This is a genomic window from Herbiconiux liangxiaofengii (assembly GCF_041927335.1).
GTDB lineage: Bacteria > Actinomycetota > Actinomycetes > Actinomycetales > Microbacteriaceae > Herbiconiux > Herbiconiux liangxiaofengii.
In genome coordinates, this window is the sequence record NZ_JBHFHD010000008.1 from 1 (window position 1) to 230686 (window position 230686).

The 230686-nt window shown below is 70.2% G+C and carries 195 protein-coding genes, 5 tRNA genes and 1 other RNA gene (1 of these 201 cut by a window edge); 65 read left to right on the forward strand and 136 right to left on the reverse strand.

Going from position 1 to position 230686, the window contains the following annotated elements:
* Positions 1-97: 97 nt before the first annotated feature.
* Positions 98-2176: a glycogen debranching protein GlgX gene (gene glgX / locus ACEXOR_RS06465; RefSeq protein ID WP_374848625.1), complete on the reverse strand. Its 2079-nt coding sequence runs from the start codon at positions 2174-2176 to the stop codon at positions 98-100.
* A gap of 82 nt (positions 2177-2258) precedes the next feature.
* Here glgX and ACEXOR_RS06470 point away from each other — a divergent pair, with 82 nt between their 5' ends.
* Positions 2259-2738, forward strand: coding sequence for a pyridoxamine 5'-phosphate oxidase family protein (locus ACEXOR_RS06470; protein ID WP_374848626.1), 480 nt, complete (start codon positions 2259-2261; stop codon positions 2736-2738).
* 68 nt (positions 2739-2806) lie between these two features.
* Here the strand turns inward: ACEXOR_RS06470 and ACEXOR_RS06475 are convergent, their stop codons facing one another.
* From ACEXOR_RS06475 to ACEXOR_RS06485, 3 genes are all read right to left on the reverse strand, one after another.
* A complete protein-coding gene (locus tag ACEXOR_RS06475) occupies positions 2807-2932 on the reverse strand; it encodes a hypothetical protein (protein ID WP_374848628.1) in 126 nt (41 codons plus the stop codon).
* Entirely contained in the window at positions 2925-3083 is a 159-nt protein-coding gene (locus tag ACEXOR_RS06480) for a hypothetical protein (protein WP_374848629.1), read from the reverse strand. The genes ACEXOR_RS06475 and ACEXOR_RS06480 overlap by 8 nt, the downstream gene beginning before the upstream one ends.
* Before the next feature lie 72 nt (positions 3084-3155).
* Positions 3156-3818 (reverse strand): type 1 periplasmic-binding domain-containing protein, encoded by a 663-nt coding sequence (locus ACEXOR_RS06485; protein WP_374848630.1) that lies wholly within the window; start codon positions 3816-3818, stop codon positions 3156-3158.
* A gap of 168 nt (positions 3819-3986) precedes the next feature.
* Between ACEXOR_RS06485 and ACEXOR_RS06490 the strand changes: the two genes are divergently transcribed.
* From ACEXOR_RS06490 to ACEXOR_RS06505, 4 genes are all read left to right on the forward strand, one after another.
* The gene (locus ACEXOR_RS06490; RefSeq protein ID WP_374848631.1) at positions 3987-5204 is read left to right on the forward strand and encodes a HupE/UreJ family protein; all 1218 of its coding nucleotides are present in this window, start codon (positions 3987-3989) and stop codon (positions 5202-5204) included.
* Positions 5205-5423: 219 nt separating this feature from the next.
* Positions 5424-7412: a purple acid phosphatase family protein gene (locus tag ACEXOR_RS06495; protein ID WP_374848632.1), complete on the forward strand. Its 1989-nt coding sequence runs from the start codon at positions 5424-5426 to the stop codon at positions 7410-7412.
* Between the two features lie 104 nt (positions 7413-7516).
* Positions 7517-8611 carry a WxL protein peptidoglycan domain-containing protein gene (locus ACEXOR_RS06500; RefSeq protein ID WP_374848633.1) on the forward strand — a complete coding sequence of 365 codons (1095 nt, stop codon included), beginning with the start codon at positions 7517-7519 and terminating at the stop codon, positions 8609-8611.
* An 87-nt stretch (positions 8612-8698) separates the two neighbouring features.
* Positions 8699-8974 carry a hypothetical protein gene (locus ACEXOR_RS06505; RefSeq protein ID WP_374848634.1) on the forward strand — a complete coding sequence of 92 codons (276 nt, stop codon included), beginning with the start codon at positions 8699-8701 and terminating at the stop codon, positions 8972-8974.
* Positions 8975-9135: 161 nt separating this feature from the next.
* On the opposite strand, the gene ACEXOR_RS06510 is transcribed toward ACEXOR_RS06505, so the two are convergent.
* The 5 genes from ACEXOR_RS06510 to ACEXOR_RS06530 are packed head-to-tail and all read right to left on the reverse strand — an operon-like array spanning position 9136 to position 12537.
* Complete coding sequence (locus ACEXOR_RS06510; RefSeq protein WP_374848635.1) at positions 9136-9738, reverse strand: arsenate reductase/protein-tyrosine-phosphatase family protein; 603 nt, start codon at positions 9736-9738, stop codon at positions 9136-9138.
* 4 nt (positions 9739-9742) lie between these two features.
* Complete coding sequence (locus ACEXOR_RS06515) at positions 9743-10639, reverse strand: TetR/AcrR family transcriptional regulator (RefSeq protein WP_374848636.1); 897 nt, start codon at positions 10637-10639, stop codon at positions 9743-9745.
* Positions 10640-10658: 19 nt separating this feature from the next.
* A complete protein-coding gene (locus tag ACEXOR_RS06520) occupies positions 10659-11384 on the reverse strand; it encodes a hypothetical protein (protein WP_374848637.1) in 726 nt (241 codons plus the stop codon).
* Positions 11381-12016: a signal peptidase I gene (locus tag ACEXOR_RS06525; protein WP_374848638.1), complete on the reverse strand. Its 636-nt coding sequence runs from the start codon at positions 12014-12016 to the stop codon at positions 11381-11383. Before ACEXOR_RS06525 ends, ACEXOR_RS06520 begins: the two co-directional genes overlap by 4 nt.
* Entirely contained in the window at positions 12013-12537 is a 525-nt protein-coding gene (locus tag ACEXOR_RS06530) for an alternate-type signal peptide domain-containing protein (RefSeq protein WP_374848639.1), read from the reverse strand. The genes ACEXOR_RS06525 and ACEXOR_RS06530 overlap by 4 nt, the downstream gene beginning before the upstream one ends.
* 171 nt (positions 12538-12708) lie before the next feature.
* On the opposite strand from ACEXOR_RS06530, the gene ACEXOR_RS06535 reads away from it, so the two are divergent.
* Both ACEXOR_RS06535 and ACEXOR_RS06540 read left to right on the forward strand, forming a co-directional pair.
* Complete coding sequence (locus ACEXOR_RS06535; protein WP_374848640.1) at positions 12709-13227, forward strand: MarR family winged helix-turn-helix transcriptional regulator; 519 nt, start codon at positions 12709-12711, stop codon at positions 13225-13227.
* Positions 13214-13681: a MarR family winged helix-turn-helix transcriptional regulator gene (locus tag ACEXOR_RS06540; protein WP_374848641.1), complete on the forward strand. Its 468-nt coding sequence runs from the start codon at positions 13214-13216 to the stop codon at positions 13679-13681. The genes ACEXOR_RS06535 and ACEXOR_RS06540 overlap by 14 nt, the downstream gene beginning before the upstream one ends.
* Before the next feature lie 10 nt (positions 13682-13691).
* Here ACEXOR_RS06540 and ACEXOR_RS06545 read toward each other — a convergent pair whose 3' ends face one another.
* The 3 genes from ACEXOR_RS06545 to ACEXOR_RS06555 are packed head-to-tail and all read right to left on the reverse strand — an operon-like array spanning position 13692 to position 16724.
* Positions 13692-14855, reverse strand: a complete 1164-nt coding sequence (locus ACEXOR_RS06545) for a hypothetical protein (RefSeq protein ID WP_374848642.1) — start codon at positions 14853-14855, stop codon at positions 13692-13694.
* The gene (locus ACEXOR_RS06550) at positions 14852-16057 is read right to left on the reverse strand and encodes an ATP-binding protein (protein WP_374848643.1); all 1206 of its coding nucleotides are present in this window, start codon (positions 16055-16057) and stop codon (positions 14852-14854) included. Before ACEXOR_RS06550 ends, ACEXOR_RS06545 begins: the two co-directional genes overlap by 4 nt.
* A 7-nt stretch (positions 16058-16064) precedes the next feature.
* A complete protein-coding gene (locus ACEXOR_RS06555) occupies positions 16065-16724 on the reverse strand; it encodes a response regulator (protein ID WP_374848644.1) in 660 nt (219 codons plus the stop codon).
* Positions 16725-16804: 80 nt separating this feature from the next.
* On the opposite strand from ACEXOR_RS06555, the gene ACEXOR_RS06560 reads away from it, so the two are divergent.
* Together ACEXOR_RS06560 and ACEXOR_RS06565 are read left to right on the forward strand one after the other, a co-directional pair.
* Positions 16805-18439, forward strand: a complete 1635-nt coding sequence (locus ACEXOR_RS06560) for a sensor histidine kinase (RefSeq protein ID WP_374848645.1) — start codon at positions 16805-16807, stop codon at positions 18437-18439.
* 33 nt (positions 18440-18472) lie between these two features.
* On the forward strand, positions 18473-19642 hold the full coding sequence (locus ACEXOR_RS06565) for a GGDEF domain-containing protein (protein ID WP_374848646.1): 1170 nt from the start codon (positions 18473-18475) through the stop codon (positions 19640-19642).
* 4 nt (positions 19643-19646) lie between these two features.
* Here ACEXOR_RS06565 and ACEXOR_RS06570 read toward each other — a convergent pair whose 3' ends face one another.
* Entirely contained in the window at positions 19647-20303 is a 657-nt protein-coding gene (locus ACEXOR_RS06570) for a hypothetical protein (protein ID WP_374848648.1), read from the reverse strand.
* 102 nt (positions 20304-20405) lie between these two features.
* Between ACEXOR_RS06570 and ACEXOR_RS06575 the strand changes: the two genes are divergently transcribed.
* Both ACEXOR_RS06575 and ACEXOR_RS06580 read left to right on the forward strand, forming a co-directional pair.
* Positions 20406-21854 (forward strand): glycosyltransferase family 2 protein, encoded by a 1449-nt coding sequence (locus ACEXOR_RS06575; protein ID WP_374848650.1) that lies wholly within the window; start codon positions 20406-20408, stop codon positions 21852-21854.
* Positions 21851-22255, forward strand: coding sequence for a hypothetical protein (locus ACEXOR_RS06580; RefSeq protein WP_374848651.1), 405 nt, complete (start codon positions 21851-21853; stop codon positions 22253-22255). The genes ACEXOR_RS06575 and ACEXOR_RS06580 overlap by 4 nt, the downstream gene beginning before the upstream one ends.
* Here ACEXOR_RS06580 and ACEXOR_RS06585 read toward each other — a convergent pair.
* From ACEXOR_RS06585 to ACEXOR_RS06630, 10 genes are all read right to left on the reverse strand, one after another.
* Complete coding sequence (locus ACEXOR_RS06585) at positions 22225-23199, reverse strand: response regulator transcription factor (RefSeq protein ID WP_374848652.1); 975 nt, start codon at positions 23197-23199, stop codon at positions 22225-22227. The two genes, ACEXOR_RS06580 and ACEXOR_RS06585, sit on opposite strands and share 31 nt — an antisense overlap.
* 52 nt (positions 23200-23251) lie before the next feature.
* On the reverse strand, positions 23252-24256 hold the full coding sequence (locus tag ACEXOR_RS06590; RefSeq protein ID WP_374848653.1) for a glycoside hydrolase family 6 protein: 1005 nt from the start codon (positions 24254-24256) through the stop codon (positions 23252-23254).
* 23 nt (positions 24257-24279) lie between these two features.
* Positions 24280-26724 (reverse strand): putative bifunctional diguanylate cyclase/phosphodiesterase, encoded by a 2445-nt coding sequence (locus ACEXOR_RS06595; protein ID WP_374848654.1) that lies wholly within the window; start codon positions 26722-26724, stop codon positions 24280-24282.
* Between the two features lie 70 nt (positions 26725-26794).
* Entirely contained in the window at positions 26795-27544 is a 750-nt protein-coding gene (locus tag ACEXOR_RS06600; protein ID WP_374848655.1) for an SGNH/GDSL hydrolase family protein, read from the reverse strand.
* A gap of 52 nt (positions 27545-27596) precedes the next feature.
* Positions 27597-28673 (reverse strand): aspartate-semialdehyde dehydrogenase, encoded by a 1077-nt coding sequence (locus ACEXOR_RS06605; protein WP_374848656.1) that lies wholly within the window; start codon positions 28671-28673, stop codon positions 27597-27599.
* A 115-nt stretch (positions 28674-28788) separates the two neighbouring features.
* Positions 28789-30123, reverse strand: coding sequence for an aspartate kinase (locus ACEXOR_RS06610; RefSeq protein WP_374848657.1), 1335 nt, complete (start codon positions 30121-30123; stop codon positions 28789-28791).
* Positions 30124-30217: 94 nt separating this feature from the next.
* Positions 30218-32179: a bifunctional 3'-5' exonuclease/DNA polymerase gene (locus ACEXOR_RS06615; RefSeq protein ID WP_374848659.1), complete on the reverse strand. Its 1962-nt coding sequence runs from the start codon at positions 32177-32179 to the stop codon at positions 30218-30220.
* 243 nt (positions 32180-32422) lie between these two features.
* On the reverse strand, positions 32423-33022 hold the full coding sequence (gene recR, locus ACEXOR_RS06620; protein ID WP_374848660.1) for a recombination mediator RecR: 600 nt from the start codon (positions 33020-33022) through the stop codon (positions 32423-32425).
* Between the two features lie 142 nt (positions 33023-33164).
* Complete coding sequence (locus ACEXOR_RS06625; RefSeq protein ID WP_445451948.1) at positions 33165-36443, reverse strand: DNA polymerase III subunit gamma and tau; 3279 nt, start codon at positions 36441-36443, stop codon at positions 33165-33167.
* A 95-nt stretch (positions 36444-36538) separates the two neighbouring features.
* Positions 36539-37012: a GNAT family N-acetyltransferase gene (locus ACEXOR_RS06630; RefSeq protein ID WP_374848663.1), complete on the reverse strand. Its 474-nt coding sequence runs from the start codon at positions 37010-37012 to the stop codon at positions 36539-36541.
* Positions 37013-37084: 72 nt separating this feature from the next.
* On the opposite strand from ACEXOR_RS06630, the gene ACEXOR_RS06635 reads away from it, so the two are divergent.
* Positions 37085-38227 (forward strand): GNAT family acetyltransferase, encoded by a 1143-nt coding sequence (locus tag ACEXOR_RS06635; RefSeq protein WP_374848665.1) that lies wholly within the window; start codon positions 37085-37087, stop codon positions 38225-38227.
* 68 nt (positions 38228-38295) lie between these two features.
* On the opposite strand, the gene ACEXOR_RS06640 is transcribed toward ACEXOR_RS06635, so the two are convergent.
* The 5 genes from ACEXOR_RS06640 to ffs all read right to left on the reverse strand — a co-directional run bounded on the left by ACEXOR_RS06640 (position 38296) and on the right by ffs (position 43315).
* Complete coding sequence (locus tag ACEXOR_RS06640; protein ID WP_374848667.1) at positions 38296-39486, reverse strand: acetate/propionate family kinase; 1191 nt, start codon at positions 39484-39486, stop codon at positions 38296-38298.
* Positions 39483-41762, reverse strand: coding sequence for a phosphate acetyltransferase (gene pta, locus ACEXOR_RS06645; RefSeq protein ID WP_374848669.1), 2280 nt, complete (start codon positions 41760-41762; stop codon positions 39483-39485). The genes ACEXOR_RS06640 and pta overlap by 4 nt, the downstream gene beginning before the upstream one ends.
* 81 nt (positions 41763-41843) lie before the next feature.
* Positions 41844-42503, reverse strand: coding sequence for a hypothetical protein (locus ACEXOR_RS06650; protein ID WP_374848670.1), 660 nt, complete (start codon positions 42501-42503; stop codon positions 41844-41846).
* Between the two features lie 3 nt (positions 42504-42506).
* Positions 42507-43175: a hypothetical protein gene (locus ACEXOR_RS06655; RefSeq protein ID WP_374848671.1), complete on the reverse strand. Its 669-nt coding sequence runs from the start codon at positions 43173-43175 to the stop codon at positions 42507-42509.
* Between the two features lie 43 nt (positions 43176-43218).
* Positions 43219-43315: signal recognition particle sRNA small type (gene ffs / locus ACEXOR_RS06660), an RNA gene on the reverse strand.
* 56 nt (positions 43316-43371) lie between these two features.
* Between ffs and ACEXOR_RS06665 the strand changes: the two genes are divergently transcribed.
* The 3 genes from ACEXOR_RS06665 to ACEXOR_RS06675 all read left to right on the forward strand — a co-directional run bounded on the left by ACEXOR_RS06665 (position 43372) and on the right by ACEXOR_RS06675 (position 44766).
* Positions 43372-44025 (forward strand): SDR family oxidoreductase, encoded by a 654-nt coding sequence (locus tag ACEXOR_RS06665; RefSeq protein ID WP_374848672.1) that lies wholly within the window; start codon positions 43372-43374, stop codon positions 44023-44025.
* Between the two features lie 66 nt (positions 44026-44091).
* Positions 44092-44179, forward strand: a tRNA-Ser gene (locus ACEXOR_RS06670).
* A 77-nt stretch (positions 44180-44256) separates the two neighbouring features.
* On the forward strand, positions 44257-44766 hold the full coding sequence (locus tag ACEXOR_RS06675; protein ID WP_374848673.1) for a hypothetical protein: 510 nt from the start codon (positions 44257-44259) through the stop codon (positions 44764-44766).
* Between the two features lie 103 nt (positions 44767-44869).
* On the opposite strand, the gene ACEXOR_RS06680 is transcribed toward ACEXOR_RS06675, so the two are convergent.
* The 3 genes from ACEXOR_RS06680 to ACEXOR_RS06690 form a co-directional block, all read right to left on the reverse strand.
* Positions 44870-44992 (reverse strand): 50S ribosomal protein L36, encoded by a 123-nt coding sequence (locus ACEXOR_RS06680; RefSeq protein WP_374848674.1) that lies wholly within the window; start codon positions 44990-44992, stop codon positions 44870-44872.
* Between the two features lie 106 nt (positions 44993-45098).
* Positions 45099-45536 (reverse strand): DUF3151 domain-containing protein, encoded by a 438-nt coding sequence (locus ACEXOR_RS06685; protein ID WP_374848675.1) that lies wholly within the window; start codon positions 45534-45536, stop codon positions 45099-45101.
* Between the two features lie 73 nt (positions 45537-45609).
* Complete coding sequence (locus ACEXOR_RS06690; protein WP_374848677.1) at positions 45610-48093, reverse strand: phosphoketolase family protein; 2484 nt, start codon at positions 48091-48093, stop codon at positions 45610-45612.
* A 207-nt stretch (positions 48094-48300) separates the two neighbouring features.
* On the opposite strand from ACEXOR_RS06690, the gene ACEXOR_RS06695 reads away from it, so the two are divergent.
* Positions 48301-48921 (forward strand): hypothetical protein, encoded by a 621-nt coding sequence (locus ACEXOR_RS06695; protein ID WP_374848679.1) that lies wholly within the window; start codon positions 48301-48303, stop codon positions 48919-48921.
* On the opposite strand, the gene ACEXOR_RS06700 is transcribed toward ACEXOR_RS06695, so the two are convergent.
* The 5 genes from ACEXOR_RS06700 to ACEXOR_RS06720 all read right to left on the reverse strand — a co-directional run bounded on the left by ACEXOR_RS06700 (position 48893) and on the right by ACEXOR_RS06720 (position 53985).
* Positions 48893-49531: a GNAT family N-acetyltransferase gene (locus tag ACEXOR_RS06700; protein WP_374848680.1), complete on the reverse strand. Its 639-nt coding sequence runs from the start codon at positions 49529-49531 to the stop codon at positions 48893-48895. The genes ACEXOR_RS06695 and ACEXOR_RS06700 overlap by 29 nt on opposite strands.
* Positions 49528-50682, reverse strand: coding sequence for an o-succinylbenzoate synthase (gene menC, locus ACEXOR_RS06705; RefSeq protein ID WP_426983753.1), 1155 nt, complete (start codon positions 50680-50682; stop codon positions 49528-49530). The genes ACEXOR_RS06700 and menC overlap by 4 nt, the downstream gene beginning before the upstream one ends.
* Before the next feature lie 47 nt (positions 50683-50729).
* Positions 50730-52004: a saccharopine dehydrogenase C-terminal domain-containing protein gene (locus ACEXOR_RS06710; RefSeq protein WP_374848681.1), complete on the reverse strand. Its 1275-nt coding sequence runs from the start codon at positions 52002-52004 to the stop codon at positions 50730-50732.
* Positions 52005-52096: 92 nt separating this feature from the next.
* Complete coding sequence (locus tag ACEXOR_RS06715) at positions 52097-53110, reverse strand: aldo/keto reductase (RefSeq protein WP_374848683.1); 1014 nt, start codon at positions 53108-53110, stop codon at positions 52097-52099.
* A gap of 56 nt (positions 53111-53166) precedes the next feature.
* Entirely contained in the window at positions 53167-53985 is an 819-nt protein-coding gene (locus tag ACEXOR_RS06720; protein ID WP_374848684.1) for a DeoR/GlpR family DNA-binding transcription regulator, read from the reverse strand.
* Between the two features lie 72 nt (positions 53986-54057).
* Between ACEXOR_RS06720 and galT the strand changes: the two genes are divergently transcribed.
* From galT to galE, 3 genes are read left to right on the forward strand one after another with little or no spacing between them, the layout of a single operon-like run.
* Positions 54058-55194: a galactose-1-phosphate uridylyltransferase gene (gene galT, locus ACEXOR_RS06725; protein WP_374848685.1), complete on the forward strand. Its 1137-nt coding sequence runs from the start codon at positions 54058-54060 to the stop codon at positions 55192-55194.
* On the forward strand, positions 55191-56408 hold the full coding sequence (gene galK / locus ACEXOR_RS06730; RefSeq protein WP_374848686.1) for a galactokinase: 1218 nt from the start codon (positions 55191-55193) through the stop codon (positions 56406-56408). Before galT ends, galK begins: the two co-directional genes overlap by 4 nt.
* A 3-nt stretch (positions 56409-56411) precedes the next feature.
* On the forward strand, positions 56412-57374 hold the full coding sequence (gene galE / locus ACEXOR_RS06735) for a UDP-glucose 4-epimerase GalE (RefSeq protein WP_374848687.1): 963 nt from the start codon (positions 56412-56414) through the stop codon (positions 57372-57374).
* A gap of 26 nt (positions 57375-57400) precedes the next feature.
* On the opposite strand, the gene ACEXOR_RS06740 is transcribed toward galE, so the two are convergent.
* From ACEXOR_RS06740 to ACEXOR_RS06785, 10 genes are all read right to left on the reverse strand, one after another.
* A complete protein-coding gene (locus tag ACEXOR_RS06740; RefSeq protein WP_374848688.1) occupies positions 57401-58189 on the reverse strand; it encodes a CPBP family intramembrane glutamic endopeptidase in 789 nt (262 codons plus the stop codon).
* Positions 58190-58241: 52 nt separating this feature from the next.
* On the reverse strand, positions 58242-59768 hold the full coding sequence (locus tag ACEXOR_RS06745) for a sugar ABC transporter ATP-binding protein (RefSeq protein ID WP_374848689.1): 1527 nt from the start codon (positions 59766-59768) through the stop codon (positions 58242-58244).
* 73 nt (positions 59769-59841) lie between these two features.
* Positions 59842-61083, reverse strand: coding sequence for a multiple monosaccharide ABC transporter permease (gene mmsB, locus ACEXOR_RS06750; protein WP_374848690.1), 1242 nt, complete (start codon positions 61081-61083; stop codon positions 59842-59844).
* 34 nt (positions 61084-61117) lie between these two features.
* Positions 61118-62656, reverse strand: coding sequence for a multiple monosaccharide ABC transporter ATP-binding protein (gene mmsA / locus ACEXOR_RS06755; protein ID WP_374848691.1), 1539 nt, complete (start codon positions 62654-62656; stop codon positions 61118-61120).
* Between the two features lie 113 nt (positions 62657-62769).
* On the reverse strand, positions 62770-63897 hold the full coding sequence (chvE, locus tag ACEXOR_RS06760; RefSeq protein WP_374848692.1) for a multiple monosaccharide ABC transporter substrate-binding protein: 1128 nt from the start codon (positions 63895-63897) through the stop codon (positions 62770-62772).
* A complete protein-coding gene (locus ACEXOR_RS06765; protein ID WP_374848693.1) occupies positions 63894-64613 on the reverse strand; it encodes an L-ribulose-5-phosphate 4-epimerase in 720 nt (239 codons plus the stop codon). The genes chvE and ACEXOR_RS06765 overlap by 4 nt, the downstream gene beginning before the upstream one ends.
* 151 nt (positions 64614-64764) lie before the next feature.
* On the reverse strand, positions 64765-65823 hold the full coding sequence (locus tag ACEXOR_RS06770; protein ID WP_374848695.1) for a LacI family DNA-binding transcriptional regulator: 1059 nt from the start codon (positions 65821-65823) through the stop codon (positions 64765-64767).
* A gap of 180 nt (positions 65824-66003) precedes the next feature.
* Positions 66004-66558: a hypothetical protein gene (locus tag ACEXOR_RS06775; RefSeq protein ID WP_374848696.1), complete on the reverse strand. Its 555-nt coding sequence runs from the start codon at positions 66556-66558 to the stop codon at positions 66004-66006.
* Positions 66559-66825: 267 nt separating this feature from the next.
* Positions 66826-68307, reverse strand: coding sequence for an MFS transporter (locus tag ACEXOR_RS06780; protein WP_374848698.1), 1482 nt, complete (start codon positions 68305-68307; stop codon positions 66826-66828).
* Positions 68304-68906 carry a PadR family transcriptional regulator gene (locus ACEXOR_RS06785; RefSeq protein WP_374848699.1) on the reverse strand — a complete coding sequence of 201 codons (603 nt, stop codon included), beginning with the start codon at positions 68904-68906 and terminating at the stop codon, positions 68304-68306. Before ACEXOR_RS06785 ends, ACEXOR_RS06780 begins: the two co-directional genes overlap by 4 nt.
* 140 nt (positions 68907-69046) lie before the next feature.
* Here ACEXOR_RS06785 and xylB point away from each other — a divergent pair, with 140 nt between their 5' ends.
* Positions 69047-70486: a xylulokinase gene (gene xylB / locus ACEXOR_RS06790; protein WP_374848700.1), complete on the forward strand. Its 1440-nt coding sequence runs from the start codon at positions 69047-69049 to the stop codon at positions 70484-70486.
* Between the two features lie 56 nt (positions 70487-70542).
* On the opposite strand, the gene nrdF is transcribed toward xylB, so the two are convergent.
* The 5 genes from nrdF to ACEXOR_RS06815 all read right to left on the reverse strand — a co-directional run bounded on the left by nrdF (position 70543) and on the right by ACEXOR_RS06815 (position 75209).
* Positions 70543-71529: a class 1b ribonucleoside-diphosphate reductase subunit beta gene (gene nrdF, locus ACEXOR_RS06795; protein ID WP_374848701.1), complete on the reverse strand. Its 987-nt coding sequence runs from the start codon at positions 71527-71529 to the stop codon at positions 70543-70545.
* A 37-nt stretch (positions 71530-71566) separates the two neighbouring features.
* Positions 71567-73798 (reverse strand): class 1b ribonucleoside-diphosphate reductase subunit alpha, encoded by a 2232-nt coding sequence (nrdE, locus tag ACEXOR_RS06800; RefSeq protein WP_374848702.1) that lies wholly within the window; start codon positions 73796-73798, stop codon positions 71567-71569.
* Positions 73699-74103: a class Ib ribonucleoside-diphosphate reductase assembly flavoprotein NrdI gene (gene nrdI / locus ACEXOR_RS06805; RefSeq protein ID WP_374848704.1), complete on the reverse strand. Its 405-nt coding sequence runs from the start codon at positions 74101-74103 to the stop codon at positions 73699-73701. Before nrdI ends, nrdE begins: the two co-directional genes overlap by 100 nt.
* A 4-nt stretch (positions 74104-74107) precedes the next feature.
* Positions 74108-74347, reverse strand: a complete 240-nt coding sequence (gene nrdH / locus ACEXOR_RS06810) for a glutaredoxin-like protein NrdH (protein WP_259529652.1) — start codon at positions 74345-74347, stop codon at positions 74108-74110.
* Between the two features lie 352 nt (positions 74348-74699).
* The gene (locus ACEXOR_RS06815) at positions 74700-75209 is read right to left on the reverse strand and encodes a MarR family winged helix-turn-helix transcriptional regulator (RefSeq protein WP_374848705.1); all 510 of its coding nucleotides are present in this window, start codon (positions 75207-75209) and stop codon (positions 74700-74702) included.
* A gap of 40 nt (positions 75210-75249) precedes the next feature.
* Between ACEXOR_RS06815 and ACEXOR_RS06820 the strand changes: the two genes are divergently transcribed.
* Positions 75250-76233, forward strand: coding sequence for a DMT family transporter (locus tag ACEXOR_RS06820; protein ID WP_374848707.1), 984 nt, complete (start codon positions 75250-75252; stop codon positions 76231-76233).
* A gap of 28 nt (positions 76234-76261) precedes the next feature.
* Positions 76262-78037 carry a M1 family metallopeptidase gene (locus ACEXOR_RS06825; protein ID WP_374848708.1) on the forward strand — a complete coding sequence of 592 codons (1776 nt, stop codon included), beginning with the start codon at positions 76262-76264 and terminating at the stop codon, positions 78035-78037.
* A gap of 71 nt (positions 78038-78108) precedes the next feature.
* Here ACEXOR_RS06825 and ACEXOR_RS06830 read toward each other — a convergent pair whose 3' ends face one another.
* From ACEXOR_RS06830 to ACEXOR_RS06920, 19 genes are all read right to left on the reverse strand, one after another.
* Positions 78109-79386: an FAD-binding protein gene (locus ACEXOR_RS06830; protein WP_374848710.1), complete on the reverse strand. Its 1278-nt coding sequence runs from the start codon at positions 79384-79386 to the stop codon at positions 78109-78111.
* A gap of 14 nt (positions 79387-79400) precedes the next feature.
* On the reverse strand, positions 79401-80558 hold the full coding sequence (locus ACEXOR_RS06835; protein ID WP_374848711.1) for a cystathionine gamma-synthase: 1158 nt from the start codon (positions 80556-80558) through the stop codon (positions 79401-79403).
* Positions 80559-80589: 31 nt separating this feature from the next.
* Positions 80590-81957 carry a cystathionine beta-synthase gene (locus ACEXOR_RS06840; RefSeq protein ID WP_374848713.1) on the reverse strand — a complete coding sequence of 456 codons (1368 nt, stop codon included), beginning with the start codon at positions 81955-81957 and terminating at the stop codon, positions 80590-80592.
* 214 nt (positions 81958-82171) lie between these two features.
* Complete coding sequence (locus ACEXOR_RS06845; RefSeq protein ID WP_374848714.1) at positions 82172-83599, reverse strand: mechanosensitive ion channel domain-containing protein; 1428 nt, start codon at positions 83597-83599, stop codon at positions 82172-82174.
* 4 nt (positions 83600-83603) lie between these two features.
* Positions 83604-85796, reverse strand: coding sequence for an adenylate/guanylate cyclase domain-containing protein (locus ACEXOR_RS06850; protein WP_374848715.1), 2193 nt, complete (start codon positions 85794-85796; stop codon positions 83604-83606).
* 136 nt (positions 85797-85932) lie between these two features.
* A complete protein-coding gene (locus ACEXOR_RS06855; RefSeq protein WP_374848716.1) occupies positions 85933-87144 on the reverse strand; it encodes a cupin domain-containing protein in 1212 nt (403 codons plus the stop codon).
* 167 nt (positions 87145-87311) lie between these two features.
* Positions 87312-88835: an L-arabinose isomerase gene (gene araA, locus ACEXOR_RS06860; RefSeq protein ID WP_374848717.1), complete on the reverse strand. Its 1524-nt coding sequence runs from the start codon at positions 88833-88835 to the stop codon at positions 87312-87314.
* The gene (locus ACEXOR_RS06865; RefSeq protein ID WP_374848719.1) at positions 88832-89554 is read right to left on the reverse strand and encodes an L-ribulose-5-phosphate 4-epimerase; all 723 of its coding nucleotides are present in this window, start codon (positions 89552-89554) and stop codon (positions 88832-88834) included. The genes araA and ACEXOR_RS06865 overlap by 4 nt, the downstream gene beginning before the upstream one ends.
* A complete protein-coding gene (locus tag ACEXOR_RS06870; RefSeq protein ID WP_374848720.1) occupies positions 89551-91146 on the reverse strand; it encodes a xylulokinase in 1596 nt (531 codons plus the stop codon). Before ACEXOR_RS06870 ends, ACEXOR_RS06865 begins: the two co-directional genes overlap by 4 nt.
* A gap of 115 nt (positions 91147-91261) precedes the next feature.
* Positions 91262-92293 (reverse strand): LacI family DNA-binding transcriptional regulator, encoded by a 1032-nt coding sequence (locus tag ACEXOR_RS06875; protein ID WP_374848722.1) that lies wholly within the window; start codon positions 92291-92293, stop codon positions 91262-91264.
* A 97-nt stretch (positions 92294-92390) separates the two neighbouring features.
* Positions 92391-94949 carry a cell wall-binding repeat-containing protein gene (locus ACEXOR_RS06880; protein WP_374848724.1) on the reverse strand — a complete coding sequence of 853 codons (2559 nt, stop codon included), beginning with the start codon at positions 94947-94949 and terminating at the stop codon, positions 92391-92393.
* Between the two features lie 37 nt (positions 94950-94986).
* The gene (locus tag ACEXOR_RS06885; RefSeq protein ID WP_374848726.1) at positions 94987-99093 is read right to left on the reverse strand and encodes a cell wall-binding repeat-containing protein; all 4107 of its coding nucleotides are present in this window, start codon (positions 99091-99093) and stop codon (positions 94987-94989) included.
* Between the two features lie 61 nt (positions 99094-99154).
* Complete coding sequence (locus ACEXOR_RS06890) at positions 99155-102463, reverse strand: cell wall-binding repeat-containing protein (protein WP_374848727.1); 3309 nt, start codon at positions 102461-102463, stop codon at positions 99155-99157.
* A 67-nt stretch (positions 102464-102530) separates the two neighbouring features.
* Positions 102531-105791, reverse strand: coding sequence for a cell wall-binding repeat-containing protein (locus ACEXOR_RS06895; protein ID WP_374848729.1), 3261 nt, complete (start codon positions 105789-105791; stop codon positions 102531-102533).
* A gap of 109 nt (positions 105792-105900) precedes the next feature.
* Complete coding sequence (locus ACEXOR_RS06900) at positions 105901-110841, reverse strand: family 43 glycosylhydrolase (RefSeq protein WP_374848730.1); 4941 nt, start codon at positions 110839-110841, stop codon at positions 105901-105903.
* A 122-nt stretch (positions 110842-110963) separates the two neighbouring features.
* Positions 110964-112007 carry an ABC transporter permease subunit gene (locus ACEXOR_RS06905; RefSeq protein ID WP_374848732.1) on the reverse strand — a complete coding sequence of 348 codons (1044 nt, stop codon included), beginning with the start codon at positions 112005-112007 and terminating at the stop codon, positions 110964-110966.
* The gene (locus tag ACEXOR_RS06910; protein WP_374848733.1) at positions 112004-113104 is read right to left on the reverse strand and encodes an ABC transporter permease; all 1101 of its coding nucleotides are present in this window, start codon (positions 113102-113104) and stop codon (positions 112004-112006) included. The genes ACEXOR_RS06905 and ACEXOR_RS06910 overlap by 4 nt, the downstream gene beginning before the upstream one ends.
* Positions 113101-114627 carry a sugar ABC transporter ATP-binding protein gene (locus ACEXOR_RS06915; protein WP_374848734.1) on the reverse strand — a complete coding sequence of 509 codons (1527 nt, stop codon included), beginning with the start codon at positions 114625-114627 and terminating at the stop codon, positions 113101-113103. The genes ACEXOR_RS06910 and ACEXOR_RS06915 overlap by 4 nt, the downstream gene beginning before the upstream one ends.
* 132 nt (positions 114628-114759) lie before the next feature.
* Positions 114760-115758 (reverse strand): ABC transporter substrate-binding protein, encoded by a 999-nt coding sequence (locus tag ACEXOR_RS06920; protein ID WP_374848736.1) that lies wholly within the window; start codon positions 115756-115758, stop codon positions 114760-114762.
* Positions 115759-116005: 247 nt separating this feature from the next.
* Here ACEXOR_RS06920 and ACEXOR_RS06925 point away from each other — a divergent pair, with 247 nt between their 5' ends.
* Together ACEXOR_RS06925 and ACEXOR_RS06930 are read left to right on the forward strand one after the other, a co-directional pair.
* Positions 116006-117607 (forward strand): sugar ABC transporter ATP-binding protein, encoded by a 1602-nt coding sequence (locus tag ACEXOR_RS06925; RefSeq protein ID WP_374848737.1) that lies wholly within the window; start codon positions 116006-116008, stop codon positions 117605-117607.
* A 61-nt stretch (positions 117608-117668) separates the two neighbouring features.
* On the forward strand, positions 117669-118673 hold the full coding sequence (locus ACEXOR_RS06930; protein ID WP_374848738.1) for a LacI family DNA-binding transcriptional regulator: 1005 nt from the start codon (positions 117669-117671) through the stop codon (positions 118671-118673).
* 56 nt (positions 118674-118729) lie between these two features.
* On the opposite strand, the gene ACEXOR_RS06935 is transcribed toward ACEXOR_RS06930, so the two are convergent.
* The 4 genes from ACEXOR_RS06935 to ACEXOR_RS06950 all read right to left on the reverse strand — a co-directional run bounded on the left by ACEXOR_RS06935 (position 118730) and on the right by ACEXOR_RS06950 (position 124359).
* Entirely contained in the window at positions 118730-120616 is a 1887-nt protein-coding gene (locus tag ACEXOR_RS06935) for an ABC transporter ATP-binding protein (protein ID WP_374849204.1), read from the reverse strand.
* Positions 120617-120775: 159 nt separating this feature from the next.
* Positions 120776-121759 carry a carbohydrate ABC transporter permease gene (locus ACEXOR_RS06940; protein ID WP_374848739.1) on the reverse strand — a complete coding sequence of 328 codons (984 nt, stop codon included), beginning with the start codon at positions 121757-121759 and terminating at the stop codon, positions 120776-120778.
* Positions 121756-122886 carry a carbohydrate ABC transporter permease gene (locus tag ACEXOR_RS06945; RefSeq protein ID WP_374848740.1) on the reverse strand — a complete coding sequence of 377 codons (1131 nt, stop codon included), beginning with the start codon at positions 122884-122886 and terminating at the stop codon, positions 121756-121758. The genes ACEXOR_RS06940 and ACEXOR_RS06945 overlap by 4 nt, the downstream gene beginning before the upstream one ends.
* A 150-nt stretch (positions 122887-123036) precedes the next feature.
* Positions 123037-124359, reverse strand: a complete 1323-nt coding sequence (locus ACEXOR_RS06950) for an ABC transporter substrate-binding protein (protein WP_374848741.1) — start codon at positions 124357-124359, stop codon at positions 123037-123039.
* A 250-nt stretch (positions 124360-124609) separates the two neighbouring features.
* Here ACEXOR_RS06950 and ACEXOR_RS06955 point away from each other — a divergent pair, with 250 nt between their 5' ends.
* Entirely contained in the window at positions 124610-125632 is a 1023-nt protein-coding gene (locus ACEXOR_RS06955) for a LacI family DNA-binding transcriptional regulator (RefSeq protein ID WP_374848742.1), read from the forward strand.
* A 162-nt stretch (positions 125633-125794) separates the two neighbouring features.
* Here ACEXOR_RS06955 and rplL read toward each other — a convergent pair whose 3' ends face one another.
* The 5 genes from rplL to ACEXOR_RS06980 form a co-directional block, all read right to left on the reverse strand.
* A complete protein-coding gene (rplL, locus tag ACEXOR_RS06960) occupies positions 125795-126178 on the reverse strand; it encodes a 50S ribosomal protein L7/L12 (RefSeq protein WP_374848743.1) in 384 nt (127 codons plus the stop codon).
* 50 nt (positions 126179-126228) lie between these two features.
* Positions 126229-126744 (reverse strand): 50S ribosomal protein L10, encoded by a 516-nt coding sequence (gene rplJ / locus ACEXOR_RS06965; protein WP_137837783.1) that lies wholly within the window; start codon positions 126742-126744, stop codon positions 126229-126231.
* Between the two features lie 295 nt (positions 126745-127039).
* A complete protein-coding gene (locus ACEXOR_RS06970; RefSeq protein WP_374848744.1) occupies positions 127040-127258 on the reverse strand; it encodes a hypothetical protein in 219 nt (72 codons plus the stop codon).
* Positions 127259-127282: 24 nt separating this feature from the next.
* Positions 127283-128704, reverse strand: a complete 1422-nt coding sequence (locus ACEXOR_RS06975; RefSeq protein WP_374848745.1) for a sensor histidine kinase — start codon at positions 128702-128704, stop codon at positions 127283-127285.
* Positions 128701-129408, reverse strand: coding sequence for a response regulator transcription factor (locus ACEXOR_RS06980; RefSeq protein ID WP_426983762.1), 708 nt, complete (start codon positions 129406-129408; stop codon positions 128701-128703). Before ACEXOR_RS06980 ends, ACEXOR_RS06975 begins: the two co-directional genes overlap by 4 nt.
* A gap of 194 nt (positions 129409-129602) precedes the next feature.
* On the opposite strand from ACEXOR_RS06980, the gene ACEXOR_RS06985 reads away from it, so the two are divergent.
* Positions 129603-130250, forward strand: coding sequence for a YqaJ viral recombinase family protein (locus tag ACEXOR_RS06985; protein ID WP_374848747.1), 648 nt, complete (start codon positions 129603-129605; stop codon positions 130248-130250).
* Positions 130247-131029 carry an alpha/beta fold hydrolase gene (locus ACEXOR_RS06990; protein ID WP_374848749.1) on the forward strand — a complete coding sequence of 261 codons (783 nt, stop codon included), beginning with the start codon at positions 130247-130249 and terminating at the stop codon, positions 131027-131029. The genes ACEXOR_RS06985 and ACEXOR_RS06990 overlap by 4 nt, the downstream gene beginning before the upstream one ends.
* A 19-nt stretch (positions 131030-131048) precedes the next feature.
* Here ACEXOR_RS06990 and ACEXOR_RS06995 read toward each other — a convergent pair whose 3' ends face one another.
* Positions 131049-131783 carry a DUF998 domain-containing protein gene (locus tag ACEXOR_RS06995; protein WP_374848750.1) on the reverse strand — a complete coding sequence of 245 codons (735 nt, stop codon included), beginning with the start codon at positions 131781-131783 and terminating at the stop codon, positions 131049-131051.
* Positions 131784-132044: 261 nt separating this feature from the next.
* Here ACEXOR_RS06995 and ACEXOR_RS07000 point away from each other — a divergent pair, with 261 nt between their 5' ends.
* Entirely contained in the window at positions 132045-133007 is a 963-nt protein-coding gene (locus ACEXOR_RS07000; protein WP_374849205.1) for an NADP-dependent oxidoreductase, read from the forward strand.
* A 159-nt stretch (positions 133008-133166) separates the two neighbouring features.
* Here the strand turns inward: ACEXOR_RS07000 and ACEXOR_RS07005 are convergent, their stop codons facing one another.
* The 8 genes from ACEXOR_RS07005 to ACEXOR_RS07040 all read right to left on the reverse strand — a co-directional run bounded on the left by ACEXOR_RS07005 (position 133167) and on the right by ACEXOR_RS07040 (position 139190).
* The gene (locus ACEXOR_RS07005; protein WP_374848751.1) at positions 133167-134237 is read right to left on the reverse strand and encodes a cell wall-binding repeat-containing protein; all 1071 of its coding nucleotides are present in this window, start codon (positions 134235-134237) and stop codon (positions 133167-133169) included.
* 99 nt (positions 134238-134336) lie between these two features.
* Positions 134337-134882 (reverse strand): GNAT family N-acetyltransferase, encoded by a 546-nt coding sequence (locus tag ACEXOR_RS07010; protein WP_374848753.1) that lies wholly within the window; start codon positions 134880-134882, stop codon positions 134337-134339.
* A gap of 192 nt (positions 134883-135074) precedes the next feature.
* Entirely contained in the window at positions 135075-136373 is a 1299-nt protein-coding gene (locus ACEXOR_RS07015; RefSeq protein ID WP_374848754.1) for a cell wall-binding repeat-containing protein, read from the reverse strand.
* Between the two features lie 142 nt (positions 136374-136515).
* On the reverse strand, positions 136516-137205 hold the full coding sequence (gene rplA / locus ACEXOR_RS07020) for a 50S ribosomal protein L1 (RefSeq protein ID WP_374848755.1): 690 nt from the start codon (positions 137203-137205) through the stop codon (positions 136516-136518).
* A 14-nt stretch (positions 137206-137219) separates the two neighbouring features.
* Positions 137220-137651, reverse strand: a complete 432-nt coding sequence (gene rplK / locus ACEXOR_RS07025) for a 50S ribosomal protein L11 (RefSeq protein WP_259529534.1) — start codon at positions 137649-137651, stop codon at positions 137220-137222.
* Between the two features lie 121 nt (positions 137652-137772).
* Positions 137773-138723, reverse strand: a complete 951-nt coding sequence (gene nusG / locus ACEXOR_RS07030) for a transcription termination/antitermination protein NusG (RefSeq protein WP_374848756.1) — start codon at positions 138721-138723, stop codon at positions 137773-137775.
* Between the two features lie 76 nt (positions 138724-138799).
* A complete protein-coding gene (gene secE, locus ACEXOR_RS07035) occupies positions 138800-139072 on the reverse strand; it encodes a preprotein translocase subunit SecE (RefSeq protein WP_374848757.1) in 273 nt (90 codons plus the stop codon).
* A 45-nt stretch (positions 139073-139117) separates the two neighbouring features.
* Positions 139118-139190: transfer RNA gene (locus ACEXOR_RS07040), tRNA-Trp, on the reverse strand.
* 154 nt (positions 139191-139344) lie between these two features.
* Here ACEXOR_RS07040 and ACEXOR_RS07045 point away from each other — a divergent pair.
* From ACEXOR_RS07045 to ACEXOR_RS07055, 3 genes are all read left to right on the forward strand, one after another.
* Positions 139345-140379, forward strand: a complete 1035-nt coding sequence (locus ACEXOR_RS07045) for an AI-2E family transporter (RefSeq protein WP_374848758.1) — start codon at positions 139345-139347, stop codon at positions 140377-140379.
* 28 nt (positions 140380-140407) lie between these two features.
* Positions 140408-141604, forward strand: a complete 1197-nt coding sequence (locus tag ACEXOR_RS07050; RefSeq protein ID WP_374848759.1) for a pyridoxal phosphate-dependent aminotransferase — start codon at positions 140408-140410, stop codon at positions 141602-141604.
* Between the two features lie 95 nt (positions 141605-141699).
* Positions 141700-143970, forward strand: coding sequence for a hypothetical protein (locus tag ACEXOR_RS07055; protein WP_374848760.1), 2271 nt, complete (start codon positions 141700-141702; stop codon positions 143968-143970).
* 157 nt (positions 143971-144127) lie between these two features.
* Here ACEXOR_RS07055 and ACEXOR_RS07060 read toward each other — a convergent pair whose 3' ends face one another.
* Positions 144128-144913, reverse strand: a complete 786-nt coding sequence (locus tag ACEXOR_RS07060) for an alpha/beta fold hydrolase (RefSeq protein ID WP_374848761.1) — start codon at positions 144911-144913, stop codon at positions 144128-144130.
* 119 nt (positions 144914-145032) lie between these two features.
* Between ACEXOR_RS07060 and ACEXOR_RS07065 the strand changes: the two genes are divergently transcribed.
* On the forward strand, positions 145033-145965 hold the full coding sequence (locus ACEXOR_RS07065; protein WP_374848762.1) for an ABC transporter ATP-binding protein: 933 nt from the start codon (positions 145033-145035) through the stop codon (positions 145963-145965).
* Positions 145962-146876 (forward strand): ABC transporter permease, encoded by a 915-nt coding sequence (locus tag ACEXOR_RS07070; RefSeq protein ID WP_374848764.1) that lies wholly within the window; start codon positions 145962-145964, stop codon positions 146874-146876. Before ACEXOR_RS07065 ends, ACEXOR_RS07070 begins: the two co-directional genes overlap by 4 nt.
* A 19-nt stretch (positions 146877-146895) precedes the next feature.
* Here ACEXOR_RS07070 and ACEXOR_RS07075 read toward each other — a convergent pair whose 3' ends face one another.
* From ACEXOR_RS07075 to ACEXOR_RS07100, 6 genes are all read right to left on the reverse strand, one after another.
* A complete protein-coding gene (locus ACEXOR_RS07075; RefSeq protein ID WP_374848765.1) occupies positions 146896-147648 on the reverse strand; it encodes an ABC transporter permease in 753 nt (250 codons plus the stop codon).
* Complete coding sequence (locus ACEXOR_RS07080; protein ID WP_374848766.1) at positions 147649-148614, reverse strand: ATP-binding cassette domain-containing protein; 966 nt, start codon at positions 148612-148614, stop codon at positions 147649-147651.
* Between the two features lie 142 nt (positions 148615-148756).
* The gene (locus tag ACEXOR_RS07085; RefSeq protein ID WP_374848767.1) at positions 148757-149152 is read right to left on the reverse strand and encodes an SRPBCC family protein; all 396 of its coding nucleotides are present in this window, start codon (positions 149150-149152) and stop codon (positions 148757-148759) included.
* 44 nt (positions 149153-149196) lie between these two features.
* On the reverse strand, positions 149197-150423 hold the full coding sequence (locus ACEXOR_RS07090) for a UDP-N-acetylmuramate dehydrogenase (RefSeq protein WP_374848768.1): 1227 nt from the start codon (positions 150421-150423) through the stop codon (positions 149197-149199).
* Positions 150420-150845, reverse strand: coding sequence for a MaoC family dehydratase (locus tag ACEXOR_RS07095; protein WP_374848769.1), 426 nt, complete (start codon positions 150843-150845; stop codon positions 150420-150422). Before ACEXOR_RS07095 ends, ACEXOR_RS07090 begins: the two co-directional genes overlap by 4 nt.
* Positions 150842-151288 (reverse strand): FAS1-like dehydratase domain-containing protein, encoded by a 447-nt coding sequence (locus ACEXOR_RS07100; protein ID WP_374848770.1) that lies wholly within the window; start codon positions 151286-151288, stop codon positions 150842-150844. The genes ACEXOR_RS07095 and ACEXOR_RS07100 overlap by 4 nt, the downstream gene beginning before the upstream one ends.
* Positions 151289-151390: 102 nt before the next feature.
* Here ACEXOR_RS07100 and ACEXOR_RS07105 point away from each other — a divergent pair, with 102 nt between their 5' ends.
* The gene (locus tag ACEXOR_RS07105) at positions 151391-152317 is read left to right on the forward strand and encodes a Ppx/GppA family phosphatase (RefSeq protein WP_374848771.1); all 927 of its coding nucleotides are present in this window, start codon (positions 151391-151393) and stop codon (positions 152315-152317) included.
* A 102-nt stretch (positions 152318-152419) separates the two neighbouring features.
* Here the strand turns inward: ACEXOR_RS07105 and ACEXOR_RS07110 are convergent, their stop codons facing one another.
* The 4 genes from ACEXOR_RS07110 to ACEXOR_RS07125 form a co-directional block, all read right to left on the reverse strand.
* The gene (locus ACEXOR_RS07110) at positions 152420-153241 is read right to left on the reverse strand and encodes a TrmH family RNA methyltransferase (RefSeq protein WP_374848772.1); all 822 of its coding nucleotides are present in this window, start codon (positions 153239-153241) and stop codon (positions 152420-152422) included.
* 11 nt (positions 153242-153252) lie between these two features.
* Positions 153253-153813 (reverse strand): VanZ family protein, encoded by a 561-nt coding sequence (locus ACEXOR_RS07115; protein ID WP_374848773.1) that lies wholly within the window; start codon positions 153811-153813, stop codon positions 153253-153255.
* Between the two features lie 149 nt (positions 153814-153962).
* Positions 153963-154036, reverse strand: a tRNA-Met gene (locus ACEXOR_RS07120).
* 63 nt (positions 154037-154099) lie between these two features.
* Positions 154100-154171: transfer RNA gene (locus tag ACEXOR_RS07125), tRNA-Thr, on the reverse strand.
* Positions 154172-154322: 151 nt separating this feature from the next.
* Here ACEXOR_RS07125 and ACEXOR_RS07130 point away from each other — a divergent pair.
* The gene (locus ACEXOR_RS07130) at positions 154323-156098 is read left to right on the forward strand and encodes a glycoside hydrolase family 13 protein (protein WP_374848774.1); all 1776 of its coding nucleotides are present in this window, start codon (positions 154323-154325) and stop codon (positions 156096-156098) included.
* On the opposite strand, the gene ACEXOR_RS07135 is transcribed toward ACEXOR_RS07130, so the two are convergent.
* From ACEXOR_RS07135 to ACEXOR_RS07160, 6 genes are all read right to left on the reverse strand, one after another.
* Entirely contained in the window at positions 156068-157915 is a 1848-nt protein-coding gene (locus tag ACEXOR_RS07135) for a peptidoglycan DD-metalloendopeptidase family protein (protein ID WP_374848775.1), read from the reverse strand. The genes ACEXOR_RS07130 and ACEXOR_RS07135 overlap by 31 nt on opposite strands.
* A 335-nt stretch (positions 157916-158250) precedes the next feature.
* Positions 158251-159129 (reverse strand): inositol monophosphatase family protein, encoded by an 879-nt coding sequence (locus ACEXOR_RS07140; protein WP_374848776.1) that lies wholly within the window; start codon positions 159127-159129, stop codon positions 158251-158253.
* Positions 159130-159147: 18 nt separating this feature from the next.
* Positions 159148-159232: transfer RNA gene (locus ACEXOR_RS07145), tRNA-Tyr, on the reverse strand.
* 75 nt (positions 159233-159307) lie between these two features.
* Positions 159308-160123 carry a lytic transglycosylase domain-containing protein gene (locus ACEXOR_RS07150; protein WP_374848777.1) on the reverse strand — a complete coding sequence of 272 codons (816 nt, stop codon included), beginning with the start codon at positions 160121-160123 and terminating at the stop codon, positions 159308-159310.
* Between the two features lie 40 nt (positions 160124-160163).
* Positions 160164-160547 carry a type II toxin-antitoxin system VapC family toxin gene (locus ACEXOR_RS07155; RefSeq protein WP_374848779.1) on the reverse strand — a complete coding sequence of 128 codons (384 nt, stop codon included), beginning with the start codon at positions 160545-160547 and terminating at the stop codon, positions 160164-160166.
* Positions 160544-160807, reverse strand: a complete 264-nt coding sequence (locus ACEXOR_RS07160; protein ID WP_374848780.1) for a type II toxin-antitoxin system Phd/YefM family antitoxin — start codon at positions 160805-160807, stop codon at positions 160544-160546. The genes ACEXOR_RS07155 and ACEXOR_RS07160 overlap by 4 nt, the downstream gene beginning before the upstream one ends.
* 77 nt (positions 160808-160884) lie before the next feature.
* Here ACEXOR_RS07160 and ACEXOR_RS07165 point away from each other — a divergent pair, with 77 nt between their 5' ends.
* Together ACEXOR_RS07165 and ACEXOR_RS07170 are read left to right on the forward strand one after the other, a co-directional pair.
* On the forward strand, positions 160885-161373 hold the full coding sequence (locus ACEXOR_RS07165) for a YajQ family cyclic di-GMP-binding protein (RefSeq protein WP_291045779.1): 489 nt from the start codon (positions 160885-160887) through the stop codon (positions 161371-161373).
* On the forward strand, positions 161370-162044 hold the full coding sequence (locus ACEXOR_RS07170) for an NUDIX domain-containing protein (RefSeq protein WP_374848781.1): 675 nt from the start codon (positions 161370-161372) through the stop codon (positions 162042-162044). The genes ACEXOR_RS07165 and ACEXOR_RS07170 overlap by 4 nt, the downstream gene beginning before the upstream one ends.
* A 2-nt stretch (positions 162045-162046) precedes the next feature.
* Here ACEXOR_RS07170 and ACEXOR_RS07175 read toward each other — a convergent pair whose 3' ends face one another.
* Positions 162047-163459, reverse strand: a complete 1413-nt coding sequence (locus ACEXOR_RS07175) for an aminotransferase-like domain-containing protein (RefSeq protein ID WP_374848782.1) — start codon at positions 163457-163459, stop codon at positions 162047-162049.
* On the opposite strand from ACEXOR_RS07175, the gene ACEXOR_RS07180 reads away from it, so the two are divergent.
* Positions 163458-164420 (forward strand): DMT family transporter, encoded by a 963-nt coding sequence (locus ACEXOR_RS07180; protein WP_374848783.1) that lies wholly within the window; start codon positions 163458-163460, stop codon positions 164418-164420. The two genes, ACEXOR_RS07175 and ACEXOR_RS07180, sit on opposite strands and share 2 nt — an antisense overlap.
* A gap of 37 nt (positions 164421-164457) precedes the next feature.
* On the opposite strand, the gene ACEXOR_RS07185 is transcribed toward ACEXOR_RS07180, so the two are convergent.
* From ACEXOR_RS07185 to ACEXOR_RS07195, 3 genes are all read right to left on the reverse strand, one after another.
* Positions 164458-165816, reverse strand: coding sequence for an FAD-dependent oxidoreductase (locus ACEXOR_RS07185; protein ID WP_374848784.1), 1359 nt, complete (start codon positions 165814-165816; stop codon positions 164458-164460).
* 100 nt (positions 165817-165916) lie between these two features.
* Positions 165917-166978 (reverse strand): polyprenyl synthetase family protein, encoded by a 1062-nt coding sequence (locus ACEXOR_RS07190; protein WP_374848785.1) that lies wholly within the window; start codon positions 166976-166978, stop codon positions 165917-165919.
* Positions 166979-166981: 3 nt separating this feature from the next.
* On the reverse strand, positions 166982-167776 hold the full coding sequence (locus ACEXOR_RS07195) for a class I SAM-dependent methyltransferase (protein WP_374848786.1): 795 nt from the start codon (positions 167774-167776) through the stop codon (positions 166982-166984).
* A 71-nt stretch (positions 167777-167847) separates the two neighbouring features.
* On the opposite strand from ACEXOR_RS07195, the gene ACEXOR_RS07200 reads away from it, so the two are divergent.
* Positions 167848-169095, forward strand: a complete 1248-nt coding sequence (locus tag ACEXOR_RS07200; RefSeq protein ID WP_510186029.1) for an isochorismate synthase — start codon at positions 167848-167850, stop codon at positions 169093-169095.
* 142 nt (positions 169096-169237) lie between these two features.
* Here the strand turns inward: ACEXOR_RS07200 and ACEXOR_RS07205 are convergent, their stop codons facing one another.
* Entirely contained in the window at positions 169238-169372 is a 135-nt protein-coding gene (locus ACEXOR_RS07205; protein WP_374848787.1) for an LPXTG cell wall anchor domain-containing protein, read from the reverse strand.
* Positions 169373-169514: 142 nt separating this feature from the next.
* On the opposite strand from ACEXOR_RS07205, the gene ACEXOR_RS07210 reads away from it, so the two are divergent.
* From ACEXOR_RS07210 to ACEXOR_RS07225, 4 genes are all read left to right on the forward strand, one after another.
* Positions 169515-170186, forward strand: coding sequence for a fasciclin domain-containing protein (locus tag ACEXOR_RS07210; protein ID WP_374848788.1), 672 nt, complete (start codon positions 169515-169517; stop codon positions 170184-170186).
* 137 nt (positions 170187-170323) lie between these two features.
* The gene (locus ACEXOR_RS07215) at positions 170324-171235 is read left to right on the forward strand and encodes an EamA family transporter (protein WP_374848789.1); all 912 of its coding nucleotides are present in this window, start codon (positions 170324-170326) and stop codon (positions 171233-171235) included.
* 65 nt (positions 171236-171300) lie between these two features.
* Positions 171301-171705 carry a YidH family protein gene (locus tag ACEXOR_RS07220; protein ID WP_374848790.1) on the forward strand — a complete coding sequence of 135 codons (405 nt, stop codon included), beginning with the start codon at positions 171301-171303 and terminating at the stop codon, positions 171703-171705.
* Positions 171702-172010, forward strand: a complete 309-nt coding sequence (locus ACEXOR_RS07225; protein WP_374848791.1) for a DUF202 domain-containing protein — start codon at positions 171702-171704, stop codon at positions 172008-172010. Before ACEXOR_RS07220 ends, ACEXOR_RS07225 begins: the two co-directional genes overlap by 4 nt.
* A gap of 10 nt (positions 172011-172020) precedes the next feature.
* Here ACEXOR_RS07225 and ACEXOR_RS07230 read toward each other — a convergent pair whose 3' ends face one another.
* The 4 genes from ACEXOR_RS07230 to ACEXOR_RS07245 are packed head-to-tail and all read right to left on the reverse strand — an operon-like array spanning position 172021 to position 175367.
* The gene (locus ACEXOR_RS07230) at positions 172021-172449 is read right to left on the reverse strand and encodes a hypothetical protein (protein WP_374848792.1); all 429 of its coding nucleotides are present in this window, start codon (positions 172447-172449) and stop codon (positions 172021-172023) included.
* Positions 172446-173030, reverse strand: a complete 585-nt coding sequence (locus ACEXOR_RS07235; RefSeq protein WP_374848793.1) for an Asp23/Gls24 family envelope stress response protein — start codon at positions 173028-173030, stop codon at positions 172446-172448. Before ACEXOR_RS07235 ends, ACEXOR_RS07230 begins: the two co-directional genes overlap by 4 nt.
* Positions 173027-173623 (reverse strand): RNA polymerase sigma factor, encoded by a 597-nt coding sequence (locus ACEXOR_RS07240; protein WP_374848794.1) that lies wholly within the window; start codon positions 173621-173623, stop codon positions 173027-173029. The genes ACEXOR_RS07235 and ACEXOR_RS07240 overlap by 4 nt, the downstream gene beginning before the upstream one ends.
* 13 nt (positions 173624-173636) lie before the next feature.
* The gene (locus ACEXOR_RS07245) at positions 173637-175367 is read right to left on the reverse strand and encodes a hypothetical protein (protein WP_374848795.1); all 1731 of its coding nucleotides are present in this window, start codon (positions 175365-175367) and stop codon (positions 173637-173639) included.
* Positions 175368-175624: 257 nt separating this feature from the next.
* Between ACEXOR_RS07245 and ACEXOR_RS07250 the strand changes: the two genes are divergently transcribed.
* From ACEXOR_RS07250 to ACEXOR_RS07275, 6 genes are read left to right on the forward strand one after another with little or no spacing between them, the layout of a single operon-like run.
* Positions 175625-177001 (forward strand): ABC transporter substrate-binding protein, encoded by a 1377-nt coding sequence (locus ACEXOR_RS07250; protein WP_374848797.1) that lies wholly within the window; start codon positions 175625-175627, stop codon positions 176999-177001.
* 1 nt (position 177002) lies between these two features.
* Positions 177003-177968, forward strand: a complete 966-nt coding sequence (locus ACEXOR_RS07255) for a carbohydrate ABC transporter permease (RefSeq protein ID WP_374848798.1) — start codon at positions 177003-177005, stop codon at positions 177966-177968.
* Between the two features lie 2 nt (positions 177969-177970).
* A complete protein-coding gene (locus ACEXOR_RS07260; protein ID WP_374848799.1) occupies positions 177971-178927 on the forward strand; it encodes a carbohydrate ABC transporter permease in 957 nt (318 codons plus the stop codon).
* A 2-nt stretch (positions 178928-178929) separates the two neighbouring features.
* Positions 178930-179262 carry an L-rhamnose mutarotase gene (locus ACEXOR_RS07265; RefSeq protein WP_374848800.1) on the forward strand — a complete coding sequence of 111 codons (333 nt, stop codon included), beginning with the start codon at positions 178930-178932 and terminating at the stop codon, positions 179260-179262.
* A complete protein-coding gene (locus tag ACEXOR_RS07270) occupies positions 179259-180221 on the forward strand; it encodes an amidohydrolase family protein (RefSeq protein ID WP_374848801.1) in 963 nt (320 codons plus the stop codon). The genes ACEXOR_RS07265 and ACEXOR_RS07270 overlap by 4 nt, the downstream gene beginning before the upstream one ends.
* Complete coding sequence (locus ACEXOR_RS07275; RefSeq protein ID WP_374848802.1) at positions 180218-181198, forward strand: aldo/keto reductase; 981 nt, start codon at positions 180218-180220, stop codon at positions 181196-181198. The genes ACEXOR_RS07270 and ACEXOR_RS07275 overlap by 4 nt, the downstream gene beginning before the upstream one ends.
* A gap of 85 nt (positions 181199-181283) precedes the next feature.
* Here ACEXOR_RS07275 and ACEXOR_RS07280 read toward each other — a convergent pair whose 3' ends face one another.
* On the reverse strand, positions 181284-182048 hold the full coding sequence (locus tag ACEXOR_RS07280; RefSeq protein ID WP_374848803.1) for a FadR/GntR family transcriptional regulator: 765 nt from the start codon (positions 182046-182048) through the stop codon (positions 181284-181286).
* A gap of 143 nt (positions 182049-182191) precedes the next feature.
* On the opposite strand from ACEXOR_RS07280, the gene ACEXOR_RS07285 reads away from it, so the two are divergent.
* The 3 genes from ACEXOR_RS07285 to ACEXOR_RS07295 are packed head-to-tail and all read left to right on the forward strand — an operon-like array spanning position 182192 to position 185031.
* The gene (locus tag ACEXOR_RS07285) at positions 182192-183331 is read left to right on the forward strand and encodes a mandelate racemase/muconate lactonizing enzyme family protein (RefSeq protein WP_374848804.1); all 1140 of its coding nucleotides are present in this window, start codon (positions 182192-182194) and stop codon (positions 183329-183331) included.
* Positions 183332-183380: 49 nt separating this feature from the next.
* On the forward strand, positions 183381-184241 hold the full coding sequence (locus ACEXOR_RS07290) for a fumarylacetoacetate hydrolase family protein (RefSeq protein WP_374848805.1): 861 nt from the start codon (positions 183381-183383) through the stop codon (positions 184239-184241).
* Positions 184234-185031, forward strand: a complete 798-nt coding sequence (locus ACEXOR_RS07295) for an SDR family NAD(P)-dependent oxidoreductase (protein WP_374848806.1) — start codon at positions 184234-184236, stop codon at positions 185029-185031. The genes ACEXOR_RS07290 and ACEXOR_RS07295 overlap by 8 nt, the downstream gene beginning before the upstream one ends.
* A gap of 25 nt (positions 185032-185056) precedes the next feature.
* Here ACEXOR_RS07295 and ACEXOR_RS07300 read toward each other — a convergent pair whose 3' ends face one another.
* The 3 genes from ACEXOR_RS07300 to ACEXOR_RS07310 form a co-directional block, all read right to left on the reverse strand.
* Positions 185057-186019, reverse strand: coding sequence for a DMT family transporter (locus ACEXOR_RS07300; RefSeq protein ID WP_374848808.1), 963 nt, complete (start codon positions 186017-186019; stop codon positions 185057-185059).
* A 7-nt stretch (positions 186020-186026) separates the two neighbouring features.
* Positions 186027-188366: a DEAD/DEAH box helicase gene (locus ACEXOR_RS07305; RefSeq protein WP_374848809.1), complete on the reverse strand. Its 2340-nt coding sequence runs from the start codon at positions 188364-188366 to the stop codon at positions 186027-186029.
* A gap of 275 nt (positions 188367-188641) precedes the next feature.
* On the reverse strand, positions 188642-188935 hold the full coding sequence (locus ACEXOR_RS07310) for a putative quinol monooxygenase (RefSeq protein ID WP_374848810.1): 294 nt from the start codon (positions 188933-188935) through the stop codon (positions 188642-188644).
* Positions 188936-188986: 51 nt separating this feature from the next.
* Between ACEXOR_RS07310 and ACEXOR_RS07315 the strand changes: the two genes are divergently transcribed.
* Positions 188987-189580 (forward strand): class I SAM-dependent methyltransferase, encoded by a 594-nt coding sequence (locus ACEXOR_RS07315; RefSeq protein WP_374848811.1) that lies wholly within the window; start codon positions 188987-188989, stop codon positions 189578-189580.
* Between the two features lie 22 nt (positions 189581-189602).
* On the opposite strand, the gene ACEXOR_RS07320 is transcribed toward ACEXOR_RS07315, so the two are convergent.
* From ACEXOR_RS07320 to ACEXOR_RS07340, 5 genes are all read right to left on the reverse strand, one after another.
* A complete protein-coding gene (locus ACEXOR_RS07320; RefSeq protein ID WP_374848813.1) occupies positions 189603-190526 on the reverse strand; it encodes an LLM class F420-dependent oxidoreductase in 924 nt (307 codons plus the stop codon).
* A gap of 27 nt (positions 190527-190553) precedes the next feature.
* Positions 190554-191810: an MFS transporter gene (locus ACEXOR_RS07325; protein ID WP_374848814.1), complete on the reverse strand. Its 1257-nt coding sequence runs from the start codon at positions 191808-191810 to the stop codon at positions 190554-190556.
* Positions 191811-191931: 121 nt separating this feature from the next.
* On the reverse strand, positions 191932-193857 hold the full coding sequence (locus ACEXOR_RS07330) for a YhgE/Pip family protein (RefSeq protein WP_374848815.1): 1926 nt from the start codon (positions 193855-193857) through the stop codon (positions 191932-191934).
* Positions 193854-196808, reverse strand: a complete 2955-nt coding sequence (locus tag ACEXOR_RS07335; protein ID WP_374848816.1) for an MMPL family transporter — start codon at positions 196806-196808, stop codon at positions 193854-193856. Before ACEXOR_RS07335 ends, ACEXOR_RS07330 begins: the two co-directional genes overlap by 4 nt.
* A 116-nt stretch (positions 196809-196924) precedes the next feature.
* A complete protein-coding gene (locus ACEXOR_RS07340) occupies positions 196925-197506 on the reverse strand; it encodes a TetR/AcrR family transcriptional regulator (RefSeq protein ID WP_374848817.1) in 582 nt (193 codons plus the stop codon).
* A 122-nt stretch (positions 197507-197628) separates the two neighbouring features.
* Here ACEXOR_RS07340 and ACEXOR_RS07345 point away from each other — a divergent pair, with 122 nt between their 5' ends.
* Positions 197629-199101, forward strand: a complete 1473-nt coding sequence (locus tag ACEXOR_RS07345) for an amino acid permease (RefSeq protein WP_374848818.1) — start codon at positions 197629-197631, stop codon at positions 199099-199101.
* A 61-nt stretch (positions 199102-199162) separates the two neighbouring features.
* Here the strand turns inward: ACEXOR_RS07345 and ACEXOR_RS07350 are convergent, their stop codons facing one another.
* Complete coding sequence (locus tag ACEXOR_RS07350; protein WP_374848819.1) at positions 199163-200023, reverse strand: NAD-dependent epimerase/dehydratase family protein; 861 nt, start codon at positions 200021-200023, stop codon at positions 199163-199165.
* A gap of 50 nt (positions 200024-200073) precedes the next feature.
* Here ACEXOR_RS07350 and ACEXOR_RS07355 point away from each other — a divergent pair, with 50 nt between their 5' ends.
* A complete protein-coding gene (locus tag ACEXOR_RS07355) occupies positions 200074-200463 on the forward strand; it encodes a DUF1304 domain-containing protein (RefSeq protein WP_374848820.1) in 390 nt (129 codons plus the stop codon).
* A gap of 33 nt (positions 200464-200496) precedes the next feature.
* Here the strand turns inward: ACEXOR_RS07355 and ACEXOR_RS07360 are convergent, their stop codons facing one another.
* Both ACEXOR_RS07360 and ACEXOR_RS07365 read right to left on the reverse strand, forming a co-directional pair.
* A complete protein-coding gene (locus tag ACEXOR_RS07360; protein ID WP_374848822.1) occupies positions 200497-201546 on the reverse strand; it encodes an ABC transporter permease in 1050 nt (349 codons plus the stop codon).
* Positions 201543-203018 carry a sugar ABC transporter ATP-binding protein gene (locus tag ACEXOR_RS07365; RefSeq protein WP_374848823.1) on the reverse strand — a complete coding sequence of 492 codons (1476 nt, stop codon included), beginning with the start codon at positions 203016-203018 and terminating at the stop codon, positions 201543-201545. Before ACEXOR_RS07365 ends, ACEXOR_RS07360 begins: the two co-directional genes overlap by 4 nt.
* Before the next feature lie 102 nt (positions 203019-203120).
* On the opposite strand from ACEXOR_RS07365, the gene ACEXOR_RS07370 reads away from it, so the two are divergent.
* The 3 genes from ACEXOR_RS07370 to ACEXOR_RS07380 are packed head-to-tail and all read left to right on the forward strand — an operon-like array spanning position 203121 to position 206393.
* Positions 203121-204173: a substrate-binding domain-containing protein gene (locus ACEXOR_RS07370; RefSeq protein ID WP_374848824.1), complete on the forward strand. Its 1053-nt coding sequence runs from the start codon at positions 203121-203123 to the stop codon at positions 204171-204173.
* A 43-nt stretch (positions 204174-204216) separates the two neighbouring features.
* Positions 204217-205395 (forward strand): Gfo/Idh/MocA family protein, encoded by a 1179-nt coding sequence (locus tag ACEXOR_RS07375; RefSeq protein ID WP_374849208.1) that lies wholly within the window; start codon positions 204217-204219, stop codon positions 205393-205395.
* Positions 205392-206393: a sugar phosphate isomerase/epimerase family protein gene (locus ACEXOR_RS07380; protein WP_374848825.1), complete on the forward strand. Its 1002-nt coding sequence runs from the start codon at positions 205392-205394 to the stop codon at positions 206391-206393. The genes ACEXOR_RS07375 and ACEXOR_RS07380 overlap by 4 nt, the downstream gene beginning before the upstream one ends.
* A 52-nt stretch (positions 206394-206445) precedes the next feature.
* On the opposite strand, the gene ACEXOR_RS07385 is transcribed toward ACEXOR_RS07380, so the two are convergent.
* The 8 genes from ACEXOR_RS07385 to ACEXOR_RS07420 form a co-directional block, all read right to left on the reverse strand.
* On the reverse strand, positions 206446-207651 hold the full coding sequence (locus ACEXOR_RS07385) for an ROK family transcriptional regulator (RefSeq protein WP_374849209.1): 1206 nt from the start codon (positions 207649-207651) through the stop codon (positions 206446-206448).
* Positions 207652-207893: 242 nt separating this feature from the next.
* The gene (locus ACEXOR_RS07390; protein WP_374848826.1) at positions 207894-210038 is read right to left on the reverse strand and encodes a cell wall-binding repeat-containing protein; all 2145 of its coding nucleotides are present in this window, start codon (positions 210036-210038) and stop codon (positions 207894-207896) included.
* 213 nt (positions 210039-210251) lie between these two features.
* A complete protein-coding gene (locus ACEXOR_RS07395) occupies positions 210252-213578 on the reverse strand; it encodes an efflux RND transporter permease subunit (protein WP_374848828.1) in 3327 nt (1108 codons plus the stop codon).
* Between the two features lie 129 nt (positions 213579-213707).
* Complete coding sequence (mtnN, locus tag ACEXOR_RS07400; RefSeq protein ID WP_374848829.1) at positions 213708-214460, reverse strand: 5'-methylthioadenosine/S-adenosylhomocysteine nucleosidase; 753 nt, start codon at positions 214458-214460, stop codon at positions 213708-213710.
* Between the two features lie 113 nt (positions 214461-214573).
* Positions 214574-215554 carry a hypothetical protein gene (locus ACEXOR_RS07405; protein ID WP_374848830.1) on the reverse strand — a complete coding sequence of 327 codons (981 nt, stop codon included), beginning with the start codon at positions 215552-215554 and terminating at the stop codon, positions 214574-214576.
* Positions 215555-215600: 46 nt separating this feature from the next.
* The gene (locus ACEXOR_RS07410) at positions 215601-216341 is read right to left on the reverse strand and encodes a response regulator (protein ID WP_374848831.1); all 741 of its coding nucleotides are present in this window, start codon (positions 216339-216341) and stop codon (positions 215601-215603) included.
* Entirely contained in the window at positions 216338-218932 is a 2595-nt protein-coding gene (locus tag ACEXOR_RS07415) for a sensor histidine kinase (protein ID WP_374848832.1), read from the reverse strand. Before ACEXOR_RS07415 ends, ACEXOR_RS07410 begins: the two co-directional genes overlap by 4 nt.
* A 28-nt stretch (positions 218933-218960) precedes the next feature.
* On the reverse strand, positions 218961-219308 hold the full coding sequence (locus ACEXOR_RS07420; RefSeq protein WP_374848833.1) for a DUF7882 family protein: 348 nt from the start codon (positions 219306-219308) through the stop codon (positions 218961-218963).
* Positions 219309-219425: 117 nt separating this feature from the next.
* Here ACEXOR_RS07420 and ACEXOR_RS07425 point away from each other — a divergent pair, with 117 nt between their 5' ends.
* Together ACEXOR_RS07425 and ACEXOR_RS07430 are read left to right on the forward strand one after the other, a co-directional pair.
* On the forward strand, positions 219426-220559 hold the full coding sequence (locus ACEXOR_RS07425) for an AI-2E family transporter (RefSeq protein WP_374848834.1): 1134 nt from the start codon (positions 219426-219428) through the stop codon (positions 220557-220559).
* A 125-nt stretch (positions 220560-220684) separates the two neighbouring features.
* Positions 220685-221242, forward strand: coding sequence for a Dps family protein (locus tag ACEXOR_RS07430; RefSeq protein ID WP_374848835.1), 558 nt, complete (start codon positions 220685-220687; stop codon positions 221240-221242).
* An 82-nt stretch (positions 221243-221324) separates the two neighbouring features.
* On the opposite strand, the gene ACEXOR_RS07435 is transcribed toward ACEXOR_RS07430, so the two are convergent.
* Entirely contained in the window at positions 221325-222275 is a 951-nt protein-coding gene (locus ACEXOR_RS07435; RefSeq protein WP_374848836.1) for a YncE family protein, read from the reverse strand.
* 131 nt (positions 222276-222406) lie between these two features.
* Positions 222407-223426 (reverse strand): LacI family DNA-binding transcriptional regulator, encoded by a 1020-nt coding sequence (locus ACEXOR_RS07440; protein WP_374848837.1) that lies wholly within the window; start codon positions 223424-223426, stop codon positions 222407-222409.
* Between the two features lie 211 nt (positions 223427-223637).
* Between ACEXOR_RS07440 and ACEXOR_RS07445 the strand changes: the two genes are divergently transcribed.
* The 5 genes from ACEXOR_RS07445 to ACEXOR_RS07465 form a co-directional block, all read left to right on the forward strand.
* The gene (locus ACEXOR_RS07445; protein ID WP_374848838.1) at positions 223638-225710 is read left to right on the forward strand and encodes a beta-galactosidase; all 2073 of its coding nucleotides are present in this window, start codon (positions 223638-223640) and stop codon (positions 225708-225710) included.
* 101 nt (positions 225711-225811) lie between these two features.
* A complete protein-coding gene (locus tag ACEXOR_RS07450; RefSeq protein ID WP_374849210.1) occupies positions 225812-226642 on the forward strand; it encodes a carbohydrate ABC transporter permease in 831 nt (276 codons plus the stop codon).
* Positions 226639-227562, forward strand: a complete 924-nt coding sequence (locus tag ACEXOR_RS07455) for a carbohydrate ABC transporter permease (RefSeq protein WP_374848839.1) — start codon at positions 226639-226641, stop codon at positions 227560-227562. Before ACEXOR_RS07450 ends, ACEXOR_RS07455 begins: the two co-directional genes overlap by 4 nt.
* A gap of 53 nt (positions 227563-227615) precedes the next feature.
* Entirely contained in the window at positions 227616-228950 is a 1335-nt protein-coding gene (locus ACEXOR_RS07460) for an ABC transporter substrate-binding protein (RefSeq protein WP_374848840.1), read from the forward strand.
* On the forward strand, positions 228947-230686 hold the 5' portion of the coding sequence (locus ACEXOR_RS07465; protein ID WP_374848841.1) for an alpha-galactosidase. It continues 453 nt past the right edge of the window; 1740 of the gene's 2193 nt are visible here — the first part of the coding sequence; the start codon lies at positions 228947-228949; its stop codon lies off the right edge, out of view. The genes ACEXOR_RS07460 and ACEXOR_RS07465 overlap by 4 nt, the downstream gene beginning before the upstream one ends.

Sequence of the window (230686 nt, forward strand, 5' to 3'; positions counted from 1 at the left end):
CTTCCTCCCCCCCCCCCTCCCCCCCCCCTTCCGTGTTCCTCTCCTCTCCCCCCCCCCCCCCCCTCCACCCCCCCCCCCCCCCCCAACTCGGCGCAGCCTAGGCGCGGGAGCGGAGAAGCGTGAACGAGCCCCCCGAGGCGATGAGCGTGGTGACGGGGGCGACCACCTGCTGATCGGGGTCGCTGGAGAGCGCCAGCTCCCACTCGGCGCCCGGCGCATCCGGAACCTGGAACTCCACACCGTTCTCGGCCGCGTTCAGCAGCAGCGCGAAGCTGTCGTCGCCCTCGTGCTCGAACACCAGCGTGATGGTGCGGGCGTTGGGGTTGTCCCAGTCGTGGTCGGCGAACTCCTTGCCGTCGCTGCGCACGGGAACCACGGTGTCGCCCGCGATCTCCTCGGGCACGTCGGCATCGGGCGCCTGACGGAACCACTGCGGCCTGAGCGCCGGGCTCTCGCGACGCAGCGTGAGCAGCGAGCGGGTGAACTCCAGCAGCGACTCGTCGGCGGCCGCCCAGTCGAACCACGACACCTCGTTGTCCTGGCAGTAGGCGTTGTTGTTGCCGCCCTGGGTGCGGCCCAGTTCGTCGCCCCCGAGGATCATCGGCACGCCCGCCGAGAGCAGCAGCGTGGCCATCAGGTTGCGGCGCTTGCGATCGCGGCGCGCGTTCACGGCCTCGTCGTCGGTGGGGCCCTCGGCGCCGCCGTTCGAGGAGCGGTTGTCGCTCTCGCCGTCCTTGCTGTCCTCGCCGTTCTCGGCGTTGTGCTTCTGCGCGTACGAGGTGAGGTCGGCGAGGGTGAAGCCGTCGTGCGCCGTGATGAAGTTCACGCTCGACAGCGGCGAGCGCCGGTCGGCCTCGTACACGTCGGGCGAGCCGAGGATGCGCTGCGCGACGGTTCCCAGCACCGTGTCGGCGCCGTTCCAGAAGTCGCGCACGTCGTCGCGGAACTTGCCGTTCCACTCCGACCAGTCGGCCGGGAACCCGCCCACCTGGTAACCCGCGGTGTCCCACGGCTCGGCGATCATCTTCACCGGCGCGAGCACCGGGTCCTGCTGGATGAGCGTGAGGAAGGCGCTGTGCAGCTCCGCGTCGCCGCCCTGCCGGGTGAGCGTGGTGGCGAGGTCGAAGCGGAACCCGTCGACGTGCATCTCGGTCACCCAGTACCGCAGCGAGTCCATGATCAGCTGCAGCGCGGCCGGGTGGCTCACGTTGAGGCTGTTGCCGGTGCCGGTGGTGTCGAAGTAGTGCTGCTCGTCGCCCTGCACCAGCCGGTAGTACGCCGCGTTGTCGATGCCCTTGAGGCTCAGCGTGGGGCCGAGGTCGTTGCCCTCGGCGGTGTGGTTGTACACCACGTCGAGGATGACCTCGAGGCCGGCCGCGTGGAACGCCTTCACCATCGCCTTGAACTCGTCCACCAGCTCACCGCCCGGCGTCACGGCGCCGCGCGAGGCGTACTCGTTGTGGGGCGCGAAGAAGCCGATCGAGTTGTAGCCCCAGTAGTTGCGCAGGCCCTTCTCCTCGAGGTGGCTGTCCTGCACGAACTGGTGCACGGGCAGCAGCTCCACCGAGGTGACGCCGAGGTCGGTGAAGTGCCTCAGCGCGGCCGGATGCGCGAGGCCCGCGTAGGTGCCGCGCAGTTCCTCGGGCACACCCGGGTGCAGCTTCGTGAAGCCCTTCACGTGGGTCTCGTAGATCACCGTGTCGGCGAGCGGGATGCGCGGCGCGCGGTCGCCGGCCCAGTCGAACGTGCTGCCCTCCGGCCCCGAGGTCACCACCGAGCGCGGGGAGGCCGGCGCGGAGTCGCGGTCGTTGCGCGCCTCGGGGTCGCCGAGCTCGTGGCCGAACAGGCTCTCGTTGCGGCTGTAGTCGTAGCCGCCCTCGATGGCGGTGGCGTACGGGTCCAGCAGCAGCTTGTTCACGTTGTGACGAAGGCCCCGTGCCGGATCCCACGGTCCGTCGACCCGGAGTCCGTAGCGGGTGCCGACGCCGAGGTCGTCGACGAAGCCGTGGAAGACGTGACCGGTGCGCTCGGCGAGCATCGTGCGGGTCTCCTCCCCGCCGTCGTCGAAGGTGCTGACGTACACGGCGTCGGCGGTCTCGCTGTAGACGGCGGCGTTCGCGCGCCCGTCGACGAAGCTGATTCCGAGGGGGTACGGGAGGGAGCGGGGTTCGGGCATGGTGTCCTGATTCTCGTGCGCGGGCTGTCCTCCAATGAAGACACGCGAGCCGAAATCCGCCAACAGCAGTACGGTCACGGGCATGACTGAGAAAAGCGACATCGAGACCCTTGCGGAGCTCGTGAAGAAGTTCCGCTTCGCCATGCTGACGACGGTCGACGACCAGGGGCAGCTGGTCGCGCATCCGCTCACCGTGCAGGAGGCCGAGTTCGACGGCGACCTCTGGTTCATCGTGGGCGCCCACGCCTCATCGCTGGAGAACCTGCTGGTGAACCCGAGCGCCGGCGTCTCACTGAGCTCGAACGACGCCTGGGTGTCGCTCACCGGCACCGCCGGCGTGGTCGACGACCGGGCGAAGGTGAAGGAGCTGTGGGGCTCGACCCTCGAGGCCTGGTTCCCCGAGGGCCCCGACGACCCGAACGTGCGACTGCTGAAGTTCGCCGCCGACGGCGCCGAGTACTGGGACAGCCCCGGCGGCAAGGTCGCCACCCTGTTCAGCCTGGTGAAGTCGAAGGTCACCGGCGAGACCTACGAGGGCGAGAACGCCAAGATCGAGCTGTAGCCGCCCTTCGCCCCGGTTGACGGATGCGGGCCCCCGTCTCACGACGGGGGCCCGTTCTCGTGGGCGGTCTAGCCCGAGGGGTTCTCGACGGGGGTTCCGTCGGCCTCGGTGCCGTCGTCGAGGTCGACGTCGTCGGGCTTGGCGACCTCGGTGTCGATGTCGTCGGGGGCGTCGTCGTGGCGGGGGTCAGTCATCCTGGTCACCGCTGTCCTGGGCTCCACCGCCGGAGACGGTGTCCTCACCGGGCTCCGAGGTGCTGCCATCGGAGCTCGAGCCGTCGGGCAGGTCTTCGGCGCGCTTCTTCTCCTGCTCGCTGACGTCGGTCGATCCGTCGTTGTCGGTCATAAGGCATCCTCTCTCTTCGGTGCTCGGTCGTTCCCGACCCTATGACCATCCCTTCGGATGCGCCCGCGACGCTCAGTCGATCCAGAGCACGATGCCGGTGTCGCCGTGCAGCACGGCCGCAACCCCCGCGCGCACGGCGGCGGCGCAGCGCTCGGCCGTGAAGCTCGCGGGGTCGTACTGCGAGGCCGCGCCCAGGCCCTCACCCCGGAAGGCCGCCCCCGTCCAGTCGACCGAGGTGACGTTCTCGGTGGGCTCGGCGAGCTCGGCCCCCACCACGAGGAAGAGCTGATCGAGGTGGCTGGGCGTCACCGCGGCGAGCGGGTCGATCAGGTCGTTGCCCGCGCTGATGATGAGATCGGGATGCAGGTCCATCGCCTCGACCACCGAGTCGATCGGATGCTCGCCCACCGGAACCTCCCGCAGGTCGACGTCGTCGGCCGCGGCCCAGTCGCGCACCGCGTCGGTGAGGGTGGCCACCTCGGGCTCGTCGCCGGAGTGCAGCAGCACCACGCGGAACCCGGGCGAGGGGCGCACGTCGTCCCACGAGCCGGGTGCGGGATCGATGGTGGCCTCGGGGCTCGGCGGGTCGGTGGGCAGGAACCCCTCCCCGAGGGCCCCGATGGCCGTCGGCGCCGGATGCGGCTGACTCCAGTCGCTCGAGGCGCAGCCGGCCAGGAGCGCGGCGGCCAGCAGGGAGACGACGGTCGTCGCGAGGATTCGCGGGCGCGGGCGCAAGGGGATTCGTCCTCCGGGAGCAGGCAGCGGGTGGGGCGGCTCAAGCCTGGCCCAGCGGATGGCGGCCCATCCTCCCCACCGCCGACTGTTCCCGCGACGTTCTCCTCGGGTCGGGCATCCGTTCACCGCTCGGCGACAGCCTGATCGACGCCGAACGGAAGGGCGACCATGGTCACGAGAACGACGAGAACCGCACTGCTGATAGTGGCGGCGGGACTCGGCCTGCTGAGTCTGGCCGGCGCACCCGGCGCCGCATCCGCCCACGGTTTCTCGTCGGTGGTGCTCGCCGACCTGTCGACCGACGACACGGGGCTGCATGCGGAGCTGAAACTCGAGTACGACCTGCTCGTGGTGTCGGCCGCCGATGCCGAGGGCGACGACCCGCTCTTCCAGGCGGGCACAGCGGCCTTCGAGGCGGGCGACCCCGTGGCCGAGGCGGCGGCGCTGGAGGGCCACGTCGACTCGGTGCTGGCCTACGTTCAGGATCGCTTCACCGTCACGTCACCCTCGGGCACCGCCTGCGAGCCCTCGGTGGCCGGGCCGATCACGATGACCGAGGAGGAGGGCGCGCCGTACGCGGTGCTCCCGCTCGACCTCGCCTGCCCCGACGAAGGCGACGGGCACGTCATCCGCTCGGAGCTCTTCCCCGACTCCGAGCAGTACGTCACCGGCACCAAGACGATCGTGTCGTACGACATCGACGGCCGCACCGGCAGCGCCTCGCTCGATGCCGCGCAACCCTCGTTCTCCACCGAGCAGAGCGTGCTGGAGCGGTTCTGGGAGTTCTTCCACCTGGGGGCGGAGCATCTGCTCACCGGCATCGACCACATCCTGTTCCTGCTGGCGCTGATCGCGGGGTCGCGACGGCTGCGGGAGGTGGTGCTCGCGGCGACGGCGTTCACCATCGCGCACTCGATCACGTTCATCCTGGCGGCGACGGGGCTCGTCTCGGTTCCGGCCGAGATCATCGAGCCCGTGATCGCCATCTCGATCTCGATCGTGGCGGCCTGGTACCTCTGGCGGCTCTGGCGGCGGGGCGAAGCCGCCACCGAGCTCGATTCCACCAGCGGACCGCTCGGGCTCGACCGTGCCGGCTGGCTGCGACTCGTGGTGGTGTTCGCCTTCGGGCTGGTGCACGGCCTCGGCTTCGCCAGTGCGCTCGGCATCGACCAGCCCTGGTCGTGGACGCTGCTCTGGTCGCTGCTGGTGTTCAACGTGGGAATCGAGGCGGTGCAGCTCACCATCATCGCCATCGTGTTCCCGCTGCTGGTGCTGCTGCGGCGGCGCGCGCCCCGGGTGGGGCTCTGGGCCACGGGGGCCCTGGCCGTCTCGGTCACGGTGGCCGGGCTCGTCTGGTTCGTGCAGCGCATCCTCGGTGTGGGTTGAGTGGGTGTGGGTTGAGGGGGGTGGCGGATGCGCGGGCACAGGGGCGAGAGAATTCTGCAGTTCGTGAAGCAATCTCACGAACCTGAGAATCTGCCCAGAACCATTCCTTGCCCGGCCACGCCTACGGAAGTCGCCGTTCACGTCGAGTTCTCCACACCGGCGGAACATCACTCTCGCCCACGCTCCGTGGGAGACCCTCGATCACGAGAACGGATGAGAATGTCTTCTCTCACTGCATCTGCACGACCCCGGCGCGCGGCCACCCGCGCGACCGCGTGGCTTGCGGCAGCTGCGCTCTGCACCTCGGCCCTGGTGGGCGCCCTCGCGGCCACCCCGGCTCACGCCGCCGATACGGTCACCTCGACCGGCATCATCCTCGGCGTCGGCGCAGACGAATCACAGCGCATCGTCACCTGGTACACCTCCGCCGACACCACCCAGGCCGTTCAGCTGGCCCCGACCGCTTCGGTGAGCAACGGCCAGTTCCCGGCCACCGCCTCCACCTTCTCGGCCCTCGGCACGGCGAACATCGCCACCAGCGGCGGATTCAACCGTCACGCCACCATCACCGGCCTGAAGGAGAACACCGCGTACTCCTACCGGGTCGGTTCGGAGGGCGCCTGGTCGGCCACCTACTCCTTCTCCACCCAGACCTTCGACGGCGACTACGACTTCCTGTTCTACGGCGACCCGCAGATCGGCTCGTCGGGCAACCTCGCGAAGGATCAGGCCGGCTGGACCGACACGCTCGACGTGTCGCTGGCCGCCAACCCCAACGCCGAGCTGCTCGTGTCGGGCGGCGACCAGGTCGAGACCGCCAACACCGAGACCCAATGGGACGCGTTCCTCGCTCCCGACAAACTGCGCCAGTACCCCTGGGCCGCCACCATCGGCAACCACGACGTGGGTGGAAAGGCGTACGAGCAGCACCTGTTCACGCCGAACACCGACCGTTCGGCCGCGTACTACTCCAACGGCCAGCCGACCTCGAACACCTCGGGCGGCGACTACTGGTACATCTACAAGGACGTGCTGTTCATCGACCTCAACAGCAACAGCTACAAGACCTCGCAGGGCGGGGGCGGAGACGACGCCCACGTGGGCTACGTCACCGACGTCGTGAACCAGCACGGTGCCGAGGCCAAGTACACCGTGCTCGTGTACCACCACTCGATCTACTCGCCGGCCTCGCACGCGAAGGACGCCGACAACAAGCAGCGCAAGATCGACTTCCCCACCGTGTTCTCGAACCTCGGCGTCGACCTGGTGCTCCAGGGCCACGACCACAGCTACTCGCGCAGCTACGAGATCAAGAACGGCGCCAAGGCGAACCCGGATGAGCAGCCCGGCCAGAACGAGGTCTACCCCGGCCCCGGCGGCGTCATCTACGTCACCGCAAACTCGGCCTCCGGCTCGAAGTACTACGACATCACCGCGCCCGACTCGAGCGGCACGTCGGGAGCCGGGAACGGCGCCGACCCGCTGAACCCGCAGAGCTACTGGTACAACTCGGTGCAGAACCAGGAGCACGTGCGCAGCTACGTCAAGGTGCAGGTGAAGAAGGACCAGCTCGTGGTCGAGAACATCCGCAGCGGCACGTGCGACGCCCCCAACGCCGCCGTCGAGCTCGGCAACGAGGCGTGGTGCGGGCCGGACAGCGGCGCCACCCCGGCCCAGCCGGTCGGCTCCGTGGTCGACGCCGTCACCATCCACCAGAACCACGGTGACAACCAGGAGATCGCGGTGACCGTGCCCACGGCCGCCCCCGGCGAGTTCGGCTGGAAGATCGACGGCCGCAACACGCTCGTCGACCTCGGCACCGCCACCGACCACGACGGCGACTACTTCGAGGCGAGCGGTCAGATCAACCCGATCGTCGTCACCGACACCCGCCAGTCGCTCTCGCCGTGGTCGATCTCGGCCTCGGTCGGCGACTTCCGCGACGGCACCGACACGTTCTCGGGTAAGTACCTCGGCTGGACGCCGAAGGTGATCGAGCAGGGTGCCGGAGCCACCGCGGGAGCGGCGATCCCGTCGGGTTACGAGGCAGGCAAGGGCCTGTCCGTCTCCCGCGGACTGTCGTTCGCCGACGCCGGTCACGAGCGCGGCACCGCCAAGGTGGGCGCCGACCTGGAGCTGAAGATCCCGTCGCTGGTCGACCCGGGCAGCTACCGCGCCACCCTCACCCTCACCGCACTCAGCAGCTGAGGCCCTCCGGATGACCGGGTGGGGTGGGAGCGACCGCTCCCGCCCCACCCGGCATCTCGCACCACCCGCCCCGCACGACCCACCCTCTCCCCCCGAGGATCACCATGACCACCACCCCGGCCCGCTCCGCCCGCGCCCTCTCCTCGTTCGCCGCCTCCGTCGCGGTGACCGCGCTCGTCGCCCTCGGGCTGCTGATCGCCCCCGCGGGCATCGCCCACGCCGCCGACGGCGACGCCGACTGGGCCGTGCGCACGGCGACGAACGACCAGGGGTCGGATCGCACCAGCTACAGCTACGCCCTCGACCCCGGAACCTCGGTCGAGGACACCCTCGTGGTGGTGAACCACGGCGCCGAGGCCCTCGATCTCGGTGTGTACGCGGCCGACGGCTACACCACCGACAGCGGCCAGTTCGACGTGGTGGTCGGCGGAGCCGAGTCGACGGCCGTGGGGGCCTGGCTGCACTCGGCCAACCCCACCGTGCACCTCGAGCCGGGCGCCACCGCCGACCTGCCGTTCACCCTCACCGTGCCCGAGAACGCCACCCCCGGCGACTACGCGGGTGCCATCGTCACCTCTCTGGCACAGACCGACGACGCGCAGGGCATCAACGTCGACCGCCGACTGGGCATCAAGGTCTCCCTGCGCATCGGCGGCGACCTCACCCCGGGGCTCGCCGTCGAGAACATGCACGTCGACTACGACGGCGGCTGGCTGCCCTTCGTGGCCGGTGACGCGACGGTGGGCTACACCCTGCACAACACCGGCAACGCCGTGATCACGGCCGAACAGGCCGCCGGGGTCTCCGGACCGTTCGGCTGGTTCCAGGCCGACGCGGAGGCCATCCCGGCCGCGCCGCAATTGCTTCCCGGCGAATCGTGGACGGTGAGCGTGCCGGTCTCTGGCGTGCCGCCGCTGTTCCTGCTCACCGCCACCGCCACGGTCGCGCCGGTGGTGCTCGACGCCTCGGGTTCGACCACGAGCCTCGACCCGGTGTCGGCCGAGGCCACCGGATGGGCCGTGCCGTGGACGCTCGTGATCACGGGGCTCGTGGTGCTCGCCCTGGTCGCGGCCGCCATCGTGCTGCGCCGACGCGGTCGCGCCGCCCGCGCGGCCCGCGAGGACGCCCGCGTGAAGCAGGCCGTGGAGAAGGCACTCGCCACCGCGGGGGCCGGCCCAGGGGCCACCTCCGGGGAGTGAGACTGGGCCGCCCGCGCGGCCCAGTCACTCGTTCGAGGTACAAGGGGTGAGGCGTGAACCCCGGAGTGTGCCTATGATGTCCGCACCATGACTGAACAGATCCACCCCAATGGAGGGGAGCCCGCCGAGGGCGCGGTCGACGCCTTCCGCATCGACGTCGACACCATCCGGCCCGGCGTGCTCGCCGAGCCGGGCTCCGTCGGCCGGCACCATCCCAAGGGGCGGTTCTATCGGCCAGAGCTCTATTCGACCCGCGAGAAGGTGCTCGGCAGCTTCGAGTTCAAGGCCGGGATGATCGTGGTGCTCGTGGCCACCGCCGGCGCCCTGCTCGCTCTCGCCGTGGGATCGGGCGCCATCCTGTAGCAGCCGGCCGCTTGTCCCCCGAAAGGGGACAACCGAGAAGGCCCCGCTCGTCGATAGCCTTGCATGAACCCGAAATCACCGGCCGACGCGCTCGACTCCCCACCCGACAGCGCGCAGGCCGGTGTTTCGGTGTTTCAGGGGTGGTTCCCGACGGATGCGCGTCAGCCGCGGAAGGCGTTCGCCGCAACGCGCAGAACATGGGCGGCCCGCTCGGCCGCCGGCACCAGCTGGGCGGCCGAACGCTCGTAGGCCTCATCGCTGCGCCGGTAGGGATCGACGATGTCGTCGTCGCCGGCCGACACCGCGAGACCCTGCTGGCCCTTCCGCGAAGCGACCAGCGCGACGGCCTCGGCGAGCGCCGCCCGCAGTGACGGCGCCCCGGCAGCCGCGTCGGCGATGACGGCGTCGTCGAGCTCGCCGGAGAGCCGTTCGAACTCGCGAAGGGTGAAGGTCACCGACACCTTGCGCGGCACCAGCTCCACGATCTCGCGGCGGTGGCTGCGCGACATGGCGAACACCAGATCGGCGTCGGCCACGTACTGCTCGACGAGATACCGTGCCCGGTGTGAGCTGGGGTCGCCGCCGAAGCGCTGCGACAGGGCGGCGGCCTGCTCGGTCATCGGGTCGCCCTCGCCGGCGTAGGTTCCCGCACTCGCGAAGGCCAGGGCGGGAAGGTCGGCGAGACGGGCGCGCAGCACCTGCTCGGCCATCGGCGATCGGCAGATGTTGCCGGTGCACACGGTCAGAACGGAGAAGTCGGCCACGCCTCTACGCTAGCGGCTCGACGCTGCCGGGCCCCGCGGCGGCGCCCGCCTCCCGGGATGCGGCCACCGCACGCAGGCTCGCCATGGCGGCGTCGGCGTCGTAGTCGGGGTCGTCCTCCAGGAAGTGCTCCAGCACCGCGAGCAGGGTGACGGCGGGCAGGGCCCACTCCGGGTCGTCGGACGAGATGGTGGCCGGCCCCCGGTACACGGCGTCGACGATGCCCGGGTTGCCGAGGTGGCGGAGACCGAGGCCCTCCACCACGGCCGAGATGACGGTGGCGTACGGCCGGTAGTCGTCGTTCCACTCCGGCTTCAGCCGGTAGCCCAGCACCTGCGAGAACTCGCGATGGAAGACGGCCATCCGCTCGATGAACTCCGTGCTGCCGGTGCGCAGGGCCCGCTCGATCTCCTCCCGGGCGGCCCAGTCGAGATGGCTGAGCAACGTGGCCGACAGCCCGACGTACGACTGCCAGGCCACCGACGCGATCACGGCACGGTAGTTGTGCTCCAGAGCCACCCGCGTCACCTCGTACATCACCTTCTTGCGGTTCGACGACGTGCCGAGCACCTCGATGTTGTCGAACAGGATGCGCTCGCTCAGCGCGAGCGTCGCGTCGTCGGTGAGCTTGTTCGAGGTCTCCTTGGCGATCTCGATCAGCAGCTCGGTGACGAACGCCTCCTTGGAGTCCCAGAGCCGGTAGGTCGAGCTGCGCGGCACACCCGCCTCACGGATCAGGTCGTCCATCACGATGTGCTCGAAGCCGATGGTGAGCCCGATGCCCTCCACCCGCTCCATCGCCACGTCCAGCACGCGGCGGCGCACCTCGGATGCCCGGATGCGAGACCGCCTGCGTTGCGAGTCGGCGTAGTCCGCCGACTCGTCGTCGAGCTCTTCGGCCACTGCGCATACCCCCTTGCGATCAGTGTGCCGCCCGCGTTCTCGGGGCGGCACGTCGTCTCCAGGATAGTGAGTCGCCATGCCGCCACCCACATATCACCTGGAGCAGCGTCAGCACACCCCCCATTACTGTCGCCAGCCCACCCACGAACCATGCTCCGGCGGGGGCCGTCATCCCGGTGGCCGCGAGCGCACCACCCGCCTCGGCACCCGCCGCGTCCGTCGGCACGACGGCCGCCTGCAGCACGAGGCTCACGGGCGTCTCGAGCCGCTGCAACTCGGGCCCGGCCGACGCCGGCAGCGCGACGCCGACGTTCACGGCGAGCGCGTTCCCGGCGCGCACCTCTCCCTCCACCTGGAGCGAATCGGCCGCGGCGCCCGACTCCTTGACGTCGACCGCCCGTTCCCCCGCTGTCGACAGCCGCACCACGAGGGCCGTCCACAGCGGATCGGTGGCCCGGCCGCTGAGCCCCACCCCCAGACGGATGCCCTCCCCCGACGAGTTCCGCACCCGCACCCGCACCTGCACCTCGAGTGCGTCTCCCGGCACGAACCGGTGCTCCGACGGAATCAGGGCGACCGGCCCCTGCCCCCAGGCGCCACCGTCGACGCTCACCTCCACCACCGGCCCGGTCTCCACCCCCGGCGCCGCCGCGGCCGGCCCCGCCCACCCCAGCAGCACACCGGCCGCCACCAGCACCGCCGCGACGACGCCCACCCGCCGCCGGCCGGCCGCGCCGGGCCTCATGGCGACGCCCCCGCATCAGTCGCCGACGATTCGGGGCGAGCCCCGACAGACCCCCTCGGTCCCCGGTGCCGACCGGGCCGGCCCACCCGTCGCCGGGCCCGCAGAGCCCCACCCCACATGATCGCCGCGTACAGGAGGAGGCCGCCCACCACCACCGGCACGACCACGGAGCGCTGCCCTCCGGTGAGGGCCGAGTTCAGCCGGCCCAGCAGCGGCACGTGATACCAGAGCACGCCGCGGAGCTGCTCCGGGCGCACCGGATCGAGGTCGTCGGCCCCGTTCGCATCGCCGCGGAGCCGGAACGACCGCTCCCCCGAGCCGTCGACCCCCACCCCCACCACACGGTGCGTGACGACCGCCGGCCGGCCCGACTCCACCTGATAGGTGACGATGTCGCCCACCCGCACGGCCGCCGGATCGACCGGCCGCACCACCACCAGCTCCCCGGGCGGCAGCACCGGCTCCATCGACCCCGTGAGAACCGTGTAGGCCGAGGCTCCCGCCAACCGCGGCAGCACCACGAGAAGCAGCAGCACCGCCGTCGTCACCCCCAGCGCCAGCCACCCGCCGACCCGCCCGGCCCGGCGCGCCCACCCGCGCCGAGACCCGAGCGAGCCGACGGAACCGGTCACGGCGTGGTCTGCTCGAGTGCGAGCTCGAAGTCGTTCAGCGAGAGCGTGGTGCCCATTCCCTCGGTGAGCGGTGTGGACTCCGGGAACTCGAAGGTGAGCACGACCGGGTGCAGCGTGGTGCCGTCGACGTGGCCCAGGTCGTAGGTGAGCGACTGGGTGAACGTGGTGTCGACCCCGAGGGTGATCTCGAGGTACGGAGCGAGATCGCCACCGATGTCGGCCGTGTCGGCCACCAGCTGGGCCTGCAGGTTCTTGCCGTCGCCCTCCACCACGGCGGTAGCGGTGTACTGCACCACGTCTCCCGGCACGATCTCGTCGAACTCGGGGTCGAACGTGGTGGGGGTGCCGGAGGAGATGTCGCTCCACTGACCACCGGTGATGTCGAGCGAGAGATGCCCGGCCGTGATCGTGCCACCGGCGACGGTGGCCTGGTCGGACCACAGGGCGAAGGTGCCCGCCCCACCGGCCAGCAGAACGGCCGCGGCTCCCGCCGCCACGGCGCCTTTTGCTACTCTGTTCATGATGAATCCCCATTTCTCCTGGCGGGGTCGCCACCGAGTGAGCACCCCCTGGACTCCGTACGGTACATGAGAAATCATCATTTTCTCCATCCCCCGTTCGGGGCGAAAAGAGATGGTGAGATCGGTCTAATTGTTAGCCCGACTAGTAAAGAGTTGGTCTACGGTTAAGGGATGACCACGAATCCCCCCGATTCGGCGCCTCACTACTGGTACGGAGATGACGCCGAACGCGACAGGAGCGTCTCGGTGCTCGAGGCGATGCGCACCTTCCGCGCCGCCGAGTCGGCGATGCGTCGGCGGTCGCAGGAGTCGATGGGCATGGGCGAGAACGACTTGATCGCCATGCGCTACCTCCTCCGGGCCTCCGAACAGGGCAAGTCCGTCGGCCCCAAGGAGCTCGCCCAGTACCTCGGCATCACCAGCGCCTCGATCACGGTGCTTCTGGATCGCCTCGAGAAGAACGGCCACATCCACCGCGAGCCGAGCCCGTTCGACCGGCGCGCCCTGATCATCGTTCCCACTGTTCCGAAAGACGCGATCGAGGCCGCCACCCTCGGTGACGTGCGGCCCGAGCTCGTCGACGTGGTCGAGCGACTCACCCCCGACGAAGTGAACGTCATCATCGGCTTCCTCACCGAGATGCGCGAGGCCGTCGATCAGGTCGACGCCCACGTCGATGACCGGACCTGACGAGGTCGCCTCGCCGAAGAACGCCGAGGTGATCGCCGAGCTCCGCTCGTATCGCGCGGCCGAGGAGGCCATGCGCCGCCGCACGCGCGAGTCGATGAAGATGGGCGAGAACGACCTCACCGCCCTGCGATTTCTTCTGAAGGCCCAACGCGACGGCACCGTCGTGACCCCGGGCGACCTGGCCGACCATCTGGGCATGAAGTCGGCATCCGTCACCGTGATGCTCGACCGCCTCACCAAGTCGGGCCACCTCACCCGCATGCCCCACCCGAGCGACCGCCGCAGCCTCGCGGTGGTGGCCACGATCGGCGGCGACGCCGAGGTGCGCGACACCCTGGGCGCGATGCACTCCCGGATGATGGAGGTGGCGCGCACCCTCGACGACCACCAGGCCGCCATCCTCAACCGATTCCTGCACGACGCGAGCGAGGCGCTCGACGCCCCCCTGGACTAGACGGCAGCGCTCAGGCCAAGCGCTGCAGATCGAAGTGCAGCAGCAGTTCGTCGCCCACGACCTCGTCGCTCGCGGTGCTCATCATCAGCCGCATCATGCGCAGGAACGGGAGGGTCTCCGTGCGCAGCGCCCGCACGTCGTCGCTGGAGGTGCGGATCATGCCGAACCGGTCGGACTCCCCCTCGAGCAGCTCGAACACGAGCGTGCCCGGGCGGCGGTGCGGCGACTCCTGAAGCGCCTTCAGCACCGAGCGGATGGTGGCCCGGTCGTCCTCGTGCAACCGCAGCGACAGGCCGCTCTCGTCGATCAGCACATCGACCAGGTCGCCGAGCGAGTCGACGGGGCGCGAGGCGGCGATCGCCGCCTGCAGGGAGGCCGCCAGCTCGGCGGCGCGTGCCCGGTCGTCGGCGGTGAGCTCCCCCGCTCCGCGCAACCGGGCCAGGTACGGCACCACGTCGGAGCGCACGTCTCCGACGGCGCCGATGCCGTCGTCGTCGATGAAGGCGCGGCGGAGTGACTCGAACTGCACGTCGCGCGCCTCGGCCTGCGCCAGCCGCTCGCCGTAGATGCCGATGAGCAGCGTGCGGGCGTAGCCCACGGCCCCGAGACCGAAGGCCAGCACGGGCGCCGCCGCCACCACCACCGTGACGGGAACGGGCACGGACTGCAGGGGGCTGAAGAACACGTGCAGGAGCGCGAGCACCGCGGCCAGCGCGGTGGAGATGCCGGTGTAGAAGCCCAGTTCGGTGTAGGCGCGGAACGGGGCTGCCGCCATGAGCACGAGGGCGAGCGTGATGAGCCCCCAGTCGTCGCGCACCACGGAGTTCGAGCCGAGCGAGCCGAACGAGCTCAGCACCGTCGCCACCGCCACGAGGGCGAAGCCCGTGACGAACCGGTCGCTGGAGAGCCCCTGCCCGAAGTCGAACGCGCACCGGATGATCCACCCGTAGCCGGCCACGAGGGCCACGAGCCCGGCCACGGCGAGGGGCCACGACGACACCTGCTCCGTGGTGGTGAGGGTGATGCCCACAGCCGTGACGAGAGAGACCGCCGCCACGACGATCAGGAACCCGCGAGCGCTGATCACCGCCAAAGGATCGAGGTCGAGAGCCGTGGTGCCGCGCGGAGGAAGAACGGGCGGATGCGGCGGCCGCCGGCCGGGCACCGCGCTCACGACCGGCCCACCGGAACCGTCATGAACACCGCGGTACCCGTGCCGGGCCGCGACCAGATCTGCACCGACCCGCCCACCTCGGAGATGCTGTCGACCACGGCGAGACGGAGTCCGACCGTGTCGTCGCCCACGGCGTCGACGTCGAACCCCGCTCCCGAGTCGGAGATCATCACGCTGATCTCGGGCCGGCTGGAGTACACGGCGATCTCCGCATCGCTCACGCCGGCGTGCCGCAGCACGTTGTCGAGGCACTCCCCGATGGCACGTTCGAGGTTGCGCATCACCGCGGCGCGCAGATCGTTCACCGCTTCGACGTCGCCGGTGATGCGGATGCGCAATCCCTTCTGCTCGGCCGTGCGCACCACGGCGATGAGCAGGGGCACCGACGACAGCGACCGCGTGGCGGAACCGCCGATGTCGGGGCCGGTGAGCACCTGGCTCGCATCCGTGAGGTTCAGCAGATCGCGGTCGATGGCCTGGAGCGTGCTCTCGGGCAGCGGCCCGGCCGGGGTGGCGGCGATGGCCCGGAGATCGGCGAGCACGGTGTCGCCGAGCCAGTCGGTGGCGCGGGCGGTGAACCGGGCCCGCGCCAGATCGCCCTCCTCGGCGAGCGCCGAGCCGAGCATCTGGATCGTTCCGCGGGCGGCCTCGCGCCGGCCGAACCAGAGGGCGGTGACGAACAGCGACAGGGTGACGAAGGCGGCGAGCACCGGCACGTCGACGGCCAGACGCATACCGTTCTGGGCCGCGGCGACCAGAACGAGCCCCGGGCCGCTGATGAGCGCCACCAGCCCGAGCGCCAGCGAGCGCGCCAGCGACCTCGCGGCCACTCCGGCCACCAGCACGGCGAACTCGGGCATCGACAGCAGCACGAAGTCGCTCGCCGGCGCGTTCGCACCGGAGTCGGCCAGGGTGACCCCGATCACCACCATCGCGTAGGCGTAGAGGGCTACGCCGGCCACCACGGTGTAGATCACGGCGCGCAGATGGTTCGCCGTGGCCAGCGCGGCGGCCACCCCGAGCCCCACCACCACGAGGGCCAGGATGCCGAGTAGGAGGTCGGTGCGCCCCGTTACGGGGATGAACAGGGCCGCGATCACCGCGGTGGCCGTGAGGAACACGACGGCGAGGGCCGTCGCCGATCTCGCCAGGGCCCGGCTGGTGGCCACGCCGTCGACGTCGGTGGCGATCTGCAGCGTCATCGCGCGCTCACGCGAGGTAGCCGTCCTCGGCCGCGCGCAGCATGAGGTCCTGCTTGCGATCGGCCTGGCGGCCCTCCGACGCGTACTGCTGGCGCACCCGCTCGAGGGCGTTCTTCACCGCCTGGATGTTCGTGCCGAGGATCATCGCGACCTCCACGGGACTGTGGCCGGAGGCGTACAGCCGCAGCGTCTCCTCCTCGTCGTCGCTGAACCGGACGCTCGATGGGGAGCCGCGCCTGGGCAGTGCAGGCTCGTCCCAGGGCACCGCCCCGCTCACCGGCCCGCCCGGCACGAGCACGCTCCGCAGCACCGACAGCAGTTCCTCGGCCGGCCGCGACTTCGACACGAACGCCGCCGCCCCGGCGTCGAGCGACCGCCGCACGTTCTCGGGCGCGTCCAGCGCGCTGAGCACCACCACCGGGGCGCCCACCGAGCGGCAGATCCGGATGCGCGCCTCGAGCGAGATGGGCTCCTTCAGCTGCAGATCCATCAGCACCACCTGCGGCGGGAAGGCCGGATGGCGGGCGAGGTCGATCCACGAGGTGGCCGTGGCCACCACCGACACGTCGTCGGCGTGGGCGGCGAACCAGCCGGAGAGTCCGTCGAGGATGAGCTCGTGGTCGTCGACGATGCCCACCGTGTGCACGGTTCCGCTGTTCACCATCATCGCCAGACCCCCTCGCGATGCTATCGGGCGCACTCCGGAGCGTCCAATCCGGTGGCGCTTTCTGCCTGTACTCTCAACACATGAGCAGGGGAGCCGATTCCACCGAGGCGGAACGGCGCTCCCGGATGAATCGTGCGATCTTCCAGTCGCAGCTGCTGCTCTCGGCCGCAACGCTGCTTCTGGTCGTCGCGGCCTTCGTGTTCCAGCCGTCGTCGGTGGTCGACATCCGTTTCTTCGGCGGCGTCGCCGTGGTGTTCGCTCTCACCGGTGCAGCCGCGCTCATCCCGTGGGCCCGCTACGACCACACCTGGGCGGCGCTCCTGCCCCTGCTCGACATCGTGGCCATCATCGCCATCCGCGAGGGCAACCCCTCTCTCGGGGCAGGACTGCTCCTGGTGTTCCCCGTGATCTGGCTGGCCAGTCACTACGGGCTGCCCGGCGCGGTCACCGGCGTGGCCGGCTCCTCGGTGCTGCTCTGGGCCGTGGCGGCCGGTCGGGGCGAGGGCATCGGGCTCGGCAGCATCCCGGCTCTGCTGGTGCTGCCCACCACCCTCGCCTTCATCGCCACCACCACGCTCGCCACCTCCAGCCGCACCGCGGCACAGCGGGGCCTCCTGCGCCAGCAGGCCGGCCTGCTCGAGGTGGCGCTGCGCCGGGCCCGCCGCCAGGAGCAGACGCTCGACGAGGTGCTGAACGCGGTGACCTTCGGTGTGATCGCCTTCGACCGCACCGGCAAGGAGACGCTGATCAACCGGGCCCACCGGTCGGTGCAGGCGGAGTTCGGGCTGCCCGAGACCGCCGTGGATCAGCCGGTGCTGTACAAGCCCGACCGCACCACGCCGTACTCCGACGACGAGAAGCCGTTCCGCCGGGCCACCTCCGGGGAGCGCTACGACGAGCTCGTGGCCTGGCTCGGCGAGCCAGGCCAGCACCGCGTTGCGCTGTCGATCACCGCGAGACCGCTCACCACATCCGACGGCCAGCTCGACGGCGGAGTGCTGGTCTCGCGCGACATCACCAACGAGATCAACGCCATCCAGGCCCGTGACGACCTGGTCGCGTCGGTGTCGCACGAGCTGCGCACGCCCCTCACCTCCATCCTCGGCTACCTCGAACTCGCGCTCGACGACGAGACGCTCGACCCGTCGACCCGCTCCATGCTCGAGGTCGCCTCGGCCAACTCCGACCGGTTGCTGGCCCTCGTGGCCGACCTGCTCACCGCCGCCAGCGAGAAGGATCAGCAGATCGTGATGTCGTTCAGCGCCTGCGATCTCGGCGAGATCGTGACGCAGGCGATCGATGCGCACCGGCTCACCGCAGCCGAGCGCGGCATCGCGATCGAGAACCTGATCTCCGGCCCGGTGCCGCTCGAGGCCGACGGCTTCCGGCTGCGCCAGGTGGTCGACAACCTGCTCACCAACGCCATCAAGTACAACGTCGAGAACGGCAGGGTGTCGGTGGCGGCCACCCTCGCCGACGACGCCGTCGACCTGGCGGTGAGCGACACCGGCATCGGGCTGAGCGAGCTCGAGCAGTCGAAGCTGTTCGACCGCTACTTCCGCGCCGAGGGCGTGCGGCAGTCCACCATCCACGGATCGGGGCTCGGGCTCACCATCAGCCGCGACATCGTGCGCCGGCACGGGGGCGACCTCACCGTGGCCTCGACGGCCGGTATCGGCACCACGTTCACGGCCCGCATCCCGCGCTCGCGTTAGACTGCGTTCGCACCGCGTTCAGGGGAGATTGGTATGCAGCTCGACACCATCACGCTGCTGCTCGTGGCCAGTCTCGTGATCATGCTCTGCGGCATCTCGTTCATCCTGAACACCGCCATGCGCCGCAACGACGCCTCGGGGCGGTTGTGGAGCGTGTCGTTCCTCGGCGGCATGCTCACCGCGCTGGCCTACTCGGTCTGGGCGGTCACCCCTTCACTCTGGTGGGTGCTCGCCATCGGCAACTGCGCCTATGTCATCTCCATCGGCTCGCTCTGGGCGGGCGCCCGGGTGTTCAACGGCCGCCCGGGGCTGGTCTGGATCACGCTCGCAGCCGGCGGCGTGGTGGCCCTGCTCACCGCCGTCGAAGCGCCGAGCGGCAGCCAGTGGACGGGCTCCGCAGGCCTGTTCACGGGGGTGGCGTTGTTCGCCGGCCTCGGCGCCACCGAGACCATGCGAGCCCGGATGCGCCGCAATCTGAATGCGCGCGTGCTCAGCCTCTGCCTGTGGGTGGTCTGCGCCTACTATGTGCTCCGCGCCTCGATCTTCGTGAGCCTCGGCCCCGAGAGCGAGGTCTTCAGCTCGTACTTCGGAACGCAGTCCACGACGATGATCACCATCCTGCTGGTGCTGTTGAGCACCATCTCGCTGTCGATCCTGCAGGCCGAGCGATCCGGAGCCAGAGCCCTCGGCGACGTGACCGTGGGAGTGCACTCCGTGGTGGGTGTGCTGTCGGCGGCGTCGTTCCTCCAGCAGTGGGCCGACTGGATCGAGCGCTCCTCGTTCCACGACGAGCGCCTGGCGATGGTGGCGATGGACGTCGACAACCTGCCCCAGATGAACGTGGCCTTCGGCCGGGACTTCGGCGACCGGGCCATCCGCTCCGTCGCCCAGATCATCCGCCACCACGCGCCCACCAGTTCGCTTCTCGGCCACACCGGGGCCGGTCGCTTCGTGATCGTGGCGGTCGTGGGTACGGCGAACGACGCCGAGCAGCTGGCCATCCGCCTGCAGACCGCCCTGGTCGACGAGCCGATCGACCCGCAGCAGTCGCTCCGGGCCACCGCCAGCTTCGGCGTGGTCGACACCGATACGTTCGGTTACGGGCTGCCCGTGCTGCGGAGCGCCCTCGACCAGGCGGCCAGCGAGGCGCGCGCGCAGGGCGGCAACTCCATCGTGATCGGGCGGCAGAGCACCCCGGCCTGAGCCGTCAGCCCGCGGTGGGCGCGATAGCCACCGTGATGGTGTCGGAGGCGGTCTGCTTGGCGTAGTCGCTCGAGGTGGGTGCCGTCTGCAGCAGGATCTCGTAGGTGAACGACAGCGTCACCGAGGTGGCCGCCGGGTCGAGCGCCGGGAGGATGAACGTCTGGCTGTAGCTGTAGGGGCCCTTGATGTAGTAGCCCGGGGCCACCGACGCCTGGTCGGTGATGGGTGGGGGCGCCGTGAGCGAGCCCAGCGGGCCGCCGACGGCGGGGGTCACCGACACCCGCGAGAGGTAGAAGCTCTGACCGTCGTCGGTACCGAGCTTGCCGGTGAGCGAGAAGGTGATGGGCTTGTTCGCCTCGGCCGTCCACTGATCCATACTCAGCGTCGAGTAGTAGTCGATGGTGAGGGCGATGTCGCCGGCCTGCAGCTGGTGCTGGGCGGAGCCGGTGGCCAGCTCGTTCACCACCGGTGTGATGGTGGCCGTGGGGGTGGGCAGCACCGTCGGCGTGGGCGATGCGGTGGGGTCGTCGGTGGCGAAACGCGACTGGTCCCACGGCGCCGTTCCGCAGCCGCTCAGGCCGATCACGCCCGCGATGGCCAGGGCCGCGACTCCCGTCGCCCGTGCCGCCGCGATGCCGCTGCCGCGCCTCGAGAGTGCCATGCCCACGTCCTTACGTTCGATTGATGCAATCTTAAGGCGATCTTGACACGACCCTGGCGCATTGACTATCGAACGCTGGGGGCCGTGGTGGAGACTGAGGCCATGGCAGAGAACATCAACCCCTACGTCACCGATCGCACCGATGCCGGTGAGTACGGCGACGAGTTCGAGAACGACTTCATCGAATCGGTCGAGTCGCTCCCGAGCTACCGGCCCACCATCGGGTGCATCATCCCGGCCTACAACGAGGCCGAGTCGATCGCCGACGTGATCGAGTCCCTTCTCGGCCAGACGCGCCTGCCCGACGTCATCCACGTGGTGGTCAACAACACCACCGACGACACGGTGAAGATCGCCGCCCAGTACGCCGGCCCGCATCTGAAGGAGATCGACGGCATCGAGCAGTTCACCGAGGTGTACGTGCACGACATCGGCAAGAACAAAGACAAGAAGGTCGGCGCGCTCAACTACGGCTACCAGCTGGTCGAGGGCTGCGACTTCCTGCTGGGCGTCGACGGCGACACCACGGCTGCTCCGGATGCGGTCGAACGGCTCGCCGAGGAGATCACGTCCGACTCGCGCATCGGGGGCATCTCGGCCATCTTCTCCATCGACGAGAAGCCGATCAAGGGGTTCATCGCCAAGTTCCTGATCACCGGCCAGCGCTTCCAGTTCGCCGCCTTCAACATGCAGAACATGCTCAAGGGCCGCAACATGGCGGTGCTCGGCGGCCAGTTCTCGATCTTCAGCACCAAGGCGCTGCGCCAGATCATGGTCGAGAACCACCAGAACACCCCCTGGGTGAAAGACTCCGAGGTCGAGGACTCGCTGCTGTCGCTGCAGATCAAGAGCGCCGGCTACCTCACCAAGATCTCGGCGCAGGCCCGCGCCGACGTGGGCGGCATGACCACCATCCGCGGCCTCGACGGCCAGCAGGTGAAGTGGAACTTCGGCGCCATCGAGCTGATGTGGCCCGGGCAGCGCGGCGACACGAAGGGCCAGCCCTTCCACCCCAACCTCCGCCTGCGCTGGCTCGAGAACTTCTCGATGCTCACGAACCTGGTCACCCGCGTGCTGTTCGTGCTGCTGCTGCTCGCGTCGCTGTCGATCAGCGCGTTCGTGTTCTCGCCGATCTGGCTGCTGCCCCCGATCGTGGCCATCCTGCTGAACCTGCGCACCGCGCTGTCGATGCACGACCGCAGCGGCCGCGACATCTTCTTCGCCGTGGCCCTGTTCCCCGCCGAGATCTACATGTGGGTCAGGCTCGGGCACTTCATCCGCGCGTGGACGAAATTCCTCTCGCGCAAGCAGACCGACAACTGGGCCGCCCAGGCCAAGGCCGAGAAGGGCCGAGGCAACAGCTACCTCATCCCCTTCGTCGTCATCTTCCTCACCATCGCGGTGCTGGTGCTCGGCTGGTTCCAGCTCGACCCGTTCGTGCAGTCCACCATCCTCTGGATCGGCTGGCCGATCCTGGGCATCATCACCATCATCCAGACGCTGTCCATGGTCACCAAGGTTCTGCGCCGCTACCGCGGGTACAAGGTTTGACCCGCTACGTCGACCATGAGGCACTGATCTCACTGCTCAACTCGGTAGCAGACGACGACCGGCGAGGGCACTTCGTGCACGACTTCATCTCGATGTGGGAGACCCGCTCACAGCGCCTCATGAAGGCGCTCGGCGACCACGACTTCGAAGACGCCGACGTGGTGCTGCTGAGCATCCGGTCGTCGAGCACGATGCTGGGGGCCTGGCCGCTCGAGGCCATCGCCGGCATGATCCACGCCGCGGTGAAGGGCTTCGACCTGCAGGGCAGCCTTCGCCACCTGGCTCGGCTGAACGAGGTGGGCGGCGCCACCTGCCGAGAGCTCCTCGCGGTGCTCGACTCGATGCGCGCCGGCCCGCAGCCGGGCTCGCCTCAGTCGTTGTCGGAGGCCGCGAGCCGGTAACCGACTCCGCGCACCGTCTCGATCCACCGGGGGTTGGTGATGGAGTCGGCGAGCTTGCGGCGCAGGTTCGCCATGTGCACCTCGATGGCCCGCTTGTCGGCCTCGCTCACGAAGTGGGCGGTGACGTAGCTCTCGCCGCGCAGCAGCAGCGCCAGATCGGCCTTGCTGCGCACGCGGCGCTGGCTCTCCATCAGCGCGTTCAGCAGATCGAACTCGCTCCGGGTGAGGTCGATGGCGCGACCTTCCTTCTCGGCCAGGCGCATCTCGGAGTTCACGTGCAGGCCGTTGTGGTCGATCCAGCCGTCTTCGCGGTCGTAGGTCTTGCGGGCGGCAGGCTCGGCCACCGCCGCGACCGGCGCGAGGGGCTCGGGAGCCGCCACGGGGGCTCCCGCCGCCACCGGCTGGAGCGGCTGCGCACCCCCAGGCTGCGCCGTGTAGGGCTGCGCTGTGTAGGGCTGCGCTGTGTAGGGCTGAGCCGCGTAGGGCTGAGCGGCCACCGGCTGCGGCGCCACGACGGGCTGAGCCACGGGTGCCACCGGGCCCGAGCCGTCGGGGGCGAACACCTGGCGCGGCCGACGCATCATGGCCTCGACGCGCGCGCGGAGCTCGCGCGGGCGGAAGGGCTTGGTGAGGTAGTCGTCGGCGCCGGCCTCGAGGCCCTGCAGCGTGTCGATCTCCTCGTCGCGCGCGGTGAGCATCACGAGGTAGGTGTTGCTGAACGCCCGGATGCGCTTCGCGGCCTCGAACCCGTCGATGCCGGGCATGCTCACGTCGAGCGTGGTCACCATCGGGTCGTAGGCACGGACGGCCTGCACCCCGTCGAGCCCGTTGCCCGTCGCGATCACCTCGAAGCCGGCCTGTGTCAGCACCGTCTCGAGCAGATGCCTGATGTCGGCATCGTCCTCGATGATGACAGCGACCCGACGTTCCCCATGAGTGTCCATTGCCACGATGCTACCAACGGATCCGCGCGTGCAAAGCGTTTGAACGGCCTCGCTACCAGCCGGCGTCCGCCGCCAGCTCGCGGGCGCCGGCATCCCACCACTCGCCGGCGGCCGGGCCACCGTTGCAGGTGCCGTCGCTCTCGCCGGGGGGCTTCACCCACAGCGTCGCATCCTCGGCCGAACCGGAGCCCGCCACCTGCGGTTCGGCGCCCAGCGCCCGGCCGGCCGGATTGCACCACTCCCCTGTGGAGCCGTTGCCGTTGCGGCCGGTGTCGATCACGTAGTGGGCGCCGTTCGTGAGGGCCGAGATGCTCTCGGCGTACTGCTGCTCGCGCTCGGTGGTGTTGTAGTTGGAGACGTTGGTGGAGAAGCCGCGAGCCCGGTCGACGCCGGCGCGGTTCAGCAGATCGGCCATCTCGGCCGGAGGGCCCCAGTTGGAGTGGCCGGCGTCGATGTACACGGTGAGGCCGGCCCCCGCCAGGGAGTCGACCGAGGCGCCCACCTCGGCGAGTCGCTCGTCGACGTTGTCGCACTCGTCGGCGAGTGCGAGGGCATCGGGCTCGAGGACGATGATCGCGGCGCTCTCCTCGAGCGAGGAGGCGATCTCGTCGACCCACACCGGATACTCCTCGGCCGTGAGCCCGCCGCCGGAGTAGTTGCCGCAGTCGCGGTTCGGCACGCCGTAGACGGTGAACACCGGGGTCTGGTCGAGCTTCGCGGCCGCCGCAGCCACTCCCGCGACGTAGCCGCCCACCTCACCGTTGGGGTGCTTCTCGGGCGTGAGCCAGATGGCGGTGGGCACCTCGGCGATCCGGGTGAACACGGCAGCGGAGTCGGTGTCGCCCGCATCCGTCGCCGCCTGGGCCGCCACAGCGGCCTTCGACGCGGGATCGGCGTAGAGCGATCGGCCCGCGAACGGGTTGCTCGCGGCCACCCCGCCCTGCGACAGGATCGAGCCGATGCCGACCACCATCGCTGCGAGCAGCGCCAGGATCACCACCACCGCGACGATCAGACCGATCCGCGGCAGAACCCGCACGTCACCCTGATTCGCCACGCTGCGATCCTATCCCCGCAGGGCTATCCCGCGGAGACGGTCGACGCTGAGCGGCCGAGGGTCCCGACGGCACCGTAGGTCTTCAACCGCGTGATGGTCTGCCCGAACGGCACCGGCCGGCCGTAGAAGAAGCCCTGGGCGTGCCGCACGCCGATGCCCACGAGCACGTCCACCGCATCCTGGGTCTCGATGCCCTCCACGATCGTGGAGTAGTCGAAGGCGTCACCGAAGCCCTGAAGCGCGCGCACGACCTCGCGCTGGCGGGTGTCGTCGAGGTTGTCCACGAGCGAGCGGTCGATCTTCAGGATGTCCATCGGGATGCGCACGAGGGCTCCCACACTGGAGGCCTCCGAGCCGTAGTCGTCGAGTGCGATGAGCATGCCGAGCCGGCGGAAGTGCTCGGCCTGGGCGCGCAGATCGTCGTCGATGTCCTTGGTGGAGCGCTCGTTCAGCTCGAGGCAGAGGGTGACGTCGGGGTAGCGCGGCACGATGTCCTTCAGGAAGTCGCCCACGTGCTCGTCGCGGATCTGCTCGACCTCGAGGTTGATGGTCATCACCGTGATGCCCGGCACGAGCTTGCGGAACTCGCGCGCCGACTTCAGCGACGTGGAGATCACCTGGCGGGTGAGCTCATCCATCCGGCCGAGGCCCTTCGCCTTCTCGATCAACGACGAGGTGGAGATGCGGCCGAGCTCGGGATGCGTGTAGCGCACGAGCGACTCGAACGCCCAGATCTTGTCCTCGACCGTGTTCACGATGGGCTGGTAGACCACGTTCAGCACCCCGTCGTCGATGGCCTTGGCCACGATCTCGTTGATACGGCTCGACCGGTGCGGCGAGATGCCCACGCTCGACTCGAACGCCGGACCGCCCTGTCGGCGCGACTTCTTGATCGCGAGCATGCTGTGGTCGGCATCCACCACGATCGACTGCGGATCGGTCTCCTGGTGACCGGAGTAGGCCAGTCCCACGCTCACCAGCGGACGATACTCGCGGCCGCCCAGCGTGGCCGCGGCGCCCACGTTCGCCACGATGCGGTCGGTGACCACCTTCGCCTCGGCCAGCGACTGCAGCTTGGTGAGCACCACCACGAACTCGTCGCCGCCCACCCGGGCCACGAAGTCGTGCGGGCGCACCGAGGCGCGCAGCCGGGTGGCCACCACCGAGAGCATCTCGTCGCCGATGTGGTGGCCCTCGGTGTCGTTCAGGCGTTTGAACTGGTCGAGGTCGATGAACAGCACGGCGATGCCCGAGGCGTAGCTGCGGTCTTCGTTCAGCCGGGCGAGCGAGCGCTGGAAGGCGTTGTAATTGGGCAGGCCGGTGAGCGAGTCGCGGTCGACCCGGTCCAGCAGCGTGTCGTAGGCGCCGCGCACCCGCGCGGTCTCCGAGGCGATGTGGCCGATGGCGTCGAGGGCGAGCTCGTCGTCGGGGCTGAACGGCGCACCGCCGTTCTTGCGGCTGGCCACGAGGTAGTGCTGGGGCTCCACGGCATCCTCGCGATGCTCGTTCTCGACGTCGTCCTCGTCGGGCACCAGCGACTCCGGGGTGAGCTGCGGGTCGGTGGTGTCGAGAGCCGAGTAGCGGGCACCGATCTCGTTGCGCCCGGGCGGCGTGCGGCGCACCTCGAAGTCGGTGGCGTCGATCGCCCGCCGGGCGAACTCGATCATCGTGTCCTCGGTGGGCGCGGTCGAGTCCCACGGCAGAGCCCGCGCCGCGTCGACGACTCCGCCGAGGCGGCGCTCGCTGCTGCGGGTCTGGGTTCGCTTGGCGGCGCCGTAGAACACCAGGGCCACGATGAGCAGCGGGATGGTCGTGCGGGCCAGTTGGACACCCGCCGCCGAGCCGTCGAACACCCCCAGCTCCCCGGCCGAGGCGACGTGCACCGCGATGGCCACCAGGAGCCCGAGCACCACCACGCTGGTCAGCCGCATCGGGCTGATGCCCGACACCCCCACCGAGCGGTCGAAGCTCCAGCGGCCCTGCTGCCAGACGAAGTACACCGTGAGCACCACCACGAGGTGGGCGATCACGGCGACGACGATCGCGAGGTAGACGCTCAGCCCCGCCTCCACCAGCACCCGGCCGGCGAGCACGAAGGCCACCGCGCCGATCGCCGCGACGCCCGACCACTGGGCCGCCATCCACGGCGACCGCGAGGTGACCGCCTTCGAGACGTAGTAGGCCGCCGTCCAGGTGCCCACGTCGAGCACCGGGTTCGTGCCGGGGATCGCGATCACCAGCAGCGAGGTCGAGATGCCGATGGGAGGAAGGCCCGGAACGCGCCCGATCGGCCGCTGGTACACGGCCGTCACACCCACGCTGAGCACGAAGACGACGCTGGCCACCCAGCTCTCGGGCGGGTCGATCAGTGCGGCCACCACCCCGGCCGCCATGGTGGACACGGCGATCACCACGAACACGACCGGCACGAGCACCGAGCTCGACCGCATCGACTCACGCACCGTCATGCCGTGAGTTTATCCGCACGGCGTCGTCCCGCCGCGGCCCCGTCAGCATCGGGGTCCGGCACCGGCGGGGTCACAGTCCGAGTCCGGCGAGTGCCGTGTCCATCCGCTCGGTCATCGCCGCGTAGCCGTCGTCGTTCGGGTGCAGACCGTCGGCGGCCATCCACTCGGGATGCCCCTCGATCCAGTGCGAGGCGCCCGGGATGTAGTCGGCGCCGATCACCCCGGCCTCCGCCTTCACCCAGGAGATGATCTGCTCCACCGAGTCGGGGCGGTCGTCGGTGTACCAGAACGGTTCGACCACCACGATGCGGGTCTCGGGCAGGGCCTCGCGCAGGGTGGCGAAATCGGTGCCGATCGCGCTCCGGATCGCCTCGGCGCGCGCGGGCATCGAGAAGTTGTCGTTCAGCCCCATGGTGATGAAGAGGATGTCGGGGTCGTCGGCGATCGAGAGCGTCACGAGGTCGTCGGCAGCGTAGTCGGGCGGGGTGCTCTGCCGGTGGTTGACGAAGCCGAGCCCGTTCACGCTGTGGTTGCGCTCGGTCCAGCCGCGATCGGCCGCGATCACGCTCGACCAGCGCTTCGACGGGTCGGAGGCCCCGGTGCCGAGCGTGTAGGAGTCGCCGTAGAAGGAGACCACCGGCGCATCGGGGTCGGCCGCGGCATCCGGAGCGGTTGCGGAGTCCGGTGAACCCATCGTCACACTCGCCTGGCGGTCACCGGATGCCCGGCCCGACACGATCGACACGGTCGCGAGAACAGCGCAGACGGCGACCACGAAGGCCACCCCGATGACGATGAGGCGCGCGGCACGAACATCCATGCCGGTGATTCGTCGCCGCTGCCGGAACGGATTGGTTGCTTTCGGAGGATTGTCAGGCGGGCACCGCGGCGCCGGCGGCACTCGGAGCACCGGCGGCGATGACCTCGGCGATCTGCACCGCGTTCAGGGCAGCGCCCTTCCGCAGGTTGTCGTTCGAGATGAACAGCGCGAGCCCGCGCTTGCCCGGCGCCGACTGGTCTTGACGGATGCGGCCGACGAAGCTCGGGTCGCTTCCGGCGGCCTGCAGCGGGGTGGGCACGTCGGACAGCTCGACGCCCGGGGCGGCGGCGAGCAGCTCGCGAGCACGGTCGGGCGTGATGTCGGAGGCGAACTCCGCGTTGATCGACAGCGAGTGGCCCGTGAACACGGGAACCCGCACGCAGGTGCCCGACACCAGCAGCTCGGGCAGCTCGAGGATCTTGCGGCTCTCGTTGCGGAGCTTCTTCTCCTCGTCGGTCTCCTCGTCGCCGTCGTCGACGATCGAGCCGGCGAGCGGGATGACGTCGAAGGCGATGGGACGCACGTACTTCTCGGGTGCCGGCATCGTCACGGCCGAGCCGTCGTGCACGAGGTCGAGCAGGTGCTCGTCGGCCGTGGCCGCCTTGGCCTGGTTCGCGAGCTCCTCGGCGCCGGCGAGACCGGAGCCGGAGACCGCCTGGTAGGTGCTCACGATGAGCCGCTCGAGGCCGGCCTCCTCGTGCAGCACCTTGAGCACGGGCATGGCCGCCATGGTGGTGCAGTTCGGGTTGGCGATGATGCCCTTGGTGGCCTGCGCGATGGCGTGCGGGTTGACCTCGGAGACCACGAGGGGTACGTCCGGGTCCATCCGCCACGCGCTGGAGTTGTCGATCACGGTGACGCCGGCGGCGGCGAAGCGGGGTGCCTGGGCGCGGGAGCCGGTGGCTCCGGCCGAGAAGAGCGCGATGTCGAGCCCTGCGGGGTCGGCGGTCTCGACGTCCTCGACCACGATGTCCTGGCCCTTGAACGGCAGCACCGTCCCCGCGGAGCGGGAGGTGGCGAAGAAGCGGATCGAGGCGATCGGGAAGTCCCGCTCCTCGAGCAGGCGGCGCATGACCTTGCCGACCTGACCGGTGGCGCCGACGACGCCGACGTTGAGTGCCTTGCTCACGATGTTCCTTCTCTCAGGGTCTTGCTCTGTCTTGCGCCGGATCGACCCGTCGCAGATCGCCCTCTGCGTGCCCTCAGAGGGCGGTTTGCGACGGTCGGATGCGCGGGATGGGGGGTCAGCGACCCGTGCCGGCGTGCACGACGGCCTCGTCGGCCGCGTCGAGGCCGAAGGCCGTGTGCACCACGCGCAAGGCGTCGTTGATGGTGTCGGCGCGGGTGACCACCGAGATGCGGATCTCGGAGGTGGAGATCATCTCGATGTTGATGCCCGCCTCGAACAGGGCCGTGAACAGCTTCGCCGAGACGCCCGCGTTGGTGCGCATGCCGGCGCCCACGAGGGCGAGCTTGCCGATCTGGTCGTCGTATTGCAGCGCCTTGAAGCCGGCCTCGTCCTGCTCGGCGCGGAGGGCCGTGAGTACGAGCTGGCCCTCGCTCTTGGGCAGGGTGAACGAGATGTCGGTGAGCCCGGTGCTCGCCGCCGACACGTTCTGCACGATCATGTCGATGTTCGCACCCGTCTTGGCCACGATGGTGAAGATCTGAGCGGCCTTGCCCGGGATGTCGGGAACGCCGACCACGGTGATCTTGGCTTCGCTCAGGTCGGTGGCGACCCCGGCGATGAGTGGCTCTTCCACGGCACCTTCTCCTTGTTCGGTCTGCCCGGCCTGCTCCGCCGGCCCGTTCTGCTCCGCCGTCGGGAGGCCGGTCGCGGCATCCGACGGGTTGTAGACGATGGTTCCCTCGTTGTTGTTGAAGCTCGAGCGCACGTGCAGCGTCACGCCGTGCCGGCGCGCGTACTCGACGGCGCGGATGTACAGCACCTTCGCGCCGTTGGCGGCGAGCTCGAGCATCTCCTCGCTGGTGATGCGGTCGATCTTGTGCGCCCGGGGCACCAGCCGCGGGTCGGCCGAGAAGATGCCGTCGACGTCGGTGTAGATCTCGCACACGTCGGCGTTCAGCGCCGCCGCCAGGGCGACCGCCGTGGTGTCGGAGCCGCCGCGGCCGAGGGTGGTGATGTCTTTGGTGTCGCGGTTGAAGCCCTGGAAGCCGGCCACGATCACGATCGCGCCCTCGTCGAGCGCCTCGCGGAGGCGAACCGGGGTGACGTCGACGATGCGCGCGGCGCCGTGCCGGGCATCCGTGATCATGCCGGCCTGGCTGCCGGTGAAACTCCGGGCCGTGTGGCCGAGGCTCTCGATGGCCATGGCCAGCAGTGCCATGGAGATGCGCTCGCCGGCGCTGAGCAGCATGTCCATCTCGCGCGGAGCGGGGATGGGGGCCACCTCGTGCGCGAGGTCGAGCAGCTCGTCGGTGGTGTCGCCCATCGCGCTCACGGCCACGACGATGTCGTTGCCGGCCTTGCGCGTCTCGACGATGCGCTTCGCGACCCGCTTGATGCTCTCCGCATCGGCGACGGACGAACCGCCGAACTTCTGCACGATCAAGCTCACGTGGTACTCCTGGTGGCGCGGGGGCTGGGTGTGCGGGGCATCTCCAGCCCGCTCGTCGACTATATCGCGGGGCACATGCCGCTCAGGCGATGTCTCACTTCGCGAGGTCGTAGCTGTCGACGATCGCGACCGTCACCGGGAACTCCACCGGGGCGTCGCCGAAGATGAGCCGCCCCGCCTCGGCCGCCGCGGCCCGCAGCTCGGCGGCGACCGTGTCGGCGAGGTGCGCCGGGGCGTGCACCATCACCTCGTCGTGCAGGAAGAAGGCGAGGTGCGGGCGGGCGGTGATCGGCGCATCCGGTGCGGTGTCGAGTGCCCAGAGACGGCGACGGATGGAGCCGATCCAGCACAGGGCCCACTCGGCGGCCGTGCCCTGCACCACGAAGTTGCGGGTGAACCGGCCCCAGGAGCGCGAGGCGGTGCGCGCGCGGCTGCGCGTCGCATCCGTCGCCGCGTCGCTCGACGCCTCGTCGCGGAGGTCGTGCCAGTCATCGCCCGGGCGTGGGCTGGTGCGGCCGAGCCGGGTGGTGACCACCCCGCCTGACTCTCCGGTGCGCGCCGCCGCCTCGACGTAGGCGATGGCCGCCGGGTAGGCCCGGTTCAGTCGCGGCAGCAGGCGACCGCTCTCACCGGTGGTGGCACCGTACATGGCGCCGAGCATGCCGACCTTGGCATGTGCCCGGGTGTCGACGGCGCCCGAGGCCACGATGCCGTCGTACAGGTCACGGCCCCGCCCGGCGGCGGCCATGGCGCGGTCGCCGGCCAGCGCGGCCAGGATGCGCGGCTCGAGCTGGGCTGCATCCGCCACCACGAGCACCCAACCGGGGTCGGCCACCACCGCACCGCGGATCTGCTTCGGCAACTGCAGCGCGCCGCCGCCCTCGGCCGCCCACCGCCCGGTGACCACACCGCCCGGGAGGTAGTTGGGATGGAAGCGGCCGTTCTGCACCCAGCTGTCGAGCCAGTTCCAGCCGTTGGCGGTGAGCAGGCGCGAGCGCTTCTTGTACTCCAGCAGCGGCTCGATCACCGGATGCTCGATGCTCTGCAGCTCCCAGGAGCGGGTGCTCGAGACCTGCAGGCCGCCGCGGCGCAACGCCTTCAGCAGCTCGGCGGGCGAGTCGGGGTTCACGGTCTCGTCGTCGAGCAGAGTGCGGATGCGCGTGAGCAGCTGCTCGAGGCAGGCCGGTCGGGTGCCGGGAGCCGGCCTCGGGCCGAGCAGCTCGGTGAGGATCTCGTCGTGGCGGGCGGCGCTCCAGGGGAGGCCGACGTGGCGGAGCTCTGCGGCGACCAGGGCGCCGGCCGACTCGGCAGCCAGCAGGAGGGCGATGCGGCTGGGGTCGGAAGCCGTGGCTGCGGCGGCGCGCTGCAGGGTGAACTCCGCGGCCTCGGGCGTCGGCGGCGTGGGCGCGGGCGGCTGTGCGTCGTCGGAGGCTGCGCTTCGCGCACGCATCCCACCCTCCGAGCCGCCAGGGGGTTCGGCTCCCGCCAGACGTGCGCCAACACCCCGCGTGGGGCCCGGATCGCGCGCATCGGCGGCCGACCGGGCGGTGAACCCGGCGCCGGGCAGGCGTGCGTCGGCGGCCGGCTCGAGGCCGGAGGGGCGCTCCTCGGCGGGCGGAGGCGCGTCGAGCAGCCCGTCGTCGAACAGGGTGGGGCCGGTCGGGGCCCGCAGTTCGGCCGCCGCCGCGAGCGACGTGGGCACGGCGGCGGGCGCCACACCGTCCCACGGGCCGGCGGGCGCGGTGGCCAGCGCCGAGGCGGCTGTGAGCGTCGAGGCACGCAGGATGGCGTGGCTCAGCCGCAGATCGACGCATCGTTCCACGTGCACGCCGGCGGCCAGGAGTGCGGGGTACCAGCGCTGGGTGTCGTCCCAGACCCAGCGGGGGTGGGAAGTCTCGAGCTCCGCCACGGCGGCCGGGAGGTCGGCGAGGGCGAGCTCCCATGCGGCGGCCGCCGGGCCACCGTCGGCGTCGAGCGGCGCGAGCGACACCCGCCCAGGGCGCGGAGCCGCCACGAGCACATACGCCGGCGCGGTCCCCGCGGTCGCCGAACTCATCGGGCGTCCCAGCGATCGACTCCGCGGCCTCGGCCTGCCGTCAAAGAACCGCCATGGCGACCCATCACCCGGCGAACAGCACCAGGGCCGGGGCCGAGGTCACGGCTTCCGTGCGACGGCGGGGTGCAAACCGGGCCCACCCGGAAATCGCCGCCGACTCGGCCCGACGGCTCGGCGGCGACACGGCGTCGAGAGGCGAAGGGCGGAACGCGCATCCGATCGCCCGTCACGATGCCGACGCTCTCAGTTCTCGACGAGGCGGCGCCCCTCGAAGGCACGGCCCAGGGTGACCTCGTCGGCGTATTCGAGGTCGCCGCCGACGGGCAGACCCGAGGCCAGTCGCGTCACACGGATCTCGAGCGTCGTGAGCAGCCGCGAGAGGTAGGTGGCCGTGGCCTCGCCCTCGAGGTTGGGGTCGGTGGCGATGATGACCTCCGTGACCGTCCCGTCGGCGAGGCGCTGCATCAGTTCACGGATGCGCAGGTTGTCGGGCCCGATGCCGTCGATCGGGCTGATCGCGCCGCCGAGCACGTGGTAGAGGCCGCGGAACTCGCGGGTGCGCTCGATCGCCACGACGTCCTTCGCCTCCTCGACCACGCAGATCGACACCTGCGAGCGACGCGGGTCGCGGCAGATGGAGCACTTCTCCTGCTCGGAGACGTTGCCGCAGATCTGGCAGAAGTGCACCTTCTCGCGCACGTCCGTGAGGATCTCGGCGAGGCGGCTCACGTCGAACGACTCGGTCTGCACGATGTGGAACGCGATGCGCTGAGCCGACTTCGGCCCGATTCCGGGCAGGCGGCCGAGCTCGTCGATCAGCTCTTGGACGATGCCTTCGTACATGTGTCGTTACCTCGACTCGGGAGTGCGGATGGGTGATGCGTTGCGGCCGGCGATTATGGGCCGGAGGGCGGTGGCGGCCCGGGCCGGGTGTGGGCTCCCGACCCGGTGCGGACCGGGGGCCGGGTGACGGATGTCCGCCGCCTCATTCCCGCCCGGGGAGCGGCTGCTCCTCGATGAAGCTGGCACCCAGGATCTCGCGCACGACAGCTTCTCCGTAGCGGGCACGGCCGCCTTGGGTCTGGCCGCTCGCGGTCTGCGGGCGGGAGCCGGGCGGGGACGACGGCCGAGCGCCCGGTGCGGCGGCGCCCGGTGCGGCGGCGCCCGGCTCGTCGGCGCCACTGGCCTCGAAGCGCAGTGCGCCTGGGCGGGCCGCGGGGTCGCCCTGGCGGGGGCCGTTGGGCGAGGCGGCGGGGCGGCCGGGGCGGGAGGTGTTCTGCTGCCAGGCGGCATCCTGTGCCGATGCGGCGGGCTGCGCCCCGGCAGGGCCGCGGTCGCCTGACGTCGGCCGCTGACCGGGCAGTGCGTCGCCGCGGTCGGCCGGCAGGTCGGGCTCGTCGCTCGGCATCGGCTCGTCGAAGTACGGAGCCTCATCGTCGGGCTGCTGAGGCGCGGCAGACCGCCCGGCGGCCACCTGCGGAGGCCGCGGCTCGGCGACCGCGGCGGCCGGCGGAGCCGTGAAGGAGGAGTCGATGATGTCGCCGACGGCCACCGGCTCGACGCCGTCTTCCGCATCGGGCGCGCCGTCATCCGAAGAAGTGGGAATGGCGACGACGTCCCAGGTCGTGGTCGGCTGCGCGGGCGCAGCAGGCGCGGTCTGCGATCGGCGGTCTGGTGCCGGGCGCTCGGCCCGCGGCTGCACGGGAGGCTTCTGAGCGACGGGCGACGACGCCTCGCCACGCGGACTGCGCTGCGGTGATGCCTGCGGCGCTTGTGGCGCCTGCGGTGCCGCCGGCGGAGCCGATGCCGGATCCTGTGCCGGAGCCCGGAGCGCGTTCAGCTGCGCCCGCATGCGCGCCACTTCGGCGGAGTCGCTCTCGGGACCCGCCTCGGCGGGCGCGGCGGCTGTGTTCTCGTTCAGGCCGGGCACGGTCCACCCCGAGGAGTCGACGATCGCTTTCGGCTCGGGAGGAAGATCTTCGACGGGCGGCAACTCATCGAGTTCGTCGTCGTCGAGCTCCTCCTCGTCGCCGTCAGCGTCTGGTGCGGGCTCGCCGGGAGCGGAGGCCGCAGGTGAGCCGGACCTGTGCGCGACTGCAGCGGGAACCCCCGACATCGGCGCAGCAGCAGGAGCGGCCTGCCCCCCGACCGGCGGCGCGGCAGGCGCAGATCCGTCACGCTCAGGCGCGGCAGTAGTGGGCGCGGCAGCCACAGGTGCAGGCGCACCTGCATCAGCAGCCGGCGCAGGCGCAGCCGCGGCAGGCGGGGCAGGCGCAGCAGCCGGGGCAGGCGCAGCAGCGACAGCCACCGGGGCAGCCGCAGCCACCGGCGCAGCAGGCGCCGCAGCGCCCGCGTCGGGGTCGCCCGGGCGCAGCGAGGAGTCGACGCGCGCGATGTACTTCACGCGGATGCCCAGCACGTCGACGATCGCCTGCCGCAAGAACTCGCTCACGCCCTCGCCGGGCGCCGACCGCTCCTTGAAGCTCGCCACGTCGTTCTCGCTCGGGAACGCCAGCGTCAGCACGTCACCGTCGAGCGCCCGCACCTGCGCCGTGAACACCACGAGCCAGGCCGTCCTCTTGGCCTTCTGCACGACCTCGAGAATCTCGGGCCACGAGTCTTTCAGCTGCTGCAGCGTCACCTCACCGGCGCTGCGAGCCACGGATGCCGGGGACTCCGCAGGCACCGGCACCGCAGACGGGGGCACGGCCAGCACATCGGGAGTGTTCGGCTCCGACGCGGCGCCGGCCGACGCGCGACGCGCCGCCTCGGCAGCCCGCGCCGCCACCTCGCCCGAGTCGGACGGCGCGGTGGGCGCCCCCGACCCCGTCTCCGTGGGTCGCACATCGCTCCCGCGGCCGGAACGCCCGGCGTCGGCCCCCGAGCCGTCACGCGGCGACGATGGAGCACTCGATGCCGGAGACCCCGCGGGCGACGGCGAATGAGCGCCGGCCACCCCGCCCCGCGCGACGTCGCCCACCGGCGCACGCCCCGCATCCGGAGCACCCGCCGAAGACGGAGCACCCCCGGACGTCGGAGTCTGCACGGCCGTCGGAGTCTGCACGGCCGCCTGAGCCTGCACAGCCGCCTGAGCCTGCACGGAAGACGGAGCACCAGAAGCGTCGCGGCCCCCGAGAGCATCAGGCCCATCGACCCCGATGCGCCGCTCGAGCCGTTCGACGCGCGCCAGCGCCCCGCGCTGCGAATCGTCGGCCGCCGGCACCAGCGCCCGCGCCATCATGAGTTCGAGGTGCAGCCGGGGCGAGGTGGCCCCCGTCATCTCGCTGAGCGAGGAGTTCACGATGTCGGCGACGCGCGAGAGCTCGGCGTGGCCGAACAGGCCGGCCTGCCGCCGCATCACCTCGAGGTCGTCGGCGGGCACCCCGCGCAGCACCGCCGCGGCGTGCTCGCGCGTGGCCGAGACCACGATGATGTCGCGCAGCCGCTCAAGCAGGTCTTCGACGAAGCGCCGCGGGTCTTGCCCGGTCTGGATGACGCGGTCGACAGCGTCGAACACGGCTGCCCCGTCGTGCGTGCCGAGCGCATCGACGGCCTCGGAGAGCAGGGCTCCGTGCGTGTAGCCGAGCAGCGCGACGGCGCGCTCGTACTCGACGCGGTTGTTCTCGGAGCCCGCGATGAGCTGGTCGAGCAGCGACAGGGTGTCGCGCGCAGACCCGCCACCGGCCCGAACCACGAGCGGCAGCACGCCGGGCGCCACCTCGACGCCCTCGGAGTCGCAGAGCGACTGCACGTACTCCAGCAGCTGCGCCGGCGGGATGAGCCGGAACGGGTAGTGGTGGGTGCGCGAACGGATGGTGCCGATGACCTTGTCGGGCTCCGTCGTGGCGAAGATGAACTTGATGTGCTCTGGCGGCTCCTCCACGATCTTCAGCAGCGCGTTGAAGCCCTGCGGCGTCACCATGTGCGCCTCGTCGAGAATGAAGATCTTGAACCGGTCGCGGGCCGGGGCGAACACGGCGCGCTCCCGCAGGTCGCGCGCGTCGTCGACGCCGTTGTGGCTCGCGGCGTCGATCTCCACCACGTCGAGCGAGCCCGGGCCGTCTCGGCCGAGCTCGACGCAGCTCGGGCACACGCCGCACGGGGTGTCGGTGGGGCCTTCGGCGCAGTTGAGGCAGCGGGCCAGGATGCGGGCCGACGTGGTCTTGCCGCAGCCGCGCGGGCCGCTGAACAGATAGGCGTGGTTCACGCGGTTGGTGCGCAGCGCCGTCATCAGCGGATCGGTCACCTGCGACTGCCCGATCATCTCGGCGAAGGTCTCGGGCCGGTAACGGCGATACAGGGCGGTAACCACGCGACCAGACTACCCGCGCCCACCGACACCGGGGCGGCCGGGAACCGTCAGAGCGTGCGGGCGTAGCAGACCGACTGCGCCGAGCCCACGTAGGGGCCGAACGCCTCGATGCGCTCGTACCCCTCGCGCTCGTAGAACCGCATGGCGTCGGGCTGCTCGGTACCGGTCTCGAGCACGAGCCGGCGCACCCCGAGCAGCCGCGCCTCGTCTTCGAGGGCCCGCAGCACCGCCGTCGACACACCGCGACCCCGGGCCTCCGGATGCACGTACATGCGTTTCACCTCGGCTCCGCCGCCCTCCAGCGGGCGCAGTCCGCCGCAACCCACCGCTCGGCCCTCGACGGTGCGCGCGAGCACGAACACGGGCGTCGACGCCGCCGTGGGCACCTCTCCCGGCTCGTGGTCGTCGCTGCCGTAGCGGGCGTCGAGCTCCACGCGCTGGGCTCGGCGCAGAGCATCGGCCTCGGGGTGGTCGAAGGCGACGCGTTCGACGGAGACGGGCAGAGCGGGATGACGGGGCACGGCGGTTCCTTTCGTAACAGTTATTACCGTAACAGTTGTTATGCTTGTCGACCACCGACCCGGAAGGATCCCATGGCCCGCCCCCGCAACCTCGCCGACCAGCAGCAGCGCCTCTCGGAGGCCACCTGGTCGGTGCTCACCGAGCGCGGTCTCGCGGGCCTCACCATCCGCGCGGTGGCCGAGGTGGCGGGCTGCACCACGGGCCTGGTCATGCACGCCTTCCCCACCAAGCAGGCCCTCCTCCTGCACGCGCGTGACCTGCTGCACGAGCGCACGCGCATCCGGGCCGACGCCGTCGAGGCGGATGCGCGGAGCCGCGCCCTCCCCGGCACCGCCGAGAGCGGGGCTCGCGAGGCGGTGGAGGCCGTGCTCATGAACGCGATGTCGCTCGATGCGCAGAGCGCCGACGAGGCCCGCGTCTGGGTGAGCTTCCTGGCGGCGGCACTCACCGACCCCGTGCTCGCCGACCGCCATCGTGCCGGCAACCGCGCCTTCGTCGCGCGGGTGACCAGGCTGCTGGCGGAGTGCCGGCCCGAGTGGCCGACCGATCGTCTCGGCCTCGAGGCGCGCTCGCTCGTCGCGCTCGCCGAGGGCATGAACACCCTCGGTGCCGCCGACCCCGACACCTACCCGCCGGCCCTCCAGCGCACCACCATGTCCGATGCCCTGGATCGCACCCTCGCCACGCCCTCCCCCGCCCCCTCCTCCGCCGAGTTGCGCCGAATCACCCCCTCAGACCCCGAGAGAGGGCACTTCGGCGCAACTCGGCGAGGTGGAGACCAGGAGGGTGGGATGCGCATCCGGAGCTTCGAGCGGGAGGACACCGAGACGGTGGTGGCCCTGTGGGCCGCCTGCGGGCTCACGCGGCCGTGGAACGACCCGCGCCGCGACATCGAGCGCAAGCTCACCGTGCAGCCCGAGCTCTTCCTCGTGGGCGTCGACACCGAGAACCACGTCGTCGCCACCGCCATGGCCGGGTACGACGGTCACCGCGGCTGGGTGAACTACCTCGCCGTCGAGCCAGCGCGCCAGGGTCGCGGCGACGGCCGGGCCCTGATGGCCGAGGTGGAGCGTCTGCTCACCGAACGCGGCTGCCCGAAGCTCAACCTGCAGATCAGGCACGGCAACGAACCGGTGATGGACTTCTATCGCGCCCTCGGGTACACCGAGGATGCGGCCGCGAGCTTCGGCAAGCGCCTCATCCCCGACGCCTGAGCGAGCAGGCACCGGCAGAGCAGGCTCCGGGCAGAGCGGGCACCCGGCAGAGCAGGCGCGGCGCAGCCTTACCCGGCCACCGCCGCCAGCGACTGCCGGGCGATCTCGAGCTCCTCGTCGGTGGGCACCACGAGCACCTGCACGCGCGAGGTCGCGGGCGAGATGGTGCGCGCACCCGACCCGGCCGCCTCGTTCAGCCCCGCATCCACCTCGATGCCCAGTTCACCGAGCCCCGACAGCGACCCGGCCCGGACGAGCGGGTTGTTCTCGCCCACACCGGCCGTGAACACGATCGCATCGAGGTGCCCGAGCTGCGCGTAGTACGACCCCACATAGCCCCGGATGCGGTGCAGATACACCTCCAGCGCCAGCTGCGCCGCCGCGTCTCCCGAGGCGGCGGCCTTCTGCACGTCGCGCATGTCGCCCTTGCCCGAGAGTCCGAGCAGTCCCGACTTGCGATTGAGCAGCTCGTCGAGCTCGGCGAAGCCCATGCCCGTCTTGCGGTGCAGGTGGAACAGCACCGCCGGGTCGAGGTCGCCCGACCGGGTGCCCATCACGAGCCCCTCGAGCGGCGTCATGCCCATCGAGGTCTCCACCGAGCGGCCTCCGTCGATGGCGCACACCGAGGCGCCGTTGCCGAGGTGCAGCACGATCAGCTTCAGCTCTTCGACGTCGCGCCCGAGGAACTCGCCCGCCGCGCCCGCCACGTACTTGTGCGAGGTGCCGTGGAACCCGTACCGCCGCACGCGCTGACGGTCGGCCAGCGTGGCGTCGATGGCATAGGTGTAGGCCGCGGGCGCGAGCGTCTGATGGAAGGCCGTGTCGAACACCGCCACCTGCGGAACGGCGGGGAAGGCCTTCTGCGCCGCGTCGATACCCGCGAGGTTCGCCGGGTTGTGCAGCGGAGCCAGCTCGCTCAGGTCTTCGATGTTGATCTTCACCAGGTCGGTGACGACGGTGGCCTCGTGGAACCGCTTTCCGCCGTGCACCACGCGGTGCCCCACCGCGGCGAGCGGATGCTCGTCGAGCGACGGACCGTGCTCCTGGAACGACGCCAGCATCGCGGCGAAGCCGGCGGTGTGATCGGCGATCGGGTCGTCGGACTCCCAGGCGCCGGACGACGTCGAGTGCTTGGCGTGCCCGGTCTCCTCGCCGATGCGCTCGACGAGCCCGGAGGCCAGCACCTCCTCGGTGTCCATCTCGATCAACTGGTACTTGAACGACGACGAGCCGCTGTTCACCACGAGGATGGCGCTCATGCGGACACCTCCGAGGTACCGGCCCCGGCCGACGCTGCCGACGCCGTCGCCGCCTGGATCGCGGTGATGGCGATGGTGTTCACGATGTCGGGCACGAGCGCTCCTCGGGAAAGATCGTTGATCGGCTTGTTCAGGCCCTGCAGCACCGGCCCGATGGCCACGGCCCCGGCCGAGCGCTGCACCGCCTTGTAGGTGTTGTTGCCCGTGTTGAGGTCGGGGAAGATGAACACCGTCGCCCGGCCCGCCACCTTCGAACCGGGCATCTTCGCGGCGGCGACCACCGCATCCGTCGCCGCGTCGTACTGGATGGGGCCCTCGACCGGCAGGGCCGGGCGCGCGGCCCGCACCAGCTCGGTGGCCTCCCGCACCTTCTCGACGTCGGCGCCCGAGCCCGACGACCCGGTGGAGTACGACAGCATCGCCACGCGCGGATCGATGCCGAACTGCGCGGCGGTCTCCGACGACGACACGGCGATGTCGGCCAGCTGCGAACTCGTGGGGTCGGGCACCACGGCGCAGTCGCCGTACACGAGCACCCGGTCGGCCAGTGCCATCAGGAACACACTCGACACCACCGACACGTCGGGCCGGGTCTTGATGATCTCGAATGCCGGCCGGATGGTGTGCGCCGTCGTGTGCGCGGCGCCCGACACCATGCCGTCGGCCAAGCCGAGCTGCACCATCATGGTGCCGAAGTACGACACATCGGTGACGGTGTCGAACGCCATGTCGAAGGTGGTGCCCTTGTGGGCGCGCAACCGCTGGTACTCCTCGGCGAAGCGCTGCCGCAGCTCGGGGTCGAACGGCGAGACGACGGATGCGCCGTCGAGGTCGAGCCCCAGCTCGGCCGCGCGGCCCCGCACCGCGTCCTCCTCACCGAGGATGGTGAGGCGCGCCACGCCGCGCTTGAGCACGGTGTTCGCGGCACGCAGGATGCGGTCGTCACCGCCCTCGGGCAGCACGATGTGCCGGTCGGCGAGGCGGGCGCGGTCGAGCAGCCCGTACTCGAACATCAGCGGCGTCACCACGTCGGCCTTGCTCACGTCGAGCAGGCGCAGCAGCTGCCCGCCGTCGACGTACTGCTCGAACAACGCCAGCGCGCTGTCGAACTTCACCTGCGAGTCGGCCGCGAGCCGGCCCCGGGTGGAGGTGATGCGCACGGCGGTCTCGTAGGTGCCGAGCTCGGTGGAGATGATCGGGATCTTCGGGTCGAGGCCCTCGATCAGCCGCATCACCGGCTCCGGCACCTCGAAGCCGCCGTTCAGCACGATGGCGGCGAGCGACGGGAAGGTGCCGGAGGCGTTCGCCATCAGCACCGCGAGCAGCAGCTCGGCCCGGTCGCCGGGCACCACCACCACGGCGCCCTCGATCAGGCGCGGCAGCACGTTGCGCATCGACATCGCGGCCACCACGACGCCGAGGGCCTCGCGGGCGAGTAGCCGCTCGTCGCCGAGCACGAGGGTGCCGTGGATCGATTCCAGGATGCTCGCGACGCTCGGTGCCACCAGCACCCGGTCTTCGGGAATGGCCCAGACCGGGATGCGGCGCGGCTGAACGGGGATGGAGGAGGTGACGGGGGCGGCGGACGGGGCGGGCTGAGGGGGAGCCGATGCGGCCTGCGCGAGCCCCTCCGCCGCGTCACGGGCGGCGAGCGCGATGGCGTCGCGGATCTTCTCGAGGTGGTCGGGATCGGAGCGGTTCGACACGATGCCCACGAGCGTCGCGTGCGCGTTGCGCAGCTCCACCATCGCCAGTTCGGTGATCTGGCGCATCTCGTCGGCGGAACGCGCCTCCGAGTGGCCGAGCAGCTCGTCGGAGCCCTGCCCCTTGCGTCCGCCGAGCACGAGCAGCACGGGGGCGCCGAGGTTCGCGGCGATGCGAGCGTTGTAGCTCAGCTCGCTGGGGCTGCCGACATCCGTGTAGTCGGAACCGAGGATGACCACGGCGTCGTGATCGCGCTCGACCGCTTTGTAGCGCTCGACGATGCGCGAGAGCGCGGCCTCGGGGTCGGCGTGCACGTCGTCGTAGGTGGCACCGATGGCGCTCTCGTAGCCGAGGTCGCTGCTGTCGTGCTCGAGCAGCATCTCGAGCACGTAGTCGCGGTCGGCCACCGAGCGCGCGATGGGCCGGAACACGGCCACCCGCTGCACCGAGCGGCGCAGCATCTCGAGCACGCCGAGCGCGATGGTGGATTTGCCGGAATGCCCCTCGGCGGAGGTGATGTAGATGCTCTTCACGCCGGGGCCGGATGCGGGGGTTTTCTCAAGTGTCGACACGGAATCCTTCTGACGTAGTCCGGGTCAATCCTAGGGCGAGGCGCCGGGGGCGGGCCTGGCAATCGACTCAGGCCGAGCCGCTCAGCCGCAGTACTCCGGTGGGGCCACTTCCTCGGGCAGCACCCAGATCTCTTGCACCTCGGCGCTGTCGAACAGCTCGAAGATGATCCAGTTCGTGCCGTCGGTGATGCGGTAGGCCGATCCGCCTCCGTGCGGGGTGTACTGCTCGGCGGAGGGGTAGGCGGCCACGATGCGGTCGGCTGTCGACCCCACCGTGATCCCCGCGTCGGTGCTCGGCAGACCGCCGGGGTCGTCAGACCCGGAGCGTGCCGTCATCGCCCAGTTCACCGGCGACGCCTCGTCGGCCGCCACGGCCACGATGTGCGACGAGAAGAACGAGTCCACACCCGGCCGGCACACGTTCGGCTCCACGGGGATCTCGGCCACCACCTCGTTCAGCGGCCGGCCGAGCACCACCGGGCCGATGCCGTCGTAGGTGATCTGCCAGGTGGCGATGTCGGCGGGGTCGTAGGCGGCGCCGTCCTCGGCGCCGGGGGTGGGGGTGGGCGTCGTCGTCGGCGTGGGGCTCGGAGTGGGCGTGGCGCTCGGGCTGCCGGTGGGCGTCGGGTGCGTGGCGGTGATGGTCGGTGTGGGCACCGGCGACGGGGCGGTGCATCCGGATGCCGCCAGCACCACGGCGAGGGCGGCCAGCACGAGCGGGGTGCGCAGACGCAGCGACATGGCTCAGGCCCCGCAGTACTCGGAGGCCACGCCGCCGGTGTCGGTGACCGAGATGATCTGCACCACGCCGGTGCCGAAGTCCTCGAACTCCACGGTGCGGCCGTCGGCGGCGATGCGGTACACGGTGACGCCCCTCGCCCCGGCGTAGCTCTCGAGCTCGAGGTAGGCGGCCTGCAGCTCGGCCACGGTCGAGCCGATGCCGATACCCGTCGCGGTGCGCGGCTGGGGTGTCGAGGCGTCGACCCCGTCGAGCGCGAGCAGGCGCACGGTGCGCACGGGCGCCGCCGGGTCGGCCTCGTCGATGCCGCTCACGGCGGTGAGGCCGAGCCCGCCGATGGCGTAGGTGTCCACGCCGGCACGGCAGGTGTCGACCGTGGCGGGCACCGCCGCCTGCACCTCGGCCAGGGTCTCCCCCACCACGAACGGGCCGATGCCGGCGTAGTCGATCACCCAGGTGCCCGGGTCGGCGGGATCGAACGCGGCCGCCGGGTCGGCAGGCGCCGAGGTCGCGGTGCTGCCGGGGGTGGGCGCCGGCGTGGCCGTGACGGTGGTCGCCGGCTTCGTGGCGGTGATCGTGGTGATGGGCAGAGGCGCCGCGCCCGTGCATCCGGATGCGGTCAGCACCACGGCGAGCGCGGCCAGCACGAGCCCGGTTCGGTTGAGCGCCTTCATCGAATGCCCCCTGGTTTCGGCCGCCAACCGCCCCCGGTTAACGAATGAGGACTCCCCGCGCACCCGCCAGAGCCCGGTTACCCTTGCTGCGTTTCCGCCCTGGGGGAGTTGGCCTGGATGGCGCCACACGGGGAGCCGGGCTCAAGTGTAGCAAGTCGCGGTTGATGCATCGAGCAAGGAGGAGTTGGCTGGAGGTATGAAGATCGCCATTGCCGGAGGACACGGCCAGATCGCCCTCCTCACCACCAAACTGCTCACCGCATCCGGAAACGAGGTGTGGGGCATCACCCGCAACCCCGACCATGCCGCCGACATCGAAGAGGCCGGGGGCGAGGCCCTCGTGCTCGACCTCGAGCAGACCGACTCGGAGGCGCTCGCCGCCGAACTCTCCTCGCGCGGGGTCGACGCGGTCGTGTTCGCCGCCGGAGCCGGACCGAACAGCACCGCCGAGCGCAAGCTCACCGTCGACCGCGACGGCGCCGTGCTGCTCGCCGACGCCGCCTGGCGCGCCGGCGCCAAGCGCTATGTGCTGATCTCCTCGATGGGCGCCGACGACTTCGACGCCTCCAGCGACGAGGTCTTCCAGGTGTACCTCAAGGCCAAGAGCGAAGCGGATGCCGCGGTGCGGGCCAGCGACCTCGACTGGACGATCGTGCGCCCCGGTGGCCTCACCGACGACGACGCCACAGGAACGGTGACGCTCGCCGAGTCGACCGGGCGCGGCAGCATCCCCCGCGCCGACGTGGCCTGGCTGGTGGCCCAGCTGCTCACCTCGGGAGACGCGGTGCACCGCCAGTTCGAGGCCGTCAGCGGGCCCACCCCGATCGCGGAGGCCGTGCGCGCGCTGTAGGCGTGGTCGGCGCGGTGGCCGTGGAGCGGGTAGGATGCTTCATGGTCATCGCCGCGTGCGATGCCAGGAGAATTCGCCTAGTGGCCTATGGCGCACGCTTGGAAAGCGTGTTGGGTGCAAGCCCTCGGGGGTTCGAATCCCCCATTCTCCGCCAGCAGTACGACCTGATCTCCCGCGCGATGGGGAGTTGTGCCCATTGGTCTCGGCCGCCGCGTCAGGCAGGCTCGGGGCATGGACAGCAACCTGCTCGCAATCATCGCCATCCTGATCGCCGTCTCCATCGTGGGGATGCTCGTGTTCCGCCGGTGGATGCGCCGCAAGCTCCGCACGGTGGCCGCCGAGCGCAAGGTCACCGCCGTGCCCGGCATGCTGGAGGAGTTCGGCCGCTCGGTCGTCCTCGGCACCGATCCGGCGGCCACCCAGGCCATGATCGCCGCCCTGCCCAAGCGCAAGGCCAAGGAGCTCAGCCCCGGGGTGTGGGGCCTGAACTACGTCTCGCGAGACGACGTCGTGATCGAGGTGCACCCGACGGCCGGCACCGGGTCCGAGGTGCTGGTGACCTCGTTGCGCGAGCACTTCGGCTTCCCGCAGGGCCTGCACCTCTGGAAGGCCTTCACCGAGCAGCTGCAGCAGTCCGCCGCCGCGTCCGGCGTCTCCGTCCAACGGGGATCCCACGCCTTCCAGGCCGTGCCCGCCCCCGCGAACACCCTCGACGACGCACACTGGGTGCTCTCGAACTGACACGCCCCGGGAACGACGAAGCGCCCCGGCCGTGAGGCGGGGGCGCTTCGGGTGAGAGAGCTGGAAATGCAACGCCCGTCAGGGCGCTATCCGAGAGACCGGCTCAGCCCTGGCGGGCCTTGAACCGCGGGTTCAGGTGATTGATCACCAGCGTGCGACCCCGGCGTCGCACGACCTGCGAACCCTGCATCTTCTTCATCGAGCTCAATGAATTCCGTACCTTCATATCGACTCCCTTCGACATCGGATACAACGGCACTGTACGCCGGAAAATTCCCCGCGACCAGCCCCTCAGCACCCGAGGGTCGGCACGGGAGGTCAGCCCGAGAGGGTCAGCGCTCCCCGGCCTCGATCGCGGCGACCGCCCGCGGGTCGGCACCCTGCAGGAACTCCGTGAGGCGCTCGACCTCGTTCTGCTCGCCGATGCGTTCGGCAGCCCGCCGCAGCAGGTACAGCGACAGCAGCACGCCGCGGTTCGGCTCGTGCGACCACGGCACCGGGCCCTGGCCGCGCCAGCCGGCCTTGCGCAGGGCGTCGAGCCCGCGGTGGTAGCCCACCCGGGCGAAGGCGTACGACTGCACGGGTTCGCCGCGCGACCAGGCCCGATCGGCCAGGGTGGCCCAGGCGAGCGACGACGTGGGGTGCGCGATGACGGTGGCCTCGAGCACGTCGTCGACGTCGTAGCCGATGGCGCCGGCGAGCGCCTCGGCGACGCCCGGTTCCTCGGGCAGGCGGGTCTCGGGCAGGCCGAGCAGATTGTCAGTACTCATGCCTCGATGGTACGGCGGATGCGGGCGGCGGGCCCGCCGCCGCCCGTTCCCCTGCCGTGCCGCCGGCGAGCGGCTACCCGAACTCCCCGCGCCCGCCGCGCGCGTTGTCGTCGCCGGTGTCCTCCGGCGCACCCCCGCGTTCGGTGCCGTCGCTGAACGGCAACCCGGCCGAGCCAGACACGTCGGGCGCGTCCTCGCCGTGGGCCCGGGTGTACGCGCGGTGCGCGGCCCGCTCGTCGTCCATCTTCTGACTCAGCCCCGCGTAGGCGGTCGAGAGCCGCGGCACCCGCCGGATGACGTCCATCACCAGCCGGAACCGGTCGAGGTCGTTCAGCATCAGCATGTCGAACGGCGTGGTGGTGGTGCCCATCTCCTTGTACCCGCGCACGTGGATGTTCGCGTGGTTCGTGCGCCGGTAGGTGAGCCGGTGGATGAGCGAGGGGTAGCCGTGGAACGCGAAGATCACCGGCTTGTCGGTGGTGAACACGGCGTCGAAGGATGCCGCATCCAGACCGTGCGGATGCTCGCCCTGCTCCTGCAGGCGCATCAGGTCGACCACGTTCACGAACCGCACTGCGAGATCGGGGATCTCCTCCTTCAGGATCTGCACGGCCGCCATCGCTTCCACGGTGGGCACGTCGCCGGCCGCGGCCACCACCACGTCGGGCTCCTCGCCCGGCCGCTCGGTGCCGGCCCACTCCCACACGCTCACGCCGCGGGCCCCGTGGGTGCGCGCCTCCTCCAGGGTGAGCAGCGACGCCGTGGGCTGCTTGCCCGCCACGATCACGTTCACGTAGTCGCGCGAGGCCAGGCAGTGCTCGGCGGTGACGAGCAGCGTGTTCGCGTCCGGCGGCAGGTACACCCGCACGATGCTCGACTGCTTGTTCACGACGTGGTCGAGGAAGCCCGGATCCTGGTGGGAGAAGCCGTTGTGGTCCTGCCGCCAGACGTGCGACGACAGCAGGTAGGTGAACGACGAGATGGGCCGGCGCCACTCCACCTTGGCGCTGGACTCGAGCCACTTGGCGTACTGGTTGAACATCGAGTCGACCACGTGGATGAAGGCCTCGTACGAGGTGAACAGCCCGTGCCGACCGGTGAGCAGGTAGCCCTCGAGCAGGCCCTGCGCCAGATTCTCACTGAGGATCTCGATCACCCGGCCGTTGTGCGAGAGGTTCTCGTCGGTCTCGAGCACCTCGCCCTGCCACTCCTTGGCCGTGACCTCGTACACCGGGTCGAGCCGGTTCGAGGCCACCTCGTCGGGCCCGAAGATGCGGAAGTCGTCGGGGTTCACCCGGATGAGGTCGCGCAGCCACCTCCCGAGCACCCGGGTCGGCTCCGCCACCACACCGCGGCCCTCGGCGCCGGTTCCCGGGCCGGTGGGCCCGTCGGCCGGAGCGAGGTCGACCGCGACCGGCTCGAGCGGCGGAAGAGTCAGGGCCTTGCGCAGCAGACCTCCGTTGGCGTGCGGATTCGCGCTCATCCGCAGATCGCCGGCCGGCCGGGCGGCACCGAGCTCGGCCACCGGCTTGCCGTGGGCGTCGAACAGCTCGTTCGGCCGGTAGTCCATCAGCCACTGCTGCAGCTGCGCGAGGTGCTCGGGATTGTCGCGCACCCCCGAGAGCGGCACCTGGTGGGCCCGCCAGGTGTTCTCCACGGGCAGTCCGTCGACGAACTTCGGCCCCGTCCAGCCCTTCGGGGTCTTCAGCACGATCATCGGGCAGGCCGGGCGGGCGGTCTCGCCGCCCGAGCGCGCGGCCCGCTGGATCGAGGCGATGTCGTCGAAGGCCTGGGCGAGCGCGTCGGCGAACCGGTGGTGCACCGCCATCGGGTCTTCGTCGTCGAAGCCGCCCGAGACGATGCGCGGTGAGTAGCCGTAACCGATGAACAGCGACTCCAGCTCGTGCTCCGGGATGCGCGCGAGCACCGTGGGGTTGGCGATCTTGTAGCCGTTGAGGTTCAGGATCGGCAGCACCGCTCCGTCGGTGGCGGGGCTGATGAACTTGTTCAGGTGCCAGCTGGTGGCCAGCGTCGCCGTCTCGGCCTCACCGTCGCCCACCACGCAGGCCGTGATCAGGTCGGGGTTGTCGAGCACGGCGCCGTAGGCGTGCACCAGGGAATAGCCGAGCTCTCCGCCCTCGTTGATGGAGCCGGGGGTCTCGGGCGAGGCGTGCGAGGGGATGCCGCCCGGGAACGAGAACTGACGGAACAGCCGGCGCATCCCCTCGCCGTTCTGCGGCACCTGCGGGAACAGCTCGGAGTAGGTGCCGTCGAGCCAGGCGTTGGCCACCACTCCCGGGCCGCCGTGGCCGGGACCGGCGATGTAGATCACGTCGGAGGAGCGCTCCACGATCAGCTTGTTCAGGTGCGCCCAGACGAAGTTGAGTGCCGGAGTGGTTCCCCAGTGCCCGAGCAACCGGGGCTTGATGTCGTCGACGCGGAGCGGTCTTTTCAGCAGCGGGTTGTCGAGCAGGTAGATCTGCCCCACCGAGAGGTAGTTGGCGGCGCGCCACCAGGAGTCGACGACGGACAAGGGGACTGCGTCATGAGCGGTCATGGGCTCAGCCTACGAACGGGCGACGCTCGCCGACAGGGCCTTGCGAAGGGTTCAGACAGGTGTTGCAGACGCGGGTGCCGGCGCAGCGCAGCCGGAGCGGGCCGACGGCGCAGCAGAGGCCTGGCTGAACGGTGGCTGAGAACGGGATGCGCGGTGTCCCCCGGATGGCCTCTACCGCGCGGGCGAGCACGCACCTACGGTGAGGGCGTGGAGACGCAGGTCGGGGTGACGCAGCGGGTCCTGCGTCCTCGCACGCAGATCCTGTCTCAGGCGCGCATCGTGGCCGCCGCCCTCACTCTGCCGATCTTCGCCGCCTTGCTCTGGTACGCCATCCCGCGCGGCAGCTGGGGCCGCGTGGTGATCGCGTTCGCCTTCGTGGTGCTGGTGTTCGCGGTGGGCACGGCGCTGCTGCGGGCCGTCAGCATCCGCGTCGATCGGGATGCGCTGGTCGAGCGCGGGTTCTTCTCCCGCAACCGCGTGCCCCGCAAGCGCATCGCCTCGGCCGTGGTGCTCGACGTGTACCGCGGGCCGTCGACCGAGACCACCCGCCAGCTCTTCCTGGTCGACTCGATGGGCGAGCTGCTCCTGCGCATGCGCGGGGAGTTCTGGTCGAGCGACGACATCGACTACGTGGCCACGGCGGTCGACGTGCCGGTGCAACGCCGGCTCGATCCCGTCACGGCGAACGCCCTGCGCGAAGAGATGCCCGACCTCCTCTACTGGTTCGAGCGCTGGCCCTGGGTGGGCGCCCTCACGTCGGCCGGGGCGATCGCCGGCCTCGCGCTGGTGCTGATCGCGCTCATGTCGCCGACGCTGCTGTTCGGCTGACCCGCGGGGCCCCGCGCATCCGCCGACCGAACACCACGCCGTCGGGGCGGCTCGCGAGCGGTTCGAACCCCACTCGCGGATAGAACGCGAGAGCGCCCGGGTTCGCGGGGTCGACCACGAGATGCACACCCGTGGTCGAGGGCGGAAGGGCGGCGACGAAGGCCTCGACGAGCATCCGTCCCACACCGCGGCCCTGCGCCACGGGCAGCAGGTCGACGTGCAGGTGGGCGGGGAACCCGCCGGCCTCCGGCGGAACCAGGCCGCGGGCGTGCTCGCGCCGCTCGGCCTCGGTGAGCGACGACGGATGCACGCGGAAGCGTTCCGCGAAGCGAGCCGAGTCGGCGGTGCCGAGCACGTAGCCCACCACGGAGCCGTCGAACTCGGCCACGACGGCGAGCTCGGGTTCGAGGTCGAGGTACGGGGTCGCGTAGCGGTCGGTGAGCACCCGCGGATCGGAGTGGAGAGCGGAGGCGTCGCCTCCCGCGTCGCCCGTGCGCACGCAGATGTCGAGCACGGCGGCGCGGTCGCCGGAGCGAGCGGGGTCGAACGGGCGGAGGAGGAGACGCGGTCGCGGCCGGCCGGTTCCCGCCCCGACGTCGCCCCGGGTCACGCGCGGGTGAGCAGCTCGACCGGCCGCGTGCGCCACTCGGCCACCAGCTCGGTGCGCACGGTCACGCCCGTTCCCGGCCCCGAGGGCACGGCCAGGCGGCCGTCGACCAGCACGAACGACTCCGTCAGGTCGTCGGCGAAGTAGCGGTCGCTGGCCGAGGTGTCGCCCGGCAGCGTGAAGCCGGGGAGGGCGGCGAGCGCCACGTTCGCCGCGCGACCGAGGCCGGTCTCCAGCATCCCGCCGCACCACACCGGCACGTCGCGTTCGAGGCAGGCGTCGTGCACCCGGATGGCCTCGAGGTAGCCGCCCACCCGGCCGGCCTTCACGTTCACGATCGACGTGGCGTCGCGCTCGATGGCGTCGACGGCCACCGCGGCGCTCGTGATCGACTCGTCGAGGCACACGGGGGTGTCGATCGCCTTGGCGAGCTGCACGTGGGCCGCGATGTCGTCTTCGACGAAGGGCTGTTCGATCAGCAGCAGCCCGAAGTCGTCGAGGGCGCGCAGGTGGTCGATGTCACTGAGGGCGTAGGCCGTGTTCGCGTCGACCTGCAGCAGCGCCCCCGGGCCGAGCATCGAGCGCACGGCGGCCACCGGCTCGAGGTCCCAGCCGGGCTTCACCTTGAGCTTGATGCGGCGGTACCCGGCCTCGACGTACTCCGACACCTCGTCGAGCAGGGCCTCGATCGACGGGGCGATGCCCACCGACACCCCGCAGTCGACCTCGGGCCGCACCGCGCCGAAGTACTCCCCGAAGCTGATGCCGGCGGCCCGGGTCTGCGCGTCGAGCACCGCCGCTTCGAGGGCGGCCTTGGCCATGCGGTGGCCGATCACGAAGTCGAGCACGCTCGACACCTCGGCGGCCCGCACGGTGTGCGCCTCGAGCAGGGCGGGGGCCAGATAGCTCCGGATGACCGCGGCGGCGCCCTCGACGTACTCGCTGGAGTACACCGGGTCGGCCATGGCCACGCACTCGCCCCAGCCCTCGCCCTGGGCGGTCAACACCCGCACGAGCAGCACGTCGCGGGCTGTCTGACGGCCGAAGCTCGTCTCGAACGGGCGCACGAGCGGCATCGCGATGCGGTGCAGCTCGACCGCCTCGATCTCCACCGGCAGCGCCGACCCGCCGGTGTGCACGACCACCTGGCTCATCCCGTCACCTGGCTCATCCGTCGCCGCCGTATCCCGTGGCCGGCCGCTCAGGCGAGCCGGTCTTCCAGGCCCCAGACCTGGCCGTAGCCGCCCTCGTCGACGGGGGCCGCCATGAGGTCGAGGAAGGGTTGGGCGTCGAAGGCCTCAGGGCCGAGCACGCCCGTGCCCGTCCAGGTGCCGGCGGCCAGCAGCTCGAGCGCGATCACGGGGTTGAGGGCGGTCTGCCACACCACGCACTGCGCCTCGTACTCCGCCATCGTCCACTCGTTGTCGCTCACGTGGTACAGATACACCTCGCGCGGCTGCCCGTCGGTGCCGGTGCCCGTCACCCAGAGCCCGGCGCAGGTCTTGCCCGTCATGAACGGGCCGAGCGTCGCCGGATCGGGCAGGCCGGCGGCCACCACGTCGCGCGGCGCCACCTCGACCGGTCCGTTCGCCGAGCGCACCGTGACCGGCGTCGTCTTGTCGAGGCCCAGCTGGTGCAGCGTCTTCAGGATGCCGATGAACTCCTCGCCGAGCCCGTACTTGAAGGTCACCCGCTTGGCATCGACCCAGCGCGGCATCAGCAGCACCTCCTCGTGCTCCACGTTCACGCACTCCACGTCGCCGATGCCCTCGGGGAAGGTGAACACCTCGGGCTCCGAGAACGGCGGCGTGGTGAACCAGCCGGTGTCCTTCTGCCAGATGACGGGAGGGTTCAGGCACTCCTCGATCGTGGTCCAGATCGAGAACGAGGGGGCGAAGATCTCGTTGCCGTCGCTGTCGCGCACCACGAGGTTCGCGCCGTCGCGGGTGCCGAGCTCGTCGATCTCGCTGAACAGGTGATCGGCGGCGTAGCGGGCGAACACGTCGGAGAGGCCGGGCTCGACGCCCATGCCCACCAGAGCGAGGCGGCCGGCCTTCTCCCAGTCGGGCGCCTGGGCGAACTGGTCGTCGCCGAGCTTCACGCCGGTCTGCTGGTAGGGATGCGCGGGGTGCGGCTCCGACAGGCTCATCGCCATGTCGAGGTAGTCGGCTCCCGCGGCGAGCGCCCCGGCGAAGATGGTGGGCACGAACTTGGGCTCCACCGCGTTCATCACGTGCGTTGCGCCGTGCCGGCGGGCCACCGCGGTGACGTCGTCGGGGTTCGAGGCGTCGATGCGGTCGGCCGTGAAGCGGGCCGCCACGTCGCCGCCGTGCCGCGCCTGGACCCACGCGACAGTGCGTTCGGCCCGGGTCAGGTCGTAGTCGGTGACGACGATCAGTTCGTAGAAGTCTCGGCGTGCGGCGATCTTGGCGATGGCGTCGCCCACTCCGCCGGCGCCGACCAGAAGGATTCTCATGGCATGACGTTACCGCCCACCCCCGCGACTCGTCCCGAATCGCCGCAGAATGCTCGCATTCGGCGGCGTTCGGCACGAGTCGCGGGGTGGGATCAGCGGCGGGCGGTGCCGTCCACCGCGAGCGGCTCGATGCGGGCCAGCTCGTCGGCGGTGAGCTCGGGGGCGCCCAGCGCGGCCACGTTCTGCTCCAGCTGCGCCACGCTCGACGCGCCGATGAGGGCGCTCGTCACCTGCGGGTGGCGCAGCACCCAGGTGAGCGCGAGCTGCGCCAGGGTCTGGCCGCGGTCGGCCGCGATCTCGTTCAGACCGCGCGCCCGCTCGAGGTACACGTCGTCGATGCGGTCGGCGGTGAGGAACCGGCTCGTGGCCGCGCGCGATCCGTCGGGCACGTGGCCGTCGAGGTAGCGGTCGGTGAGCAGCCCCTGCTGCAGCGGCGAGAACACGATGCTGCCGGCGCCCACCTCATCGAGCACGGGCAGAAGTCCGGCCTCGATGTGCCGGTTGAACATCGAGTAGCTCGGCTGGTGGATGGTGAGCGGCACCTTGTGCGAAGCGAGGATGCGCGCCGCCTCGAGCGTCGCCTCGGGCGAGTAGTTCGACACCCCGACGTACAGCGCCTTGCCGGAGTGCACCGCGGTGGCGAGCGCGCCCATCGTCTCTTCGAGCGGCGTCTCGGGGTCGAACCGGTGCGAGTAGAAGATGTCGACGTAGTCGAGCCCCAGTCGCCCGAGGCTCTGGTCGAGCGAGGCGATCAGGTTCTTGCGCGAGCCCCACTCGCCGTAGGGCCCCTCCCACATGAAGTAACCGGCCTTCGACGACACGATGATCTCGTCACGGTAGGGCGCAAGGTCTTCGGCGAGGATGCGCCCGAAGTTCGTCTCGGCCGAGCCCGCGGGCGGGCCGTAGTTGTTCGCCAGGTCGAAGTGGGTGATGCCCAGGTCGAACGCCCGGCGGATGATGGCCCGCTGGGTGTCGATCGGGCGCTCGTGGCCGAAGTTGTGCCAGAGCCCGAGCGAGAGCTCGGGGAGCTTCAGGCCGCTCCGCCCGGAGCGCTTGTAGGGCATGTGCTCGTAGCGGTCGGCGGCGGGCAGGTAGGGCTCGGTCATCGAGGCGCCTTTCGTGAGAAGTGAGTTGTGTGTGACAGAGAACGGATGCGGGCGGCTCAGGGTGCGGAGAGGGTCGCGAGACCGGCTTCGGCCAGCTCGGCCAGGCGCTCGGCGTGCCCATCCGGAGCAGCGCGGCCTGCGGCGGTGATGAGCAGCTCGAAGTCGGCGAGCGCGCCCACGATCCCCACGTCGGCCTGCCCGATCTTCGACGGGTCGGCCACCACGATCGCCCGGTCGGCCGCCGCCACCATGGCGCTCTTCAGCTCGGTCTCCGGCAGGTTCACGTTGGTGACGCCGGCGCGGGCGTCGACCCCGGTGCAGCCGATGAAGGCCAGGTCGGCGTGCAGCCGGCCGAGCAGCACGGAGGCATAAGGGGCCACGAGCGAGTGCTGCAGCGGGCGGAGCGTGCCGCCGGTGACCACCACGGTGAAGCGCGGGATGGCGTCTTCGAGCGCGAGGGCGATCGAGAGGCCGTTGGTGATGATCACCACGTCGTCGAGGTCGTCGCGCTCGAGCAGCGCGTCGGCCACTGCCGCCGTGGTGGTGCCCACGTCGAGCAGCACGCTGGTGCCGCTCTCGACGAGGCCGGCCGCGGCCACGGCGATGCGGCGCTTCTCGTCGGCCCAGGTCTGGCGCGCCGACTCGAACGAGGGCTCGAGCGCCGGCTCACTGCGGGGCGACATGCCACGCAGCACCGCGCCGCCGTGCACCCGGTCGACGGCGCCGCCCTGTTCGAGGGCCGCGAGGTCGCTGCGCACGGTCACCTCCGACACGCCGAGCTCGCGGCTCAGCTCGGTGACCCGCGCGAATCCGGTGGCTCCCACGAGGGCCACGATCTGCGTGCGGCGCTGCGCTGCCGAGCCGTCGTTCGCCATGCCCCGATCTTACGCATTCGAAACCGGATGCGCGGGCTTGACTTTCGAAATCAAAACTGCCGTAATCGAGGGGTGCAGACCCTCAGCAACGGAATCATCAAGCGGGTGCACCGTCTCTCCGACGGCCGCGAACTGATCTACTTCGACGATCCGGGCAGCCTGCTGCCCCCCGAGCGGGCCGACGACGCCCGCCCCGAGGCCCCGCGGCCGCCCGTGGCTCAGATGCGGCAGGACCCGCTCACCGGCGAATGGGTCTCCATCGCCGCCGCGCGCCAGAACCGCGTGATGCTGCCGCCGAAGCACCTCGACCCGCTCGCCCCGTCGAGCCCCGAGAACCTCACCGAGGTGCCGAGCAACTACGACGTGGCCGTGTTCGAGAACAAGTCGCCCTCGTTCGGCCCCGACCTCGCCGCCCCGGGCACCGACCCGGCCGCCGAGCTGGCGTCGCTGCGCGAGGTGGGCCTCGGGCGCACCGCCGTGTCGGTCGGCCGCTGCGAGGTGGTGTGCTTCAGCCCGGCCACCGAGGGGTCGTTCGCCGACCTGCCGGTCACCCGGGCCCGCACCGTGATCGAGGCCTGGGCCGACCGCACGGCCGCACTGTCGGCGCTGCCCGGTGTTCAGCAGGTCTTCCCGTTCGAGAACCGGGGCGAGGCCATCGGCGTCACCCTGCACCACCCGCACGGCCAGATCTACTCCTACCCCTACATCACCCCGCGCACGCAGAAGCTGATCGAGTCGGTGGAGCGCTACGGCCCCACCCTCTTCGACGACATCCTGACCTTCGAACGCGGTTCGGAGCGGGTGCTGATCGAGGGCGAGCACGTCACCGCCTTCGTGCCGTTCGCGGCCCGCTGGCCCGTGGAGGTGCACCTTCTGATGAACCGCCAGGTGCCCGACTTCGCGGCGACCACACCCGACGAACGCGACGAGCTCGCGGTCGTGTACCGTCGCATCCTGCGCGCCATCGATCACCTCTACGACACCCCGACCCCCTACATCGCCGCGTGGCACCAGGCGCCCGTGAACGAGCACCGTGACGACATCCGATTGATGCTGCAGGTGACCTCGCCCCGCCGGGCCGCCGACAAGATGAAGTTCCTGGCCGGCTCCGAGGCCGCGATGGGAGCCTTCATCGGCGATGTGCCGCCGGAGACCGCGGCCGGGCTGCTGCGGGATGCGCTCGAACGGGCAGACAAGGACGACGAATGACCGACACCACCTCCCCTCAGGGGCTCGCCGAGCTCGACGCGGCCGCCGTTCAGGGCTTCGCCGCCCGCTACGGCACGGCGCCCACCTCGCTCTGGTCGGCCCCCGGGCGGGTGAACCTCATCGGCGAGCACACCGACTACAACGACGGCTTCGTGCTGCCGTTCGCAATCGACCGGCACACGGTGCTGGCCGCCGGTCTGCGCCACGACCGCACGGTGCGCGTCTCCTCCGCCTTCACCGACGAGGTGGTGGAGATCTCGCTCGACGAGCTCACCGCCGACGCCGTGTCGGGCTGGTCGGCCTACCCGCTCGGCGTCATCTGGGCGGCCGGCGTGCAGGGCGCCGACCTCGCCCACGTGCCGGGGCTCGACCTCTACCTCGTCTCCGACATCCCCGTCGGCGCGGGGCTCTCCTCCAGCGCCGCGCTGGAGAGCGTCGTCGCGATCGCGATCGACGAGCTCTGGGGCCTCGGCTTCGACCGCCGCACCCTCGCCGTGATCGGCCGCCGCGCCGAGAACGAGGCCGTGGGTGCGCCCACCGGCATCATGGACCAGTCGGCCGTGCTGCTCGGCAAGCTCGGCTCGGCCGTGCTGCTGGACTGCCGGTCGCTCCAGACCCGCGTGGTGCCGCTCGGTCTCGACGACGAGGAGCTCGTGATCGTGGTCACCGACACCCGCGTCGAGCATGAGCACGCCACCGGCGGGTATGCCGCACGCCGCGCGTCGTGCGAGCTCGGCGCCCGGGTGCTGGGGGTTCCGTCGCTGCGCGACCTGACCCGCGACGACCTGGGCCGGGCCGAAGAACTGCTCGACGACGAGACCTTCCGCCGCGTGCGCCACATCATCACCGAGAACGAGCGGGTGCTCGCCACCGTGTCGACGCTGGAGAAGCACGGGGCCGGCGCCATCGGCGAGCTGCTCGACGCCTCGCACACCTCGATGCGCGACGACTTCGAGATCTCGGTGCCCGAGCTCGACCTCTCGGTGGAGGTGGCCCGCAGGGTCGGCGCCGTGGGCTCGAGGATGACCGGGGGCGGCTTCGGCGGCGCCTCGATCGCCCTCATCCGCCGCAGCCTGGCCCACGAACTCGCCGAGGCCCAGCGCGCGGCGTTCGCCGATGCCGGGTACCGCGAACCCGTAGTGTTCTCGGTGCTGCCGTCGGAAGGCGCCGTCCGCCGTCCGTTCGGCGCCGCAGCAACGACCGAGGAGGACTGACCGATGACCGTATGGCTCGTCACAGGAGGTGCCGGTTACATCGGCGCCCACGTCGTGCGGGCGCTGCAGAGCGCCGGCCTCAGCCCCGTCGTGCTCGACGACCTCTCCAGCGGCTACGAGAAGTTCGTGCCCGAGGGTGTGCCGTTCGTGCAGGGGTCCATCCTCGACGGCGACCTCGTGGAGAAGGCACTCCGCGAGCACGAGGTGACCGGCGTCATCCACGTCGCCGGCTACAAGTACGCGGGCATCTCGGTGCAGCGGCCGCTGCACACCTACGAGCAGAACGTCACCGGCACCGCCGTGCTGCTCGAACGGATGCAGGCGGTCGGCGTCGACCGCCTGGTGTTCTCCTCGAGCGCCGCCGTCTACGGCACCCCCGACACCCTGCTCGTCACCGAAGACACCCCGAAGTCGCCCGAGTCGCCCTACGGCGAGTCGAAGCTCATCGGCGAGTGGCTGCTGCGCGACCAGGCCGTCGCGGTGGGCCTGCGGGCCACGGCGCTGCGCTACTTCAACGTGGTGGGGTCGGGATCGCCCGAGCTCTACGACGCGAGCGAGCACAACCTCTTCCCGCTGGTGTTCGGCGCGCTCGGCGAGGGCCGCCGCCCCCTCATCTTCGGCGACGACTACGACACCCCCGACGGCACCTGCGTGCGCGACTACATCCACGTGGCCGACCTGGCACTGGCCCACGTGGCCGCCGCCCGCCGGTTCGACGCGGGCGAGCCGGTGCTGCCCGCCTACAACCTCGGCTCGGGCGACGGAGTCTCGGTGCGCGAGATCATGACCGAGGTCGCCGCGGTGACCGGCATCGAGTTCGAACCCGAGGTCGCCCCGCGGCGCCCGGGCGACCCGGCCCGCATCGTGGCGAACGGCGAGCTCGCGGCGCGCGACCTCGAGTGGCGCATGAGCCACACGCTGAACGAGATGGTGCAGTCGGCCTGGGAGGCCTACCAGCGGCGGTGAGGCCTGCGCCGGCGCGCGGCGGCCCGTCAGCCGAGGGTCGGCAGCCCCGGTGCGGCCGGTGCGGTCACCAGTTCGATCGCCGCCACCGACAGGTTGAACACCACGTGGGTGGCGATGGCCGGGCCGAGCCGCCCGGTCACGAGCGCCAGCGCTCCGAGCACCAGGCCCACCACGAACAGGGTGATCAGGCGTGACACGGCGGCCGCCGTCTCCGGCACGCCCGTGAGGTGGAAGGCGGTGAACAGCAACGCCGATCCGACCACCGCGGCGACCCCGGCCGCCCGCTGCCGCGCGGCCGAGGCGGCGGCATCCGGAGCGACCGCCTGCTGGATCGAGCGCAGCACCAGCCCGCGGAAGAACAGCTCCTCGACGAACGGCGTGACGAGGGATGCGGCCAGCACCGCGGTGAGCACGAACCACACCGGGTCGCCCACTCCCCCGCTGAACGCGCCGGCCGGCGTGCCGCTGGCCACCCGCACGAGCTCGGCGGTGCCGACCGCGGCGAAGCGCAGCACGATGCCGGCGAGGATGCCGATGGCGAGGTCGAGCGGCTCGAAGCGCAACCCGAAGTCGTCGCGGAGCCGGCCGCGGCCGCGCCAGCGCGAAGCGACGAGCACCACGGCGACCAGCGGCAGCCAGCCGCCGATCACCTGCTCGATGCCGAACACCGCCCAGGGCGAGACGGCCACGCCGGGCTGACGCGCGATCAGCGTCGCCACCGACGACAGCAGCACGAACGCGATCACCCCCGCGAACACGTCCACCAGGCCCCACCGCACCGGCACGCCCGCGCTCCCCCTCGGCTCGTCGCTCACGCCCCTACGCTAGCGCGCTTCCACCCCCGCCGACCCGGAGGGGGGCCGGGGATCAGCGGGGGGCGAGGAGGGCGCCGACGGCGGCGGGGTCGGCGCCGGGACGCACCTCACCCGTGACGCGACCGGCCGCCATCGTCACCACGCGGTCGCACAGGTCGAACAGCTCGGCGAGGTCGGCCGACGCCACCACCACCGCCTTGCCCGCGGCGCGAGCCGCCATCAGCCCGGCCCGGATCTCCGCTCGCTGCGCCGCGTTCGAACCGCGGAGCGGCTCGGCCAGCATCAGCACCCGCCGATCGGAGTCGGGGAACGCCTGCACGAGCCCCCGGATGTGCCCGGCCTCGTCGCCCCCGCGGCTGAGCGAGCGGGCCGCCCCGAGCACCTTGTCGCCCAGACCGTCACGAGGGGCCGTGTCGCTGTCGCGGTCGACGAGACCGAGCGACACCATGGCGGGCAGCCGCGACGCCGACACCGGCATCGCGATGCCGCCCACGAAGCGCACCCGGTACCGGGGCGCCGACGTCGTGGCGAAGAAGAGTCCGGCGGCGATGGCCTTCTCCACCGTGCCGGTGTCGACCGCGCGGCCGTCGACCGCCACCGTGCCGGTCGTGCCGGTTCCCTCCGAGCCCCCGTACACGCTCAACAGCAGCGACTCGGCGCCCGAGTCGCGAAGACCGGCCAGCCCCACGATCTCGCCTGCCCGCAGCACGAGCTCCGCGTCGTCGACCAGCGGCTGCTCCGGCTCCACCGGGTCGAAGGTGCTCCAGTGCGCGATGCGCAGCAGCTCGGGCGAGGAGGCGCCCCCGTCGGCGGCCGAGAGCGTCTTCGTCGCCGAGTGGTCGGCACCGGCATCCGTCGCCCCCACCAGATCGGCGAGCACACGTCGCCGAACCGCCTGAAGGCCGGCCTCGCCCGCATCCCGCTCCGATCGCGGATGCGCGGAGACGATCGCCCCCTGCCGCGCCACCACCACCTCGTCGGCGAACCGCAGTGCCTCGAGCGGCCGCTGCGTGAACACGAGCACGGCCACCCCGCGCCCGGCCAGCGCGCTCAGGATGCCGAGCAGCCGGGAGGCCTCGTCGGCATTCAGACGGGCCGTCGGTTCGTCCAGCGCCAGCACCGCCGCGTCGCGCGCGAGCGCCCGGGCGATCTCCACCACGAGGCGGTCGAACTCGCCGAGACCGCCGGCACGGTCGACCGGGCGGAGCGTCGAGCCGAGGCCGGCCAGCAGCTCCCCCGCGTCGTCGCGCGTGCGCGCCCAGTCGATGCCGCCGCGGAACAGGCCACGGGTGCGCCGCCGCTCGTGGCCCATGAAGATGTTCTCGGCCACGTCGAGCGCGGGCACGAGGCCGCGGCGGCGGTCGACCCAGGCGAACCGCCCGGCACCGGAGCCGGCTGCAGCCGCGCCGACATCCGCTCGCCCGCCCGACGGCGACGACGACGCCGCCCGGTCGGTGATCTGCCGGGCCACCTGCCCCTGCACGAGGTCGTCGCCCGAGCACACGGCCACCACGGCCCCCGGCCGCACGGCGAGCACGTCGCCCCCCGCGAGGGCGAAACGGAATTCGGCGGGTGTCACGACCGCGACCCTATACCGGGCCGGGTGGACACCCGCCGAATCACCATGGAGAACCCGCGCTCGAGCGCGAGGGTCAGCGTCCGCCGGAGCGGCGCTTGTTGTACACGTCGAAGGCCACGGCGAGCAGCAGCACGAGGCCCTTGACGGCCTGCTGCCACTCGATGCCGATGCCCATGATCGACATGCCGTTGTTCAGCACACCGATGATCAGACCACCGATGATCGCGCCGCCGATGGTGCCGACGCCGCCCTGCACCGCCGCACCACCGATGAAGGCGGCGGAGATGGCCTCGAGCTCGAAGCCGTCACCGGCCTTCGGGCCGGCCAGGTTGAGCCGGGCGGTGAAGATCAGGCCGGCGAGGGCGGCCAGCACGCCCATGTTCACGAACAGCCAGAAGGTGACGTTGCGCGTCTTGATGCCCGAGAGCTCCGCGGCGTGCAGGTTGCCGCCGATGGCGTAGACGTGACGGCCGAAGGTCGAGCGGTTCATGATGGTGCCGTAGATGAGCACCAGCACGGCCAGCACGATCAGGGTGACCGGGATGCCCTTGTAGGTGGCGAGCGCGTAGGCGAACAGGGCCACGGCCACCGAGACGAGCACCAGCTTGGCGATGAACCAGGCGAAGGGCTCGACCTCCTGGCCGTAGCTCTGACGGGCACGACGGGTGCGGAACTGCGAGACGAACAGCGCGATGATGGCGATGGCCGCGATGCCCAGCGTCAGCGGGTCGAGCTCGAACGAGCCGAACAGGTCGGTGAGGAACCCGTTGCCGAGTGCTCGGTACTCGGTGGGGAACGAACCGATGTTCGCGTTGCCGAGCACCACCAGCGCGAGGCCACGGAAGATCAGCATGCCCGCCAGGGTGACGATGAACGCCGGTATGCCCACGAAGGCGATCCAGAAGCCCTGCCAGACACCCACGAGGGCACCCACCAGCAGCGACAGGATGATCGACAGCCACCAGGGAAGCCCCCACTGAACCGCGAACACACCCGAGACGGCGCCCACGAAGGCGGCGACCGAACCCACCGAGAGGTCGATGTGGCCGGCGATGATGACCATCACCATGCCGATCGCGAGAACGAGGATGTAGCCGTTCTGCACGATCAGGTTCGAGATGTTCTGCGGGCGCAGCAGGATGCCGTTGGTCAGGATGCTGAACAGCACCACCACGAGCACGAGGGCGATGAAGATGCCGTTCTTGCCGAGGTCGCCCAGGATGTGGCTGAGCCGCTCGGTGAACTTGTTCTCCACGGGGTTGACGCTCGCGCCCGCGGCCGTCGAGTCGGACGGTTTCGTTTCCAGGTCGGACATGGTCGTAGTTTCTCCTCTTCCGTCAGCGCGCGGGCTAGCGGGGCTTTTCCATGGTCATGAGTTTGAGAAGCGCCTCGGGGCTTGCTTCGTCGATGGGCAGCTCGCCCGTGATGCGGCCCTCGGAGAGGGCGTAGATGCGGTCGCAGATGCCGAGCAGCTCCGGCAGCTCCGAGGAGATGACGATGATGCCCTTGCCCTCGGCCGCGAGCTTGTTGATGATGCTGTAGATCTCGTACTTGGCGCCCACGTCGATGCCGCGGGTGGGCTCGTCGAGGATGAGCACGTCGGGGTCGGAGTAGATCCACTTCGACAGCACGACCTTCTGCTGGTTGCCGCCGGAGAGCTTCCCGGTCTTGGCCAGCACGCTCGGCGCCTTGATGTTCATGCTCGAGCGGTAGGTGTTCGCGACCTGGAACTCCTTGCCGTCGTCGACCAGGCCGAAGCGCTCCAGCTTCTCCAGCGACGCCATCGAGATGTTGCGCTTGATGTCGTCGATCAGGTTCAGGCCGTAGGTCTTGCGGTCTTCGGTGGCGTAGGCGAGGCCGGCCTCGATCGCCTCCGAGACGGTGCGGGTCTTGACCTCCTTGCCCTTCACGAACACGCGGCCAGAGATGCGCGAACCGTAGCTGCGGCCGAACAGGCTCATGGCGAACTCGGTGCGGCCGGCGCCCATCAGCCCTGCGATGCCCACGATCTCGCCGGCGCGCACGGAGATGTTCACGTCGTCGACCATCACGCGGGTGGGGTCCTGCGGGTGGTGGGCGGTCCACTCCTCCACGCGGAGGATCTCCTCACCGATGTGCGGGGTGTGGTCGGGGTAGCGGTGCTCGAGGTCGCGGCCCACCATGTCCTTGATGATGCGCTCTTCGGTGACATCCGTCTTCGCGATGGTCTCGATGGTCTTGCCGTCACGGATGACGGTGACCGAGTCGGAGACCTTCTTGATCTCGTTCAGCTTGTGGCTGATGATGATCGACGTGATGCCCTGCTCCTTGAGGTGCAGGATGAGGTTCAGCAGGTGGTCGGAGTCCTCGTCGTTCAGGGCCGCGGTGGGCTCGTCGAGGATGAGCAGCTTCACGCGCTTGGACAGCGCCTTGGCGATCTCCACGAGCTGCTGCTTGCCCACGCCGATGTCGCGCACCTTGGTGGTGGGGTTCTCACGCAGACCCACGCGCGCCAGCAGGGCGGCGGCCTCGTGGTTGGTCTTGTTCCAGTCGATCAGGCCGAGCGGGCCCTTCAACTCGTTGTTCAAGAAGATGTTCTCGGCGATCGAGAGGTAGGGGCTGAGGGCCAGCTCCTGGTGGATGATGACGATGCCCTTCGCCTCCGAGTCACGGATGTCGCGGAACTGCACGACCTCGTCCTCGAACACGATGTCGCCCTCGTAGGTGCCGAACGGGTACACACCCGAGAGCACCTTCATCAGCGTCGACTTACCGGCGCCGTTCTCGCCGCAGATGGCGTGCACCTCACCGCGGCGCACATCCACCGTCACGTTCTGGAGCGCTTTGACTCCTGGGAACGTCTTGGTGATGCTGCGCATCTCGAGGATGTTCGTCCTGTCATCGGACATGTCGTGGTCTACCTCTTCCTTGCCTCGTACGCGGTACGCCGGGTGGGGGCGGAACCGCCGCCCCGGCCGGGCGCTCTCGCGCTCGGCCGGGGCGGGTGTTCCTGGTGGGCTGACTAGCCCTTGATCTCGTCTTCGGTCCAGTAGCCGGACTTCACGAGGACGTCCTCGATGTTGTCCTTCACGACGATCTGCGACTCGAGCAGGTACGAGGGAACGACCTTCACGCCGTTGTCGTAGTCCTCGGTGTTGTTCGTCTCGGGCTCGGTGCCCTCGAGCAGAGCCGACGCCATGTCGACGGCGACGGTGGCCAGCTCGCGGGTGTCCTTGAAGATGGTCGCGTACTGCTCACCCGACTCGATGGCCTTGACCGAGTCGAGCTCGGCGTCCTGGCCCGAGATGACGGGCCAGCCGGCGCCCACGGAGTATCCCGCGTCGGTCAGAGCCGAGATGATGCCTCGCGAGATGCCGTCGTAAGGCGACAGGATGCCGTTCACCTTGGAGCCGTCGGAGTAGGTCGACGTCAGCAGGTTCTCCATGCGCTTCTGGGCGGTCTCGCCGTCCCAGCGGAGCGTGGCGGCCTGCTCGAAGCTCTCCTGGCCGCTCTTCACGACGATGGTCTTGTTGTCGATGTAGGGCTGGAGGGTGTCGATCGCGCCGTTCCAGAAGAACGTGGCGTTGTTGTCGTCGGGCGAACCGGCGAACAGTTCGACGTTGAACGGGCCGGCCGGGGCGCCGTCGATGGCCTTGCCGTCGAGGTCGACGAGGCCGAGGCCGTTCAGCACCGAGTTGGCCTGCTGCACGCCGACCTTGTAGTTGTCGAACGAGGCGTAGTAGTCCACGTTCTCGGTGTCGCGGATGAGGCGGTCGTAGGCGATGACGGGGATGTCGTTGTCGGCGGCCTCCTGCAGCACGCTGGTGAGCGTGGTGCCGTCGATCGACGCGACGATCAGGGCCTTGGCGCCCTTGGTGATCATGTTCTCGATCTGCGAGACCTGGGTGGGGATGTCGTCCTCTGCGTACTGCAGGTCGACGGTGTAGCCCTTCTCCTCGAGCTGCGACTTGACGGCGTCGCCGTCCTGGATCCAGCGCTCGGACGACTTGGTGGGCATCGCGACGCCGATCAGGCCGCCGTCTCCGCTGCCGCCGTCGCCGGAGGTGCTGCTTCCTCCGCTGGAGCAGGCTGCGAGGCTGACCATCAGGGCGCCCGCGGCGACTCCCGCGAGCAGTGTCTTGATCTTCACTGTGTTTCCTTTCGTGATGTGGTGTAGGACTTCTTCGTCGGACTCGGACTGGTGGTGGATGACCCCGGGCTGGTGCCCCCGGGGGTGAGCAGCTTCGGCTCGCCGATCTGGCGGGCGAGATGAGCCACTCGGGCGGCGTCTTCGACGAGCACCGCGGTCTTCACCGCGGCCCGGGCGTCAGGGCCGATGGCGAAGGGGCCGTGGCTCTGCATCAGCACGGCCGGCGAGCGATGGCCCTCCAGCGTGCCGACGATCCCGCGGCCGATCGAATCGTCGCCGATCCGGGCGAGCGGACCCACCGGGATCTCCCCGCCGAACTCGGCGACCATGGTCGTGGTGACGCAGGGGATGGGCTCCCCGAGCGTCGCCCAGGCCACGGCGTACGGCGAGTGGGTGTGAGCCACTCCCCCCACCTCGGGCAGCGTGCGGTACACGTAGGCGTGCGCCGCGGCGTCGACCGAGGGTGCTCTGGCTGCCCCCGGAGTCCCGGGGACGACGTTGCCGTCGAGATCGCAGAGGATCATGTTCTCCGGTGCGAGCTCCTCGTAGGAGACGCCCGACGGCTTGATGACGAACAGGTCGGCACCCACCACGCGGCCCGACACGTTCCCCGTGGTCCAGACCACGAGTTCGTGACGGGTGAGCTCGGAGTGCAGTCCCGCGATCTCCGCCCGGAGACGGGCGACGCCCACCTCGAGCTCGGCTCGCATCGTCATCCTGATGACCCCTTCGTCGTGTGTTCCCGTTCCGCTGCTGATTCATGTGAACGGTCACATCGGGGTTCATATTAGGCGCATGCGCACGCATGGTGTCAAGTTCGACTTGGTCTCGGTTCGGTAACCGAGACGGCCGGCGGCCGTCAGCCCGTCAGAACGCGGGGGGCGCGGTCGACCGACGCACCACCAGGGTGGGCAGCACCGAGGCGGGCGCCTCCGGATCGACCCCATCCGCCTGACCGCCGTCGGCGCCCGCCTCGTCGACGGCCCCCACCAGCAGGGCCACGCAGCGGCGGCCCAGCTCGGCGAAGTCCTGCCGCACCGTGGTGAGCGGCGGCCAGAAGTGCGCGGCCTCGGGGATGTCGTCGAAGCCCACCACGCTGATGTCGCCCGGCACGTCGAGACCGGTGTCGCGGATGGCGTGGATGAGACCCAGCGCCATCTGGTCGTTCGAGGAGAAGATGGCCGTGAAGTCGCGCACCCGCAGCAGCTCGAGGCCCGCGTAGTAGCCGAACTCGGCCGTCCAGTCGCCGAGGATGGGCGCGGTCGTCGGCACGTCCTGCGCGCTCATCTCGCGCAGGAACCCCTCCATCCGCGCCTCGGCCTCCACCCAGTCCTGGGGGCCCGCGAGATGGTAGATGCCGCGGTGACCGAGCTCGATCAGGTGCCGGGTGGCCAGGCGCGCGCCCGTCATCTGGTCGACCGAGAGCGAGTGGTCGCCCGTGCGACCGGTTGACTGCAGGGTGACGTAGGGCAGGTCGAGACTCATCTCGGCGAGCGTGTCGAACACGCGCACCTGCGGCGCGATCACCACCACGCCCTCGACGGCCTGATCGAGCAGGTGGGTGATGGCACGGGCGATGGAGTCGCGATCGGTGCCGTCGGCATTGGCGGTCACCACGAGGTAGCCCTGCAGCAGGGCCGCCTCCTCGATCGCCTTGATGCTCGAGGCGGGGCCGTATTCCGAACGCGACGAGGTGAGCACCCCGATGGCGCGCGACCGGCTGGTGACCAGGGCCCGGGCCGCCCGGTTCGGGCGGTACTGGAGCTCGCTCATCACCTCGAGCACGCGGGCCTTGGTCTCGTCACGGATGCTCGGGTGGTTGTTCAGCACCCTCGAGACGGTCTGGTGCGAGACCCCGGCGAGCTTGGCGACGTCGCGGATACTCGGCGCGCGCTGGCGCTTGACCTCCGGGGAGAGCTCGTTCATCCCGTACCTGCTCCGGTGCTGATGTGCACGTTCACACAGCGAGAACGTGGTTGGCTACCCCGCCATTATGCCCGCAGGTCTCCCCCGCATGTGACTGTCACACGAGACGCACCGGATGCCCGGAGCGGCCGTGTGACAGTCACACAGAGGGCGTCCCTCCCGGCACGGGGCCGGGAGGGGTCAGACGGCGGCATGCACGCGAACGCCGCGAGGAGCCGGAAGCGGCCGCGCGGAGTACCGCACCTGACGCATCCGCTCGAGCGGCCCGGAGGCCGCGTCGGACGCCGATGCCGCAGGCAGAGCCCGCTCGGTCACGACGGCCAGACCGGCCGCCTCGGCCGCCCGGCGCCGCCACGCGAGCGCCCCCTCGACCTCGTTCTGGCGCGAGGCCTCTGGCACCTCGACCACGAAGTCGGGGGCGAGGATCGCCCCCGCATCCGTGAACGCACGATGCGCCGAGCGGATGAGCGCCGCAGCCCACACCTCGGGGTGCGGCAGGGAGCGATCGACGATCAGGCAGTGCAACTCGATGGGGTGCACCGAGCCGACCGGGCCCCACCAGACGCCGCGGGCGACCGGCTGGTCGTCGACGAACGCCAGCCAGGTCCACTCGCGACGATAGGTTCCGGCCGCGAGGCCGCGACCGAACTGAAGGGAATCGACCCACGAGACGGGATCGTGTTGATGGAACAGCAGCAGCTCGCTGTCGTGCGAGCGGCAGGATTGGGTGAACACGGGAATCTTCCTCCATGGAATGACTGAGCGATGGAGGCGCTTCCTGGCGTTCGGGCCGAACGGCAGCGGTGTCAGCGGGGCTGAGGCTAGGCCGTGGGGCGCGAGAACGGGGGAAGCGCCGTGGTGCAGGTCCGATTCGGAATCACGGTTCACCTCCCCTTTCGTTCATGGCGGCCGAGTTGCCGCGGGTAACGACGTTAGCCGTTGCCCGCGGCCGAGCGCAAGGGTTTTCTCAGGATCGTGCTCGCTCGCGCACGCCCCGGGTGCTCAGTACCCGGTCGAGGTACGCCGGGGCAGGGCGAAGACGAGCAGGAACGCCAGCACCGCGAAGCCTGTGCTGACGGCCATCGCCACGGCCGAGCTGTTCACGAAGCCGGTGGCGAGAGCATCCGGAGACCCCTGCCCGACGACCAGCGAGCCGAAGAACACGCTGCCCACGACGGCGATGCCAATCGCGCTGCCGACGCGCTGCATGGCGCTGATGACGCCCGACGCCGAGCCGGCCTCTTTGCGGTCGACGGTGGCGACGATGAACTGAGCGTTCGGGGCGATGAACAGGCCGTTACCGGCGCCGGCGACCAGCAGCGGGGCGAGCAGCAGCCAGTTGGTGAGATCGGCCGGCGGGGTGACGAGCAGAATGACCCAGATGGCGGCCAGGCCCACTACGACGGCCGCCGTGCCGATCACGAGCACCGTGCGGCCGAGCCTCTGGGCGAGCCGGGAGCTCTGGCTCGAGCCGACGATGGAGCCGATGGCGAAGGGGATCGACACGGCGCCCGACTCGAGCGCCGTGTGGCCGAGACCGGCCTGCCAGAGCAGCGAGATGGTGAAGAAGATGCTGGTGAACGAGGCGAAGTAGACCAGGGCGAGCACGACTCCCCCGGTGAAGGCCGGGTGGCGGAACAGGCTCGGCGGCACGAGGGGCACCTTGTCGCGGCGGGTGTACCGCACCTCCCAGGCGCCGAACGCGACGAGCAGCAGCACCCCGGCCACGAGCGAGAGGATGGTCCAGAGCGGCCAGCCCTCGTCCTGCCCCTCGATCAGCGGCACGAGCAACGCGACCAGGGCGGCCGAGACGAGCACGAGCCCCACCCAGTCCAGCGCGAGCTTCGGACGCTCGGCCGGGGCGCCGTCGGCGGCGGCCGTTCGGGCGGGCAGCAGGAAGACCGCGGCGACGAGGGTGGCCAGCCCGATGGGCAGGTTCACGCCGAACACGAGACGCCAGCCCGACTCCTCACCGAAGGCCTGGATGATCAGGCCGCCCACGATGGGCCCGAGCGCCGACGAGACGCCGATGACGGCACCCATGATGGCGAAGGCCTTGCCACGGGAGCGCGGGGGGAACAGCAGCTGGATGAAGGCGGTGACCGACGGCACGAAGATGCCGCCGGCGAGACCCTGCACCACGCGGGCCACGATGAGCTGCGTGCTGTCCTGCGCGAGACCGCAGGCGAGGCTCGCCACCGTGAACAAGGCGAGGCCCGTGAAGAAGACCCATTTGTGGCCGATCCGGTCGCCGATGCGGCCGGCCGGAATGAGCGCGAGCCCGAAGGCTAGGGCGTAGCCGGAGATGATCCAGGAGAGGGTCGCCTCCGAGGCATCGATGCTCGTGCGGATCGTGGGCAGGGCCACGTTCACGATGGTGGTGTCGAGCAGGGCGATGAACATGCCCGCCAGCAGCACGATCAGGGCCCGCCAGGCGCGGGCGGGAACGGCGGCGGTCGCCGGGTTCACGGTGGTGTCGGTCATGAGGTGGGCGCCTTTCGGGGTGAGACGGGTTCGGGGAGGCTGCCGTGCCGGCGGCGCTCATCGGCGACGATGTCGGGTACGGCGGCGAGGAGACGTTCGTGCGAGGCGATCTCGGCGACGATGCGGTCGGCCCGGTGCTGCATCACCCAGGTCTCGGCCGCCGACAGATAGGGAGCGGCACGCTCCTGGCGCGCGCTCTGCTCGGCCAAGAGCTCCCGGAGCGCCGAGAGCCTCGCCTCGAGCTCGGAGGCGAACTCGTCGAGCCTGTCGGGATCGAGGCGCGCGACGGCCAGGTCGAAGGGATCGTGCTTCATCACGATGGTGCGCAGACCCTCCTCGCGGAGCGCGGCCAGGGCGCTGCGGCCCTCGGCGGTGATGGCGAACACCTGGCGCTCGGGATAGGTGCCTTCGCGCTCCACGCGCTCCTCTTTGATGAGCCCCTCTGCCGTGAGGCGCTTGAGGGCGCCGTAAAGGGCGCCGACGCTCACGTCGGTCCAGAGGTGCACGCGCTCCTCCTCGCCCAGCAGGCGGAGCTGATGGCCGTGCATCGGCCCCCGGGCAGCGAGCGAGCCCAGCACGAAGAGACGAAGTGGCGACACGCGACTACTCTCGCACGAGTAGTTCGAATTGCCAAGCCCGGCATCCGGAGCGGCTCTCGGATTGCCCCGAGGGGCTCGGTCGAATATGTTGTGAACGCGAACTTTTTCCGACCCACGGCTCAGGCCACCAGGAGACACCAATGACGCTCGTCGCCGGCATCGACTCATCCACCCAGAGCTGCAAGGTCGTGATCCGCGATCTCGACAGCGGCGAGCTGCTGCGCCAGGGCCGCGCCTCGCACCCCGCCGGAACCGAGGTCGATCCGGCCGCCTGGTGGGAGGCGCTGCTGTCGGCGATCTCCGCGGCCGGCGGGCTCGACGACGTGGCCGCCCTCGCCATCGCGGGCCAGCAGCACGGCATGGTGGTGCTCGACGAGTCGGGCGAGGTGGTGCGCCCCGCCCTGCTCTGGAACGACACCCGGTCGGCCCCCGCCGCCCGCGCCCTCATCGAGGAGTTCGGCGCCGCCGGCATGGCCGCCCGCACCGGGTCGGTGCCGGTGGCCTCGTTCACGGCCACGAAACTGCGCTGGCTGCGCGACGCCGAACCGTCCAACGCCGCTCGCGTGGCCGCGGTGGCGCTGCCGCACGACTGGCTCACGTGGCGCCTGCGGGGCTACGGGCCCGCATCCGTCGCCCCTCTCGGGCCGGTGCTCGACGAGCTCGTCACCGACCGCTCCGACGCGAGCGGCACCTCGTACTGGAACCCGCGCACCGGCGAGTACGACCGGGAGCTGCTGGTCGCGTGCCTCGGGCACGATGCGGTGCTGCCTCGAGTGCTCGGACCCGCCGAACCAGCCGGTCAGACCGTGGCCTTCACGGCATCCGGGATCTCGATCCCCGCCGGCGTGGTGCTGGGCGCCGGCGCCGGCGACAACGCGGGGGCCGCTCTCGGCCTCGGCGCCACCGAGGGCGACGTGGTGGTGTCGATCGGCACCAGCGGCACCGTGTTCGCCGTGACCGGGGAACCGTCCGCCGACGAGACCGGCACCGTGGCGGGGTTCGCGGATGCGTCGGGGGCTTTCCTGCCGCTGGTCGCCACCCTGAACGCGGCGCGTGTGCTCGACTCCACCGCCGCCCTGCTCGGCGTCGACCACGCCGAGCTCGGCACGCTGGCCCTCCAGGCCCCCGCCGGGTCGGACGGACTCGTGCTGCAGCCCTACTTCGAGGGCGAGCGCACGCCCAACCTGCCCACCGCCACCGCCACGCTGTTCGGCATGACGCTGGCCTCCACAACGCGGCCCAACCTGGCGCGCGCCTCGATCGAGGGGCTGCTCTGCGGCCTGGCCGACGGGCTCGACGCCGTACGCCGGGTGGGCGTGGTGCCCACGCGCATCCTGCTGATCGGCGGGGCGGCGTTCAACCCGGCGGTGCAGGCCGCGGCAGCCCAGGTGTTCGACGTTCCGGTGGCGGTGCCCGAGCCCGGCGAGTACGTGGCCGACGGCGGGGCCGTGCAGGCCGGCTGGGCGCTCACGGGCGCGCGGCCGACCTGGACGGTGTCGCTGGCGGCCTCGCCGGCGCCCGACCACCGGCCCGTCATCCGGGAGCAGTACGCGGCGCACGCGGCGGCTGTTCAGGGCTGAAACACGATCGGGCCCCTCCCGGAGGAGGGGCCCGATCGTGGGAGTGGAGGGACGGGTTAGAAGTCCCAGTCCTCGTCTTCGGTGTTGACGGCCTTGCCGATGACGTACGAGGAACCCGAGCCCGAGAAGAAGTCGTGGTTCTCGTCGGCGTTCGGCGAGAGCGCCGACAGGATGGCCGGGTTCACGTCGGTGACCTGCTTCGGGAACATGGGCTCGTAGCCGAGGTTCATCAGCGCCTTGTTGGCGTTGTAGTGCAAGAACTTCTTGACGTCTTCGGTGAGGCCCACCTCGTCGTAGAGGTCCTGCGTGTACTGGATCTCGTTCTCGTAGAGGTCGTAGAGCAGCGAGAAGGTGTAGTCCTTCAGCTCGTCGCGCTTGGCCTGATCGACGAGCTCCAGCCCGCGCTGGAACTTGTAACCGATGTAGTAGCCGTGCACGGCCTCGTCTTTGATGATGAGGCGGATGAGGTCGGCCGTGTTCGTGAGCTTCGCGTGCGACGACCAGTACATCGGCAGGTAGAAGCCTGAGTAGAACAGGAAGCTCTCGAGCAGCGTCGAGGCCACCTTCCGCTTCAGCGGGTCGTCGCCGTGGTAGTAGTCGAGAACGATCGACGCCTTCTTCTGCAGGTTCGGGTTCTCGACCGACCAGCGGAACGCCTCGTCGATGTCTTTGGTGTTCGAGAGCGTCGAGAAGATCGACGAGTACGACTTCGCGTGCACCGATTCCATGAACGCGATGTTCGTATACACGGCCTCCTCGTGCGGGGTGAGCGCATCCGGGATCAGCGAGACCGCGCCCACCGTGCCCTGAATGGTGTCGAGCAGGGTGAGGCCCGTGAACACGCGCATCGTGAGCTGCTGCTCGGCCGGCGTGAGCGTGTTCCACGACTGCACGTCGTTCGACAGCGGCACCTTCTCGGGCAGCCAGAAGTTGTTGACGAGGCGGTTCCAGACCTCGACGTCTTTATCGTCTTGGATGCGGTTCCAGTTGATCGCCTGCACCTGATTGATGAGCTTGAGCGGCCCGGAGGGAGGAGGGGTCATGTGTCTATTCTCTCGGTCTTAGATCTACAGATGTCGATCAGAGCATGCAGCTGACGCAGCCGTCGACCTCGGTGCCTTCGAGGGCGAGCTGGCGCAGACGGATGTAGTAGATGGTCTTGATGCCCTTGCGCCAGGCGTAGATCTGCGCCTTGTTGATGTCGCGCGTGGTGGCGGTGTCTTTGAAGAACAGCGTGAGCGAGAGGCCCTGGTCGACGTGCTGCGTGGCCGCGGCATAGGTGTCGATGATCTTCTCGGCGCCGATCTCGTAGGCGTCGTCGTAGTACTCGAGGTTGTCGTTCGTGAGGAACGGCGCCGGGTAGTACACACGCCCGATCTTGCCCTCCTTGCGGATCTCGATCTTCGAGGCCACCGGGTGGATCGACGACGTCGAGTTGTTGATGTACGAGATCGATCCCGTGGGCGGCACGGCCTGCAGGTTCTGGTTGTAGATTCCGTGCGCCTGGATGGACGCCTTCAGCTCGAGCCAGTCGGCCTGCGTGGGGATGTGAATGTTCGAGTCGGCGAAGAGCGACGCGACGCGCTCCGTGGCGGGCTGCCACGCGACATCCGTGTACTTGTCGAAGAACTCACCGGATGCGTAGGTGCTGTCTTCGAAGCCGTCGAACTTCTCGCCGCGCTCGATGGCGATCGCGTTCGAAGCCCGCAGGGCGTGGAAGAGAACGGTGTAGAAGTAGATGTTCGTGAAGTCGACACCCTCCTCCGAGCCGTAGAACACGCGCTCACGGGCGAGGTAGCCGTGCAGGTTCATCTGGCCGAGGCCGATGGCGTGCGACTTGTCGTTGCCGTCTTCGATGGAGCGCACCGAGGTGATGTGCGACTGGTTCGACACCGAGGTGAGGCCGCGGATGGCGGTCTCGACGGTCTTGCCGAAGTCGGGCGAGTCCATGGTGAGCGCGATGTTCAGCGAGCCCAGGTTGCACGAGATGTCTTTGCCGATGTGGTCGTACGACAGGTCTTCGTTGTAGGTCGTGGGCGTGTTCACCTGCAGGATCTCGGAGCACAGGTTCGACATGTTGATGCGGCCCTTGATGGGGTTCGCCTTGTTGACGGTGTCTTCGTACATGATGTACGGGTAGCCCGACTCGAACTGGATCTCGGCCAGGGTCTGGAAGAACTCGCGGGCCTTGATCTTGGTCTTGCGGATGCGCGGGTCGTCGACCATCTCGCGGTACTTCTCCGTGACGGAGATGTCGCCGAAGGGCAGACCGTAGACCTTCTCGACGTCGTACGGCGAGAAGAGATACATGTCCTCGTCGTTCTTGGCGAGCTCGAACGTGATGTCGGGCACCACGACACCGAGCGAGAGGGTCTTGATGCGGATCTTCTCGTCGGCGTTCTCGCGCTTGGTGTCGAGGAACTTCATGATGTCGGGGTGGTGCGCGCTGAGGTACACGGCACCCGCACCCTGACGGGCGCCGAGCTGGTTGGCGTAGCTGAAGGAGTCTTCGAGCAGCTTCATCACGGGGATGATGCCCGAGGACTGGTTCTCGATCTGCTTGATCGGGGCGCCGGCCTCGCGGATGTTCGACAGCAGCAGGGCCACGCCACCGCCGCGCTTGGACAGCTGCAGCGCGGAGTTGATGCCACGGGCGATCGACTCCATGTTGTCTTCGATGCGCAGCAGGAAGCAGGAGACGAGCTCGCCGCGCTGGGCCTTGCCCGTGTTCAGGAACGTGGGGGTGGCCGGCTGGAAGCGGCCGCCGATGATCTCCTCGACGAGGTTGGTGGCCAGCTGCTCGTCGCCCTGGGCGAGACCGAGCGCGGTCATCACCACGCGGTCTTCGAACCGCTCGAGGTAGCGCTTGCCGTCGAAGGTCTTGAGCGTGTAGCTCGTGTAGTACTTGAACGCTCCGAGGAAGGTGTCGAAGCGGAACTTCTTCGAGTACGCCAGGTCGTTCAGCTGCTGGATGAACTCGAACGAGTACTCATCGAGCACGGCCTTCTCGTAGTACTCCTTCTCGACCAGGTAGTCGAGGCGCTCCTTCAGGTTGTGGAAGAAGACGGTGTTCTGGTTGACGTGCTGCAGGAAGTACTGCTTCGCGGCCTCTTTGTCTTTGTCGAACTGGATCAGTCCGTTCTCGTCGTAGAGGTTCAACATCGCGTTCAGCGAGTGGTAGTCGAGCGCCGGCGCGGCCAGCGGCGCATCGATCAGTGTTGCTTCCACAGTCTGTCCAATCCATTCTGAACGGCCTCGCGGTCGTCCGGGGTTCCGAAAACTTCGAATCGATAGAGGAGGGGCACCTTGCATTTGCGCGCGACGATGTCGCCCGCGAGGCAGTAGGCCTCACCGAAATTGGTGTTGCCCGCGGCGATCACACCGCGGATGAGGGATCGGTTGTCTTCTTCGTTGAGGAAGTGGATCACCTGTTTGGGAACCGCCCCCGCCCCGTTGCCCCCGCCATAGGTGGGGAGCACGAGCACGTAGGGCGACGTCGCCGTGAGCTTCTCTTCGCGGGCGTAGATCGGGATGCGCGAAGCGGGCCGACCGAGAGACTCGACGAAGCGGTGGGTGTTGCCGGAGACGCTCGAGAAGTAGACGAGGTCGTCGGTCACCGGCTCAGGCCGTGACGCGGCTGGCCAGCTCGGCGATCTTGTCGGGGCGGAAGCCCGACCAGTGATCGCCCTCGGAGGTCATGACGACCGGAGCCTGCAGGTAACCGAGCTCCTTGACCGTCTCGAGAGCCTTCTCGTCGACCGAGAGGTCGAAGATCTCGAACTCGAGACCCTTGTTCTCGAGGGCACGGTAGGTGGCCGTGCACTGAACACAGGATGGCTTCGTGTAGACCGTGATTGCCATAAGTGAGGCACCTTTCTCGAGCGTCGAACAACAGGGAAATCTGTGGTTGAACCGGCCGCGAACCCCTGTTTTCAGGGTGTCCGGCTCCGGGACTTCAATACTACATCTAGTTGTCAGCCCTGGATAGCACCCCTAGATGAAGTGTTACACCGGTGTAATTATCCACAGGCCGCCCCTTTCTGTGCACAGCTTTTCGTACCCGGAATCCACAGGCTGATCCGCGGAAAATCAACCCTCCGCGCCCGCCTGTGGAGACAGCGGATGCGATGGCCTGAGGATAACTTCGGCATCCGACATCCGACGCGTCCGGCGTGTCGCGATGCCGGCCACCAGATGTGGTGGTGGCCGCCGTCTACGCGGAGTGGTCGCCGTCGTCGAGCTCGGCCAGCCAGCCCGACAGGATGCGCTCGAGATCGCGCCGGTCGCGTTCTCCGAGCGTGGCCACCAGTCGCGCCTCGTTCTCCATGTGCGCGGCGAAGGCCTCGTCGATCAGGCGCCGCCCGTCGGCCGTCAGCGCCACCACCCTCCGCCGCCCGTCACCGCCGGCCGACCGTCGCACCACGAGGCCGGCCGCCTCGAGGCGGTCCAGACGCTTGGACATCGCCCCGGTGGTGACCATGGTGTGCTGGGCGAGCTCACCGGGCGCACGCTCGAAGGGTTCTCCGGCCCGGCGGAGCGTGGCGAGCACGTCGAACTCGCCCTCGCCGAGCCCGAAACGCTCGTACACCGGAACCAGCTCGGCCGTCAGCCGGGCCGCCAGGCGGTGCAGGCGACCGATCACCCCCTGCGGCGACACGTCGAGGTCGGGCCGCTCGCGGCGCCACTCCTCTTGAATGGACGAGACCCGGTCGACAGCACTCATGCCATCGACTATATCTTCCCTGGAAGCTATAGTAACTTCCATGGAAGCTACTTGGCGCTGGGTCGCCGTCACCGCGATCGCCCCGATCGCGTGGGGCTCGAACTACTACGTCACCCGGCAGTTCCTGCCCGACGACGCCCCGTTGTGGGGTGCCGTGCTGCGCGCCCTGCCGGCGGGGCTGGTGCTGCTCGCCGTGGCGCGTGAGCTGCCGCGCGGCTCGTGGTGGTGGCGGGCGGGGGTGCTGGGCACCCTCAACGTGGGCGCGTTCTTCGTGCTCATCTACGCGGCCTCCCAGCTGCTGCCGACGAGTCTCGCCTCGACCGTGATGGCCACCTCGGCGGGAGTGCTCATGCTGCTGGCCTGGCCGCTGCTCGGCGAGCGCCCACGGGTGACCGGCGTGCTCGGTGCGATGGTGGGGTTCGGCGGGGTGGCGGTGATGCTCGGGGGCGCGGCGGGCGTGACCGGCACCGGCGGGTCGATCCCGCTCGGGGTCGGGGCGTCGCTCGCGGCGATGCTGCTGTCGTCGACGGGATTCGTGCTGTCGAAGCGCTGGTCGTCGGATGTGCGCATCCTGCCGCTCACCGCCTGGCAGCTGCTCGCCGGCGGCCTCGTCGTGCTGCCCGCCGCCCTCGTGCTGGAGGGGGCGCCGCCGATTCTCGACGGTGCCGCGGTGATCGGCTTCGGCTACGTCTCGCTGATCGCCACGGCGCTGGCCTTCGCGGCCTGGTTCGCGGGACTGAGGCATCTGCCGGCCGGGTCGGTGGGACTGATCGGCCTGCTGAACCCGGTGACGGGAGTGGTGCTCGGCACGGTGCTGGCCGGCGAGGTGTTCGGCCAGGCGCAGGCAGTGGGCACGGCGCTGGTGCTGGGCGGAGTGCTGCTCGGGCAGCTCAGGCCGGAGCGGCTCCGGCGCGGTCGGCGACCACTCCTGCACAGGCCGCCCCGTGTCAACGTCTCGCGACAGGATCACCGAACCGGTGGCGTGTGCGACTCGGGGTCGGATAAGGTCTCGACACCGAACTGAGATGGGGATTTCTGTGACGAGTTGTGTATTGGCGGCCACTGGTTTCGAGTCGTGGCCATGGGTGGCCGGGCTCGGGCTGCTCGCCATCGGGGGCGGCATCGCCGCCTGGCTGCTGTTCGGGCGCGGGTCGGGCAAGGCGAAACCGGTCGTGTTCGCCGCCGTGCCGCTCCTCGTGCTCGCGCTCCTCGTGTCGGGCGGCCTCTCCCCCGCACCGGCCAACGCCGCGAACCCGTGCCCGCCCACACCGTCGGCTCCCAGCACGCCGGGTGCACCCATCGCCACGCCCGAGCCCACCGGTTCGCCGGTCGACTACCTGCCCGGAGCCGCGGGCATCGGCGACGCCTACTTCCCGCTCGACGGCAACGGCGGCTACGACGTCCAGCACTACGCCCTCGACCTCGGCTACGACCCCGCCAGCGGGGTGCTCTCGGGCACGGCCGCCATCACGGCCGTGGCCACCCAGAACCTCTCGACCTTCAACCTCGACTTCGACACGCGCGACGTCGACGGCACCGACGCCATCACCGTCTCGGCCATCACGGTCGACGGCGAGCCGGCCGACTGGAGCCTGGCCTCCACGCAGATCAGCGCCGACACCGGCCAGCCGCAGGTCGACGGGTCGACGGATGCGGACGCCACTCCGCCGCGCACCGAGCTCACCGTCATCCCGCTCTCGGGAATCCCCGCCGGGGCCACCGTCACCACCGTGGTCGCCTACAGCGGAGTGCCGATCGAGATCGACGACGCGTACGGCCTGGCCGGAGTGTTCACCACGCCCACCGGCGCCGTGATCGTGGGTCAGCCCCGGGTGGCCGCCACCTGGTTCCCCGCCAACGACCACCCGTCTGACAAGGCCACCTTCTCCACCCGCATGACGGTGCCAGAGGGCCTCCAGGTGATCGGCAACGGCCGGCTCGCCTCCACCACCACGGCCGGGGGAACGAGCACGTTCGACTGGGAGATGGACGAGCCGATGGCCACGTATCTCGCCACGGCCACGCTCGGCGACTACGAGGTGTCGAGCGAGCCAGGCGCCGATGGCATCACCTACTACGACGCCATCGACCCCACACTGTTCAGCCGGGACGTCAGGGGCGCACCGGGCGTCAAGGTGGGCGACGTGGCCAAGGAGATCTTCGGCAGCGAGCCCGAGGTCATCGCCTTCCTGTCGACGTACTTCGGCGCCTACCCGTTCGACGAGGCCGGCGGCATCGCCATCGGCTACATCGGCGAGAAGACCGATCCCGAGACGGGCGAGACCTCCCCGGTCGACCTGGAGTACGCGCTCGAGAACCAGACCCGGCCGATCTACCCGGCCTGGGCCTTCCCCGAAGACGCCGATCCGGCAGTCGTCGTGCACGAGCTCGCGCACCAGTGGTACGGCGACAGCCTGTCGATGCAGCGCTGGTCGGACATCTGGCTGAACGAGGGCTTCGCCACCTACGCGGAGTGGCTCTGGGCCGAGAGCCAGGGCGGGCCGACCACGCAGGAGGCCTTCCAGGACGCGTACGACTCCATCCCCGCCGGCGACTCCCTCTGGCGGACCGAGGTGGCCGACCCGGGGGCCGCGGGCATCTTCGACGGCGCGGTCTACACCCGCGGCGCCATGACCCTGCAGGCCCTTCGAACCGAGGTGGGCGACCCGGCGTTCCTCAGCATCATCAAGGGCTGGGCCACCGAGCATGCCGGCACCTCGGTGTCGACCGCCCAGTTCGTCGACTACGCCGAGTCGGTCTCGGGTCGCGACCTCACGGCCTTCTTCGACACCTGGATCTACTCGACGGGCAAGCCAGCCCTCGACTGACCCGGCCGGGTAGCGCGAACGGCCCCTTCCCGACCGGGAACGGGGCCGTTCACGCTACCCCGGCGCGAGCTCTACCGGGGCAGGTCGAGCACGCGCTCGAGGTAGGCGTTGCGGAAGCGGCGCTCGGGGTCGAACGAGTCGGCGAGCTGAACGAACTCCGGAGCGCGCTCGTACCGCGCCGTCACCGACGCGGCATCCAGCGTGAACCACTTGCCCCAGTGCGGCCGGGCCTCGAACGGCGCGAGCGCCGCCTCGATCAGGGGCAGCAGCTCCCGCACGGCCTCGGGATGCGGCAGCCAGGTGAAGTGGATGGCGAGGCTCTCCCGCCGGTAGGCGGTGCTCAGCCAGAGCTCGTCGGCCGCGATGGTGCGCAGCTCCGTGACGAGCAGATGGGGCAGGATGCGATCGGCGAGCGCCCGCACGGCCAGCAGGGCGGCACGCGCATCCGCCCGCCCCACGAAGTACTCGGTCTGGATCTCGTCGCCCGCGCTCGGCGTGACGTCGGCCCGGAAGTGCGGCAGCCGCTCCGACCAGGGGCCGGGCACCCCGCCCTGCACCGTGGTGTTGTCGAGGTCGTCGCCGGCCGGCGACATCACCTTCGAGCCGGCGGGCCGGGCGCCGAAGAAAGAGTCGTCGAAGGCGAAGCCCGCGGCAGGCAGCTCGTCGAGCCGCGACTTGACCCAGGCCTGCTTGAACCCGGCCGCCGACCAGTCGCCGAACAGGCTCACGCTGTAGGCGGCCCCCAGGATGTCGTCGATCGACTCCAGCACCGTGATCCAGGGCAGGTCGACGAAGATGTCCTGCCGCATCGTGTAGCTCGGCTGGATGTCGAGGGTCACGCGCGTCACGATGCCGAGCGCTCCGAGGGCGACGACCATCCCTTCGAACCCGGAGTCGCCGCGCGCGATGCGTCGCACCGCTCCGGTGCCGTCGACCAGCTCGAGGGCGGCCACGGCGGAGGCCAGGTTGCCGTTGCCGACTCCCGAGCCGTGGGTGCCGGTCGCCACCGCGCCCGCCACCGAGATGTGCGGCAGCGAGCCGAGGTTGTGCAGGGCCCAGCCGCGCGGCTCGAGGAAGGCGTTGAGCTCGGCGAACCGCACCGCACCGCTCACCGTGACCGTGCGGGCAGCCTCGTCGATCTCGGGGTCGACCCCCTCGGAGAGCTCGTCGAGCGAGACGAGCACCCCGCCGGAGTCGGCGATGTCGTTGAAGGAGTGCCGCGAGCCGAGGGCGCGAACCCGCGTCGAACCGCGCACGATCGACACGAGCTCATCGAGCGAGGTGGGCGCGAGCAGTGCCGACGCGGTGTAGTCGTACGTACCGGCCCAGGTGGAGCCCGCTGCAGTCATCCGGAGACCCGCGTTCAGCGACGCGGGAGCGCGCGGTCGATGTCGGCGATCAGGTCGTCGACCGCCTCGATGCCCACCGAGAGTCGGATGACGTTCTCGGGAACCTCCAGCGGGGTGCCCTTCACCGAGGCGTGGGTCATCTCCGAGGGGTAGCTCACGAGCGACTCGACGCCACCGAGCGACTCGGCGAGCTGGAACACCCTGGTCGACTCGGCGAACTTGCGGCCCGCCTTCGGCCCGCCCTTGAAGGCGAGCGAGATCATGCCGCCGAACGAGCGCATCTGCCGCTTCGCGAGCTCGTGGCCGGGGTGCTCGGGGAGGCCGGGGTAGTACACGGTGTCGAGGGCCGGATGTCCGACCAGATGCTCGGCGATGGCCTGCGCGTTGGCCGAGTGACGGTCCATCCGCACCGCGAGTGTCTTGATGCCCCGCACGGTGAGCCACGCGTCCATCGGGCCGGAGACCCCGCCCGAGGCGAACTGCAGGAAGCGGATCTTCTCCTCCAGCGCGTCGTCGTTCAGCACCACGGCGCCGCCCAGCACGTCGGAGTGGCCGCCGAGGTACTTCGTGGTGGAGTGCACCACGATGTCGGCGCCGAGCGCGAGCGGCTGCTGCAGGTAGGGCGAGGCGAAGGTGTTGTCGACCACCACGAGGGCGCCGGCCGCGTGGCCGATCTCGGCGAGTTCGGCCACGTCGCTGATCTTCATCAGCGGGTTCGACGGGGTCTCGAGCCAGAGCAGCTTGGTGCTGCCACCGGCCACGGCCTTCGCCACGGCGGACAGGTCACTCATCTCGACGACGACGTTCTCCACCCCCCACTTGCCGTGGATGCGTTCGATCAGCCGATGGGTTCCGCCGTACACGTCGTTGCCCAGCACGATGCGGTCGCCGGGCTCGAGCAGCGCCCGCAGCAGGGCGTCTTCGGCGGCCAGGCCCGAGGCGAACGAGAGTCCGTGCTTCGCGCCCTCGAGCGAGGCGATCAACGTCTCGAGCGAGCTGCGCGTGGGGTTGCCGCCGCGGGTGTATTCGTAGCCGTTGCGGAAGCCGCCGATGCCGTCCTGCACGAAGGTGGAGGTGAAGTAGACGGGCGGGATGATGGCGCCGGTGGTGGGGTCGAACTCCTGACCGGCGTGGATGGCGCGGGTCTCGAAGGCGTCGGTGTTCTTGGCCATGGTGATGTCCTTAACGAATTGGGGAAGCGGTTCAGGCTTCGGCGAGGAAGGTGAGGAGGTCTTGGCGCGTGATCACCGAGACGGGCTTGCCGTCGTCGGAGACCAGCAGGGCGCTGGACTGGGTGAGGGCCTGGCGGGCGGCGGCCACCGGCTCGTTCGCGCCGATCAGCGGGAGGGCGGGAGCCACGAAGCCGGCCACGGTGTCGCTCATGCTGGCGTTGCCGCCGAACACCTCGTCGAGCAGGTTCTGCTCGTCGAGCGAGCCGATCACCTCACCCATCACCACGGGGGGTTCGGCCGAGAGCACGGGCAGCTGCGACACCCCGTAGGTGGCCATGATCTCGATCACGTCGTGCACGGTGTCGCCGGGGTGGGCGTGCACCAGAGCCGGCAGCTCGCCGCTCTTGCCCCGCACGATGTCGCGCACCGTCGAACCGGTGGGCGAATTCGTGAAGCCGTAGCTGCGCATCCACTTCTCGTTGAAGATCTTGCCGAGGTAGCCGCGACCGCCGTCGGGGAGCAGCACCACCACCACGGCCTCGGCGGGCAGGTCGCGCGCCGCTTCGAGGGCCGCCGCCACCGCGAGGCCGCTCGAGCCCCCCACGAGGAGGCCCTCTTCGCGGGCGAGGCGTCGGGTGAGGTCGAACGAGGTGGCGTCGCTCGCGGCGATGATGCGGTCGACCACCGAGCCGTCGTAGGCGGCGGGCCAGAAGTCCTCTCCCACGCCCTCCACGAGGTAGGGCCGGCCTGTTCCGCCGGAGTACACCGAGCCCTCGGGGTCGGCGCCGATGACCTGCACCGCGCCGCCCGAGACCTCCTTGAGGTAGCGCCCCACGCCGCTGATGGTGCCGCCGGTGCCCACCCCCGCCACGAAGTGGGTGATCTGCCCCTCGGTGTCACGCCAGATCTCGGGGCCGGTGGTCTCGTAGTGGCTGAGCGGCCCGTTCGGGTTCGAGTACTGGTTGGGCTTGAAGGCGCCGGGGATCTCGCGGGCCAGCCGGTCGGAGACGGAGTAGTAGGAGTCCGGGTCCTCCGGAGCGACCGCGGTGGGGGTCACCACGATCTCGGCGCCGTAGGCGGTGAGCACGTTGCGCTTGTCCTCGCCCACCTTGTCGGGCAGCACGAACACGCAACGGTAGCCGCGCTGCTGGGCCACCAGGGCGAGGCCGATGCCGGTGTTGCCCGAGGTGGGCTCCACGATCGTGCCGCCCGGCTTCAGGAGACCGTCACGCTCGGCGGCGTCGATGATGCGGGTGGCGATGCGGTCTTTCGACGACCCGCCGGGATTGAGGTACTCCACCTTGGCCAGAACGGTGGCCCGGATGCCCTCGGTGACGCTGTTGAGCTTCACGAGCGGGGTGTTGCCGACGAGGTCGATGACGCTGTTCGCGTACTTCATTGCGGTGTCCTTGATGGGGCTCGCAGCCGCTTCGTGCCGATCTCGGCACGGCGCGCGCTGAGGAGCGGCGACGGGGGGCGGTGGCTGGGGCGGTGACGAATCAGGTCTGCCGGAGAGCCCGGCTGGGAGAGGTCGTCGCTCAGCGACGACAACAGAGACGATTCAGGAACACCCTTCCACCTTAGCCCATCGCCCCTGCGCAAAGGCGTGGAGATCAGCCGTCCAGCAGGCGCGACCGCGAGGCGGCGAGCGCCTCGGCGAGCGCCTCGCGTGCCCGGGCCCGACGCCGGTCGATGGTGAGGCTGATCTCCTTCGCGAGCGCCGGGTGCCGATGCACGAGAGAGTCGATCACCTCGGTGGGAACCCGCAGCACCGTGAGCGGGGTGAGAGCGGATGCGCGGGAGATCGTCTTCTCCCGGGTGAGCGCGGTCTGCCCCACGTAGTCGCCGCGTTCGAGCGTGCCGAGGGCCAACTGCCCGCCGTCGACCACCACGGAGGTGCCGATCGCTCCGTCGAGTACGACCCGTACGGCGCTCGGCACGAGCCCCTCACGTTGCACCACCTCGCCGGCCGCATAACGCTCCAGCGCGCACGAGGCGGCGATCTCGGGAACGTCGGCCGGGCGCACGCGCAGCACGGCGGCCACCTCGGAGACAGCGGCGGCGACGGCCTCCGGGGTGTTGGCCGGGTCGCCCGTGGAGCCCGCGTGGTGCAACGGGGAACGCCGGGCGGCGTACCAGAGCCAGGTGGCGAACACCGCGAGGGCGTCGTCGGCGACGGCCGGGCCGAGCACGGGGATGCCGACCGAGTACTCCCCTTTTCCGGTGTAGGCCACCGAGGCGCGCACGGCCGGGTCGGCGAACGGCAGGTCGCCCGCGATCTGGCGCAGCAGTGCCACCACCTCGTGCGGGGCGTCGTCGACGCCGAACGTCACGGCGGTGGTGGCGAGGTAGGCGCCGGGGGTCTGGGAGAGATTGGTGAACGACGCACCCGCGAGCGAGGCGTTCGGCACGATCTGCACCCCCTCGTCGGTCTCGATGTGCACCGCCCGCCAGTTCACCTCCACCACGCGGCCCCGCACCCCGCCGGCCTCGAGCCAGTCGCCGAGCCGGAACGGCTGCTCGAACAGCAGCAGCAGGCCCGAGACCACCGAGCCCACGGCGCTCTGCAGTGCGAAGCCGATCACCACGGAGGTGACACCGATGGCGGCGAACAGGCCACCGACATCCGCCCCCCACACCCACCAGAACAGGATGGCGAGACCCACCACGATGAGCAGCAGCCGGGTCAGGTCGACGAAGATCGACGGCAGCCGTTCACGCCAGGTGCCGGGCCGGGCGTGGCCGAACAGCACGACGTTGAACGACGAGAGCACCAGCAGGATGACCAGGAAGCCGAACACGGTGGCCACCACCCGCACCCAGGTGAGCTCCACGGTCACCGAGCCGGCGAACGCCAGCAGGGCGAGCAGCGCTCCCACCGGCAGCACGAGGTTGCGCAGCAGGCGTACGGGCTTGGCGGCGGGGCTGCCGCGGCGCACGAGCAGGCCCAGCACCTCGGTGAGCACGATGAGCAGCACCGGGAGGCCGACGGCCACCAGCACGGCCCCCACGAACCACGGCTCGTTCCAGAACTCGAGCACGGCGTTACTCCTGCACGAGCTTCCACACCGGCTCGGAGCCGGAGCCGGTGTCCACGGTGTCGGCCGCCTCGAAGACGAGCGCGTCGGCCATCGTCTCCCGCACCCGATCGGTGACGAAGACACCGGCCGTGGCCTGGCCGCCCTGCACCCGACCGGCGAGACTCACCGCCTCGCCCCACATGTCGTAGGCCACGTTGGTGCGCCCGACGAGACCGCTCGTCACCGGCCCGGAGTCGATTCCGGCGCGGAGCGCCAGCGACGTGCCGTTCGTCACGTTGAACCGGGCCAGCACCCGCTCCATCTCCACGGCGAAGTCGATCATCCGGCGGGCGTTGTCGACCCGCGGCACCACGAGCCCGCAGCTGGCCAGATAGCCCTCGCGGAGCGTGCGCACCCGCTCGATACCGGTGCGCTCGGCCGCGTCGTCGAAGCCGCGCAGCAGCTCGTTGAGGTGGCGCACCTCGGCGTCGGGCGAGAGGCCGGCCACGAAGTCGTCGAAGCCCACGATGTCGGCGAAGAGCACCGCCACGTCGTCGTGCACCAGGGCGATGGTGTCCTCGCCGCCCCGATAGCGCTCCGCCACCGCATCCGGCATCAGGGTTCTGAGCAGCCTCTCGTTCTCCGACCGCTGGGCGTCGAGCAGGTCCTGCTTGAGCTGCAGGGTGCGACTCATGTCGTTGAAGGCGTAGGCCAGGTCGCCGAACTCGTCACGGGAGCGCTGCGGCACCTCGACCCCCAGCTCGCCGCCCGCCACCCGCCGTACCGCGGTGACGAGGCCCCGCACCGGGCGGGCGAACACCTGGGCGAGCACCAGCGAGAGCAGAGACACCAGCACCAGGATGCCGGCGATGGTGAGCACGAGGTTGCGGGCGAAGTCGGCCACCGGCGCGAAGGCCTCTGCCGTGTCGATGCTCGCCACCACCACCCAGTCGATGCCCTCGATGGGCACGGGCGTGTAGGCGGTGAGCACCTCGTGGCCGAGGTAGTTGGTCTCGACGATCGTTCCGGTCTCGCCCTTCAACCCGCGTTCGACGGCCTGGGAGCGCACGGGCTGCAGCAGCACCGTGCCCTGCACCTCGGCGATGCGCTCGGCGGTGGCCACGGGCGTGCCGGCGGAGATCGCCTGCTGGGCGTAGTCATCCGGATGCTCCAGCACCGACCTCGAGACCGAGCGCATCAGCTGATCGGGCCCGACGAGGTACGACTCGCCCGTCTCCCCCAGGCCCTCGGCCTGCCAGTTGCCACCGGCGGTCATGGTGGTGTTCAGCACGGACAGCGGGAACTGCACGGCGAGCACCCCCACCACGCCGTCGCCGTCGCCGAGGGGTGAGGTGCCCCAGGCCGTCGGGATGTCGAGCGAGGGCTGGTAGCGCTCGAAGTCGGTGAGCCCCACGTAGTCGAGGGTGTTGGAGGTGAGCGCCTCGGTGTAGGCGCCCGCGAGCGAGCTGCCGGCGTAGGGGCCGTCGAGCACGTTCGTGCCGAGGTCGACCCCCTTGTAGACGGAGTAGACCACGTTGCCCTCGGTGTCGAGGATCAGCATGTCCTCGTAGCCGAAGCGTTCGGCGGCGTCGCGGAAGTAGGGGTTGTACTCGGCGTTCGCCGCGCTCCAGGCGCTGCCGTCGCCCGCGTCGTCCAGTGCCGCCGCGGCGTCGTAGTCGGTGAAGGGCGCGGTGTAGAGCGACTGCAACGCGATCTGGGCGGTGGTGCGGGGCGTGAACAGCGACGGTTCGGTGTCCTGGCCCGATCGCGCTTCGTAGGCCGGCACGAACACGTCGCTGTAGTAGGCGTCGACCGTCGCCCGCTGCTCGGCCGTCGAGGTACCGGCCTCCAGCGCGTCGAAGCCGGCGGTGAACTGCTTCGCCGCGTTCACGGCCGTCTGACCCTTGCTCTCGAGCACGAGGGTGTCGGTGACGTTCTCGAACAGCGTCTTGACGGCGAGCGACCGCGCCTCGCGCACGTTCGTGAGCTCGTCGAACGCGGCGTCGCGCAGGCTGTCGGTGCCCGAGACGTAACCCACCGCGCCCACCAGGAGCGTGCTGCCGACACTCACCGAGAGCAGCATGATGAGCAGCTTCGACTGGATGCTCAACCCGCCCCGCCGGCGGCGCGCGGGCGCGCTCGATGCGGCTGCGGCTCCGGCTGCGTGGCCGGTCTCCGCGGCTGCTCCGGCTCCGGCTCCGGATGGCGTCGACGTCACGTGATCCCCCGATCGCGGTGCTCCCCACCTGAGCACCTCAGTCAGAGACTAGTGGCGCGCGAATCGCACGCGCCACCGGTGGTTCTCCGGGCGGCAGTGGCCCGGCCCCCGTTCTGGGGCCGGGCCACCCGCGCGATCAGCGAAGCGGCGTGATCCCCTGGGTGCGCCGGGCGAAGCCCGCCAGCACGTCCTCCGGGATGTTCAGGTGCGCGCTCACCAGCGACGGCGGCAGGTGCCCGAGCCAGTTCGCCAGCGACACCTCCTCGTAGTGGTCGCTCTTGAACGTCTCGAGGAACACCAGGGTCTCGTCGCCGGTGTTCTCGATGTAGTGCCCGAGGTTGCGCTTCACCACGCCCACGTCGCCGGCCCGGAAGTCGGTGGTGTTCGCGTGCGGGCCGGTGTTGAACACCGTCATGCGGCCCTGGCCCTTGAGCCAGTACTGCCACTCGTCGGCGTTCGGGTGCCAGTGCAGCTCGCGCATCGATCCGGGCTCGATCGTGACGAGCCCGGCCGCGATGGTCTTCGACGCGGGGAAGTTCGAGCTGTCGGCGAGCTGGATCTTCCCGCCGCTGTTCTGGTAGGCCGGCTCCGAGCGCGAGAGGCGGAAGATCACCGCCTCGGTGCCCGGCTGCACGCCCGCCGCAGCCCGGTCGGCCTCGAGGTCGCCCGGCACATCGCCGGGGAAGATCCAGAGGTTGTGCAACGGGATGTCGGCGAACGCCTCCTGGGCGACGCCGAAGTTCTTCGCCAGCACCTCCGGCGGGGTGTGGGCGAACCAGTCGGTGAGCAGCAGGGTGTTGCTCTCCGACTGCGCGCCGTCGTCGAAGGCGAGCACGAACTCGGCGCCATCCGGACCGAGGCCCTGCAGCGAGTGCGGCAGACCGGGCGGGAAGTACCACAGGTCGCCCTCCTGCACGTCTTCCACGCTCGGCAGGCCCTCGCGGCTCAACGTGGTGATGCGGCAGTTTCCGCGCGTCATCAGCGCCCACTCGGCGGTCTGGTGCCAGTGCAGCTCCCGGATGCCGCCGGCCTCGAGGTACATGTTCACGCCGGCGATCTCATCCGAGATGGCGAAGTCGGGCTGCGTGAGTTCACGCGCCCAGCCGCCGCGCTGCACGCGCCGCGGGGAGATGTTGAACGACGACCAGAAGAACTGCTGGGTGCTGATGTCGGTGGCCGGAGCGTCGATCTGGTTCGGGAACTGGCTCTCGATCACCGGGTTCTGCGGCCCGGTCATCACGGTCGCCGTGGGGTCGTCGACCGTGTTCACCTCACCCTCCTGGGGCAGGTCGGGGTTGCCGAAGCGCGGGGTCTCGTGGTGTGGTGTGGCGTCGTCGGTCGAGGTCATCGTCGTCTCCTTCCGCCGGCGACAGGGGGCGGCACCGGCAGTGCGAGTCTTCCGGCCGCGCCGATCGGGGGGAAGGGACGTTTGTCGCACGCGCCTCAGACGACGGATGCCCGTGCCGAATCACTCGGCACGGGCATCCGCTTCTCGCAGTCGGACTCTGTCGGGAGCTACAGACCCTGCGCCAGGCGGTAGTACGCCTGGTTCCAGCGCACCTCGTTCTGGAAGCCACGGAGCGTGGTCTCGGCGTCGATGCGCAGCAGCTCGGTCTTCGCGATGGTGGCGAAGTCCTCGAACACCTCGATGCCCACGGCGGTCGACATCACGGTGTGGTGCGCGGCACCGGCGGTGAGCCAGGCGGCCGCCGACACGGCGAACGACGGCTCGGGGCGCCAGACGGCACGACCCACCGGCAGGTTGGGCAGCGGAGCGCGCGGCGGCACGACCTCGACGACGTTCGCCACCAGGCGGAAGCGGTCGCGCATGTCGCTGAGCGCCACCACCACGGCCGGGCCGGGGTCGGCCGTGAACACCAGGCGCACCGGGTCGTCCTTTCCGCCGATGCCCAGCGGGTGGATCTCGAGGGTGGGCTTGGCCGTGGTGAGCGAGGGGCTCACCTCGAGCATGTGGGCGCCCAGGATGGTCTCGGCACCGTCGACGAGGTCGTAGGTGTAGTCCTCCATCAGGCTCGCGCCACCGGGCAGGCCGGAGCCCATCACGTTGGCCGCACGCACGAGGACGGCGGTCTTCCAGTCGCCCTCGGCGCCGAAGCCGTAGCCCTCGGCCATCAGGCGCTGCACGGCGAGGCCGGGCAGCTGCTTGAGGGCACCGAGGTCTTCGAAGCTCGTGGTGAACGCGCCGAAGCCACCCTCCTCGAGGAACGAGCGCAGGCCCAGCTCGATGGCGGCCCCGTCACGGAGCGACTGGTGACGGTCGCCCCCCTTCCGCAGCTCGGGCGCGACGTCGTAGAGCTCCTCGTACTCGGCGACCAGCGCATCCACCGCCGCCGTGTCGGCCTCGGCCAGCGTGACCGCCTCGACGAGCTCGTTCACGCCCCAGGTGTTCACCTGCACGCCGAAGCGCAGCTCGGCCTCGGTCTTGTCACCCTCGGTCACCGCCACGAAGCGCATGTTGTCGCCGAAACGGGCGAGCTTGAGGGTCTTCACGGCCTGCCAGCCGGCGGCGGCGCGCGCCCACTGACCGATCTGGTCCTGCACCCGGCGGTTGGTGGCGTGGCCGACCACGGTCTTGCGGGCGACTCCGAGGCGGGTCTGGATGTAGCCGAACTCCCGGTCGCCGTGGGCGGCCTGGTTCAGGTTCATGAAGTCGAAGTCGATCTCGGCGTAGGGCAGCTCCACGTTGGCCTGCGTGTGCAGGTGCAGCAGCGGCTTCTGCAGGGCGTCGAGCCCCGCGATCCACATCTTGGCGGGGCTGAAGGTGTGCATCCACGCCATCACGCCGATCACCTTGTCGTCGGCGTTGGCGTCGAGGGCCGCGCGGCGGATGGACTCGGAGTCCTTCAGCACGGGCTTCCACACGAGCTTCACCGGGATGGCGTCGGCGCCGTCGAGGGTGGCCACGATCTGCTGCGACTGCTCCGCCACCTGGCGGAGGGTCTCCTCGCCGTAGAGGTTCTGGCTGCCGGTGAAGAACCAGATCTCGTAGGCGTCGAGGGAGGTGGTGAGTTTGGTCAATTGAGTGATCCCGTCGGGTCTTGTCCGTAGACGTTCTGGTAGCGGTTGAAGAGGGAGTCGATCGCCGGCTGCGGGATCGGGTTCGGTGTGCCGAGCTGGCGGGAGAACAGCACGGAGCGGGCCACGTCCTCCACCATCACGGCCGCCTTGACGGCGTCGCGCGCGTCCTTGCCGATGGTGAACGGGCCGTGGTTCTTCATCAGGACGGCGCGCGAGCGGTGACCGCTCAGCGTCTCGACGATGCCCCGGCCGATGGAGTCGTCGCCGATGATGGCGAACGGGCCGATCGGGATCTCGCCGCCGAACTCGTCGGCCATGGCGGTGGTGACGCAGGGGATGGGCTCGCCGTAGGCCGCCCAGGCCACCGCGTAGGGCGAGTGCGTGTGCACCACGCCGCCCACCTCGGGCATGTTGCGGTACACGTAGGCGTGCGCGGCGGTGTCGCTCGAGGGCGAGCGGTCGGAGCCGGGCGAACCGGCCACGACACTGCCGTCGAGGTGGCAGAGGATCATGTTCTCGGGCGTCAGCTCGTCGTAGAGCACGCCGCTCGGCTTGATCACGAACAGGTCGGCTCCCGGCACGCGGCCCGAGACGTTGCCGCCCGTCCACACCACGAGGCCGTAGCGCACGAGTTCGGCGTGCAGGGCGGCCACGTCGGTGCGGATGCGGTCGACGGCGGCCTGCACCTCGGTCGAGAGTCCGGGTTCGGTTTCGGTCATCGGTTGGTTCCTTCCAGCGAGAGGGATGCGACGGCGGCCTGCTCGACGGCGAGCCCGTCGCGGTAGCGGTCGAGGTAGGTGGCGAAGCCGGCGACGTCGGCGGCGTCGGGGTCGGCGGTCTCGAACGTGGCGCCGCCGAAGACGCTCTCGCCCAGGTACGCGGCGAGGCTCCGGCCCGCGCCGTCGCGCACGAAGGCGGCGAGCACGGCGATGCCCCAGGCGCCGCCCTCCGAGGCCGTCGCGGCCACCGAGACGGGTGCGTCGAGCGCTCCGGCCAGGAAGCGCTGGGCGACGCCCGCGGTGCGGAACATGCCCCCGTGGGCGAACATCCGGTCGAGGGCGACGCCTTCGCCGTCGAGCACCCGCATGCCCAGGGCGAGGGTGCCGAACACCCCGTAGAGCTGGGCGCGCATGAAGTTGGCGAGAGTGAAGCGGCTGTCGGGCGTGCGCACGAACAGCGGCCGGCCCTCGGTGAGACCGGCGATCGGCTCGCCCGCCAGGTGGTTGTAGGCGAGCAGGCCGCCGGCATCCGCGTCGCCCGCGAGCGCCTCGCGGAAGAGGGTGTCGAAGGCCTCGTCGGCCGTGGCGCCCGAGAACTGGGCGAACAGGCCCACCCAGGCGGCGAGCTCGCTGGCGCCGTTGTTGCAGTGCACCATGGCCACCGGGTCGCCCGCCGGGGTGGTGACGAGGTCGAGCTCGTGGTGCTGCTCGGCGAGGGGATGCTCGAGCACCACCATCGCGAAGATGCTGGTTCCGGCGCTGACGTTGCCGGTGCGCGGCGCCACCGAGTTCGTCGCCACCATGCCCGTGCCGGCGTCGCCCTCCGGCGGGCAGAACACGGCCCCCGGGCGGATGGCGCCGGTCGGGTCGAGCAGCGCGGCCCCGGCCTCGGTGAGCTCGCCCGCGGATGCGCCGGCCGGCAGCACGGCGGGCAGCAGCTGGGCGAGCGCCAGGTTCGGAGCGGTCTCGCGCACGAGCTCGTCGTAGCGCTCGACCAACGCGGCGTCGTACGTGGTGGTCGACGAGTCGATCGGGAACATGCCCGAGGCGTCGCCCACCCCCAGCACGGAACGGCCGGTGAGCTCGCGGTGCACGTAGCCCGCGAGAGTGGTGATCGAGGCGATCTCGGCCACGTGCGGCTCGTGGTCGAGCACGGCCTGGTGCAGGTGCGCGATCGACCAGCGCAGCGGGATGTTCACCCCGAACAGCGCGCTCAGCTCGGCCGCCGCGGGGCCGGTGGAGGTGTTGCGCCAGGTGCGGAACGGCACGAGCAGCTCGCCGGCCGCGTCGAAGGCGAGGTAGCCGTGCATCATGGCCGAGACGCCGATGGCGCCGTACGCCTCGGGGCGCACGCCGTAGCGGCGCTCGATGTCGGCCACGAGGTCGGCGTGGGCGGCCTGGATGCCCGACCAGACGCTCTCGAGCGAGTACGTCCAGGTGCGGTCGACGAACTCGTTCTCCCAGTCGTGGCTGCCCACGGCCAGCACCTCGGCGGGGTCGTCGCCGACCAGACAGGCCTTGATTCGCGTCGACCCCAGCTCGATGCCGAGGGCGGCCCGGCCACCGGTGATCGCGTCGATCGGGTCGCTCATGCGCCGTGCTCGCTCGTGCTGTGCTCGCTCATTTTCTGGGGCTCCTTCGGCTCAGAGTCAGGCTATGTGATCGATCACATCGCGATCACACATCGGAGTGTACGGCATCCGCCTGTCAGGGTGAAGACCGCCGGGGAGCACCCGTCGACGCACGCGCCACGAGCTGGGGCCGCACCGACCGACCGGGGTCGGCGTCATCCAGCAGCCGGGCCAGCGCCAGGCGGCCCGACTCGGCGAAGTCCTGCCGCACGGTGGTGAGCGGGGGCAGGTAGTGGGCGGCCTCCGGGGTGTCGTCGAAGCCCACCACGCTCAGGTCGCGCGGCACCACGAGGCCGAGGTCGTGGGCGGCGTGCAGCAGCCCGAGCGCCATCTGGTCGTTCGCCGAGAACACGGCGGTCACGCCCTGACCGATCAGCTCGCGGCCCGCCCGGTACCCCGAGGGTGCGCTCCAGTCGCCGGCCACCACGGGGCCGGGCTCCAACCCGACGGCGGCCAGCTCGGCGGCGAAGCCCGCCTGGCGGCTGTCGGCGTCGATCCAGTCGGCGGCCCCCGCGAGATGGCCGATGCGGCGGTGGCCGAGCCCCGCCAGGTGGGCCGTCGCCACCCGGGCGCCCTCCACCTGGTCGAGGGCGAGCTCGGCCCCGTCGACGGCGCTGAGCGTCTGCAGCGTCACGTACGGGATGGTGAACGACAGCTGCGACAGCGTCTGCAGCACCTGCCGCTGCGGAGCAACCACCACCAGCCCCTCGGCCGACAGGTCGACGAGGTGGTTCAGGGCCTCGTCGATCGAGGCCTGGTCGAGGCCGTCGGCGTTCGCGATGCTCACGCTGTAGCCGCGGGCTCGCGCCGCGGTCTCCACGGCGGCCGTGCTCGAGGCCGGTCCGTACTCCCCGCTCGACGTCGAGAGGATGCCGATGATGCGCGATCGGCTCGTCACGAGCGCACGGGCCGCCCGGTTCGGCCGGTAGTTCAACTCGTGCATCGCGTCGAGCACCTTCTGGCGGGTGGCCGGGCGCAGGCTCGGGTGATCGTTCAGCACCCGGGACACCGTCTGGTGCGACACGCCCGCGGCCTTCGCCACGTCGAACACGCTCGCGGCACGAACGCGGGCCGGTGGCCGCTCCGTGCCGTCCGCCGCGTTCACCATGGGCCCATTATCCCCGTGCCCCCGCGCCGACCCGGCACGGAAGCACCGCTGCGCAGCGCGCAGGCGGGCTTTCGTGCCGGGTCGGCGACAGGGGAGGTCAGCCCGCGCAGGGCTGGAGCTGCTCCACCGCGGGGCTCAGGGTGGCCGGGCCGCCCAGGAGGGTGACCTGCTCGGCACCCAGAGCCGTGATCTGAGCCAGGGTCTCCGCGGGGACACAGGTGCCCTGCACTGTGAAGAGCGGGGCTTCTGTGCGGGGGCCGAACGCGGAACCCGAGAGGGCATCCGGGAAGTTCGAACCCGTCGCCAGCAGCACGTTCTTCGCCTCGGTCACGAAGTGGGCGTTGATCGCCCGCGACGCCGCGAACCGGTCCGCACCACCCAACCGCACCGTGTCGGCGATCTTGGCGGCATCCGACTGGATACCCGTCGAGACCGAGGCGGTGCCACCGGCGACCGCGATCTCGTCGACGCCCAGGTCGGTGAGCAGCGACTTCGTCGCCGCATCCAGACCCGCAGCACCACCGTTCACCAGGACAACCGGGCCACGACCCGCGACCGCCGCCCCTGCCGACAAGGCGTCGGGGAAGTTCAGGCCCGTGGCCAGAACTGCGACCTCCGCACCGTCCGGGAAGGCGTGCTTCGCGATGTTCCGCGACGCCTCGAACCTATCCGCACCGCCGATGCGGGTGACAGTGCCGAGCTTTTTGAGCTCCGCCTCGACACTCGCGCTGATGGTCTTCGGGCCACCGACGATCACGATGTCCGTCGCGCCCAACCGCTGGATCTCGGCCTTGACCGAGGCGGGGAGGGAACCTGACGTGGTCAGCAGGATCGGTGCATCGGCGACCGTGGCCGCCGACGCGGCGGACAGGGCATCCGGGAACACCTCACCCGACGCGACATACACGGTGTCAGAACCATCCGACCAACCGGCCTTCGACGTGTTCACCGACACCTCGAACCGATCCGCACCCGCGATCCGCGACACCTCCGGCTCCTGGATGGGGGCGGGCTCGATCACCTTTACCCACTGCTGATTCTGCTGACCGTTGCAGTCCCAGATGAGCAGCGCGGTACCGGATGCCGTTCCGTTGTTGTCGACATCGAGGCACTTGTCGGCCGAGAGGCTGCGCAGACTGCCGTCGGGCTGCGTCTGCCACTTCTGGTTCGTCTGGCCGTTGCATTCCCAGAAGATCGCCGCCGTGCCTGCCGTGGTGAGATTGCGATCGACGTCGAGACACTTGCCTCCCAGAATGAACTGACCGTCGTGCTCGGCGAGCTGCTGGGTGAGCGAGCCGGGGTCGCAGTCGGCGATGACAGCCCGCACCGCGTCGAACACGACGCCTCCCGCCACATCCACGCAGCGCCCCGACTGCACGCCCTGGAGCGTGAATCCGGTGTTCTCGGCCGCACCGGCGGCGACACGGAAGATCGCCAGGCCATGCCGCGGCACGGAGGCCGAGACGGTGCCGGAGGTGTTCGACACGGCCTTCGTGTACAGGTCGGTCGCCGTGTAGTTCGCCGCCGCAGCCAGACCGATCTCCGTGGCCGTCGTCGAGATCGTGACGTTGCCACCGCCACGGTTCAGGAGTCCGACCGCCACCGATCCGTCGGAGAGCGGCTTGGCCCAGACCTCGAGGTCACCGTCGTCCCGGACGCGCGTGGCCTGGATTCCGTTCGGGTCCTGGTTGACCGCGATGATGTCGGTGTTCGTCAGGATCGATCGCGTGTCATCCGTCATCGTGGTGATGTCGTTGCCGGCGATCAGCGGCGACGCCATCAACGCCCACATGCCGAAGTGCGCTCGGTTCTCGGTGGGGGTGAGGATGTTGCCCTTGCCCACCTCGAGCATGTCGGGGTCGTTCCAGTGGCCCGGTCCGTTCCATTCCGTGAGCCCGGCCTGGACGTCGAGGATCTCGGTGACCCCCATGAAGCAGTCGGCGGTGCAGCCCGACGACCAGGCGGCCGTGATGTCTTCCGTGGTGCGCCACAGGTCGGCGATGTCGCCCCAGTAGTACTCGGCTCCGCGGTTGGGCCGGATGCTGTTGGGGTTGATCGAGTACACGATCGGCCGGTCCGTGGCCCGGAGCGCATCGCGCATGAGCGTGAACGCATCGATCTGCTCCTGCAGCGTTCCCTCGTCGGAGCACCAGTCGTACTTGAGGTAGTCGACGCCCCACGAAGCGAACAGGTTCGCGTCCTGCACTTCGTGGCCCTGCGCACCGGTGGCCCCGGTCGTGGCGCCGAAGTACTGCGCACAGGTCTTCTCGCGCGGCGCCTGGTAGATGCCGAACTTCAATCCCTGCGAGTGGATGTAGTCGCCGAGCGCCTTCATGCCGGAGGGGAACCGCATCGGATCGGCTTGGAGGTTGCCGTCGGCGTCTCGGGTGGGTGACTGCCAGCAGTCGTCCACGACGACGTACTCGTAGCCGGCGTCCTTCATGCCCGAGCTCACCAGGGCATCCGCCGCGGAGCGGATCTTCGCCTCATCGATGTTGCAGTAGAACGTGTTCCAGCTGTTCCACCCGAGTGGTGGCGTCGGGGCCGGGCTGTCGGCGGCGGCCTGCGCCGAGGGGGCCGGGCCGGTGACGAGCCCGGCAGCCAGCAGGCCCGCGGTGAGCAGGCCTGCTCCGATGGCTTTCCAGAGTGACTTCATCGACATCTCCTTTGATGGTGACGGGGTTGGGGTGATCTCAGGAGCGGCAGGCCATGAGCTCTTCGACGGCAGGGCTCAGGGTGGCAGTGCCGCCGAGGAGGGTGATCTTCTCGGCACCCAGAGCGGTGATCTGCTCGAGGGTCTCCGCGGGGATGCAGGTTCCTTGGACCGCGAACAGCGGGGCTCCTGTGCGGGGGCCGAACGCGGAACCCGACAGGGCATCCGGGAAGTTCGAACCCGTCGCCAGCAGCACATTCTTCGCTTCGGTGACGAAGTGGGCGTTGATCGCGCGGGATGCCGCGAACCGGTCCGCGCCACCCAGCCGGACGGTATCGGCGATCTTGGCCGCATCCGTCTGGATGCCCGCCGAGACAGATGCGGTACCACCGGCGACGGCGATCTCGTCGACGCCGAGATCGGTGAGCAGCGACTTCGTCGCCGCGTCCAGACCGGATGCGCCGCCGTTCACCAGGATCACCGGGCCGCGCCCTGCGACCCCAGCGCCCGCCGAGAGAGCGTCGGGGAAGTTCAGGCCGGTGGCCAGAACTGCGACCTCGGCACCGTCAGGGAAGGCGTGCTCAGCGATGTTCCGCGACGCCTCGAACCGATCGGCGCCACCGATCCGGGTGACGGTGCCGAGCTTCTTGAGCTCCGCCTCGACACTCGCGCTGATGGTCTTCGGCCCTCCGACGATCACGATGTCCGTCGCCCCGAGCCGCTGGATCTCGGCCTTCACCGAGGACGGGAGCGATCCCGACGTGGTCAGCAGGATCGGCGCATCCGCGACCGTGGCCGCCGATGCGGCGGACAAGGCATCCGGGAACACCTCACCCGACGCGACATACACGGTGTCGGACCCGTCCGACCAGCCGGCCTTCGACGTGTTCACCGACACCTCGAACCGATCCGCCCCCGCGATCCGCGACACCTCCGGCGCCGCGACCCCCGTCACCACGACGTCGATCGTGACGGTGGGCGAGGCGAGCTCTTCCTCCGACTCCATGTCGAGCACCGGCAGACCCTCGGCCGACCAGTGCACCCGGCGCACGAACATGTCGCGTCCGCTCAGACCGTTGTGGTCGGTGCGGGCGTGGAAGACGTAGATCATGTTCCCGTCCTCGTCCTCCGACCACATGCCGTGCCCGGTGCCGAGCTGCCAGGCGCCGTCGTAGAGGCCCGACTTCTGGATGGGGTAGTTCAGCTTCGTCCACGCCGACGGCGACGTGAGGTCGGTGTCGCCCGACGCGTCAGCCGTGGCCAGCCCCGTCGTGTAGGTGTCGCCCACGGTCGATCCCGAGTAGATCAGCTGCAGCACGCCGTCGTGGTTCACCACGTTCGGGCCCTCGGCGATCGTGTTGTCCCAGGCGTACTCCGGCACCAGGATGCGCACGGGCTCCGAGGTGAGCCGGGTGGGCTTCGCGGGGTCGACCTTCGCGATGAAGATGGCGCCGAGCTGCTGCCAGGCGTAGTACGACTGGCCCTTCTCGTCCTGGAAGAACGTCATGTCCAGCGAGATGCCGGCCACCTTGTTGAGGTCGGAGCCGTCGGTGCGCAGCACCTTCTCGGGCTTGGTCCAGTTCGCCGGCACGGCCGGGTCGAGGTCGAGGCCCGAAGCGTCCTGCTTCAGCTGCATGATCGACGCGCGACCCGACCACATGTCGGGGTTGCTGCCGTAGCAGGGCATGAACAGGATCGACAGGCGCCCGTTGATCTCGTGGTACTCCGGCGCCCAGAAGCAGCCGGTCATCGCGGCGCCCTGCGCATCCGTGTCACCCCGCTTGAGCAGGTCGATCTCCGTCGCACCCGCGGCATCCGACAGCCCGGTGATGGAGTCGGCGACCCGGATCGGCATCTTCGCGGCGCCCTGCTGCTCGACGTTGGAGCCGTAGAGGTCGTTGGTGGCGATCATCAGGTACTTGGTGGTGCCGTTCCAGTCGTACTTGTACACCGACGGGTCGGCCCGCTCGTCGGCGAAGGGCACCGGGTACTGGGTCTGCTTCACCGTGCCGGTCACCGGGTAGGTGCCGGGCGTCGAGGTGTCGACGGTGCTGGTGTCCCAGGTCACGGGCAGCGAACCGGTGGAGCCGTCGGAGTAGTCCAGGCCCACCGTTCCGGGCAGCTCGAGTGCCGAGGCATCGGTTCCCACCTCGGTGGTGACGTCGCCGAACGGCGTGTACCCGGTGTTCGCGATGCGGCCGTAGCGCTCTTCGAGTGCCGTCACGGTCGCCGCGGGAACGGGGATCGAGCGACCGGCCACGTAGTCGTCGATTCCGGATGCGGAGTCGACCGTGCCCGGCGAGGTGACCGCGCCGGCCACCACCGCGCCGCGCGTGCCCGCATCGGCGAGATCGCTGACCGTGGTGTGCTTCGCGGTGCCGGAGTCGTCCGTCCAGGCCACGAGATAGGTGTCGGCCGCCGAGTCGTAGACCGCCGAGGGCGCGTTGACCCCGTTGGTCTCGCCGAGGTCGAGCAGGCCCACCTCGTCGAACGAGAGCAGATCGGCCGAGGTCGCGACGAGCACGCTCGAGGTGGCGGAGCCGTCGGCTCCCCCACCGCGCGCGGTGCGGGTGGCGATGACGCCGTACGAGCCGTCCTCGAGGGTGAACACCGAGGGGTTCACCAGGCTCCGAATGATGGCGTCCGAGGTTCCGTCGGCCGGGGGCACGACGGAGGTCTTCGGGAAGAAGATGCCGTAGTTCTCGTTCAGCGGCGTCCAGTCGGCGGCATCCGGGCTCTTCAGAGCGAGGTGCAGGCTGAGTGCCACGTCGGCGTTGTTGGCCTCGTTCGCGGTGGTGGGAGTGCGGTGGTAGCCGAGCAGCTGCTCGGTTCCCGCGGCCGGGAGCACCTTCAGGGTGAAGGTCTTCTGCACCGTCACCGCCGGGGTGCCGGACTTCGAGACGACAGCGTCGACCGTGCCGGTGACGGCGCCGTCGGCGTCGGCCGGTGACCCGTCGGCGGCCGTGACCGTGCCGTCGGCCGCGATCGCGATGCCCTGGGCGTTCTGCAACGTCACCGAGGTGCCGTCGACGGCCGCCGGCAGGGTGATGCCCGACACCACCACGGGGGGCAGCACGTATGCGGCGGCCGCCGCGGCGGCTCGTTCCTCGTCGCTGGTGGGCAGCACGGTGAGGGTGATGCTCGTGGTCGCGGTGACCCCGCGCACGGTGCTCGTGGCGGTGGCCGTGACCGTCGCGGGGCCGTCGGCCTCGCTGGGCTGGTTCACGGTGCCGTCGGCGGCGACGACCGTCGGGTCCGACGTGGTCCAGGTCACGGCGCCTCCGGCCGTGGGCAGGCCGACGTAGCTGCTGTCGACCGTCTGGTCGGCGAGGTCGAGCCCGTCGAGGACGGCCTGCGCGGCCGCGGCCATCTGGTCGGCGTGGATCGCGGCATCCGTGTCGGAGACGGCGGCCACATCCGCGTCGGACAGCGCGCGGTCGTACACACGGAAGGTGGAGACCTCGCCCTTGAAGAACGGGTCGGGCCAGGGCGATCGGCCGATGGCGTTCAGCGACTGGTCGGTGATGGAGGCGGGGGTCAGAGCGGATGCCGCCTGCCCCACCTTCACGCCGTCGACGTAGAAGGCGATGGTGCCGGCCGCGCCGTCGATCACCGAGGTGAGGCTGTACCAGCGGCCCGCCTCGAGCGCGGTGCCGGAGCGGGCGTTCACCTCTCCGGCGTTCGACCCGGTCGTGATGGCCGTTCGGGGCGTGTCGCGCACCGAGGCGAAGAAGTAGGAGGTGGGCGAGTCGTTGCCCACGTTCCAGAGGAAGTTGAAGGTCGACTTCATCGAGGCGTCGATCTTCGCCTCCGTGGTGATCGAGGCGGAGGTCTTGCCCGCGAGGATGCCGTCCGGGAGCCGCACCCAGTTGGCGCCGCTCGACTTCGCGCCGCCGGAGAAGACGAGCGAGTCGCCCGTCCAGGCGGCATCCGTGCCGTTCACCACGGTGGCGGCGCCGAGCGCGCCGGCGCCGGTGGCGGAGTTCGCCACCGAGGCGCCGGCGGCCTGCGAGAACACGTACTCCCCGATCAGCCCGTCGGCCGGCCGCTCGGCGGCCGTGGCCGATCCGGCCGCCACGAGGCTCGTGGCCACGACGGCGAGCGTCGCGACGGCCGCCGCGCCCCTGGTCATGATTCGTCTGAACATGGTCGATCCTTCGCTCGTCGTCGAGTGGGACATCGGATGGGTCATCGGGTGCGTCATCGTGCTAGCCGGCACAGGTCTGCAGCTGGGCCACGGCGGGGCTCAGCGTGGCTTCGCCACCGAGGAGGGTGATCTGCTCCGCACCGAGCGCGGTGATCTGCGCCAGCGTCTCGGCCGGAATGCAGCTGCCCTGAACGGTGAACAGCGGGGCGTCGATGCGGGGGCCGAACGCGGAGCCCGAGAGGGCATCCGGGAAGTTCGAACCCGTCGCCAGCAGCACGTTCTGCGCCTCCGTGACGAAGTGGGCGTTGATCGCCCGCGATGCCGCAAACCGGTCCGCACCACCCAACCGCACCGTTTCGGCGATCTTCGCCGCATCCGTCTGGATGCCCGCCGACACCGACGCGGTACCACCAGCGACCGCGATCTCGTCGACACCGAGATCGGTCAACAGCGACTTCGTCGCCGCATCCAGACCAGAAGCGCCACCGTTCACCAGGATCACCGGGCCGCGACCTGCGACCGCAGCACCCGCCGAGAGAGCATCCGGGAAGTTCAGGCCCGTCGCGAGAACCGCCACCTCCGCACCGTCGGGGAAGGCGTGCTTCGCGATGTTCCGCGACGCCTCGAACCGATCGGCGCCACCGATGCGGGTGACGGTGCCCAACTTCTTCAGCTCGGTCTCGACCGCAGCGCTGATGGTCTTCGGGCCACCCAAGATCACGATGTCCGTGGCGCCCAGTCGCACGATCTCCTCGCGCACCGAGGCCGGGAGCGAACCCGACGTCGTCAGCAGGATGGGTGCGTCCGCGACCGCGGCCGCCGATGCGGCGGACAGGGCATCCGGGAACACCTCACCCGACGCGACATACACGGTGTCAGACCCCTCAGACCAACCGGCCTTCGAGGTGTTCACCGACACCTCGAACCGATCCGCACCGCCGATGCGGTCGACCTCCGGCGCCGGCGGCGCCGTGACCACCACCTCGGCCGTGACGGTGATGGCACTCGAGCTGAAGAGCTCCTTGCCGGGCGCGTTCCACGCGGCCGAACCGCCCTCGCCCACCCAGTCGTTCAGGTTGGCGCCGAGCGACCGCACGGTGCCGGTGACGGCGTAGCTGCCGGGCGTCGCGAGGTTCACCGACGACGTGTCCCAGTCCACGGGCAGGTCGGCGGTGCCACGTCCGTAGGCGAGGTTCACCGCGGCGGTGCCGGGCAGGGCCGCGGCCAGCTCCTCGGCCGTGCCGCCCTGGGCGAACGAGGTCGTGCCGAGGTCGGCCGTGACGGCCGACGTCGCATCCGCCGCTCGAACGGTGTCGTACTGCGCCTTCGTCAGCGAGACGATGCCGCCGTGCTTCGTGTTCGGTGCCATCGAGAAGCCCGGGTCGGTCAGCTGGGTCCAGCCGGCGTCGAGGTCGGTCGTCTCCATCGGGCGGTACCCGGTGGTGGGGATGACGTCGACGTACAGGTACCAACGGTCTTCGCTGTGGCTCTTGAACACCGCCGGGCCCTCCACGCCGCCCGCGTTGCCGCCGGCCCACACCGCACCGATCTTCGTCTGGATGCGCGTCCAGGCCGTGCCCGCCTCCCACCAGCGGGGTGCGGTCGTCGACTCCATGTAGATGCCGTCGCCGAATCCGTTGTCCTTGGTGATGCGGTAGGTGGTGCCGTCGTTCTGGATCATCGTGGTGTCGATGGCGTTGCCGCCGGTGTTCACGAAGTCGCCGCCGAAGGCGTAGGTGCCCTGCGTGAAGTCGCTGGTGGCGCCCCACAGCACGCGGTTGTAGCTCGCGGTGTCGTGGTTCGGGTCGGTGGCGGGGAACACGTTCGAGGCCCAGTACACGACGAAGGCGCCGCGGCCGTCGGGGTAGTAGTCGTCGACCCAGGTGGCCTCCGGGGCCCAGGCCATGCCGAGCTCGGCGACGGTGCCGCCGTTCGCGTCGACGGCCATGTCGATCTGGCGCAGGTCTCCCCAGGTCACGAGGTCTTTCGACTCCCAGATGTTCAGCTTGGTGCTGGCGTTCTTCGTCCAGTAGCACCAGGTGGTGCAGCTGCCCGAGCCCGAGTCGCCGCCGAACACCCGCAGGTCGGTCGCGATGATGTAGTAGGTCTTCGTCTCGGGGTTGTAGGTGAGGTAGGGGTCGCGAACACCGGTGGTGCCGAGGTCGGAGGCCAGAATGGGCACGCCGCCGTTCAGCGGATCCCACTGCTCGGGGTTGTCGCCCCGGGAGACGTCGAGGTAGATCTTCTCGGCGTAGCCCGCGGAGTCCTCGATGAAGTGCACCATCAGGTAGCCGTAGTCGTCGCCGGCCTCGGCCATCGGGGTCACCGTCACGTCGACGGCGCGTGAGGCGGTCACACCGCGCACCGTCGCCGTGGCCGTGAGGGTGCCGGTGAGCGCGGGCTGGCCGGGTGCGGGCTGAACCGCCGTGGCGGTCACCCCGTCGGCCGCGATCGCGATGCCCGGGGTGTCGGAGGCCCAGCTCACCGAGCCGCCGAGGTCGGGCAGCACGAGCGAGCTGTCGTCGATGGTCACGGGTGACAGGGAATCCACCGTGGCCTGCGCCACAGCCTGGAAGCTGGTGGCGTGCGCCGTCGCATCCGCGTCGGAGACCGCGTCGATCTCGGTGGCCGAGAGCGCCCGGTCGTAGACCCGGAACGACGAGACGGCGCCCTTGAAGAACGGGTCGGGCCAGGGCGACCGGCCGATCGCGTTGAGCGACTGGTCGGTGATCGAGGCCGGGGTCAGTGTGCTCGCCGCCTGGCCCACCTCCACACCGTCGACGTAGAAGGCGATGGTGCCGGCCTCGCCGTCGATCACCGAGGTGAGGCTGTACCACCGGTCGGCGTCGAGGGCCGTCGCCGACCGGGCGTTGATCTCGCCCCCGCCGCCGCCGGTGGTGATCGCCGTGCGCGGGGTGTCGCGCACCGAGGTGAAGTAGTACTGCGCGGTCGTGTCGTTGCCGACGTTCCAGAGGAAGTTGAAGGTCGACTTCATCGAGGCGTCGATCTTCACCTCGGTGGTGATGGTGGCCGAGGCGGCACCGGTGAGGATGCCGTCGGGCAGCTCCACCCAGTTCGCCGTGGAGCTCGACTTCGCCCCGCCGGTGAACTGCAGCGCATCGCCCGTCCACTGGCTGTCGGCGCCGTTCACCACCGTGGCGTCGGCGAGCACACCGTCTCCGGTGGCCGAGTTCTCCACCGTGGTTCCGGATGTCTGGCTGAACAGGTACTCGCCGATCAGACCCTCCCTCGGCGCCGCGGCCTCGGCGGCGGCAGCGGATCCCGCTGCCCCCGCCGAGACCGCACCGAAGCCGCCCACCAGCAGCAGCGAGGTCGCCACCGCCGCCGTCCTCTTGAATACGTCGCGCATCACGGTCGTCTGCTTCCTGTCGTCGTCGTCAGTTGCTCGGGTGATCGTCGGGTGTTCGGGATGCCGGTCAGCTGCTCGCGCAGGCTTGGAGCTGCTCGACCGCGGGCGAGAGGGTGGCTTCGCCACCGAGGAGGGTGATCTGCTCCGCACCCAGATCCATGATCTGTTCGAGGGTCTCGGCGGGGATGCAGGTGCCCTGCACGGTGAAGAGCGGAGCTCCCGTGCGCGGGCCGAACGCGGAGCCCGAGAGGGCATCCGGGAAGTTCGAACCCGTCGCCAGCAGCACGTTCTGCGCCTCCGTGACGAAGTGGGCGTTGATCGCGCGGGATGCCGCGAACCGGTCCGCACCACCCAACCGCACCGTCTCCGCAATCGCGGCCGCATCCGTCTGAATGCCCGCCGAGACCGATGCGGTGCCACCGGCGACCGCGATCTCATCCACACCGAGATCGGTCAACAGCGACTTCGTCGCCGCGTCCAGACCAGAAGCGCCACCGTTCACCAGGACAACCGGGCCGCGACCTGCGACCGCAGCACCCGCCGAGAGAGCGTCCGGGAAGTTCAGGCCGGTAGCCAGAACCGCGACCTCGGCACCGTCGGGGAAGGCGTGCGTTGCGATGTTCCGCGACGCCTCGAACCGGTCAGCGCCACCGATGCGGGTGACAGTGCCGAGCTTCTTGAGCTCCGCCTCGACACTCGCGCTGATGGTCTTCGGCCCGCCGACGATCACGATGTCCGTCGCCCCGAGCCGCTGGATCTCGGCCTTCACCGAGGACGGGAGCGATCCCGACGTGGTCAGCAGGATCGGCGCATCCGCGACCGTGGCCGCCGATGCGGCGGACAGGGCATCCGGGAACACCTCACCCGACGCGACATACACAGTGTCGGACCCGTCAGACCAACCGGCCTTCGACGTGTTCACCGACACCTCGAACCGATCCGCACCCGCGATCCGCGACACCTCGGGCTCGGGCTGCGGCTCCACGCCGTCACCCGCGAGGATCGCGATCGACGCCGCATCGAGCGCCCGGTCGTACACGCGGAAGTCGCGCATCCGGCCGTCGAACAGCGGGTCGGCCGCCCACGACGATCGACCCAGGTAGTTGAAGGTCGTCGAACCGCCGCCGATGGCGCCCGGGGTGGTGGTGATGCCGGTGTTCGTCGCCACGAGGGTGTCGTCCTGGTAGAGCTTCGCCACGCCGGGGTTCGCGCTGTCGCCGCCGGCCACCGTGTACGTGACCCGCACCCACGTGCCCTGGGGCAGAAGGGCCGAGCCGGCCGAGCTCTGCTCCGCCGAGCCGGTGGTGCGGGTGATCGCGCCGCGGAACACGTTGTTGTAGTCGCGGGCGGTGACGAACAGGTAACCGCTGTTGGCGGTGGACTGGTTGCCGACCACGAACGACATGGTGTTCTGCGGCAGGCCCTGGTCGACCCAGAGGTCGTAGCTCACCGACACGTCGTCGAGCCCGGTCACCAGGTCGTTCGGCAGTTTGATGCGGTTCCCCGTGGCCACCGATCCGCCGGTGAACTCGAAGCCTTCGGCTCCGCGCCACTGGGGCGTTCCCTCGACCACCGCGTCGCGGCCGTTGCCCGAGGAGTCGGCGACCGTGGTGCCGCTGGATTCCTCCAGGGCGTACTTGGCCACGAGTCCGCTGTCCAGGCTCGGCGCCTTCACCACCGTGACCGTCGCCGTGAGCGTCGTGGCGAAGCCCTCGACGTGTCCCGACACGGTGAAGGAGCCGGTCCGTGCGTACGCCGCCGGGTCGATCTCGTCCCAGACGATGGGTGCGGTGCCGACGGCGCCCGAGGTGTAGGTGGCCTGCACCGAACGCGGCAGGTCGGGGGCGTTGCGCTGAACGGTCTCGACCGCGAAGGTCGTGGTCGGCACGCTCTCGATGGTGTTGTAGGCGGTTCGCAGGCGTGCCTGCTCCTCGGCCGAGACAGGCAGAACCGTGCCGTGACGGGGAACCCCTGGCAGACCCGAGGAGTCCTGCACCTGCCAGGTGAGGCCCTTGTCGGTGGAGCGGAACGCGACGTAGCCGACACCGCCGTGGTAGCCCGGCTGATCGATGAACAGCCACCAGGTGCCGTCGTCGCGCACGTCCTTGAACACCGTGGGGCCTTCGCCGCCGGTGTAGGTGCGGGTCGACCCGTCGATGGCGGTGTAGCTCTGGTTGCGGCCGATCTCGCGGGTGACGAGCGACCAGGCGTTCGGGTCGTCGGTCACCACCATCGGGTCGCCGCTGGTAGCGCGGAGCGAGTCGGACTTCTGCAGCAGCACGTTCATCGTGCCCTCGTCCTTGGTGAAGCGGTAGTAGGTGTCGCCGTCCTGGATGACGGTGGAGTCGATCAGGCCGAGCCCGTTGCCGCGCTTGGAATCGCTCCAGATCTGCGGTTCGGAGAAGGTCACGAAGTCACGCGTGGTGGAGTACATCATGCGGTTGTAGGTGGCGAAGTTGTCGCGCGCCGACACCGGGGTGGAGGCGTCGTAGATGTTCGAGGCCCAGTAGACGACGTACTCGCCGATGGTCTCGTCGTAGAAGGCCTCCGGGGCCCAGGTGTTGCCCACCGTGGCCTCATCCGACACCTTCACGTGACGCTGGTCCGACCAGGTGACGAGGTCGGTCGACTCCCAGATCTCGAGGTAGGCGCTACCGGTGCGCTGGGCGCGGCCGAAGTCGCCGTTGGGGTAGATCTTGAGGTCGGTGGCCACGATGTAGAACTTGTCGCCCTCCGGCGACCGGATGATCATCGGGTCGCGCAGGCCCTTCTCGCCGAACTCCGAGTCCAGCACGGGCTGGCCGCCGTTGAGCTCGTCCCAGTTCAGGGGGCTGTCGCCCTCGCTGGTGCCGAAGTAGATCTCCTCCCCCGCGTCGGTCGACTCGCCCGCGAAGTAGCTGAACAGGTAGCCGGCGGGGTCGACGGCCGGGGCCGCGGCCCGCACGAGCAGGTCGAAGGTCTTCGACTGACCCTCCACGCTGGCGGTCAGCTGCACGGTGACGTCGGCGCTGCCCCGCGTGACCGCGCCGGGGGCGATGCTGCCCTCGGCGGTCTCGGTGACCGTGTCGGAGACGACGGCCGGGTTCGAGGAGCTCCACGTGATGGGGCTGCCGCTCACGCTGCCGACGTCGGCGAGGTGGATGTTGCCGCGCACGTCGTCGGCCGAGGGGATGACGAGGGCCGCCAGGTCGGCCGAGCCGTCGGCCACAACCGCCGTGCTGCCCATGGCGGGCGAGGCGGCGCTGGCGGGCACGGCGGCCGAGGTGGCGAGGAGCACGGCCAGGGCCGAGGCCACCAGCGCTCCGCGAGTCGAGAGAAGAGTCTTCATTCGTTTCCTACTTCGTCGTAGTGATCACGTGCAGCGGTCTGCGGGAAGGGGTTCTGGGCCCGCCCACCCGGTGGGGTGGGTGAGCGGGCCCAGGATCAGGGGATGCGGGTCAGCCGGCGCAGGGCTGGAGCTGCTCCACCGCGGGGCTCAGGGTGGCGGTGCCACCCAGGAGCGTGATCTGCTCCGCACCCAGGGCGGTGATCTGCTCCAGCGTCTCCGCCGGGATGCAGCTGCCCTGAACGGTGAACAGCGGGGCATCGATACGAGGGCCGAACGCGGAGCCCGAGAGGGCATCCGGGAAGCTCGAACCGGTCGTCAGCAGCACGTTCTTCGCCTCGGCGACGAAGTGGGCGTTGATCGCGCGGGATGCCGCGAACCGGTCCGCACCCCCCAACCGCACCGTCTCCGCAATCGCGGCCGCATCCGTCTGGATGCCCGCCGACACCGACGCGGTACCACCAGCGACAGCGATCTCGTCGACACCGAGATCGGTCAACAGCGACTTCGTCGCCGCATCCAGACCAGAAGCGCCACCGTTCACCAGGATCACCGGGCCGCGACCTGCGACCGCAGCACCCGCCGAGAGAGCATCCGGGAAGTTCAAGCCGGTAGCCAGAACCGCGACCTCGGCACCGTCAGGGAAGGCGTGCTCCGCGATGTTCCGCGACGCCTCGAACCGATCGGCGCCACCGATGCGGGTGACGGTGCCCAACTTCTTCAGCTCGGTCTCGACCGCAGCGCTGATGGTCTTCGGGCCACCCACGATCACGATGTCCGTGGCGCCCAGTCGCACGATCTCCTCGCGCACCGAGGCCGGGAGCGAACCCGACGTCGTCAGCAGGATCGGCGCGTCCGCGACCGCGGCCGCCGATGCGGCGGACAAGGCATCCGGGAACACCTCACCCGACGCGACATACACGGTGTCAGAACCCTCCGACCAACCGGCCTTCGACGTGTTCACCGACACCTCGAACCGATCCGCACCCGCGATCCGCTCCACTTCCGGATCGGCCGGCGGCGTCACGATCGTCTGCGGCGCCACGCTCTCCAGCGTGGGCGTCACGGGCTGCATGAGGCCGGTCGTCGGATCGAAGGTGAGCTTGTCGATGGTGGTCTCGCGGTGCTGGCCGTCGCCGCCCGGAATCGCGAAGCGGTGGTACACGATGTACCAGTCGTCGGTGCCCGGCACGTTCAGCACCGAGTTGTGCCCGGTGGCGAGGATGCCCTTCGAGGTGTCCTTCTGCAGGATGACCCCGCGGTAGGTCCACGGCCCGTCGACGCTCTCCGCCGTGGCGTAGCCCACCTTGTAGTTCTCCGAACCGGTGTCGTCGATCGAGTAGGTCAGGTGGTACAGACCGTCGCGGTAGTTCAGGAACGTGCCCTCGCGGAAGTCGGTCAGCCCGCTGATCTTCTTCAGCGTCGACGCCTTGATCGAGAGCATGTCGTCGGAGAGCTCCGCGTAGACGGGCGAGCCGTTGCCCCAGAAGAGGTAGTGCTTGCCGGTCTCCGGGTCGGTGAACGCCGCCGGGTCGATGGCCTGACCGGAGGTGACGGCCTCGTTGTTGAGGATCATCGCCTGCGGCTGCGCCACGAACGGCCCGGTGGGGCTGTCGGCCACGGCCACGCCGATGGTCTTGCGGTCGAGCGCGATGTTGTGACCGCTGAAGTAGAAGTAGTACTTGCCGTCCTTCTCCGCGATCGTGGGCGCCCAGGCGTTGCCCGCGGCCCACGGCACATCGCCGTTCGCGCCGTCCAGGGTGAGGATCGGCTCCTCCGACCTGGTCCAGTCGACGAGGTTCTTCGACGACCAGACGTAGAACTCCTTGCCGCCCCAGCCGGGGAAGCCGTCGGTGGTGGCGTACACGTAGTAGGTGTCGCCGAAGGCCACCACGTTCGGGTCGGCGTACAGCCCGGGGATGCTCGGGCTGCCCATGTCGACCGCCCGCAGCGTCCAGGTCACGGCTGCGCCGCCTCCGGGAGGCGTGAGAGTCACCGTGACCGGCTCGCGCAGGTCGACGGTGGTTCCGGATGCGGGGCTCGCCACGACACCGGCGGCGGTGGAGAACACCGGCGTGAGTGCGCTCCGGTCGGTGCCCGGCTTCACCGGGAAGGTGACCTCGCGCGCGGCGGAGTCGACGATCGGAGCGACCTTCAGCACGTCCTCCTCGAGCGTCACTCCGGCCAGGGCCGAGGTGTTGCCCGAGGCGGCCAGCACCTCGTCGGCCGACAGGGCCCGGTTGTAGATCGCGAACTCGCGGAACTTGCCCGAGAGCTTGCGGTCGGCGTCGTAGTTCGACCGGCCGAGGTAGTTCGCGGTGGTCGAGCCGCCGCCGATGTCCCCCGGGTCGGTGGTGACGGTTCCGGATGCGACGGCCAGGCCGTCGAGGTAGATGGTCGCGGTGGTGTCCTTAAGCACGTACGTGAGATGGGCCCAACGACCGCGGGGCAGGTTGCTGCCCTGCGACACCGTCTGCTCCGTCGTCCAGTTGCCGGTGGCGAGGCTGGTGCGGTACGCGTTGCCGGTGGTGAAGAGGTAGCCGTTGCCCGCACCCGAGACCGTGTTGCCGAGGCCGTAGATGAAGTAGGAGCCCGACTGGGAGTCGTCGATCCAGACATCCGCCTGCACCGTGGTGTCTTCGACACCGGAGAGCAGGTTGTCGGGCAGGTCGACGTAGTCGTCGGTGCCGTCCAGCTGCAGGGCTCCGTCGGCGAAGGTGGCGCCGCCCACGATGGTGCCGTCCTGGCCGTTGCCCGAGCGGTCGTGCAGCACGGTTCCCGAGCCGTCGGTGAAGTCGTAGCGCACGATCTCACCCTCCTCGTTGGCCGGAACGGGGGCCGGGCCCTCGCCGAGGCTCTCGAGCTCGGCCGCGGTCACCGGGATCACGGTGCCGTGACGGGGGCTGGCCGGCAGGTCGTAGTCGGCCGCCACCTTCCAGTCGGGGTTCGCGATGTCGGCGGTCTCCAGCGGGATGTAGCCGCGTCCGCCGTACTCGTCCACGAAGAGGTAGAACTTCGAGCCGTTGACGTCGCCCGGGTTCGCCTTGAAGGCCGTGGGGCCCTCGACGGCGCTGGTGCCGGCCTTCTTGCCGATGCAGCTGTCCACCATGGTCCACGACGGGAGCGTGGCGCGGAGGTCGGTCGAGGACTCCTGGATGATGTCGCTGCAGCCGGTGCCGGCCGCCCCCTCGTCCTTGGTGAAGCGGTAGTAGGTGTCGCTGTCCTTGATCACGGTGGAGTCGATGCGCGCCACACCCTGGTCCTGCCAGATCTCGGGCGTGGAGAAGGTCACGAAGTCGCGCGTGGTGGCGTACATCATGCGGTGGTAGCTGTTGCCGGTGTGACCGGGGTCGTCGTCGGCGTAGAGCGACGAGGCCCAGAACACCACGTAGGCGCCGATGGTGTCGTCGTAGTACGCCTCGGGCGCCCAGGTGTTGCCCGCGTTGTCGGGTGCCACCTTGACGTGCCGCTGTGCAGACCAGTTCTTCAGGTCGGTCGACTCCCACACCTCGATGTACTGGCTCCCCGTGCGCACGGAGTCACCCCAGGAGGTGCCGCTGCCGATGGAGAGGTCGGTGGCGATGAGGTAGAACTTGTCACCCTCGGGAGAGCGGATCAGGAACGGGTCGCGCAGGCCCTTGGTGCCCTCGTTCGAGGTGAGCACCGGCTGACCGCCGTTGAGCTCGCGCCAGTCGAGCGCGTTGTTGCCCTCGCTGGCGGCGAAGTAGATGTTCTCGCCGGCGAGGGAGTTGCCCGTGAAGTAGGCGAAGGCGTACCCCTCGTAGGCGCCGAGGTCGGCCGCCTTCTTGACCTTCGCGGTGAACTCGCGGGTGGCCACAGCGGCGCCCTTGGTGAGCGTGGCCGTGAGCACCACGTCCTGGTCGGCCGACGGCCGCACCACGACGCCGTCGGTCGCCACGACCGCGGGGGCCGACGACGTCCAGCTGATGGCGATGCCCGCGGGAGCCGCGGGGAGGGTGATGTTGCCGCGCACGTCGTCGAGCGTGGCGATGCTCAGTGCCGCCGCCGCGGTGTCGACGTCGTACTGGTCGCTCGGCTGGGCGACCACGGTCACGACGAAGTCGCGGGTGGTGCTGGCCGAACCGCGCGTCACGGTGGCGGTGAGGGTCACCGTGGCATCGGGCTGACCGGATGCCGGCCGGGTGACCGCACCCGCCGCCGAGATCACGGCCGGGGTGTCCGAGCTCCACGCGACGGCGGCACCGTTCGTGCCCGTCGTCGGGAGCGTGAGGTTCGACTGCACGGCCGAGAGGTCGCCGAGCGACAGAGCGGCCGCGTCCCGGCTCGCACGCAGGTCGTCCGTCGGCTGCAGGGCGGCCACCTCGTCGGCGGCGAGCGCCGTGTCGAAGATCTGGAAGTCGCGCACGCTGCCGGCCAGATAGCGGTCGGAGGCGTAGTTCGAGCGGCCGATGTAGTTCGACGTCGTCGTTCCGCCGCCGAGTTCACGCGGCTTGACGGTGACGCCGGTCTTCACGGCCACCTCGGCTCCGTCGAGGTAGATCCGCGCGGTGTCGGTGGCGTCGTCGAGCGTGTAGGTGAGCGTCTTCCAGACGCCGCGCTGCAGGTCGGCGTTGGAGTTCACGACCTGCTCGCCGCTCCAGTTGCCGGTGGTGATGCCGGCGCGGTAGGCGTTGCCGGTGGCGAAGAGGTACCCGGTGCCGGAGTTGCTCGTGGCCGGGTTGCCGAGTCCGAAGATGAAGTAGGGGGTGGCTTGGGTGGGCCGCACGAGCACCTCGGTGCTCACCGTGATGGAGTCGAGCCCGGCGAGGATGTTCGCGGGCAGGGCCACGTGGTCGTCGACCCCGTCGAGCGTGGCACCGGCGCCGCCGCCGAGAGCGGGAGCCCCCACGTAGCTGGCGTCGCGGCCGTTGCCCGAGCTGTCGAGGGCAGTGGTGCCCGTGGTCTCGTCGAGCGCGTAGTGCGCCACGAGGTGGTCGTCGGCCGCGGCGAACGCGGGGGTCGTCGCCAGGAGCGGCAGGGTCAGAGCCGCAGCGGTGGCGAGCACCAGCGACTTCAGAGGTACGTGTTTCATGGGTGGGATCTCTCCAGAATCGGCTTCATCGTCGAACGGGAATCAGGCATCCGGGGATGCCTGGGGGCGGGCCGAGCTCACGCAACGGCCCGCCTGGCGGTGGATCGGGTGTTCGGGTGGGGTCAGGTCTTGCGTTTACGGGAGACGACGAGTCGCTGCAGCAGCACGAACACCAGCAGGATCGCTCCGGTGATGATCGTGGTCGCCTCCGGGGGGATGCTTCCGTCGCGGGTGATCAGCACGTTCATCAGGCCCAGCACCAGGGCGCCCACCACCGAGCCCAGCACGAAGCCGGCGCCTCCGGTGAGCAGGGTGCCGCCGATGATCACCGCGGCGATCGCGTCGAGCTCCCAGCCGACCCCGGTGATGTTCTGCGCGATGCCGAGCTTCGAGGTGTACACCACGGCGGCGAGGCCGGCGAGGGTTCCGCTGATCACGTACACGATCAGCTTGGTGCGCACCACGGGCAGGCCCATCAGCAGCGCCGACTGCTCGGAGCCGCCGATCGCGTACACCGTGCGGCCGAGACGGGTGCGGTGCAGCACGAAGAAGGCAACGGCCACCACGAGCACCGCGATGATCACGTTGGGTGTGGTGATGAGGTCGTTGATCTTCGGGCCGTCGACCACGGTGATCTCGGTCGACAGCGTCCGGATGGGCGAGTCGTCGCCCAGACGCTCCGGAACGGTGCTGAGCATCGAGGCCAGGCCCCGGGCGAGGAACATCATCGCCAAGGTGGCGATGAACGGTTGTACGTTGAAGAACTGGATCAGGATGCCGGAGGCCACACCGAAGGCGGAGCCGATCAGGATCATCAGCACCACCACCACCGCCGGGTTCCAGCCGGCGTTCGCGAGCATCACGCCCACGAGACTGCTGATGGCGATCACGGCGCCCACCGAGAGGTCGACGCCTCCGGTGAGGATGACGAAGGTCAGTCCCACCGCGAGGATGATCAGGTACGCGTTGTTGATCAGCAGGTTGGAGATCGTGTTGAACTGCACGATCCGGCCGTAGGCGATCTCGCCGTAGACGATCATGGCGATGAAGATCACCACGGCCGCCAGCGTGGGCAGCGTCTCGAGGTTGGGCTTCAGTCGCGACAGCAGCGACGGGCGGGCGGGCGCTGACGGGCCCTGGGTGGGGCGATCGATGAGAGTGCTCATGCCGACACTGCTTCCTTTCGCGTCGAGGCGGGTTCGGAGGGGGTCGGGGCCGAGGGGGTCGACCGCGCCTTGCGCTGGGCGAACAGGGCCCGTACGCGCTGCGACTGCAGCAGGCAGATGATCACGATCACCGCGGCCTTGAAGGCCGGGGTGGCGGAGGAGGGGATGGAGAGGAACACGATCGTCTTGTCCAGCGTGGCGATCAGCAGGGCGCCGATCACACTGCCGGTGAGCGAGAACTTGCCGCCGGCGAGCGACGTGCCGCCGATCACCACGGCGAGGATCGCGTCCATCTCGGCCGAGAGCCCCGTCTTGGCCACCTCGACCGTCATCACGCTGGCCACACTGAAGATGCCCGCGATGCCCGCGAGCACCGCGCTCACGATGTAGACGGCGATCAGGATGCCGATCGGGCGGATGCCCGCCATCCTGGCGGCCTTCGGATTGATGCCGATCGACTCGATCATCAGGCCCAGGGCACTGCGGCGCACCAGCACCGCCACGATGGCCACGATCACGGCGGCGATCACGAACACCACCGGAAAGCCGAGAACGGTTCCGTTGGCGATCCAGCGGAAGGGCTCGTTCGTGGCGGAGGTGTTCTGCCCGGCGGTGATCACCTTGGCGAGCCCCCGGCCCGCCAGCATGGTGATCAGGGTGGTGATGAAGGGCTGGAGCCCCACCACCGACACCAGCACGCCGTTCACCGTTCCGAGCACGGCGCTGATGGCGAGCGCGAGGGCCGCGGCCCCGATCGCCGCCCCCGGGCTTCCGCCGGAGGTGCTCATGAACTCCATCGACACCGCACCGGATACCGCCATCACCGAGCCGACCGAGAGGTCGATGCCCCGGGTCGCGATCACGAGGGTCATGCCGATGGCGATCATCATGATGGGCGCACTGGCCCGCAGGATGTCGATGGCGTTGCCGGAGAGGTTGCCGGTGGTGGAGTTGACCGAGATGCCGAGGTAGCTCGGGTCTTTGATCAGGTTGATCACGATCAGCAGCAGGAGGGCGACCACCGCCCAGATGTAGGGCTGGTGGATGATCTTGGCCACGACGGAGTCGCCGGCGGGCCGTGCGGACGCCTTGCTCATGCGACGCTCCCTTCGGTTGCGATGAGGTCGACGATGGTGTCGGCCGTGACATCCGGCCCGTTCACGATCTCGCCGATCTTGCGGTGGTCCTTCAGAACGACGATGCGCTCGCTGAGACGCACCACCTCCTCGAGCTCGGAGGAGATGAACACCACCGACATGCCGTCCTCGGCGAGCGTGGCGATCGCCTCCTGGATCTCGGCCTTGGCGCCGATGTCGATTCCGCGGGTGGGCTCGTCGAGCACGATCAGCTCGGGATTGGTGGCCAGCCACCGGCCGAGCAGCACCTTCTGCTGGTTTCCGCCGGAGAGGTTCTTGATGGGGCGCTCGGGGTCGGCCGGACGCACGTTCAGCTCCACGAGGTACTTGTCGCAGAGCTCCTTCTGCTCGCGCTTGGAGAGCGGGCGCGCCCAGCCCCGGCGGGCCTGCACGGCCAGCACCAGGTTCTCGCGAACGCTGAGGTCGCCGATGATGCCCTCGTCGCGACGGTTCTCGGTCGAGAACGCGATCTTCTTCGACAGGCCGGCGGTGGGGCTGTGCACCTCGGTGGTGATTCCGGCGATGCGCACCTCGCCGCTGTCGGGCCGGTCGGCGCCGTAGATCAGGCGGCCGAGTTCGGTGCGACCCGAGCCGAGCAGCCCGGCGAGGCCCACCACCTCACCCTTGTGCACCTCGATGTCGACGGGCTCGATCGAGCCCTTCCGGCCGAGGTCGGTGGCCTTGTAGAAGGGTTCGGCGGTGGCGTCCACCGTGCGACCGCGGTTCGAGCCGAGGGCCGCGAGGGTGCCGAAGTCCTTGCCGATCATCTTCGAGATGAGCTGGGTGCGATTGAGTTCGGGGGTCATGTACTCGCCCACGTACTCGCCGTTGCGCAGCACCGTGAGACGGTCGCTGATCGCGTAGACCTGGTCGAGGAAGTGCGAGACGAAGAGGATGGCGACGCCCTGGTCGCGCAGCCGGCGCATCACGCCGAACAGTCCTTCGACCTCGTTGGCATCCAGGCTCGACGTGGGCTCGTCGAGGATGAGCACCTTCGACTTGGTCACCATGGCGCGGCTGATGGCCACCAGCTGCTGCAGCGCGAGGGAGATGCTCGAGAGCGGGGCCTTCGGGTCGATGTCGCCGAGGCCGAGGCCCACGAGGGCTTCGTGCGCGGCCTCGTTGGTCTTCTTCCAGTTGATGCCGAAGGGGCCGCGGATCTCATGACCCAGCATCACGTTCTCACCGACGGTGAGGTTGTCGCAGAGGTTGACCTCCTGGTACACCGTCGAGATGCCGGCGTTCTGCGCATCCGCCGTGCCGGTGAACGACCGAGGGCCGCCGGCGACGCGGATGGTGCCGGAGTCGATCTTGTAGACGCCCGTGAGCGCCTTGATCAGCGTCGACTTGCCGGCGCCGTTCTCACCCATGAGGGTGTGCACCTCGCCGGGGAAGAGGCGGAAGTTCACGTTCTGGAGCGCCTTGACGCCCGGGAACTCGATCGAGATGGCCTCCATCTCGACGATGGGCTCTGTGCCTGCCATGTCTGCCTGGTCGTTCTGCCGGGTACCCGGCGTCGTCGATGGGTGGTGCGGAGCACCGCGTCGGACGCGGCTGCCGCCGTGGCCTCAGCCGGCCTGCGCACGAGGCGGCAGGCCGGCTGAGGCGAGGGTGGATCAGTACAGACGGGTGGGGAGCGCCTCGGTCGCCGCTTCGGGCGAGTCGAAGGTGACGCTCGGAACCACGATGTCGCTCTCGACGGTCTCGCCGGCCAGAGCCGACTTGACCACGTCGATGGCCGTGTCACCGAACAGCGGGTTGTACTCGGCGACGAAGCTCAGCTTGCCGGCGGCGAGGGCCTCGAGAGCCGGCTTGGTGCCGTCGATCGTGATGATCTTCACGTCGGTGCCGGGCTTCAGGCCCGCCTCTTCCACGGCGAGCACGGCGCCGAGGCCCATCTCGTCGTTCTGTGCGAAGACCAGCTGCACGTCGTTGTTGTTCGCCTTCAGGATGGTCTCGAAGACGCTCTTGGCCTCTTCGGTCGACCAGTTCGCCGACTGCGACTCGAGCTTCTTCAGGTTCGGGGCGATCGACTCGTCCCAACCCTCGTTGCGGTCGTTCACGACCGAGAGGCCGGGAGGGCCCTCGAGCACGACGTAGTTGGCGCCGTCGGGGAACTGGCTGTTCGCCCACTCGGCGGCCGAGGCGCTGATGCCGACGTTGTCGGGCGCGATGTGGCTGGTGTAGAGCTCGGTGTCATTCGGCTCGATGCCGCGGTCCAGCAGCACGACCGGGATCTCGGCCTCCTGGGCACGCTCGAGCACGCTCTCCCAGCCGGTCGCCTCCGTGGCCGACAGCAGGATGGCGTCGACACCCTCGTCGATGAACGAGGTGAACGCGGTGATCTGCGAGTTCTGGTCACCGTTGGAGGCGGGGGCGTACTTGAGGTCGAAGCCGTTCTCCTTCGAGAACGAGTCCTGGATGTTCTGCTCGTTGGCGGTACGCCATCCACCCTCAGGGCCCACGGCGACGAAGCCGATGGTGGTGAGGTCACCCTCGCCGCCGCTTCCGCTGTCGGCGGTGTCGGATCCGCCCGAGCAGGCGGTGACGCCGAGAGCGAGGGCTCCGACGAGGGCGATTCCGGCGACTGCCCGGAACGATGCTGTGCGGGACATTGATCTCCTCCTTGAGATCCGCCCTCCGAATTCGGAGCGGCGGGACGAAACTGTGGTGCGGGTACGTCGGCCCGGTGCTAATTGTTAGCGCTCATATTTGCCGACCCGTGAACAGTCCCATGCTGAGCGAAAGCTGTCAAGTCTCAGTTTGATCACGCGTCATTCCGCGGATTCTGTGCCAGAATCCCCCGCCGAGGCGGCTTGCACCCGGTGAATGTGAGCCGTAACATTCAACAATGCCGTCACCGTGGGACTGTTGATCGTGCCGTCGATCGCGCCCATCGTCGAACTGCAGCAGGTCTCGATCAGGTTCGGCCGGGCGCAGGCACTCGACAACGTCGACTTCCGCCTCTTCCCCGGCGAGGTGCACGCCCTCATCGGCGAGAACGGCGCGGGCAAGTCCACGCTCATCAAGGCGCTCACGGGGGTGACGCCCATCGACGACGGGCGCATCCTGCTGGATGGGCATCCGGTGTCGTTCTCGGGCGTGGCCGACGCCCAGTCGGCCGGCATCAGCACCGTGTTCCAGGAGATCAACCTGCTGCCCAACCTCTCGGTGGCCGAGAACGTGATGCTCGGGCGCGAGCCGCGCCGGCGCTTCGGCGGCATCGACTGGCGGGCCATGCGGGCCCGTACCGTCGAGCTGCTCGAACTCATGCGGCTCGACATCGACCCCTCCTCGCCGCTCGCCGATCACTCCACGGCCGTTCAGCAGCTCATCGCCATCACCCGGGCCGTCTCGGTGAAGACGCGGGTGCTCATCCTCGACGAGCCCACCTCGAGCCTCGACAACGACGAGGTCACCGAGCTCTTCCGCGTCATCCAGCTGCTGAAGGCCGACGGTGTGGCCATCGTGTTCATCTCCCACTTCCTCGACCAGGTCTACGAGATCTCAGACCGGCTCACCGTGCTGCGGGAGGGCCGCCTGGTGGGCGAGTACCTGCCGAACGAGCTGCTGCGCATCGACCTCGTGCAGAAGATGATCGGAAAAGACCTCGACGCCCTCGACGACATCCGTCAACGCATCGAGGCCAGCGGGCCGGGCGATGCGCTCGACGACGAGCTGCCCCTGCTCGCCGCGATCGGTCTCGGCCGCGACGGCGCGATCGAGCCGTTCGACCTGCGGGTCTACGAGGGCGAGATCATCGGCATCGCCGGGCTGCTGGGCTCGGGGCGCACCGAGCTGGCGCGCCTGCTGACCGGGGTCGACCGGGCCGACACGGGGTCGATCACCGTCGAAGGGCGCTCGCGGCGGCTGCCGTCTCCGCGGGCCGCCCTTCGGCGCCGCATCGCCTACGCCTCGGAGAACCGGCGCACCGAGGGCATCATCGGCGACCTGTCGGTGCGCGACAACCTCGCCCTCGCGCTGCAGGCGAGTCTCGGCTGGTTCCGGCCGATGTCCCGCCGCCACAAGGACGAACTGGCCGCGAGTTACATCCAGTCGATGGACATCCGGCCGAACGACCCGGGCGCGCTGATGAAGAACCTCTCCGGGGGCAACCAGCAGAAGGTGCTCCTGGCGCGCTGGCTCGCCATCGCACCCCGGCTGCTGGTGCTCGACGAGCCCACCCGCGGCATCGACATCGGCGCCAAGGCCGACATCCAGAAGCTCGTCACCGACCTGGCCGAGAACGGCCTCTCGGTCGTGTTCATCTCGGCCGAGCTGGAGGAGGTGCTGCGCATCAGCCACCGTGTCACGGTGCTGCGCGACCATCGGATGATCGCCGACCTGCCCAACCACGACCTCACGGTCGCCGCGCTGCTCGCCGCCATCGCCGACGGGCCAGACGAGGGCGACCCTGGAGGATCGGGCGGGTCCACCACGATAGAGTCTGGCGACAACGCATGATCCCATCGTTGCTCTGCTCGCCGGAGGGGGCACGTTGATGGCCGACGGCACTCCTCGTCAGGTGACCATCTTCGATGTCGCACGCCTGGCCGGCGTCTCGCACCAGACGGTGTCCCGCGTGCTGAACGACCTGCCGAACGTGCGGCCCGCCACGAAGGCGCGAGTGCAGGATGCGATCAAGAAACTCCGCTACGTGCCCTCCCCCGCCGCCCGGGCGCTGGTCACCCGGCGCTCGCGCACGATCGGCCTCGTCACCACCGGCGGCACCGAGTTCGGGCCGTCGTCGACGGTGCTCTACTTCAACGCGGCCGCCCGCGACGCCCGCTGGTCGGTGTTCACCGCCAACATGGTCGACGGCGATCCGGCCGCCGTGCGCTCGGCGGTCGAGGCGTTCCTGCGCCAGAACGTCGAGGGCATCGGTGTCATCAGCGGCCACCAGGGGGTGACGGATGCGGTGGTCGGCATGGAGCTGACCGTCCCGCTGGTCATCCTCCGGTCCACCTCGCAGCCAGGCCTCCTCACCGTCGGTGCAGACCAGTACGGGGCCGCCCGCGCGGCCGTACGACACCTGATCGGGCTCGGCCACCGCACCATCGCCCATCTGGCGGGCCCGCCCGACTCGGCCGACGCCCGCGAGCGCGAGCGCGGCTGGCGCGATGAACTGGCGGCCGGCGGGCTCGCCGCGAACGTGCTCGGGGTGGGCGACTGGACCCCGGCGGCCGGCTACGACCTCGGGTCCCGCTTCGACGGCGAGCGCGTGTCGGCCGTCTTCGCCGCCAACGACCAGATGGCCCTCGGTCTCATGCACGCCCTCTCCGACAAAGGCCTCCGCGTGCCGGACGACGTGAGCATCGTGGGCTTCGACGACATCCCGGAGGCGGCCCATTTCGCGCCACCGCTCACCACCCTGCGGCAGGACTTCCGGCGCCTCGGCCACGACATGCTGAGCACGTTGCTCGCGCGCATCGAGGTGGGCGACAGCGACCCCATCGAGGTGCAGCAGCCGCAGCTCGTGGTGCGCGCCTCCACCCGGGCCGTCAGCCGGCTGGCGGCCACGCCGCGCTGACCCGCCCGTCGCCCGCGGCGACGTCGATGGCGACGCCGCCGCTCGCCGCTATGCCGCTATGCCGACGTCAGCTGCTGCGCGTACAGCGCCGCGTACGCCCCGCCGCGCCCGAGCAGCTCCTCGTGCGTGCCCGACTCCACGATCCGCCCCGCGTCGACCACGTGGATCACGTCGGCGTGCACGATGGTCGACAGTCGGTGCGCGATCGCGATCGTCGTGCGGCCGCGCGCCGCGGTGTCCAGCGCATCCTGCACCACCCGCTCCGAGATCGAGTCCAGGGCGCTGGTGGCCTCGTCGAGGATCAGCACGGCCGGGTCTTTCAGCAGTACCCGCGCGATGGCGATGCGCTGCTTCTCGCCGCCCGACAACCGGTATCCGCGCTCACCCACCATGGTGTCGTACCCGGCGGGGAAGCTCATGATGCGCTCGTGGATGTTCGCCTTGCGCGCCGCCTCCACGAGCTCCTCGTGGCTCGCCTCGGGCCGGGCGTAGCGCAGGTTCTCGGCGATCGTGGCGTGGAACAGGTAGGTCTCCTGACTCACGATGCCCAGCCGCGCGATCAGCGACTCGTGCCTGAGTTCCCGCACGTCGACCCCGTCGACACGAACGCTCCCCCCGCTGGCCTCGTAGAGGCGCGGCACGAGGTACGACACCGTGGTCTTGCCGGCACCCGAGGGGCCCACGAAGGCGGCGAACTGGCCGGGTTCCACCGTGAACGACACCCGGTCGAGGGTGGGATGCTCGGGCTCGCCGTCGGGGTACACGAACGTCACGTCGTCGAACTGCACCCGGCCTGCGGTGCGGCCCTGCGGGAGGTCCACCGCATCCGGAGCGTCGACGATCGCGGGCTTCAGGTCGAGGTACTCGAAGATGCGGGCGAACAGCGCGCCCGAGGTCTGCAGGTCGAGACCCACGCGCATCAGGCCGAGGAGCGGCCACATCAGCCGGGCCTGCACGGTCGTGAAGGCCACGATGGTGCCCGCGGTCACGTCGACCCCACCCGCGATGAGGTAGCCCGACACCAGGTACACCACGGCCGGCACCACCGAGAGCACGATCGTGACGATGGCGAAGAACCACTGGCCGCTCATCTGCTGGCGCACCTGCAGCGAGATCTGGTTCTCGTTCTCGGCCGAGTAGCGGTCGATCTCGGCGCCCTGCCGGTTGAAGCTCTTCGCCAGCAGGATGCCGGAGACGCTCAGCGTCTCCTGGGTGATGGCCGTCATGTCCGAGAGCGACTCCTGCGTCTTCGCGGCGATGCGCGCGCGCACCTGACCCACCCGGCGCTGGGCGAGCACGAGCAGCGGCATCAGCACCACGGCCACCAGGGTGAGCTGCCAGCTCAGCAGCAGCATGGCCACGAGCGCGGCGATCACCGTGACGGTGTTGCCCAGCACGCTCGAGACCGTGTTGGTGAGCACGTTGGCCACGCCGCCCACGTCGTTCTGCAGCCGCGACTGGATGATGCCGGTCTTCGTGCGGGTGAAGAACGCCAGCTCCATGCGCTGCAGGTGGCTGAACAGCCGGATGCGCAGATCGCCCATCACGCTGTTGCCCACCCGGGCGGTGAGGTACGTCTGCCACACCCCGAGCGCGGCCGACACGATCCAGATGAACACCATCAGGCCCACCAGCTCGAACAGCACCGGGATGTTCGGGCCTCCCGAGGGGAAGAGCCCCTCGTCGAAGGCCTGCTGGGTGAGCAGCGGCGGCAGCACGGTGAGGGCCGCCCCGATGAGCACGAGCACCGCCGTGACCACGAGCGCCCGCCGGTACGGCCGGAACAGCTCGGCGATGCGGTGCAGCAGGTTCGGGATGCGCGGGGCCTCGGCGTTCGCGGCCCGTTGCGCCTCGGTGTCGCCCCGCGAGACGCGGCCACCCCCGCCGCCACCACCAGGGCGCGAACCGCCGCGCATGCCTCCCGAGGCCGCCACCTCACCCATCCGGCTCATCCAGACCTCCAGTTCCGGTGTCGACAGTACGCCTGGCCGCCGACCCCGCCGCCCCATTCCTCCACGGGCGAAACCACCGGCCCGCGCACGCGGAACGGCCGCCGAGCTCCCTGGGGAACCGGCGGCCGTTCGGCGTGCGTGACGACCGGGTCAGCCCTTCGTGGAACCCGCCAGCAGGCCCCGCACGAAGAACCGCTGCAGGGCGAAGAACACGATCAGCGGCACGATGATGGCCACGAACGCCCCCGCCGTGAGCAGGTACCAGTCCTGACCGCGCGAGCCCGTGATCTCGGCCAGCAGCTTCGTGATCGGAGCCACCCCGCCGTCGGCGAAGATGAGCGCCACCAGCAGGTCGTTCCACACCCAGAGGAACTGGAAGATCGCGAACGACGCCAGCGCCGGCATGGTGAGCGGCAGGATGATGCGGAAGAAGATCTGCCCATGACCGGCGCCGTCGACCCGTGCCGCCTCGATCACCTCGCGCGGGATCTCCGAGACGAAGTTGTGCAGCAGGAAGATCGCCAGCGGCAGCGCGAAGATCGTGTGCGCGATCCAGACCTGCGAGAACGTGCCGTTCGAGGGGATGCCGGCGAAGATCCAGTCGTCGCCCACCGCGATACCCCGCGAGAACAGGCTGAGCAGCGGAACGAGCGCCATCTGGATGGGCACGATCTGCAGCGCGAAGACGCCGATGAACAGCCAGTCCTTGCCCTTGAAGTCGATCCACGCGAAGGCGTACGCGGCCAGCGCCGCGATCACCAGCGGGATGAGGGTGGCCGGGATGGTGATGGCGATCGAGTTCACGAACGACGAGGCGATGGTGACCGAGGAGTTTCCCGAGCCCAGCACCTCGACGTAGTTGTCGATCGTGAAGCCCCAGTTGTCGAAGATCGTCCACCAGCCGGAGGTCTGGATGTCGTTGCGCTCGCGGAACGACGAGATCAACAGCCCGAAGGTCGGGATCGTCCAGATGACGGCGATGATCAGGGCCGCGACGGTGGCGCCCCGGCTGGTGAGCCGGCGCTTGGTGCGCTTGGTCACCGTCTCGTCGCGCTCGATCGCGCGCTCGCCCGCCTTGAGCTGCTTCTCGGTGGCTTTGTCGACCGGCAGGTCGATCGGCTGCACGGCGCTCATCGGATCTCCCTCTGCTTCTTGATCTGCCTGGCGTTGTAGATGACGATCGGCATCACCAGGATGAAGAGGATGACGGCGAAGGCCGCCGACCGCCCGTACTCGAAGTTCTTGAACTGGGTGTACATCTCGTTCGCCAGCACGCTGGTCTCGTTGGCGCCCGCGGTCATGGTGCGCACGATGTCGAACACCTTCAGCGACGCGATCGAGATGGTGGTCAGCACCACCACCAGCGACGAACGGATGCCCGGCACAGTCACGTTAGTGAACCGCTGCCAGGCGTTGGTGCCGTCGAGCTCAGCGGCCTCGAGCTGCTCGGCCGGAACACCCTTGATGGCGGCCGAGAGGATCACCATCGCGAAACCGGTCTGGATCCAGATGAGCACCACGATCAGGAAGAAGGTGTTCCACGGCGACTCCTGGAGCCATTGCACGGGCTGACCGCCGAGCCACACCACCACCTGGTTCAGCAGGCCGATCTGGCTCTGGTCGTCGGGCCGGTAGGTGTACACGAACCGCCAGATGATCGACGCCCCCACGAAGGAGATGGCCATCGGCATGAACACGAGGATCTTGAAGAACTTCTCGCCACGGCTCTTGTCGATGAACACCGCGTAGGCGAGACCGAAGATGGTGGAGGCGATCGGCACCACGAGCACCCAGATGATGGTGTTCAGGATGACGCGCAGGTTCTGCGGGTTGGTGAGCACCCAGGCGAAGTTGTCGAGCCCGACGAAGTTGCCCCGGCTGGAGAACAGCGAGTCGATCGCCGTCTTCACGGTGGGGTAGATGAGCCCGATCACCAGCAGGATGATCGCGGGGGCCAGGAAGCCGAAGAGCTGGAAGAGATACCCGGCGCCCTGCGAGGAGCGCTTGTCGAGCCAGAAGAACAGCAGGCCCAGAGCCGCGGCGATGAGCGCCGCCCACCACACCGATCCCACGAGCACGAGGGCCAGGAACGGGGCGGCCACGCAGACCGCGAGGCGGATGATCGTGTACCGGCGGCCGGTGCGGGGCGCGATCTCCACGAAGAAGAGGATCAGCGCGACGACGGCGCCGAACGCGATGAGGACGATGGGGATCTGCGCCAACGCGGGCAGCTTCCCCACCCAGAGAAGGAAATCGGACATGAAAACCTTTCGAGTGCGACTCTGAACTCAGGAACGGTCCGGTGCCCGAGGCGCCGTGAGGACACCGTAGCACCAGGCTGCAACGAGGCCGCCCGAAGGATTCCGGGCGGCCTCATCGCGACCGTTCGATCTATGGATGGACCGTTCGACCTATTCGGTCGGCCAGCCACCCTCGATTGACGTGAGCACTTCCTCCTGGGGAGTGCCGTTGATCCAGTCGACCATGCCCTTCCAGAAGGTTCCGGCGCCGACGGCACCGGGCATCAGGTCGGAGGCGTCGAACCGGAACGTGGTCTTGTCGTCCTGGAGGATGCCGATGGCCTGCTGCAGGATGGGGCTCTGCGCGTTCTTGGCGTCGAGGCCCTTGTTCGCGGAGATCACACCACCCAGCGACACGCGGCTGTTCGCCCACTCGGGGCTGGAGAGGTACTCCTGCACCTTCACGGTGTCGGCGTCGTTGGAGAAGGCTCCGACGATCTCGCCACCACCGGTGACGGCGGTCTCACCCTCGTTGACGGCCGGGGTCACGAAGGCCCAGATGTCGGCGTCGGGGCCCACGGTCGCACCGGCGTCGGTGAGGAAGCCGTCGAAGAACGAGGCCTGGTGGGTGAGGGCGCAGCTGCCGTCGGCCATGGCGTTCGCCACGTCGCCGAAGGCGGTCGCGTTGATCGACTTGACGTCACCGAAACCGGCGTTGACGTAGCTCGGGTTGAGCAGGATGTCGCCCACCGAGGTGAACGCGTCGCTGATGGCGGGGTCGGTGAACTTGACCTCGTTCTTCACCCACTGGTCGTAGACGTCGGGGCCCGACTGACGCAGCACCAGGTCTTCGACCCAGTCGGTGCCCGGCCAGCCGGTGGCGTCGCCCGAGCCGAAGCCGGCACACCAGGGAGCCTTGCCGAGCGTGCCCTGCATCGTGGCGGTGAGGTCGACCATCTCCTGGTACGTCTTCGGCACCTCCCAGCCGTTGTCGGCGAACTGCTTGGGCGAGTACCAGACGAAGCCCTTCACGCTGGCCATCAACGGAGCGCCGTAGAACGTGTCGTCGACCGTGCCGTAGGCCTTCCAGTCGGTGGACCAGTACTCGTCGACGTTCTTCTCCACGCCCTCAGGGGCCTTCTGGATGAAGCCGCGCGAGGCGAGGTCGGCGAGCAGACCCGGCTGCGGGAAGATCGCGAGGTCGGGCGGGTTTCCACCCTGCGCACGGATGCCGATCTGGGACTCGAACTCCTTCGACGACTCGTACTGGATGTCGATGTTGTTCTCTTTCTCCCAGTCCGCCCAGGACTGTTCGAGAAGCTCCGCCTCGGTGTCGGCGATGGTGCCGTAGACGGTGACGACGCCGTCGGCCTCGCCCGCCTCACCGCTGGACGCGCCGCCGCCGGCACCGCCGGAGCAGCCGACGAGAGCCAGGCCGAGGCCTGTTGCGAGAGCGATGGGTGCTGTGACACGGCGGTTCAGAAGTGACCGCATTTCTCCTCCTCATTGAGTTTGTACGCCCCGTTGTGGTGCCTTCGGTGGCGCGTGTAGGGAAACCTTTCCATAACTCACCCGAAATGACAAGCTTCCGTGACGATGTCTCGACAAGGTAACGATTCGTTCGGAGAGAGCGCTCTCACGTTATCAGTTGGCGGAGGATTTGGGCAACATTTCTTCGTCGACCGTCGCTCTGAGGCACTAGGATTCTGGAAGCGTTTGCACACGACAAGACGAGGAGGTCATCGTGTCGGGTATCGAAGACGTGGCGACTCTCGCCGGAGTGTCGAAGGCCACGGTGTCGCGCGCGTTGAGCGGGCGGGGCTACGTCTCCGCCGAGACCCGGATGCGGGTGTCCGCCGCGGCGGCCACCCTCGGCTACGTGGTCTCCTCGAGCGCGTCGAGCCTCGTCACCGGCCGCACCAACAACGTCGGGGTGATCATCCCCGAGATCAACCAGTGGTTCTTCGGCAGCATCATCGAGGGCGTCGAGCGCGCCCTCCTCGACCGGGGCTACGACCTGATGCTCTACAACACCACCAAGTCGGTGGAGGAACGCAGTCGCGTCTTCGAGTACTTCCTCGTGCGCAAACGCGTCGACGCAGTGATCGCGGTCACCCTCGAGATCACCGCCGCCGAGGCCGAACGGCTGCTCGCACTGGGCAAGCCGATCGCCGGCATCGGCGGGCCGCTGGAGGGCATCCCCACTCTCAGCATCGACGACGTCGAGGCCGCGAGGCTCGCCACCGAGCACCTCTTGCTGCTCGGCCATCGCCACATCGTGCACGTGGGCGGAGACATCGACGAGCAGATGGACTTCCACGTGCACTCCAAGCGCCTGCGCGGCTTCCAGGAGGCTCTGGCCGCGGCCGGCATCGCCTACGACGCCGACTCGCACGTGGCCACGCCCTTCGACATCCCCGGCGGCTACCGCGTGGGCAAGCAGCTGCTCGGCGATCCGCGTCGGCGCCCCACCGCCGTCTTCGCCGCGAGCGACGAGGTGGGTATCGGCGTCATCCTGGCCGCTCGCGAGCTCGGGCTCTCCGTTCCGGAAGACCTCTCGGTGATCGGCATCGACGATCATCCGCTGAGCGAGATGTTCGGGGTCACCTCGATCGGCCAGCGACCCGATCTGCAGGGCGAACAGGCCGTGGGCTGGGTCATCCGGCAGCTGGAGGAGCCGGGCTGGCGGCCACCGTCGCGCCACACGTTCGTACCGGCCCGCCTGATCATGCGCTCCTCGACGGCTCCCTCTCGCCCCCGGGGTTGACCGGCCGTCGCGTGCGACGGAGTTCCGCCCGGCATCCCTCGAACGACGGATGCTGGCACCGTATCCCGCGCGGGACTCCGTCGTTCCGCCCGGAGATGTCGGGCAGGAACGACGAACGCCCCGAGCCAGAAGGCCCGGGGCGTTCGTTCAGCGAGGCTGAGACTACTTGAGGGTGACGGTGGCGCCGGCCTCTTCGAGCTGAGCCTTGGCCTTGTCAGCGGCCTCCTTGGTCGCGCCCTCGAGCACGGCCTTGGGGGCGCCGTCAACGAGAGCCTTCGCCTCACCGAGGCCGAGGCTGGTGAGGGCGCGCACCTCCTTGATGACCTGGATCTTCTTCTCGCCGGCCGACTCAAGGATGACGTCGAAAGCGGTCTGCTCCTCGACCTCCTCGGCGGCAGCAGCCGGGCCGGCAACGCCGGCGACGGCGACGGGAGCGGCAGCGGTGACCTCGAAGGTCTCCTCGAACGCCTTGACGAACTCGCTCAGCTCGATGAGCGTGAGCTCCTTGAAAGCCTCAAGCAGTTCCTCGGTGGAAAGCTTTGCCATGTTGTTCTCCTTGTTTGGTAGTTAGTTCAACCGCTGACCCGAGCCGGAGCTCAGGACGCGGACTCCTGCTTCTCACGCAGCGCATCGACCGTGCGAACGGCCTTCGACAGCGGGGCGTTGAAGAGATAGGCGGCACCGAACAGCGAGGCCTTGAAGGCACCGGCGAGCTTCGCCAGGAGGACTTCACGGGATTCGAGGTCGGCGAGCTTGGTGACCTCTGCAGCGGTCAGGGGGTTACCGTCGAAGTAACCGCCCTTCACGACGAGCAGAGGGTTTGCCTTGGCAAAGTCACGCAGCGACTTGGCGACGGCCACGGGGTCACCGTGGACGAAGGCGATCGCAGACGGACCGGCGAGCTCGTCGTCGAACGACGAGATGCCGGCGTTGTTCGCCGCGATCTTGGTCAGCGTGTTCTTTACCACGGCGTATGACGCGTGCTCACGGATGTTGCCGCGCAGCTGCTTGAGCTGGGCGACGGTGAGACCGCGATACTCGGTCAGCAGAACGGCGGTCGAGCTCTGGAAAAGTTCCGTGAGCTCGGCAACCGAGGCTTCCTTGTTCGCCATGGCGCTCCTAGTAATCGATAGTGTCGGCCCGGACGGCCGTCGATCTTCGAGGAGACGTGCACAAGAAAAAAGCTCCGGCACAGGAGGCCGGAGCGAGAACAGCACGGATGCTGGGGAACTTGCTTCGTACACCTGCGCAGGTCTTCGCTCTCACGAATCTTCGACCGGATGTCTCTGCGAGCAGATGATCCGATGACCGGCGGTCTTTGGCCTCGTAAAGACTAGGGCAATCCGGCACCGGGGGCAAGTCGGCCTGCGGGTTCCGGCCGAGGGGAACCGGGAGGATGGCCGCCGATCAGCTCTCGCCGGCCTCCCAGCGGGCCAGCCGGCTGATCTCGGCGTCGTCGAGCTCGAGGCCCGAGTCGTCGAGGCGCTGGCGCAGCTGGGTCTCGAGCTCGGCCTCCGAGGCATCCGGGGAGTCGGCCTTCACCTGCGCGATGATGCCCTCCACCTTCTGGGTGACGGACGCGTCGTCGCTGCCGGCCATGGTGGGCTCGTTCTGCTCATCGGTCATGAGATCACCGTACCCCCGGCCGGCTCAGACGAGCGGCAGAGCCACCTCGAACACGGTGGCTCCGGGTTCGCTCCGCACCGTCACCGCTCCCCCGTGGGCGTCGACCACGGCCTTGACGATCGCGAGACCCAGTCCGGTGCTGCCCGCATGCCGGGAACGCGAGGAGTCGCCGCGCACGAAGCGCTCGAACAGGGTGGGCACGAGTTCGGGAGCGATGCCGGGGCCGTCGTCGGCGATGCGCACCAGGGCGACCGGCGCATCCGGATCGCCCGCCCGGCCGTCGACCGACACCCGCACGGTGGTACCGGGGGGCGTGTGCACCCTGGCGTTGGCGAGCAGGTTGGCGAACACCTGGTGCAACCGCGCCGGGTCGCCGGAGACCGTGACGGGCTCCTCGGGCAGGTCGAGATCCCAGACATGGTCGCGGCCGGCCACGTGCGCGTCGCTCACCACGTCGACGAGTACCAGAGACAGGTCGACCTCGCTCATGGCGAGCTCGGGCTTGGCGTCGAGGCGGGCGAGCAGCAGCAGGTCTTCGACCAGGGTGGTCATCCGGGTGGCCTCCGACTCGATCCGGCCGAGCGAGTGGGCCACGTCGCCCGAGAGGTCGGGCGCGGTGCGGCGGGTGAGTTCCGCATACCCGCGGATGGAGGCGAGGGGCGTGCGGAGCTCGTGGCTGGCGTCGGCCACGAACTGCCGCACCTTGTTCTCGCTCTGCTGGCGGGAGGTGAGGGCCGAGGCGACGTGCTCGAGCATCCGGTTGAAGGCCAGGCCCACCCGGCCCACCTCGCTGCGCGGATCGGTGTCGGACGCGGGGACGCGCTCCGCGAGAGCCACGTCGCCGCGGTCCAGCGGCAGCTCGGCGACGCGGGTGGCCGTGGCGGTCACCCGGTCGAGGGGGCGCAGGGCGAGGCGGATGATGAGCAGTCCCGCGATGCCGGCGAGTGCCATCGCGCCGGCGGTGACGGCCACGATCACCACGATCTGCTGCTGCAGGGTGGCTGTGACGTCGCCGAGCGGCAGTCCGGTCACCACGATGTCGCCGGCGGTCGTGACCGTCTGCGCCTCGATGCGGTAGTCGCCCAGCTCGGCGATCGAGACGGTGACGGGGTCGTGCGAAGCGACCACGCCGTCCAGCGATGCGAGCTCGGCGGCGGTGAGGGTCTGGGCGTTGCCGTTCTGGTCGAGCACGACGCCGTCGGTCGCCACGCCGTCGGAGACCACCGCCACCACGGTGCCGGCCGCCTGACCTAGCCGGAAGCCCGGCTGCGGGCCCTGACTGCCGGAGATCGGCGCGAGCGTGCGGTTCGAGGCCTCGTGCACCTGGGCGTCGAGTTGATTCACCAGGTAGCCGTTCAGCGCCACCGTGCTCACCACGCCGATGATCACCCCCGCGAGGGCGATCAGTCCGAGCACGCTCGCGATGAGCGTGCGGCGCAAGGTCACAGCGCGGGCTTCAGCATGTAGCCCGCGCCGCGCACGGTGTGGATCATCGGCGTGCGCCCGGCATCCACCTTCTTGCGCAGGTAGGAGATGTAGATCTCCACCACGCTCGACTTGCCGCCGAAGTCGTAGCTCCACACCCGGTCGAGGATCTGGGCCTTGCTCAGCACCCGCCGAGGGTTGCGCATGAGGTAGCGCAGCAGCTCGAACTCGGTGGCGGTGAGCTCGATCGACTCGCCGTCACGGAAGACCTCGTGACTGTCCTCGTTGAGCTCGAGGTCGCCCACCGTCACGATCGGGTCGTCGGCGTCGGTCACCACCAGGGTGCTGCGACGGATGAGCCCGCGGAGGCGGGCCACCAGTTCTTCGAGGCTGAACGGCTTGGTGACGTAATCGTCGCCGCCGGCAGTGAGCCCGGCGATGCGGTCGTCGAGCGCATCCTTCGCGGTGAGGAAGAGCACGGGCGTCTCGTGGCCGTCGCCGCGCACGCGGTTCAGCACCTGCAGGCCGTCGATGTCGGGCAGCATCACGTCGAGCACGATGATGTCGGGCCGGAACTCCCGGGCGAGCGTGATGGCCTGCCGCCCCTCGCTCGCCGTCTTCACCTCCCAGCCCTCGTACCGCAGCGCCATCGAGAGCAGGTCGGTGAGGGTGTTCTCGTCGTCGACGACGAGGGCGCGCACCGGCGACCCGTCGGCGCGGCGCAGACGCGGCTGCTTCGCCGCGGAGGAGGAGCCGTTGGCGCTGGAGTCGCCACTGAGGAGGGAGCCGTCGATAGTCACAACTCCCAGTATTGGCAGTGGGCTATGAGGAGTCTATGAACGAACACGGCGCAGTCTGAGAATCGGCGATCGGGTTCGTCGCTGACGGCGATGCCGGTGGCACGGGAGACAATGGTGGGGTGTCCGACGCCATGCTCTCCTTCCCCTGGGAGGAGCACTCGGTCGCGGTCCCTCCGCCTCCGGCCCCACCGCACCTCGCGCGGGTGGTCGCGGCGTCGACCGACCGGGTCGCGTGGCTCCGCGCCCGAAGCCGCGGCGTGACGGCGACGGATGCCGCACGGCTCGCGAGCGATGCCGGCGTGCGCGCGGTGGCCTGGGAGAAGTTCAACGGCTCCGGTTTCGGCGGCAACGCCTTCACCGACCACGGGCGCGCCCGCGAGCCCGAGATCGCCGCGTGGGTGCGGCAGGAGTACTCCATCGACCCGAGCGTGCAGCTCTTCCACGCCGCCCGCGAACGCCGCCATCTCGCCACTCCCGACGGCATCCGGGTGACCCCGCAGGGCTCGCTGGAACTCGCCGAGATCAAGACCACGTCGAAGCCCTGGGTGCGCATCCCTCGCTCGTACCTGCGCCAGGTGTGGTGGCAGCAGTACGTGCTCGGGGCCGAGCGCACGCTCGTGGTGTGGGAGCAGCACGTCGATTTCGTGCCCCTGGCCACCGACCCGCACTGCCAGTGGGTCGATCGCGACGAGTCGCAGATCGAACTGCTCGTGCGGCGGGCCGACGAACTGCTCGCCTGGATGCGCGGCGAACGGGGCCGGCTGTGACCGTGTTGCTGCTGCACGGCCTGGGCGGCGCGCCGTCGCAGCCGCTGACGCTGTTCTCGCCGATCATCCCGCCGACCGAGACGGTCATCGCCCCGGCGGCCCGCGCCCACGGCGACGACCAGCGCGTCGACGGCCCTGACACCGACTTCTCGCTCGAGGCGCTGGCTCAGGATGTCGCGGCGCAGGTGCGCGCAACCCTCCTGGGCGGGCACACCGAACTCACCGTGATCGGCATCTCGATGGGGGCGGGGATCGCCCTGCGACTCGCTCTCGCCGCGGCGCGCGGGGAGAGCGACGCCCTGCCGATCGGCCGACTGGTGTTCGTGCGGCCGGCGTTCACCGATCTGCCGCTGCCCCCGAACCTGCGCGCCTTCCCCGTGATCGGCGAGCTGCTGGCCGAACATGGGGCGGTCGAGGGCGAACGGGAGTTCCGGAGCACCCAGCTCTACCGCGATGCGCTCGAGGAGTCACCGCTCGGCGCCGAGGGGTTGCTCGAGCAGTTCCGGGCCCCCGGTGCGGCGGCGCGCGCCCGACGGCTGATCGAGATCCCGCGGTCGACGGCGTTCGGCGACGACGAGAGCCTGGATTCGATCACGGTGCCCACGGCGATCGCCTGGGCGCCGCGCGACCCGGTGCATCCGGTGTCGGTGGCCGAGCTGTGGATGGACGAGCTCGACGGGGCGGTGAGCCTGCCGCTGCCCGCCCGCGATGACGGGTACGGCGCGTACGTTCGGGCGACGCGGGCCGGCGTGGGCGCCTGGCTCGGGTGGGCGCAGTGAGGCCGCCGGTGCGCGCCCGTCAATAGACGGGCGGTCGCAGAGCCGGTGCCCGCATGGTGCGCTCGGCGTCGCTGCCGCCGGGAGTCGTTCTCGCGTGCGGCGTCGGGATCTCAGCGGCCTCGGGCGTGCGGGCGGCTTCCAGCGCCAACAGAGCCGAGAGGCCCACGAGCCATGCGAGCGCCACGGTGGTGGCCACCAGCTCGAGCACGCCGCCCACCTGGGTGCCGAACTGCAGCAGCGACAGGATGCCGCCGGCCGCCGCGATCACGGCTACGGCCAGCGCGCAGCCGAGTGAGAAGCGGGCGAGCCGGCGCATCCGTCGATCTGAGGCGACCTGCAGCATCACCCAGGAGGCTCCCGCGAAGCCGATGACGGCGCAGGCGGTGTGCACGAGGTCTTGCCAGGTGAAGGCGTCGCCCACGGGGAGGGGGCAGTAGCGGGTGCAGGTGACCTGCGAGGCCACGCCGAAGGCGGCGGCCGCCGCGAGCAGCACGGCGGCCGGCGGGATGGCCAGCAGGATGCGGCCCCGGGGGCGCAGCGCACCGGGCGGGATGGCGAGGGCGGTGAGGGCGGCGCCGACCGCCACCGCGGTCATGGCCCAGCGGAAGAGCTCGGCCGTGGGCTCCCCCGCGGCCCCGAGCTCGCTGACGTAGAGGTAGCGGGTGGCCGACAATCGAGCCACCCAGATGAGCACCAGCCCGGTGCCGGCCAGCACGGCGGCGAGGGCCAGCCCGGCAGCACGGGCTCTCTTCATCGAATGGATCTCTCTCTGCGGGGCCGCGGCCGGGATCCTTGAATGTTAATGGTCGGCGCACGAGTTTGCACCCCAGTGACCTCGACGAAACACGAGTGAATCATTCGAGCCCTAGCGTGGGATCAGCCGAACGGCGACGCAGTGAGGCGGGTTGCCCGAGCCCTCCTGCCTGCGAGTTCCACAACGAAAGGGCAGCGGATGACCGAGCAGTGGAGTCGACCGTCGGGCGTTCGCAGTCCTACCCTCACGCACCCGGAGACCATGCGGGCCGTGGTGCTGAATTCCTTCGGCGATGCGTCGGCGCTCACGGTGGCCGAGGTCGGATCGCCGTCGCGCGTGAACTCCGAGGTGCTCGTGAAGGTGGCGGCCGCGGGGCTGAACCCCATCGACGCCAAGACCCGGGCCGGCAAGGGCGTGGCGTACGCGGTGGAGTCGTTCCCCTGCATCCTGGGCTACGACTTCGCGGGTGTGGTGGTGGAGACGCCGTTCGCGGGGCATCCGCTGCACGTGGGCGACGAGGTGTTCGGCATGATGTCGGTGCCACGCGGCGACGGGTCGTACGCGGAGTACGTGGCGGCCCCCACCCTGCAGGTGGCGCGGAAGCCGAAGTCGCTCTCGCTCGTGGAAGCGGCGGCCGTTCCGCTCGCGGCCCTTACGGCGTGGGGGCTCGTGGTGGAGCTGGCCAAGGCACACGAGGGGCAGCGGATGCTCATCCACGCGGCCTCGGGCGGCGTAGGCCATTTCGCGGTTCAGTTCGCGTCGTACTTCGGAGCGCGCGTCACGGCGACCACCTCCGCCGCCAACCTCGCGTTCGTGCGCGAGCTCGGCGCGTCGACCGTGCTCGACTACGCCGCCGCGCCCTTCGAGGAGCAGGTGTCCGACCAGGATGTCGTGATCGACCTCGTCGGCAACACCAAGAACGACACCGGCACGCGTTCGCTCACCACGCTGCGCCCCGGCGGGCTGATCGTGAACGCCCCCACCGGCAGCTGGCCCACGTTCGAGGAGGATGCGGCGGCCGCGGGCCTGCGCGCGACCTCCTTCAAGGTGGCGCCCGACGCGGCGACGCTCGCCATCATCGCCCGCCTGATCGACTCGGGCGACGTGCGGGTGCATGTGGACCGTGTCTTCCCCCTGGTGGAGGCGGCGGCCGCCCATGCGGCCCTCGAGGAGGGCCACACCCGGGGCAAGCTCGTGCTGCAGGTGGCCGACCTGCCGTTCTGACGCGGCTTCGCGGCGGCGCACGTGTCGGCGACCGGCCCCTGCGGTCCCTGCGCCGGCGCCGGCGCCGGCGGGGCGGGTTCGCACACCTCCGGCGGCCACTGCCGCGCTCTGGGCGTCGATGGCCGTTTCTCGTGCTTCGGCACCCGGCAGGCGCAGGGTTCAGGCGCAGAGAGTGAGGTTCTGCACGCCCTCGCCGAGCGTCGCCGGACCGCCGAGCATCACGATCGACTTCGGATTGAGGCGGGCCAGATCGTTCAGCACCACCTCCGGCACGCAGTCCGGCCGCACGAGGTAGAGCGGGGCCTCGTTGTACGCGGCGACCGGGCCACCGCTGAGCGCATCCGGAAAGTTCACCCCGCTCGCGAGGTACGCGACCTCCGCCCGGGCGAAGGCGCGGTTGGCGATGGCGACCGATGCCGCGAACCGATCGGGGCCGGCCAGGCGCTCCGTGGTCATGGTGACCTGCAGCGATCTCTCCAGCGCCGAACTGACGGATGCCGGGCCGCCCGCGATGTAGGCGTAATCGACGGTGAGTTCGTCGAAGACCATCCGCTCGGCCATGGTGGGCGCGGACTCGCCTCCGTCGATCAGCAGAACCGAGGCCTGCACCTGCCTCGCGGCCGGGGCTGCGCTCAGCGCGTCAGTGAACTGGGAACCGGTGGCGATGAACAAGGCCGTCGTTCGCGAACCCACCAGAGGATCTCGAATCAGGTTGCGTGAGACCTCGTACCTGTCGGCGCCACCGACCCGGGTGATCGTGACCCCGGAGACTGTTTGCGACAACTGGAGTGCTACCGCTTCGGACACCGAGGCTTCACCGCCGACGATCACGATGGTCGTCGGCGTGAGACGAAGCACCTCTCGGCGGACGGACTCGGGCAACGTGTCTCGTGCGGTCAGCAGCAAGGGCGACCGGTGGAGTCCGGCGACCGACGCGGCGCTGAGCGCATCCGGGAACTTCTCCCCGCTCGCGATGTAGACGATGTCGACGTGGCGAAGCTGCATCGTCTTCGACACCATGACCGACTGCTCGTACCGGTCTGCGCCGCCCAGCCGCTCGGGCCGTGGAAGGGGCTTCCGGGCCGCCGGCTCTGCCGGGGGCGCGGCCTCTCCCGACGGAACCGCCCCTGCCGCCGCTGCCGGCGCGGTGGCGCCACCGGCGACCGCGGCCAGGAGAACTATTGCTGCGAGAGAACGCAAGGGCCAGGAGGAGATTGAGCGACGCACCACGGCGGCACCTGCTTTCGAATCGGGTGTGATTCGAGAATGCTGCCCGCGCGCCCTGCTGCGTTATGAGTAGTTGCTACTCACACGGAATGGGAGCACGCGTCAGACGACGGGAGCGGTCAGCACGTGTTCGAGCACGAAGTCGTCGTGCAACTCCTCACCCACGAGGAAGTGCTTGGTGCCCACCCGAACGAATCCGCTCTTCTCGTAGAACCGGATGGCGCGCGCGTTCTCCTGGTTGACGCCCAGCCAGATGCTCGCCGCTCCCCCGTCGCGCGCGATGCCGACCGAAGCCTCGATGAGGGTGCGGCCGACGCCCTGGGTGTGGAACTTCGCGCGGGCGTAACACTTGCTCAACTCGATCGTCGGGCGGTGCGTCACCGCCGCCGCGACATCCGGATCGGAGGGCTCACCCGAGATGAGCATGGTGTACCCGGCGATCTCGCCGTCGACGTCGGCCAGCAGGATCGTGTGCTGCTCGCCCGCCAGGTACGAGGCGAACCGCGCTTCCGAGAGGTTGTCGCGGATGAACGCGGCGATGGCCTCGGACGATGTCGTGGGCGGGCAGGCCAGTTCGAACGTCTCGGCGGCGACGGCGGAGACGATACCCACGTCTTCCGGCCGCGCGCGTCGAACCCTGGTCACCATGGATCAAACCTACCGGGGAGCTCTCCCACCCCCCTGCCGCAACACGACTTCTGCTCAGGGCTTGCATACCGATTGCACATGATCGCCAGGTTCGTTTCTGCCTTCCGCACCACAAGGTGCGGAAGGCAGATGGGCCCGTCGCAGAGTTACGACGGGCCCATCGGATCTTCGTTGTCTAGCTGACAGGTCGGCTCAGCAGGGCTTCAGGTGATCGATGTCGGGACTCAGCGTGGCCGGCCCGCCGAGCACGATGATGTGGTCCGGCGCGAGCCGCTCGATGGAGTCGAGGACCGACTCAGGCACGCAGTTCGTGTGCGCCAGGAAGATCGGGCTCGAGCTCTCGCCCGCGATCGGGCCGGCACTCAGCGCATCAGGGAAGACCTCGCCGCTGGCCAGGTAGACCGTGTCGGCCGCGGCGAACGCTTCGGCGTTGATGTTCACGGCCACGTCGTAGCGAGTCGCTCCCGCGGAGCGCGAGACAGCGATGTCGCGACCCACCAACTGATCCTGGATGCCCTGACTCACGGATGCCAGGCCACCGGCGATCCGCGCCCTCGTAACGCCGAGATCATTGATCACTGCGAGTTCATCTCCGGTGAGTGCGGCTTCCGAGCCTTTCACGAGAAGCACGGGCCCCTTCACGCCGACGGCCGCGGGCGTCGCCGAAAGGGCATCTGGGAACGTCGCCCCGGTGGCTATGTAGAGGTACGACGAGCTGAGGACTCCGAAGTCGGCATCGCCGATGAGCGCACGCGACACCGCGAACCGGTCCGCCCCGCCGATTCGCACGACGTCGGCAGTGGCGAAGTCCCTCTTCAATCCGTCGAAGACGGCGGGCGAGATCGACGCCGGCCCGCCGACCACGACGATGTTCTTCGGGGCGAGAGACGTGAGGGCCGCCTTCGTGACGCCCGGCAGCTCGCCGTTCTTCGTCAGCAGGAGGGGAGCGCCGTGTACCCCGGCCACCGAACCGGCCGACAACGCGTCGGCGAACACCTCGCCGCTCGCGAGGTACACAGTCTCGGCCGTCGTGTACGTCGACGCGACGACCTTGGCCGCCTGATCGAACCGGTCCGTACCTTGGATGCGTGTGGGCATCGTCAGCTCGCCCACCTCAAGCTTGCAGGCGACGGTCTTCGCCGGCGTCGACGGGAAGGTCGCCTTCACCGTGAACGAATACGTTCCCGTCGTCGTGGGCGTGCCGGAGTAGGCGTACGGCGCGCGAGCGACGACATCGCCGGTCAGCACCACTCCTGCGGGCAGAGTGCCAGCGGAGATGGTGACCTCGGCATGGTCATCCTGAATAGAGAACGCCGGTGAAGGCACCATCGAGATGCCTTTGTACAGGTGCGCGGCAGGGCAGAGCGGCTCAGCGACCTCGAGGGCGGAGACGGGTGCAGAGGATACGAGTGCGGCGCCGGCCACGATCATGGCGGCGAGAGAACCCGCCGCGAACGAGGCGCTGGAGCGGGCAGGAGATCGTGTGGTCACGGAGGTCGACTTTCACTAGGCAGATGAGACGCGTAGAAGGATCGTCTCACCGCGCATCCAGTGACCGTTATGAGCAATTGCTGCTCACACAAAGAAGGGGCCCGCCGAATGGCGAGCCCCTTCTGTGTCGTTGCGAGTGCGACTAGATCGCGTTCACATCGAGCGGGATGCCGGGGCCGAACGTGGTCGACACCGCACCCTTCTGGATGTAGCGGCCCTTCGACGAGCTCGGCTTGAGACGCACGACCTCTTCGAGCGCTGCGGCGATGTTCTCGTCGAGCTGCTCGGGGGTGAAGCCGGCCTTGCCCACGACGAAGTGCACGTTGGCGTGCTTGTCGACGCGGAACTCGATCTTTCCGCCCTTGATCTCGTTGACGGCCTTCGCGACGTCGGGCGTCACGGTGCCGGTCTTCGGGTTGGGCATGAGGCCACGCGGGCCGAGCACCTTGCCGAGACGACCGACCTTGCCCATGAGCTCCGGGGTCGACACGGCGGAGTCGAACGAGGTGTAGCCGCCGGCCACCTTCTCGATCAGCTCGTCGCCACCGACCTCGTCGGCACCCGCGGCGATCGCGGCCTCAGCGGCCGGACCCGTCGCGAACACGATGACGCGGGCGGTCTTGCCGGTTCCGTGGGGGAGGATGACGGTTCCACGAACCATCTGGTCGGCCTTGCGGGGGTCGACGCCGAGCTTCAGCGCGACCTCGACGGTGCTGTCGAACTTCGACGAACCCGTCTCGCGGGCGAGGTTGACGGCCTCGCTGGGGGTGTAGTACTTGCCGGCCTCGATCTTCTCGGCGGCGGCCCGGTAGGCCTTCGACTTCTGTGCCATTTCCAGCCTCCTCCTTATGCCTCGACCGTGATGCCCATGGAACGGGCGGTACCGGCGATGATCTTCTCTGCAGCTTCGATGTCGTTGGCGTTCAGGTCGGCCTGCTTCTGCTCGGCGATCTGACGCACCTGCTCACGGGTGAGCTTGGCGACCTTGACGGTGTGCGGAGTGGAGGAGCCCTTGGCGACGCCGGCAGCCTTCTTGATGAGCTCCGCCGCGGGCGGGGTCTTCAGGATGAAGGTGAACGAGCGGTCTTCGTAGACGGTGATCTCCACCGGGATGACGTTGCCGCGCTGCGACTCGGTCGCGGCGTTGTACGCCTTGCAGAACTCCATGATGTTCACGCCGTGCTGACCCAGCGCAGGCCCGATGGGCGGTGCGGGGTTGGCGGCGCCGGCGTTGATCTGAAGCTTGATCAGACCTGTGACCTTCTTCTTCGGTGCCATTTCTTCTCTTCTCTGTCGAGCCGCCTGGCAGGCGGCGCTCCCACCACGGGGCTTCTCCCCGCAGCGGTGGTGATCGGATGCCCGTTAGGGCAACCGCAGTAGCTTAGCTGAAAAGCCTGAACTAAAGCTTGGTGACCTGGTCGAAGCTGAGCTCGACCGGCGTCTCGCGCTCGAACAGCGACACGAGCACGGTGAGCTTGCCGCTCTCGGGCTTGATCTCGCTGATGGAGCCGGGGAGTCCCGCGAACGAGCCCTCCTTGATGGTGATGGTCTCGCCGACCTCGAAGTCGACCTCGGCCGGGAGCGAACGCGAGACGGCCTTGCCGCCCTTGCCGCCGGCGGCCTTGGAGGGAGCGGCCTCCTTGATCTCGACGAGGCTCTTCAGCATGTTGAAGGCCTCCTCGAAACGCAGCGGCGTCGGGTTGTGGGAGTTGCCCACGAAGCCCGTGACGCCGGGAGTGTGGCGCACGACCGACCAGCTGTCCTCGTTGAGGAACATGCGAACCAGCACGTAGCCGGGGATGCGCACGCGGGTGACGAGCTTGCGCTGGCCGTTCTTGATCTCGACGACGTCTTCCATCGGAACCTCGACCTGGAAGACGAAGTCCTCCATGCCCATCGAGGTCTTGCGGCTCTCGATGTTCTGCTTCACGCGCTTCTCGAAGCCGGCGTAGGAGTGGATGACGTACCACTTGCCCGGCAGCGACCGCAGCTCGGCGCGGAACGCGTCGTACGGGTCGGCTTCGGTCTCCTCGTCGGAGGACTCGCCGTCAACGGGCTCGTCGTCAACGGGCTCGACGCCTGCCGGAGCGGACGCGACGGCGGCCAGGGCCACCTCGTCCTCGATCTGCTCGACGCTCTCGCCCTCGACGGGCTCGTCGGCGATCTCGGCCTCCGGGTCTTCCAGCACGTCGAGCACGGCCGCGGCCTCATCGAAGCTGTCGATGTTCAGCGCGTCGTCGACCACGGCATCGGCTTCGGGGTCGGCCGGCGCGTCGATCGCCTCGAGGAGGGCGTCGAGGTCGGCCGGGACTCCGGCTTCTTCGGGCTTTGAGTCAGACACTGATGACATTTCCACTTCTTGTTGATGAACCGGTGCGGGGCGGTCGCGGCCTGGGGCGCACGACTGCGAACGAGCATCCGGATGCTTAGGAGGGGTCTCCGAAGGTGACGATCGCCAGCCAGCCGAACACCTGGTCGAGACCGACCACGATCGCCATCATGATGACGACGAAGACCAGCACCACGAGCGTGTAGTTCACGAGCTCGCGCCGGGTGGGGGTGACGACCTTCTTCAGTTCGGCAAAGACCTGCTTGATGAACAGGACGAGGCGCGCGAACGGGTTGCGCCGGGCCGCCCGCTCTTTCTTGGCGTTCTCGACGACATCCTCGGAGGGTTCGTCGATTACTTTTCGTGCCACCGTTTCACTGTCCCTTTCAGAAGGTACGACTCTTGCGAGCCGGTGCAGGGCGGACAGGACTCGAACCTGCAACCTGCGGTTTTGGAGACCGCTGCTCTACCAATTGAGCCACCGCCCTAAGCATCGAAACCCTGCCGCTTCGCTACACTCGGCCCTGGCCGAGAAGGCCAGCCAGGGAAAATAGGCATAGAAAAGCTTGGCAGATTTCGACTACCGACAGTAAGTGTAGGTCAGATCGAGCGGCCACGCAAAAGGCGAACGGATGGGGCCGCATGCGCGGGAACGCTTTCACAATCGGGTTCATCGCGACGCTCGGAGGCCTGCTCGCGATCGCGCTGGGCTTCGCGTTCGTGCAGCTGTCGACCGTGCTGATCTGCATCGTGGGGGCGCTCTTCCTGGCGCTGGGACTGGATCCGCTGGTGCGCTGGCTGACCCGCCGTCGCATCCCGCGGGGCTGGTCGATCCTGATCGTGTTCGGGCTGGTGATCGCCTTCGCGGCCACCGTGTTCCTGCTCGTCATCCCCGCGGTGGTCGACCAGGTGGCCGAGCTCGTTCAGAACCTGCCCTCGGCCGCCGCCGCGGTGACGAAGGAACCCTGGTTCACCCGCATCTTCGGCGACACGGCCGACGGCCAGCAGCTCGAGGAGGACCTCGCCGGCTTCCTCTCCGACCCGGACAACCTCGTGTCGCTGGGCGGCGGGGTGCTGAAGGTGGGGCTCGCGCTGGTGAACGGGGTCTCCGCGGGGATCCTCGTGGTGGTGCTGACGCTGTTCTTCCTCGGCTCCCTCGACGCCGTGAAGAGCAGCCTCTACGTGCTGGTGCCGCTGTCACGTCGGGCAGGGGTGATCTCGATCACCGACCAGATCGTCACCTCCATCGGCAAGTACGTGGGCGGTCAGGTTCTGCTGGCGGGAACGAACGGCGTCTTCGGATTCATCGTGATGGTGGCGGTCGGAGTGCCGTACGCGGGAGCTCTGGCGGTCATCGCCTTCCTGCTCGCCCTCATCCCGCTCGTCGGCACCGTGATCAGTGCCGTGTTGGTGACCTTCGTGGCGCTGACCGTGTCTCCCGTCACCGCCATCGTGATCGCCGTGTACTTCCTCGTCTACATGCAGGTCGAGGCCTACGTGCTGAGCCCGCGGGTGATGAGCAAGGCGGTCGACGTCCCCGGCATCCTGGTGGTGATCGGGGCTCTGGTGGGCGGAACGCTGCTGGGCGTGCTGGGGGCGTTGATCGCGGTACCGGTGGTCGCATCCGTTCTCATCGTGGTGAAGCAGGTGATCGTTCCCCGCCAGGCGAGGCTCTGAGCACCGACACGCCCGGCTGGCTAGGCTTATGGCCGTGACCCGCATCTCGAAACGAATCGCAGCCATCGCCGAGTCGGCGACCCTCAAGGTCGACGCGAAAGCGAAGAGCCTCCAGGCCGCCGGTCGTCCGGTGATCAGCTACGCGGCCGGCGAGCCCGACTTCCGCACACCCGATCACATCGTCGAGGCTGCCGCCGAAGCCGTGCGCGACCCCAAGAACTACCGCTACACCCCGGCGGCCGGGCTGCCCGAGCTGCGGGAGGCGATCGCGGCGAAGACGCTGCGCGACAGCGGGCTCGAGGTGTCGCCCTCGCAGGTTATCGTCACCAACGGTGGCAAGCAGGCCGTGTACGAGGCCTTCGCGACCCTGCTCGACCCGGGCGACGAGGTGCTCGCGCCCACCCCGTTCTGGACGACCTACCCCGAAGCCATCGCGCTCGCCGGTGGCGTACCGGTGCAGGTGTTCGCGGGCAGCGACCAGAACTACCTCGTCACCGTCGAGCAGCTCGAGGCCGCCCGCACCCCGCGCACGAAGGTGCTGCTGTTCGTCTCGCCCTCGAACCCCACCGGCGCCGTCTACTCCCCGGCGCAGACCAAGGAGATCGGCGAGTGGGCCGACGCCAACGGTCTCTGGGTGATCAGCGACGAGATCTACCAGAACCTGGTCTACGACGGCGTACGGGCGTCGTCGATCGTGGCCGAGGTGCCGGCGCTGGCCGACCGCACCCTGCTCGTGAACGGCGTGGCCAAGACCTACGCGATGACCGGATGGCGGGTGGGCTGGATGGTCGGCCCGGCCGATGCCGTCAAGGCCGCGGGCAACCTGCAGTCGCACCTGTCGTCGAACGTGGCGAACATCTCGCAGCGGGCCGCGATCGCCGCTCTCACCGGCCCCCAGGATGCCGTCGAGGTGATGCGCTCCACCTACGAGCGCCGGCGCCGTGTGATCGTCGACGGACTGAACGCGATCGACGGAGTGCGCACTCCGCTTCCTGAGGGCGCGTTCTACGTGTACCCCGACGTGACCGGGCTGCTCGGCCGCGAGTGGGGCGGGGTGACGCCGACATCGTCGCTCGAACTGGCCGACCTCATCCTGGACCAGGTGGAGGTGGCGACGGTGCCGGGCGAGGCGTTCGGGCCGAGCGGCTTCTTGCGGCTGTCGTACGCGCTGGGCGACGACGCGCTGGCCGAGGGCGTCGCGCGGTTGCAGAAGCTGTTCTCGTAGAGATCCTCCGCGCCCCGGCCGGCTGAGCCCTGTCCCCGTTCTGGGGGCAGGGCTCAGCTGGTCTTAGATGAGTACGCAGTAATAGAGTTTCGCTCATGAAACGTCGAGCGATCCTCACTGGCGGTGGCGGCGTTCTCGCCGTCCTGGTCATGCTCGGCGGAGCGGCCTCGGCCGACGAACTGGGGCTCGCGGTCACGTCGGCTCCCCCGCCCGGCACCGTCGTGACGGCAGATGCCGCCCGGTCGGTGGCGCCCGTGACGCTCGGCGGGGTCGGGTCGGTCGGCGCTCCGGTGGAGGTGCTCTCCTCCGGTGCTCCGGATGCCGCGGCACTCTGCGTCACGGTGGCGCAGGCGGACGCGAGCTGGGCGTGCACCATCACCTCGGCCCCCGACCTGGTGGGGCCGGTGATGGTGAGCAGCGCGGGCGAGGTGGTGCCGGTCGATCTCGCCGTGCTGGGTGTGCCGACGATCGGCACCGATGCTCCGGGGGTCGTCACCTCCACGGCGAGCGTCGACGACCCCACCCAGCCCCTGGCGGGAACCGGGGCACCGGGGGCGGAGGTGTCGGCGACCATCATCGACAGCGACACCGTGAGCGGCGGATGCACGGGCACCGTCGGAACGGACGGCACGTGGACCTGCACCGTGACCGCGCTTCCCGCTGGCGCAGGGCCGTACCGGGTGCGGGCGGAGCAGGCGTACCCCTGGGCACCCGACACCTCCGTCGACGCGCTGGAGGCGTCGTACGACTACGCGGGGCCGGGGGTGGTGGGCCCTGGGACGGGATCGGGCTCGGGTGGCGATGACGAGCCCGATCCGGGCTCGGGGGGCGGCTCAGGTGGAGGCGGGGCGGGGGGAACGGGAGGATCCGGGGGAACGGGAGGGCCCGGGGGAACGGGAGGACCCGGGGGCGGCCCGGGCGGCGGCGCCGGCGGAACGGGCGACCCGGGTGGAGCGGGTGGCCCGACGGGGCCCGGCGGGAACTCGGGCGAGGACGCCGGTCAGCACGGCGCCACCGGGAACCAGGGCGCCGGAGTCGAGTACGGAACCGCCGACGGGGGCGACCTCGGGATGGGGGCGAGCGACTCCGGCCAGGTGGGCGTGGTGGCCGAGGTCGACGGCGCAGCTACAGCAGTGGTGCCCCGGGGCGAGACGGGCGATTCTTCCGGGCGGCGTTCGGCCGCGGACGCGGGTCGCCTCTGGGGCGGGATCGACTCGGGCGGGGAGTTCGCCGCCGGCGGAGCAGGGGTGGTGCGCAGCGAGGCGGCGGGCGACGTTGCCACGTCGCCCTCCTCGGCCCTGGCGGGAGCGATTGGGGTGTCGCCGTTCAGCGGCTCGCTCCGCACCGTGGGCGACCTCGCGGCGCTCGAGCCGGCCGGAGTGGTTCGCCTGGGTCTGCTGGTGGCCGGGCTGTTGCTTCTCGTGATGGTGCCGGGCGGCATCCTGGAATCGACGGTGCACGACAACTGGGGCCGCATCCGGAGCGCCTGGCCGGTCACGTGGCTGTCGGGGCTGCGGCGCCGGGCCGATCAACGCCGGCCGGAGCCGCGCCGCACGTCGTCGTGGCTGTGGGCGGGAGCCGCTGTCGGAGTGGGCGCACTCGCCTCGGTGCTGGTCTCACCCGCCGCGGCCACGCTGGATGCCGGCGCGCTGGTGGCGCTGGTCGTTCCGTTCGCGGTGGCGCTGGTGGCGGCGAACGGGGTTCCGATGGCGGCGACGAGCGGATACGCGTGGGTGCGGTTCCGGCGGCGGGCGCGGGTGCTCGTGCGCCCGGGCTCGCTCGTGATCACCGTGGCCAGCGTGGGCGTCTCGCGTCTGGCGGGGCTCGAGCCCGGGTTCGTGTTCGGGGCCGTGGTCGGGCTGGCGTTCTCGGTGGCTCTCGGCAAGGCATCCGGAGCCCGCACGGTGGTGGTGGGCACCAGCGCGGCACTGCTGCTCGGTCTGGGATCGTGGGTCACGGCGAGCGCCCTGCGCGCGGCACCCGGCGACGGTGCGGGCGACGCCCTCCTGCTCGACATCCTCACCGCGGTGACGGTGTGCTCGTTGAGCGGGCCCGTGGTGGCTCTGCTGCCGCTGAAGTTCCTCGACGGGGACCGGTTGTTCCGCGTCTCGCGCATCGGTTGGGCGGCGTTGTACAGCGCTGCGGTCGCCGTGTTCGGGCTCGTGCTGATGCCGCTCCCGTCGGCATGGTCGTCGGTGGACGGCGACGTGCTGTGGTGGGGCGTCTGCCTCGCCACGGCCACAGCACTCACGGCGGGCGTCTGGGCGTACTTCCGGTTCGTGCCCGCGCGGGGTCGGCGACCCGCGGCCCAGGATGCGGCCGCCGCCAACGACGCCCCGGTCCGCCGGCCGACCCACGCCGCCTGACTCCCCGCCCCCGCCTGGCCCCCGACTGGCCAGCGCCTCGGCACGTCGTTCACGCACGGCCGCGGACAACGTCGAGCGTGGCGGAAACCGGCGCCGCAGGGGCCACGGTGTGCGCCGGCTTCGCTTGTGTCCGCACGGGGCGCGGGCGGGCCGCAGGTCAGCGGATGAGGCGGGCGACCTCGCGCGCAAGGGCCAGGCGCACGAAGTGGTCGGCTCTGGCGATCTCGTGCAACTGCACGTGGCGCATCGAGCCGAGCTGCTCCAGCGCCGCCGGAACGATCACCTGGTCGCGCGAACCCCAGACGATGTCGATCGGCACCGCCACCTGCGCGATGTCGGTGGCCGTGGTCTGCGCCTCGATGCAGTTCTCCATCGTCTTCGAGAACGCCGCCCACGACCGGTCGTCGATCGCCATCGCGCCACCGGGCAGCCACCGGGAGAACCGGCCGGCGTTGTCGGCGATGGCGAGGCGGTTGGCACGCACGAAGCGGTAGAACCAGAGATAGCCGCCCACCCGCATCCGGTGCCCGAGCGCCTCGATGTAGCGGCGGTGCGCATAGATGGGCGGCGCCACCAGCAGCAGGTGCGACACCTCTCGGCGGTGCACGGCGGCGTACCGGCTGCCGACCAGCGCGCCGAGGCTGTGGCCGACGAGCGTGAACCGCCCGCGCAACCGGAGCCGGCGGATGGTGCGGTGCAGCGCCTCGACGTGCTCGTCGAGCGTGAACGCGGCATCCGGCCCGGCGTGGGAACCGCCGAAGCCGAGCAGGTCGATGGCGATCACGCGGTAGAGCGGGGACAGGAACGGGACGAGCTGCTTCCAGCTCGCCGACGACGAGGCGATGCCGTGCAGCAGCACCACCACCGGGCCCTCGCCGACATCGACGGCGACGTGGAGCTCAGGCACCGTCGGGGTGCGTCGCACCCGGTCGATCAAACTCATCGAGACCCCCCGTCACCAATAGTCGAGGATACATCAGCTCCGTCCGGGAGGTAAAGATTCGAGGTGAGACTGGGAGCGACTGCTAGTGCCCCGAGCTCACTTTCGGCCAGCATGGGGTCATGAGCATTCCACCCGCCGTGAGCGTCGTCGATCTGAAGAAGCAGTACGGCTCGTTCACGGCGGTGGACGGCATCAGCTTCGACATCGAGGCCGGCGAGACCTTCGCGCTGCTCGGGCCGAACGGGGCCGGCAAGAGCACGACCGTCGAGATCCTCGAGGGCTACCGCGAGCGAACCTCCGGCGAGGTGCAGGTGCTCGGCATCGACCCGAGGCGCGGTGACCTCGAGTGGAAGGCGCGGCTCGGCATCGTGCTGCAGCAGACCGGCGAGAGCGGCAACGTCACCGTGCGCGAGCAGCTCACCCATTTCGCCGGGCTCTACCCCCACCCCCGCAGCGTCGACGAGGTGATCGCCGCCGTGGGGCTCGAGAAGAAGGCCTCCACCCGCATCAAGGCCCTCTCGGGCGGGCAGCGTCGACGCGTCGATGTGGCTCTCGGCGTGATCGGCCGGCCCGAACTTCTCTTCCTCGACGAGCCGACCACCGGTTTCGACCCCGAGGCGCGGCGGCAGTTCTGGGAGCTGATCCGTTCGCTCTCGCGGGAGGGCACCACGATCGTGCTCACCACCCATTACCTCGACGAGGCGGCCCAGCTGAGCGACCGGGCCGCGGTGATCGCCGGCGGCACGCTCATCGACATGGGTCCCGTCGATCAGCTCGGGTCGGCGGATGCGCGCGTGCCGATCGTGCGGTGGCGTGAGCAGAGCGGTCCGCCGTCCGGGAGCGGCGCGGCCGGCTCGGGCGCCGTGCGGGAGCAGCGCACCACGGAGCCGGCCTGCTTCGTGGCCGACCTGGTGGCCCGTTCCGGCGAGCCCGCCGAGCTCGAGGTGATCCGCCCGTCGTTGGAGGACGTGTACCTGGGCCTCGTCGAGGCGGCGGAACGCGCATCCGGAACCGTGCCCGCCTCGGGCGCACTCGAGGAGGCCCGCTCGTGACCGGCACCGATGCCCAGCGTCCGGCGAACGCGACCACGCAGACCCCGGCGAGCGCCCCCGCCACCCGCGCGCAGCGTGCGGCCGGCTCCTTCGGCCTCGGCCGCACGCTGCGCCTCGGCCTCTCGCGCGTGGTCTATGAGACGCGCGGCTACTTCCGTGCCGGCGACACCGTGTTCTTCACCTTCTTGTTCCCGGTGGTGCTGCTCGGCATCTTCTCGGTGGCGTTCCAGGGGCTCGGCAACGTGGGCGCGAACGCCGACGGGAGCGGCGGGATCTCGCAGGCCGCCTACTACCTGCCGGGCATGATCGCCGCCGGCATCCTGTTGAGCGGGGTGCAGAACCTCGGGGTCGACATCGCGGTGGAACGCGGCGACGGCACCCTCAAGCGACTGGCCGGAACCCCGCTGCCCGTGCTGTCGTACTTCATCGGCAAGATGGGCCAGGTGCTCGTGACCTCGGCAGCACAGGTGGTGCTCCTGCTGCTGCTCGCCCGCGTGGCGTTCGGCGTCGAACTGCCGAGCGACCCGGAGCACTGGCTGACGCTGGTGTGGGTGTACCTGCTCGGCATCTCCACGGCCGCGGTGCTCGGCATCGCCGTCTCGCGGTTGCCTCAGTCGGGCAAGAGCGCCTCGGCCGTCATCATCCCACCGCTGCTCATCCTGCAGTTCATCTCGGGCGTGTACCTTCAGTTCACCCTGCTGCCCGACTGGCTGCAGAACGTCGCGAGCGTCTTTCCGCTGAAGTGGATCGCCCAGGGGATGCGCGCCGCCCTGCTGCCGGAGTCGTTCGCGTCGGCGGAGCAGGGCGGCGCGTGGGACCCGCACCTCGTGGCCGTGGTGCTCGGTGTGTGGCTGGTGCTCGGGCTCATCGTGTGCCGGGTGACGTTCCGCTGGATCCGCAAGGACAGCTGAGAACGGCCCTCGGGCGTGGCTAGGCGTTCTCCTTGCGGAAGGTGCGGGTGCCCACCCAGAGCCCGGCGGCGAAGAGGATCAGCGTCCAGAGCACGCCCCAGAACGTGGTGACGGTGAGGAAGTCACCCGTGAACAGCTCGCGGATGGCGTTGACGATGTACTTCGTGGGAATGAAGTCGCTCACCACCTGCAGCCACTGCGGGCCGATGGTCATCGGCAGCAGGATGCCCGACAGCAGCAGTACGGGCAGCGCCACGCTGTTGATCAGCGGCGCCATCACGTCTTCGCTCTTCGTGGTGAGCGCCAGCGCGTTCGAGGCGGCCGCGCACGCGGCACCGAGCAGCACCGTGAGCAGCAGGCCGAGGATCATGCCCGGCACCGAGCCGGTGAGCCCGAACGCGAAGGCGAGCCCGATGAGCACGGCACCCTGCACGAACAGCTGCAGCACGTCGCGCAGGATGCGCCCCAGCAGCAGAGCGGTGCGGCTCGCCGGCGTCACCCGCTCGGCCTCGATCACGCCCGCCCGCCACTCGGCGATCAGGCCGAAGCCCGCGAACAGGGCGCCGAACAGACCGAGCTGCACGAGCAGGCCCGGCACGAACAGCGTGTAGGCGTTCTCGGCGCCCAACTGCCCTGCGAGCGGTTCGAGCAGCGGACCGAACAGCGCCAGGTACAGGATGGGCTGGATGAGCCCGATGATCACCCAGGCGGGGTTGCGCAGCGCCAGCCTCAGCTGCCGCCGGAACACGATGAAGGTCTCGCGCCAGAACATCTAGGCATCCTCTCGGAGGGACCGGCCGGTGAGGGTGAGGAAGACGTCGTCGAGGGTGGGCCGGCGCACCTCGATCGAGTCGAGGGCGATGCCCGCTGCATCCAGAGACCGGATGAGGCCGGCCACTTCGTGCCCCGCCCCGCGCACCCGCGCACTCACCGAGGGGCCGTCGACCGTGAGATCGGCATCGGCGACGCGCTCGAGCATCGCGGCCGCCTCGGCCGACCGGGCGGCATCCGTGAGCACGAGCTGCACCAGGTCGCCCGAGACCTGGCGCTTGAGCGCATCGGGGGTGTCGCTGGCCACGATGGAGCCGTGGTCGATGACGAGGATGCGGTCGCACAGGGCGTCGGCCTCGTCGAGGTAGTGGGTGGTGAGGAAGATGGTGGCGCCGCGCTTGACCCGCAGGTCGGCGATGTGCGTCCAGAGGTTGGCGCGCGCCTGCGGGTCGAGCCCCGTGGTGGGCTCGTCGAGGAAGACGAGCGTGGGGTCGTGCACGAGCCCCATCGCGATGTCGAGGCGACGGCGCTGGCCACCCGACATGGCCTTGGGTTCACGGGTCCACAACCCCTCGAGGTCGAGCTGCTCGAACAGCTGCCGCCCGCGGGCCTCGGCCTGCTGGCGGCTGATGCCGTAGAGCATGCCGTGGTCGACCACCTCTTCGCCGGCTCGTGCCTCGGGCGAGGTCGACCCGCTCTGCGAGACGTAGCCGATGCTGCGGCGCACCTGCTTCGACTCGGTGACCACGTCGTGGCCCGCCACCGTGGCCGTGCCGGCGGTGGGCTTCAGCAGGGTGGTGAGCATGCGCAGCGTGGTGGTCTTGCCGGCGCCGTTCGGGCCGAGGAACCCCACGATCTCCCCTTCGGCCACGTCGATGTCGACACCCGCCACGGCCGTGACCTCGGTCTTCTCCTTGCCCTTGCCCCGGCCCGCGAAGGTGCGCGCGAGGCCTCGCGCGTGGATCATCCGGTCTCCTCAGAACGGGTGGCCGGCGATGAGCCGACGACGAGATGTGAACGGCGTACACATTGCCTCACTTCGGCTCGCGGCGCAAGAGCCCCGGGCGCAGCCGTCGGCACACCGGCGAGAACGGATGCCGGGCGGGCAGTCATCGCTCGAGCAGACCCTTGAGGGTGGCGAGGTCGGCCGCGATGGCTCGCGCGTCGGCGTCGAGCTGCTCGGCCGTGACCCCGTCGCGCTGGAAGAGGGTGAAGACGACCTCGCTGCCCGCATCGTTGGCGAGCACCCGGAGCGGGTTGAGCACCACCGTGCCGTCGGGCAGCAGCACCTCGTGGTCGAGCACCCCGGCATCCGTCGGCCCCGTGAAGCGCACCTCGACCGTGCCGCCGCCGAGCTCGGCGAACCATCGGCCGTCCTCCTCGCGTAACCCGCCGCCGAGCCCGGCAGCCCAGAGTGCGAGGTTCGCGGGGTCGCCCGCGAAGGCGGCCACCTCTGCGGTCGGGCGGTGGACGGAGATGCTGAGATGCGTGGCGGGCCAGGTCATGCCCCGAGAGTAGAGCGCACCGGCGACACCGGCGATGCGTGGACTCAGAACCCCACGTAGACGGGCTCGGGGTGCAGCGTGACGCCGAACTCGGCGAGCACCCGGCTCTGCACGTAGCGGGCGAGCTCGGCCACGTCGGCGGCTCGGCCGGCGCCTGCGACGCCCTCCGTGCCGGCCGCGCCCGCGCCAGCAGATCCGGCCGCGCCCGCCCCCGCGGCCCGGTTCACGATCGCGAGCGTGTGCTTCGACGAGATGGCGGCGGTGGACCCCGGCAACGCGAACCCGCGACGGATGCCCGCGTGCTCGATCAACCACCCCGCGCTGAGCTTCACGTGGTACTCGGCGGGGGTCGCCGTCCGCGACGGTGCCGACTCCGGGCTCGGGTCGTCGTACACGCCGGTGCCGGCGTCGGCTCCCTGCTGGCCGAGCGCTGCCGCATCGAGCGGGATGACGGCATCCGGAGCGTCGGGCTCGACCTGCCAGCGCGGCGCCTCACCCGGCAGGGCGCGGGCGGCGCGCTCGCTCACGATCGGGTTGGTGAAGAAGGAGCCGGCACTGTAGGAGTCGGGGTCGGCCGGGTCGAGCACCATGCCTTTCGACGACCGCAGCCGGAGCACCGCGTCGCGCACCTGCTGCACCGGCATCCGTTCGCCCACCTCGACGCCGAGGGCGGAGGCCAGCTGACCGTACGCGACCGGGGCGCTGAGCGGCGCGCCGCCCGCCGGGTCGCCCAGCTCGAACGTCACCGAGAGCACCACGCCCCGGAGCCCCTGCTTGAACACCGAGGTGCGGTAGCCGAGGCCGAGCTCCTCGACCGGCATGCGCCGCACCCGCCCCGCCTCGACGTCGTAGAAGTCGAGCGACACGATTGCCGCGCCCACCTCCTGCCCGTAGGCGCCGATGTTCTGGATGGGGGCCGCGCCCACCGAGCCCGGGATGCCGGAGAGGGCCTCGATGCCGCTGAAGCCGCGCTCGACGCAGTACTCCACGAAGCCGTCCCACGGCTCGCCCGCCTGCACACGCAGGCGCACGGAACCCGACTTGGCCATCACGGGGGCGATGCCCCGGGTGGCCACGCGGATGACCGTGCCGTCGAAGCCGTCGTCGGAGATGAGCACGTTCGAGCCGCCGCCGAGCACCAGCCAGTCGTCGTCGAGGTCGAGGCCCTCCGCCACGGCGAGGAGTTCGGCCTCGGTGCCGGCGGTCACCAACTCGGCGGCCGGCCCGCCGACCTTCAGGGTGGTGAAGGGAGCGAGCAATCCCGCGCTCATGGCAGCAGGACGCGAACCTGCGCCTTGCCGAGCACGGTCTCGCCGTCGACGGTCACGGTGAGGTCGATGCGAGCGGTGCCGGCCGCTTCGTCGAGCTGCCCGATCTTCGCCACCACCTCGATCTGCGCGCCGGACTCCGGGTGCACCACCACCGGGCGGGTGAACCGCACCTGGTAGCCCGTGAGCCGCGAGGGGTCGCCGACCCAGTCGGCGACCGGCTGCACCGCGAGACCCATGGTGAGCATCCCGTGGGCGAGCACGCCGGGAAGACCCACGTCGCGGGCGACGTCGTCGCGGTAGTGGATGGCGTTGAAGTCTCCGGATGCGCCGGCGTACCGCACCAGCGAATCGCGCGTGATCGGGTAGGCGGCCCGGGCGACCTCGTCGCCGACCTCGAAGCGGTGTACGACCTCGGCGCTCATGCGTCCCCCCTCACCACGAGCGTGGAGACCGCGGTGACCACGTGCTCCCCCGCCGCATCCTGAACCACCGTCTCGGCCACCACCATCGCGTTGCCACCCAGCGTCTTGATGCTCGTGACGCGCAACTGGGCGGTGAGCTCGTCGCCGGCCACGATGGGCCGCACGTAGTCGAAGCGCTGCTCGCCGTGCACCACGTGGGTGAGCTCGATACCCGCGTCTTCTTCGGCCAGCAGCTGGGCGAGCGTGAGCTCCTGCACGACGATCGGGAACGTGGGCGGCGCCACCACGTCGGCGTAACCGGCCGACTGAGCGGCCTCGACGCTGAAGTGGAGCGGATTCGTGGAGAAGACGGCGCGGGCGAACTCGCGCACCTTCTCCCGACCCACCAGGTAGGCGCTCGTCACGGGGAACGCGCGCTCGGTCAGGGCTGGGTTCACTGGCACGGCTCCAGTCTACGGTCGGCGGGCGGATGCCGCCCGGGTCGGCGCCCGGGGTCGGCGCCCCGGGGCATCCGTGGCGGGGCCCGCGGGCACTACAGTCGGGATGTGCGACTCGGAGTGCTCGATGTGGGATCCAATACCGTCCATCTGATCGTGGTCGACGCGCATCCGGGCGCCCGCCCCGTGCCGGCGGCCTCGCACAAGTCGGTGCTGCGGTTGATGCGCTACCTCGAGCCCGACGGCGCCATCAGCGCCGAGGGCGTGGAGGCCATCGTGGCCGCCATCGCCGCCGCCGTCGAGGTGGCCCGCCGCGAGGGCATCGACGAGCTGCTGCCGATGGCCACGTCGGCCCTCCGCGAGGCCCGCAACGGCGAGGAGGTGCTGGCCCGCATCGAGGCGTCGACCGGGGTGGCCCTGCGCGTGCTCTCGGGGGAGGACGAGGGGCGGCTGACGTTCCTGGCCATCCGGCGCTGGTACGGGTGGTCGTCGGGCAACATCCTGCTCTTCGACATCGGCGGCGGGTCGCTCGAGATCGCCGCGGGCAGCGACGAGTACCCCGAGGTGGCGGTCTCGCTGCCGCTCGGTGCCGGGCGCACGACGGTGCAGTTCTTCCCCTCCGATCCGCCGAGCCCCGAGCAGATGCTCGAGCTGCGGGCGCACTCCCGTCAGGTGATGCGAGCGGATGCCCTGCCCCTGTTCGCATCTCAGCCCGCGTTCGACCACGTGGTCGGCTCGTCGAAGACCATCCGCTCGCTCGCCCGGCTCGCGGGCTCCTCGCGGCCGAGCGCCACCGGCGACATCGTGACGCTGCGGCGCGCCGACCTCAAGGACTGGATCCCGCGCCTCGGCCAGCTGCCCGCCGAGGCCCGGCAGGCGCTGCCCGGCATCACGCCCGACCGCACCTTCCAGATCGTGGCCGGCGCCATCGTGCTGCACTCGGTGATGAAGCTCTACGACGTCGACGAGCTCGAGGTCTCCCCCTGGGCGCTCCGCGAGGGCATCCTCCTCCGCTACCTCGACGGCCTCTCCTGACGTCTTGCGCGCATCCACTTGCCGCCATCCGCCCTAAAGACGCCGTTTTAGGGCGGATGGCGGCAAGTCGATCGCCGCGCGGGCTAGGGAGCCGCGCCCGCGTCAGCGGGAGACGGCCCACATGGCCACGGCGCTGGCCGCCGCGACGTTGAGGGAGTCGATGCCGTGGAGCATGGGGATCTGCACCACGGTGTCGGCCGCCGCGATGGCGTCGGGGGTGAGGCCGTCACCCTCGGTACCGAGCACCAGGGCGACCCGCTCAGGAACGGCGCGTTCGAATTCGCGCAGGCTCACCGCATCCGGAGTCAACGCCAACGCCGCGATGTGGAAGCCGAGCTCGTGCAGCAGCGGCTCGAGCTCGGGCCACTCGGGAGCCCTGGTCCACGGCACCTGCAGCACGGTGCCCATGCTCACCCGGATGGCGCGGCGATAGAACGGATCGGAACAGCGCGGCGTGACCAGCACCGCGTCGGCGCCGATCGCTCCGGCCGAGCGGAACACGGCGCCCACGTTGGTGGGGTCGACCACGTTCTCGATCACCACGATGCGGCGCGCTCCGGCCAGCAGGGCAGCCGGGTCGGACAGCGCGGGGCGGGCCATCGAGGCGATCAGACCGCGGTGCAGCAGGTACCCGGTGAGCTCGGCGAGCAGGTCGGCGGGGCCGGTGAAGACGGGGGTCTCCGGATGCCCGGCCGCGGTGAGCGCGTCGATCGCCTCGGTCTCGCTCGTGCCGAGCGCCAGCACCGAGCGGGGGACGTGGCCGGCCGCGAGCGCCCGCTGCAGCACGAGCAGCGACTCCGCGAGGTAGAGGCCGTGCTCGCGCCCGGCCTGGTCGCGGCGGGAGTTCTTGAGGGCCACGTCGGTGGCGTGGGCGTAGTCGGCCAGTCGCGGGTCGGCGAGGTCGTCGACGCGGATGACGGGCATGGAAGACGAGTTTAGAGGCGCACCGGGCCGGTGGCGGCGGGGGTGGGGCGCTCGGTCGGGGCCGCGCGGGGCCGGGCCGGGATGGGGCGCGGCAGGCTCGGGGTGGCCAGCGCGAGAACCACCCGGCGCAGACCGAGCATGAGCACGCCGCCGAGCAGCGCCCCCACGGTGTTGGTGATGACGTCGTTGACGTCGGCGGTGCGGCCGAGGTCGGTGACGTACTGCGTCACCTCGATGGTGAGGGTGCTCGCCAGCGCCACCCAGAACACCGTGCGGATGCGCGCCCCCGCCAGCACCATCACGAGGCCGAGCGGCACGAACACGAAGGTGTTCAGCACCGCATCGAGCTCGCTGCCCGACCCGTCGAACTGCAGCGGCAGGAGGTTCAGGCGCATGCCGAGACCCGAGCCCGGCCGGAGCGTCATGAACGCCACCGCCGCAGCCCAGATCAGAGCGAGCAGCACCAGCGGCATCCGCTGCACTCGGGTCGGAACGATGCCGCGCCCGACCGCCCCGAGCGACACGGTGGCGAGCACCGCGGCGAAGAGGAGGTTGAGGGCGAGATCGAACATGGGTCCACCCTCGCAGAACTGCCGCCGGGCATCCTGTGCGATCTCTATGATCTGGCTGTGGGGCCCTACCCCGAACCGAGCACCGCACCGGCAGGCCGGCATCCGGGCAAAGGAAAACCCCCAAGATGGCGAGATCTTGGGGGTTTTCGTAGCGGGAGCGGGACTTGAACCCGCGACCCCACGATTATGAGCCGTGTGCTCTAACCAACTGAGCTACCCCGCCAAGGCTTCCGTTGGAAGCCGGCTCTCCGCCAGCGGGCTGCGGAAGCCGGCTTCTGGAGAGCGGAGCCCCCTGTGGGAATCGGACCCACTACCTCTTCCTTACCAAGGAAGTGCTCTACCAATGAGCTAAGGGGGCGCGTACGGGCACCCGGAAGCCGGGCGCTTTTTGGCACCAGTAGAGAATAGCATCCCGCGGGCGGTGCTTTCGTCGCCGTCGGCGCTACCTCTCCGGCGAGGTCTGTGCAAACGGTTCCAGCCGCCAGGTGCCTGCCGTTAGAGTTCTGGGCATGACTATCGAGACCTCGCCCGAGCCCGGCGCCACTGCTGCCGACGAGCCGGATGCGCAGACCGCGACGACCCTGATCGGAACAGGCGGCGAGTGGTGGCGCTCAGCCGTGATCTACCAGATCTACCCCCGCTCCTTCGCCGACTCCGACGGCGACGGCATCGGCGACCTGCCGGGCATCACGGCCCGCCTCGACTCCCTCGCCGAGCTCGGCGTCGACGCCGTGTGGCTGTCACCGTTCATGACCTCGCCGCAGCACGACGCGGGCTACGACGTGGCCGACTACTGCGACGTCGACCCCATCTTCGGCACGCTCGCCGACTTCGACGCTCTGCTGGAGCGCTCGCACGCCCTCGGCATCCGGGTGATCGTCGACCTCGTGCCGAACCACACCTCCTGGGACCACGTGTGGTTCAAGGAGGCCCTCGCCGCCCCGGAAGGCAGCCCCGAGCGGGCCCGCTACATGTTCCGCGACGGCAAGGGCCCGAACGGCGACGAGGCCCCCAACAACTGGGAGTCGGTGTTCGGCGGCCCCGCCTGGGAGCGCACCGTGAACGCCGACGGCACGCCCGGCCAGTGGTACCTGCACCTGTTCGACCGCAGCCAGCCCGATCTCGACTGGGAGAACCCGTGGGTGCGACAGCAGTTCATCGACATCCTGCGCTTCTGGCTCGACCGCGGGGTCGACGGCTTCCGGGTGGATGTGGCGCACGGCCTGATCAAGGCGGCCGGACTTCCCGACTACACACCCCCCGCGGGCAGCGGCAGCATGGGCGGCGGCGTGGTGGGCCTCGAACCCGAGATCCTCGCGAACACGGATGACCCGCCCACTCCTCCCTACTGGGCGCAGGACGGGGTGCACGAGATCTACCGCAGCTGGCACTCCGTGCTCGAGGCCTACGAGGGCGACCGGGTGCTCTGCGCCGAGGCCTGGGTGGAGCCCCTGACGAAGCTGGCGCGCTGGGTGCGGCCCGACGAGATGCAGCAGGCGTTCAACTTCACCTACCTCGAGGCCGGCTGGTCGGCCTCGCAGCTGCGATCGGTGATAGACACGTCGATCTCGGCGTTCGCCACCGTGGGGGCACCCTCCACCTGGGTGCTGTCGAACCACGACGTGGTACGGCACGCCACCCGTCTCGCCCTCACCGCCGAGAACCCCCAGGGCGACGGGCTGGGGCCCGACTCCCCCGGGCTGCCCGACCCCGCGGTGGGCCTGCGCCGAGCGCGCGCCGCGACCGCCGTGATGCTCGCGCTTCCCGGCAGCGCCTACGTGTACCAGGGCGAGGAGCTCGGGCTGCCCGAGGCCATCGACCTGCCGGACTCGGCCCGGCAGGATCCCACCTGGTTCCGCACGCACGGTGCCCGGTTCGGGCGTGACGGATGTCGCGTGCCGATCCCGTGGGAGGCCGGCCGCACGACCTACGGTTTCGGACCGGCCGGGTCGACCGCCAGCTGGCTGCCGCAGCCCGCGGACTGGGACGACTACGCCCGTGACTCGCAGGAGGGCGTGGCCGGCTCGACCCTCGAGATGTACAAGGCGGCCCTGGCGCTGCGGTCGTCGTACGGGCTCGGCACGGGCACCCTGGAATGGCTGCCCGGCTATGGCCCCGACGTGCTGGCGTTCCGCAACGGGCGGGTGACGGTGATCGCGAACGTCGGCGAGACGCCGGTGGAGCTGCCGGCCGAGCGGCCGGGCGAGGTGCTGCTGGCGAGCTCCGACGTGTCGGAGGCGGCGCTCGGCCCCGATCAGGCCGTGTGGCTGGTGAGCCAGGCGTAAGGGTCGGTAGGGGTGGTGCCGAGGCGGATCTCGAGGTGGAGGTGGGCGCCCGTGGAGGTTCCGGTGTTGCCCACCCGGCCGAGCGCTTGGCCCACCTTCACGGCCTGACCCTCGGTGACCTGCACCGAACCCTCGAGCATGTGGCCGTAGACGCTCGACACCGGTTCACCGTCGATGACGTGGTCGACGATCACGTACACACCGAGACCGCCGTTGTCGGAGGTGACCACGGTGCTGACCACGCCATCCGCTATCGACTGGATGGTGGTGCCCTGACCGGGTGTGAAGTCGACGCCCTTGTGGTCGGTGCTGCCGATGCCACCCGGTGACTCGCGCGGGCCGAAGTACGAGCTGATGGGCACGCCCACCGGGAACGGCCACTGGATGGCGCCGTCGGGGTTGTTGGTGAAGGTGTCGGCGACGCGCATCCCTGCGGCCTTCAGCGACGCGATGTCGCGCACGGTGTAGCCGTCGCGGGTCACGCCGGCGGCCGCGGCGCCGGGGCTGGTGGTGTGCTGCTGGGCGGGCAGGGCCTCGGTGGTCATCGTGCCGGTGGTGTGCTGCCCTGTGGTGATCTCCCCCGAGGTGATCTCCCCCGAGGTGATCTCCCCCGTGGTCATCGCGTTCGCGGCGTCGAAGGCCGAGGCGGGTAGGGAGGTGGCGACAGCGATGCCCGCGACGAGCAGCAGGCCCATCGCGCTGAAGGCGCCCCGGCCGAGGTCTCCGCGGCGACGGCGCCGGCCGCGGGATCGCGGGGCCTGGGCGTCGGCGTCGCCGGCCCCGGTTGCCTCTGCAGCCCGGTCGGGTGCGGTGTCGGCGGGCCCCGCGCCCCGGCGGGGCTCGGGGGCGGCTCCGGATGCCGACGGGTCGCCGAGCTGGGCGGCGAGTTCAGCGGACGTGCGCAGCGTACGCCGGGACACCTGCTTCGGCGGCACGGGCGGGGTCGCCGGACGGGCGGGCGGGGTCGCCGCGAGGTCGGGGCCGGTCGCCGCACGGTCGCGCCCGGTCGCCGCACGGTCGCGGCGCGAGGTCGACGGTGCCTCAGCGGCCCCGGGTGCGGCGTTGCCGGCGATCTCGAGCAGGGGGACGACGGTGGTGGGAACCGCGATGCGCGCGCGGCGCCCGCTGGCCGGCCGTTCGATGACGGGCGTCTCGGCCATCGGCTCGGCGGGCGCGACGCCGGCCGCCCGCTCGACCATCGCTTCGGACGCGTTCTCGGATGCGGCCGGGGTTCGTGCACGATCGCGTCGCGGACGATGCTGCTCCCGCGGGGTCGCAGCCGACGCGGTCGGTGCCGGCTCCTGCACGGGGATGACCGTGGTGGCCACCGGCACGATGGCGCGGCGACCCGAAGCCGGGCGCTCGATCCCGTCGGAGAACGACGGGGCCGCTCGCCGCCCGACGCGCGGGGACTGCTCGGCGCGCTCGGCCGGGGCCTCCGAACGGTCGGCGCCCGCGGCCACCCGAGCGGAGTCCTCCGATCCGGCCGCCGCATCGGGTTGCTCGGTGTGCTCGGCCGACGGCGAGAGCTCGGTACGACGCTGACGGCGGGTGCGCGGCCGGGTCGCCTCGGCACCGGCAGGCCCGAGGATCGGGGATTCGCCGACGGGCTCTTCGCCGGCCGGGGTCTCGGTGGAGGCCGGGCGCTCCGGAGTGGCGGGGCGCTCTGAGGAGTCGGAGCGCGCACCCGGGATCGGAGTGGTGTCGACCGTGATCTCGATGGTCACCGGCTCGCCCGCCGGAGCCGAGGTGACCTCGGCGCTGGCCCGGCGCCTCGCCTCGCGGCGCGTGCGGGGGGCATTATCCGACTCGGGCACGGGGGCGACCACCGCGGATCGCGGCTCGGAGGCAGCGGCCGACGTCGCCGCCTGCGACGAGGTGGGCGCCGGGAGAGGCGAGAGGGCGGGCTCACGGGGAGGCGCCGCCGGGTGGTCGACGGGGAGGGCGGGGCCCGCAGCGCGGAGCGAACGTCGAGACGGAAGCGCGCCCCCGGCGGCGCGGGCGGACGCGTCGTCATCCGGGCGGGAAGTCGTCCGTGCCAATTGTTCGGGTATCTCCGGGTTGCGCGTGAGGTTCTCGGCTCAGCGAGAACGGATCGGACAACGGTATCCAGCGGTCATGTGAAAAACCATTGAGCGCCGGCGGCCGCGCGTCAGAGCGGCAGGTCGGCCTCGCGGTGCAGCGCGAGCAGCAACGGCTCGAGCTCGGCGAGCAGCACCGGATCGCCGGCCAGCGTCATCACGTCGCTCTCGAACGCGTCGCCGAAGCCGCCCACCCGGGCGCCGGCCTCGCGGGCGATCAGGGCGCCGGCGGCGTAGTCCCACGGGTTCAGCCCGCGTTCGGCATAGGCGTCGAGGCGGCCCGCGGCCACCGAGCAGAGGTCGAGGGCGGCCGAACCGGCGCGGCGGATGTCGCGCACCTTCTCCACGAGCCCGGTGATGAAGCGGCCCTGCTTCACGCGGATGTCGGCACTGTAGGAGAATCCGGTGCCCACCAGGGCCTGCTCGAGCACGACGTCGGTGTTCACGGCGAGGCGTCGGGTCGGTGCATCCGCTCGGCTGAGGAAGGAACCGCCGCCGTTGGTGGCCGAGAAGACCTCGCCGAGCACCGGGTTGACGACCACACCGGCGAGCGCCACCCAGCGGGCCGGGTCGGCGACGCCGTCGGCGACCTGCACGGCCGCGATGCTCACGGCGTAGGCGGGGATGTCGTAGAGGTAGTTGACGGTGCCGTCGATGGGGTCGACCACCCAGACGATGCCCGACGTGCCCGCGGTGGGTTCGCCGGCCGACTCCTCGCCGAGGAAGCCGTCGTGGGGGCGGCGTTCGGCGAGCGCAGCCCGGATGAAGTCCTCCGACTCGCGGTCGGCGAGGGTGACCACGTCGGCGATGGAGGACTTCGTGGCCGCGATGGTGACGCCCTCGGCGCGACGGCGGCGGACGAGTTCTCCGGCCTCGACGCCGATGGAGCGGGCGATCTCGAGGAGTTCGGCCGGATCGGCCGTGAAGGGGACACGGGAACTATCGGACATCGTGGTGTCTCGGCTTTCTGGTGGCGAGTGAGGGATTCGAACCCCCGAATGCTGAGCAGTCTGATTTACAGTCAGATCCCTTTGGCCGCTTGGGTAACTCGCCAGGCGCACCCGACCACGTTCATCACACAACCGAAGGCGCTGCTCAAGGATACCCACCACCCGTCGAAGCGCGAAATCAGCCCTCGGGATCGGTGGCGGCGGCCGCCTCGGCGGCATAGCGGTCGGCGTACTCGAGCACCTCGTCGAGGTAGGCGGGCGACTCGTTGTAGCCCGCGATGGCGGTGCGCCAGCCGGCCTCGGTGGCGAGGTCGCCGGTGGCCCCGGAGGTCTCTCCGGACGAGCCCTCTCCGGCCGAGTAGCAGAGGTACTCGGCCGCCGACAGCGACGCGTCGTCGATGTTGTTGATGTCGGGAACCCCGTCGCCGTTGGCCTCGCTGGCCCAGGCCGCCCACGTGGCCGGCACGAACTGCATCGGGCCCACCGCCCGGTCCCACTCCGTGTCGCCGTCGACGGCACCCTTGTCGGTGTCGGGGATCTCCTGGAACCCGTCGCCGTCCAGCGGCACCCCCACGATCGGCGCGCTCGTCACCCCCGTGTCGAGGATGCTGCCGCCGAAGATGGTGCCGTGATGCGACTCCACCCAGCCGATGCCGGCGAGCGTGTTCCAGCTCACGTGGCAGTCGGGGCGCACCTCGTTGCTCGCGATGGCGGCGCCCGCGTAGCCCTGCAGGGCACGCCTCGGGATACCGGTGGCCTCGGCCACGGTGTCGAGCCAGGCGGGGTCCGGCAGCTGGGCGGTGGGCGTTCCGTCGCGGTAGGAGCCGACGCCGTCGGCCGTGGGAGCAGCGGCGGACACCGCGAAAGTGGCCTCAGACTCGCCGGGGCCGGAGCCGCCCGCCGATGCCGTGCATCCGCTCACCGCCAGGGCCATCGCCGTCACGACGACTCCCACCGTCGAGAGGTGGCGGGCGTGGCGGGACAGGATCGGCATCCCCCCATCCAACTAGACGCCCCTGACAGTCCCTCCCGGGTCAGACCGTCTCGACACGCAGCCCCCCGGCGGCTCGCGCCAGACGGGCGTCGTTCGTCCAGAAGGCGTCGCAGAGATGGTGCTGTGCAGTGGCGAGGTGGAGCGCATCCACCGTCGCGATGCCGTGACGGGCCCGAAGCGCGGCCGCCTCCCGGTAGACCTCGGGGCCGATCTCGAGCGAGAAGAGGTCGTCGATGAGTCGTCGATAGCGCCTCAGGAGCAGATTGTCACCGGTGCGCAACGGCACGACCGAGCACTCCATCTCGACGAGCGGGCTCACCGCCACCTCGTCGGAGATCTGTGAGAACCGGCGGCGGATGGCGTCACCGCGCTCGGTGGCGTCTTCGACGAGGTACACGAGGATGTTCGTGTCGGCGTAGATCACCGGCCATCCTCTCGGCCCTCGAGAACCTCGCGGATGATCTCGTCGACCTCGGCCGCCGTCTTACGGCGCCGCTCGGGAATCGGGTTCTGCTCGAGCCACTCAACGATCTCCCGGCCCGTGAGGCCTCGCTTCGGGGCGAGCGGAACGATCTTCGCCACGGGACGGCCCCGGCGGGAGATCTCGATCTCCTCGCCCGCCTCGACGCGGCTGATTATCTTGGACAGGTTGTTGCGGGTGTACAGCACGTCGTAACGCTCCATGGCTCATCTCCCACCTGTCCATCATCCTAGCCATGTCGAGGCATCGTCACAATGGCGGGCCGCGTAAAATGACCGGCATGGCAGATTCATCGTTTGACGTGGTCAGCAAGGTCGACAAGATGGAGGCGGACAACGCCCTCAATCAGGCTCAGAAAGAGGTCGCCCAGCGCTACGACTTCAAGAACATCGGCGCCTCCATCGAGTGGAGCGGCGAGAAGGTGATGATGAAGGCGAACTCCGAGGAGCGGGTGAAGGCCATCCTCGAGGTGTTCGAGTCGAAGCTCATCAAGCGCGGCATCTCGCTGCGCAGCCTCGACGCGGGCGAGCCTTACGCCAGCGGCAAGGAGTACCGGCTGGAGGCCTCCATGAAGGAGGGCATCGCCCAGGACGACGCGAAGAAGATCAACAAGCTCATCCGCGACGAGGCCCCGAAGAGCGTCAAGTCGCAGATCCAGGGCGACGAGCTGCGGGTGTCGTCCAAGAGCCGCGACGACCTGCAGGCCACCATGGCGCTGCTGAAGGGCGCCGACCTCGACGTGGCGCTGCAGTTCATCAACTTCCGGTGACCGACGCAGGCGGCACCGGCATCCCCGGCGCCGACGTGCCCGACCGGCGCGGGCGCACGGGTCTGCACCGCACCGGCCTCGACCTCACGGGCAACCCCCGCGTGCGGGTTCGGAACGTGCGCCTGCTCACCTCGAACTGGTACATCACCCGCACCACCGAGATCGAGTTCCAGCACCGCGACGGGCACTGGTCGGTGGAGGAGCGCGAGACCTACGACCGCGGCAACGGGGCCACGATCCTGCTGCACGACACCGAGCGGCGCACGGTGCTGCTCATCCGCCAGTTCCGCTACCCCGCCTACGTGAACGGGCACCCCGACGGCATGCTGCTCGAGGCACCCGCGGGGCTGCTCGACGAGGACGACCCCGAGACGGCCATCCGCCGCGAGGCCCGCGAGGAGACCGGCTACGCCATCGGCGAGGTCGCCCGCGTGTTCGACGCCTACATGAGCCCGGGGTCGATCACCGAGAAGCTCTACTTCTTCGCCGCCCCCTACGACGCGTCGAACCGGGCGGATGCGGGTGGCGGGCTCGCCGAGGAGGGCGAGGACATCGAGCTGGTCGAGCTGGGCATCGACGAGGCGCTCGAACGCATCGGCGACGACATCATCGACGCGAAGACCATCATGCTGCTGCAGTGGGCGGCGCTGTCGGGGCCGTTCGCTCGCTGACGTCAGGATGCCGGCGGGAGACAGGATGCCAGGACGCGCACGGCCTCCGCGAAGCGGGACGGGTCGGGGCCCGAGTAGTTGAGGCGCACGAAGGGCCCGGTCGGCTCGGCCGGAAACCACTCCTCCCCCGGCGACACGAGCACTCCGGCCGCCGCGCTCGCCGCCACGAACGCGGGCGAGTCGACGCCGTCGGGCAGCCGGAGCCAGAGATTGAGGCCGCCCTTCGGCACCGCCGTGAGGGTGCCCGGCGGGAGCAGCTCGGTGACGAGACCCGCCAGCGCGTCGCGGCGGGCGCGCAGCTGCTCGCGCATCCGTTTCAGGTGCGGTTGCCACGCCGGCGCGGTGACCACCTCGAGCGCGGCCGTCTGCAGCACCCCGCTCACGTAGAGGCCGTCGACCACCCGGTCGGTGTGGATGCGCGTTCGCGCCGGCCCACGGGCGATCACAGCGGCCACCCGGATGCTCGGCGAGACACTCTTGGTGAGCGAGCGCACCGTCACCACGTGGCCGTCGGGGTCTTCGGCCGCGAGCGGACGAACGGGCACGTCGAGCGCGAAGTCGTGCGCCCAGTCGTCTTCGACCAGGAACGCGCCGTTCGCCCGCACCACGTCGAGGATGGCGGCCGCGTCGGCCGGCGACCAGGTGGAGCCCGTGGGGTTCGCGAAGTGCGGCATGGCGTAGAAGAGGCGGGCGCGGGTGCGCTCGAACGCCTCAGCCAGCACCACCGGGTCGACCGCGTCGCCCGCGCGCGGTACCGGCACCACCACGAGCCCGGCCTGTCGCGCCGCGGCGATGGCGCCCCAGTAGCCGGGAGACTCCATCACGATCGCGTCGCCGGGCCGAGCCAGCGCGCGGAACACCGACGACAGGGCGCTCTGGCCGCCCGGCATCACCAGCACGTCGGCCGCGGTGGGCGCCGCACCCTGGGCACCGGCCGAGGCGGCGACCTCTTCGGCGAACCAGGCCCGCAGCTCCGGGATGCCGGCGGCGGGCGGGCGGGCGAGTGCCGAACGCGAGCGTGCGGCCCGCGCGAGCGCCGACTGCACCGCCCGGACCGGGAGCAGGTCGTCGACGGGGTAACCGCTGTGCAAGGCGATCACGTCGTCGGCCGGGGTCTGCATGGTGGAGCCGACGAAACCGCCGTCGGAACGGGCGGGGCCGAGGGCGGCGGTCTGCCAGGAGTGGTCGGACCGGGGCGCGGGGCGGGGCGGGCGCACGAAGGTGCCGTCGCCGGGGCGCGACTCGACGAGCCCATCGCGCACGAGCAGCCGCATGGCCTGCTGCACCGTGACCGGGCTCGCGCCGAACTCCGCGGTGAGCGCGCGGGTGCTCGGAAGGCGGGTGCCGGCCCTCGAACCGACGACCCTGGCGCGCAGGACTGCGGCGATGCGTGCGGCACTGCTATCGTTGCCCATGAAGCCTGATGATAGCGCTACTCGACCTACCCCCGCTCCGCTACTGAGTCGAGAGCAGCGAGGAGCCACGCCGGGACTGGCGTGGGGCTTCGTGGGGGTGCTGGCGTTCTCGTTCACGTTGCCGTTCACACGCATCGCCGTGGCCACGCTGGATCCGCTCTTCGTGGGGGCGGGGCGCGCACTCGTGGCCGCGGTGCTCGCCGGGGTGGTGCTGACGGCGACCCGCTCTCGGCTGCCGGCCCGGCGGCTGTGGCCGCGCATCCTCGTGGTGGCGGGCGGGGTGGTGCTCGGGTTCCCGTTCCTCACCTCGTTCGCCCTGCAGAGCGCCCCGGCGGCCCACGGTGCCGTGGTGATCGGCCTGCTGCCGGCTGCGACCGCGGTGGTGGCCGTGCTGCGAGCACGCGAACGACCGAGCCGGATGTTCTGGGTCGCCTCCGTCGCCGGGGCGATGGCCGTGGTGGGGTTCACGGTGCTGGCCTCGGGTGGGTTCGGCGGGCTGCACGCCTCCGACCTGCTGTTGCTCGGCGCGGTGGTCGCGGCCGCGGTGGGCTACGCCGAGGGCGGGCTGCTCGCGCGCGAGATGGGGTCGTGGCAGGTGATCTGCTGGGCGCTCGTGGCGGCCGCTCCGGCGATGGCGGTGCTCACCGGGGTGTCGATCGCGGCGCATCCGCTGTTCGGGGCCGGAGCGGGCGGTGGCGCCGGCGCCACCGGGCTCGACGGCTGGCTCGCGTTCGGCTACGTCAGCGTGGTGAGCATGTTCCTGGGCTTCTTCGCCTGGTACCGCGGGCTCGGCATCGGACCCATCGCCTCGGTGAGCCAGATGCAGCTCGTGCAGCCGGTGCTCACCATCGCGTGGGCCGCCCTGCTGCTCGGTGAGGCGCTCACGCCGCTCACCCTCGCCGGCGCCGTGGCAGTGGTGGCCTGCGCCGCCCTGGCGGTGCGCGCCCGCGTGCGTCGCTGAGTCCGGCGTGCACCGCTGAGTCGCGCGGGGCGGCAGCTCAGGCGCGCGAGATGGTGACCATGTCCTCGCGCGGCACGACCTTCACGCGCACGCGCGGGTGCGCGTCGGAGGCGCCGAGCGCCAGCTCGTGCTCGTCGAGCTTGTGCCACCCGTCGAGGTCGGTGTACTCCACGCCGCGCGACTCGAGCAGGGCCGGAACGGCCTCCTCGGAGGGGTCGGCCGGCGCCCACCAGTTGGCCTGGTCACGCACGAGGTGTGAGAGCGTCTCCATGGCGTCGGACTTGGTGTGCCCGATCAGCCCGACCGGTCCGCGCTTGATCCAGCCCGTGGCGTAGACACCGGGGATCAGCTCGTTGTGGTCGTCGAGGACCTGGCCCTCGTGGTTCGGGATGACGCCGTGCTGCTCGTCGAACGGGATGCCGTCCAGCGGCGAGCCGAAGTAGCCCACGGCCCGGTAGATGGCCTGGATCGGGACCTCGCGGATCTCACCGGTGCCGACCACGCCGCCCGCGCCATCCGGTCGCGTGCGCTCGAAGCGGAACGCGGCGACCCGCCCGGCGTCGTCGGAGACGACCTCGAGCGGCTTCGCCCAGAAGTGCAGGTGAAGCCGGCGCGACGCGGTGCCCACCGGGCGCTCGCGCCACTGGTTCAGCACCTTGTTGATCACGAAGACCTGCTTGTTCGACTCGATGGCGGCCTTCGACGCCTCGTCGAGCTCGAAGTCCTCGTCGTGCACGATCATGTCGACGTCGTTCATCTCGCCGAGCTCGCGCAGCTCGAGCGGGGTGAACTTCACCTGCGCGGGGCCGCGGCGGCCGAACACGTGCACGTCGGTGACGGGCGAGGCCTTGAGTCCCTCGTACACGTTCGACGGAATCTCGGTCGAGAGCAGGTCGTCGGCGTGCTTGGCCAGGATGCGCGACACGTCCAGCGCCACGTTGCCGTTGCCGATCACGGCCACCGACTGGGCCTGGAGCGGCCAGGTGCGCGGCACGTCGGGGTGCCCGTCGAACCAGCTCACGAAGTCGGCGGCGCCGTAGGAGCCCTCGAGGTCGATGCCCGGGATGTCGAGCGAGGCGTCACGGATGGCCCCGGTGGAGAAGATCACCGCGTTGTAGTGCTTCTTCAGGTCGTCGAGGGTGATGTCGACGCCGTAGCGCACGTTGCCGAAGAAGCGGATGACGCCCGAGTCGAGCACCTCGCGCAGCGCGTTCACGATGCCCTTGATGCGCGGGTGGTCGGGCGCGACGCCGTAGCGCACCAGCCCGTACGGGGCGGGGAGCTGCTCGAACAGGTCGATCGAGACGTCGAACTGACGCTCGGCCTTCACGAGCAGATCTGCGGCGTAGATGCCGGCGGGGCCGGCTCCGACGATGGCCAAACGGAGCTTGGTCACGGTGAATTCCTTCGTATCGGTGAAGCGGCGACGCGGTGCCCGGTCGGCGCGGTGGGTCTCGGGGCGCATCCGGTGTTCGTGACGCTGCCCGTTCTGGATGTCAGCTGGTGCGTTCCACCACGGTCTCGGCGAACCGCACCAGGGTCTTCTTCACGGTTCCGGCCGGCAACGGGTCGAGCGCCTGGATGGCCTCCCGCGCGTAGCGGTGCGCCTCCTCGACCGTGCGTCGCGTGACCGCGTGCTCGCGCAGCAGCCGGATGGCCTCGTCGGAGTCGTCGGGCGCGGCGCTGGCCAGCTCGTCGGGCTGGATGCGGGCGAGCAGAGCGGCGGCATCGGCGTCGCCGGCCGCCAGCTGGCGCAGGTACAGCACCGGCAGCGTGGCGACGCCGGCCCGGATGTCGGTGCCCGGCGTCTTGCCCGTGTCATCCGCCGAGGGGGCGATGTCGAGCACGTCGTCGACGAGCTGGAAGGCGATGCCCACCTTCTCGCCGAACTCGCGCACGGGCTGCTCGTACTCGGCCGGGGCGTTGGAGAAGATGATGCCGAGTTGGGCCGAGGCCGCGATGAGCGAACCGGTCTTGTCGGCGAGCACGGCGATGTAGTGCTCCACCTGGTCTTCGCCCTCGGCGGGGCCGATGGTCTCCTTCAGCTGACCGAGGCACAGGCGCTCGAACGTGTCGGCCTGCAAGCGGATGGCCCGTTCCCCGAGCAGCGCCAGCAGGGCGCTGGCCCGCGCGAACAACAGGTCGCCGGTGAGGATGGCGATGGAGTTGCCCCAGACGTACTGGGCGCTCGGCACCCCTCGACGCTGGTCGGCCTCGTCCATCACGTCGTCGTGGTACAGCGACGCCAGGTGGGTGAGCTCGATGGAGGAGGCGGCGGTGACGACCTCGTCGGTGATGCCGTCGCCGAGCTGCGCGGTGAGGAACGCGAGGATGGGCCGCACCCTCTTGCCACCGGCCTCGAGGAGGTAGCGGGCCACCACGTCGACGAGCCCGCCGGCGAACTGGGTCTCGGCGGTGAGGCGCGCCTCGAGGGCCTCGATGCCGTCTTCGATGCGCCGCGCGGTGCGCCGGTCTTCGCCGGTGGAGAACAGGCGGTCGGCGAGCGAGAGCGGGGTCGACCGGCCGGTGGCGCGGCGAAGACTGGAGGTCACGGTCATAGCCTACTTTTTCCCGGGTGCCGGGCGCGCCGCGGCCGGCTGCGCGGCATCCGTTCGCCCGGTGGCCGTTCGCACGGTGGCCGTTCGCACGGTGGCCGGGAGGGGCTTGATGCCGCGGTGCAGCGCCACGATGCCGGCGCTGAGGTTGCGGTAGCCCACCTCGGTGAAGCCCGTCTCGCGGAGCCAGCCGGCCAGCGTCTTCTGGTCGGGCCAGGAGGCGATGGACTCGAAGAGATAGTCGTAGGCCGCGTCGTTGGAGGAGACGGCCTTGGCGAGCGTGGGCATGACGCGCTCCAGGTACCAGTGATAGACGCGGCGAAGCGGCTTGACGGGGCGCGAGAACTCGCAGATGACGATGCGGCCGCCCGGCGCGGTGACCCGGTAGAGCTCGGCGAGCGCCACCTTCGGCTCCACGATGTTGCGCAGGCCGAACGAGATGGTGACGGCGTCGAACGAATCGTCGTCGAACGGCAGGTTCATGCCGTCGGCCACCAGGAACTCGATGTTCGGCACGCCCGCCTGACGGCGGCGGCCCACCTCGATCATGCCGGGCGAGAAGTCGGCGGCCACCACGTGGGCGCCGCTCTTCGCGAGCGAGGCGCTCGAGGTGCCGGTGCCGGCCGCGAGATCGAGGATGCGCTCACCCGGCCTGGGACCGACCGCGCGGGTGGTCGCCACGCGCCACAGCACCGCGTTGCCCACGGAGAGCACGTCGTTGGTGCGGTCGTATCCGGCCGCCACCTGGTCGAACATGGCGGAGACCTGTTCGGGTCGTTTGGTGAGGTCAGCCTTAGTCACCCTCTCAGTTTAGGTTCAGTTGCTGAGCGGTGGCGGCAGTGGCCGCAAAGTGCAGGCGTAAGCTCGATTTCGTGAGCGATTCAGTGCGACCGGTGGCCCGTCTGGTGGTGGAGACCCACCCGGTCGACGACGTGAAGATGCTCATCCCCCTCGTCGACCCGCGTCATCCGTTGATCTGGTTGCGCAAGGGGCAGGGCATCGCCGGCATCGGCGAGGCGCTGCGGCTCGAGTTCAGCGGGCCCACCCGCATGATCGATGCCTGCGCGGTCTGGAAAGAGGTGGTGTCGGCGGCGCGGGTCACCGACCCCCTCGCCCTGCCGGGCTCCGGCCTCGTGGCGTTCGGCACCTTCGCCTTCGCCGACGATTCGTCGGCCACGAGCACGCTCATCGTGCCGCGCGTGATCGTGGGAAAGCGCGACGGGCGGCACTGGGTGACGAAGGTGCGCGTCGAGGGCGTCGACGAACCGCTGCCGGTGGCCTCGGCGCGGCCGCTCGGCCCCGAGTACCGGCTCACCCTCATGCCGGGCGAGGTGACGGCCGACGACTTCCGCGCCTCGGTCGACGCCGCCGTGCAGCGCATCACCGCCCAGGAACTGAGCAAGGTGGTGCTCGCCCGCGACCTCGTGGGTCACCTGCCCGCCGGCGCCGACCTGCGCCGCCCCCTCACCGACCTCGCCCTCGGCTACCCCGACTGCTGGACCTACGCCGTCGACGGCTTCATCGGCTCGAGCCCCGAGACCCTGGTTCGCGTGTCGCACGGCACGGTGAGCGCCCGGGTGCTCGCCGGAACCACGTCCCGTGGGGCGGATGCGGCGGCCGACCACGACCAGGCCGTGGCGCTCGCCACCTCTCCCAAAGACCTCGACGAGCACGGCTTCGCCGTGACCAGCGTCGTGGCGGCGCTGCGGCCGCACAGCCGCAGCCTCGCCACGAGCGAGGTGCCGTTCACGCTCAAGCTGCCCAACCTGTGGCACCTGGCCAGCGACGTGGAGGGTGTGCTGAGCGACGGGTCGACCTCGCTCGACCTCATCGCGGCCCTGCACCCCACGGCGGCCGTGGCGGGAACGCCCACCGACACCGCGCTGCGTGTGATCGGCGAGCTCGAGCCGTTCGACCGCGGACGGTACGCCGGGCCCGTGGGCTGGGTGGGGGCGGATGGCGACGGCGAGTGGGCCGTGGCGCTGCGGTCGGCGCAGGTCGACGAGGCCGGCGACATCACCGCCTACGCGGGGTGCGGCATCGTGGCCGACTCCGTGCCCGAGCGGGAGTACCTCGAGACGAAGATGAAGTTCCGGCCGATCGTCGAAGCGTTCGGCTAGAACCCGGTTCCGGGCAGCATGGCCGTCGAAGCCTTCGGTTAGCACCCGGTTCCGGGCAGCATGGCCGTCGAAGCCTTCGGTTAGCACCCGGTTCCGGGCAGCATGGCCGTGGAGGCCTTCGGCTAGAGGCGGCTGGAACCCGCTAGCTCGAGCGGCGGCGACGGGCGATGAAGAGCACCACTCCGCCGACGACGAGCACCGCCACCGCGATGATCGCGATGATGAGGGCGACGTGCAGGTTGGCACCGGTGCTGGCGAGTTCGGAGGCTGGGTTCACCTGGCCATCCTCGCACCATCCCCGACGACTTTCGAAGAATTCCCAATCCGGTTCGTAAGGGCCTCCGAAGACCTTCTGAAGGCACGGAACGCTGAACCCCCGGTCAGCGGCCGTTTTTTTCCATTCCTTGAAGGAGAATCACATGCGTATCACCAAGCGATCCACGCTTACCGCTCTCGCCATCGCGGCTGTCGCCACGTTCGGCCTCGCCGGCTGTTCCGGCTCGAGCACCACGTCCGGCTCTGACGAGTCCAGCGCCCCGATGACCAGCTCGGCCACCTCGTCGCCCACCACCGAGGCCATGGACCCGGCCGCGAACCTCGTCGGCTCGGGCTGCGCCGCCTACGCCGAGGCCGTTCCGGACGGCGCCGGCTCCGTCGAGGGCATGTCGCTGGACCCCGTGGCCACCGCCGCCTCGAACAACCCGCTGCTGAAGACGCTCACCGCAGCCGTCTCCGGTGGGCTGAACCCCGACGTCAACCTGGTCGACACCCTCAACAGCGGTGAGTTCACCGTCTTCGCCCCTGTCGACGACGCCTTCGCCAAGCTCGACCCGGCCACCGTCGCGACGCTGAAGACCCCCGAGGGCGCAGCGACGCTCACCTCGGTGCTCACCTACCACGTGATCCCCGGCCAGCTCGACCCCGAGCAGATCGTCGGAACCCACAAGACCGTGCAGGGTGGCGAGGTCACCGTCGCCGGCAGTGGGGACAACCTCACCGTCAACGGCTCCACCGCCGTCATCTGCGGTGGCGTGAAGACCGCCAACGCGACCGTGTACCTCATCGACACGGTGCTGATGCCCCCCATGTAATCCTCTTCTGGGATACGCCGAGAGGCCGGTCGCTCCAGGCGGCCGGCCTTTCGGCGTCCCTCTGCGCGGCGACGGCTCGGCGGCGGCCGTGGCCGCCGATGCCCCCGGCATCCCGGCCCCGCCTAGGCTGACTGCACATGCTCTCCGCACTCCTCGGTCTCGTCGGCGGCATCGTCTACGGCGGTGCCGACTTCCTCGGCGGTCTCGCCGCTCGTCGCCTCGGCGCCGTTCGTGTCACCGTCGTCTCGGCGTTCTCGGGACTCGTGCTGCTGCTGGCCGCGTATCCGTTCGTCGGGGGCATGGCCTCGGCCGAAGCGGTGGGGCTCGGCGCCCTCTCCGGCCTGGCGGGTGCGGCGGCCATCGCCCTGCTCTACGGCTGCCTCGCCCTCGGGCCCATGAGCATCCTGTCGCCGCTGACGGCGGTGGTGTCGGCCCTGGTGCCGTTCACCATCGGCCTGCTCGGCGGCGAGCGACTGCCCCTGCTCGGCTGGCTGGCCATCGCCCTGGCGCTGGTGGCGGTGGTGCTGGTGGGATTCGTGCCCGAGAAGGGGGCGGCCAGGCCCCGCCCGCTCGGCCTCGCGATGGCGGTGGGCGCGGGTGCGCTGATCGGCGTGTTCCTCGTGCTCCTGGACCGCACCCCGCCCGACTCGGGTCTCGTGCCCCTGCTGCTGAACCGTTCGGTGAGCACAGCCGTGATGCTCGTCGTGCTCGCCGGTGTGCTCGGCATCACCGCCGTCCGCCGCGCCCGGTCGACGGATGCGCCCCGGCCCCCGAAGCCGGCCGGCGCCGAGAGCGGCACCGTCCCACGCTGGGCCGAGCGGGCCGTGCTGCTCGCCATCGCCTGCGGCCTCGTCGATGCACTCGCCAACCTGCTCCTGCTGCTGGCGCTGCGGGCCGGAGAGCTCACCGTGGTCTCGGTGCTCACCGCCCTCTATCCCGCGGGCACCGTCATCCTGGCGGCCATGCTGCTGCGCGAACGCGTCGCGGCGGTTCAGGTGGTGGGACTGGTGCTGGCCTTCGTGGCGGCGGCCCTGCTCGCGCTGGCCTGAAGCGACCGGGGCTTGAGCAGCCTGCCTCCCGGCACGACGACGGCCCGGGCGGTTAGAGTTCGAGCATGAGCGAGAACACCCCGGCCACCGAGGGCGACGACCGGCTGCCCCGCTCGGTGTACGGCGTCGGCCACGATCCGGATGTGCGGTTCAGTCTCGCGAACGAACGCACGGCCCTCGCCTGGGTGCGCACCGGGCTCTCGCTCGTGGCGGGCGGGGTGGCGCTCACGACGCTGGCGTCGATCGCCGACCTGCCGTGGCTGATCGACGTGATCGCCCTCGCGGCGTGCGTCGCCGGAGGCGCGCTGGCGGTGTCGGCGCTGTTCTCCTGGCGCCGCGCCGAGCGGGCACTGCGCGAGAACCGCCCCCTGCCCGCTCCCGCAGCCCTGCCGTGGCTGGTGGCCGGGGTGGCCGTGCTCGCCGTGGTGCTGGCGGTCTACGCGGTGGTCGAGCTCGTCGGCGACCTGTGAGCGCCCCCGAGCGCGACCCCGGGCTGCAGCCCGAGCGCACGGCCCTCTCCTGGCAGCGAACGGCGCTCTCCACCTCGATGGTGTCGCTGCTGCTCGCCTTCGCGTGCCTGCGCGGCGGGTTCCTGGTGGGCGCCGCGCTGTCGGCGCTCGTGGCAGTGGGTGCGGTGGCCGTGCTCTTCGCCTCGCGGCTCCGCGCGGCCCGCCTCCAGCGAACCTCGCCGTGGACACCGCTCACCCGCATCGTGCTGCTGATCGTCGCCACAGCCGTGCTCGGCGCGGTGCTCGCCCTGCTGGTGCTGGTCTGATCCCTCCGGGTCAGCCGATGTGGGAGATCTGCACCGAGACCGAGTCGAGGGGTTCGTCGACCGGTTGAGCGGCCAGCGCCTCGGCGACGGCCGAGTACACGTCGCGGCAGGTGGCCGCGGCCGGCCGTTCCTCGCTCACGCCGATGCTCACGGTCACCGTGAGTCCGTCGGCCGTGTGGCCGATCACCACGGGCGTGGCCGGTGACGGCGCCGGGGAGGCCGGGGTGCCGGGACTCGCCGCATCCGGAACCGGGTCGGCCGAGCCCGGAGACCGGGTGGGGAGCACGGCGGGCACCACGGCCGCGATGCCGCTGCGCAGGGCCGTCGCCGCATCCGACACCACCGCCACCAGCACGGGCCGGGCGTCGTAGGTGCGCAGCACACCGGGCACCTCGAGAACGGCCGCGCCGAGGGTCGCCGTGAGTTCGTCGTCGTTCATCGGGCACCTCCTTCGTCGTGGGCCCGGCGCAGATGCACGTCGGTGACCGAGACGTCGATCGACTCGACCCGCAGCTCGGTGTGCTCGAGCAGGGTGTGCGCGATCGCCGCCCGCAGCAGCTCGGCGCGCTCAGGGATGCTCTCGCCCCAGAACACGCTGGCATCCACCCGCACGCGCACCGGCGCACCGGGTTCGGAGACGTCGCCCTCGAGCACGCAGCGGCCGATCAGCACGCCGTCGACCGTGTCCCCGGCGGCCCGGATCAGCCCCAGCACGGCGGCCTCGGTGAGCGAGAGCCTCGCGCGCGGTGAGGGATGGGACAACGGGATCGATCGGCCCGAGCGCACCTCGCGCTGCACATTCGCCAGGATCGACTCCACCCAGCCGGGGGCGAGCGGGTCGGCGTCGGCCTCGGCCTCGAGGTCGATCAGCGACGTGGCGGCCTCGCGGATGCGCACCAGAGCGGCCCACGCCAGCTGGTTCTCGGGGCTCGCGTCGATGAGCTCGGCCGGGGGCTGTTCGCCGCGGTCGAGGTAGTCGTTGAAGACGTCGAGGATGTCGTCGCCGGCCGAATCGGTCATCGCCATCCCTCCATCTCCGTGATCAGCTTCTTGCGCGCCCGTGCCAGCAGTCCCCGAACCGTCGACGGCGGAACGCCCAGCTCCTCGGCGATCTCCTCGTACGAGAAGCCGCCGATCTCCTTCATCACCCAGCACTGGCGCTGACCCTCGGGCAGGCGCTCGAGCGCGGCCTTCAGGTGCTCCCGCTGCGACTGGGCCTCGGCCTGCTTCTCCGGGCCCTGCTCGGCCGGGATCTCGCCCTCCCACTCGAGGATGGGGCGGTCGTCGTGCCGGGCCCGGATGCGGTCGATGGCCTTGCGGTTCACGATGCGCATCAGCCACGACTTCACGGCCGCCAGGTCGGCGAGTTCGGGCAGCTTCTTCCACGCCGTGATGAAGGTCTCCTGCACCACGTCGTCGACCTCGAGGTTCGAGCCGAGCACGCGGTTCGCGTAGGCCCGCATCAGACCGCCGTGGCGGCGGATGAGCACCTCGAACGCCCGCAGGTCGCCGTCGGCGGCACGACCGGCCAGGATGCGGTCGGGAGCATCGGAGAGCGTCACCGGGCCGGGTTCGGGCTCCCCGTCGGGCGTGATCGGCTCGCGGTCTGCCATGCCGACCTCCGGCCTACTTGCTCAGCAGGCTGGAATCGGCCAGCAGCAGCGGCGCATCCGTCACCGGCACGTCGACGTGCATGTGGGTGCAGGAGTCGTCGAACTCGGTCCAGTTGGTGAGGTTCACCGTCACACCGGCCGAGGCGCGGCAGCCGGCCTGGCCGACGCGGGAGCCGACGGGCATCACCGGGTCGAGGATGCTGATGAGCTTGAGCGTGCCAGCGTCGGCCCCGTTCAGGCTCTTGTTGTTCAGCAGATAGAAGTCCACCGCGTGGCCGCCGCCGTCGATGTAGTGCGAGGAGCTGGTGCCCGCGCCCTCGATCTGGCCGGTGCACTTGCGGTTGATGTCGCTCACGCCCACCTGGTCGAAGTTGCGCACGGCGATGGCGATGATCTCGAGGATGCGGTAGTCGACACCGCAGTCGGGAACCGTCACGCCCTGGGCGATCCAGCGGATCTCCTTCATGTGATCGGGAACCGAGCCCACGAGCTTGCCCGAGTCCATCGCGTCGACGAGCTCCTGGGCGAGCGACCGGCCCACCAGCAGCTGGGCGGTGGAGTAGCCGGCAGCCTGCAGCTCACCGGCGTCGGTGACGGAGTAGCCGTCGCGGTCGACCACCTCGGAGGTGGCTCCGCTCGCCGTGATGAGCTGCTGGGTCTGGGCGGTGGAGTTGGCGTTCAGGCTCAGGTTCACCAGGTTCGAGTCGGCCGGGCTCGCCGAGACGGTGGTGGGGATGGCGGTGACCGCGGTCATGCCGATCACGAAGAGCATGGCGAGCGTCGACAGGCCGGCCTTGGCCCAGTTCTTGCGGCGGCCGGAGCCGGGCCGGCTCGACGGGCGCGGGGCACCGGCCGCGGGGCCGGAGGACGCACGGCGGGTGGCGACCGCCCGGGCCGAGCGATCGCGGGCGACCACGGCTCGACGCGACCCGGTGCCAGGGGCGAGCGCGAAACCGGGCACGGCCGGGGCCGTGGTGGCGACTGCGACGGAGGTGGCGACGGGCGACGCGTTCTCGGTGGCGTCGGCGGGCCGGCCATCCGGAGCCGTGTCGACGTCGGTGACGGCGGGCTCGGGACGCGTGGACTCGCTGCGGTCGGCCGCATCCTCGGGGTCGCGCGGTTCGGAGGAATCGTGCGAGGGGGCGCTCGAGCTGTCGGCTGCCGGAACACCGGACTCGGTCTCTGCCTCGGACCCGGTCGACGCGGAGGCGGCGGACGCCTCGGCGGCAGCGGCAGCAGCAGCAGCAGCAGCGGCTCGAGCGGCCCGTCGAGAGGGCATCGCCTCGAACGGGCGGGTGGCGGAGACGTCGGCCGAGACGACCTCGATGGCCGCCGTGACGGCGCGCACCAGCTCCTCGTCGGCGGCCGGGCCTGCGGGGCGCGAAGCCCGCCGGCTCCGGCGCGTGGCCGCGAGGTGGAGCGGGATCTCGGGGGCGAGTGCATCCGGGTCGTCGACCTGGAGCACCGGCTCGAGGGTCAGTTCGACGCCGGGCTCGAGGGGGCCGGAACCGACCGGTGCGATCTCGAGATCGGCGATCTCCTCGGCCTGCAACCGCGACTCACGCTCGAGCTGCTGCTGCGCGAGTTCCCGCAGCTGGCGGCGGGTGAGAACGGGCTCGGCCGGAGCGGCGGCTGCGGCGGCCTGCTCGCGCAGCTGGCGGCGGGTGAGAGGAGTCGTCTGGGGGGTACCGGCGGTCGCGGGGGTCGGCGCAGAAGCGCTGGAACGCGAGGCGGGATTCGGCAAACGAGAGGCTTTCGGGTGGTGCGGTGACTGGTACCACCCCCGAGGGGCGTACCACGGGGGTTCTTCGAGACTAGCGGCCGAGGCTGAAAAAACCCAGAACCGGATCTTCCGCAGCCCCCTTGCGGAGAGGTCGTCCGGGCCTCACGGTGATCAGCGGGCATCGATTGCACAAAGGTAAGATGTATGATCTAATGGCGTTGCTCGCCACCCGGGAGCGCCCAGTCGTCAACGACGTCGACCAGTAAAGGACATGGTTCATGGTTCTCTCCCCCGAGCGCTCGTATTCCCCCCGCCGCCGGTTCCGCTCCCTCGCGCTCGTCTCCGGCGCTGCGGCGGTCGCCCTGCTGGCCGCCGGATGCGCCGGCGGTTCGTCGACGGCCTCGAACGGCGAGTTCGGCTTCCCCGAGACCGAGCAGCAGGCCGACAGCACCATCACGGTGTGGGTCGACAACACCCGCGTCGCCGCCGCCGACGCCTTCAAGGCAGCCAATCCCGACGTTCCGATCGACGTCGTGACGTACGATGGCAGCGCTAACGGCTCGAACAGCTTCCAGACGAAGATCCAGCTCTTCGACAAAGCGAAGAAGGGATGGCCCGACGTGGTGTGGTCGACGCAGACGAACGATGCGGCGTGGGCGAGCCAGACCACCCCCGGTTCGCAGCCCTTCGCCGCCCAGCTCGACGGCGGCCTGGTCGACACCGACCTGATCGACGGCTTCGCCGCCGGCGCTCTCGACCCCTGCACCGTCGACGGCAAGGTGTACTGCCTGCGCAACGACCTCGCGCAGAACGTGCTCTGGTACGACAAGACGCTGTTCGACCAGTTCGGCTACACCCTGCCCACCACCTGGGAGGAGTACGAGGAGCTGGGCGAGAAGGTGGCCACCGAGCATCCCGGTTACATCATCGGCGCCGCCGGCGACGCCTGGACCCCTGAGATCTACATGTGGGCCTCGAAGTGCCAGGCCGGAGACGTGACCGCGGTGCGCGAGATCACCGTGAACACCACGAGCGAGGAGTGCCAGCGCATGGCCGACCTGCTCGACACCTCCATCGGCAACGGCTCCATCACCACCGAGAGCGTGTTCAGCCCGTCGTTCGTGCAGAAGTACGCCGGCAAGGTGCTCGCCATGCCCGGCCCGGTCTGGTACTCCGGCGCCATCTTCAACAGCCCCGACTCGCTGAACGTGCCTGCCGGACAGATCGGCGCCGCCACCCCGCTCACCTGGGAGGGCGAAGACCTGGTCACCGGAAACGTCGGCGGTGGCACCTGGTACATCTCCAGTCACAGCGCCAACCTCGACGCGGCCAAGAAGTTCGTGGAGTTCGCGGCCACCAGTGACGAGTACCAGGTGGAGCTCAACCCCGGCCTCCCGGCCTACGCCGCGGCCGCCGAGAAGTGGGTGGCCAAGCAGGCCGAGAGCGGCTACTTCGCCGGCGACCTCACCGCGCTCACCGACTCCGCGTCGCTCGTGTGGTCGGGCTGGGGCTCGCCCACCTTCAGCCAGGAGGCCGTCTGGGCCAAGACGGTCACCCCCGTCATCACCTCGGGCGGCACGGTCTCCGACACGCTCGAGCAGTGGGGCCAGGCCATCAAGGACCAGGCGCAGGTCAACGGGTACAAGGTCGGCTGACGTGACGGTCACCGTTCCAGACGTCGAGGCGACCGCCGCGGCCGGGGTGACCCCGGCTCTCGGCCGGTCGCCTCGGCGATCCGGCCGGGCATCCGTTCGCCGGAGCCCCGTGAAGAACCGCATGGGCTACCTCTTCGTGTCGGGTTACACCGTGCTGATGCTGGTGTTCGGTGTGTTCCCGGCGCTGTACGCCCTGGTGCTCTCGGTGACCACCATCGACGGGTCGTTCGCCGGGTTCGACAACTTCGCGAAGGTGTTCGGCGACTACCGGTTCCTGCCGGCCGTGGGCCACGTCGCCGTGTACCTGGCGATCTGGCTGGTGAGCCTGCTGGTGCTCGTGGTGCTGCTGGCGCTGATCGTGCACGCCATCCGCATCCGGTGGCTCTCGAACGCCTCGCGGTTCGTGTTCTACATCCCGGGAGCTCTGGCGGGGGCATCGAGCGTGATGCTGTGGCTGTTCGTGCTCGACCCCTCGGTGAGCCCGGTGGGCTGGCTGCTGGAGGCCTTCGGCTTCGAGTCGTTCGTGCAGACCATCAATCCGGCGAACCTGCCGGTGGTGTTCACCGTGATCGCGTTCTGGACCGGCGCCGGCGGCTGGATCGTGATCATGTACGGCGCGCTCAACAACATCCCCGAGGAGGTGATGGAGGCGGCGAAGATCGACGGCGCGAACGCCGTGCAGACGGCGGTGCGCATCCAGCTCCCGATGATGAGGAAGTGGATCGCGTACATGGGCATCATGTCGCTCGCCGCCGGCACCCAGCTCTTCGTGGAGCCGCAGCTGCTCTCCCAGGCCTCGAACGCGGTGGTCGCCAACGACTACTCGCTGAATCAGCTGGCGTACCTCTACGCCTTCCAGCAGAACGACTTCAACGGCTCGGCCGCCATCTCGATCATCCTGCTGGTGATCGCCCTGGGACTGTCCGCCTTCTTCGTCGCCCGCGGCGGACTCTTCGACAAGGACTGACGATGACCGCGCTCAGCACCTCCCCCGGCCACCTGGCCGACCGCGCCGCAGCCGCCCGCCCGCGCCGCGCATCCGGCCGCCTGCGCGGCACCCCCGGTCAGTGGTCGGGGCGGTTCGTCGTGGCACTCGTGCTGCTGGCGTTCGCCCTGTTCTTCGCCATCCCGATCGTGTGGCTGCTGCTGGCCACCACGAAGTCGCCCACCGACCTGATTCAGAACGACCCGTTCTCGTTCGGCTCGCTCGAGGGCTTCGCCGTGAACTGGAACGCGCTGCTGGCGTTCCAGGACGGGGCGGTTCTCGGATGGCTCGGCAACTCCGCCCTGTACTCGGTCGTGGCCCTCGCCATCACGCTGGTGGTGAGCATCCCGGCCGGCTACGCCCTGGCCCTCACCGAGTTCCGGCTGCGGCGGGCCCTGCTGGTCATCACCCTCGTGGTGATGCTCATCCCGAACACGGCGCTCGTTCTGCCCGTGTTCCTGGAGCTCAACAGCGTCGGGCTGATCGGGTCGCCGCTCGCGGTCATCCTGCCGTTCTCGTTCTTCCCGTTCGGGGTGTACCTGACGTACATCTACTTCAGCACCTCGATCCCGCGCGACCTGCTCGCCGCGGCCCGCATCGACGGCTGCACCGAGTTCGGCGTGTTCACCCGCATCGCGTTGCCGCTGGCCACCCCGGTGGTGGCGCTCGTGGCCTTCTTCAGCTTCGTGCAGAACTGGAACAATTACTTCCTGCCGTTCGTGATGCTGCCGGCGAGCGACCAGTACCCGATGCAGGTCGGGCTCACCTCGCTGCTCGCGTCGACGCCGGCGTTCAACCCCTCGTCGGCCGGGGCCGCCTCGGTGCAGCTGCCCACCCTGGCGCTCGCCACCATCATGTCGGTGCTGCCGGTGCTGATCGTCTTCCTCTTCAGCCAGCGCTTCCTCGTGTCGGGGATGACCGCCGGCGGCACCAAGGAGTAGGGATGCCGGTGGAACGCCACGCGCTGGTGGTGGGGCTCGAACCGTCGCGGGTCGAGACCTACCTGTCGTTGCACGCCGCGGTGTGGCCGCAGGTGGAGGCCACGCTGAGCGCCTGCAACGTGACGAACTACACGATCTTCCGGCGAGGGATGCTGCTGGTGGCGTACTACGAGTACGTGGGCGAGGATCACGACGCCGACCTCGCGCGGGTGGCACTCGACCCGGTGACGCGGGAGTGGTGGACGCACACCGACCCCTGCCAGGTGGCGGTGTTCGACGACCTGCCGTCAGGCGAGAAGTGGGCGGCTGCCGACGAGATCTGGCATCTCACATGACCGCGCGGCGCCTCATCGACGCCCACGCCCACGTGTGGACACGCGGCACCCCGGGCCTGGAGTGGCTCGCCGGGGTTCCCGAGCTCGACCGTGACTTCGCGCTCGCGGAGTACCCCGCCCCCGCCCCCGCGACTCGTCCCGAAACGCCCGGGAATCGGCGTGTTTCGGGCCGAACGGGACGAGTCGCGGGGGTGGTGCTGGTTCAGGCGGTGAACTCCGAGGAGGAGACCCGGGAGCTGCTCGCAGCGGCGCGGGAACCCGGCGCGGGCGGGGGCGACGTGCGGGGGGTCGTCGGGTGGGTCGACCTCGGGGGCGCCGACCCGGCAGGGCGCATCGAGCAGCTGCGGGCGGCACCGGGCGGGGAGGCGCTGGCGGGCATCCGGCACCTGGCCCATGTCGATCCCGACGCCGAGTGGCTCGTGCGCGAGCGCACCTCGCGCGGGCTCGATGCCGTGGCGCGGGCGGGACTCGCGTTCGACCTCGTGGTGCGGCCGTGGCAGCTGGCGACGGCCGCGCGGGCGGTCGACGCGCATCCGGAACTGCAGTTCGTGCTCGATCATCTCGGGCAGCCGCCATCCGGGGCCGACGCCGGGGCGGGGGCCCACGCCGGAGCGGGGGCCGAGGGGCTCGCGCACTGGGAGCGCGGTCTGCGCGCTCTCGCCGAGCGGCCGAACGTGGCCGCGAAGATCTCGGGCATCGCCCGGCGCGACCCCGATGCGGTCGAGCGGGCGAGGCTCGACCGCGTCTTCACCGTGGCGTTCGAGACCTTCGGGCCGGCGCGGCTGATGTACGGGTCCGACTGGCCGCTCGTGCTGCTGGCCGACGGTCACGACGCGTGGACGGCCACCTACCTCGACGCCACCGCCGGGCTCTCGCCGCGCGAGCAGCGTGACATCGACGGCCGCACCGCCCTCCGCGCGTACCGGGCCGAGACCACCCAGCAGGAGGACATCGCATGACCCCGAACCGCTCCGCTGCGCCGCTCGGCTCCGCTGCGCCGCTCGGCTCCGTCTCGCCGCTCGGGTTTGGCGCCGCGAGCCTCGGCAACCTCTACCGCGAGACGACGGATGACGAGGCCCGCGAGGCCGTCGACCGGGCGTGGGCGCGCGGCATCCGCTCGTTCGACACCGCACCGCACTACGGCCTCGGCCTCTCGGAACGGCGACTGGGCGAGGCCCTGGGCGGCCGGCCGCGCGCCGACTACGTGCTCTCGACCAAGGTGGGGCGGCTGCTCGTGCCGAACGAGCACCCCACCGGGCGCGACCCCGACTTCGCCGTGCCCGACGACCTGCGGCGGCAGTGGGACTTCTCGCGCGACGGCATCCTGCGGTCGCTCGAGCAGAGCCTCGAGCGCCTGGGCACCGACCGTGTCGACGTGCTCTATGTGCACGATCCCGAGCAGCACTCCGAGCGGGCGGCGTGGGAGGCGGCCGAGACGCTCACCGCCCTGCGCGACGAAGGCGTGATCGCGGCGCGCGGGGTGGGCACGAACTCGGCCCGACAGCTGCCGGCGCTCTTCGCCGCCGACGCCGTCGACGTGGCCATGCTGGCCGGGCGGTACACGCTGCTCGAGCAGGTCTCGGCGCTGCCCGCCCTGGCCGCCGCAGAGCAGCACGGCAAGTCGGTGGTGGCCGTGGGGGTGTTCAACTCGGGCCTGCTCGCGTCGGCGAGGCCGGCTCCGGATGCGCACTACGACTACGGTCCCGCGCCCCTCACCCTCGTCGAGAAGGCGGTGCGCATCGCCGAGGTGTGCGAGGCGCACGGGGTGAGCCTGCCGCAGGCGGCCATCGCGTTCCCGCTGCAGCATCCGGCCGTGGTGAACGTGACGCTGGGCATGCGCACGGCGCAGCAGGTCGACCGGAACGCCGACCTGTTCGCGGCTCCCGTGCCCGACACCCTCTGGGCTGCCCTCCGCTCGGCGGGCCTCCTACCCTGAACACCAGATCCGTCACTTTCGGCCCCAAAACGGGCGTTTTGGGGCGAAAAGTGACGGATCTGGTGTGTGGGGCGGGAGGGGAGCGTCAGTCGCGGCCGCGCACGGGCAGGCGGCGACGCGACCACGAGCCGTCGATGTGGGCGCGCATGGCCCGTTCGGCCGCCTCGGGCGCACCCTCCAGGATCGCCTCGAGCACGGCCGTGTGCTCCTCCAGAGTGAGCTCGAAGGCGTGCTCCGGATCGCGTCCGTGGTAGCGAGTGCTCTCGAGCGCGCGATCGAACAGGGTGCGGGCGAGGCTCGAGGCCAGCCGCGACCCCGAGAGCTGCATCACCACCGCGTGGAAGTCGATGTCGGCCTGCCGGAAGGCCGCGGCGTCGTCGATCACGTCCTGCATGCGCTGCAGCGACTCACGCAGGCGCTGCACGGCGGCCGCGTCGGCGAGTCGTGCCGCGTCCGCCGCCATCGACGACTCGAGCCCCGACCGCACGCTGCTCAACTCGTCGAGGATGCCGAGCGAGTCGTCGTGGTCGATCATGGCCGAGAGCACCACCGGGTCGAGCAGGTTCCAGTCGGAGGTGGGGTTCACCTGGGTGCCGCGCCCCTGCGCCACCGTCACGAGCCCTTTCTCCTCGAGGCGCTTCACCGACTCGCGGATGACCGTGCGGCTCACCCCGAACTGCGCGGTCAACGGCCCCTCGGGCGGCAGCAGGTCGCCCGGCTTCAGCGCGCCGGTGACGATCACGTCGACCAGCTGACTCACCACGGCCACACCCAGCCGGGCCGCCGGGGCACGCACCCCCACGGTGGGCAGCACGGGCGCGAAGGCGGTGTCGGCAGACTCGACGGACATGCCCCCGATTCTAGGGGCGCGCATCCTGAATCGTCATACGTCTTGTCTGGTGCGACCCCCACTGAACATATGATGTATGCTGTTTGAACGCCGTCGCTCCGTCGCGACGCGTCGTGCGGTTCACTGGAGAAAAGCAGGACACGATGAGAATCACAGGCTTCACGAGTCTGACCACCGTGCACGACTGGGGCCGCCCCGTCGGTGACGTCAACGGCGTGGTGGCCGGTGGCGTCACCGAGGTGCCCGTGCTGCTGCTGCACACCGACGGCGGCCTCACCGGGGTGGGCCTCGGCGCCCACACCGACATCGCCCGGGTGTTCCCGGCGATCGAGGACGAAGACCCCCGAGCCGTGGTGGCCCTCTACGACCGGATGCTCGCCCACGTGTTCAAGACCGGTCACGCCGGCGCCACGTTCGGCACCATCGGCGCCGTCGACATGGCGCTCTGGGACCTCAAGGCCAAGATGGCCGACGAACCCCTCTGGCGCACCCTCGGTGCCCGCGACCGCTTCGTGCCCGGCTACGCCTCCGGCCTCGACATCGCCCTCGGCGACGACGAGCTCGTGACCCTCTACGAACGCTACGCCGAACGCGGTTTCAGCGGCGCCAAACTCAAGGGCGGCCTCGACAGCGACACGGATGTCGCCCGCCTGAAGGCGGTCGCCGACACCCTGCGCCGCAACACGCCCCGGCCGGCCCTGATGCTCGACGCGAACGAGTCGTGGAACCGCAAGCAGGCCGTGCGCTACATCTCCGAGGTGGAGTCGCAGGTGGCGCTGACCTGGATCGAGGAGCCCGTCCGGCGCTGGGACGCGGCCGGCAACGCCGCCGTGAGCCGAGCCGTGAAGGCGGCGGTCGCGACCGGCGAGAACCTCGTGGGACTCGAGCAGTACGGCCCCCTGCTGGACGCCCATGGCGTCGACGTGGTGCAGGCCGGCATGGTGTGGGGCATCACGCACTTCCTGCGGGTGTCGGCCATCGCCCACGCGCGCGACCTGCCGGTGAGCCCGGTGGGCTACAACGCGAGCCCCGTCGCGCACGCCGCGGCGGCCGTGCCCAACCACTTCACCACCGAGGTGCAGGATCTGGGGTTTCCCGTCGGGCTCGCCGTCGACCAGACCATCGACGACGGCGGCATCGTGCTCGGCGACTCCCCGGGACTCGGCATCGTGGTCGACGAGGCGATGATCGCCTCGATCGGCGGCACCGAGGGATGGCGGGTTCCGGCCGGGCCGCACGTGCGGCCGGCGCGGGCGGGGCTGCGGCTGGTTCCCGATCCCTGATGCGAACCCGTTGCCCACGTCCACCCGCTCCGATCAGAAAGCCCACCCTATGAAGTTCCAGCGTCGTGGCCCCTTCGGCCACGAGATCCCCGCCGTGCTCGTCGACGGTGTGGCCTACGACCTGTCGCCCGTGACGGCCGACATCGACGGGGAGTTCCTTGCCGGACTCGCCGACGGCGGCCGCGACCGCGTCGCGGCTGCCGTCGCATCCGGAGCCCTGTCACCGCTGCCCGACCAGGGGTCGCGTCTCGGCGCCCCGGTGGCGCAACCCACGAAGATCGTGTGCATCGGGTTGAACTACCGCGACCACGCCGACGAGACCGGCGCCGCATACCCGGCCGAGCCGGTGGTGTTCATGAAGGACCCGTCGACGCTCGGGGGCGCGCACGATGCGGTGCGGATTCCGCGCAACTCGGTGAAGACCGACTGGGAGGTGGAGCTCGGCATCGTGATCGGGCGCACCGCGCGCTACCTCGACTCGGTGGAGGAGGCCGACGCGCACATCGCGGGCTACGTGCTCTCGCACGACGTGTCGGAGCGGGAGTTCCAGATCGAGCGCGGCGGGCAGTGGGACAAGGGCAAGAGCTGCGAGGGCTTCAATCCGCTCGGACCCTGGCTGGCCACCGCCGACGAGGTCGACGACCCGCAGGCGCTCGGGCTGCGCCTCTGGGTAAACGGGGTGGCGCGGCAGAACGGCTCGACCGCCAACCAGATCTTCGGGGTGCGGCACGTGGTGTGGTACCTCAGCCAGTTCATGGTGCTGCGACCGGGGGACATCATCAACACGGGAACGCCGGCGGGGGTGGCCATGGGCATCGCCGGACAGCCCTACCTCCGGGCGGGCGATGTCGTGGAGCTCGAGATCGACGGGCTGGGCCGGGCGCGCCAGGAGTTCGTGGACCATGAGTGAGGCGACCGCACCCGGCGGCTCCTCCGCTGCCACGGGCGAGCTCGCGGGCCTCACGGCGATCGTCACGGGCGGCGCCTCCGGCATCGGGCTCGCCACCGCCACCCTGCTCGCCGCTCGCGGGGCTCGGGTGGCCGTGCTCGATCTCAACGCCGACGGGCTGCCCGAGCCGCTCACCGGCTTCGTCGCCGACGTGACGTCGCGGGACTCCGTCGACGCCGCGGTGGCCGCCGTCGCCGCCTGGTCGGGCGGCATCGACGTCGTGGTGAACAACGCCGGCGTGAGTGCCATCGGCACGGTCGAGGCCAACGGCGACGACGAGTGGCACCGGGTGCTCGACATCAACGTGATCGGGGTGGCCCGGGTGTCGGCGGCGGCGATGCCGTGGCTGCGGCGCTCGGCGCATGCGGCGATCGTCAACACGTGCTCGGTGGCGGCCAGCAACGGCATCCCCGAGCGGGCGCTCTACAGCGCCTCGAAGGGCGCTGTGCTGGCGCTCACCTACGGAATGGCCGTCGATCACGTGCGGGAGGGCATCCGCGTCAACTGCGTGCGGCCCGGAACGGTCGACACCCCGTTCGTGTCGAACTACCTCAGGCGGTACGACGACCCGGCGGCCGAGCGTGCGGCACTCGACGCCCGGCAGCCCACCGGACGCATGGTGACGCCCGAGGAGGTGGCCCACGCCATCGCGTACCTCGCCAGCCCCGCGGCCTCGTCGACGACGGGCACCGCTCTCGACGTGGACGGGGGCCTCACGAGCCTGCGCATCCGCCCGCTCGCCACGCCCTGACGCGACGCAACCCCGGCCCGCAGCGTCAGAGGCGGGGGCGCGAGGGGAGGGACACGATGAGCACGGCCGCCACCACGAGCGCGGCGGCGATGGGGGTCGTCCAGTCGACCCCGTGGCCCGCGCCGGGGGCGATCAGGTCGATGGCGATGGAGCCGAGCAGCTGCCCCGAGATGGAGCAGAGGCCGAGCAGCAGCACCCCCGTGGTGCGCACGGCCGTGGCCAGACCGAAGATGAACGTGACCCCGAGCGGGCCGCCGAGGTAGAGCCACCACTCCCCCGGGAACGCGGTCGGCAGCCCGCCCACCACGAGCGCGTGCACGAGCGCGATCAGCACGAGCAGCCCGGTGCCGCTGAGGAAGTTGAACAGCGTCGAGCTCACCGCCGATCCGGATGCGGCCGCGACCCGGCCGTTCGCCGCCTGCTGCACCGCCTGCGCCACACCCGCCGCGAACGGCAGCAGCAACAGCCAGAACGGGATGTCGGGATCGACGTGCGCCACCACCGACCACACGACCACGCCGAACGCGATCCCCGCGCCGAGCACCCGCCGAACGGTGAGGTAGCGGCGGCCGCCGGGCCCGATGCCCACGCGGTCGACCACGAGGCCGCTCACGGTCTGCCCGCCGATGAAGGCCACCGTGAACAGCGAGACGCCGATGAGAGCCGAGGCGAGGCCCTGCGTCAGCACGAACACGCCGCCCCCGAAGCCCGCGAAGAGCATCCAGAACGGCAGGCCGCCGCCGCGCACCTCGGCGATCGCCGTGCGGGCGCCGTGCCGGGCGGAGGGCAGGAAGGCCACGATCACGAGCACGATCGCGAGGCCCACCGCGAAGCTGATGGCGGCGGCCGTGAAGCCGTCGCCGAGCCGCCGCCCGAACTCGCCGTTGATGCGCGACTGGGTGGCCATCAGCACGCCGCACACGACGGCGACGCCGACCGCCGCCCCGAGGGGCAGACGGCCGGCGCGCGGTGTCACAGGAAGGGTCACCCGACGGCTACCGGGGAACGACCGGGGCGTCGGCGGAGATCTCGCCGATCAGCCCGTCGCCGGGAGCGACGGTGATCATCTCGGCCTCGATCTCGGCACGGTCGAGCAGCTCCATCATGCGGCGGCCGCGGCTGCGCGGGATGAGGGTGACGACGGTGCCCTTCTTGCCGGCGCGACCGGTGCGGCCGGCGCGGTGCAGGTACGTCTTGTACTCATCCGGAGCATCGGCCTGGATGACCAGGTCGATGTCGTCGACGTGGATGCCGCGGGCTGCGACATCCGTGGCCACGAGCACGTTGACCCGGCCGCTGGTGAGCTGCTGCAGATTGCGCGTGCGGCGCGACTGGTTGAGGTCGCCGTGCAGGCTGGTGGCCGGGAAACCGGCGTCTTCGAGCTGCTCGGCGAGCATCTCGGCGTAGGCGCGGGTGCGGGAGAAGATGAGCGTCTTGCCCTCGCGGTCGGCCAGCTGCTTGATGATGTCGCTCTTGTCGCGGCTCTCGACGATCAGCACGCGGTGGTCGATGGTGCTGGAGGCCTGGTCTTCACCGGCGACCTCGTGCACGCTCGGCTCCACCAGGAACTCCTCGACGAGCGTCGCGACGCCCTTGTCGAGGGTAGCCGAGAAGAGCAGCTTCTGGCCGCCGTCCTTCGTGTGACGCAGGATGCGCTGCACCGGCTCGAGGAAGCCCAGGTCGCACATGTGGTCGGCCTCGTCGAGCACCGTGATGGTGACGTCGGAGAGGTCGAGCCGACGCTGCTCGATCAGGTCTTCGATGCGGCCGGGGGTGCCGATGATGATGTCGACACCGCGCTGCAGGGCGCCCACCTGGCGGGCCTGGGGCACGCCGCCGTAGATCTGGGTGGTGAACAGGCCCACGGCGCGCGCGATGGGCTGCACGGTGCGGTCGATCTGCAGGGCGAGCTCGCGGGTGGGGGCCAGGATGAGCGCGCGGGGCTTGCGGCCCGGCTTGCGGTTGGCGCCGCCGCCGTTCTCCATCAGGCGCTCGACGAGCGGGGCACCGAAGGCGATGGTCTTGCCGGAGCCGGTGCGGCCGCGGCCGAGCACGTCCTTGCCCTTGAGCACCTCGGGGATGGTGGCGGCCTGGATCGGGAAGGGCGTCTCGGCACCCTGCTCGGCCAGCACGCGGGTGATGTTGCCACCGAGGCCGAGGTCGGCGAAGGTCACGCCGTCGACGTCTCCGGCGACCGTGGCCTGGGCCTCGAGGCGCTCGAGCACCACGTCGTCGGCGTGGAAGTTCTGCTTGGCGTCGCGGCTCGGGTAGAAGTCGCTGCCGCGGTCGGTGCGCTCGGGGCGCATCGGGCGGTCGTTGCGGTCGAAGGAGCGGGCCGGGCGGTCGTCGCGGTCGAACGAGCGCTTCGGGCGGGAGTCGGGCTGGAAGTCGCGCTCGGGGCGCGTCGAGCGGTTGACGCCGCGCTCATCGGTGCGAGGGGCTTTGCGGTCGAACGAGCGCTCGGGTCGGCCGTGATCGCCGGTGCGGCGCTCACGGGACGTGGCCGCGCCGTCGCGCTGCGACGACTCCCAGCGGCCGGTCCGCTCGTCGGTACGAGGGGCTTTGCGATCGAACGAGCGAGTTGACGGCGCGGCAGCGGCGGCCTCGGCACGGCGCTCCTCGTTGCGGGCGTCGTTCCACTTCTGGCGGTCGGTGCGCTCGGGGGCGCGGCCGTACCGGTCGGTGTCGCGCGCAGGGCGCTCGCTCCGGTCGTAGGCGGGACGCTCGGCGCGGTCGTAGGAGGGACGCTCGCTGCGGCCGGTGCCGGTGCCCGACTTGTTGAAGCCGTTCTCGCGGCTGGGGCGCTCGTAGCCGCCACGTGCCGGACGGTCGCCGTAGGAGGGACGCTCGGTGCGGTCGCCGTAGGACGGACGCTCGGAACGCTCCCCACGGTTGTACGCCGGACGCTCGCCCCGCTGGGGCCGGTCGCCGTACGCAGGACGCTCGGAACGGTCGCCACGGTTGTACGACGGACGCTCGGAGCGCTCACCGTACGACGGACGCTCGGAACGCTCCCCACGATTGTACGCCGGACGCTCGCCCCGCTGAGGCCGGTCACCGTACGCCGGACGCTCGGAACGCTCACCACGGTTGTACGACGGACGCTCGGACCGCTCACCGTACGAGGAGCGCTCGCCACGCGAGCTGGGTGCCGCGCCGCGCGCGGCCCGGTCATCCGAATTCCACCGCTGCTTGCGGGGCGCCTCGGGGTCGACGGCCTTGAAGCCGCGGTGGCCCGGGCTCCGGCTGCCGGCCTTGGGGCCGCCCTTGCCGGGAGTGCGGGGTTCGTAGTTCTTGGCGGCTTTGAAGCCACCGGACTTGTTGGATTTGGGCATGATTCTTTCCGGGTTATCTCGAAATGCGCACACCTCTACACAGAATGTGTTGACAGTGCTAACTAGATCCCCGGGAGTAGCGGGGGCCGTGTCGTACGCGACATTCACCAGTGACCAGCGCATCCATGCACTGACTGGGAAACCGGCCCACCAGACTTACAAACCCATCCGCGATGCAACTCGCGGTGTCCAGAGCCGACCCATCGACATTACACGAGGGCAGGCCGGATGTCGAGACCGCCCACTGCCGAAGCGGGCGGCCGAGGCATCCGTTCTCAGATGTCGGTGAGGACGGTTCGCGTGAGAACCGGCGGCTCGGCGAGCAGCGTGCCGAGCTCGGAGACGCCGTCGGGGGTGGCACGCCAGGCGCGGTAGGCGTCGTCGGACTCCATCGAGTCCCACCGCTCCACCACGATGAACCGCGCCGGGTCGTCGGAGTCGACGGTCACCTCCACACCGAGGCTGCCCTCGCGGGCGCGGGTGGCGGTGAGCACCGAGTGGATGACCTCGGGGGCGCTCTCGAGCACCTCGGGCTTCAGACGCAGTTCGAGCAGGGAGATGACGGTCATGCCTCCACACTATGCCCGCCTGATAGCGGCCCGCATCGCTACGCTGACCGCGTGGACGATGTGTCGGAGGCCTACGCGCACCGGGCGGCGGAGTACATCGAGCTGCTCGGCTCGACCGACGCCGCGCATCCGTCGGACCGGCAGCTGATCGACACCTGGGGCGGCTCGGTGACCGGCCGGGTGCTCGACGCCGGATGCGGGCCCGGCCACTGGTCGGCCCGTCTCGCCGCCACCGGACTCGACGTGCGCGGGATCGACGCGACCGCTCCCTTCATCGAGCACGCCCGGGCCGCCCACCCCGAGGTGACCTTCGATCTCGGCAGCCTCGACCACATCGCCGAGCCAGACGGCGCGCTCGGCGGCGTGCTGGCCTGGTACTCGACGATCCACCATGAGCCGTCGCGCCTCGCGGTGCCGATCGCCGAGTTCGCCCGGGTGCTGCGCCCGCACGGCACTCTGTTGCTGGGGTTCTTCGACGGCCCGGCGATCGAGCGGTTCGACCATGCCGTCACCCCGGCGTACCGGTGGCCGGTGGCGGCGGTGCAGTCCATCCTCGAGGCGGGCCGTTTCGAGGTCGTGGAGACCCAGCGCAGAACGGCACCCGGTCACCGGCCGCACGCGGCAGTGGTGGCGCGCCGACTCTGAGAAGGCGGCGGATGCGCGCCCGTCAGGCCAGCTGCGGCACGATCTCGCGGGCGATGTAGTCGAGGTGGTCGAGGTCGGTCAGGTCGAGCACCTGCAGGTAGACCCGCTCGACCCCCTGCTCGCGCAGGGCACCCAGCTTGTCGACGATCTCGGATGCCGAGCCGGCCAGGCCGTTGGTGCGCAGTTCGGCGGGCTCACGCCCGATCGCCGCGGCGCGCGCCTCGAACTCGGCCTCGGTGGCGCCGGCCGCCACCACGAGGGCGGCCGAGTAGACGATCTCGTCGGGGTCGCGCCCGAGCGACACGCAGGCCCGCCGCACGTTCTCGAACAACGCCGGCACCGTGCCCGGATCGGGGAACGGGATGTTGAACTCGGTGGCGAACCGCGCCGCGAGCAGCGGGGTGCGCTTGGCGCCCTTGCCGCCCACGATCACCGGCAGCGGAGACTGCACCGGTTTCGGCAGCGCCGGCGAGTTCTCGAGCGTGTAGTGCTCGCCCTGGAAGGAGTAGGTCGCCCCCTTCTCGGTGGCCCACAGGCCGGTGACGATGTCGAGCTGCTCCTCGAGCAGGTCGAACCGCTTCGGCGGGAACGGGATGCCGTAGGCCAGGTGCTCCTCGGCGAACCAGCCGGTGCCGAGCCCGAGCTCGGCGCGGCCGCCTGACATCTGGTCGACCTGCGCCACCTGGATGGCCAGGATGCCCGGATGCCGGTAGGTGACGCTCGACACCAGGGTGCCCAGGCGGATGCGGCTGGTCTCGCGGGCGAGCCCGGCCAGCGTCGTCCACGCGTCGGTGGGGCCGTATCCCGGATCGCCGTCGCCCATGCGCAGGTAGTGGTCGCTGCGGAAGAAGGCGTCGAAGCCGAGCCGCTCGGTGGCCTGCGCCACCGCGAGGAGCTCATCGTAGCTGGCGCCCTGCTGGGGTTCGGTGAAGATCCTGAAGTCCACGCCTCCACCCTATTGGGGCGCGGGGCCTCAGCGCAGGGGGCGCGGGGCGCGCGGGCCCGTGGCGCGGAGCGCGCCCGCGAGGCCGGCCACCGAGAACACGAGGGTGGCCACGAGCACCACGGCGATCGGCAGCGTCCAGGCGCCGGTGGCGTCGTGCACCGCGCCCACGAGCGTCGGGGCCGTGGCCCCGAGGGCGTAGCCGACCCCCTGCACCATCGCCGAGAGCCGGCGCGCGTGCGTGCCGGTGAGCGAGAGCTGCACCACGAGCATGAACACGATGGTGATGCCGCCGCCCTGCGCGACGCCACCGAGGAAGCCCCACGCGAGCCACGCATCCGGAGCCAGCATCATGCCGAGCGGAAAGCTGATCCAGAGCACCGCCACGGCGACGAAGGTGCGCGGGATGCCCAGCCGCTGCGAGATGAGCGGCACCCCGAGGGCCCCCACCACCGCCGCGATCTGGAAGATCGACGAACTCGTACCCGCGGCGGCCGCCGAGTAGCCCACCTCCTGCTGCAGGATGCTCGGGAACCACGCCGTGAGCCCGTAGTACGAGAAGGCCTGCCCGGCGAACGCCAGCGCCAGCAGCACGGCCGACAGGTTGCGCCAGGTGTGCGGCTCGGGGGCGGCGAGCGGGATGCCGCGGGTGTCGACGGCCACCGTGTCGACGGCGCCGGTCTCGAGCGCGGGCTTGATCGGCCCCCAGCGCAAGGCGGCCCTCGGGCCCACCGCGATCAGCCAGAACGCCGCGGCGATCGCCACGAACCCGAGCCACGCGAGCAGCGCGCCCCGCCAGCCGAACGCCTCGGCGAGAGGCACGGTGGCCAGCGACGTGATCATCGAGCTCACATTCATGGCCGAGGTGTACGCCCCGGTCACGATGCCCACGCGGGCGGGCGGGATGTCGCGGCGGATGATCACCGGGATCACGACGTTGCCGATGGTGATGAACGCACCCATGATGATGGTTCCGGTGAAGGTGGCCTCCACGCCGCCCGCCGAGCGCACGATCGACCCGATGCCCACGCCCACGATGGCGACCGTGGTGGCGAGGTTGGCCCCGGCGCGGCCGATGAAGATCGACGCGAACGGCGTCACCAGGGCGAAGCAGAGCACCGGCAGGCTCGTGAGCAGACCGGCGGCGGCCGCCGACAGGGCGAGGTCGTCGCTGATCTCGTGCGTGATGGGGGCGACGGCCACCATCGGCCCGCGCAGGATGAACCCCACCGCCACGACACCGGCCACCAGCAGCCACGGGAAGCCGGAGCGCGCGATTCGGGTCATTGCCCCCATGCTACGCGCGCCCGGCCGAGCCGGCCGCCGGGCGAACCGGCCAGGACGAACGCGGCCGGTCCGCTCCACCCTGCGGCAGATGCGGACCGGCCGGGCCGGCGGTGCGGACGGCCTACGTGGTCTGCGGCCGCAGCACCGCCGTGCGCGGCGTGGCGGGTGCCGGCGGCGCGGGCCGCGCGGGCACCAGCCAGCCGATCGCCTCGGGCCGGCGCCGGCGTGCCAGCGCCGCCACCGAGAGCAGCAGGCTCAGCACCAGCAGCACCACCATCACCACCGCGGCCTGCAGCACCACCGCGCCCGAGCCCCCGGCCAGGATGGCCTGCACGCCCGACACCGCGTACGCCAGCGGGCTCACCGTATTGATCACCTGGAACGGTCCCGACAGCACCTCCACCGGGTAGAGCCCCCCGGTCGACGCCAGCTGCAGCGCCAGCAGCAGAAGCGAGATCACCGCGCCCACCCGGCCGAACGCCGTGGCGAGCCACTGGTGGAAGGCGGTGAACGCCAGCGCCACCAGCAGCGAGAAGCCGAGGGTCGCGGGCAGCAGGCTCCACGCCACTCCGGCGGCGACGTGCAGGAAGGCCACGAGCACCGCCACCTGCACGGCAGCGATGCCGACTCCCCGCGCGAACGTGCGCAGCGCCAACCGCGGGGTGCTCACCCGCGAGGCGAGCACCGAGCGCGAGAACGGCCGCAGCCACAGGAACAGGGCGAGCGCCCCCACCCAGAGTGCGGTGGGCAGCAGCACGGTCGAGACCACCTGAGAGAGGTTGTCGACCTGGTTCTCGCGGTTCACGTCGACCTTCACCGGCTGGGTGATGACGGAGGCCGCCGACGAGGTGGCGCCGCTGCCCGGCGAGTTCGCCGAGAGCTGGTCGGCGCCCGACTGCAGGCCCGACGCCAGGGTGCGGGCTCCGTCGCCGAGCTGCTGGGCGCCGCCCGAGAGCTGGGTGGCCCCCGTGGCGAGCTGGGTCGCGCCCGGCGCGATCTGCTGCGCGCCGGAGACCAGCGCCGGTCCGCTCGCGGCTAGCTGGTCGGCTCCGGATGCGGCCTGCGCGATGCCGCCGGGCAGCTGCCCGAGCCCGTTCACCCCAGCCGTCACGCCGTTCGCGGCGTAGGCGTCGGCCGTGCCGATACTGGTGGCCGCGGCGACGAGGTTCGCCTGAGCCGCCGGGTCGCCGGCCTGCAGTTGCTGCAGCGCGAGCTGCAACTGCTGGTTGCCCGTGCTGAGGTTCGAGGCCAGGGTGCCGTAGCCCGCGACGAGCTGAGGCAGCTCGCTGGTGCCGGCCGACAGCGTGTCGAGACCCGTCGCGAGCCCGGTCACGCCATCCGTGTACTGCACGAGACCGTCGCTCAGCGTGGTCGCACCCGTGGCGAGCTGGTTGGCGCCGTCGGCGAGCTGGTTCGCGCCGGTGACGAGGCCGTCGGCCCCGGTGCCGAGCTGGGTGGCCCCGCCGGCCGCGTCCGACAGGCTGGTGCCCACGGTGCCGAAGCTCGTGTAGATGCCGTTCACGACCTGCGTGGTGATCTGCTGGCCGAAGCCCGCCTGCACCGCCGAGGCCACGGTGGAGGCCACGAGGCCCGAGAGGTAGCCGTGCGCGTCATCCGTGCGGATGTCGATCGAGCCCTGCTTCGGGTCGGGGGTGGCCAGCGTGTTGATGGTGGCCGAGAAGTCCTCCGGAATGGTCAGCACCGCGTAGTAGGTGCCGTCTTCCAGCCCCTCGGCCGCCTGGTCGGAGTTGGTGAGCTCCCAGTCGAACCCGGTCTGGTCGGGGCCGGTGAGCTCGGTCACGAGACCGCGGCCGGCGAAGTTCACCGACTGGGTGCCGTCGGCCGCCGTGGTGGTGACCATCTTGTCGTTGTTCACGATCGCGGCCGGCACCTTCTGGAGGTTCGTGTCGGCGTTCGCGAGGGCTCCGGCGAACAGCCCGTTCACGGCCAGCGGGGTGAGCGCGATGGCGACGAGCGTCACGAGGATCAGGGCGATCCTGGTCCTCCGGCGGGCCCGCGGAGTGGGGGTGGAGGTGGCGGCACTCATCGGGAGAGTCCTTTCAGGGCGGAGGAGGAGAGGGAGGCGGCCGTCTGGCCGGCCAGATCGATGCGGGTGAGCATCCGTTCGCCGAGTCGCGAACCGACCGCGGCCGCGTGGGCCGCCGGTGCCGATTCGACGCCGAGCAGCACGGTGGTGCCCGGGTCGGCGATGCTCGCCACGGCCGAGGCGAACGCGGGTGACGACGGATGCGCGAAGTCGCCGTCGCCGGCGTCGATCACGATCAGCGGCGCACCGTCGGCCACCCCGAGCGCCACATGCAGCAGCGAGAGGGCGAACGGCGAGAGCTCGCCGAGGGTGCGGTGCACGTCGATCGCGCTCTCGTTCTCGTCGTGCTCCTCGAGGGCGGCGTTGATTCGGCCGATCAGGCGCTCGGTGGCGCCCTTGGGCTCGCGCCGGAACAGGCCGGCCTGCAGCCGCAGCCGCTGGTCGAGGGCGTCGCCCACGGTGGTGGTGCTGTCGGCGAGGCGCGAGTCGAGGTCGACCAGGGTGACCTTCCGGGCCACCTCGCCCGACTCGGAGGGCAGACCGTGGCCGAGCACCTGCAGATGGCCGCCGACCGGGGCGATGCGCCCCGCCACGGCCGCCCCCACGAGCCGCCGCGCGGCGGTCGGACCGGTGAGCACGGCGAGGCTGCCCGCCGGCACCGAGAACGAGTAGGGCCCGTCGGCGCCCTCGACCTCGAGCTGCTCGGCGTCGACGGCCGCCGAGCGGGTCTCGGCCCACTCGACCTCGTCGATGTGCTCGCGGAGGCTCTCGCCCTCCACGTCGACGTTGGGCAGCACGCGGGAGAGCCACTTCGGCAGATACCAGGCGTGCCGGCCGAGCAGCGTCATGACGGCGGGAACCAGCGTCATGCGCACGAGGAACGCGTCGACGAACACGCCCACGGCGAGCGCGAGGGCGATGGCCTTGATCGGCCCCTCCCCCTCGGGCACGAAGGCGAAGAACACGAAGAACATGATCAGGGCGGCGGCGGTGACGACGCGCGCCCCGTTCTGGAAGCCGACGCGCACGGCCCGCCGGGCATCCTTCGTCTTCACGAACTCTTCGCGCATGCCCGAGACCAGGAACACCTCGTAGTCCATCGCCAGGCCGAACAGGATGGCCATCATCAGGATGGGCAGGAAGCTGATGATGGGCCCGGTGGTGTGCACGTTCAGCAGGTCGGCGGCGAAGCCGTTCTGGAACACGGCCACCGTGACGCCGAACGACGCGCCCACCGAGAGCACGAAGCCGAGGGCGGCCTTGATCGGAACCGCGATGGAGCGGAACACCATGGCGAGCAGGATGATCGACAGCCCCACCACCAGGATGCCGAACGGCAGCAGCGCGTTGGTGAGCTGGTTCGACACGTCGATGGCCACGGCCGTCTGGCCGCTCACCGTGATGGGCGTGCCGTACTGGTCGGTGATGTCGGTGTTCATCTCGCGCAGGCGCTCGACCAGGTTCTTGGTGGCCGGGTCGTCGGGGGCGGTGGTGGGCACGATCTGGAAGATGGCCGTGTCGAGCGTCTCGTCGGGCAGGCCCTGACCCACCGTGGCCACGCCGTCGACCTTCTCGAGGTCGGCGCGGATGCCGGCCAGGTCGTCCTGGATGGCGGTGGTCTGCGTGATGTCGGCCACCACCACGATGGTGCCGTTGCTGCCGGGCCCGAACTTGTCGGAGATGGTGTCGTAGGCGGTTCGGGTGGTCGACCCCTCCGGCTGCGAGGCCGCGGTGGGCAGGTTGAGGTCGAGGCTGAAGGCGGGGATCGAGACGGCCCCGAGCAGGCCCACCACGGCGATGATGAACACGATCGGCGCCTTCATCACCAGGGCCACCCAGTGGCCGCCGAGTGAGCGCTTGGGCTTCTTGGCGCCGGCCACCGGCTCGTCGTCGTGCTCGTTCGCGGCGAGCGCCCGGCGGGCCGCCCGCGAGCCGGCCTTCGGCGCGAGCCGGCCCTTCGCCAGGCCCATGATGGCCGGCAGCAGGGTGGTGGCGATGCACACGGCGGCGAGCACGGCGAAGGCCGCGGCGATGCCCATCACCGACAGGAACGGGATGCCGACCACGAGCAGGCCCAGCAGCGCGATGATGACGGTGAGCCCCGCGAACACCACGGCGGCTCCGGCCGTGGCGACCGACCTGGCGGCGGATTCCTCCGGTGGCATGCCGAGGGCGAGCTGGGATCGGTGCCTCGACAGGATGAACAGGGCGTAGTCGATGCCCACCGCCAGTCCGATCATCACCGCCAGCGTCGGCGCGGTGCTCGACACGGTGGTGAAGGCAGCGGCCAGGATGATGCCGCCCATCGCCACGCCCACGCCCACGATCGCCGAGAGCAGCGGAAGCCCCGCGGTGAGCAGCGAGCCGAAGGTGATGAACAGCACCACGAAGGCGAACAGCACACCGAGCGCCTCGGTGACGGTGAGCCCGAAGGTGGTGTTCTGGAAGACCTCTCCGGTGTACGAGACGGCCATGCCGTCGCTCACGAGGGTGTCTCCAGCGTTCTCGAGCTGGTCGAGCGAGGTGTCTTTCACATCGGTGGCCGGGCCGTCGAACTGCACCTTCACCAGCGCGGTGGTGCCGTCGGCGGAGATGGCGTCGGTGGCGTACTCCGAGTACGGCGACACCACCGAGGCCACCTGGTCGAGCTTCGCGATGTCGTCGGCGACGTCGGAGATCTGCTGCTTCACCGGGTCGTCGTTCACGTTCTGGCCCTCGGGTGCCACCACCACCATCGTGGCTCCGGCCCCCGCGGCCTGCGGGAAGAGGTTGTCGAGCTTGTCGATCGCCTGCTGCGACTCGGTGCCGGGGATGGTGAAGCTCTCCTGCGTCTGGCCGCCGAGGGCCAGTCCGCCGCCGAGCACGGCGCCGAGCACGAGAACCCAGCCGATCACCACGAACCAGGCGCGGCGGTACGCGAATCGGCCGATGCGGTAGAGCAGTGTTGCCACGGGTGGGCTCCTCGGGGTGTCGTCAGTGCTGCGGGTGTTCGGCGCGCCGTCGAGCCGTGGCGGATGGGGTGGAGCGGAGTGCGGTGGGGCGGTGGAACGGTGTGCGGTGATGCGGTCTAGCGGGAGAGCGGGGTGATCAGTTCGGAGACCACGTCGATCAGGGCTTCCCTGATGGCCTCCAGGTCTTCGGTGTCGGCGACGCTCGGCCGCGAGGCGACCATCACGTAGGCGGCACCGGCGAGCGCGACACCCAGGCGGATGCGCTGAGCCGGCGTGGGCAGGCCCGTCATGAACGACTCGCCGATGCGGTCGATCAGCCCGCGCGCCTCGTCGATCACCACGATGCCGGACAGCGTCTGGCCCTGGTTGATGATGATGTGCGCCGCCATCCGGTTCTCCAGCAGCAGGTCGATGAACTCCACCACGAAGGCGTCGCGCTGTTCGTCGGCGGTGAGCTTCTCGACGATCGAGTCGAGGAACGAGGACAGCTTCTGGACGGCGGGCCCGATGGCCGCGTCGAACAGGGCCTCTTTCGAACCGAAGTGGTAGAGCACGCTCGACTTGGAATAGCCGGCCGCATCCGCGATCTGCTGCAGGCTGGTGCCGGCGTAGCCGTTCTCCGCGAACATCTGCAGGGCGATGCGGCGCAACTCGGCGTTGACGTCGTTCTGCGGGCGCACGATCGGGATGATGGGCATGGTCACGACGCTACACTGACCGATCGGTCAGCCACTGCCCGATCGGTCAGATTATCGGCCGGCTCGCAGTTTCGGGTCTGTTCCGGACTTGCGATGCGCTCGGATCGCACTAACGTCGTGCCATGACGAACGAGCGTTTCGCCGACGAGCAGGCGGGTTATCACAAATCGCTGAAGCCGCGGCAGCTGCAGATGATCGCGATCGGCGGGGCCATCGGAACCGGCCTCTTCCTCGGCGCCGGTGGCCGATTGCACGAGGCCGGGCCGCTACTCGTGGTGGATTACGCCGTGTGCGGCTTCTTCGCCTTCCTCATCCTCCGGGCGCTCGGCGAGCTGGTGCTGCACCGGCCGTCGTCGGGCTCGTTCGTGAGCTACGCCCGTGAGTTCTACGGCGAGAAGGCGGCCTACGTCTCGGGCTGGCTCTACTTCCTGAACTGGGCGATGACCGCCATCGTCGACTCCACGGCCGTGGCCGTGTACGTGCAGTACTGGAGCCTGTTCACCGACGTGCCGCAGTGGCTCCTGGCTCTGATCGCCCTGGCCGTGGTGCTCGCCGCCAACATGATCTCGGTGAAGGTGTTCGGCGAGATGGAGTTCTGGTTCGCGCTGATCAAGGTGGTGGCGCTCGTGGCGTTCCTCATCATCGGCGTCGTGTTCCTGGCGTTCGCCTTCCCCACCGAGCAGGGCGTCACCGGCATCCCGATGGTGGCGGCCGAGGGCGGCCTCTTCCCCGACGGCATCAACACCCTCGTGGTGGCGGTCGTGATGATCCAGGGCGTGGTGTTCGCGTACGCCGGCGTGGAGCTCGTCGGCACGGCGGCCGGCGAGACGGCAGAGCCCGAGAAGATCATGCCGCGCGCCATCAACAGCGTGGTGTTCCGCATCGCCGTGTTCTACTGCGGCTCGGTGCTGCTGCTGGCCCTGCTGCTGCCGGCCTCGAGCTACTCGGGCACCGAGAGCCCGTTCGTCACCTTCTTCTCGAACATCGGCAACCCCACCGTGGCCGCCATCGCCGGGTCGGCCATGAACTTCGTGGTGCTCACGGCGGCCCTGTCGAGCCTGAACGCGGGGCTCTACTCGACCGGTCGCATCCTGCACTCGATGTCGACGGCGGGGGCGGCGCCCAAGTTCACCGGCAAGATCAACAAGCGCGGGGTGCCGTTCGGCGGCATCCTGCTCACCTCGGCGGTCGCCCTGCTCGGCGTGGGCCTGAACTTCGTGGTGCCCGCGCAGGCGTTCGAGATCGTGCTGAACGTGTCGGCCCTCGGCATCGTGTCGAGCTGGGGCACCATCGTGCTGTGCCAGATGAAGTTCAAGAAGCTGGCCGACAAGGGCCTCTACACGCGCCCGAAGTTCCGGCTCTTCGGGGCTCCGTTCACCTCGTACCTCACGCTCGCCTTCCTGGTGGCCGTGCTGGTGCTGATGGCGTTCGACTACCCGGCCGGCACCTTCACCATCGCGTCGCTCGTGATCATCGTGCCGCTGCTCATCCTGGGCTGGTTCGTCTACCGCGATCGCATCCTCGCCATCGCCAAGGAGCGCGACGGCTACACCGGCGCCTACCCCACCGTGGCGAACCGCCCGCTCGAGAAATAGCCGGCGCCGAACGGATGCGCCCGCTCCGCGCCGCGGTCACGTCGAGCGGGGCGGCCCGCTGCTACACGTGGTCGCGCCAGCTGTGCTGCGGCTCGAACCAGAGCATGCGCTTCGCCTTGTCGATGCCGAGCAGCGTCTCGGTGCCCGGCACCTCGCGCACGAACGGCACCTCGGGGAAGAACCGGGCGGCCGCATCGGCCGATGACGTAGCGGTGAGCACCGTGTCGGCCGCGGCGATGATGAACGCCTCGAAGCCGGTGATGGTGCTCTCCAGCGCCAACCGCACGGCCTGTGCGCCGTCGCGGGCGTCGATGTAGCCCCAGGCGTTCCAGGAGCGGGACCCGGGGTCGTTCTCGAAAGCCGGGAACGCGGCGTAGTCGTCGACATCCATCACGTTCGAGAAGCGCAGGCCGATGAGCTTGAGGTTCGGGTTCCAGCGCGTGAAGTGGCGCGCCATCTCTTCCTCCACGGCTTTGCCGAGCGAGTAGGTGCTGGAGGGGCGCACCGCGTAGTCCTCGTCGACCGGGAAGTAGGGCGGCGGGTTCTCGGCGAACGGCAGGCCCAGCACGGTCTCGCTGGAGGCCCACACCACGTTGTCGATGCCGGCCGCCTTGGCCGCCGCGAACACGTTGTAGCTCGCCGGCACGTTGTTGGCGAAGATGGCGGAGTTCGGGCGCAGGCCCGGTGCGGGCACGGCGGCGAGGTGCACCACGGCGTCGACGCCGTCGTAGCGGTCGTCGACGCTCGTGAAGCACTGCAGCACCTGGCCGTAGTCGGTGAGGTCGACCTGCACGAACACGGCCCGCGCATCCGTGCCCGGCCGCTGGTCGAGGTTCACCACCTCGTAGCCGTTGTCGAGCAGATGGGTGACGACGGCGCGGCCCAGTTTGCCACTGCCTCCGGTGACGACGACACGGGTCATGATCTCTCCTTCATCGGATGGGATTGCCGGTTCCACCCTAGGCTGACCCCATGGCCGTCGCTGCAACCGTCTTCCTCGCCATCGCGGGACTCATCCACGTGTACATCTTCGTGCTGGAGAGCCTGCGCTGGCGTCACCCGGCCACCTGGCGCATCTTCGGCGTCGCCTCGCAGGCCGACGCCGACACCACGGCTCCGATGGCCTACAACCAGGGGTTCTACAACCTCTTCCTCGCGGTGGGGGTCGTTCTCGGCGTCATCCTGTACTGGGCCGGCGCTGTTCCGGCCGGGGCTGCGCTCGCTCTCTTCGCCGCGGGATCGATGGTGCTCGCCGCCGCGGTGCTCGTCTCGACCGGGCGGCGGAACCTCCGGCCCGCCCTCATCCAGGGTGCGGCGCCGCTGGTCGGCATCCTGCTGCTCGTGATCGCGCTGCTCGCGTAGCCGCTCGCGCCGGGTCGCGGCCCGTCGGGCCGGTCAGCGCTTCCGGCTGCGGTTCGCGAACCGCTGCTGCAGCATCACCGCGGCCACGATGATCACGCCCTTGGCGATCGCCTGCACCGACGTCGACAGGTTGTTCTGCGTGAACACGTTGGTGAGCGTCGAGAAGATGAGCACACCCAGCACGGTGCCCATGATGGTGCCGCGCCCGCCCACCAGCAGCGTGCCGCCCACGACCACGGCCGCGATGGCGTCGAGCTCGTACAACCCGCCGTGCGTCGAGGTGCCGGCGGTGGTGCGGGCCAGCATCATCACGGCCGCGATGCCCGCGGTCAGCCCGGAGAGCACGTAGACGTACATGATGTGCCGCTTCACCTTGATGCCCGCCAGCCGCGCGGCCTCGAGGTTGCCGCCGATGGCCACGGTGCGCCGCCCGAAGGTGGTGCGGTTGAGCAGGAACCAGCCTGCGACGACCACCACCACGAAGATCCAGATCAGGATGGGCACGCCGAGCAGGTCGCCACGCAGCGCGGACAGGAAGCCCTGCTCCTTCACGATCTGCGTGGTGCGGTTCGCGAGCACCTCGGCGAAACCCTTCGCGGCCACGAGCATGGCCAAGGTGGCGATGAAGGCCACCACGTTGCCGTAGGCGATCACCACCCCGTTGATGAGCCCGGCCCCCGCTCCCACGGCGAGCGCCACGAGCACCATCACGACCCAGCTGGTGGAGGTCGAGAAGTCCTGCACCCAGGACAGCGTCGCCACGACCGACGCGAGCCCGAGCACCGAGCCCACCGAGAGGTCGATGCCGCCCGCGGTGATCACGAAGGTCATGCCGATGCTGATCACGCCGATCACCGACGCGAACCGGATGATCGTGAGCACGTTCTCGACGCTCGCGAACCGGTCACCGGCTGTGACCGCGCCCACCACGAACAGGGCGAGCAGGGCGATCACGAGCCCGAGGCTGCGGGCGGCCGATCCGCCGAGTGCCCGACTGAGCAGGCTCGGCCGCCGATCGGGCGGGGTCATGCCGCCGGAGGGTGCCGGCCCGGCGAGGGTTGCGGCGGAGTTCTGCTCGCTCATGCGGCTGTTCCTTTCATCACGAGGTCGAGCACGTCGTGCTCGTCGATCTCGTCGGCTCGGCTGGTGTGGATGACGCGGCCTTCGGCCACCACGAGCACCCGGTCGGAGAGACCGAGCACCTCGTCGATCTCGCTCGAGATCACCACGATGGCGGTGCCCTTCTCGGCCAGGCGGCGGATGAGGGCGTAGATCTCGGCCCGCGCCCCGACATCGACCCCGCGCGTGGGCTCGTCGAGCAGCAGGATGCGGGTGCCGTGCACGAGCCAGCGGGCGAGCAGCAGCTTCTGCTGGTTGCCGCCCGAGAGGGTGCGGGCGGGGCGGTCGGGGTCGGCCGGGCGCAGCTCGAGGGCGTCGAGCTGCTCGCGCGCCACCCTGCGCTCGGCGCGTTCGTCGAGCAGGCCGGCCCGGGCCCAGCGCGTGAAGCTCGCCAGGGTGACGTTGCGGTAGACCGGCTCGTCGAGGATGAGCCCTTGGCTCTTGCGCTCTTCGGGCGAGAGCCCCATTCCCGCGTGCACCCCGGCGCGCACCGAACCGGGTGTGACCCGACGGCCGTCGACCTCGACCGTGCCGCGGGTCGACTTTCGAGCGCCGTAGACCGTCTCGACGATCTCGGAGCGGCCGGAGCCGACGAGGCCCGCGAGCCCCACGATCTCGCCGGCGCGCACGTCGAACTCGACGTCGTCGAACACGCCGGCGAGGCCGAGCCCGCGAACCGAGAGCACCACCGGAGCCTCGGCGGGCACCCCGGGCCGAGGCGGGAAGACGTTGTCGACGGTTCGGCCCGTCATCAGCCGGATGAGCTCGGGCGTGGGGGTCGAGGCCACCGGCAGGCCCGTCGCCATCGTGCGGCCGTCTTTGATGACGGTGATGCGGTCGCCGATCTCGCGGATCTCCTCGAGCCGGTGCGAGATGTAGATCACCGCGATGCCCGCTGCCGTGAGTTCGCGCACCACCCGGAACAGGTTCTTCACCTCTTCGGAGTCCAGCACGGCCGACGGCTCGTCCATCACGATGAGCTTGGCGTCGTGCGAGAGGGCACGGGCCATGCTCACGATCTGCTTGTTGGCCGCCGAGAGGGTGCCCACCTCGCGCGAGGGTGAGATGTGCGGATGGCCGAGGCGCGCCATGATGGCCTGCGCCTCGCGGGCCGACCGGCGCCGTTCGGTCACCCCGCCCGTGGCGTGCTCGTGACCGAGGAAGATGTTCTCGGCCACGCTCAGGCCGTCGACCACGTCGAGCTCCTGATACATGGTGGCGATGCCGAGCGCGAGCGCCGCCACCGGATCGGTGATCGACACCGCCTCGCCGTTCCAGAGGATCTCGCCCGAGTCGGGCTGGTTCACGCCCGAGAGCGTCTTGATGAGCGTGGACTTGCCGGCACCGTTCTGGCCGAGCACGCAGTGCACCTCACCGGCCACGACGCTCAGGTCGACGCCGTCGAGCGCACGGGCACCGGCGAAGGCCTTCGACAACGCCCTCACCTCGAGTAATGACGTTTCATGATCGACTTTGGTCACTCAGTCAACATAACTGCTAGGGTGACGATCGTCAATGACGACCACCAGGAGGATCACATGCTCTCAACCCCTACGTTCTGGCCGCGCTTGGCGCTGGCCTCCGGCGCGACCGTCGCGGTCGTCGCCCTGATGACGGCCTGCACGGCCGGCACCCCCGACTCCGGAGGCGCCGCACCGGCCGCCGACACCACCGTCGAAGACAATGCCGCCACGGGCGACACCATCCGCATCGGCTTCTCGGGCCCCGCGGCCGACCACGGCTGGCTCGGCGCAATCAACTCGGCCGCCATCGCCGAGGCCGAGAAGTACGCCGACGTCGACCTCGTGGTGGCGGAGGGCACCAACGACGCCAACCTGCAGATCAGCCAGGTGGAGACGTTCATCAACGACAAGGTCGACGCCATCGTGCTGCTGCCCACCGACGGGGCGGCCCTCACCGACGTGGCGATCAAGGCCATGGAGGCGGGCATCCCCGTGGTCAACGTCGACCGCGAGTTCTCGAGCACCTTCGCCGCGCGCACCACCATCCTCGGTGACAACTACGGCATGGGCGTGAGCGCCGGCACCTACATCTGCGAGCAGCTCGAGGGCAACGACGACGCCGTCGTCGCCGAGATCGCCGGCATCGACAGCCTGCCGCTGACGCAGGATCGCAGCCAGGGCTTCGCCGACGCGCTCGAGGACTGCGGGCTCGACGTCTCGAACCGCGTGGCCGCCGACTTCACCGTGCAGGGCGGCGAGGCCGCCGCCTCGCAGCTGCTCGCCTCGGCCCCGAAGATCGACGCCATCTGGAACCACGACGACGACCAGGGTGTCGGCGTTCTCGCCGCCATCGACGCGGCCGGACGCGACGAGTTCTTCATGGTCGGCGGTGCCGGCTCGGCGAACGTGATGCGCTCCATCCAGGCCGATGACACCGTGCTCAAGGCGACGGTCATCTACCCCTCCACGCAGGCCGCCGACGGCATCGCCCTCGCCCGGCTGATCGTGCAGGAGAAGGGCATGAGCGATCTCGTCGAGTCGTCGGTGCCGCGCAAGGTCCAGCTCTTCGCACCGGTGGTGACCAAGGAGAACGTCGACGTCTACCTGCCCAGCGCGTTCGAGTCGTAGGACACGGGCCGTGACGGGAACTGCTCCCCCGCTCCGCGTCGCCATGGTCGGCAACGGCTTCATGGGCGCGGCGCACTCCCAGGCGTGGCGCGTGGCGCCACGGTTCTTCGACCTGCCCCTCGACCCGCGGATGAGCGTGCTGGTGGGCCGGGATGCCGATCGCGCCGCCGACGCCGCCGCCCGCTGGGGCTGGGCGGAGTCGTCGGCGGACTGGCGCTCGGTGATCGAGCGTGACGACATCGACCTGGTCGACATCGTGACGCCCGGGCGCACCCACGCCGAGATCGCCATCGCGGCGCTCGACGCCGGAAAGCACGTGCTGTGCGAGAAGCCTCTGGCCAACACGGTGACCGAGGCGCGGGCGATGGCGGAAGCCGCCGCCCGCGCCGCCGCCCGCGGCAGGTACGCGATGGTGGGCTTCACCTACCGGCGGGTGCCCGCCGCCACCCTGGCCCGCGACCTCGTGGCCGCCGGCCGGATCGGCACGGTCAACCAGGTCAGCGCGTCGTACCTGCAGGACTGGCTGGTCGACCCCCTGGCCCCGTTCACCTGGCGGCTCGACAAGGAGCAGGCGGGGTCGGGCGCGCTCGGCGACATCGGAGCGCACGCCATCGACCTGGCGCAGTTCGTGACGGGCCGTCGGCTGGTGGCGGTGAGCGGCGTCGTCGAGACGATCGTGGGCGAGCGCCCGGTGCTGGCCGAGTCGCACGGACTCAGCGGTGTCGCCGGCGTGGGAACGGCCGAGGTGACGGTCGATGACCGGGCCCTGTTCACCGGGCGCTTCGACGACGGTGTGCTCGGGGCCTTCGAGGCCAGCCGCTTCAGCACCGGCCGCAAGAACGCCCTGCGGCTGGAGGTGTCAGGGTCGCTCGGCGCCGTGGCGTTCGACCTCGAAGACCTGAACGCGCTGCAGTTCTACGACGCGACGGCCGACCCGGCCACGCGCGGATTCACGAAGATCATCGTGACCGAGCCCGAGCATCCGTATGTCGACGCCTGGTGGCCCGCCGGCCACGGGCTGGGCTACGAGCACGGCTTCACCCACCAGGTGCGCGACCTGGTCGCCGCCATCGCGGCGGGCGAACAGCCGCGGCCGTCGTTCGACGACGGTCTGCAGGTGCAGAGCGCCCTCGAGGCGGTGGAGCTCAGCTCGCAGAACGCGAGCGCCTGGACGGCGGTCGCGAGCACGACGGCATCGAGCACCGAGGAGGAGTACGCATGAGCCGGCCCATCACCCTGTTCACCGGCCAGTGGGCCGACCTGCCGCTGGAGGAGGTGGCGCGCCTCGCCGCCTCCTGGGGCTACGACGGGCTCGAGCTCGCGTGCTGGGGCGACCACCTCGACCCGTGGCGGTGGGATGACGACGAGTACGTGCAGGGCCGGCTCGACCTGCTGGCCCGGCACGGCCTCACGGTGCACACCATCTCGAACCACCTCAAGGGGCAGGCGGTGTGCGACGATCCGATCGACGCGCGGCACCGCGACATCCTGCCCGACGTCGTGTGGGGCGACGGCGACCCGGAAGGGGTGCGGCAGCGCGCCGCTGAGGAGATGAAGAACACCGCACGCCTGGCTGCGAAGCTCGGCGTGAAGACCGTGGTGGGCTTCACGGGCTCGAGCATCTGGAAGTACGTGGCCATGTTCCCGCCCGTGTCGCAGGAGCTGGTCGACGCGGGCTACCAGGACTTCGCCGACCGCTGGAACCCGATTCTCGACGTGTTCGACGAGGTGGGGGTGCGGTTCGCCCACGAGGTGCACCCGAGCGAGATCGCGTACGACTACTGGACGACGGTGCGAACGCTCGAGGCCATCGGGCACCGCGAGGCGTTCGGGCTCAACTGGGACCCGTCGCACTTCGTGTGGCAGGAGCTCGACCCGGTCTCGTTCATCCTCGAGTTCAAGGACCGCATCTACCACGTCGACTGCAAAGACGTGAAGATGAACACCGGCAACGGGCGCAACGGCCGGCTCGGTTCGCATCTGGCCTGGGCCGACCTGCGCCGCGGATGGGACTTCGTGTCGACCGGACACGGCGACGTGCCGTGGGAGAAGAGCTTCCGCGCCCTCAACTCCATCGGCTACGACGGTCCGCTCTCGGTGGAGTGGGAGGACGCCGGGATGGATCGGCTGGTCGGCGCCCCCGAGGCGCTGGCCTTCGTGAAGAAGCTCGCGTTCGAGGCGCCCAGCGCGTCGTTCGACGCCGCCTTCAGCACCCGCTGAAGCCCGCTCGGCGCCCGCCCCTGAACTCGCGGCGCTGGGCGAGGAGGACCTGTCAGTCCCTTTCCTCGCCCAGCGCCGCGACCATGGCGTCGACCCGCTCGATCGACAGGGCCGACCGGATGGCGAGCACGGCCGCCCCGGCGATGGCGGCATCCGCCCCGATCTGCGACTTCGTGATCTCGAGATGTTCGGTGGCGAACGGCATGGCCCGCGTGTAGACCGCTTCGCGCACACCCGCGATGAGGTGCTCGCCGGCGGCAGAGAGCGAACCGCCGATCACGATGGTGGAGGGGTTCATCAGGCTCACGCAGGTCGTGAGAACCTCGCCGAGGTCGCGTCCCGCCTGACGTACGGCCTGGATGGCCTCGATGTCCCCCCGGCGCACCAGTTCGACCACGTCGAGGCTGGTACGGGTGTCCGAGCCCTGATCGGCGAGCGCCCGGGCGACCGCCGAACCCGAGGCGATCGCCTCGAGGCAGCCGGTGTTGCCGCAGCGGCAGAGCACGTCGGCGCCGCGGGTCACGTAGACGTGCCCGAGGTCACCGGCCGTGCCCTGGGCCCCGCGCTGCAGCACCCCGCCCGAGATGACTCCGGCGCCGATGCCGGTGGCCACCTTCACGAACATGAGGTCATCGACCCCGGGCCACGCGAGCTCCCGTTCACCCAGCGCCGAGATGTTCACGTCGTTGTCGACGAGCACCGGAACGCCGAAGTGCTCGCCGAGCACGCCGGCCACGTCGTAGCGGTGCCAGCCGGGCATGATCGGCGGGTTGATCGGCTGGCCCGAGCTGTGCTCGACCGGGCCGGGCAGGCCGACCCCGACCGCGATCAGCGGGCCGACGCGGTCGCCGGCCGAGGCGATCAGCTCGGTGCCCATCGTCATCACCCGCCCGAGCACCTCCTGCGGGCCGCGGGCGATGTCGAGTTCGGCCGCGGTCTCCGCCACCATCGCGCCAGTGAGGTCGCTGATGGCGACCCGCACGTGCGAAGCCCCGACGTCGACTCCGAGCACGGAATGCCCCGCGGAGTTGATGGCGAACTGCGTCGACGGGCGACCGCCCGTGGAGATGGCATCGCTGACCGGCTTCAGCAGCGCCAGCCGCATCAGCGCGTCGACCCGCAAGGCGACGGTGGAGCGGGCGAGTCCGGTCATCGTGGCCAGCTCGGTGCGCGTGCGGGGCTGCCCGTCGCGCATGATCTGGAAGAGGTCACTCGGTTGAGGTGAACCCGACCCGCGGGACCCCAGACTTATGTCGATCACCCCCCGATCTTACAACGGCGATCGACCCAAGTCAGCGGGCGGCGGCGCTCCCTTGCTCATCGTAGGAGGTACGTCTCCTGCGCGTCTTTCATGGAGTGCCACGACGGCCAGAGCCTGCCCCGGCTCGCCTCCCGAGACCGCCGTGGTGCGCAATCCGACCGATGGGTCCACTCGCGACCCGTCCCGAAACGCCCACATTCCGTTCGAGACAGGGCGATTCGAGACGGGTCGTCGGGTTCCTATCGAGGGAGGTACTTCTCCAAGGCATCGAGGATTGTGTCGGAGATCGTGCTCGGGCCCCCCAGCACCACGATTCGGTAGGGGTCGAGTCGCTCCAGCTGCGCGGCGACCGATGCGGGAACGGCGTCCCGGGTCACGAGGAGAACCGGCCCCTTGCCCGCGATCGCCGAGGCCGAGCCCGACAGAGCGTCGGGGAACACGGCGCCCGACGCCACGTAGACCACTCGCTGCCCGTTCGGGAAGACGTCTGCCGCGACGCCGGCCGAGACCTCGAAGCGATCAGCACCGGAGACCCTGCGCACGGGGTAGCTGAGCTTCGCGATCTCCGAGTAGACCGCCGCGGAGATGGTCGCCTCACCGCCGAGAACCACGACGCTCCCCGGCGCCAGGCGCTTCAGTTCGTTGGAGACCACGCCCGGGATCGAGTTCTTCGTGACCAGCAGAACGGGCCCTCCGAGCAAGCCCGCGGCCGCAGAGCCCGAGAGCGCATCCGGGAAGACCTCGCCGGAGGCGATGTACGCGGTCGGCGTGTGCTTCGCGAACCGCGCTCTCGAGACAGCCGCCGAGACCGCGAATCGGTCGGGCCCTTCGATGCGGGAAACGGTCGCCCCGAACGCGGACAGTGCCGTCTGGACGCTCGCCGAGATGGTGGCGAAACCACCGAGAATGACGATGGACGTCGGACCGAGACGCCTGAGTTCGTTCGCGACCGAGTCGGGTACCGCATCTTTGCCGACGAGCAGCACCGGCGCGCCCTGCGCCCCAGCCGCCGCCGAACCGGACAGCGCGTCGCTGAAGACCGCGCCGGACGCCACGTAGACGACCTCGGTTCCCGGCGGGAAGTTCGCCGCCGACACCGCGGCCGACACCGCGAAGCGGTCCGCTCCGCCGACCCTCTCGACGCGTGAGCCGTTCAGGCCGTGGAGATACACCTGCGCCGGCCCGGATCCGCCGAGCAGATCCCCGGCGGCGGTGAACGCGATCCGTTGTCCGTCTCCGGAGATGCTGGGCTGATCAGCCCCCGGCACACCACCCCCCCGGGTGGGATCAGCGAGTGTCGAACTGGCCATCGTGGTCACCCGTGCCGTGAGGTCGCGCCAATAGACCTGCCACTGACCACGGCTGTCGCCGCCGACGAGGTCACGAGCGTCCGAGGCGAACGCGACTCGTCGACCATCACCGGAGATCGACGCCGTTCTCGCCAGGCCTACGGTGCCGGCGTCGTCGTTCTTGTTCATGCTGACGAGTTCCGAGGTGGTGGCCGCCAGATCGCGGACATACACCTGAAGCTGCCCTTTCCGTGGCAGTTCGACGAGGTTGCCTGCTTCGGACTCATATGCCACCCGCTGTCCGTCGTCGGAGATCGACGCGGCCCTTGAATCCCAGTCGCCCCCGCCCCCGCCCGCCGCGAGGCTGACGAGTCGCGTACGACCTGATCCGAACGAGTGGGCGAAGACCTGCTCGGAGGCCGCCGGCACGGCGTCTGTCGTGAGATTCCTCGCACCGGAGGTGAATGCGACCACAGACCCGTCGCGGGAGAGCGCAGGCGAGCGGGAGTAGTCGTCACCCGGCTCTCCCGGCGAGGTCGCCCCCGAGTCGCGGATGCTGGCGATGCCCACCACGGTCATGGCCCCGGCGACCAGCTCTGCGGTGAAGACCTGGCCCTCACCGACGCTAACTCCGGCCAGGAGATCCGGCGCGATCGATGCGAACACGAGTCTCGAACCGTCGCCGGACAAGGAGGGTTGGTACGAGTTGTATCTGCCTCCCGCAGTCCCGGCGATGTTGCGGGTGACCAGACGGGTGGATCCCGTCGCGAGATCCCGGATGTAGATCTGCGTGTGATCGTCTGTCAGGGGGAGCGTTGCGTCGAGGTCGGTCGCCTCCGAGGCGAATGCCACGAACCGCCCGTCGGCGGAGATCGACGGGTCGCGTGAGTCACGGTTGCCACCCGCGACGCCGGTCGACGAGACACTGACCATCTGTGTGACCCCCGTGACCATGTCTCTCACGAACACCTGCCGGCGATCGCTCGTCGGCAGGCTGGTCAGATTCGTCGCCGAGGAGGCGAAGGCCACGAAACGCCCGTCTTCCGAGATGGACGTGTCGCTCGAATCACCGTCGGCCGCGCCGGTATCCGACACGGTGACGAGACTGGTTGCCCCCGGGGCCGGGAGCGGCGAGGGCGCCGCGTGAGCGGGTGCGATACCGCCGCCCGGCATCGCACCGAACCCCGTGAGTGCCACCGCCATCGACACCAAGACGGCGGCACCGCGCCTGCGTGAAAACATCTGAACGGTCCTCTTCCGGAAGAAGGCACCCGACGGGCACCGCGGAAGAGGTGAGCTTACCTCGCTTTAGAAACGGGACGCAACACCCTCGCGGCGCAGGCGGCGGCGTTCGCGCCAGCCCTCGACGAGGTTGTACACCACCGGCAGCACGATCAGCGTCAGCACCGTCGACGACACCAGGCCGCCGATCACGATGATCGCGAGCGGCTGCGAGATGAAGCCGCCCTTGCCGGTGAGGCCGATCGCCATCGGCAGCAGCGCGAAGATGGTGGCCAGCGCCGTCATCAGGATGGGCCGCAGTCGCCGGCTCGCCCCTTCGATCAGCGCGTCGCGCACGCTGAGTCCCCGGTCCCGGTACTGGTTCACCAGGTCGACGAGCACGATCGCGTTCGTCACCACGATGCCCACGAGCATCAGCGCACCGATGATCGACGGCACCCCGAGCGGAATGCCCGAGATCACCTGCAGCGCGATCGCGCCGGTGGCGGCGAACGGGATGGAGCTGAGCAGCAGCAACGGCTGAAGCAGGCTCTTGAAGGTGGCCACCATCACCACGTACACGATCAGGATGGCCACCAGCAGCGCGATGCCCAGCTGCGAGAAGGCGTCCTGCTGATCCGTCACCACGCCCCCGATGTCGGCCGTGGCCCCGGCCGGCAGCGACACGTCGGCGAGCGCCTGCGACACCTCGCCGCTCGCGGTGCCCAGGTCGTCGCTGTTGGGCGTGACCGAGACGGTCGCGGTGCGCACGCCCTTCTGGGTGGTGATCGTCGACGGTCCGTCGACCACGGCGACCGTGGCGAGGGAGTCCAGCCGCACCGGGCCCACCGCCGTCGGGATCTGCAGCTCGGCGAGCTGCGCCTGGGTGGTGGGCGGGTTCTGGGCGTCGAGGTAGATCGTGTAGTTCGTGTCGTCGATCACGATCGAGCCGATGGAGGTGGGCTGCATGGTCTGCGACACGATGCCGCCCACGGCCACCTCGCTGAGTCCCGCCTGCGCGGCCTTGCTGCGGTCGACCGCGACCTGCACGAACGGGCGCGAGGCACTGAGGTTCGAGGAGACCTGCTCCACGGCACCGAGCGACTGCATGGCCGAGACCACGGCATCGGATGCGGTGGCCAGGTCGCCCTGGTTGGTGGCGGTCACGTCGATGGCGATGTCGGAGGAGGTGCCGAAGCCCGCCGAGGCGGCCACCGAGATCTCGCCCACGTCGGGCACGGCCTCGACCTCGTCGCGCACCGTCTTCTGCAGGGCCTCCTGGTCGGCATCCTCGTTCGTGGTGATGTTGTAGGTGATCGAGCTGTCGCCGCCGCCGGAGAACGCGTCGCGCAGCGATGAGCCGCTCGACCCGATGGTGAGCTGCACCGTCTCTACACCGTCGATGCCGTCGAGCACCGACTCCACCTGCATGGCCGCGGCCGACTGGGCCTCGAGGCTCGACCCCACCGGCACCGTCTGCGTGACGGTGAGGGTGTTCTGGCCGCTGCCGCCGAGGAAGTTCGTCTTCATCAGCAGGGTGAGCGGCAGGGTTCCGAGCAGCACCACCACGGCGATCAGAATGGTGACCACGGAGTGCTTCAGCGTCCAGGCGATGATGGGCAGGTACCGGCGCTGCAGAGCGGTGGGCGCCTCGTCGTCCAGGGCGCGGTGGGCGCTGGGGCGGGGGCGGCGGGAGCGCGTCGGCTCGATCGTCGCGAGGGCGGTACCGGGTGCCGACCCGGCGGCCACCGGAAGGGCGTCGGCCTCGGCGAGGGGGCCGGCGTGGGCGTGGGGTCGAGCGGCGTCGCCGGTGGCCTGGGCTGCGGCCGCGGCATCCGTCGCCCCGCTCGACGCCGGCTCGGACACGGTCTTCGTCGACTCAGACGCCGTGGTCGTCTTGGGCGCCTTCGGCGGGCGCACGAACCAGTAGGCCAGCACCGGCACGATGGTGAGCGCGACCAGCAGCGAGGCGAGCAGCGCGATGGTGACCGTGAGAGCGAACGGGCGGAAGAGCTCGCCCGTGGTGTCGCCCACGAACGCGAGCGGCAGGAAGACCGCGACCGTGGTGATGGTGGATGCCGTGATGGCTCCCGCCACCTCGCGCACCGCGTCGACGATGAGTGCGGCACGGGCCGCCCCCGACTCGGCCGGGGTGAGCTGCGCGCCGGCGAGCGAACCGAGATGTCGCTTGATGTTCTCGATCACCACGATGGAGTCGTCGACCACCCGCCCGATGGCGATGGTGAGCGCACCGAGCGTGATGATGTTCAGGGTGTAGCCGGAGGCCTGCAGCCCGATGAACGTGATCAGCACCGAGGTGGGGATGCTGATGGCCGTGACGAGCGTCGATCTGATCGACAGCAGGAAGACGAACACCACCACGACGGCGAAGAACAGGCCGAGGAGGCCCTCGGTGGCGAGCGATTCGATGGACTCCTGGATGAACGGGGCCTGGTCGAAGACGATCGTGAACGTGGCTCCCGGCAGGTCGCCCTCGAGCTGCGGCAGCAGGGCGCGCACGCCCTGCGACACCTCGACCGTGTTCGCACTGGGGAGCTTGGTGACCGAGATCGTCAGCGCATCCTGACCGTTCACGCGGGAGATGGAGGTCACCGGGTCGTCGACCAGGGCCACCGTGGCCACCTCGCCGATGGTGACCGGGCTGCCGTCGGTGTCGAGGCCGGCCAGCGGCAGGTTCGCGATGTCGTCGGTGGAGGCGAGCTTCGCGCCCGACTGCACGGCGTAGCTCTGCCCGTTCTCGGTGAGGGTGCCGGCGGGGATGAGCCGGCCGTTGCTGTCCACGGCGTCGCTGATGGCCTTGGTGCTGAGGCCGCGGGCGGCGAGCTGCGCCGGGTCGGGCGTGATGGTGACGCGCTGGCCGATCTGGCCGAGCACCTGGGCCTCGCGCACCCCCTCGACGTCTTCGAGGTCGGGCACCGCGGCGGTCTCGAGCTGCTGGGCGAGCGTCTTGGCGTCTTCGCCCGAGACGGCGATCGAGATGATGGGCAGGTCGTCGATGCTGCCGCTGAGCACCTGCGGGTCGAGATCGGCCGGCAGGGTCGACTTGATGCGGTTGATGGCCTGGGTGAGCTTCTGCTCGGCGGTGGCGAGGTCGGTGCCGTAGGTGAAGGTCGCGGAGATGATGCTGAGGTTGGTGCTCGAGGTTGCGCTCGTCGACTCGAGGCCCTCGACGCCCGAGATGGCGGTCTCGATGGGGGTCGACACGTCGTCGTTCACCACCTCGGGGCTGGCGCCCGGGTAGGTGGTGAGCACGGCCAGCTGCGGGAACTGGATGCTCGGGATGAGCTCCTGCTTGAGGCTGGTGAGCGCGAGCCCGCCGAACACGGCGACGACGATGGTGACCAGCGCGATCAGGGCGCGGTTCTTCATGCTCAGCACGGCGAGGAATTGCACGGGGTGGGTCTCTCTTCGACGGCTCCGGTCGCCGGGCGAGATGCCTAGGCTCCTTAACTATCGCACCGCAATGTAACGACGGGGTGACGAGGTCGTGATCCGGGCCTCCCGTGCCTGCTTCGCGCCGCGTCAGCGGGGGCGGAGGGCCTCGCGGAGGAGGGCCAGGGCCACGAGGGCCGAGCGGTCGGAGGTGAGGTCTGTGTTGTCGACGTGGTCGTCGGGGGCGTCGTCGGTGGCGAGGTCGGAGATGCCGCGCACCGAGGCGAAGGCCACCTGGTTCGAGTAGCAGATCTGGGCGATGGCGGACGACTCCATGTCGACCGCCATCACCTCCGGGAAGCTCTCCCGGGCGATCTCCGCGCGCGCCCCCGTCACGAACGAGTAGCTCGACGCGATCAGGCCGGCGTGCAGCGACCACGACTCCTCGGCCGGAGCGAGGCCGGGGAGCGCCGCGAGCATCCGCTCGTCGGCGTCGTACACCGCGGGCATGCCGGGCACCTGGCCGAGCAGGTAGCCGAACACGCGGGCGTCGGCGTCGAGGTTGATGTAGCGGCTGCCCACCACCACGTCACCGGCCACGACCCCTGCCCCGAGACCGCCGGCGGTGCCGGCCGAGACCACGAGCGGATGCGGCGAGCCGGCTTCGCGGGCCCGCACGATGGCCGTGGTGATGGCCGACGACGCGTTCACGAAGCCGATGCCGCTGTGCACCAGCAGCAGGGGCAGGCCGTCGATCACGAGCGGGCGGATGACGGCCTCGCCGGCGCGGTCGGGCTCACCGACCCGGGTCGCACGGGCGAGGAACGGCGCGGCCTCGTCAGCCATCGCCACCTGCACGATCGCGAGGGGGGCGTCGGGCGGCTGCGGGGTGCTGGTGGTCATTCGCGTCAGGTTACCGGACGGGTGGGGGTTCGCAGCGGAGGAGAATGCGTGCGATGAGGCCGTATACGCCTCATCGCACGCATTCTCCTCCGTTGTGAACGGGGGCGCCGCGGTCAGTCGGCGCCGGGGCGCATGAACGGGCTGAGGTCGCGCCCGTCCCACGAGGTGGAGCGGGAGCGGGAGCGGCGGGTGGGCTGGTCGGGCGACTCGGTGGGCGGCGCGAGCGAGTCGGGCTGCTCGGAGAGCTCGTCCCACCAGTCCGCGGCAGGGACGGCCGGCGCCGTCGGGAGGGCACCGGATGGGGCGGCTCCACTCGTCGCGGTGGGCACGGCCCAGGCGACGGGATCGGCGGTACCCGCGCCGGCCGGCTCAGTGGTGTCCGGCCCGGATCCCCCCGCCTCCAGCAGGCGGAGCACCGCCCCCGTGAGCACCAGCACAGGCAGCATCAGAAGCCCTGACGAGAGAACCGCCGGCGCGATGGCCGACACCCCGAGCGCCACCTGCGCCCAGAACGGATAGGTGCAGCCCGTCATGCCGCAGGTGCCCGCGTTCCACACGTCGGACATCGACGGCAGCGACGTCATCACCACCCCCGCGAGCGCGAGCAGCACGATCACGAGCATCACGACCCACAGCAGTCGCAGCGCACGCCGCGACCCGGCCAGACGATTCGGCATGACAGCCCCCTGAAGGTCGACGGACGAGATGGGACCGGTGGACGACGCAGCGCCCGACAACGAGGCGCCGGGCCGAGCGCCGGGCCGGGCGCCGCGCCGCAGAATGGGCGCCGAGCCGCCGCCCAGCCGCCCGAGCACCATCGCCACGGCCCCGAGACCGATCGCCAGGGCCGCCGCTCCGCCCAGCGAGGGCAACCCGCGCTGGGCGACCTGAACGACCACGTACTCCAGCAGGCCCGGCGTGAACTCGCACGACGTGCTCTCGCTGCCCGAGCACGACATCCCGGTCGACGTGCCCTGCACGAGCACCCACCCGCCGGCCGACAGCACGAGCGCGACCACCCCCGCGATCATCAGCACGCGGGCCCGGGCGACGAGACGCCATCCGCCGAACCCGGACGCGGCTTCGGTGGTCATACCCCGACGCTAGCGGGCGGCCGGGCGGCGCACCAGAGCGACGTCGTCAGGTGTCGGTCGCGGCGCCGCCCGCATCCGGAGCAGCCGACGGCGCCGGCGCCGACCCGGGCTGGAATCGGTACCCCATTCCCGCCTCGGTGAGCAGGTGACGCGGGCTCGCCGGCACCGGTTCGAGCTTCTTGCGCAGCTGCCCGATGTAGAGGCGCAGGTAGCCGGTCTCGCGCACGCGGTGGGTGCCCCAGACCTCGGTGAGCAGCTCTTGGTGGGTGACCAGGCGACCCGGGTTGCGCACGAGCAGCTCGAGGATCTTCCACTCGGTGGGGGTGAGGCGCACGGTGCTCCGGTCGTCGCCTCGGCTCACCTGGCGCGCCGCGAGGTCGACCGTGACGTCGCCGAACGTCACCACCGGCTCGCCGCCCGCCGGGGCCGGGGCACTGCGCCGGGTGAGGGCCCGGATGCGCGCCAGCAGCTCATCCATGGCGAACGGCTTGGTGACGTAGTCGTCGGCCCCCGCGTCGAGGGCGTCGACCTTGTCGGAGGAGCCCGAGCGCCCCGACACCACGAGGATGGGCACCGTCGACCAGCCGCGCACCGCCTGGATGACCTCGATGCCGTCCAGCCGCGGCATCCCGAGGTCGAGCATGATCAGGTCGGGCGCCCACTCCGCGGCGGCCGCGATGGCCGCGGCTCCGTCGTCGGCGGTGCGGATCTGGTAGCCCTGCGAACCGAGCGTGATGCGCAGCGCCCGCAGGATCTGCGGGTCGTCGTCGGCGATCAGGACCTTCATGCGCGGTGTCCCTTCGGGTCGTGCCCGGCGGCCGCGACAGGCAGCGCCACCACCATGGTGAGGCCGCCGCCCGGGGTCTCCTCCGTCTCGAGCGTTCCGCCCATGCCCTCCACGAAACCCTTCGAGAGCGCGAGCCCCAGCCCCAGGCCGGTGAGGTTGTCGGTGTCGCCGAGCCGCTGGAACGGCACGAACACCTCGTCTCGCCGCTCGACCGGGATGCCTGGTCCCCGGTCGATCACGCGCAGCTCCACCGTGCCGGCGAAGGCGCTGGCCGCCACCACCACACGCTCGCCCGGAGGCGTGAAGCGCAGGGCGTTCGAGAGCAGGTTGACGAGCACGCGGTCCAGCAGCACGGGGTCGGCGTCGAAGGCCGGCAGGTCGGTCGGCAGGTCGAGCTCGATCTGCTCGGGCCCGGCGCCCAGCTCGTCGAGCACGGCGGGCACGAGGTCGTCGAGGTCGACCCGCTCGAGGGCGACGCCGAGCACCCCGGCCTGCAGCCGGCTCACGTCGAGCAGGTCGGTGAGCAGGCGCGTGAGGGCGGCGAGACTCTCGTCGGCGGTGGCGAGGAGCTCTTCACGGTCGGTGTCGTCGAGGTCGAGGTCACCACGGAGTCCGGTGACGGCGGCGGTCGCGGACGCGAGAGGGCGCCGCAGGTCGTGCCCCACGGCCGCGAGCAGCGCCGAGCGCACGCGGTCGGCGGCGGCGATCGGCGCGAGCTCGCGGGCGGTCTCCTCGAGACCCTGGTGCTCGAGGGCGGCGGCGAGCTGCGCCACGATTACCCCCAGCAGACGGCGATCGGATGCGCCGAGCTCACGCCCGCTCAGCTCGAGCACGGCGTCGAGCGACTCCCCCGCCACGGCGACCGGCAGGCGCACGACCGGGCCGTCCGGCCCGGCCGCGCCATCCGCTCCACCCGCCCCGGCCGCGCCATCCGCTTCACCGCGCCCGGCCGCGCCATCCGCGTCATCCGCCCCGGCCGCGAAGATCACCCTCCCGCCCCGCAGCACCCGTACGGCGGCCAACCCGAACGCCTCGCGGGTCACCTCCACGAGCGCCTGCACCGCGTCCTGACCGCGCAGCACGCTGCCCGCCACGGTGGCCACCAGCTCCGACTCGGCCGCCGACCGCCGCGCGGCGCGGGAGCGTCGGGCCGCCTGACCCACCACGAACGACACCAGGGCACCGATCAGCACGTACAGCCCCAGTGCCAGCAGGTGCAGCGGGTCGGCGATGGTGACCGAGTACACGGGCTCGATGAAAAAGTAGTCGAGCGTGAGCCCCGACAGCACGGCAGCGACCAGTGCCGGCCAGGCCCCGCCGATCAGCGCCGCCACCACCACGAGCAGCTGGTAGGTCAGCACCTCCGACGTGATCGACTCGTCGCTGCGCACGCTCGACAGCAGCCCCGTGACGGCCGGCCCGGCGAGCACGACGAACACGAAGCCGAGCACCCGCCGCCGCACCGTGAGCGAGCCCCGGCGCCCGGGCAACGGTACCCGCAGCCGCCCGCCCGCGGCGGCGTGGTTCACGATGTGCACGTCGATGTCGCCCGACTCCCGGATGACGGTGGCTCCGATGCCCGGCCCGGTCACGAGCGCCGCCACGCGACTGCGACGACTCACGCCGATGACGAGCTGGCTGGCGTTGACCGACCGGGCGAACTCCACCAGCGCCACCGGCACGTCGTCGCCGACCACCTGATGGAACGTGCCGCCGAGGCTCTCCACCAGCGCCCGCTGCGCGGCGAGCGCCTCGGGGTGCGGTTCGACGAGCCCGTCCTGCGCGGAGACATGCACGGCGAGCAGCTGCCCACCCGCCGAGCGGGCCGCGATGCGCGACCCCCGCCGAACGAGTGTCTCGCCCTCCGGCCCGCCCGTCAGCGCCACCACCACGCGCTCCCTGGCCTCCCACTTCTGCCCGATGCCGTGCTCGGTGCGGTACTGCTGCAGCGACGAGTCGACCTCGTCGGCGAGCCAGAGCAGCGCCAGTTCGCGCAGAGCCGTGAGGTTGCCCAGCCGGAAGTAGTTCGACAGTGCCGCGTCGATCCGGCCGGCCGGATACACGACGCCCTCCGACAGACGCTCCCGCAGCGCCTGGGGAGCCAGGTCGACCAGCTCGATCTGGTCCGCCCCCCGCAGCACGGCATCCGGGACCGTCTCCCGTTGCGGTACCCCGGTGATCTGCTGCACCACGTCGTTCAGCGACTCGATGTGCTGGATGTTCACCGTCGAGATCACATCGATGCCCGCCTCCCGCAGCGCCTGCACGTCGCGCCACCGCTTCGCGTGACGGGAGCCGGGGGCGTTGGAATGCGCGAGCTCGTCGACCAGCGCCACCTGGGGCGCTCTGGCCAGCACCGCCGCCAGATCGAGCTCGCCGAGCGCCACCCCGCGGTGCTCGACACTGGACCGCGGCACGATCTCGAACCCCGCCGTCATCGCCTCCGTGGCGGCCCGGCCGTGGGTCTCGACCACTGCGACGACCACGTCCGTGCCGGCCGCGCGCATCCGCCGACCCTCGTCGAGCATCGCGTAGGTCTTGCCCACCCCGGGGGCAGCACCCAGTAGAACCCTCAGGCTCCCACGCTTCACGCGTTCACGCGCCTCTCCGGCCGAGTGGTCAGCGCACCGTCGCGGGGCCGCCCGAGGCGCCGCCGTGACCGTTGCCCGTGCCGGGCTCCTCGGTGAACTGCAGCCCGCCCGAGCCGTTCGAGGAGGCGGTGAGGATGTCGAGCCACTCCCGGTTGATCGAGGGCACCCGGCCGCCGGCGAACTTGAAGTAGAGGGGGATGGAGGAGTCGAGCCAGATGCTGGAGCGGCCGTCGCCGATGGCCGGGTCGTCCTTCCAGGAGAAGAAGAAGCATTCCTTGCGCCGGAGCTTCGCGGCGATCACGATCTGCAGGTGCGTGAGGGTGCGGTCGTCGAACTCGATCTCGATGCCCGAGGTGCCGTACAGCAGCTTGCCCATGCCTGATTCCTCCTGCGCGATGGTGTGAGTCCATTAACGCATGCCGGGTCGGCCCCAGGGGCGGCAAAGGGGCTCTCGGGCTAATGTTGCGAGCACCAGATGAAATGAGGGCTCTTCGTGTTCAGGAGAAAACCGCACGACCCCGAGGCCGCCGCGTTGCAGCCCGGCTCCGACCTCGCGGTCGCCGGCGACAACAGCGTGCCCGCGGTACGGGTGAACGCCTTCCGCATCGGCCTCGTGGGCGGGCTCGGCGTGCTGCTCTCGCTCGTGATCGGCTCGGCGGTGTCGCAGCTGAGCACCGTGCTCATCTACATCGGCGTCGCACTCTTCCTGGCGCTGGGGCTCGACCCGTTGGTGTCGTGGCTCGAACGACGGATGCCGCGGCCGTTGGCCATCGTGATCGTCTTCGCCGCGGTCATCCTGCTGTTCGCCGGGCTGCTGTTCGCGGTCATCCCGTTGATCGTCGACCAGGCCGGAAACCTCATCCGGCAGTCGCCGCAGCTCGTCACCGATTTCACCAACAGCGACTTCGTCAAACAGGTGCAGACCCAGCTCGGCGACTTCATCGACATCAACCAGGCGGTGCAGTCGGCCACCGACTTCGTGCAGGATCCGAACAACCTGCTCGCCCTCGGCGGCGGCCTCCTGGCCGTGGGCAGCGGCATCGCGAGCGGGGCCACGGGCTCCGTGATCGTGCTGATCCTCACCCTGTACTTCATCGCGTCGCTGCGCAGCATGAAGAAGGTCACCTACCGTTTCGTGCCGGCCAACAAGCGGGCGTCGTTCGCCTCGCTTACCGAGGACGTGACGGGGGCGGTGGGTCGCTACGTGGTGGGCCAGATCGGCCTGGCCGCCATCAACGGCATCCTGAGCCTGATCTTCCTGTCGATCATCGGGGCCCCGCTGCCGGTGCTGTTCGCGTTCGTGGCGTTCTTGGCCTCGCTCATCCCCCTGGTGGGTACGTTGAGCGGCTCGCTCATCATCGTGCTGGTGTGCCTGTTCGCATCGCCGATCACCGCTCTCGTGGCGCTGATCTACTACGTCATCTACATGCAGGTGGAGGCATACTTCCTCAGCCCACGCATCATGAACCGCGCCGTCTCGGTGCCCGGCAGCATCGTGGTGATCGCGGCCGTGGCCGGCGGCACCCTGGGTTCGGTGCTGGGAGCCCTCGTGGCCATCCCGGTGGCGGCGTCGGCGATCATCATCGTTCAGAAGGTGGTCTTCCCGAAGCAGGACGCGAAGGTCTGAGTCGCGGGCGTCTCGCGCCGAGGGTGGTGCCCGGCGCTCGTTCCTGAGAGGGCGGCGCACCGGGCGAGCGGATGTCGCCGGCCCGGCGTACGGTCGAGGAGGTCAGCGACGAAAGGATTCGTAAAATGACCAGCACCATCGAACGCACCACCGAGGCTCCCGCCGACGCCGGAGCGAAGCCCACCCGCCGTCAGAACGCCGAGAAGGGGTTCAAGGCGTCGCAGCAGCTCACCGACAACCTGCAGAAGGTGCTCGTCGACCTGATCGAGTTGCACCTGCAGGGCAAGCAGGCGCACTGGAACGTCGTGGGCAAGAACTTCCGTGACCTGCACCTGCAGCTCGACGAGATCATCGACGCCGCCCGCGAGTTCTCCGACGTGGTGGCCGAGCGTCTCCGCGCCCTGCACGCCGCGCCCGACGGCCGCAGCGACACCGTCGCCGCCACCACCACGCTGCCGGAGTACCCGAACGGCGAGGTCGACACGGCCGAGACGGTCGACCTGATCACCCAGCGCCTCGAGGCCACGGTGGGCACCATGCGCGAGGTGCACGACGAGGTCGACGACGAAGACCCGACGAGTGCCGACATCCTGCACGCCATCATCGACAAGCTCGAGCAGTACGCCTGGATGGTGTCGGCCGAGAACCGCACCCCCAACAGCACCACCCGCCGCAAGAAGTAACTCTCTCTGCGCCGCCGAAAGCCGTCCCGCCGCCATCGGCCGGGACGGCTTTCGTCGTTCTCCCCGCCGAAGGCGCGCTGTGTCAGAGGGCGAGCATGCTCACCCAGGGGCGGTTCGTGTACGAGGCGTAGACCTTGTGCAGCAGGTAGTCGACGCCCATCGATCCGAGCGAGTCGACGGCGAGGCGTCTCACGGTCGTACCGGTGACGGCGAAGACGATCGTGTCGCTGTCGCGCGCGAGATAGGTGTGGCCCACGATGTCGACGCCGATCGGGCGGTTGGTGTCGTAGCCCATGGGGGTGGTGGCCGCCACGATGTCGGTGCGGGTGTCGATGGTGACGACCGAGCCCGCGGTGGCGACCATCACGCTGCGATTCAACGAGTCCGCCGCTATGGAGCCGGTGGCTCCACTCACCGCGACCGAGCCGATCACGGCTCCGCCTTCTGTGTCGACCACCGCGACACCCCGGCCGTCGGTGGGCACATACGCCTTCTGACCGGTGAAGTCGACGGCCACGCTGGTGCCGGCATTCGGCACGGTCACCGATCGGATCACTCCACCGGACTCGTCGAGGGTGATCAGATGGCGTTGGTCGTCCATGACGAAGAGCCGGGCGGCGTAGGGATCGACGACGACCTGGCCGATCAGGCGGCCGAGCGGGGCCGACCGCACGATGAGCGCCCCGGTGCGCCCGTCGAGCACGCTGATGCGGGCCGACTCCATGTCGGTCACGAAGACGCGGTGGCTCACGGGGTCGGCCGCGATGAAATCGCCTCCCTCGATCGGCACGGGGGAACCGATCGGCTCGTCGGTGCGCGAGTCGATCATGGCGAAGAGGCGTCCGTCTCGACGCGCAGCGTCGTCGCCGAGCACGAACACGCGGTGCAGGGGCGAGTCGACCGCCACCTGATCGGTGGAGGAGAATCCGGGGAGCTCGACGATCGGCTGGAAGGCCGAGGCGGTGGGCGCGGGAGCGGCGAGTGCGCAGATCAGGATGGCGCCGGCGGCGACGGCATGGGTGGTTCGAAGCATGGGGCCCTCATCTGGGGTTCTGAAGGGAGGTCGGACCCGCTGACGCTACCCGGGCACGGACCACCCGCATTCTGAGTACTTGTTGCTCACCGGGGGGCCGGCACAGAACGGCCCGGCACAGACGGCCCGGATCAGGCGGAGTCGCGCCAGACGATCGAGGTGTCGAGGAAGATGCCGGAGGCCTCGACCGTGCGGCCCTCGATCTGGGCGAGAACGAGCTCGGCGGCCCGGCGGCCGAGCCGGTCGGCCGGCTGGTGCACCGTGGAGAGCGGCGGTTGGGTGCGGCGCGCCCAGGCACTGTCGTCGAAGCCCACCACGCCGATGTCGTCGGGGGCGACCAGGCCCACCTCGCGCATGGCGTCGAGAGCTCCGGCCGCGATGGCGTCGGAGGAGGCGAACACCCCGTCGACCCGGTCGTCGTGGGTGAGCAGCTCGCGCATGCCGGCGATTCCGCTGGAGTGTGCGAACAGGGGCACCTCCACCACGAGCCCGGCGTCGAAGCGGTCGCCGAGCGCATCGGTGAAGCCGGCGAGGCGGTCGTGGCCCGAGTCGCGGTCGAGACCGGCGGCGATCATGCCGATGCGCCGTCGGCCCGTGCCCATCAGGCGCTCGGTGATGGCGCGGGCCGCGGCCCGGTTGTCGATGCCCACATAGGGCACGCCCTGGATGTCCATCGGATGGCCCACGAACGCGGCCGGCAGCCCCGACCGGGCAACCGCCATGCCGACGGGGTCGTTCTCGCGGGCCGAGATGATCACCACGCCGTCGACGTAGCCGCCCGTGAGATAGGCGCCCACCCGCGCCCCGTCGCGGTCGGAGTCGACCACGAGCGAGACCAGCTGGTAGTCGGCCTCGGAGAGCACCGCGTTGATGCCGAGGAGGATGCTGCCGATGTTCGGGTCTTCGAGGAAGAGCGAGTGCGGCTCGTGCACGATCAGCCCGATGGCACCCGAGCGCCGGGTGACGAGGTTGCGGGCGGCGGCGTTGCGCACGTAGCCGACCTCGGCGACGGCCTGCTCGACCGCGGTGCGGGCCGCATCCGACACGTACGCCTCGCCGTTGAGCACCCGCGAGACCGTGCCGCGCGACACCCCGGCCACGGCCGCGACGTCGTTGATGGTCGCCCGGACGGCGGGCCTGGAGCGGGGCATGGCCCCAACCCTACCGGTGGGCGGATCGCACTCCGGAGGGGTTGCGGAGTTGACAGCCCGCGCGACCGTGTTTACTCTGGGAGCGTTCACAGACTCTCGAAGAGGAGTTGTCGACGCCCGCTCTGGGAGCGTTCACAGAATTCGTTCTCATCACGCCCGAGCCCGCCGCCTGCACCTCGGACACCCGACCCGAAGCAGGAGCTGCCCCGCCGTGACGACGACCCCCGTCTCCGCCCTGATCGATCCGCGCGCTCCGCGGTTCACCTACGGCGCCGACTACAACCCTGAGCAGTGGGGCCCCGACGTCTGGCGCGAGGACGTTCGGCTCATGCTCGAGGCCGGGGTGAACCTCGTGGCCGTCAACATCTTCGGCTGGGCCCAGCTCGAGCCGCTCCCCGGGCGGTTCGACTTCAGCCGCCTCGACGCGGTGATCGAGCTGCTGCACGAGAACGGCATCTCGGTCAACCTCGGCACGGGAACCTCGTCGCCGCCCCCGTGGCTCGCGGCCGAGCATCCGGAGACCCTGCCCATGATGAGCGACGGCACCGTGCGCTTCCCGGGCGGGCGCCAGGCGTTCTGCCCGAGCTCGCCGGTGTACCGCGAGCGCTCGCTGGCCCTGGTGGAGAAGGTGGCCGAGCGCTACGGCAGCCACCCGGCCGTGAAGCTCTGGCACGTGTCGAACGAGATCGGCTGCCACAACGCGCATTGCTTCTGTGCCGTGTCTGCGCGATCGTTCCGCCGGTGGCTCGAGGCCCGCTACGGCACGCTCAACGCCCTGAACGCCGCGTGGGGCACCGCCTTCTGGAGCCAGCACTACGCCTCGTGGGAGCACATCCAGACCCCCCGGCTCACCGTCTCGACCGGCAACCCCGGCCAGGCCATCGACTTCAGCCGCTTCAGCTCCGACGAGCTGCTCGGGCAGTACCGCGCCGAGGCCGAGGTCATCCGTCGCCACAGCGCCGTGCCCATCACCACCAACTTCATGGTGGCGGCCCACATCAAGCACCAGGACTACTGGCAGTGGGCCCCCGAGATGGACGTGATCGCGAACGACCACTACCTCGACCACCGTCTCGCCGACCCGATGACCGAGCTCGCCTTCGCCGCCGACACCACCCGCGGCGTCGCCGGCGGCGCCCCCTGGATGCTGATGGAGCAGGCCACGAGCGCTGTGAACTGGCAGCCCCACAACATCGCCAAGGCCCCCGGGCAGCTGCTGCGCGACACGCTCATGCACGTGGCCCGCGGCGCCGACGGCATCAGCTTCTTCCAGTGGCGCGCCTCGGTGCAGGGCAGCGAGCGCTTCCACTCCGCCATGCTGCCGCACGCCGGCACCGACTCGAAGACCTGGCGCGAGAGCGTCGAGCTCGGCCGCACCCTCGAGCGACTGGCCGAGGTGACCGGCACCCGCGTGGTGGCCGACGTCGCCCTCGTGTTCGGCTGGGAGCCCTGGTGGATCACCGACCTCGACTCCCACCCCACCGTGGAGGTGCGCTACCTCGATCAGGTGCACCGCGCCTACGCGGCGCTCCGGGCCAACGGGGTGACGGTCGACATCGTGCGCCCGGGCGCCGACCTCTCCGGCTACTCCCTCGTGGTGGTTCCAGCGCTGCACAGCGTCTCGGATGCCACGGCCGCCGAGTTCACCCGCTACACCGAGTCCGGCGGCCACCTGGTGGTCACCTTCTTCAGCGGCATCACCGACGGCGACGACCGGGTGCGCACCGGCGGCTACCCCGGAGCCTTCCGCGACCTGCTCGGCGTCAGCACCGACGAGTTCTTCCCCCTGCACGCCGACGAGAGCGTCGACCTCGACGACGGATCCTCGGCCACGATCTGGACCGAGCTGGTGCACCCGCGCGGCGCCGAGGTGATCTCCTCGTACCTCGACGGCCCGGTCGCAGGCTCCGCCGCCGTGACCCGCAACCGTGCGGGCGCGGGAACAGCCTGGTACCTCGCCACCAACCTCGACGCCGGGTCGCTGGCCCGCGTGCTGGGCCGGGCGCTCGCCGAGGCGGGCGCCGAGCCCCCGCTGGCGGGGGCGCATCCGGATCTCGAGGTGATCGAGCGCCGCGGCGACACCGCCCGCTTCGTCTTCGTCTTCAACAACGGCGACACCGAGCGCGCGCTGGAGGTGTCGGGCGTCGAGCTGATCGACGGTTCCGACGTCGACGGCCGCCTCACCGTCGCCCCGAACAGCGTGCGCGTCATCCGGCTCGAGCCGGAGACCGCGCTGTCGGCTCCCTCACCCGACCACTCCCAGGAAAGGAGGGTCGCGCCGTGACCGCTCCCTCTCTCGCCGTGACGGGCGCAGCCCGGACCGGCAGCCCCACCACGAAGAAGCCCCGCCGCCGGGTGCCCCACGCCCGCTCGGTGCTGCTGTTCATGCTGCCGTTCGGCGTGCTGTTCGCGCTGTTCTACCTGCTGCCCATCGGCTACGCCGTGTACCAGTCGCTCCTCACGGTCGAGCGCGAGGGCACGTTCGGGCCGCCGGTGGAGGTGTTCGGCGGGCTGACGCAGTACATCGCGGTGTTCCAGAACGACGTGTTCTGGTCATCCGTCGGCCGGGTGCTGCTGTTCGGCGTGGTGCAGGTGCCGGTGATGCTCGGTGTCGCGCTGGTGCTGGCCCTGCTGCTGGACTCGCCGCTGGTGAAGGGCAAGAAGTTCTTCCGGCTCGCCTACTTCGTGCCGTACGCGGTGCCGGGCGTGATCGCCGCAATCATGTGGGGCTACCTGTACTCGCCGAACCTCTCGCCGTTCTCGGCGCTCACGAGCGAGGTGTCGTTCCTGTCGCCCGACTTCGTGCTCTGGTCGATCGCGAACGTGGTGACCTGGGTGTACGTGGGCTACAACATGCTCATCATCTACTCCTCGCTGCTGTCGATCCCGTCGGAGATCTACGAGGCCGCGAAGCTCGACGGTGCGAACCAGCTGCAGATCGCCCTGCGCATCAAGATCCCGCTGGTGGTGCCCGCCATCACGCTCACCGCGATCTTCTCCATCATCGGAACGCTGCAGCTGCTCGCGGAGCCGCAGGTGTTCCGCAGCTTCACCTCCTCGGTGTCGAGCACCTTCACCCCCAACATGGCCGTCTACGCCACCTCGGCCGTGCCGAACGTGAACCTCGCCGCCGCCATGTCGGTGGTGCTGGCCCTCGCCACCTTCGCGATGTCGTTCGCGTTCCTCAAGTTCACCCAGCGGAAGGGCGAGAAATGAGCGCCGAGACCCCCACCAGGCCGCGCGCTGCGAAGCAGGCGGATGCGCCGCGTCAGTCCCGCACGAAGCAGCCCGGCGCCCCGCGCGAGAAGCTGATGTCGCGCACCGCGGCGATGATCGTGATGATCGTCTCGGCGTTCTACTTCCTGCTGCCGGTGTGGTGGCTGTTCGTGTCGTCGACGAAGAGCCGCGGCGACTTCGGCTCGTCGAACGGCTTCTTGTTCGCCGACTTCAACCTCGTGCAGAACATCGCCGACCTGTTCGCCTACAACGACGGCATCTACCTGCGCTGGATGCTGAACAGCGTCCTCTACGCCGGTGCGGGCGCCCTGATCGGCACCCTGATCTCGGCCATGGCCGGCTACGCCCTGGCGAAGTACCGCTTCCCGGGTCGTGAACTCGTGTTCAACGTGGTGCTCGGCGGCGTGCTGGTGCCCGCCACCGCGCTGGCGCTGCCGCTGTTCCTGATCTTCAGCCAGGTGGGGGCCACGAACACGTTCTGGTCGGTGTTCCTGCCGAGCCTCGTGAACCCGTTCGGTGTGTACCTGGCCCGCATCTACGCCTCGGCCAGCGTGCCCGACGAGCTGCTCGAGGCATCCCGGCTCGACGGCTCGGGCGAGGTGCGCACGTTCTTCACCATCGCCCGCAAGCTGATGACCCCGGCTCTGGTGACGATCTTCCTGTTCCAGTTCGTGGCCATCTGGAACAACTTCTTCCTGCCGCTGATCATGCTGCGGGACGAGTCGCTCTTCCCGGTGACCCTCGGCCTCTACACCTGGAACTCGCAGGTCAACCAGATCCCGGAGATCCGCACCTACGTGATCATCGGCGCCTTCGTGTCGATCATCCCGTTGATCATCGCGTTCCTGAGCCTGCAGCGCTTCTGGCAGAGCGGCCTCGGCTCCGGAAGCGTCAAATAGCCCGCACTCCCTTCACCTCCCACCCGCACCACCACCCCACAGAAAGAGAAACCATGCCCCGCAAGAACAGCATGCGCATCGTCGCGCTCGGTGTGCTCAGCGCCATCGCGCTCACCGGCTGCGCCTCGAACAGCGGCAGCGGATCGGCCGACACGGCCGCCGCCGACTGCGCCCCCGCCGACGGTCCCGTGGAGCTCAGCTTCACGTCGTGGATCCCCGGCATCGACAAGGTCGTCGACCTCTGGAACGAGAAGAACCCCGACATCCAGGTCACCGTGCAGACCGGCCCGAACGGCAACGGCGGAACCTACAAGAACTTCTTCAACCAGCTCGAGGCCGGCAACGCGCCCGACCTCGGCCAGATCGAGTACGACGCACTGCCGAACTTCCGCGTGCAGGACGGCCTGGAGAACATCGCCGCGTGCGACGGCGTGCTCGACTCGAAGGACCAGTTCATCGACTGGACCTGGAACCAGGTCACCTTCGGCGAGGACGACGCCGTCTACGCCGTGCCGCAGGACACCGGCCCGATGGCCATGTACTACCGCAAGGACCTCTTCGAGAAGGCCGGCATCCCCGTGCCCACCACGTGGGAGGAGTACGCGTCGGCCGCGAAGAGCATCCGCGACCAGGGCGGCTACATCACCAACTTCCCGCAGAACGACGTGAACTGGTTCGCCGGTCTCGTCTGGCAGGCCGGGGGCCAGTGGTTCAGCAACTCGGGCGACTCCTGGAACGTGACCCTCGACTCCCCCGAGTCGGCCAAGGTCGCCGACTACTGGCAGGGCCTGATCGGCGACGGCCTCGTGTCGAAGGTTCCGGCCTGGACCGACGAGTGGAACAACGCCTACAACACCGGCTCCGACTGGACCTGGATCTCGGCCGTCTGGGGCGCGAACTCGATCTCGAGCGGCGCTCCCGACACCTCGGGCAACTGGGCCGTGGCCCCGATGCCGCAGTGGAACGCGGGTGAGAACGCCGCGGGCAACTGGGGTGGATCGTCGACCGCCGTGCTCAAGGGCAGCAAGCACCCGTACGAGGCCGCGAAGTTCGCCCTGTGGCTGAACACCGACCCCGAAGCGCTGACCGCACTGAACACCGAGGCCAACCTGTACCCGGCCACGAAGGACGGCCTGAACCTGCCCGTGCTCAAGCAGGGCGTAGCGTTCTACGGTGACCAGCCCATCTACGACGTGTTCGCCGAGGCCTCCGGAGAGGTCAACCCCGACTTCACCTGGGGTCCGACCATGACGCAGACCTACGCCGACGTGGCCGACGGCTTCGGCCAGGTGCTGGGTGGCACCGGAACCCTGGGCGAGGCGCTGACCACCGGCCAGGAGAAGACGATCGCAGCCCTCAAGGCGCAGAGCATCCCCGTCTCCGAGTGATCTCAGCCGTTCATCACCTCCGTGCCGCGGGTTCCAGCATCGTGCTGGATGCCCGCGGCACGGGCGTGCCCGCCCTCCTGCACTGGGGCGCCGACCTGGGCGCCCTCTCCCCTGCCGAGCTGGAGTCGTTCGCCGACTCGCTCGTGCCGGCCGTCGCACCGAGCTCGATCGACGAGCCGCTGCGGCCCACACTTCTTCCGGCCCTCCGCGACGGATGGTCGTCTCGGCCCGGGCTGACGGGTCACGGTGTCACCGCGGCCGGCTCGGGGCCTGCCGGAGCCGGTGCTGTCGACCTCGCACCCGCGGCGCTGGGGCTCGACCACGTCGACACTCTCGGCGACAGCGCGCTCCGGGTCGTGCTGATCCCGCGCGACCCTGCCGCCTCGCCCTCCTCCGCCCACTCCGGGCATCCGCTTCGGGTCGAGGTGCACCTCGAGCTCACCGAGCACGGCGTGCTGCGCATTCGCACCTCGGTGCACAACCTCGGCGACACGCCCTTCGCCCTCGACGGCGTGGAGACGGGCCTGCCCCTGCCAGGACGCGCCCGCGAGGTGCTCGACTTCACCGGCCGCTGGCCGCGGGAACGTCAGCCCCAGCGCCGCGCCGTCGAGCACGGCACCTGGCTCCGCGAGAGCCGGCACGGCCGGCCGGGCCACGACGACGCCTTCGTGATGGTGGCCGGCACCCCCGGCTTCGGCTTCCGCTCGGGCGAGGTCTGGGCCGCGCACCTGGCCTGGTCGGGTGACAAGCGCCTCTTCGTCGACGCCCAGGCCACCGGCTGGCAGACCCTCGGCGGCGGCGAACTGCTCGCCCCCGGCGAGATCGTGCTCGAGCCCGGCGCCGGTTACCAGTCGCCGTGGCTGGTGGCCGCCTGGTCGACCGAGGGCCTCGACGGCCTGACCGCACGGCTGCACGGCTACGCCCGCGCTCAGGCGCCCACCGGGCCCGAGCCCCGCAAGGTGATGCTCAACACCTGGGAGGCCGTGTACTTCGACCACGACCTCGACACGCTCGAAGCCCTGGCCGATGCCGCCGCCGCGGTGGGCGTGGAACGCTTCGTGCTGGACGACGGCTGGATGCTCGGCCGCATCGACGACCGGCGGGCACTCGGCGACTGGGTGGTCGATCCCGACAAGTGGCCCGCCGGGCTGCATCCGCTGATCGACCACGTGACGAGCCTCGGGATGGACTTCGGTCTCTGGGTGGAACCGGAGATGGTGAGCCTGGATTCGGAGGTGGCCCGCGCGCATCCGGAGTGGGTGATCGGGTTCGACGGGTCGGTTCCTGCCGCCGCGCCCCTGTCGTGGCGCTGGCAGTACGCGCTCGACCTGGCGAACCCCGAGGCCTTCGAGCACGTGCTCGGCCAGCTGGTGGCACTGCTGCGCGAATACCCGATCGCCTACCTGAAGTGGGACCAGAACCGCGACCTGCTCGGCGGATCGGCCCACCGTCAGACCACGGCCACCTACCGGCTGATGGACACGCTGCGCGAGCGCTTCCCCGGCCTCGAGATCGAGTCCTGCTCCTCGGGCGGCGGCCGGGTCGACCTCGGCGTGATGGCGCGCACCGACCGCGTCTGGCCGAGCGACACCAACGACCCGCTCGAGCGGCAGGCCATCGAGCGCTGGACCTCGCTGCTCGTGCCGCCGGAGTACTTCGGCGCCCACCTCGGGGCGGCCACGGCGCACACCACGGGGCGCACGCACGCGCTGTCGTTCCGCCTGGCCACGGCGCTC

Coding starts and splice junctions, on each gene's coding strand:
- glgX (WP_374848625.1), bottom strand. CDS start 2,176: ATGCCCGAACCCCGCTCCCTCCCGTACCCCCTCGGAATCAGCTTCGTC.
- ACEXOR_RS06470 (WP_374848626.1), top strand. CDS start 2,259: ATGACTGAGAAAAGCGACATCGAGACCCTTGCGGAGCTCGTGAAGAAG.
- ACEXOR_RS06475 (WP_374848628.1), bottom strand. CDS start 2,932: ATGACTGACCCCCGCCACGACGACGCCCCCGACGACATCGACACCGAG.
- ACEXOR_RS06480 (WP_374848629.1), bottom strand. CDS start 3,083: ATGACCGACAACGACGGATCGACCGACGTCAGCGAGCAGGAGAAGAAG.
- ACEXOR_RS06490 (WP_374848631.1), top strand. CDS start 3,987: ATGGTCACGAGAACGACGAGAACCGCACTGCTGATAGTGGCGGCGGGA.
- ACEXOR_RS06495 (WP_374848632.1), top strand. CDS start 5,424: ATGTCTTCTCTCACTGCATCTGCACGACCCCGGCGCGCGGCCACCCGC.
- ACEXOR_RS06500 (WP_374848633.1), top strand. CDS start 7,517: ATGACCACCACCCCGGCCCGCTCCGCCCGCGCCCTCTCCTCGTTCGCC.
- ACEXOR_RS06505 (WP_374848634.1), top strand. CDS start 8,699: ATGACTGAACAGATCCACCCCAATGGAGGGGAGCCCGCCGAGGGCGCG.
- ACEXOR_RS06520 (WP_374848637.1), bottom strand. CDS start 11,384: ATGAGGCCCGGCGCGGCCGGCCGGCGGCGGGTGGGCGTCGTCGCGGCG.
- ACEXOR_RS06530 (WP_374848639.1), bottom strand. CDS start 12,537: ATGAACAGAGTAGCAAAAGGCGCCGTGGCGGCGGGAGCCGCGGCCGTT.
- ACEXOR_RS06535 (WP_374848640.1), top strand. CDS start 12,709: ATGACCACGAATCCCCCCGATTCGGCGCCTCACTACTGGTACGGAGAT.
- ACEXOR_RS06540 (WP_374848641.1), top strand. CDS start 13,214: ATGACCGGACCTGACGAGGTCGCCTCGCCGAAGAACGCCGAGGTGATC.
- ACEXOR_RS06550 (WP_374848643.1), bottom strand. CDS start 16,057: ATGACGCTGCAGATCGCCACCGACGTCGACGGCGTGGCCACCAGCCGG.
- ACEXOR_RS06555 (WP_374848644.1), bottom strand. CDS start 16,724: ATGATGGTGAACAGCGGAACCGTGCACACGGTGGGCATCGTCGACGAC.
- ACEXOR_RS06560 (WP_374848645.1), top strand. CDS start 16,805: ATGAGCAGGGGAGCCGATTCCACCGAGGCGGAACGGCGCTCCCGGATG.
- ACEXOR_RS06565 (WP_374848646.1), top strand. CDS start 18,473: ATGCAGCTCGACACCATCACGCTGCTGCTCGTGGCCAGTCTCGTGATC.
- ACEXOR_RS06570 (WP_374848648.1), bottom strand. CDS start 20,303: ATGGCACTCTCGAGGCGCGGCAGCGGCATCGCGGCGGCACGGGCGACG.
- ACEXOR_RS06575 (WP_374848650.1), top strand. CDS start 20,406: ATGGCAGAGAACATCAACCCCTACGTCACCGATCGCACCGATGCCGGT.
- ACEXOR_RS06585 (WP_374848652.1), bottom strand. CDS start 23,199: ATGGACACTCATGGGGAACGTCGGGTCGCTGTCATCATCGAGGACGAT.
- ACEXOR_RS06595 (WP_374848654.1), bottom strand. CDS start 26,724: ATGACGGTGCGTGAGTCGATGCGGTCGAGCTCGGTGCTCGTGCCGGTC.
- ACEXOR_RS06600 (WP_374848655.1), bottom strand. CDS start 27,544: ATGGATGTTCGTGCCGCGCGCCTCATCGTCATCGGGGTGGCCTTCGTG.
- ACEXOR_RS06615 (WP_374848659.1), bottom strand. CDS start 32,179: ATGAGTTCGGCGACCGCGGGGACCGCGCCGGCGTATGTGCTCGTGGCG.
- recR (WP_374848660.1), bottom strand. CDS start 33,022: ATGTACGAAGGCATCGTCCAAGAGCTGATCGACGAGCTCGGCCGCCTG.
- ACEXOR_RS06625 (WP_445451948.1), bottom strand. CDS start 36,443: ATGATCGGGCAGTCGCAGGTGACCGATCCGCTGATGACGGCGCTGCGC.
- ACEXOR_RS06635 (WP_374848665.1), top strand. CDS start 37,085: ATGGCCCGCCCCCGCAACCTCGCCGACCAGCAGCAGCGCCTCTCGGAG.
- ACEXOR_RS06640 (WP_374848667.1), bottom strand. CDS start 39,486: ATGAGCGCCATCCTCGTGGTGAACAGCGGCTCGTCGTCGTTCAAGTAC.
- ACEXOR_RS06650 (WP_374848670.1), bottom strand. CDS start 42,503: ATGTCGCTGCGTCTGCGCACCCCGCTCGTGCTGGCCGCCCTCGCCGTG.
- ACEXOR_RS06655 (WP_374848671.1), bottom strand. CDS start 43,175: ATGAAGGCGCTCAACCGAACCGGGCTCGTGCTGGCCGCGCTCGCCGTG.
- ACEXOR_RS06665 (WP_374848672.1), top strand. CDS start 43,372: ATGAAGATCGCCATTGCCGGAGGACACGGCCAGATCGCCCTCCTCACC.
- ACEXOR_RS06675 (WP_374848673.1), top strand. CDS start 44,257: ATGGACAGCAACCTGCTCGCAATCATCGCCATCCTGATCGCCGTCTCC.
- ACEXOR_RS06680 (WP_374848674.1), bottom strand. CDS start 44,992: ATGAAGGTACGGAATTCATTGAGCTCGATGAAGAAGATGCAGGGTTCG.
- ACEXOR_RS06685 (WP_374848675.1), bottom strand. CDS start 45,536: ATGAGTACTGACAATCTGCTCGGCCTGCCCGAGACCCGCCTGCCCGAG.
- ACEXOR_RS06690 (WP_374848677.1), bottom strand. CDS start 48,093: ATGACCGCTCATGACGCAGTCCCCTTGTCCGTCGTCGACTCCTGGTGG.
- menC (WP_426983753.1), bottom strand. CDS start 50,682: ATGAGCCAGGTGGTCGTGCACACCGGCGGGTCGGCGCTGCCGGTGGAG.
- ACEXOR_RS06710 (WP_374848681.1), bottom strand. CDS start 52,004: ATGAGAATCCTTCTGGTCGGCGCCGGCGGAGTGGGCGACGCCATCGCC.
- ACEXOR_RS06715 (WP_374848683.1), bottom strand. CDS start 53,110: ATGACCGAGCCCTACCTGCCCGCCGCCGACCGCTACGAGCACATGCCC.
- ACEXOR_RS06720 (WP_374848684.1), bottom strand. CDS start 53,985: ATGGCGAACGACGGCTCGGCAGCGCAGCGCCGCACGCAGATCGTGGCC.
- galK (WP_374848686.1), top strand. CDS start 55,191: ATGACCGACACCACCTCCCCTCAGGGGCTCGCCGAGCTCGACGCGGCC.
- galE (WP_374848687.1), top strand. CDS start 56,412: ATGACCGTATGGCTCGTCACAGGAGGTGCCGGTTACATCGGCGCCCAC.
- mmsB (WP_374848690.1), bottom strand. CDS start 61,083: ATGTCCGACCTGGAAACGAAACCGTCCGACTCGACGGCCGCGGGCGCG.
- mmsA (WP_374848691.1), bottom strand. CDS start 62,656: ATGTCCGATGACAGGACGAACATCCTCGAGATGCGCAGCATCACCAAG.
- ACEXOR_RS06765 (WP_374848693.1), bottom strand. CDS start 64,613: ATGACGATGCGAGCCGAGCTCGAGGTGGGCGTCGCCCGTCTCCGGGCG.
- ACEXOR_RS06770 (WP_374848695.1), bottom strand. CDS start 65,823: ATGAACGAGCTCTCCCCGGAGGTCAAGCGCCAGCGCGCGCCGAGTATC.
- ACEXOR_RS06780 (WP_374848698.1), bottom strand. CDS start 68,307: ATGACCGACACCACCGTGAACCCGGCGACCGCCGCCGTTCCCGCCCGC.
- xylB (WP_374848700.1), top strand. CDS start 69,047: ATGACGCTCGTCGCCGGCATCGACTCATCCACCCAGAGCTGCAAGGTC.
- nrdF (WP_374848701.1), bottom strand. CDS start 71,529: ATGACCCCTCCTCCCTCCGGGCCGCTCAAGCTCATCAATCAGGTGCAG.
- nrdE (WP_374848702.1), bottom strand. CDS start 73,798: ATGCAAGGTGCCCCTCCTCTATCGATTCGAAGTTTTCGGAACCCCGGA.
- nrdH (WP_259529652.1), bottom strand. CDS start 74,347: ATGGCAATCACGGTCTACACGAAGCCATCCTGTGTTCAGTGCACGGCC.
- ACEXOR_RS06815 (WP_374848705.1), bottom strand. CDS start 75,209: ATGAGTGCTGTCGACCGGGTCTCGTCCATTCAAGAGGAGTGGCGCCGC.
- ACEXOR_RS06820 (WP_374848707.1), top strand. CDS start 75,250: ATGGAAGCTACTTGGCGCTGGGTCGCCGTCACCGCGATCGCCCCGATC.
- ACEXOR_RS06830 (WP_374848710.1), bottom strand. CDS start 79,386: ATGACTGCAGCGGGCTCCACCTGGGCCGGTACGTACGACTACACCGCG.
- ACEXOR_RS06835 (WP_374848711.1), bottom strand. CDS start 80,558: ATGGCCAAGAACACCGACGCCTTCGAGACCCGCGCCATCCACGCCGGT.
- ACEXOR_RS06840 (WP_374848713.1), bottom strand. CDS start 81,957: ATGAAGTACGCGAACAGCGTCATCGACCTCGTCGGCAACACCCCGCTC.
- ACEXOR_RS06855 (WP_374848716.1), bottom strand. CDS start 87,144: ATGACCTCGACCGACGACGCCACACCACACCACGAGACCCCGCGCTTC.
- ACEXOR_RS06865 (WP_374848719.1), bottom strand. CDS start 89,554: ATGACCGAAACCGAACCCGGACTCTCGACCGAGGTGCAGGCCGCCGTC.
- ACEXOR_RS06870 (WP_374848720.1), bottom strand. CDS start 91,146: ATGAGCGACCCGATCGACGCGATCACCGGTGGCCGGGCCGCCCTCGGC.
- ACEXOR_RS06875 (WP_374848722.1), bottom strand. CDS start 92,293: ATGGTGAACGCGGCGGACGGCACGGAGCGGCCACCGGCCCGCGTTCGT.
- ACEXOR_RS06880 (WP_374848724.1), bottom strand. CDS start 94,949: ATGAAGTCACTCTGGAAAGCCATCGGAGCAGGCCTGCTCACCGCGGGC.
- ACEXOR_RS06885 (WP_374848726.1), bottom strand. CDS start 99,093: ATGTTCAGACGAATCATGACCAGGGGCGCGGCGGCCGTCGCGACGCTC.
- ACEXOR_RS06890 (WP_374848727.1), bottom strand. CDS start 102,463: ATGCGCGACGTATTCAAGAGGACGGCGGCGGTGGCGACCTCGCTGCTG.
- ACEXOR_RS06895 (WP_374848729.1), bottom strand. CDS start 105,791: ATGAAGACTCTTCTCTCGACTCGCGGAGCGCTGGTGGCCTCGGCCCTG.
- ACEXOR_RS06900 (WP_374848730.1), bottom strand. CDS start 110,841: ATGAAACACGTACCTCTGAAGTCGCTGGTGCTCGCCACCGCTGCGGCT.
- ACEXOR_RS06905 (WP_374848732.1), bottom strand. CDS start 112,007: ATGAGCACTCTCATCGATCGCCCCACCCAGGGCCCGTCAGCGCCCGCC.
- ACEXOR_RS06910 (WP_374848733.1), bottom strand. CDS start 113,104: ATGAGCAAGGCGTCCGCACGGCCCGCCGGCGACTCCGTCGTGGCCAAG.
- ACEXOR_RS06915 (WP_374848734.1), bottom strand. CDS start 114,627: ATGGCAGGCACAGAGCCCATCGTCGAGATGGAGGCCATCTCGATCGAG.
- ACEXOR_RS06920 (WP_374848736.1), bottom strand. CDS start 115,758: ATGTCCCGCACAGCATCGTTCCGGGCAGTCGCCGGAATCGCCCTCGTC.
- ACEXOR_RS06935 (WP_374849204.1), bottom strand. CDS start 120,616: ATGGGTGAGGTGGCGGCCTCGGGAGGCATGCGCGGCGGTTCGCGCCCT.
- ACEXOR_RS06940 (WP_374848739.1), bottom strand. CDS start 121,759: ATGAGCGCCGTGCAGCCGATCGACCTGCCGGTCGACAAAGCCACCGAG.
- ACEXOR_RS06945 (WP_374848740.1), bottom strand. CDS start 122,886: ATGTCCGATTTCCTTCTCTGGGTGGGGAAGCTGCCCGCGTTGGCGCAG.
- ACEXOR_RS06950 (WP_374848741.1), bottom strand. CDS start 124,359: ATGCGGTCACTTCTGAACCGCCGTGTCACAGCACCCATCGCTCTCGCA.
- rplL (WP_374848743.1), bottom strand. CDS start 126,178: ATGGCAAAGCTTTCCACCGAGGAACTGCTTGAGGCTTTCAAGGAGCTC.
- rplJ (WP_137837783.1), bottom strand. CDS start 126,744: ATGGCGAACAAGGAAGCCTCGGTTGCCGAGCTCACGGAACTTTTCCAG.
- ACEXOR_RS06970 (WP_374848744.1), bottom strand. CDS start 127,258: ATGACCGATGAGCAGAACGAGCCCACCATGGCCGGCAGCGACGACGCG.
- ACEXOR_RS06995 (WP_374848750.1), bottom strand. CDS start 131,783: ATGAAGAGAGCCCGTGCTGCCGGGCTGGCCCTCGCCGCCGTGCTGGCC.
- ACEXOR_RS07000 (WP_374849205.1), top strand. CDS start 132,045: ATGCGGGCCGTGGTGCTGAATTCCTTCGGCGATGCGTCGGCGCTCACG.
- ACEXOR_RS07010 (WP_374848753.1), bottom strand. CDS start 134,882: ATGGTGACCAGGGTTCGACGCGCGCGGCCGGAAGACGTGGGTATCGTC.
- rplA (WP_374848755.1), bottom strand. CDS start 137,205: ATGGCACAGAAGTCGAAGGCCTACCGGGCCGCCGCCGAGAAGATCGAG.
- rplK (WP_259529534.1), bottom strand. CDS start 137,651: ATGGCACCGAAGAAGAAGGTCACAGGTCTGATCAAGCTTCAGATCAAC.
- nusG (WP_374848756.1), bottom strand. CDS start 138,723: ATGTCATCAGTGTCTGACTCAAAGCCCGAAGAAGCCGGAGTCCCGGCC.
- ACEXOR_RS07045 (WP_374848758.1), top strand. CDS start 139,345: ATGCGCGGGAACGCTTTCACAATCGGGTTCATCGCGACGCTCGGAGGC.
- ACEXOR_RS07050 (WP_374848759.1), top strand. CDS start 140,408: ATGGCCGTGACCCGCATCTCGAAACGAATCGCAGCCATCGCCGAGTCG.
- ACEXOR_RS07055 (WP_374848760.1), top strand. CDS start 141,700: ATGAAACGTCGAGCGATCCTCACTGGCGGTGGCGGCGTTCTCGCCGTC.
- ACEXOR_RS07060 (WP_374848761.1), bottom strand. CDS start 144,913: ATGAGTTTGATCGACCGGGTGCGACGCACCCCGACGGTGCCTGAGCTC.
- ACEXOR_RS07065 (WP_374848762.1), top strand. CDS start 145,033: ATGAGCATTCCACCCGCCGTGAGCGTCGTCGATCTGAAGAAGCAGTAC.
- ACEXOR_RS07075 (WP_374848765.1), bottom strand. CDS start 147,648: ATGTTCTGGCGCGAGACCTTCATCGTGTTCCGGCGGCAGCTGAGGCTG.
- ACEXOR_RS07080 (WP_374848766.1), bottom strand. CDS start 148,614: ATGATCCACGCGCGAGGCCTCGCGCGCACCTTCGCGGGCCGGGGCAAG.
- ACEXOR_RS07085 (WP_374848767.1), bottom strand. CDS start 149,152: ATGACCTGGCCCGCCACGCATCTCAGCATCTCCGTCCACCGCCCGACC.
- ACEXOR_RS07090 (WP_374848768.1), bottom strand. CDS start 150,423: ATGAGCGCGGGATTGCTCGCTCCCTTCACCACCCTGAAGGTCGGCGGG.
- ACEXOR_RS07095 (WP_374848769.1), bottom strand. CDS start 150,845: ATGAGCGCCGAGGTCGTACACCGCTTCGAGGTCGGCGACGAGGTCGCC.
- ACEXOR_RS07110 (WP_374848772.1), bottom strand. CDS start 153,241: ATGCCCGTCATCCGCGTCGACGACCTCGCCGACCCGCGACTGGCCGAC.
- ACEXOR_RS07115 (WP_374848773.1), bottom strand. CDS start 153,813: ATGTTCGATCTCGCCCTCAACCTCCTCTTCGCCGCGGTGCTCGCCACC.
- ACEXOR_RS07130 (WP_374848774.1), top strand. CDS start 154,323: ATGACTATCGAGACCTCGCCCGAGCCCGGCGCCACTGCTGCCGACGAG.
- ACEXOR_RS07140 (WP_374848776.1), bottom strand. CDS start 159,129: ATGTCCGATAGTTCCCGTGTCCCCTTCACGGCCGATCCGGCCGAACTC.
- ACEXOR_RS07150 (WP_374848777.1), bottom strand. CDS start 160,123: ATGCCGATCCTGTCCCGCCACGCCCGCCACCTCTCGACGGTGGGAGTC.
- ACEXOR_RS07160 (WP_374848780.1), bottom strand. CDS start 160,807: ATGGAGCGTTACGACGTGCTGTACACCCGCAACAACCTGTCCAAGATA.
- ACEXOR_RS07165 (WP_291045779.1), top strand. CDS start 160,885: ATGGCAGATTCATCGTTTGACGTGGTCAGCAAGGTCGACAAGATGGAG.
- ACEXOR_RS07180 (WP_374848783.1), top strand. CDS start 163,458: ATGAAGCCTGATGATAGCGCTACTCGACCTACCCCCGCTCCGCTACTG.
- ACEXOR_RS07175 (WP_374848782.1), bottom strand. CDS start 163,459: ATGGGCAACGATAGCAGTGCCGCACGCATCGCCGCAGTCCTGCGCGCC.
- ACEXOR_RS07190 (WP_374848785.1), bottom strand. CDS start 166,978: ATGACCGTGACCTCCAGTCTTCGCCGCGCCACCGGCCGGTCGACCCCG.
- ACEXOR_RS07210 (WP_374848788.1), top strand. CDS start 169,515: ATGCGTATCACCAAGCGATCCACGCTTACCGCTCTCGCCATCGCGGCT.
- ACEXOR_RS07215 (WP_374848789.1), top strand. CDS start 170,324: ATGCTCTCCGCACTCCTCGGTCTCGTCGGCGGCATCGTCTACGGCGGT.
- ACEXOR_RS07220 (WP_374848790.1), top strand. CDS start 171,301: ATGAGCGAGAACACCCCGGCCACCGAGGGCGACGACCGGCTGCCCCGC.
- ACEXOR_RS07230 (WP_374848792.1), bottom strand. CDS start 172,449: ATGAACGACGACGAACTCACGGCGACCCTCGGCGCGGCCGTTCTCGAG.
- ACEXOR_RS07235 (WP_374848793.1), bottom strand. CDS start 173,030: ATGACCGATTCGGCCGGCGACGACATCCTCGACGTCTTCAACGACTAC.
- ACEXOR_RS07240 (WP_374848794.1), bottom strand. CDS start 173,623: ATGGCAGACCGCGAGCCGATCACGCCCGACGGGGAGCCCGAACCCGGC.
- ACEXOR_RS07250 (WP_374848797.1), top strand. CDS start 175,625: ATGGTTCTCTCCCCCGAGCGCTCGTATTCCCCCCGCCGCCGGTTCCGC.
- ACEXOR_RS07260 (WP_374848799.1), top strand. CDS start 177,971: ATGACCGCGCTCAGCACCTCCCCCGGCCACCTGGCCGACCGCGCCGCA.
- ACEXOR_RS07265 (WP_374848800.1), top strand. CDS start 178,930: ATGCCGGTGGAACGCCACGCGCTGGTGGTGGGGCTCGAACCGTCGCGG.
- ACEXOR_RS07270 (WP_374848801.1), top strand. CDS start 179,259: ATGACCGCGCGGCGCCTCATCGACGCCCACGCCCACGTGTGGACACGC.
- ACEXOR_RS07275 (WP_374848802.1), top strand. CDS start 180,218: ATGACCCCGAACCGCTCCGCTGCGCCGCTCGGCTCCGCTGCGCCGCTC.
- ACEXOR_RS07280 (WP_374848803.1), bottom strand. CDS start 182,048: ATGTCCGTCGAGTCTGCCGACACCGCCTTCGCGCCCGTGCTGCCCACC.
- ACEXOR_RS07285 (WP_374848804.1), top strand. CDS start 182,192: ATGAGAATCACAGGCTTCACGAGTCTGACCACCGTGCACGACTGGGGC.
- ACEXOR_RS07290 (WP_374848805.1), top strand. CDS start 183,381: ATGAAGTTCCAGCGTCGTGGCCCCTTCGGCCACGAGATCCCCGCCGTG.
- ACEXOR_RS07295 (WP_374848806.1), top strand. CDS start 184,234: ATGAGTGAGGCGACCGCACCCGGCGGCTCCTCCGCTGCCACGGGCGAG.
- ACEXOR_RS07305 (WP_374848809.1), bottom strand. CDS start 188,366: ATGCCCAAATCCAACAAGTCCGGTGGCTTCAAAGCCGCCAAGAACTAC.
- ACEXOR_RS07310 (WP_374848810.1), bottom strand. CDS start 188,935: ATGACCGTCATCTCCCTGCTCGAACTGCGTCTGAAGCCCGAGGTGCTC.
- ACEXOR_RS07325 (WP_374848814.1), bottom strand. CDS start 191,810: ATGACCCGAATCGCGCGCTCCGGCTTCCCGTGGCTGCTGGTGGCCGGT.
- ACEXOR_RS07330 (WP_374848815.1), bottom strand. CDS start 193,857: ATGAGTGCCGCCACCTCCACCCCCACTCCGCGGGCCCGCCGGAGGACC.
- ACEXOR_RS07340 (WP_374848817.1), bottom strand. CDS start 197,506: ATGCCCATCATCCCGATCGTGCGCCCGCAGAACGACGTCAACGCCGAG.
- ACEXOR_RS07345 (WP_374848818.1), top strand. CDS start 197,629: ATGACGAACGAGCGTTTCGCCGACGAGCAGGCGGGTTATCACAAATCG.
- ACEXOR_RS07350 (WP_374848819.1), bottom strand. CDS start 200,023: ATGACCCGTGTCGTCGTCACCGGAGGCAGTGGCAAACTGGGCCGCGCC.
- ACEXOR_RS07355 (WP_374848820.1), top strand. CDS start 200,074: ATGGCCGTCGCTGCAACCGTCTTCCTCGCCATCGCGGGACTCATCCAC.
- ACEXOR_RS07360 (WP_374848822.1), bottom strand. CDS start 201,546: ATGAGCGAGCAGAACTCCGCCGCAACCCTCGCCGGGCCGGCACCCTCC.
- ACEXOR_RS07370 (WP_374848824.1), top strand. CDS start 203,121: ATGCTCTCAACCCCTACGTTCTGGCCGCGCTTGGCGCTGGCCTCCGGC.
- ACEXOR_RS07375 (WP_374849208.1), top strand. CDS start 204,217: ATGGTCGGCAACGGCTTCATGGGCGCGGCGCACTCCCAGGCGTGGCGC.
- ACEXOR_RS07380 (WP_374848825.1), top strand. CDS start 205,392: ATGAGCCGGCCCATCACCCTGTTCACCGGCCAGTGGGCCGACCTGCCG.
- mtnN (WP_374848829.1), bottom strand. CDS start 214,460: ATGACCACCAGCACCCCGCAGCCGCCCGACGCCCCCCTCGCGATCGTG.
- ACEXOR_RS07405 (WP_374848830.1), bottom strand. CDS start 215,554: ATGACCACCGAAGCCGCGTCCGGGTTCGGCGGATGGCGTCTCGTCGCC.
- ACEXOR_RS07410 (WP_374848831.1), bottom strand. CDS start 216,341: ATGAAGGTCCTGATCGCCGACGACGACCCGCAGATCCTGCGGGCGCTG.
- ACEXOR_RS07420 (WP_374848833.1), bottom strand. CDS start 219,308: ATGGGCAAGCTGCTGTACGGCACCTCGGGCATCGAGATCGAGTTCGAC.
- ACEXOR_RS07430 (WP_374848835.1), top strand. CDS start 220,685: ATGACCAGCACCATCGAACGCACCACCGAGGCTCCCGCCGACGCCGGA.
- ACEXOR_RS07435 (WP_374848836.1), bottom strand. CDS start 222,275: ATGCTTCGAACCACCCATGCCGTCGCCGCCGGCGCCATCCTGATCTGC.
- ACEXOR_RS07440 (WP_374848837.1), bottom strand. CDS start 223,426: ATGCCCCGCTCCAGGCCCGCCGTCCGGGCGACCATCAACGACGTCGCG.
- ACEXOR_RS07450 (WP_374849210.1), top strand. CDS start 225,812: ATGCTGCCGTTCGGCGTGCTGTTCGCGCTGTTCTACCTGCTGCCCATC.
- ACEXOR_RS07455 (WP_374848839.1), top strand. CDS start 226,639: ATGAGCGCCGAGACCCCCACCAGGCCGCGCGCTGCGAAGCAGGCGGAT.
- ACEXOR_RS07460 (WP_374848840.1), top strand. CDS start 227,616: ATGCCCCGCAAGAACAGCATGCGCATCGTCGCGCTCGGTGTGCTCAGC.